This is a genomic window from Sphingobium indicum B90A, from assembly GCF_000264945.2.
In the GTDB taxonomy this organism is placed as follows: domain Bacteria; phylum Pseudomonadota; class Alphaproteobacteria; order Sphingomonadales; family Sphingomonadaceae; genus Sphingobium; species Sphingobium indicum.
This window is the reverse complement of sequence record NZ_CP013070.1, coordinates 2,367,298-2,597,047: the sequence shown is the minus strand read 5'-3', so window position 1 is coordinate 2,597,047 and position 229,750 is coordinate 2,367,298. Positions and strand designations below refer to the sequence as shown.

Below are 229,750 nucleotides of genomic sequence, written 5' to 3'. Positions count from 1 at the left end.
TCGCCTCGCGGTCGAACCGACCCCCTTGCGCAAGGCTCTCGCTTGCAGCGATCCTGGGGTTCTGGCGCTTGCCGGCGAACAGCGGCAGGTCGATCGACACGCCGACCGAGGCCATGTCGCCGTACATGGGATCGCGCCGGCCATAGGTGACGCCGACCTTCCAGTCGGGGCGCTTGTCGGCGCGCGCGAGACGCACGTCCGCTTCGGCGACTGCGATCCGCGCGTCCTGCGCGCGCAGGGCGGGAAGCGCATCGATCCCGGCCCGCAGCCGGATCGGATCGACATCGAGCATCGGCGGGTCGCCCGTCGCCTGCGGGTCGGGGTCGCCGGTATAGCGCGCGAGCCGGGCCCGCGCCTGCGCCACCACCGCAGCCATCTCGGCGCGGCGATCGGCGATGGCGGCGCGGAGCTGGTCGGGCTCGAGCGCCTGGCTCGGGCGCGCGCTGCCCGACGCCAGGCGTGCGGTCACGGTCTTCTGCAGGTCGTCGAGGCTGGCATCGAGCAGGTCGAGCTGCCGGAGCCGGCGTTCTCCATAATAGAGATCGACCCAGGCGAGGGCGGTCTCGAGCCGCACGTTGCGGCCTTCGACCAGCTCGCCCGCCTCGGCGATACCGATATCGGCCGCGGCGCGCGCGGCGCGTGCATGGCGCTTGGCGAGATTGGGGAAGGTCTGGCTGAACCCGATCGTCGCCATAGTGAAATCGTCGCGCGTGAAGCTGCCGGCATTGGGGCCGCTCACCGGGAAGTTCTGCAGGCCCAGGTCGAGCGTCGGATCGGGCAGGCGATCGGCCGCGACCGCCGAAGAGCGGGCGCCGGCTGTCGCCGCCGCGCGCGCCTTGAGGCTTGGCGCGTTGGCGGCAGCGAGCCTCACTGCCTGCTCGTAGGTGAGCGGGCCGGCCGACACCGGCACGGCCCAGGCGCTCGCAAGCGTCGCACCGATAGAGAGCAACAGGCGTCGCACAGCGCGCCTCGGCATCATGATCATGGATATCATCCCCTCATGACAGAGGCGGCGCGCCAAGATGTGACGCGCCGCTCCGGAGCGGGTTTAGCCCTTGTCCGACCTGACTGCGCCGCGCATGCAGTCGGCGGCGCTTGCCTGCATCATCGCGCAATCGCAGCTGGCCATGTCCCGGCTGTCGGGCACCCATATGCGGACACGCGCAGGGCCAGTCGCCCGCGGACCATATTGCGGCGCCGACCGCCATTCCCAATGGCCTTGCGGCGTGCGGCTCGCGTCGGTTGCAAGCGCAGGCGCGGCGAGACTGAGGGCCGCCACAAGGGCGGCCGGAAGCAGTTTGATCATCACGAAAACCTTTGACTGAAAAGAAGGAAACCGGGCGCGCACGCATCGATCGATGCGCGCAGCCCGTGCTCGTTCAATCAGGCAAGGCTGGTGGGAGGATCCGGCTCGGGCGCAACCGCCTTGCCGGTCAATATCGTGTCGGTCGTCCAGAAGCTGGGCGCGTCGTAGAGACGCGCAGGCGCAACGCCGCCTGCCAGGTCCGCTGCGACCAGCGGGATCACGCACCCCATCGCGGCGATGCAATCGAGCGTCAGGCCCTTGCAGGGCTTTTCGCTGGGCGCAGGCTGCTGCTTGGCCATCATCGCCATGCAGTCCGCATCCATGCCCTTGGCCAGCGGCGCGCCTGCCGCCTGCGGCACGCTGTGCGCGGCCGCCATCTGGGCTCCGAAGAGACCGGACAGCGCTCCGATGACGAGCAGGAGGGCGAGCAGGCGTTTCACGGGCCTCGATATCTAGCGGGTTTCGCGGGCGCAGCCAACCAAAGTCTCGCGCCGCGCGGATTTTGAAGTGCTGACGGCTGATTCCGTCAACTCCGCGTCAATAAAGATCCGGCCCGGGGAAGAAGATCGGCTGCGGCCTCTACGTATATCGAGGCTGGACCCGGGACCGTAGTCCCAAGCCTGAAGAGACGCTCTTCCCCTCGGCAAAGTCCGGGCGGTGGCTTACCATCCAAGGAGGTGAATATGGTCAGAAAAACTCTCATGGTCGCGCTTGCCGGCATTTCGATGCTTGCTGCCGTCCCCGCTATGGCCCAGGGCATCGGGCACAGCCTGTTCATGCGCGGCTCGATCGTCGACACGGGCAGCAACGGCACGGTCGTCTGCATCGGCAAGGCCGATGGCGCCGAGGTCGGCCAGAAGCTCGAGGTCTATCGCGTCGTGACCCATCCGGGTCCGTCCAAGGGCGTGGCGCCGACCTATCACCGCCAGCTCGTCGGCCATGTGACGATCGACCATATCTTTGACGATCACTTCGCGCACGTGTCCGTCGCCGACGGCACGCCTGCCAGGCACGACATCGTCGAGCTTCGCAAGAACTGACAAGCCGGTGGCCCGGCGGCACGGGCTGCCCTGCGACGCGTCGGGGCAGCGGGCCGCCGGCGACGAGGAGACCGTTCGGGGTCAAAGCGAAACCGCTTGACCCTGGACCATGGTCCAACCGGCATGATCGAGCGGATGACATGGGCAATTTCAAGATCGGCGAACTGGCCGCGGCCGCAGGCGTGGGGCGGGATACGATCCGCTATTATGAGCGGATGGGCCTGCTGCGCGAGCCCGCGCGCACGGCAGCGGGCTACAGGCTCTACGACGCGACCGACCTCGAGCGCGTCAATTTCATCCGCTCGGCGCAGGAGCTTGGTTTCACACTCGAACAGGCCCGGCAGCTGCTGGCACTCAGGGCGTCGGACACCGCGCATGCCCAGGCCGTGCTCGATATCACGCTTGCCAAGATCGCGGACGCCGAAGCCCGGCTCGAGCGCCTGTCGGATATCCGCGACATGCTGCGGATGCTCGCCGACGAATGCCCGGGCGAAGTGCCGGTCTCCGATTGCCCGATCCTCGCCTTCCTGACGGCGCGGCGGAAAGACCAGCAGCATAACAAGAAACATCAGGCAGCGCAGGACGAACGATCACCACGAGCGAAAGGGGTTTTGTCATGAAGAAAATGCGTTTGATCGCCGTCCTCACGCCGGCGCTGCTTCTAGGCGCCTGTGTGACCACGCGGCCGACCTCGGCGCAGGTCGAGAGTTGCCGGGCGATGGAGGGCAATATGGGTCTCCAGACGCCGCATGATCATGGCGAGATGAAGGGGCAGGGGCGCAACCCGATGAACCTCTCGCACGACCGGTGTCTCCGGATTCTGCGCAGCGCGCAATGAGCCGGTCCGGACGCCAGGGATGGCGCCCGGACACAGTTTTCAAGCCAAGGAGCAAAGCCATGATCGACCATGCGAAGAAAGCCCTTCCACTTGTCGGCGGAAGCCTGTTGCTGGCGCTCGCGCTTTCGGGCTGCGACCGCCAGGCCGACCAGACGGTGCCGCCCGCGGCGAACAGCGTCGCCGCCACCCCGGTCCTGACCGACAGCGGCAACGCTGCAGACGCGGCGCCGATGGACGCGATGAGCAACCAGGCCGAGATGGAGCGGCATCACCGTCAGGCGATGGACCATGACGCGATGCGCGCCGGGGCCGGCAACCAGACCGCGCCGGCACCCGATCCCGCGCCGGGCAATGCGGCGATGCCGATGAAGGATATGTAGGCTCGCACACTAAGGGGATGAGGATGTCCAGGCGGATCAGCCTTCGACGCTTGAGCCTCGGCTGCGCAATCGCTCTCAGCCTGTCCGCGAGCGCGGGCGCGCAGGAGGGCGAGGATCATGCCGCGCATCATGGCGCAGGCATGCCGGCCGGCGGGGGCATGTCCGCACCGGCAGAGCCGGGGTCGTCGGACATGGCGAAGATGATGAACCCCATGATGGATCGCATGATCAATGGGGAAGGGGAGAATGAGCACGGCCACGAATCGCGCCGGACCGGCTTCATCTCGCAGCTGCTCGCCTTTCCCGCGCTTGACGAAGCGGCAAGGCAGCGGGTCGCTGCGCAGGCCGGCGAACGGGTAAGCACGGGTCTGGCGATGATCAACGCCGCCTCGGCCGACGGCGCGCGTGCGACCACGGTCTCGGCCCGGCTCGATGCGGCGCGGCGCCTGCGCGAGGGAACCGACCTGTTCCGCTCCGGCACCGCCGCGCAGGGCGCGATCGGGGGCTTGCAGCCGCCCCGGGAGGTCGGGCTTGCCTGGCTGCGCGATCAGCTCGACATCGACCAGGCCGCGCCCGGCCATGCCGATCACTGGTTCGGCATCTCGCCCTCGCACCTCCTTCTCATGCTGTTCCTGGGGCTGGTGAGCGCCACGCTTATCGCGCTGCAGATCTTCCGCCTGCGGCGGATCGGGGCGATCGCCGGCGGTGTCGCCACCGCCAAGGTTCCAGCAAAGCCGGAGCCGAAGGCTGCCCCTCCCGCTACCAGGGTTGCGCCCGCGCCTGCACCCGTTGCCGACAGCGCCGGGCTCGCGCCGAGCAATGCGGCCGCACCCGCTGGGGCGTCGCTGCGCAAGCCCAAAAGCTGGGCGGGGCAGCTGCGCGTGGTCCAGATCGTGCGAGAGACGCCGAGCGTGCTGACCTTCCGGCTCGCGGACCCGACCGCCGACCGGCTGCCGTTCGACTTCCTGCCGGGCCAGTTCCTGCAGGTCGAGGTAGAGCCCGAAGCGGGCAAGACCGCGCGCCGTTCCTACACGATCGCCTCTTCGCCGACCCAGCGGGCCTATGTCGAACTGACGGTCAAGCGCGAGGAGCAGGGCGTGGTCTCGCGATACCTGCACGACAAGGTCGTCGCCGACGATCTGCTGAAGGTCAGCGGACCGTTCGGCGCCTTCACCTTCACGGGAACGGATGCCCAGAGCATCGTGCTGATCGCGGGCGGGGTCGGCATCACCCCGATGATGTCGGTGCTGCGCTATCTCACCGACACCGCGTGGAAGGGTGATATCTTCTTCTTCTACGGCGCACGGTCGACCGAGGAATTCGTGTTCCGCGACGAGCTCGAGCGGCTCGAACGCCGTTTTCCCAACCTCCATGTCGTCGCCGCGATGCAGCGCGCGCCCGGCACCGTCTGGATGGGCCCCGAAGGGCCGATCACGCGCGAGATGATCCTGGCCGCGGTGCCGGAGATCGCGAGCCGGCGCATCCATATGTGCGGCCCGCCGGCGATGATGGGCGCGATGCGCGGCGTGCTGGCGGAACTCGGCGTCCCCGACGCGCAGCTGCACACCGAGGCGTTCGGTCCGGCCTCGCTGCCGGCCGACCACGAGGATCTCGAGGTCAAGCCCGCGCCCCCGCCAGCGGATAAGCCGGCCCCGAGCGCCGAGGTGGCGCCGAGCACGGTGACCTTCTCCGTGTCGGGGGTGTCGGCGGCCTTGCCCGCGGACGAGACCGTGCTGGAGGCGGCCGAGGGCGCGGGCGTCGAGATCCCCTATGCATGCCGTGCGGGCACATGCGGCGCCTGCGTGGTCAAGCTGCTGCAGGGCGAAGTGACGATGGAGGTCGAATCCGGCCTTGCGCCCGCCGACAAGGCGCAAGGCTATGTGCTCGCGTGCCAGGCGAAGGGGACGGGCACGCCGCTCGTGGTCGAAGCCTGATGCGCGAACGCAGCGACATTGCCGTGGGCCTGCTGGTCGCGTTCCTGCTGCTGTTCCCGTTCGGCTATCTCGTGCATGTGTCGCCCCGCTTTCCGGGTAGCCTGGCCGGCGGGATCATCGGGATCGCAGCGCTCGTGCTGATGCTGCTGACGCTTCCTTATGTCGCGGCCAAGCACATCGCCTGGGTCGACAAGGCGCTCTCCCGGGTCGTCAGCAAGCCAACCCTGCTCGCCATCCACATCTATGCCGGCGTGCTGGCGCCGATCCTGGGTCTGGTCCACGCCGCGCACAAGCTCGAAAGCCCGGTCGGCCTGCTTCTGACCGTCCTCCTGCTGATGACGGTCATCACCGGCTTCATCGGCCGCTACCTGCTTGCCCAGCTTGGTCGGGCGCTGCGCGGACGCAGGTCAGAACTGGCCTCGCTTCGCGCCGCCTTCCTCGAGGAGCCGGCGGCGCCGACGCAGGCCGATACCGCAGCCCCGCCGCTGTCGGGCTGGAAGCGCTATCTGTTCGTCGCCGGGGATGCGTCCGCGGGCCAGCGCCCCCAGGACAAGGCGGGGATCGCCGCAGCGCTGGCCGATACCGAATTCGCGATCCGTGCCGAAGAGGCAACCAACACCCTGTTCGCGCGGTGGCGGTTCCTGCACATCCTGCTGGGCTGTCTCATCTTCGCGCTGCTCGCGCTCCACGTCGGCGCGGCGATCTATTACGGGCTGCGCTGGCTATGAGCTGGCAGCGTCTTTCCTACGCCGTCTTCATCGCAGCCCTGCTGGTGATGGTCGCCGCGGTCGCGATCCGGATGCGATCGGACGCGCCGAGGGATGCCGGCCTGGTGGCGCAGCTCGTCTCGCCCGGCCCGCTCTCGAGCGCGCACCAGTCCTTTGCCGGCCAATGCACGGCCTGCCACACGCCGGGCAAGGGCGTCGAAACCCGGACCTGTCTCACCTGCCATGCGGGCACCGATTTCGGGACGAAGCAGTCGACGCAGTTCCACGCGAAAGCGACGCAGTGCACCTCCTGCCACGTCGAACATGAGGGAGAGCGCGGCATCATCCGCATGGATCACGCCGCGTTGCTCGACATGGCGAAGTGGCGGCAGCCTTTGGCGGGCATGTCGACAAACACTCGAAGCCTGACCCCCGAGACCGCGCTCAATTGCGCGAGCTGCCATGCGTTCCGCGATCCGCACCAGGGCCTGTTCGGCACCGACTGCGCGAGCTGCCACAAGACCGACAGCTGGAAGATCGCCAATTACCGCCATCCATCGGTCAATTCGACGCAGTGCGCCGAGTGCCATAAGGCGCCGCCCAGTCACTTCATGGAGCATTTCAGCATGGTCTCGCAGCGCGCAGCCGGATCGAAGGCGCGCGTCGACCAATGCTATGCCTGTCACGCCACCGACAGCTTCAACAATATCCGCAAGCGAGGCTGGTATGATCACCATTGAGGCCGACTGGCTGAGCGCCTTCTTCCGGCTCGCCGTGATCGGCCTGGAACTGGCGGGCACGCTGACCATCCTGGTCGGCGCGGGGCTCGCAACCTTTCTGTTTGCGCGGCGGGCGAGGGCGGGCGACCGAACCGAGGCCTATAGCACGTTCCGCTCGGCGCTCGGCCGCAGCATCCTGCTCGGCCTGGAATTTCTGGTCGCCGGCGACATCGTCAAGTCGCTGGTGATCAACCCGACGCTCGACGATCTCATCGTGCTGGCCGGGCTTGTGCTGGTGCGGACCTTCCTGAGCATCTCGCTCGGGGTCGAGATCAACGGTCACTGGCCCTGGGAGGAAACCCGGATGGCGCGGGAGAAGGCGCGTGCGGCGTCGGATGGGTCGCCGGCGACGGCTGAGGCCGCCGGATGCGGCACACCGCGCAAGGGATAGCCGATGGAGGGTGCATGATGATCGAGAGACGCGAATTGCTGATGGCGGGCGCCGGCCTTGCCGCCGCCGGAACGCTGGCTGCGCCGGCGGCGGGGCAGCAGCATCGAATGGAAGGGATGGCGATGTCGATGACGGACTGCATCGACGATTGCCTGGCTTCACACCGCATGTGCCTCGAAACCGCCGCCTGGCTGACGAAGCAAAGCAGCGCGCTGGCGAGCGCGTCGTTGATCGCCATGCTGAACGACTGTGCGGAACTGTGCCAGGCGACAGCCAACTCGATGCTGCGGGAATCGGCTCTGCACCGCATCCTGTGCCGCGCCTGCGCCGATGCTTGCGAGCGCTGCGCCGAGGAATGCGGGCGTCATAGCGAGGACCAGCGGATCGCGCGTTGCTCGGCCACCTGCAAGAAATGCGCGGCGAGCTGCCGAATGATGGCGGACATGACCGGCTGACCACCCGCTTCGCATATTACGTATACTGCCGGGTCAGGACCGATACCATCTCAAGGGCAAGCTCCCGGAGGAGCGAGAAACGACCGGATCTGAAGCCGGTCGAACGGAAACCAGACTTGAAGGAATCGATAGTGCGCAAGAAAACGGTAGTTATCACTTCGCTCGCAGCCCTCGGCCTCCTTGCCCTCGGTGCCGGGCCTGTTCTCGCCGATGGCATGCCGTCGGACATGCCGGATCTCGAGGAGACGCTCAAGGCCAAGCCTGCGCCGGCTCAGTCCGGCACGGCCCATATGGAGGGCATGCGGCACGGCAAGGACCAGATGCACGGTGAGATGATGCGAGGCCACCGGATGGCCATGCGGGAATCGGGGAGCCAGGAGGGGGCTTCTGACATGTCGCATCGGTCGGGCGGGGGGTGCTGAACCAAAAGCCCATCAGAGGTCGGTTGATCAAAGCCTCACCATACAAGGCGTTGGTATCGTTTGACCGGGCCGCAACGTTGGTCCGCCGTTTCCCCGGCGGGCCAATTGCGTTTCAGAATAAAGGTCTGCACGAGCTTTAATGCGATGCAGTCATGAATCCGCTGGACCCTTGGACCATGGTTTCGCCCGCAAGATCGCGGGCCTGCCAGTCCTGATCCAGTGCGGATTCGTAACTTACGTATTCAGACCAAAGGGCCAAGCCCGCATGAGGGGTCGGTATGGTCGCGGTCGCAAACGGCGATCGGGCAAGGACTCATCATGCGGAGAACCACAATGCGAAAGACGAAACTTCTAGTCGGCGCGATCGGCTGCCTGGCGACCCTGAACTTCGCTGGCGCGGGTCTGGCGCAATCGGCACCCGCCGCGCCCCAGCACGCCCCTGCGCAGCCGAAGCCATCCACCGCCCATGCCCATCAGCAGGGGATGGATCATGGAGGGCAGCAGATGCACGACCAAATGATGCAGGATCACCAAGCCGGCATGCAGAAGCCGCAAGGCCAGCAGGGCGCTGCGGGCATGGCCGGAATGTCTGGTGGCTCGTCGCAGGGGAGCGGTTCGAGCAAGGCTGGCAAGCCCAAGAGCGGTTGCTGCAAGATGCCGATGAAAAAGGCAAAGCCGGCCGCCAAGAAGAAACCGGCCACGCCTATGGCCGACAAGCCGATGAGCGACATGTGAGGTTTCCAGCCCCGAGAACAGACCCCTGGGGCTGAGGGCCCGCCGCTGCCCCCGCGGCGGGCCTGTTCTTCAAGAGGTGTTCCAAGTTTCTAGGATTTCATAACGAGAAGCAGGCGTCCACCGCGAGAGAGAGGAGCCCGCGATGCGTAAAGCTCCAGGAGTTGGCACCGAGCTGCGGGTCCGCGCTTACGATTAAGAGGTCCGACCAAGCATGGCCGGATCAACTTCAGTGACCTCTGCGCCGCGATTGAATGGCGAGAGCCATTGCCTGCTTAGGCGACGAGATAATCTATGAGCTGATGAGAAAATCATCGGCTTCTTTTGCGTGTCCAGCCTGGCGCTTCGTAAAAACTCTGCCTGATTTTTGTCTGCGGAACTTACTTATAGGCCGTCTCATCAGAAGGCCTACTTCATCAGGCATCGGTAAAGATGGAGACAGGCGATGTTCGAGAAGGCGATCGGGACCATCAATGCTGCGGCGTCCTTCCGACACCGCTATGATAATTTCATCGGTGGTCGATGGAGCGCTCCAGCGAGCGGCGAGTATTTCGCGGACACGAGCCCGATCAATGGCGCCCAGATCGCCGAGTTTGCGCTGTCGACGCCGGAAGATGTCGAGCGCGCGCTCGATGCGGCGCACGCCGCCAAGGATCAATGGGCAAGGATCTCGCCCGCCGACCGCGCCAGGATTCTCAATCGCGTCGCCGACCGGCTCGAGGATAATATGGAGTTGCTGGCGCTTGCCGAGACGATCGACAACGGCAAGCCGATCCGCGAGACGCGCGCTGCCGACGTTCCGCTCGCGATCGACCATTTCCGCTATTTCGCCGGCTGCATCCGGGCCGAGGAAGGCGGGATCTCGACGATCGATGCCGACACCATCGCCTATCATTTTCGCGAGCCGCTTGGCGTCGTCGGCCAGATCATCCCGTGGAACTTCCCGCTGCTGATGGCGGCGTGGAAGATCGCCCCGGCGCTGGCGGCGGGCAACTGCACCGTCATCAAGCCCGCATCCCAGACGCCGCTCACCTTGCTGATGTTCGCCGAGCTCACCGCCGACATCCTGCCGCCCGGCGTGCTCAATGTCGTCACCGGCCCGGGACGGACCGTCGGCCAGGCGATCGCCGCCAATCCGCGCATCGCCAAGGTCTCGTTCACCGGCGAGACCGTCACCGGCAAGCAGATCATGCATGCGGCCGCCGACCATCTGATCCCCCAGACGATGGAGCTTGGCGGCAAGTCGCCCAACATCTTCATGGCGGACGTGCTCGACGAGGACGATGCCTTCTTCGACAAGGCGCTCGAAGGCTTCACGCTGTTCGCGTTCAACAAGGGCGAGGTCTGCACCTGCCCGTCGCGCGCGCTGATCCATGAGTCGATCTTCGATCGCTTCATCGAGCGCGCCGTGGCGCGCGTCGCCGCGATCCGCCAGGGCGATCCGCTCGACCCCTCGGTCCAGGTCGGCGCGCAGGCGTCGGAGGACCAGCTCCACAAGATCCTGGGCTATATCGATATCGGCAAGGCCGAGGGCGCGCAGTGTCTGGTCGGTGGCGCCAAGGCGCTGCCGGGCGGTGCGCTCGACCAGGGCTATTTCGTACAGCCGACCGTGTTCGTGGGTCAGAACCACATGCGCATCTTCCAGGAGGAGATCTTCGGTCCCGTCCTGGCGGTCACCACCTTCAAGACGGTCGAGGAGGCGATCGCACTTGCCAACGACACCGCCTACGGTCTTGGCGCGGGCGTCTGGACCCGGAGCGGCAACACCGCCTACCGTCTGGGCCGCGCGATCGAGGCCGGGCGGGTCTGGACCAACTGCTATCACCAGTACCCCGCCCATGCCGCCTTCGGCGGATACAAGGCGTCGGGCTTCGGGCGTGAAAATCACCGGATGATGCTCGACCATTATCAGCAGACCAAGAACCTGCTCGTCTCCTATGACGAGCACGCGCTCGGCCTGTTCTGACCCCTCGCTCAAAAGGAGAAACGGACATGGCGAAAACCATGAAGGCGGCGGTCGTCCGCGAATTCGGCAAGCCCCTGGTCATCGAGGACGCGCCGATCCCGACGGTCGGCCCCGGGCAGATCCTGGTCAAGATTGCGGCAACCGGCGTGTGCCATACCGACCTGCACGCGGCAGAAGGGGACTGGCCGGTCAAACCCAACCCGCCCTTCATTCCTGGCCATGAAGGCGTCGGGCATGTCGCCGCCGTCGGTGCGGGCGTCACCCATGTGAAGGAAGGCGACCGGGTCGGCGTGCCCTGGCTCTACACCGCCTGCGGGCATTGCGTGCATTGCCTGGGTGGCTGGGAGACGCTTTGCCACGAACAGCAGAACACCGGCTATTCGGTCAATGGCAGCTTTGCCGAATATGTCCTCGCCGATCCCAACTATGTTGGTCACCTTCCCGACAATGTCGACTTCCTCGACATTGCGCCGATCCTCTGCGCGGGCGTCACCGTCTACAAGGGATTGAAGGCCACCGAGGCCCGACCCGGCGAGTGGGTGGTCGTCTCAGGGATCGGCGGGCTCGGCCACATGGCGGTGCAATATGCCCGTGCCATGGGTCTCAATGTGGCCGCGGTCGACATCGACGATAGCAAGCTCGACCTCGCTACACGCCTTGGCGCCACACTGACGGTCAACGCGCACAGCGAGGACCCTTCGGCAGCGCTCAAGAAGGCGATAGGCGGCGCGCACGGAGCGCTCGTCACCGCCGTTTCGCCCAAGGCGTTCCAGCAGGCGCTCGGCATGGTCCGGCGCGGCGGCACGGTCGCGCTCAATGGTCTGCCGCCGGGCGACTTCCCGCTGTCGATCTTCGACACCGTGCTGAACGGCATTACCGTGCGAGGCTCGATCGTCGGCACGCGGCTCGATCTGCTCGAGGCACTGGCGTTCGCCGGCGACGGCAAGGTCAAGGCCACGGTCCATGCAGACAAGCTGGAGAACATCAACGACGTCTTCTCCCGCATGCACCATGGCGACATCGAGGGCCGGATCGTCCTCGACCTCGCCTGAACCCGACTTCGCGAAAGTACAGTTCATGTCTCCCTTACATATCCGGCCGATCGCACGGCGCCGTTTCGTCCAGGGGCTGGCGATCGGCGGCGCGGTTGCCGGCTTCGCCCCGGCGCTTCTCGCGCGATCCGCCCCAGTCTCGCCCGCCGAGCTTAGCGGGACCGAGTTCGACCTCGAGATCGCCGAGCTGCCAGTCAACTTCACCGGCAAACGCCGTATCGCGACCGCCGTGAACGGCAGCGTGCCCGCGCCGGTCCTGCGCCTGCGCGAAGGCGACACGGTCACGCTCCGTGTGCGCAACGGCCTCAAGGAGATGTCGAGCATCCATTGGCACGGCATCATCGTGCCGGCGGAGATGGACGGCGTGCCCGGCATCAGCTTTGCCGGCATCGCGCCGGGCGAGACCTTCACCTATCGCTTCGAGGTCCGCCAGAGCGGAACCTACTGGTATCACGCTCACACGCTCGCCGAGCAGACGGGACTCTATGGAGCGATCATCGTGGAGCCGAAACAGGCGCCGGCGGCGCGGGCGCCCGATCGCGACTATTGCATCGTGCTCAGCGACTGGTCGGACGAGCCGCCGCTGCAGATCTTCCTCAATCTCAAGAAGCAGAGCAGCTACTATAATTTTGCGCAGCCGACAGCCGGCGACTTCCTCAAGGATGTCGGCGCCATGGGCCTTGGGAAGGCGCTCGAGCGGCGGCGGATGTGGAACAGCTCGCGGATGAACCCGACCGACTACAGCGATGTCTCTGCCGCGACCTACACCTATCTGATGAACGGCGCGCCGCCCGCCGGCAACTGGACCGGTATCGCCGCGCCCGGCGAACGCGTGCGCCTGCGCTTCGTCGGCGCGGGGACGGCGACGTTCTTCGACGTGCGGATCCCGGGGGTCGAGCTGACGGTCGTATCGGCCGACGGGCAGCCGGTCGAGCCGGTCACGGTCGAGGAATTCCGGATCGGCCCGGGCGAGACCTATGACGTCGAGTTCACCATGCCCGAGGGCGGCGCCCGCACCATCTTCGCGCAGGCGATCGATCGGAGCGGCTATGCCCGCGGCACGATCGCACCGGCTCCGGGCATGGCGGCAGCCGTGCCGCCGCTCGATGCCCGGACCTGGCTCGAGCCGGTCGACATGATGGGCGCGATGGCGACGATGGGCGCAATGGGAGGCGACGCGCATGCCGGGCACGGCATGACCGAGATGCCGGCCAGGGCACAGCACGCCCGCACCGAATATGGCGCCAATACCGACATGCGCGTCGACTATCCCCGCACCAATCTGGACGATCCCGGCGCCGGGCTGCGCGGGCGCGGCTGGCGCGTGCTGACGCTGGCCGATCTGCGCACGCCGGGCGGCGATCCCGACCCGCGCGAGCCCGAGCGCGACATCGAGCTGCATCTGACGGGCAATATGGAACGGTTCATCTGGTCGCTCGACGGCATCAAGCTCAACGATTCCCGGCCGCTGCATTTCAAGCCGAACGAGCGGCTGCGCGTCACCTTCGTCAACGACACGATGATGGCGCATCCGATGCATCTGCACGGCATGTGGAGCGATGTCGAAGGCCCGGACGGCGCCTTCCAGGTCCGCAAGCATACGGTCGTGGTCCAGCCCGCCCAGCGGGTGAGCTTCCGCGTCACCGCCGACGCCATGGGCCGATGGGCCTTCCACTGCCATCTGCTCTATCACATGGCGGCCGGCATGTTCCGGGAGGTGGTGGTCGCATGATCCGGATTATCCCCTCGCGCGGCATTGCTCTTGGCGTTGCCCTCTTCCTGGCGCCGGCGATCACGGCTCCCGCCCTCGCGCAGGATGCCTTGCCCCCGTCGCCCGCCGCCACCCCTGCCCAAACGGCCACTCCCGATCCAAACTCACCTTCCGCGCAAGGCTCTCAGGAGCATGCGGGCATGGACATGCCGGGCATGGATATGACCGACACGAAGGCGTCCGGTAACGGCGCCACGATGGACATGGGCTCGATGCAGGGTGGCAAGGCCCCGCCGGACGCGCGCAACTCGGACGATTATGCCGACGGCTATCGCAACTCGACGCTGCCGGGCTATGAGATGGCCGACAAGCTCTCGATCCCCAAGATACTTGTGGATGAGCTCGAGTTCACCAGCGGCAACGAGGGTCAGGGCGTGGGCTGGACCGTGCTCGTCACCAAGGGTCAGGACAATGACAAGCTCTGGCTGCGCAGCCAGGGGCTCAAGAACTCCCGCGACCAACGTCTCGATCCGGAGAGCAGCGTCGAGGCGCTGTGGTGGCACAGCAAGAACCCGTTCTGGGGCACGCTGCTCGGGGTCAGGCAGGATCTCGGCAAGGGTGCGACCACCTGGCTCGCCGCCGGCGTCGAGGGACTGGCGCCCTATTGGTTCGACGTCCAGCTCACCGGCTATGTAGGAACCGATGGGCGTCTCGCGGCGCGCGCCAAGGCCTCCTATGAGGTCCTGTTCACCAATCGGTTGATCCTTACGCCGCAGGTGGAAACCAATATCTATTCGAAGCGGTCGAGCGATCGGCAGCTCGGCAGCGGCTTCAGCAATGTCGAGCTGAGCGGACGGTTGCGCTACGAGGTGTCGCGCAAGTTCGCGCCCTATATCGGCTTCGTCTGGGAGCGCGCATTTGACGGCACGGCCGATTTCCGTCGCCTGCGCAGGGAAGGGCCTTCCGAACACAGGCTGGTGATCGGCTTGCGCGCCTGGTGGTGATCCGCGGATGGCCACTCGAGGGATCGACCGCGAACGCGCCGCGTGACAAGGCTGGATCGCAAGCCAACGGTCGCTGGCCGGCCTCCTTTTTCGTCTTGTTGCTCGCGGCGGCTGCGGCGTCGGCGGGACAGACGGCCATTCTCGCCTTCCTTCCGGCACTGGTCGACCCGGCTCGTGGCGCGCTATCGTCAAGCGCTCATGATTTTCACGTCGCGAGCCTGACTGCGGTCCATCCCCTGGCAGCCTTGCTGGCGGCGCCGCTCTGGGGCTGGATCGCGGACCGGGTCGACTATCGGGCGATGTTGCGCGCAGCGCTGGTCATCCTCGCGCTGGTGACCGCGCCGATCGGCCTCGTCGGGTTGCCTGAGCTTTATGCATTGCGTCTGGTGGCGGGGATGGCGTCGGCCGCCATCATACCGTTGGGCTTGCTCTGCGCGAGCTTTGCCGCAAGCGGGCGCGCGGACCAGGCGCGCCGCTTCACCTGGCTGACCGCCTTCGTGTTTCTGGGCGATCTCGCCGGTCCGCTGGTGGCGGAGGTCTCGGCCGCGATCCTGCCCCGCGCTCCCCTCATGATCCTCGCTCTCGGCATCGGTGCCGTCGGGGCGGCGCTTTGCGCCGTGCGTCTGCCGCGCTGGTGTGCACCTTGCATCGATGGCGGAGACCTGCCCGCGCCTACGCTCGGCGCGACGTTGATCCTGCTTTTTATCACGATCGTCGCGGGCGGCGGGCTGGCGGCGATGCATGTCAATCTCCTGGTGACGCGGAGCGCCATTTCGCTGAGCCGCGAAGAGATCGCCTGGATGCTCAGTCTCTGCGGATTGGGCATGCTGGCGGCACAGATCTTCCATGCAAAGCTGGATTGGCTGGTCACTGTGCCGAGGCGGCTTGCCGGATTGACGCTGGGCCTGCTGGCTGTGGCACTTTTCATGTTTCCTGTCGCCGCGAGTATGGCCGAGCTCAGTGGGATCATCGTTGCTGCCGGCTGGAGCTCGGCAACCCTTCGATTGGTCACCAGCTTCTGGATCAGCGGCGGCGGGGCCCCTTCAGGCGTGAAGCTCGGTTTCCAGCATTCCGCCGCCAGCATCGGGCAGGCGCTCGCGCCGCTGGCGATAGCCATCGTCGCTCCCGGGGCGCAGCCGCTCGTTCTGTGGGGGATTGGTGGTCTATCGCTAGCGCTGCTTGTGTCCCTGCCGCTAGCCTGGAGGCCGCCCGCCATCGTAAAATCATCTGCGTGATGAGGGGAGGGGCGCATTGATGCGTATAGAAAAGAAGGGGCCTCTGCCCCATGCTTATCGTTCTTCCGGGAGTCATTTCATGAAGACCCGCCTATTCGTCGCCTTGCTGTTCCTCGCCATGCCCGGCGTAGCGCTTGCGGCCAGTGATATCGTCGTCCACCGGGATCCGGGATGTGGATGTTGCGAGAAGTGGGCGCAGGCCGTGCGCGCGAAGCTGGGACGCAAGGTCGTCATGCGTGACGATGCGTCGCGCAGCGAGCTTCAGCGCAAGGCCGGCATGCCCCGGACGCTGGCATCTTGCCACAGCGCGATCGTCGATGGCTATATGATCGAGGGCCATGTCCCGATATCCGACGTCAAGCGCTTGCTGGCGACCCGTCCTGCGGGCGTCAAAGGCATTGCGGTTGCGGGGATGCCGATCGGTTCGGAGGGCATGGAAGTGGCAGGCGCTGCCCGCCAACCCTATACGGTGGTGGCCTTCGGCAGCGCCGGTCAGCGAATTTTCGCCCGCCATTGATATCGCGCGGTTTGCAGCATCCTGCAGAATTGCCCGGTGGTAGAGGACCCCGCTGTCGAGTGTAGAACCTTGTGTCAAGCGAGCTGATGGCGTCCCTACCCCTACCTACACTGAAAAAGCAACGATTTGTCTTGTAAGTTGTTCGCGGTCGTCTCCCTGATTTGCCTGAATTTGGCCCAAAATGTGGGAACGATTGTGGGACCGTTTGCCCACCGAAAGTGTGAGAACGGCCCCAACATTCCCGATCAGGGCCCCGAACCGATGGCACTCACAGCATTGAAGGTGAAAAACGCGAAGCCCGGTCGCCATGTCGATAGCCGGGGCTTTGCCTGATTGCACTTTGCGTTCGCTTGCATTACATCGTCATGCAGAAAGGAAATCGACATGGCCGCAAACGCTCTTGTGCAGACCCGGATCGACGGAGCGGTGAAGGAGGAAGCCGCGACCGTGCTGGCTGCTATGGGGCTGACCGTCTCCGATGCCGTGCGCCTGATGCTGACCCGCGTTGCCCGCGACAAGGCCTTGCCGTTTGAACCGCTGGTGCCCAATGCCGAGACGATCGAGGCCATGAAGGAAGCGCGCGAGGGAAAGGGCAAGCGGTTCGCCACGGTGGTCGACCTGATGGCCGACCTCAATGCGGACGATTGAACGCTTCGGGCGGTTCAAGCGCGACTACAAGCGGGAGAAGAAGGGGCAGCACGCCAAGACGCTGGACGCTGACCTGATCCCGATCATCGAGGCGCTGGCATCCGACGAGCCGCTTGAACCGCGCCACCGCGACCATGCGCTGACCGGCGACTGGCGCGACCATCGCGATTGCCACATAAAGCCCGACCTCGTGCTGATTTACCGCAAGCCCGATGACGACACCTTGCAGCTTGTGCGCTTGGGATCGCACGCGGAATTGGGTTGGTGACGCCCGCGCATGGCGAGCTTATACGTTTGTCGGGTATGTCAGCCAGAGGCACGATTACGGGTTAGGTGTGATCAGCGAGCATCCGATGCCAACAAGCTTTTGCAGAAGACATCAATCGCAGAGATGCATTCGGCAGGCGCTGCTTGAAACAAAAATGAGGGCCATAAATCACTTTCACCCTCAAATTCTGACAAATTTGCCGTTAGTTCACGACTGGTGAGCGAGAAATGAGCCGATCGCGTTGGGCTTGAAGAGCCGACCGCTCGCTCCACCGTCGTGACCCCTACGTTGATGACCGGCGGATGCTGGCCCGGTAGACGATGCTGCCGAGAGCGACGACGACGCCCATGATGGCAAAAGATTCCATGCTCGAATGGCTCAAAAGCCAGATCGTGAGAAGGAAACCCTATTTCCGTGATTTGCTCGATCACATGCTCAGGGTTGAGAGCGCCATCACCGGCATCCGCGACATCCTGATCTCGGTGTTCGAGGCGAGTCACCTGCTCGAACAGCAGCGCCAGGGTGCGATCACGCGTCAGCTTGCCGCCTGGGCCGCGATCCTCGCGGTGCCTACCGCGATTGCCGGAATCTACGGCATGAATTTCGAGAATATGCCCGAACTGAAGACGCAATGGGGATATTTCGTCATCCTCGGCGTCATCGCTGCGGTCTGCATTGGGCTCTACATCCGGTTCAAACGTAGCCACTGGCTTTGACGGCGCAGATCGGCTTTCCACATCGCGCCGGGCTGAGGCTGCCGGGGGCCGGCCGCCATAACTCAATGCTTTCGCAGAACCTCGGCGCGGTGCCGGTCCAACGCATCGAGCAAAGCCCTGCCGATCAAAGGCTTTGCGAGAACGTGATCGAAGCCCGCCTCGGCGGCCCGCCAGGCCAGCAGCGTGTCGTGAAAGCCTGAGATCATGATGGCGCGTCCCGACCATCCGATCTCGCGAAGGTGACGCAGCATCGCGAATCCGTCGATGTCGGGCATGCGATAGTCGAGGATGACGCAGTCTGCCTCCTTCGCGCGGGGGTCGGCCAACAGCGCGTGGCCGGTCGTATATCCCCACACGGCATAGCCGCGCGATCTCAGCAGCAGCTGGAGGCCACGCCGCACGCCGGGATCGTCGTCGGAGACGAGGATGGTGTATCTGCCATCATGCTGAGTGGAACGGACCGATGGCATTGCGAGAAGCGGACACCCGTGTGACGATTGCACCATCGATCGCATATCGCGCCTCGTCCCGTCGCTACGTAGAGGTCGCAGTCACTTCGGCTTGCGGCCCATGCCCGCGGCAAAGGCGATCCGCAGGGCTTCGGACAAATTGCGGACCTCGAGCTTGGCCATCAGGCTCGCGCGATGGACCTCGACCGTTCGCGATGAACAGCCCAGGTCATAGGCGATCGTCTTATTGGGCAGGCCGTTCGCCAGCCCTTCCAGCACTTCACGCTCCCGGGGCGTCAGTGCAGCGACCCGCACGCCGGCTTCAGAGGTTTCCAGAGTGCGAAAGTCGACATCGTCGAGACGCGCGAACGCGCGGCTGACGGCGCCGAGCAGGGCCGCTTTCTCGAAGGGCTTCTCGAGAAAGTCGACCGCGCCGCCTTTCATGGCCTGCACCGCAACCGACACGTCGCCATGGCCGGTCAGGACGATGACCGGCATGTTGACCCCGCGTGCTGCCATGGCGGCCTGAACCTCGAGACCGTCCATCTCGGGCATGCGCACGTCAAGGATGACGCAGCCGACGGCCGCCGACTTCGCCTCCTTGAGAAACTCCACGCCCGAGGCATAGGTCACGACGTCGTAGCCCGCGGTCTTGAGCGCAAAGCTCGCCGCCTTGCGGATGCTCTCCTCGTCGTCGACCAGATGGATGACGCGTCTATCCCCCATGTTCCTCCTCCGCCCGCGCATGGATCAAGGTAAAATGAAAGCGGGTGCCGCCGCGGTCGGGGCGCTCCATCCAGATACGGCCGCCATGCGCTTCGATGATGGTCCGGCAGATCGAGAGGCCGAGGCCCATGCCGTCGGCCTTTGTCGAGTTGAACGCCGTGAAGAGCTGCTCGCGGATTCCGTCCGCGATGCCGGGACCGGTATCCTCCACGGTCACCTCGATCAGCCCGTCAGGGCGCAACCTGGTCGCCACCTTGAGGTCGCGAACCGGACACTCCGCCATCGCCTCGATGGCATTGCGCATCAGGTTGACCAGCACCTGCTGGATCTGCACCCTGTCGACGAGGACCAGCGTCGCGGCGGGATCGACCGCAAAGAAGCTGCGGATGCCGCGCTCGCGTGCACCGACCAGCGCGAGCTGGCTCGCCTCGGCGATGACCTGCGGCAGCTCGTGGAGGCTCTTGTCGACCTCGCCGCGGGCGACGAAATCGCGCAGGCGCCGGACGATATGGCCGGCCCGCAGCGTTTCCTGTGCCGCATCATCCATCACCGACCGTAGCGACACGAAGGGTTCGTCGTCCCGCTCGTCGAGCATGTCGCGGATCGTCTCGAGATAGAGCGCGACCGCGGCAAGCGGCTGGTTGAGCTCATGCGCGAGCGTCGAGGCCATCGTGCCCATCGCGCTCAGCCGAGAGACATGGACCAGCTCTGCCTGCAGTTCCTTGAGCCTGAGCTCATCCTGCTCCTTGGCGGTGAGATCCCGGATAAAGCCGGTGAACAACCGCTGCCCGTCTTCACCGGCCTCGCCGACCGACAGCTGCATCGGGAAGGTTGAGCCGTCGCGGCGCTGGCCGACCACGACGCGACCGAGGCCGATGATCCGGCGCTCGCCGGTCTGCAGATAATGCGCGAGATATTCGTCGTGACGGTCGCGATCGGGCTGGGGCATAAGGCAGGAGACGTTGCGGCCGACGAGCTCGGCTTCGCTGTAGCCGAACAGGCGTTGTGCCGCTGCGCTGAACGACGTGATGGCGCCGGTCTCGTCGATGATGATCATCGCATCCGGCACCGTCGCCAGAATCGATTGCAGATGCTGCTCGCGGGTCTCGATCGATGCGCGGACCGCCGCCTCGTCGGTGACATCGCGGCTGATGCAGGCGAAGCCGCGATGTGTGTCGCCTTCGAACAGTGCGGTGATCGTCAGGCGCGCCAGATATTCCGCGCCGTTCTCGCAGACCCGCCACGCTTCGCGCTCCAGCGTGCCCTCGTGAAGGGCGGCCGCCAGGTCTGCGCCTGGACGCCCCGCCGCAATCTCGTCGGGCGGGTAGAACAGGTCGTGGGGCTGTCCCAGGACGCGATCGAGCGGCCAGCATTCGGCACGCTCGCCTTCTTCATTATAGCTCAGCACCATCCCGGAAGGATCGAGCAGCGTCAGGACGTGGCCGCCAGCCTGTCGCAGGAACAGCGGCGCAAGCCGCGCCACCTCCCTGGCAATCTCGTCGGGCCCGCGCCTCGTGTAGACCATCGGCCGGCTCACACGCCCGGCCGGGCGCACGTATCCGGGCGTAGCCGGACCGTGCCACTCAGCGCCGCGCGAGTATGGCCTTCATCTCGTCGATTTCCTGCCGCTGCGAGCGCTTGATCGATTCGCAAAGCCGGATGACTTCGGGATCGCTCAGCTTTGCTTCCTGGCACATCAGGATCGCGCCGGAGTGGTGTGGGATCATCGAGCGCAGAAAGGCCGTGTCGCCGATCGTGGTCTGCGTGCGGATGAACGCGAAGCTGCCCAAGAAGGCGACCAGCGACGCGGCGATCAGCGCGATGTTGGCGGCCTTCGACGGGAACATGTGCCGCATGGCGAGGATCATGAGCACCACCATCGGTGAGACCATCATCAGCGTCATGTAGAGCATGTTGAGGTTGTTGTAGAAGCTGTCGAGCCCGTCGATCATGACGAACATCACCAGATACATGATGACGCCGCTGATGACGGTCTGGAAGGCCAGGCTCCAATAGGCGCCCATCTTCCGTGTGCTCATGTGGGACGAATGATCCATGGCGTATCTCCTTCGTTCGGCGCAGGCCGACCTGGGTCTCAGTGTAACGCCCCGCTCTCCTGTTCGCCCCCGCCATCAGCCGTCCCGATGCTAGAACCAGAAGCGGATGCCGGCGACGAAGCTGGTGGCATGGACGTCCTCGCCGGCAAGCCTCGACAGCCGCGCCGTGTCGCCGGCTTTGCGCAGATAAGAGACGCCGATATAGGGTGCGAACTGGCGGCTGAACTCATAGCGCAGGCGCGCGCCGAGCTCTATGTTGACCAGCCCCGAACCGATGTCGTTCTCCGGAATATCCTGCGCGGCGAAATTGACCTCGGCGCGCGGCTGCAAGATCAGGCGCTGGGTAATGCGCTGGTCGTAATAGCCCTCGACCCGGCCCAGAACATCGCCCTTGGTCGAGAGGAACAGCGCGCCTTCGACTTCGAACATGCCGGGAGCCAGGCCCTCGACGCCGACCGTCGCGTAAGTGCGGTCGGGCCCGCGGCCGAAGTCCTGGCGGATACCGCCCTGAAGATTGAAATAGGGGTCGATGGCCCGGCTATAGAGCACCTGCACCTCCGCGCTGTCGATGCCGCGGCCGAACTCGCCTTCGCCCTCGCTCTTGAGCCAGAGCCGGTTGATATCGCCGCCGTAAAAGCCTTCGCCATCCCAGCGATAGCCATCGCGACCGCTATGCGCTTGATACTCGAACAGGTTGAGCAGCACCTGCCCGAAATTGTTGCCGCCGCTGTCCTTCATCATGATGTCGCGTGAGCGCGCCATCTCGGCGCCGGGAAAATCACGATCGGCGAAGTGGTCGCTGGGGGGAGGCGGCGGGGGCGCATTGCCGGCCGGAAGCGCCGTGCCGGTCATTTGCATGCCGGGCATGGCGGTCTGGCCATGCTGCGAATGGTCCATCCCGGGCATGTCCGGCATCGCGCCGTCCTGATGCTGGGAGTGGTCCATGCCCGGCATGTCCGGCATCGCGGGAGACGCGGGTTGCGGCTGACCGGCCGCATCTCCCTGCGGCGCAGGACTGGCCTGGTGCTGCGAATGGTCCATCGCCGAGGTGGCGTCTGGCGCTGGTGTCTGAGCGCGCGGCCTGGCGGCGGCCTTGTCCTTCTTCTTCTCCTGCGCCGGCGGCACCTCGCCCGGCGGCGCCATGCCGGGCATGCCGTGCATTGAATGATCCTGGGCAAAGGCGGGCGCGGCAGCGAAAAGGGCGATCGCGCTCACCAGCGGCGTGAGGATGCGGGTCATTACGCGTCTCCCTTCGGACGGACGCTCACGACCCGCATCATCCCGGCATGCATGTGGTAGAGGAGATGACAGTGGAAGGCCCAGTCGCCGACCGCGTCGGCGGTGAAGTCCCAGGTCACCTTGCCGCCGGGCTGGACGATTACCGTATGCTTGCGTGGCGCATGATCGCCATGCCCCGTCACCAGCTCGAAAAAATGCCCGTGAATATGGATCGGATGCCCCATCATCGTGTCGTTGATGAGATTGACGCGCACCCGCTCGCCTTCGATGAAGGGGATCGGCTCGTGATGGTCCGACATTTTTTCGCCGTCGAACGACCACATGAACCGCTCCATGTTGCCGGTGAGGTGAATGTCGATGCTGCGGCTCGGCGCGCGCACGTCCGGATTGCGATCGAGCGCCATCAGGTCCCTGTAGACAAGCACCTTGTGGCCGACGTCGGCGAGGCCCTGGCCGGGCTCGCCGGTGCGGTCGACGGGCATCGGCGAGATGGTCTGGACGCTCGGGTCGCGCTTCACCTGCGGCGCGTTCGAGAAGTCTCGCATCTTCATCGACCCCATCGCGTGCCCGCCATGGTCCATGCCCGCCATCTGGCCATCGGCGCCCATCGCGCCGTGGTCCATCCCGCTCATCGCGGAATGATCCATCCCCGAATGATCCATGCCTGCCATGGCGCTATTGTCCATGGTCGCCATCGCTGCCGCCGCGCCGGTCGCGAGGCGCGCGGACGCGTTCTTCTCGGCCGTCGGATCGACGCCCCGCATAGCGCCGCCCGACATGTCCATGCCTTCCATGCCCGGCATCGAGGACATGTCCATGCCCATGTCCTTCATGTCGGCGAGCGGCCGTTTGCGTAAGGGGGGAACCTCGCCGGCCATGCCGGCGCGCGGCGCGAGCGTGGCACGCGCCATGCCCGAGCGGTCGATCGCCTCGCCGACAAGGGTGTAGGCCTTGTCATCGCCTGGGCTGACAACGACGTCGTAGGTCTCGGCAACACCAACCTGGAACTCGTCGACGGTGACCGGCACCACATTCTGCCCGTCGGCCTGGACGATGGTCAGCGGCAGGCCGGGGATGCGGACGTTGAAGGTGGTCATCGCCGACGCATTGATGACCCGCAGCCGCACCCGTTCGCCCGGGGTGAAGAGCGCGGTCCAGTTGTCCATCGGACCATGGCCGTTGACGAGATAGGTGTAGGTGGATCCGGTCACATCGGAGATGTCGGCCGGGTCCATCCGCATCTGGCCCCAGTCGAGCCGGTCCTTGAGCGGCTGATCCTTGCCCGACAGGAGCCCGGCCAGGGTCTGGCGCTGGAAATTGAAATGGCCGGGGTTGACCTTGAGGCGCCGGAAGATCGCCTGCGGCGAGAGCGCGCTGTGATCGGCGAGCACGATGACATGCTCGCGGTCATAGGCGACCGGATCGGCACCGGCGGGATCGATGATGATCGGGCCGTAATGGCCTTCCTGTTCCTGCAGGCCTGAATGGCTGTGGTACCAGTAGGTGCCGCTTTGCACGACGGAGAACTGGTAGAGGTAGTTCGAGCCCGGCTTGATGCCCGGAAAAGACACGCCCGGCACACCGTCCATATTGGCCGGCAGGATCAGCCCGTGCCAGTGGATCGAGCTGTCCTCCTCCAGCTGATTGATGACGTTGAGCCGCACGCGCTGGCCCTCGCGCAGCCGGATCAGCGGGGCGGGGACCGTGCCGTTGAGGCCGATTGCCCGGAACTTGCGCCCGTCGATGGTCATCGACTGCCGGGCGATGGTGAGCGTAATGTCTTCGCCCGACACGGTCGGCAGCGTCGGTCGCATCCCCGGCGAGATCGTCTGCGCCCAGGCCGGCAGCCAGGCTGACAATGCTGCGCCGCCGCCGGCGAGGGCCGCGCCGCGGAGGAACTGGCGGCGGTCGAGAGCAGAAATCATTCGGTTGTCTCAGCTTTAAGAAAGAGGGCGTACCTATTGGGAATACGCAGCATGGCCTCATCCCCCTCAAACTTTCTTTAATATTTCCGAAAGGCGTGCCCTAGCTCGATAGAGGCGCGTTTCGACCGCCTTCTGGCTGATCCCGAGAATTTCGGCGGTTTCAGCTTCCGATTTCTCGTCGATCGTACGCAAAATAAGCGTGTCCTTGAGGGAAGACGGCAGGGCAGCAATCGCTTTCATTGCTTGCGCGAGCTGCTGTTCGGCCCCGATCGCCTGATCGGGCAGCGGTGCGTCGTCGGCGACGCCGTCCGCCTCGCCGAGCGGTAGGGCTAGGGCAAAGAAATTTCGAACCGCTCGCCGACGCCGCCAGTCATGGCATTTGTTGATGACAATCCGGGACATCCAGACCTGGAAGGGTCGGGTTACGTCATAGCGGTTGAGTGCGGCAAAGGCCGCGACGAAGCTCGCCTGGGTGACATCCAATGCCTCATCCATAGATCCGACATGGCTGCGCACGAGCCGGTGAACCCAACCTTGATGCCGGCGGACCAGCTCGCCATAGGCCGCTTGCCGGCCTCCAAGCGCCAGAGCCGCGAGCTCCCCGTCCGAGCAGTCGGGGAGGCACGCGGTCATTCGGATTTGGCCGTCAGCGCTTTCACCACGGCGTCGTCGAATTTGTCCGTCTGATCCGGGCGCAGCACGGCCCGCATCGCGAAGATATGCTCAAGTGTTTCTTTCTGCAGCGCGCCCATGGCCTGGTGCGAGCGATCCACCGCAGTTGCGACTTGCGGGCCATAGCCATGCTCCGCTTCGATCGCTTCCGCGAGACGCGCATTGTCGGCGCGCAATTCGGCCTCCAGCGCTTGACGCCGGATCGCGTAGTTCTTCTCGATTGTCTCGAGTCGGCTGTGTTGCGCTGAATTCAGCTTCAGATCGCGATGGAGCAGCTCGTGCAGCTCATTTTCGACCGGGCGCACTGGAACCACATAGACGCGGCCAATGACAACGCCAGCGATCGCCGCGGCGAAGGTCACCAGGACGAGGAGCAGGAGCCGGCGGCGGTCGCGCATCACTGCGAGCTCAGCAGCGTCGAGGGCGCAAGCGCGAGCCGAGCATCGAAGGGCGATAGCGGTTTGGCATCAGCAGACCGTGTCGAAACTGCCGAGCCGGCAATTCCGATGAACAGCGCGGTTGCGGCCGCGATGCCGAACGTCATAGCGCCAAGGCTTGGTATGGCCCGGATGCGCGCTATTTCCGCCATGACCCGGCTTTCCAGGCCGCCGAGCCTGGGATCGAGAGGCGCATCGCGCAACCGCGAGAGCAGGTGGTCAAGTTCATCCATGGTGCTTCTCCGTCTTCATCCATCAATACGCACGATGGTCCAGGAACCCTTGCTGTAGATTGAAAAGAATAATTGCGAGGGGTGGGGGCTCGGGCTGCGTATTGTCTCATGGGATCTACAGGAGAATGTTCCAATGCGTTTCTTTTCGCCTCTCGCAGTTATCGCCGCCGTCGGCCTGAGTGTTTCTGCTCCGGCCTACGCGCATCCCAAGCTTGTGTCCTCGACGCCCGCCGCGAACGCCAGCGTCTCGGCGCCGTCGCGTATAACGCTCACCTTCAGTGAAGGTCTGATGCCGAAGCTGTCGGGCGCCGAGATCGTGATGACCGGCATGCCCGGCATGCCCAACCACCGCATGGCGGTAACCGGCTTCAAGACGTCCGTCGAAGGCGACAAGACGCTCGTGCTGACGCTCGCCAAGCCGCTCATGGCGGGCAGCTATCAGGTCGCCTGGCACGTCGTCTCGACCGACACGCACCGCATCCAGGGCAATCTCGCCTTTACCGTCAAGTGACGCCATGAACGACGTGGCACTCGTCGCCGTCCGCTGGGCGCTCTACGTCGATCTCGGCCTGTTGTTCGGCCTGCCGCTGTTCGCGCTCTATGCGCCCGGCGGCGGCCGGATGGTACAGCGGCATCTGCCGATGGTAGCAATGGTGGCCGGTCTCGCCTGTCTCGCCCTCCTGCTGTCGGCGCTGGGGTTCGCGTTGCAGGCAGCGGCCATGACCGGGCTGCCGCTCACCCAGCCTGATCTTTCCATGGTCGCAGAGCTGTTCAACGGCACGTCCATGGGAACGGCGCTGAAGGCGCGCCTCGTCGCGCTCCTCGTTCTTCTGCTCTCCATCCCCTTCTATCGCCGGCAATCCCGTCCTGCCTTCATCGCCTCCACTCTGGCAGGCGCGGTCGCACTCGCGACCCTCGCCTGGAGCGGGCATGGCGCGGCCGGCGAAGGCGAGGCGGGCTGGCTGCAACTGGGGGCCGATCTCATCCATCTGCTCGCCGCGGGCGCCTGGGTCGGCGCGCTTGCCGCATTCCTTGCGCTGGTTCTTACCAGGCTCGCAACCGATGATCTCGCCACTGAAGACATGGACCGGGTCATGCTCGCCGAGGAAGCGCTGCGGGGCTTCTCCTTCGTCGGCACGATCATCGTCGCCCTGCTGATCCTGACCGGGACGGTGAACGGCTGGTTCCTGGTCGGCCCGGGCAACATCGCGTCTCTCGGGCAGTCGACCTACGGCCTGCTGCTCATCGCCAAGCTGCTGCTCTTCGCCGGCATGCTGGGCCTGGCCGCGCTCAACCGTTATCGCCTGACCCCGGCACTTGCGCAGGCGATCGAGGAAGAGGACGCGCCACGGGCGCAGGCGCTGCTGCGCGCGAGCCTCGTCGTCGAAGGCGGTCTTGCGATCGTCATTCTCGGGCTGGTCGCCTGGCTGGGGACACTGTCGCCACCCATGTCGATGTAGTTTATCGTTTCGAACGCCTCGCGTTGGGAGAAGCCAATGCAATCGTACACCCCGCCGCGCGGGACTGGATCGACGAAAGACTATGATCGCGCGATCCGCCTGTGGGCGCGGGAGAAGCGGTGGCGTGCCGCCATGCTTGCCATGCTGCGCCCGGATTGGCGCCTGGTAATCGCCGATTATGGCCGCCAGCACGGGTCTCATGCGGCTCGCCTTCCGCCTGACCGTGCAGCGGCTCGATGGCATCGACGATACCCAGCCCAATGCCGACGGCGTGCTCCCCGGCCTGATGGCGGCCAAGCGAACGGGCCCGCCGATTTGGCCACTTAGGCGATTACGTATTGACCCTGACACGGTGTCAGACCCTAGATCGTCAGGCGTCGAAAGGAGCGAGGCGATGAACGAGACACATGGAGCGGCGCATGGCGGCGGTTGCTGCGGCGGCCACGGCACCGCTAAAGCGGCGACCGGCGTCAAGGACCCGGTCTGCGGCATGACCGTCGACCCGGCGACCACGGCGCATCACGCCGAGCATAGCGGTGAAAGCTATCATTTCTGCAGCGCGGGCTGCCGGACCAAATTCATCGCCGATCCCGAGCGCTATCTCGGCCCGCCGACGCCGCCGGTCGCGGCGCCCGAAGGCACGATCTGGACCTGCCCGATGCATCCCGAGATCCGCCAGGACCATCCCGGGTCCTGTCCGATCTGCGGCATGGCGCTCGAACCCGCGACCGTGACCGCCGACAGCGGCCCCAGCCACGAGCTAGTCGATTTCACGCGGCGCTTCTGGGTCGGCCTCGTGCTGGCTCTCCCGGTGCTGATCCTCGAGATGGGCGCGCATGTCTTTCCCGCGATCCATCGCCTCGTGCCGATGTCTATCTCGGTATGGATCCAGTTCGTGCTGGCGACACCCGTCGTGCTGTGGGCGGGCTGGCCGTTCTTCGAGCGTGGCTGGGCCTCGCTCAAGACCCGCAACTTCAACATGTTCACCCTGATCGCGATGGGGACCGGGGTCGCCTGGATCTACAGCGTCATCGCGACGCTCGCGCCTCAGCTGTTCCCGCCGGCCTTCCGCGGCGAGGACGGCATGGTTGCCGTCTATTTCGAGGCGGCCGCGGTGATCACCGTCCTCGTGCTGCTCGGCCAGATGCTCGAACTGCGCGCGCGGGAACGCACCTCGGGCGCGATCAAGGCGCTGCTCAACCTTGCACCAAAGACCGCGCGCCGGATCGGTTCTGATGGGAACGAAGAGGAAATCAGCCTTGATCTGGTTGCGGTGGGCGACCGCCTGCGGGTGCGGCCGGGCGAGAAGGTGCCGGTCGACGGCGTAGTCGAGGACGGCCGCTCCTCGCTCGACGAGTCGATGGTCACCGGCGAATCCATGCCCGTCACCAAGGCAAAGGCCGACACAGTGATCGGCGGCACGCTCAACCAGACCGGTGCGCTGGTGATCGTCGCCGACAAGGTCGGCCGCGATACCATGCTCGCACGCATCGTCCAGATGGTCGCTGAGGCGCAGCGCTCGCGCGCGCCGATCCAGCGCATGGCCGATCAGGTGTCGGGCTGGTTTGTGCCCGTGGTCATCGCGGTCGCGGCCGTCGCGTTCATCGCCTGGGGCATCTGGGGTCCCGAGCCGCGCTTCGCCTATGGGCTGGTGGCGGCGGTCGCCGTGCTGATCATCGCCTGTCCCTGCGCACTGGGGCTGGCAACGCCGATGTCGATCATGGTCGGGGTCGGCCGCGGCGCCGGGCTCGGTGTCCTCATCAAAAATGCCGAAGCACTCGAGCATATGGAGAAGGTCGACACTCTCGTCGTCGACAAGACAGGCACGCTGACCGAAGGCCGGCCTGCCGTCACCCAGGTCGTGCCGGCGCCCGGCTTCGACGAAGCCGAGCTGCTGCGTCTTGCCGCCTCGGTCGAGCGGGCGTCCGAGCATCCGCTCGCGTTGGCAATCGTCGAGGCCGCGAAGGATCGCGGCATCGTCACGAGCGACGTCATCGACTTCGACTCGCCGACCGGGCGCGGCGCGCTCGGCACGGTCGAAGGGCGGCGCATCGTCCTCGGCAATGCGCAGTTCCTTGCCGACGAAGGGGTTGCGACCGATGCGCTCGCCAGCCAGGCCGACGCGCTGCGCCGGGATGGCGCCACCGCGATCTTCATCGGGGTCGACGGCACAGTCGGCGGCGCCTTCGCGATCGCCGATCCGGTGAAGGCCACGACACCAGAAGCGCTCGCCGCGCTCAAGGCGGAGGGCATTCGCGTGGTCATGCTGACCGGCGACAACCGCACGACCGCGGAAGCGGTCGCCCGACGCCTGGGCATCGACGAGGTCGAAGCCGAGGTGCTGCCCGATCAGAAGAGCGCCGTGGTCGCCAGGTTCAAGCGCGAGGGGCGGGTCGTCGCCATGGCCGGCGACGGTGTCAACGACGCCCCCGCGTTGGCCGCCGCCGACGTCGGCATCGCCATGGGTTCCGGCACCGACGTCGCGATCGAGAGCGCTGGCGTCACGCTGCTCAAGGGCGACCTGACTGGCATCGTCCGGGCGCGGCGGCTCAGCCAAGCGACCATGTCGAACATCCGCCAGAATCTCGTCTTCGCCTTCATCTACAATGTCGCGGGCGTGCCCGTAGCGGCGGGTGCGCTCTATCCGCTGTTCGGTATTCTGCTCTCGCCCATTATCGCGGCGGCGGCGATGGCGCTCTCTTCGGTGAGCGTGGTCACCAACGCGCTGCGCCTCAACCGGAAAGCACTGTGAACATCGGCGAGACGTCACGGCAGAGCGGCGTCTCTGAGCGGATGATCCGCCATTATGAAAAGATCGGCCTCATCCCGGCGCCGGCGCGTCGGGGTGCTGGCTATCGTGACTATGGCGAGCGCGACCTCCATCGCCTCCGGTTTATCGCCAATGCCCGCGATCTCGGCTTCCCGATCGAGGAGATCCGCACGTTGCTCAGCCTTTGGGCCAATACCGGCCGTGCCAGCGCGGAGGTGAAGCGGCTTGCCCTTGCCCGCGCCGATGAGTTTCAGCGCAAAGCCGAGGCGTTGACGGCGCTGCGCGACACGCTAATCGACCTGGCTGAGCGCTGCCAAGGCGACGAGCGGCCGGATTGTCCGATCATCGCCGAACTGGCCGCGGCCCGATCCGCATAGCATCCGGCATCGCACGGCCGAGAATTTTAGGGGTGCCCGTTTTCGGTCGATTCGTGCAGGTCGACGGCGAAAGCGATCCGCAACAGGTCGGGCAGGCTTTGCGCGTTGAGTTTGATCATCAGACTGGCCCGATGCAGCTCGACCGTGCGCGACGTGACGCCGAGTTCATCTGCGATAAGGCTATTTGGATAGCCTCGCGAAATTCCTCTCAGAACGGCCCGTTCGCGCTGCGTCAGTCTCGCGGCTTTCGAAAGAGCGTCGGCCTGTTCGGAGGCACGACGGGCTATACTCTCAAGCCAGCTGAAGCCGCGGTCGATCGCGCCGAGCAATGCGGCCTTCTCGACCGGTTTGGCGAGAAAGTCGGCAGCGCCCGCCTTCATCGCCTGTACGGCGAGCGTAGGATCGCCATTGCCCGTCAGCACCACGACGGGCATGTCGATACCGCGTCGCGTCAGCTCCGCCTGAACCTGCAGGCCGTCCATGTCGGGCATGTGCATGTCGAGAACCACGCAGCCTTTCTCGGCGTCCTCTGCGCTCAACAGAAACTCCGGCCCCGAAGCGTAGGCTTCTACGGCAAACCCTGCGGTCCGCAACGTGAAACTTAGTGCTTTTCGTATTGTCTCTTCGTCATCGACGATATGCACGACGCGCTTGTTCCCCATAGCCCCCGAGATCGATCAATACGCAGTGCCGCGAGGGCAGCGCTTCAAGGGATACTTCTCTGCACGTTGGACTATGGTCCCAGGTCAAGAGTAAAAATTTGGCGAGGCAAAACGGCGAAGGACAGCGAAACTGTGAGGGTTCGGCTACTCCGCTCACACCAATGCCGCGGTCGCTGCGGCTCATTGCCGGGTCTCTGCTCCGGACGATGCATGCGAGTTGCCCGCGCCGCCCTCGGCGCGATCGAGCCATCGCTACGCTTCCATCACATCGTCGACCGGCAGCGGGTTACTGGCGCCCGGCGGGCGAGGGGGGCGGGTTGGCCCTTGACGGCTGCGCGATCGGACGCCCAGGATAGCAGGGTGGCGCGCTTTACTTCGGGCTCAAGCTTCAGGTGCCCAGCAACGTCGAGGGGATCGATGAACGAGCGTGTGTGCGACACGACATATCCTCCTTCCCTGCCGCGATTTTCTCCGAAAGGGAGATCTCAGGAGATTGGTTCGGACTCGTTTAGGGTCAATGGATGAGGACGCGCACAGCGTTTGCCGGGCGTTCATTTCCGTCTTAGAACTGACGCGCAGCACGCCATTCAATCCGGTGGCGAACGGCCTCCGCGATCGCTGGCATGACGTCTATATCATTCGACGCATGTGCAACCGCGTTCGTGCTGACGATCCTTTCGACAAGCCCACCCAGAACCTGCTCTGCATCGCCGGCAAAAAGCGGATGCACGACCACGCAATCCGGTCGCGCGAACCCCATGCCGACCAGTTGGCGCGCCGCCTCGGTGAGGGTCCGACCGGATGAGGCGATATCGTCGACCAGCACCGGCTGGCGATCGAGAAACGCTGGGGCATTCGGAATCGAGATGGTGACGTGACGGTCGCCGGATCGGATTTTCTCGCACACGAGAAACGGAGCATCGGCATCGGCCGCCACCTGCGAGACCCACTGTTCGCTTTCCAGGTCCGGACCGATGATCAGCGGGCGAGCGACATTGCGCTTGATCCACGAGGCCAAAAACGGCGCGGCATGAACAACCTGGGTTGGGATGCGGTAGATTTCCGACAATTCATGGTAGCGATGGAGATGCGGATCGACCGTCACCAGCCAGTCGAGATGGCGAGACAGGATCGCAGCAAAGGTTCGCGACGTCACCGCCTCGCCGGCATGGAAGCGTATGTCCTGGCGCATGTAAGCGAGGTAAGGGGCGACGAGCCCGATCCTGCGAGCGCCAAGATCGCGCGCGGTGTCGGCTGCGAACAGCAGCGGCAACAGCTTGGCGTCCGGATGATCGAGACTGGACAGCAGGATGACCTCGCGGTCGCTGACGTCGTTTCCGACCCTGAGATAGGTTTCCCCGTCAGGAAACTGACGATGCTCGATCGTGCCGACCTCTGCATCGAGCGCGGCGGATAGCGGCTGTGCCAGGGCCTCGCTGCCAGACAGCGCGAACAGCACGGGACGGTTCATAGCGCTTCAATCCCGAAGATCGGCCCGTCGCTCACCGCATAGGCCGCCGCATAGTCGAGCTCGCCCGGGCTCTCGGCATGAATGCTACACAAGGGAGCCCCGGCATCCACCATCTGGTTCAGCCGACACTGCAGCGCGACGCCGGCGGCCTTGGCCATCGGCGCGCCGGCAAGCTTCGCGACCGTCGCGAGCTTGCGATTGTCGATACTCACCAGGCGGCCGCTATAGGGAGCGATCATATCCTGTTGGAACCGGGCGACCGGTGGAGCCCGCATGCCGCCCTGCGCTTCGCAGATACGTTGGAACTTGGCCCAGGCCCGGCCGCTTTCGAGGCACGCCCGCGCACGCGCATAACCTTCGCGGGCCGGGGCTGCGTCCGCGAGCTCAAGCAGTCCTCCCGCCAGCTCGCAGGCCCGGTGGGCGAGATCCTCGGCGCCCGGCTGCCCCTGGAGCACGGCAAGGATATCCTGCGCCTCGAGCGCCGGACCGATGCCCCGTCCGATCGGCTCGGCGCCGGGGCCGCGCATCACGCGCGTGCGAAGCCCGAAGGCTTGGGCGACAGAGCTCAGCGCCCGCTCGAGCGTGTCGGCGGCATCGGCGCCGCGTACCTTGGCGGTCGGCCCGACCGGGATGTCGATGACCAGATGGGTCGCACCGGCCGCGATTTTCTTGGACAGCACCGAGGCGACCATCTGCCCGACGGCATCGATATCGAGCACCCGTTCCACGCCGATGATCACATCGTCGGCAGGGCTGAGGTTGACGGCGCCGCCCCAGGCGATGCAGCCGCCTTCGCGCTCGACCACCTTGCGGATTGCGGAAACGTCGAGGTCGACAGGTGCCAGCACCTCCATCGTGTCCGCCGTGCCGGCCGGTGAGGTGATCGCCCGCGACGATGTCTTGGGCATGATCAGGCCCTCCGCGGCCATGATCGAGACGATGATCGGCGTGGTGCGATTGCCCGGCAAGCCACCGACGCTATGCTTGTCGACGATGACCGTTCCGGGCCACTGCAATCGCTCGCCGACATCGACCATCGCCCTGGTCAGGCTGATCGTTTCGTCCGTATCGAGCGGGACCGCTGAGCAGGCCGTGACGAACGCCGAGAGATGGACATCGCTATAGCGTCGCTCGGCGATGTCGGTGATGATCGCTGAAAAAGCCCCGTCACTGAGACGATTGCCATAGATGCGCCGACGCACTTCGGCGAGCGAGGCGAGAGGCTGGGCGTGCGCGATCTCGACCGGATCGCCATCGCTGACGCCGAGCCGCTGCCATGCGGATTCGGAGAGGCCGATCTCGCCGGGCGCTGGAGTCTCCGCGGAGCTGTGCAGCAGCGAGACGACGATTTCCCGCCCGCCGGCGCGCAGCGCGACCTGCGCGCGGGACGCAAGACCTTCCGAGCGGCAGACGGGACAGTCGTGGCGCATGACCGCGATCAGATCGCTTCCGGCAGCCGACAGGCCGATGCGGCGTGCCCGCAGCGTCGTCGCGACAGGCTCTGCTTCGGCGTCCTCGATGATCCCGGGCTTCACGCGAGCATGCCCCAGCTACCCAGCGCCGGTACGCTGCATGCCCAACCCAGTTCCTCCGAGACACGCTTCGCCAGGACCTGGGCGCCGGTCGGCTCGCCATGGGTGACATAGACGTGGCGCGGGGCCTCGTGCAGCGACCCGAGCCAGCGCATGAGTTCGTCGCTGTCGGCATGCGCCGAGAGCATCGTCAGGTTGGCGACCTCGGCTTCGACCGGGATATACTCGCCGTGGATCTTGATCGTCCGGGCGCCGCCGATCATGGCGGCGCCGCGGGTGCCCGCCGCCTGGAAGCCCGAGAAGAGGATGAGGTTCTTCCCATCCGGCGCGAAGCGCTTGAGATGGTGGAGCACGCGGCCGCCCGTTGCCATTCCACTGGCCGAGATGATGACCTTGGGGGTGGGGTTGGCGGTGAGTTCCTTGGATTCCTCCACTTCGCGCACATAGTGCGCGACGCTGCACGCCGCTTCGCACTCGGCGCGAGCCAGGCGATGCTCGTCCATGAAATCGCACATCAGCCCGCTCGCGTTGATCGCCATCGGGCTGTCGAGGAAGATCGGGATGTCGCGGAGGCGTCCCTGCGCGCGCAGACGCGAGAAATGATAGAGAAGCGACTGAACCCGTCCCACGGCGAAGGCCGGGATCACCACCGTCCCGCCTCTCTCGACGCATCGCTCGACATGATCTCCAAGCGTCTTTGTCGGATCGACCTGCTCGTGGCGCCGATCGCCATAGGTCGATTCCACCAGGACATAGTCGGCGCGCGCGGGCGGCTCGGGATCCTTCATCACCGCATCGCCGTAACGGCCGATATCGCCTGAGAAGAGGATTGTCCGCCCCTTCCAGTCGATCTCGATCGACGCCGCGCCGAGGATGTGGCCGGCGCGATGGTAGCGCACCCTGATGCCGTCCGTGACTGCATGCCACGCTCCGAACTCGATCGGGCGGAAGAGCTGCAATGCCAGACGCGCGTCGGCCTGGGTGTAGAGGGGCAGCGCCGGCTGGTGCCTGGAGAAGCCGTGCTGGTTGGCGAACTCCGCATCCTTTTCCTGCAGATGGCCGCTGTCGGGAAGAAGGAGCTCGCACAGGGCCGCGGTCGCCCGCGTGGCAAGGACGGTCCCGTCCCAGCCCAGGCGCGCCATGCGCGGTAGTGCGCCCGAGTGATCGAGATGGGCGTGGGTCAGCAGCACCTGGCCGACATCCGCGACTTCGGGTGGGATCGATGCCCAATTAAGGCGGCGCAGATCCCTGGGTCCCTGAAACAGGCCGGAATCGACCACGATCTGAGTTTCACCATCGTCCACCAGATAACGCGACCCTGTGACCGTTCCCGATGCGCCGAGAAAGGCAACGCCGAGACCATCGGCCGGGCGCTTGGCCAGATCGATCCTTGCTTCACGCTCGAAGATGGTCACGCGGGAATGGTGCCGTTTCTTTCTCTTTTGCATGGACGCGGGCCTGCCTCTCACGATTATGTTCGTGAGCGCAGCATTGGTTCGCGGACGCCGCACGCCTATACGCAAAATCCGCAGCACGACTGCTGCTCCCCGACAGCTGCGTCGCCCGAACGCCGATGGCCGATCCCATCGATCGCCTTACCCATGCCTGCGCGATGCCCGGGGGACTTCGGTCTCTACTTATACCTTGCTCCTTGGACTCGAGCCTATGCTGCCCGGACGTTGACCAGAAGAGGACGGCATATGGGCGAACATGACCATCGCATGCGCAAGCGCGGCAAGATCGTTCTGATCGGCTTCCTGCTCGTCGCTAGCTTCTTCCTCCTCACCGAGCATACCGCGCACTTCCTGGGTGTGCTGCCCTATCTCATCCTGCTCGCCTGCCCGCTCATGCACCTGTTCATGCACCGCGGCCATGGTGGGCATCAGCATGGCCATGAGCCCGGTCAGGCACCCGCCGGCTTACCGGCCAATCCCAACGGCCGCATCGAAGGAGAGTCGCGATGACGCACGCCGACTATGGCTATGGTCTGTGGGGGCTCGCGCTGGTTAACGCCGCCGTTTTCATCCTCTTTGCGTTCAGCTTCTTCAAGCCGGCAACTAAACGAGACTGGCGCAGTTTGGGGGCGTTCAGCGCTTTCATCATAGCGCTCTTCGCGGAAATGTATGGCTTCCCGCTCACGATCTTCGTGCTTTCGGGGTGGCTCCAGTCGTATTTCCCCGCTGTCGACTGGTGGAGCCACGATGCTGGACATCTCCTGGAGATGATGTTCGGCTGGCGAGTTAATCCCCATTACGGTCCATTCCACATCGCCAGCTTTGTGCTGATCGGCGTGGGTTACTGGCTGATCTCGGTTGCATGGACGGCCCTTCACTTGAGTCAGCGCAAACACCAATTGGCCCTTACTGGGATTTATGCCCGGATCCGGCACCCGCAATATGTCGGCTTCATTCTCGTCATGCTCGGCTTTTTGCTACAATGGCCGACCCTTTTGACCCTTGCTATGTTTCCGGTGCTCGTCGTGATGTATATTCGGCTGGCTCGGCATGAGGAAAAGGAGGCGCTAGCCAACTTCGGCGAGGTTTACCGCGATTATATGGCTCGCGTGCCCGGCTTCATTCCGAATCTGACAATCCATTCGCGTCGAAGAAGGCCATGGCGATCCTTGACGGGAATGGCTGATGTAATTGCCGGCAAGGTCAATGCTGACGTTCTGACTGGCCTTATTATTCGGACATCGTTACCCGACCTCACAGCACACTACTGCAGCAATCCCGGTTCGACTGCGCAATCATCTTGGGAGGGCAAGTTCGCCTTGCACGGGCAGATTCGGTGTGGAGCTGATGCCCGGCACTAGACGCAGAGCATCGCCGATCAAGGTATAGACGGCGTGGCGCTGGCCGCCACGGTTCCGATGGTCGACGCGATAGCCCTGATAATGTCGGCGGAGCAGGCCTGCATTCACCAGTTCGGAAACGGCGCGACTGAGATTACTCTTGCCGGCTGTGCGAATGCGTGCCCGCATTTCCTCCGCGATCACGCCGCGCCTTTTCTCCGGATCGCCGGGGAGCAGTCCGTTTCTAGCGAGGTCGCTCTCGACCCGCTCGGCCAGCGTAATGCTGCGCGGACCACGCTGGGCCATCGGGGTCAATGCGTCGCATAGCCAATCGCGCAGGGAAACGAGCCCATCGTTCCGCCTGACCCAGGGACCGGCGCTTCCATCTGGCCCCGCCACCTGGGCGATCAGGTTGAGCAGCATGAAGGCATAACGGGGCCGGCTCGATACGGTCGCCAGCGTCTCGAGCACGGCCGCGACATCACAGCCAATGGAGGGTTCAAGAGGCTTGCCTGCATGAAACATAACATGATGGAATCAAGCACAAAGCAGGATCAATGTGAATCCCAAATCGGCGGCCACAGACGGGTTGTCAGCTATGACACTTTGCCGGCGGATAAAGTGTCATAGGCGATCCATTCTAATCGTAGATTGTTGCGAATCGTTCTCAACTCATCCTGATAATCATGGCGCTCGCCGCTTAGGTGTGGACGAGCCGTCTCCTCGCGAACGAGCTTCCGTCGCCTATGGCGAACAGGATAAAAGACTGCGGCCGCCTTGATGATCTCACGCGCTTTGCGACGGACTGTCAGCGTGCTGAAACCCTTGGCGATCTGCATGGCACGATCGATGCCGCCGTGCGCGATCTTGGCTTCCGCTGGTTCACGCTGCTTCACAATATCGACCTTCGGCGCGGCGACGAGCAAAGCCTGTTCCTCACAACCTATCCGTCGGCCTGGCTCGAGGAAGTGCTCGAAGAGCGCCATTATCTCGAAGATCCCATCCATGCGGCCTGCGCACGTACGCCCTCTGGACTGGCCTGGGACCGTGTCGGCGACGTGCTGGAGCTCACGCCGCGCCAGCGAGGCATCCTTGACCGCGCCCGGGATCATGACCTTGCATCGGGCTACAGTTTGCCGATCCGGACCCCGGGCGAGCCCGAGGCGATCTTCACTGCGGCCCGATCACGCGACGAGCCGCTGAGTGCAGAAGAGGTTCTGACCGCCCGTCTGCTCGGCTCGGTCGCTTATGATCGGGCGCGCGAGCTGCTTGGCGAAAGGGCAGGGCCATTGGCCTGCGTCCCTCTCAGTCCTCGCCAGGTCGAATGCATCGCGCTCGTCGCGCAAGGCAAAAGCGACTGGGAGATCGGCCAGATCCTCGGCCTCAGCCGCGATACCGTGCACGAATATGTTGAATCGGCCCGCAGGCGTTATGGCGTGCGACGACGCACGCAGCTGGTGCTGCGCGCGGTTCGCGATGGTCATCTCAACATGGAAGCGCTGCTCTGATCTCGCCGGCCATATGATGATCGGGCTTGGGCAAGTTCAGGATTTCTGCGCTGTCGCTGGCGCGATCAAGGACGCTACGGCCTTGTCTGACCTGATGGCCGAAATCACGAAGGCCATGGGCTTTCGGCACTATGCCCTGGTCCATCATGTCGACCTGAAGCCTGCGGTTCGCTCGGTCCACATCGTCGACTATCCGCAAGACTGGGTGGAGCGCTTCCAGGCGAGACGCCTCTATGCGAGCGACCCGATCCACCGCGCCAGCCATCGCACCAATGTGGGCTTTGCCTGGTCGGCGGTTCAGTCGATCATCTCTCTGACGGCCGCCGATCGCTCGATCCTGGCAGAAGCCTACGAGGCCGGGCTGGGCGACGGCTTCACCGTTCCGGCCCATATTCCTGGCGAGCTCAATGGATCCTGTTCCTTCGCGATGGCGGCGGGCGAGATGCTCGACCATCGGCAGCTGCCGTTCGTGCAGCTCGTCGGCAGCTTCGCGTTCGAAGCGGCACGCAAGATTTCCCGGATCCACGCGCCGCAATCCGAATGCCCGAGCCTGACCGAAAGGCAGGCCGAATGCGTGGCGCTGGTCGCGCGGGGCAAGACCGATTGGGAGATCAGCCAGATCCTCGGCATCGGCCAGGAAACGGTGATCCAGCATGTGAAGGATGCGCGCGACCGCTATGGCGTCACCAAGCGCACCCTCCTCGCCATTCGCGCCTTGTTCGAAGGGCAAATCAGCTTTGCCGATGTGTTCGGCCGATGATCTCCCCAGAACTGGGGATAACGCAAAAAAGCCGCCTCTGATCGACTGACAGGCCTCACCAAAAGGAGGCTGTCATGCACATCGGGACCGGCTTTTCGCAAGCCATGGAACACCGCCTGTTTCGCTCCATGTTCGAGGAGCGCAAGCGGGTCTTCGTCGATCTTCTTCGCTGGGACGTTCCGGTCATCGCCGGTCGCTACGAGATCGATCAGTTCGACAATGATCGCGCCGTCTACATCGTTGTTACCGGGGACGACGGGGAACACCGGGCCTCCGCACGGCTTCTGCCGACCACGCACGAGCATATTCTCGGCACGATCTTCCCGGATCTTTGCGAGGAAGCGCCGCCGCGCGGCAGTGCTATCCTGGAAATCACCCGCTTTTGCCTTGCGCGAAAATTGCGCGCCCGGGAGCGTCTCGAGCTGCGCAATCAGCTGGTCACCGCGCTCGTCGAATATGCCCTCGCCAACCAGATCCACAGCTTCACCGGGGTCGCCGAGTGGCCGTGGTTCCAGCAGATCCTGGGTTTCGGCTGGACTTGCCGACCATTGGGTCTTCCCACGTCCGAGCAAGGGCGAAGTCTCGTCGCCTTGCAAATCGATGTGGACGACCGAACGCGCGAGCAGCTGCGCGCGAGCGGCATTTTCCGCCCTGTCGGCCTTGCCGATCTTCCCGCCGCAGCATGAGGAGGGCGATCATGGCCACGATCGCACGGCGCGGCGTCTCCGCCGCGACCAAAGCCGACGAAAATCTGCGGCAGCACGGCTTCTGCATCCTGCGGGATGTCGAGTCTCGGTCACGCATCGAGGAGATCAATCGATCCCTCCATCCGCGTTTTGCCGCCACGCCTTTCTGCCAGGGCGGATTCTACGGCCCTCGGACAAAACGCTTCGGTGGCCTGCTGAAGCGCGCGCCGACGGTTGAAAGTCTTGTCCAAAACCCTGCCGTCATGCGCCTCGTCCACGCTATCCTCGAGCCCTGGTGCGACACGGTCCAGCTCAACCTCACGCAAGCGCTCGAGCTGCACCCGGGGGCGCCAGCGCAATTTCCGCACCGGGATCAGGACATGTGGCGCGGTCCGACCGGCGAGCTCGAATATCTCGTCAACGTCATGTGGCCGATTTCGCCGTTCAAGGCCGAAAATGGGGCGACGCTGGTCTGGCCGGGGAGCCACAATGGCGGGCAGGGCGACGACGGCGCGGAGCCGGTCGCCATCGAAGCGGATCCGGGATCGGCGATCATATTCCTGGGATCGACCCTCCATGGCGCCGGCGCGAATCGTTCAAACGCGGTGCGCCGAGGCATCATCGTCAGCTACTGCCTCGGCTGGCTGAAGCCCTATGAGAACCAGTGGCTGACCTATCCGCCCGAGGTGGCCAGCGCATTCTATCCCGAGCTTGCCGCGCTGGTCGGCTACCAGCAGCACCGCCCCAATCTCGGCAATTATGACGGGCAGTGCCCGTCCATCCTGCTCGGCGGCGATCCGCCAGACCATCTCGCCGCAATCGATGCTCTCCGGCCCGACCAGGAAGGCGCTCTGTCCGAATTCCTGCGGCAGCAAACCGATCAACTCCCCCCCCGGCTAGGGGGATTGCCGAAATCGAGCGCGGTCGGAACAAAAGAGAGGTGAAATCCAACGGATAGCTGACGGCATTTCCCGACGCGGGAGCTGTCTCTCGCGGGGGAAGACCCGATGCAACGTGCAATATTCGGCATGGCGATGCTCGCCCTCGCCACAGCCCTTCCAAGCGCACCGGCAGCGGCGAATGACCTGGGCTGCCAGGTTCTCCTGTGTCTTTCCAATCCCGGTGGCGCGACCCAATACGCGCAATGCGTGTCGCCGATGACCAAGCTATGGCAACGCTTGGCCACCGGCGGCGCCTTTCCCGGCTGTAGCGGCGGCGTCGCCCGCACGAAGGTCTATGATCGCGATTCCACAACTCGCCGCCGGGTGGTCATCACGTTCAACGACGGCCGCAGCCAGACCTTCTCGCTGGCCGGCATCGAGCGTTTGGACGGCGGCCGCCGATGATCCTCGATGTCGCCACCCTTCTTTCGCTTGCAGGAGCTTGCGCACCGACGGTGGCGCCTGAGACGCTCATTTCGATCGTCCACACGGAGAGCCGGTTCAACAGTCTCGCAATCGGGGTCAATAGTCCCGGCGTGCGCGCGCCAAAGCCCGCGACCAAGGCGCAGGCAATCGCTGCGGCGCGCAGCCTGATTGGTCGAGGCTACAACATCGATCTCGGCCTGGGACAGATTAACAGCGCCAATCTCGGCTGGCTGGGGCTTTCGGTCGAAAATGCGTTCGAACCCTGCTCCAATCTGGCCGCCGCCGCGCGTGTCCTCGCGACCAACTACCAGGCGGTCGCGCGCCTTGCCCCGAGCCGGGATCATGCGATCGCGACCGCCCTGTCGATGTACAATACCGGCGACCGGCAGCGCGGCTTTCGCAATGGCTATGTCGCCAGGGTCTATGCCAGCGCGTCGGCCGTCATTCCGCTGATCCGTGGCACGGCGCCGGTGGCTGCCGCACCAGCGATTCCTCAATCTCTGCCCACCTTCGCTCCGCCACCCGACACCCCTGTTTCGCCACCGGCCGCAGCTGGGTGGAATACAGCGGCGAGGGCGAGCCAGGCCTCGCTCATGGTGTTCGGCGACGGGGCCGCATCTCAGAAAGGACAGCATCCATGACAGCAATCACCGCCCACCCGGGCGGACGGCCCCAATGGGCGCGACTTCTGCTGCGCGTCATCGGCGTGATGGCATTGGCGCTGCTTGTCTCGATGCTGCTGAGCGATCCTGCACACGCGCAAGGTGCCGACGGCATCACGTCCATGGCGGAGAACATCAAGACCTGGCTCACCGGGACCTTCGCCAAGACCATCGCGGTGATCGCGGTCGTGATCGTTGGGTTCATGTTTTTCACCGGGCGCGCCAGCCTCGGCCTTCTGGTGACGGTCATCGTTGGCATCTTCATCGTCTTCAGTGCGCAGTGGATCGTCGACACCATCACAGGTGGTGCGTGAAGGAGAGCGCCGCCCTGGACGAGCGGCTGCGCGAGGAGACGCTGTTCCTGGCGGTCACGCGGCCGACGATGTGGCTCGGCGTGCCGCTCGAAGCCTCGTTGCCGATCGCGCTTGCCGCCTGTCTCACTTTGATCGTCAGCGGCAACCCGCTCTATGCCGGCGCCATCGGAGGCGCCTGTCTTGCCGTGGCGCGGCTCATCGTGCGGCACGATGCCAATGCCTTCCGGCTGCTGTGGCTGTGGACCATGACCAAGGCGCGCAGCCGGAACCGCGCCTGGTGGGGCGGCAGTTCCTATTCGCCGCTCCCGGTTGCCGGGCTGAAACGCAAGGGCTTTGCGCGTGGCTAGCGCGGCTGCCCAGCTTCCGCCGCGCAAGACGCCGTGGCGCATATTGCGGCAAGAGGCCGAGCCGGGTCGCTATCTGCCCTACGTGCGCCACGTGACATCGGAGGTGATCGCGCTCGATAGCGGCGACCTCATGATGATGTTCCGCCTTGAAGGGCTTGCGTTCGAGACCGCGGATCCGATCCACCTCAATGACTGGCACGAGAAGCTCAACGGCACCTGGCGCAACATTGCCGACGATCGGCTCGCGCTCTGGACGCACATCGTTCGCCGCCCGGTCGATGACTATCCCGAAGGCCAATTCCGCTCGGACTTCGCGGCCGATCTGGACGAAAAATATCGCGCGCGGGTGACTGCCAAGCGCATGTTCGTCAACGAGCATTATCTGACGCTGATCATGCGGCCGGCGGTCGGCTCGGCCGATCGGACCGGGCTTCTCCTCAAGCGCATCGCCAAGGCCAGGGCGGCCGATGAGGAAGTCGACCCCGACGAGTTGGCCCGCTTCGAGGAGAAGGCGCGCGATATCGAAAAGCTGCTTCGGCGGTGCAGCCCCGCGCGGCTCGCTCTTTATGAGCAGAATGGCCTCCTATTCTCCAGGCCGCTCGAAGTGCTCGAGCAAGTCATGATGGGCGCAAAGGCCAAGGTCCCGCTGGTCCGAGGCCATCTTGGATCAGCCCTCTACGGCGAGCGGGTGATCTTCGGACGCGAGACGGTCGAGATCCGCGCCCATGATGCGAGCCGCTGGTTGGGCATTTTCGGCATCCGGGAATATCCCGCGCTCACCCGTCCCGGTCAGATGAACGCTCTGCTCGGCCAGGATTTCGCGTTCGTCGTCTCGCAGTCCTTCACCTTCATGGGGAAGGCGCGCGCAGCCGAAAGGCTGCGCCGGCGACAGAACCAGATGGCTTCGACCGAGGACGCGGCAGCAAGCCAGGCGCTCGACCTCGAAGACGCCGCCGACGATCTTCAAAGCAATCGGTTCGTCCTTGGCGAACATCATTTCTCGCTTGGGGTGTTTGCCGAAAGCCAGAGGCGACTCGCCGATAATCTGTCGGCCGCGCGGGCGGCGCTCGCGGACGCTGGTTTGGTATCAGCGAGGGAAGGGCCGGCGCTCGAAGCAGCCTTCTGGGCTCAGCTTCCCGGTAACTTCGCGTGGCGGGCGCGGCCGGCGGCAATCACATCGCGGAATTTCGCCGCATTGGCACCTTTTCATACCTACCCCGCAGGCCGGCCGAGCGGAAATCATTGGGGTCCGGCGATCGCGCTGATGAAAACGGCCGCGCAATCGCCCTACTATTTCAACTTCCATGTCGGGGATCTCGGCCACACGCTCATCATCGGTCCCTCGGGCGCGGGCAAAACGGTCGTTCAGAACTTCCTGATGGCGCAGCTCGAGAAGACGGGCGCGCAGCAGATCTTCATCGACAAGGATCGCGGCGCCGAGATCTACGTGCGGTCTGCTGGCGGGATCTATCTGACGCTGAAGAACGGGGAGCCAACCGGCTTCGCGCCGCTGCGGGCGCTCGAATATGGGCCGCGCAACCTCGTCTTTCTCGGTCGTCTGATCCGGCAGCTGGTGACGCCGCCCGGCGGCACGCTGGGCGTCACCCAGGAGCGCATGATCGACGAAGGCTTGGCGTCGCTCGGGCGGCTCGCACCGGAGAACCGATCCATTCTGGCCCTGCGCCAGCTGCTCGGCCAGCGCGATCCGGAAGGCATCGGCGCTCGGCTTGAGAAATGGTCGCGAGGCGGATCGCTGGGTTGGGTGTTCGACAACGAGATCGATGCTTTGTCGCTCGATGCGCCGTTCCTCGGCTTCGACATGACCGACTTCCTCGACAATCCGGAAGTTCGCACGCCGATCATGATGTACATGTTCCATCGCATCGACGGCCTTCTGGATGGCCGACGACTGGTGATCGACATCGATGAGTTCTGGAAGGCGCTGGGTGATGACGCTTTCCGCGCCTTTGCCCAGGATGGCCTGAAGACCTACCGCAAGCAGAACGCCTTCCTGGTTTTCGGCACGCAGAGCCCGGCCGATGCGCTGCGCTCGGATATCTCGCACAGTATCATGGAGCAGGTCGCGACCAAGATCCTGCTGCCCAACCCCTATGGGCGTGAAACGGATTATATCGACGGGCTGGGCCTGACCCAGGCGGAATTCAAGCTCGTCCGTCACGACCTGAACCCGGAATCTCGCCGCTTCCTCATCAAGCAGGGTCATGACTCGATCGTGGTGGAACTGGACCTGGGCGGCCTCTCCGACGAGCTCGCGGTGCTCTCGGGCACCACGGAAACCGTGACGCTCCTCGATGCCATTCGCGCTGATGTCGGCGACGACCCGGCGAAATGGTTGGCTCTTTTTCACCAGCAGCGTCGGTCTGCATCGATCAGGAAAGGATGAGCTATGGGTAAGGGCATATACGCAGCACTTGGCGCCATCGCCCTTGGAATGGCGGGGCCTGCAGTCGCGCAAGGTATCCCCGTCTACGACAGCTCCGGCTATCTGCAGGCGCTGGCCACGGTGAAGAACACCCTGTCGATGATCGATCAGGGGAAGGAGCAGATCGCAGAAGCGAAGCAGCTCTATGGCAGCTTCAACCAGGTCACCGACGTCAACGGCATCGCATCATCTCTTTCCACCGATGCCATGCGCCACCTTCTGCCGCGGGAGGCCCGTGACATCAGCCGGCTGATGTCGTCGGACAATGCCAGCCTGGGCTCGCTCGGGAGCTCCGCGACCCGTATCCGGGACGCCAACCGTATCGCTTTGCCGGAATTGCGACCAGGTGCGTCGGCGTATGAGCGCGCTTCCCGCGACAACCTCTTGCGGAACGGCGACCTCGCAGCGCGCGATGCCGCGATCGCGGAGGCGGCCTATGGCGTGTCGGCCCAGCGTACCGCCGGGCTCGAAGAACTGAGAACCTCGCTGGATACGGCTTCGGACGCCAAGCAGGTCATGGATATCCAGGCGAGGGTAGGGGTCGAGAATGCCCATATCCAGAACGACGCCTTGCAATTGCAGGCGCTGCGAATGCGGCAAGAAGCAGACGTCCAGTTGCGATCACAGCGCGAAAGCGAAGCGATACTGGCGACGAAGCTAGAAAGCTTGTCGCAATGACCGCGAGAGCTTTGCTGCTTGGGTTTGCCGCAGCGGGAATGCTCGCAGGATGCGAGCGGGCACCGCGCGGGAAGGACTATCTAACCTCTCACCCGGAAGAGCTCAGAGGACTCGTCAAGGCCTGTGCCGACGGATCACATCCCAACGAACAGGAGTGTTCCAACGCTGAAAGCCTCCGGATTCTCGACAACAAGATGCGGTCGCTTTCGAAATAATCCAGCGCCTTGGAGCTTCGCATGGCCACGGACATGTTCAATTCACTTTACGCGAACGTTGATGGGAAGCTTGATCTTTTCCTCAACGAGCGTCTCCAAAACGTCGTAGAGGTTGTCCGTGGTCCGCTCGCTGTCGGGCTGGTTATCTACATCGCCCTGTTCGGCTACATGGTGATGCGGGGCATCATCAGCGAACCATGGGGTGAGCTATTCTATCGGATGGTGAAGCTCTGTCTGCTGTATGTTGCTGCGACGACGGTCGCCTATTCCGATTGGATCACGACGCCGCTCTTCCACGGAATGCCCGATGCGATCTCCCAAGCTCTCGCCGGTAAGACGATCGACACAGTAGGAGAGGCCTTCGACGACTATTACACTCAAAGTGATGCTATAGTTGCACGGATAGAGACTGAAGCCGCAACGTACAGCGACATTAACCCATATAAACTGGTCCTCTATGCGCTGAGCCTGGGGCTGAAGGCATTAGCTGGGCTCTCGGCAGCGGTTGGATTTGCTATTACTATATTTGCCAAAGTTGCGTTGGCGATCATTATCGCACTTGGCCCCATCTTCATCGCTCTAGCTCTCTTCGAGCCAACGAGGCGTTTTTTCCACGGCTGGCTGGGGCAAGTATTCAACTATATCGTTCTCCTTGCTGTAATCATAGCCATCACGACCCTGATCACAGACCTCGGAGCGGCTGCAACAGCAGCATCTGAAGGCGTCGTGGATACGGCTTTCGGTGCTGTCCTGTTTGCAGCGTACATATTTTTGGGCACGATCTTCTTCTTCCAGGCTCCAGCCATTGCAACGGGAATAGCCGGGGGAGCCGCTGCCGGCGTGGGTGCCTTCGCCGGAACGGCCTGGGGCACGATGGCATCTCCCTTCCGACAGCGTCGCGTCATGCGCAACAGCCGCAACTTGGAGCGCGCCGCTCACCGCGGCGGCACCATCGAAGCGGCGTAGCGAGGCATCTCATGGCTTTTTCTTCACCAATATTCGCGCCTAGCTTCCGCCGTAGCGTCACCTGCCTGGGCGTTGTTCTGGCTGCGCTCGGCGTCGTCGGCTGTGCATCCGGTCCAAAGAAGCTCGCGGTTTGCAATGGCCATCACCTGCGCGACGTGAACATCTATGGAAGCGTCTTACCGGGCTCACCTGTGCCTGCGACCACGGCGCCGAGAGCTGCGCCGCCCATACCGCCGCTATCGCATCCAAGAGACGGCGATCCACCCCCACCGCCCGCCGTGCCTTCCGCGTCATCTTCCGGAGACAAAGTATCGTTCGCACCAAGGGGACCGCATTATGCGAGCTGCTGATGACCGCTCGGAGGCGGTGCCGGCATCGGGGCTGCAGCGCTATTTCCGGGACGCACGAAGCTGGGATCAGGACAGGATCCGGAACGCGCTGCGCTCGACCCGCATCGCTTGGAGCATCGCGGCCATCGCCTCACTCCTGGCCGCGGCCTCGATCTTCGCAGTTGCGGCTCTGACGCCTCTCAAGACTGTCGTGCCCTATGTTATTCGCGTCAACCAGACCACCGGCGCGGTGGATGTCCAGACCGCGCTCACGCAGCGGCCGATGCGCTACGATGAGGCGGTCACCAAATACTTCCTCGCCCAGTATGTGAGAACCCGCGAAAGCTGGATCCCGGCAGCGGCCGAAGAAAATTTTCGGTTCGTGACGATCCTCTCGCAGCCGACCGAACAGCAGCGCTGGGCGCGCTTCTACAGTAGCAACAATGGTGCCAGTCCCCAAAATGTCTGGGGCAAGAACGCAGTTGTGCAGGCGCGCGTGCGCAACATCGCCTTCATCAACGATCGCGTCGCCAATGTCCGGTTCACGCGGACAGTCCAGACCGAGACCGACATCCAGAACAGCGATTGGATCGCCACGATCACGTTCGCCTACGCCAACGCGCCCATGGCGGAAGGCGATCGCTACCGGAACCCGCTGGGATTCCAGGTCGAAAACTATCGTGCCGATCCGGAGGTGATCCGATGAGGGCGCTCTCCGCCGCCATCATTTGCGCGCTGGTGCCTGTAACGGCGGCGCACGCGGTCGAAGTTCCGCGAGGTGGTCCGTCCGACCCGCGCGTCAAGTTCGTCGAATATGAAGAGACCGAGGTCTATCGGATCGTCGGCACGTTCCGGACCGCAACACAGATTGTCCTGAGCGACGATGAGACGATCCAGCACGTCGCGCTGGGCGACACCGTATCTTGGGAGGTCGCCGTCGCCGGGCACATCCTGTTCCTCAAGCCGCGTGAGCGTGCCGGACCGACCAATCTCATCGTCACCACGTCGCGCGGAGGCGAATTGCGCAGCTATGCGTTCGAGTTGACCGCTCGCAGCGGTCCGATCACGGGCCGCAACGGCCAAGCCTATTTTCAGGTGCGGTTCCGATATCCCAGGGACGATGCAGACCGCGCCGCGCGTCTCAGGGCCGCGCAGATTGCCATGCAGGCGGCTGCCCTGGAGAGCCGGGCCGTTCGCGGCGCTCTCGATCATGGGGTCGTCGAAGGGCCTCGCAACATGAACTACAAGGTGCAGGGCTCCAGCGAGCTTCAGCCGTCGGAGGTCTCCGATAACGGGCAGTTCACGGTGTTGCGTTTCCCAGCGAACCGCGAGGTGCCGGCTATATATCTGGTGCGACCAGACGGGTCTGAGACGCTGGTTCCCTTCGACGTCCGTGACGAATTCGTCGTCGTCCATCTGGTGGCGCGTCAGCTGCGCCTTCGGCGGGGCGGCGAGGTGCTGTGCATCTATAATCAGGCGCCAGAACCCTATGGGGTCGATCATGGGACGAACACCGGGTCGCCCCATGTCGAGCGCACCATCACACATCCGCAGGAATGAGCCATGGTTGAAGATCCATCCTCCGTTTCGCGCCCTCTGCCGAGCGCCGATCTCACGCCAGAAAAAGACGAGATCCTGCACGAGCGCGGTATCGAGCCGATCGGGGGGATGACGCCTTCCAAGCGTAATACCGCCCTCATCTTTGCCGGCACGGCGATGGTACTCGGCATCCTGTGGGTTAATTCCGGAACGAGCCAACAGGCCTCCAATCGTGACCTCACTGCACCGGGCGGGGCGGCCCAAGAGCGGCGCGATATCGTGGCCCGGGAAACCGTCGATTACGCGGCGGTCGCGCCGCAGCCGAGACCGCTCGGCGCAGGCGGGAACGATCCCAACGCACCGGTGCTCAATCCCGCAGCCGGGGTTCCTGGCCCCGACGGTCAGATCGTCCCTGCCATGCAGCCCGGTGCAGCGCCCGGCCCGTCAGGCGCCCGGCCGAACCTGGCCGACCAGGCGCGACGGTCGACACTCATCGCCTATGGCGGGCGCGATCTCGGTGGAGAGACCTCGCAAGGCCCGGCGGCGGCCTCGAGCGCGCAACCGACCGAAAATTCAGGAACGCCAGGGAGTACGGAGGGCGGTGCGCCCAATGCGCTGGACTTGCTGCGACAAAGCTCAGCCGTAGGCGAAGCGCGAGCCTCGATGCTCCCCAATCGCAATTTTCTGATCACTGCGGGGACATTGATTCCCTGCACCCTTCAGACGGCCATCAATTCCGCACAGCCTGGATACACGTCCTGCCTGATTCCACGGGACGTGTATTCCGAGAATGGCCGGGTCGTGCTCATGGAAAAGGGCACGCGCGTACTCGGCGAGTATCGCGGGGGCATCCAACAGGGGCAGAACCGCCTCTTTGTGCTTTGGACCCGGGCGGTGACGCCACAAGGCGTCCGCATCGACCTTGCCTCGCCTGGGTCAGACGCGCTCGGCCGCGCCGGGCTCGCCGGAGCGGTCGACAGCTTCTTCTGGGCACGGTTCGGCGGCGCGCTCCTACTCTCGCTCGTCGATGACGCCGCCTATATTGCCGGGCAGGCCGCATCGAGCGGCAACGGCAATTTCAACAATGTCACGCGTGCGCCGAGCGAAGGGGCCGCGATCGCGCTCCAGAACAACATCAACATCCGGCCGGTGCTGAAAAAGAACCAGGGCGAGGAGGTCGGTATCTTCGTCGCCAAGGACTTCAACTTCGCCGATGTCTACAATCTGGAGCTGCGGCGGTAAGCCATGCGCGATACCGCCGTCCTCCGCCATTATCTCGAACCGCTTCTTCCGTTGCTGGAGCCGGATGATGTAACCGAGCTCGTCATCAACCGCCCGGGCGAGGCGGGGATCGAGGACCGGCAGGGGTGGCGATGGCATGAGTTGCCTGAACTGGACAGCGAGTGGCTTGGAACGCTCGCCGTCGCCGCGGCAAGCTTCACGCACCAGGACATCGATGGGCAGACGCCGATCTGTTCGACCGTCCTCCCAGGCGGCGAGCGCTGCCAGATCGTGATCCCGTCGGTGACGCCGAGCGGCTGCCCGTCCTTTACGATACGCAAGCCCTCGACCGTAACCCTGCCGATCGACCAGCTCGCACGCGCTGGCCTCTTTGACACGACGCGCGCGAGCGCCCGGGACCTTACCGAAACCGACGCCGAGTTGGTGGCACTTCGCGACGCGGGCGACTGGCCAGCCTTTTTCAAGGTCGCGGTCGCCGCGCGCAAGAATATCCTGGTCAGCGGGGCGACCGGGTCCGGCAAGACGACCTTGGCGAAAGCGCTTATCCAGCTCATCCCGCCCGACGAGCGGCTGCTTACGATCGAGGACACGCGCGAACTCATCGTGCCCCATCGCAATGTCGTTCACATGGTCTATTCGGGCGAAGGGCAGGGCCGTGCGAAGGTCGGTCCCAAGCAGCTGCTCGAGAGCGCGCTGCGCATGCGCCCGGACCGGATCCTGCTGCAGGAGCTGCGCGACGGCACCGCCTTCTTCTACCTGCGCAACGTCAACTCGGGGCACCCTGGGTCGATCACCACCGTCCATGCTGGCTCTGCGGCGGGCGCCTTCGAGCAGCTGACATTGCTCGTCAAGGAATCCGAGGGCGGCCGCGATCTCGCGCGCGATGATATCCGCGGACTTTTGCGAATGCTCATCGATGTGGTCGTCCAGACCCGGCGCCATGGCGGTCGCTTTGAGGTCGAAGAGGTCTACTTCCACCCGAAGGTGGGCGATGCCGGTGCAGCGTAACTTCTGGATCATCGGCCTGTCCGTTGCCGGCGGCACCTTATTGTGCTGCGCCATCGCCGTGCCAGTTGCCCTCTTTGGGATGGGCCAGATCGGCCCGAACACCGACATCACGGCCTTGCCCGCATGGTTGTGGTACTATCGGGCGGACCCGCTGCTTATTCTTTGGCTAAAGCGCGGGGCTCTGGCGGGCGCTGTTGTGGTCGGGCTCCTCGCAATCGGGATTCTGCGCCGCGGGCCAGCATTGCACGGCACCGCCCGGTTTGCGCGCGAAGGCGAGATCCGGCGGGAGGGCCTTCGCGACGCTGCCGGCATCGTTGTCGGCCGCAAGGCTGGACGTTTCCTGATATTCGGCGGGAGCGAGCATGTTCTGCTCGAGGCGCCCACGCGAGCGGGCAAGGGCGTGGGCGTCGTCATTCCCAATCTGCTGACCTGGCCAGATTCGGTGATCGTGCTCGACGTGAAGCGGGAGAACTGGGGCGCAAGCGCCGGCTATCGGGCACGGGCCGGCCAAGCAGTGCATCTGTTCGATCCGCTCGACGCGGAGGGGCGGACGGCGCGGTACAACCCCCTGGCGCACATCAGGCGGACTGATGACACCGAAGTCATCAACGAGCTGCAGAAGATCGCGGGCATGCTGTTCCCCGCGCCCGAGCGATCCGATCCCTTCTGGGCGGAGGCCGCGCGAGCGGCCTTTGTCGGCGTCGGCGCCCTGGTCGCATCCAACCCGGGCCTGCCCTTCACCATCGGCGAGATATACCGCCGCCTCACGAGCGGGGATCCCAAGAGCGACCTTCCCGCAGCGCTTCAGGAAGCTCGCAGGGTGGGCCAGCGCCTCAGCCAAGCTTGCGTGTCCGCGATCCAAGATTTCACCTCGGCCTCGGACAACACCTTTTCCGGGATCAAGCAGACCATCACCGCACGGCTCAATCTCTGGCTCAACCCCATGGTGGATACCGCCACCTCGGAGAGCGACTTCGACCTGCGCGAGGTGCGGCGTCGGCGCATGTCGATTTACCTTGGCGTGTCGCCTGACAATATCGACCGCATCGCGCCGATCTACAGTCTGTTCCTGCAGCAACTCGTGGATCTCAACACCCGCGACCTTCCTGAGGGCGCTAGCAATGTCCCGGTCCTGGTCCTGCTCGACGAGTTCGCCAGGCTCGGCAAAGCCTCGGTGATTGCGAGCGGCTTCTCCTACGTCGCCGGCTATGGCCTGCGCCTGGTTCCGGTCATTCAGAGCCGATCCCAGCTTCGCGCAATCTACGGTCCCGATGTCACCGACGAGATCATCGCCAATTGCGGCCTCGAGGTTGTCTTCACGCCTAAGGAGCTGAAGGTCGCGAACGAACTTTCCGAACGGCTCGGCTTTTTCACGATGAACGTGAAATCCCGCAGCCGTACCATCCACGGGCTACTGGCGAACCGGAGCATCTCGGAATCTGATCAGCGCCGCGCGCTCCTGCTGCCGCAAGAGCTCATGCAGCTGCCGAAGAACGAGCTCCTGCTCCTTCGCGCCGGCATCCCCCCAATTCGAGGGCGCAAGATCGCCTATTACCGGATGCCGCGCTTCACTCGGCGGGTGGTTGCTCCGCCTGTGCCGTCCGCCCGTCCAATCGCGGCAATGCTTTCCCCACCTACGCCGGCTTCAGCGCGGCAGGGCGCTGGTACACCCGGTCTGAGCGGCGCCCCACAGCAGCCGGCGACAAGCTCGGGCGAGACCATACAGGAGGAAATTGTGATGCGGGAAATGACCGACGCCGAGCTGGCAGGTGCGGCCAAGATCACGGATGACATGCTGGTTCTGGGCGACCTGGCCGAACTGCCGCCCCCGGGCGACGAGGCCGCCGCGATCGCGTTCGTGTCGGCGATGGTCGAGCGGGCACTTTTGCCATCGGTCGGGCAGCCATCCACATCCATTATCCAGGAAAGGACAGCCCATGTCCGCTGAGAAGTCCGAGAATTCGCGGGGCGCCAGGAAGCGCGCCAATGCCATTTCAATCGGTGAAGGTCAGTCCGCACCGCGTTCTGGGAAAGACACGCGGGACGACATTCCCAAGGATCCCGGCACCCCTAACAAAGGCAAGGAGGGGGCAGGGGTCGAGCCCCGATCAATTTCTGCCGGCGACATACCGGAGCCCCTGCGAAAGCGCTACTTTTCGTCGACCGGCAAATGGTCGGGCGAACCGGCCTACTTCACGACGGCGCAGGCAAAAGAGCCTGCATTTCGGGACCAAGGGCGGCGTCTTGTCACCTCGAGCGAGAGTGAGGAGGTCGTGCGTGATCTCGTCGCCATCGCCCGGCATCGCGGATGGTCGAATGTTCATCTTACTGGCAGCGAAGCCTTCCGCCGGGCAGCATGGCTCGAGGCCAGTCGCCAAGGATTGGAAGTACGAGGATATCGGCCGAACGAACGCGACCTACAAGAATTGGATCGGCTACGGCGAGACAAGAGCCGCAACAGTATTGCGCCGGCTGCCGTTCCATCAATCAGCCTGGAGTCCGGCCGAGGTCAGTCACAGGCTCGCGAGCGACCGACGCGATCCCGACCTGAGGCGCCCGGAGACAGAAACGAGCGAGCCGCGCAAAGTCAGTTGCGAGTGATCGAGGCGGTCGTGCGAACCGCATTGTTCGACAATCCCGAAGCGATCTCGCGTGTTATGAAGGTCGCGACCACGAAACTGCGAAACCACGTCGAACAGGGTCATCAAATTCGTCCTGCCACGGTCAGGGATACACGGGAACGGGGGCCTGTCAAAGTCGCGTCCGGCCGACAGGAATCGTCTAAGGTTCACCCACCTATCCAGCGATCTCGCAGTCGATAGGCGCGACTGAAACCGCTCGCACGGAATAGCTTGATCCTCATCGTCCTGAGCCCCAAAAGACTCAGAGCAAGGGGGGCCTGTGGACGTCGAAGATTTTATTGCGAAGTGGGCACCCGCAGGTGGCAACGAGCGAGCCAACACACAATTGTTTCTAACCGATCTGTGTCAACTGCTCGGCGTAGAGGCCCCGCGGCCAACGCTAAGTGACACAGCGCAGAATGATTACGTCTTCGAACGTCATGTCATCAAAACCGAGATTGATGGCGCTACATCCAACGGCTGGATTGATTGCTATAAGCGTGGCAGTTTCATCTTAGAGGCTAAGCAAGGTAGCAGTGCCGACCTGGCGGCAGTCGACGCTGGTCAAGGTTACTCGCTTCGCGACTTCTTTGGCCAGACTGCGGAGGACCGCTTCAAGCGCGGCATGGCTCGTCGAGACACCGCTGCATGGACCGGCGCTATGCAGCGAGCTGCAAGTCAAGCGGAGGGCTACGCTAAGAATTTGCCCCGCTCACATGGCTGGCCACCTTTCCTGCTGGTCAGCGACGTTGGATATTGCATCGACGTCTATGCGGACTTTCAACGCAACGGGAAAGGCTATGCGCCATTTCCCGACCGTCGTCGGTATCGAATTACCCTCGATGAACTGCGCGACAAGACAGTCCGGGAGCGCCTGGCGGCAATTTGGACCATGCCAATGTCGCTCGACCCCTCGGCCGAGGCGGCACGGGTTACGCGAAAAATTGCGGATCATCTGGCTGTTCTAGCCCAGGGTATCGAAGCTCGAGAGCAGGACCCGGATCGCGTGGCGGCCTTCCTTATGCGTCTCCTCTTTACCATGTTCGCGGAGGACACTGGTCTTATTCCGAAGGCGAGTTTCAGCGCGCTCTTGAAAAAAGTCCGCGATCGCCCCGAACTCCTGGCCCCCCAACTCAGTCAGCTATGGGAGGCGATGGATACCGGTGGCCTTGCGTTTGGCCTTGGTGAGGCAGGGGAGGTTGTGCGTCAGTTCAATGGATACCTCTTTAAGGATGCCAGTGCGCTGGCGCTTGATCAGCGTGAGATCAACGTCCTCATCGACGCAGCGGCATCGGACTGGCGCCAGGTCGAGCCAGCAATTTTCGGAACCTTGCTTGAGCGTGCGCTGAATGCCAAAGAACGCGCCAAGCTTGGCGCGCATTTCACTCCGCGCGCCTATGTAGAGCGACTGGTCGGCCCCACCGTAATGGAACCCCTGCGCGCTGATTGGGAAGGTGCGCGAACCGCAGCAACCTTGGCTGCGGAAGCAGGCGACAAGGAGACCGCGCGTCTTGAGGTCGAACGCTTTCACACCAAGCTCGCAAACATCGTCATTCTAGACCCGGCCTGCGGAACGGGCAATTTCCTTTATGTCGCGCTTGCGCGACTTAAGGAGTTGGAAGGAGAGGTGCTCGAATTGCTCGAAGCACTCGGCGATGAGCGCTATCTTCTTGAGCTCGGCAGCCACACGATTACTCCTGCCAACTTCCATGGCCTCGAAATCAATCCTCGGGCTGCACAGATCGCTCAACTCGTGCTCTGGATTGGCTATCTTCAATGGCATTTTCGTGTGAACGGAGAAGATCGGATGCCCGAGCCCCCCGTTTTGCGTGATGTCAGAACGATCATCCCAGCCGATGCCCTGCTTGATTGGGACGAGAAGCTTCCTGAGATGGAGAACGGCGAGCCAAAGACGATCTGGGATGGTACGTCGATGAAGCCGCATCCAGTGACCGGGCGACCCGTTCCCGATCACTCCGGTCGGCTAACGGTATATCGGTACGTCAATCCGCGGCGGCAAGTCTGGCCGGAGGCAGACTTCATCATCGGGAACCCGCCCTTCATCGGATGCCGCCGAATGCGCAAGCGCCTCGGGTCGCCCTACGTCGATACGCTCCGGAGCGTGTACGGCGACCTTTCTGGCGAGATCGATTTCGTGACCTATTGGTGGGCACGAAGTGCCGAGCAGGTAGCGAATGGCTCTGTTCGAGGATTTGGTCTCATCACGACGAAGACTATTGCCCAATCGAGTAATCGCTCGGTGCTTAGCCGCTATCTCGATCCTGAGCGCGGTGGCAAACTCTACCTGACCTTCGCGATTCCGAACCATCCGTGGCACGATCAGGAAACAACCGCTGCGGTGCGGATCGCGATGACTGCGGCTGCTGCCGGACAAGGCGCAGGACGGCTGTCGAGCGTTTCACTGGAGAAGCGCAAAAAAGGTGAAACACTGCTCGAGTTTGAGGAGCAAGTTGCGCCGATTAACATCGATCTGACTACCGGCGCTAACGTCGCCGGCGCCACCTCACTCAGAGCCAACGGCAACATCTGTCGTATGGGTGTGAAAATGTCCGGTGACGGATTCAAAATCAATACCGAGCAGCGAGCCCGCTTCATCGCCGATGGCGTGCCGCCGGAACGAATGCCGCTGGTTGTGGCCGGCACGGATGTGACTGAGTCTCAAAGTAACACTTACGCTCTCGACTTCTTCGACATCGAGACTGAGGACGAGTTGCATGATCGCTTCCCTGGCGTGCACCGCTACCTGTTCGATCATGTGAAGCCAGAGCGCGATGAAAACGACAGGGAGCAGTACCGCCTCAATTGGTGGCGCTTCGCAGAACCTCGACCGAGGCTTCGTGCAGCCATCAGCGGTCTCCGGCGCTACATCGTCACCAGCGAAACAGCTACGGAGAGGTTCTTCAAGTTTATTCCCAGTGCGGGCCGTCTCGTGGATGGCTCAGTTATAGCGATTGCGTCCGACGACCCCTATGTTCTCGGCGTGGTCTCGAGCACAGCGCACACCGTGTGGGCGCTTCGTGCGGGCGGGCGGATGGGGTCGGGCGACGATCCGCGTTATCAAAATGAAACCTGTTTTGATCCGTTTCCCTTTCCGCCGAGCGTGCCGGAACTGGAGCAGAGGATTCGGATTGCAGCGCGCAAATTGGACAGGTTGCGCCGGAAGGTTCTAGCGCGCCATTCGGATCTGACCCTGACAGCACTTTATACCACGCTCGCCCGTATGCGAGATGCCAAGGGTGGAGTTCTTGATCCCAAATACCGGTCCATCGCCGAACGCGGCGAAGTCTCGCTCATCCGCCATTATCACCAACAGATAGATGAGGCTGTCGCTGAAGCATACGGTTGGCCGCGCGACTTGGAACATGAGGAAATGCTGGTCAGGCTTGTTGCTTTGAATGACGAGCGAGCCGAGGAGGAGCGTGCGGGGCAGATCCGGTGGGTTCGGCCCTCTTTCCAGGCGAAATCCCTCCGAAAGAAGCCGGCCCAAGTCGTCCTGCAACTTCGCAGAGGCACCAAGGCAAAGAAGGTGGAGCGGGATTGGCCAAGCGCCCTTCCAGAACAAGTGGTTGCCGTCGCAAGCGTCGTGGCGCGGTCCGCCAAACCATTGGCGCCCAAAGATGTTGCCCGTGCATTCAAAGGGAAACGCGCCTCTACAGTCGCGCCAGTGCTTGATGCGCTTGCAGGAATGGGGATGGTACGAAAGCTTGAGGACGGCCGCTATGCGGCCTGAGAAGCTGCGCTTCGGCAAATGGCCAACGTCTCCATTTGCCGCTCTTATCTTCATAAACGGTAGGCACTGACTGCCAGGGGGGAACATCACCGTGTCGAGTTTCCGCTTCCTGCATGCTGCGGACATCCATTTGGACAGTCCATTGCATGGCCTATCGCGGTACGATGGACTTCCCGTCGAGGAGATCCGGTCGGCCACGCGATCCGCGTTTGACAACCTCATCCAATGCGCGATCGACGAGGCGGTGGACTTTGTCGTCATCGCCGGCGATCTATTCGATGGCGACTGGCGCGATATGGGGACGGGACTCTACTTTGCCCGGGCCATGGGCCGTCTCGATCAGGCCGGCATTCCAGCGTTCATTATTGCCGGCAACCACGACGCCGCCTCGGCGATCTCGCGGACGTTGACTTGGCCGCCAAACGTTCGCCAATTCGGACCGAGGCGTCCCGAAACCCACAGGCTGCCGAACCTCGCTGTGGCGCTGCACGGCCAGAGCTTTTCCACGCCGGCCGTCACCGACAACCTCGTCCTCTCCTATCCGGCCGCAGAAGCGAACTCGTTCAACATCGGCGTACTCCACACCGCCTTGGCGGGGCGGCCGGGGCACGCCAAATACGCGCCCTGTGGCGTCGAAGATTTACGCGGGAAGGGCTACGACTACTGGGCACTCGGCCATGTGCACGAGTTCGAAATCGTCAACGACAACCCCTATGTCGTCTTTCCAGGCAACGTGCAGGGCCGCACTATACGCGAGGCGGGCGCAAAGGGTGCAGTCATCGTGACGGTGGTGGATGGCGAGGTTTCGTCCATTGATCGCATCGATCTGGACGTTGTGCGCTGGATCCGCCTCGACATCGATTGCGCCGGCTCATCGCCGGGCGGCCTCCCGGACCTGATCCGCGCCGAACTGACGCGCATCCACGGCGCCGATGGCTCCGGTCGGCCAATGATCGTCCGCGTGAGCCTGAGGGGCGAGCTCGCAGGCGCAGGCGCGCTCATCGACAAGGCTGGGGCCATTCGGGACGACGTGCGCGCCATCGCCACGTCGATCTCGCCAGACCTTCATGTCGAGAAGGTGAAGGTACTGGTGTCGGAGCCGACCACGGAACAACACGCCGTGCTCGGCGAGGATCTCGATGAATTGATCGGCGAGGGCTCCTCGGACCTCGGACTAGCGGCGGCGATTGAGGCGGATCTGGAGCGCTTCATGGTTCTGGCGAAGAGCGCGCTCGGTGAGTCGGAGGACGGTGAATTGCGTCTGTTAGCGGCACAGGGCGACTGGGCAGGAATCCTCGGCACCGCATCAACGGCGTTGCGGTCGCGCCTGACGCCGGAAGCCTGACAATGCGTTTCTCCCGCCTTTCCCTCGAACGTTACGGCCGCTTCGCGGACTGCGAGCTAAACTTTCGGTCCGGCGACCCCGACCTCCACATCATCTATGGGGCGAACGAAGCCGGCAAGACGACCTCGCTGGCGGCGGTGTCAGACCTCCTTTTCGGATTCCCCCAGCGGTCGCCGTACAACTTCATGTTCGATTACATCCTCCTCAGGGTCGGTGCGGTACTGGAGGACGGTAGTCGGACGTTCGCGTGCCGCCGGAAAAAGGGTACGGCCGGCACGCTGCTTGACACGAATGACGCAGCGATCGACGAGGCTCCCCTTGCCTCGATGCTGAAAGGGCAGACCCGCGAAACCTTCAGCCTCTCCTTCAGTCTCGACCAGGATGCCCTGCGCTCGGGAGGCAAGGCAATGGTAGAAGCCAAGAACGACCTCGGCCGCACGTTGTTCGCCGCGGGTTCTGGCCTCACCGGCGTCGCCGACGAGCTCAAGAAGCTCGAAGGCGAGGCCGATGCCATCTGGGCGCCTACGACGTCCCAGCGACGCAGCTTTACCTTCGCGCACCGCCAGCTCGCCGAAGCCACCAAGACGATCCGAGACGCAGCTCTCAAGCCCAAGTCCTGGTCTGACGCACGGAACGCGATGCTGGAGGCACAGGCCGCACTCAATCTGGCTCGAGACGCCCGCGACGTGGTCCAAACGGAGCTGAGGGCTGCAGACCGCGTAAGGCGGCTCGCCCCGCTCGTACGGCTGCGCGACGAGCAGACCGAGACCCTGCTCGGCTACGAAACCATCGTTGATCTCAGTGTGCAACGCGAGGACGAGGCGGAACGCGTGATCCGCGAGGCCGAGGAGGCCCAGCGCCAGAGGTCGACCGCAGAGCAGCTAAAGGCTGACGCGGAAAACCGTCGGGACAAAATCGAGGCCGATCCGACCCTTTTGGAAAAGGCGGACGAGATCGACCAGCTCATCGCGGACGGGGGCTCCGTCGCGAAGGCCGCGCAGGATCTAGTCCGGCGCGAGGCGGAGCTCGTCGTCGCGGAGGCGCTGACTCGCCGTTTGAGGGCCGAAGCGGGACCCAACGCGGACGCCACACCTTCACGCGCTTTGGCGGCAAAGTTGCGCGACCTCTCCCGGACTCACGGCGAGAACGCCGCCGCGAGAAGGCAGATCGCCGAGAGCCGGAACGATCTCGACGACCGAAGGAAGCGCGCGCAGGACCGGCTCGATGGTGCATCGGCCGCCGCGGCTTCCGAGGCGCTCATTGATGCGGTCGACGCCGCACGCGCGCTCGGATCGGATGCCGACGCTCGTTGCGAAGGAGCCGGCCTTAGGGTCGAAGCGTTGGCATCGTCGCTGCCCGCCCTGCTCACCCGCCTTTCGCCGTGGACGGGCGGAATCGACGAGCTGCTGGTGCTACCCGAGGTGGGCGACGAGGAGATCGAGTCCGCACGTAGCGAACTGGCCGAAATTCTCGGCCAAGTTCGCCGTGAAGAGGAGCAGCTCCGGCACTGGACCGAAGAGGCCGAGAAGGTTGCGCTGGAGATTGGCCAACTCGCGACCGGCACCGTCGTGTCCGAGGACGAGATCGCATCGGTCCGTTTGAGCCGCCAGGACTGCTGGCAACCCATCCGTGAGAATGTCCTTGCGGGGACCCCACTCGGGTCTCCAGAAGCGGCCGTAGCCGACTACGAGACAAGCGTGTCCCGTGTGGACGAGAAGATGGTCCTCCGTTTTTCGCTGGCCGAGGAGTCGAGCCGCCTCTCCGTGCTCGAGCGGTCCAAGGCGTCGCACGATCTTCAGGCCAAACAAGCGCAGGGCCGGATTGAAGATGCCCGCAAGCGTTATGGAGAAGCAGCGGAGGCATGGGCGGCGCGATTGACCGCGGCCGGCCTGCCAGCCCTCGAGCCCACCCGTTTCCTAACCTGGCGGTCGGCGCGGGACGCGGCGGTCGAGGCCCATCGCGATGGCTTGACGTTGCGGGCCGATCTCGCTTCCATTGTCGGACGGCGTGACCGGTGCCGGGCCGCGCTGGCGCAGGCGTTGGAGGTTGCGGACGCCGGCGGACCGTTAACGCCGGTACTCGCGGCAGCCGAGCGGAAGCGGGCTGAATACGAGGATTTTACGCAACAGCGCCGTCTTGCCGCAGAACAGTTGGACCAGATCGCCGCGGAGGCCTCCGCCCTCGACCGGCGGCACCAGCGCCTCGACGATGAGGACGCGTCGAACGTCACCTCCTGGCGAGAAGTAATGGACGAAGCCGGTCTGCAGCTGGACATCGTCACTTGCGGTGCGGTTCTGGAACTACTCGATGATCTTCGTGGCGCCATCGCGGCAGAGGCAGACCTGCGCAGGAGGGTCGAGACGATCCGCAGGGACGCCAGCAATCACATGGAGCGGGTAGAGAAGTTGTCCGATGGCTCCAACGTTCCCGCGGGCGACACGGCGACGCGGCTTGGCGCTCTAAGGAATTGCCTCACGGCGGCCAGGTCGGCCGCCACGCTGATCGATTCGCTGGATGAGGAAGCGCGCCGCCGCGCGGATCAGTTCGAGGAGGCTTCGGCGAAGCTCGCCACGGCCGACGCGGCGCTGGCCCCCGCGCTCGCTGAAACCAAATCGACGGATCGCGCGGAATTATCGGAAGCGATCGAACGGTCGCGCGCGAAGCGCCGGCTGACGGTGGAGCGGGCCGCCATAGAACGCAGGATCGTCGAGGAAGGGGACGGCTTCACGCTGGACGAACTCGTCGCCGCAGTCGCCGCTTCTAATCCTGACCAAATCGCGAGCCACGTCTCGTCGCTGGATGCACGGTTGGGGGAATTGAACGACGAGGTGGCCGCAGCGGCTACGGCGCATGGCCACGCCAGATCTGCTTTCACCGCCCTCGACGCGGGCGGGACAGCCGCGGTGGACGCGGCATCGGACGCGGAACAGGCGAAGGCCGAGCTTGAAGTCCTTGCCGAACAGTACATCCTGAAGCGTGCTCAGGCGCTGACGTTGAAGTGGGCGATCGAGAAATACCGCGAAAGACATCAAGATCCGTTGCTGTTGCGCGCCGGCGATTTGTTCTCGATTCTGACCGCCGGCCGCTATGCCGCGCTACGAGTGGACGCCGACGGAAGCGTCCCGCGGCTGCTGGGCCTGAGGGACGATCGACGCACAATGGTGGAGGTGGGCGCCATGAGCGAGGGCACCACCGACCAGCTCTTCCTCGCCCTTAGGCTGGCGGCGCTGGAGCAATCGGTGAAGGCTGGGGTCAACCTGCCGTTTCTCGCCGATGACTTGTTCGTGAACTTCGACGACGAGCGCGCCGAAGCGGGGTTCAGGGTGCTCGCCGAGGTGGCCTGTTCCACGCAGGTCCTGTTCTTCACGCACCATCCCCACCTTGTCGAGATTGCCAAGTCCGTTGTCGGTGACGACCTCCACTCGAAGTGCGAGCTCGCTTGACGCGATGCGGCTAGAGGACAGCGCCATGATCATCTTCGGGACCGATCCTTGGTTCCGCCGTGCGGACGTCCAGGTGATCGGCGCCCAAGCCGATGGCGTCGGGCGCGCTGACGCTAGGGTTCATCGCCCGGGTTATATAGCGCCAAAATAGGGGGGAAAATGCGCATCAACCGAGCTAAGATTGAAAACTTCAGGCTCCTCCGCGACGTGGAGATCGGTTTCGAAGAACAGACGACGCTCATCGTTGGCCGCAACAACAGCGGCAAGACGTCGATCGCCGAGCTGTTCCGGCGCTTGCTGTCCGATCGCGCCCTGAGTTTCCGCCTCGAAGATTTTTCGCTCGGGTGTCACGAATGCTTTTGGACATCGCTTGTGTCTTTCCGCGCGCAGCAAGATTCGTCCGAGACGCTCGGACAGTTGCCAGCAATCAAGCTCGTGCTCGATATCGGCTATGACGTCGATGCGGCCGATCTTGGGCCGCTTAGCGAGTGCATCATCGACTTGAATCCCGATTGCCACGAGGCCCGGCTGGAGTTCCGGTTCGCGCCGAAGGCCAATGCGCTACAGGCGTTGTTCGTTGATTTAACGGAGCCGCTCGAAGATCCGGAGGCGGACCGCGCCCGGCTCTACCGCGAACTCGGAAATCGCATTGCCTCGGCCTATGCCGGATCGCTGGAAGCGGTCGATCCGAACGACCCGACCAACCGGAAGACACTGGAACCAAAGATCCTGTCCGCGCTCGTCGGCGGCGGCTTCATCAATGCCCAGCGCGGGCTGGATGACGATACATTCCGCGAGCGCGACGTGCTCGGCAAGGTGGTCGAGGTGCTCTTCCAATCGGCATTGACGGACGAACTGGATCCAACGCGACGCAGCACCGCCGAGCAGCTCAAGGAGGCGGTCGATCAGATCCAGGGCGATCTGCATATCGGTTTTAACGCCAAGCTGACCTCACTGCTGCCCACGTTCGACCTGTTTGGATATCCTGGCCTTGTAGACCCGGGATTGGTGACAGAGACCAGCTTCGACGTCGACAAGCTGCTCAGCAACCACACGCGCCTGCGCTACCGGGGCGTGAACGGCGTAACCCTGCCCGAAACCTACAATGGCCTCGGCGCGCGCAACCTCGTTTACATGCTACTACAGCTCCTGCGCTTCTTCCGCGAGTTCCAGGGAACGCCAACAGCGGCCGGCGTGCATCTAATCTTTATCGAGGAGCCCGAGGCGCATCTGCATCCCCAGATGCAGGAGGTGTTCATACGCCAGCTGGAGTACATCGCCAACGCGTTCGTCGCCCAATTGAACGCCGACCGTCCGTGGCCGGTCCAGTTCGTCGTCACCACCCACTCGCCCCACATGGCGAACGAAGCCCGCTTCGAGAGCCTCCGCTATTTTCTGTCGGTTACCGACGGCCCGGGCCTCCGGCGCTCAGTTGTGAAGGATCTCCGGCAGGGTATGGGCGGCGCGCCGGAAGAGGATCGCAATTTTCTTCATCAATATCTCACGCTATCCCGCTGCGACCTTTTCTTTGCGGACAAGGCGGTGCTGATCGAAGGAACCGCTGAACGCCTTCTCCTTCCGGCGATGATCCGCAAGACCGACGCTGCCGCGCAAGGCGAGCCGCAACTAAGCAGTCAGTACCTCACTGTCATGGAGGTCGGCGGCGCCTACGCCCATCGCTTCTTCGGCCTGCTGGCGTTCCTCGAGTTGCGCACGCTGATCATCACCGATATCGATTCCGTTGCGCCCGGGGCCAAGAACAAGCGCGTGGCGGTTCGTGTGGCCGAGGGCACATTCACCAGCAATGCCTGTATCAAAAGCTGGTACGAGCCCGACGTGAGCCCAGCCCAGCTGCTCGACAAGTCGACCGAGGAGAAGACCGACGGCGGACGACGGCTCGCCTATCAGATCCCCGAGCAGGATGGCGGTCCATGTGCTCGCAGCTTTGAGGATGCCTTCATCCTCGCCAATCCAGAACTCTTCGATCTCGGCGAGGGCGACCAGGCGACGCTCGCCTATGAGCATGCGGCCGAACAGAAAAAGTCCAGCTTTGCGCTTGAACATGCGATCGTAAACACCGAGTGGCGGACGCCGCGCTACATCGGCGAAGGGTTGCGGTGGCTTGCCCAAGGCAATCCAGCGCCGACCCTCGGGCCAGACGCGATCGCCGCCGAGTTGGTCGCCGAAGTGATTGACGCGGCTGATGGGGCCCAGGTCGATGGCTGACGAAGAGACCGCCGCCGACGCGGCCGGCCGCCTTGCACTTGAGCGTGTCTATGCGTGCTTCGATGCCGGACAAAGCTTCCGGCTCGAGGCAGGCGCGGGCGCAGGCAAGACATATTCCCTAGAAAAGGCGCTGCGCCGCCTGATCGAACTTCGCGGTACGGAACTTGTGCGTAAGCGCCAACAGATTGGTTGCATCACGTTCACGAACGTGGCGAAGGATGAGATTATCGCGCGCGTTCAGGCCCACCCGGCGGTTCGGCCGGAGACCATTCACGGATTTTGTTGGTCAGTATTGCAGGACTTTCAGCCCCAGCTCCGCGCGATCGTGCCTGACTTGCCGGGATGGGGAGAACGTCTCGCCGATGCCGGGGTGGGGGGGCTAGGCGCGAGGAAGGTCAATTACGACCTCGGCTATCCCCGGGTGACGCCAGACGAGGTGTCATTGAAGCACGAAGACGTGCTGACGCTGATGACGGAGCTGCTGGCACGGCCCAAGTTTCGCTTAGTGCTAGCGAAGCGCTATCCCGTGCTGCTGATTGACGAATATCAGGACACCGATGCGGGCTTCGTAGAGGCTCTAAAGCAGCATTTCCTAGGTACGGGTACGGGGCCTATCATTGGCCTGTTCGGCGACCATTGGCAGAAGATCTACGGTGAGGGATGCGGTGCGGTCGAGCACGCAGCACTCGAGGTGATCGACAAAAACGCCAATTTCCGATCCGCCGAACCCATCGTCGCGGTGCTCAATCGCATGCGACCCGATCTCGAACAGATCCCCAGCGACCCGGATGCGCCGGGTGAGGCTCGAATCTTTCACACGAATGCATGGCCGGGCCAGCGCCGAACGGGCCAGGGCGGTGGTCACTGGACTGGCGACACGAGCCCCGAGGCGGCACGCGCCTATCTCGATCACCTGAAGCAGCGATTGTCGGATGAGGGCTGGGACTTTGCCGTCGAACGCACCAAGATCCTGATGCTCAGCCACAGCGTGCTGGCGAAGGAACAGGGCTATCCGACCATCCAGAGCATTTATGGCCAGTTCAACGATGCCTGGCTCAAGAAAGAAGACCCCCACATCAAATTTCTGGCCGACCAGCTCGAGCCAGCATGCGCGGCCTTTCAGGCGAAGCGCTATGGCGAGATGTTTGAGAGCCTAGGCGCCGGCAGGCCGTGCATCCGTCGGCATCACGACAAGGTCGCATGGACGCAGTCTCTCGAACAGCTTATCCAATTGCGAGCGACCGGCACGATCGGCGCCGTCATCGACCTCATCAAAGGCCAGGCTCACATGCATCTGCCCGAGGCGGTGCTGGACCGCGAGCAACGCTTGGCCGACGCCGGACCCGAACCGGTCGAAGGCGAGTCTCGGAGGATCGCCCAGCTGCGAAGGCTACGGGACGTCGCCTACACCGAGCTGATGGCGGTGGATGCGTTCATCGATGGTCACACGCCCTTCGCCACCAAGCACGGCGTGAAGGGTGCGGAGTTCGAGAACGTGCTCGTCATCGTCGGCCGTGGCTGGAACAAGTATAATTTCGCGCAGATGCTGGAACGGCTCGACCCAGGCCCCCCGGCAGACAAGGTCGAATCCTTCGAGAGCAATCGCAACCTGTTCTACGTCGCGTGCTCCAGACCGAAGCGCCGATTGGCGCTGTTGTTCACCCAGATTCTAAGCGAGCTCGCGATGGCGAAGGTGACAGCTTTGTTCGGCGAGGCCAATGTGATCCCGCTTCCAGCAGATCCCGCGGGCGGGGCCGCGCCATGACCAAGGGAGAGGCACCACCGATGGTGACGATCGCTGCCTAAACGGACCACGATCTTAGCCAGATTTTCTCTTGGCTCGAAGCGGAGCCGCCGCGGGAGACAGCACCTCTCATCCCAACAACAGCATGATCGCGAAGAGACACAATGCCGGCGAGCTCATCGTCCTGAAGGCCGGCAACGACATCGCGGCTTTCGCGCTCGGCGCTTTCGATCTCATCGATATCTTTAAGACCAAGCCGCCGTTCAGACGGATCGGCATCGGCCGGACGCTGGCGCACTATTGAATCAGTCGAACTGCGGATACCGATAAGTAACCCCTTCCTATCCACTCATCACACGGGTGGGGTGATGTCGGCCCAGTAGATGACTTCTTCCAGGATATGCATGCTTTCGGGATTTTCCCAGCCCTCACGGTCGCTATCCCATCGCCCGATCACAGGGAGGTCAACCTCCCAGAGCAGCAAGCGACGGCCGTCTTTCCGGTCTTCCGGCAAAGTGCCGATCGGCTCCCAAGGGATGTGCTTGGCGGTGATCATGCAAGTTCCCTCGCTCGATTCCATTGGTCCCGCATTTAGCCCATCTTTGTGCAGGCACGAAACCCAGCTGGTTGCCAACCTGTCGGGTTTCGGCAGCCCGAGCAGCTTTTCGGTGCGCCTTCGGCTTATGACGCCAGACTTCGGTGCGTGAGCCGCCACTCGCTTGTGCGATGCTGGCACTGATTTAACATAAGATATATTATCGGTCTTATTGCAAGGCGATGACGAACAGGCAATTGTGGTTGGCAAAGAAAATGCCCTGCCCCTTGCGGGACAGGGCTTTCGCGGCCTGGATGAGCCGGTCGTTTCGCCGGCAAGGATCGATCCTCACGGAATTTCAGGACCGGCCTTATTCTTCGCCATTGTCCTTGACGCCGACCGTCGGCACGTCGATGGTTTCCTTCTTGCTGCCGACGACCACTGCCTTGGAATCGACGTCGACCTTCGGCAGTTCGCCGCCCTTCACGCTGACTTCGGGGACGTCGCCGCCGGAGACATCCGCTTTCCAGAAGCCGGTCGCGAACAATATTCCGGCAATCGCCAGAATGACGATCAATAGTATCGCAATGGTCCGGCCGCTGCGATGCTTGTGAACGACGACGCGGTCATCCGTATAACGATCTCTATGAACTTCAGCCATCTCCGTCCTCCTCCTCAAGAGACGAGGGAAACAATCGGCTCTCAACTCTTGTTCCACTCTTCATTCAAGGGGGGACGCCCTTCGGACAATTTCCGCGCCGGGGAGGTTCACCATTTGTCGCAAATCGATTGCCTTTCGCCTGCCGCCAGGCAAAGAAAAGGGAGGATAGAAAAAGGGGCGCATTCATGAAAACGGGGTTCTGTGCATTGGCGCTTGCAATCGGCTTGGCTCTGCTGCCCGTGCCGGCGCATGCGGACGACCCCAATGATCCGACCATGCGCAGCGCCGCCGCGCGCGCGCGGGACCGCGCGACCATCAAGCGGATGAACCAGCAGCAGCTAGCCTATGTCCGTCAACGCGACGCCAGGATTATGCAGAACTACCGCCAGGCGCAGGGCCAGCGGGAAAGCTATGCCGACGCCCGCGACGAATATGCGCGCAGTATGGCCGAATGGCGTCGCGCCGTCGCGGCTTGCAACGCCGGGCGATGGGAATATTGCGACGATTGATCGGGATGGCGGATCGGGCCGTTCCTATGGCCTGGCCTTTCCGTACCCTAAATGGTCATACTGCCGCTTCAAATCGCCCGGTCAGGAAACCGCGACGGGCCGGGCGGTAGGGAAACTCCCTCCCCCCTCGCCCCTTACAGCCCGTCCAGGCCCTTGCTGACCAGGATGTTCACCGCGACGCGGCGATTTTGCGCCTTGCCCTCGATGGTGTCGTTGCTCGCGACGGGGTCCGCCTCGGCCATGCCGGTCGGGGTCAGCATGCGATAGGGCTTCCAGCCGCAGGCCTGCTGAAGATAATTGACGACGCGGCCGGCCCGCTTCTCGCTAAGCTCCTGGTTGAATTCATCGTCTCCGGTGGAATCGGTGTAGCCGACGACCAGCAACAGGGCGTTGCTCATCCCCTCGGCAGTGGCCGCCGTGGCGCAGAGGTCGTTCTTCGCCTGGGCCGACAGCACGGCCTTGCCGGTGTCGAAATTCACGTTGGTCGTGCTCTTCACATTATATTGGTCGATCTCGCCCATGCGACCGCGCAGCGCCGCCGTCGCCGCAGTCTGCTCCTCAAAGCCCTGGGCGGTGCCGTTGTGGATCATCGATGCGGTCTTCAGATCCTTGTTCTGGAGATTGATCTGGCTCGCCACCAGGCCCTCGCCCGATTGCAGCGTCTTGACCGTGACCGGCAGGCCGTTCAGCAGCGAGGTCGCGGCGAGCCTGCTGCGATTGAGGCCGAAAAGGCCCTTGCTGGCGCTGATCTTCGTGGCGTCGTTGATGGCGATGACGGACTTGGCGCCGTCGGCGGCCGTGACCTGCATCTTGTCGCCGCTGCGCGCGGAAATGATGCCCTTGATTTCAGGGCCTGCGGTCTTTTCGGCCGGCAGATAGGCGGTCGCCGAAACGTCGGCGGCCGGCGCCTCCTGCGTCTGCGCAGCCACGCTGGCCGACGAAGCGCCGGCAAGCAGGGCAAGAACGAAGAGATATTTCGGGCTGTTGGAAACCACACTCATCACGTTACTCCTCCAAAATCGGTCAGTCGGGCCTGCATGATCGCAGCTTTTCGTCCGACTGCCGGTCGCGTGATGGCGTATTCGGCTGTCAGAACCCCCTCCATTTGCCTTCCCAGAATATGCCTCATGACGTCACGGATGAACGCCATGGACATTCTGCCTGTTGATGCCGACCTTTCTGCTACATGAACAATCCGGTGCATTCCATCAGTTGCGTAGGCAATAGGAGCGCATACTGCGACGAACCGATGGAAATGCCCGATGCAAATGGACCTATGCATCAGGTGAAGCGGGCCAATAGATCATGGACGGAATTGTTCCGATCCGCCGGTATTTGCTTTGATAACAGCAGATCGAAATAATGGGCCAAGTTCGCCCTTCCGCTATTTATCCTTCTGAAACATTCATTTGCCCGTGTTCAAATGACCGTCGCCCATCCGGCGTCGGATCGATCCGGGGGCGCGAGCCGCAACGACTCATGTCCCGCCGCCCGCCCCGATCGCCGCGGAGGGAGGAAGCGTTGAACAGGCATCGGCAATGCGGACGCCCGAACCGCTTTCGTCAGAATGTCGTCACGCCCAGCCTGCGGGGCTTGGCGAAGGGGTGGGACGTGGACAGTCCGCCGTCGACGACAAGCGCATGACCATTGATGTAGCTCGCCTGGTCGGATGCCAGGAAGGCGATGGCTTCCGCCAGTTCGCCCGGCTCCCCGCCGCGCTGCGTGGGATTGAGCTGCCCGATCATCTCCTCCCGCCCCTTTGCGCGGGCGGCGTCGTAGAGCGACTGCGTCATGCCCGTTTCGACAAGGCCGGGACATACGGCGTTGACGCGTATCCCCGTCCCGGTGAGTTGCTGCGCGGCGGTCTGCACCAGATTGATGACGCCCGCCTTGGACGCGGAATAGGCCGGCCCGCCCGCGCCGGCGCGCAGCCCCGCCACCGACGCCGTGCAGATGATGCTGCCCGGTCGCCCAGCGTTGATCATCGCCTCCGCGCCGTGCCGGATCGCCAGAAAGGGCCCGATCAGGTTCACCTCCAGGATTTTCGCCCAGTCCTCCGCCGTCTGCTCGAACAGGCCGGCCAGGCCGCCGCTGATGCCGGCATTGGCGGCGATGATGTCGACGCCGCCCAGATCGCGGACCGCCGCCGCGATCAGCGCCTGCACATCGCCGGCGGACCCGGCATCGCCCCGCATGGCGACGATGCGTTCCTGGCCGGCGGCCGTTTCCTCGACGCCTTCGAACAGGTCGAAGGCGATGACGCGCGCGCCCTCCCCTGCGAACAGGCGCGCGGTTGCCCGGCCGATGCCCGAACCCGCGCCCGTCACGACGACGCTCTTGCCATGGAAGCGGCCGGTCACAGCGCGCCCTTTATGGTCGTGCCGCCGTCGACGACGATCGCCTGGCCCGTCACATATTCGGCCGCTTTCGACGCCAGGAAAACGGCCGTGCCGGCGATGTTCTCCGGCTCCCCGATACGACCGAGCGGGGTCACGCGCCGCAATTCGGCTTCGGCCTTCGGGTCTTCCCACAAGGCGCGGGCAAAATCCGTGCGGATGACGCCGGGCGCGATGGCGTTGACGCGCACATTATGCGGCCCGAATTCGACGGCGAGGTTGCGGACGAGCTGGAAATCCGCCGCCTTGGAGACATTATAGGCGCCGATCACATCCGATCCGATCAGGCCGCCTATGGACGATATGATGATGATCGATCCGTCCTTGCGCTGCTGCATCTGCGGCGCGACCGCGCCGATCAGCCAATGGTTGGCCAGCACGTTATTGTCGAAGATCTTGCGGAACTGTTCGTCCGTGATGCCCGACATCGGGCCGTAATAGGGGTTGGACGCGGCGTTGCAGACCAGGACGTCGATTTGCCCGAAATGTTCGCGCGTCTGCTCTACCATGGCGTGCAGCGCCGCCTTGTCGGATATGCTGGCGGCGATGGCGACGGCGCGCTCAGCCCCGCACCGCGCGTTGATGGCGGCCGCCACCTCCTCGCAGGCCTGCTGCTTGCGGCTGGAAATCACCACATTGGCGCCCGCCTCCGCAAATGCTTCCGCAATGGCGCGCCCGATGCCGCGGGACGAGCCGGTGATGATCGCGGTCTTGCCGCTCAGGTCGAACAAATCCATGCCCTTCTCCCTTTTGGACTTCCAGCCGTTCACGAACTGACGGTCGGGTCCAGTGCGCGCGCCATGCAGGCCCGTCTCCATGCCTCGCTTGCCAGAGGCTCGATCTTCGCCACCATGACCTCCGCGTCGCTGCTCGACGCATTGCCGTCCGCCATGCGCTTCTTCACGCCTTGCAATATGCCGGCCATGCGGAACAGATTATAGGCGAAATGCCAGGACAGATCGGGCAACGGACCGCAACCGGCCGCATCGCAATATCGATCCATGGCCTGGTCCAGGGTCATCAGCCCCTCCCCCTCCAGGTCCAGCCCGCCCAGCCAGGAACGGCCATCGGCCGGCATGATCCAGTTCATCGCCAGATAGGCGAAATCGGCCAGGGGATCGCCGATGGTCGCCAGTTCCCAGTCTATCACCGCCAGAACCTTTGGCCGGTCCTTCGCGAAGATCAGATTGTCGATGCGAAAATCGCCATGGATGATCGAGTTGCGCGTCTGCCGGGGCACCGTGCGCGGCAGCCATTCGATCAGCTTCTCCATCTCCGGGATATGGTCCGTCTGCGCCGCGCGATATTGCTTCGTCCAACGCCCCACCTGGCGTTCGAAATAATTGCCGGCGCGCCCGAAGCCGCCCAGGCCGATTTTTTCATGGTCCAGCGAATGAAGCCGCGCCAGCGCATCGATCATCGCCTCGTAAAAGGCGCGCCTTTCCCCCTTCCCGATCTCAGGCAAGGCCCCGTTCCAGATGCTGCGCCCGTCGACCATCTCCATCATGTAGAACAGTGCGCCCGCGACGTTCCTGTCCTCGCACAGGGCCACGGGCCTGGGCACCGGAAAGCCCGCGGGATGCAAAGCGGAGATCAGCCGATATTCCCGGTCGACCGCATGGGCCGAGGGCAGCAAGTCCCCGAATGGCTGGCGTCGCAGAACATAAGTCCTTTCGCCGGCCTCGATCCTGTAAGTCGGGTTGGACTGGCCGCCGGGAAATTTCCCGATCCGTCCAAGACCCTGGAAATCCGGCACGGCGCGCGCCATCCAGCGCGCCAGCGACGCTTCGTCGAGGTCGCTCACCGCCGGTCCCGATGGCGGCTGAATTCGGCCCGCGCGATCGCGCGGCGATGCACTTCGTCAGGGCCGTCGACGATGCGCATGGTGCGCAGGCCCGCCCACATCCGGGCGAGTTCGAAATCCGGCGAAACGCCCGCCGCGCCATGGGCCTGGATCGCGTCGTCGACGATGCGCAGCGCCATGGCGGGCGCCTGCACCTTGATCATCGCGATTTCGTTCCTTGCGGCCTTGTTGCCCGCCTTGTCCATCATGTCGGCCGCCTTCAGGCAGAGCAGGCGCGTCATTTCGATCTCTATGCGCGCATTCGCCACCCGTTCCTCCCACACCGAATGTTCGGCAATGGCCTTGCCGAAGGCGGATCGCGAAAGCAGGCGCCGGGACATCATGTCCAGCGCCTCTTCCGCCGCGCCGATCGTGCGCATGCAATGATGGATGCGTCCAGGCCCCAGCCGGCCCTGCGCGATTTCGAAACCGCGTCCCTCGCCCAGAAGCAGATTGCCGGCCGGCACGCGGACATTGTCCAGCAGGATTTCCGAATGCCCATGCGGCGCATCGTCATAGCCGAACACCGAAAGATTGCGCCTGATCGTCACGCCCGGGGTGTCGAGGGGCAGCAGCAGCATGCTCTGCTGCTCGTGGCGCGCCGCGGCGGGATCGGTCTTTCCCATCAATATGGCGATCTTGCAGCGCGGGTCTCCGGCGCCCGATGACCACCATTTCCGCCCGTTGACGACATAATCGTCCCCGTCGCGGTCGATCGAGGTGCGTATGTTGGTGGCGTCGGAGGAGGCCACCTCAGGCTCGGTCATCAGGAAGGCGGAACGGATCGCGCCGTCCATCAGCGGTTTCAGCCAGCGGTCCTTCTGCGCGCGCGTGCCATATTTATGCAGCACCTCCATATTGCCGGTGTCCGGGGCGGAGCAGTTGAAGACCTCCGACGCCCAATGGATCCGGCCCATTTCCTCGGCGCACAGCGCATATTCCAGATTGGTCAGCCGCTCGCCCGAAAAAAGGAAGCTGTCGTCGACATGGGCATGCCCGTTCGAAGGGGGCAGAAACAGGTTCCAGAGGCCCGCCGCCTGCGCCTTCCTCTTGAGCGTCTCGATCAGGTCGAGCGGCGCCCATCTGTCGCCCTCCGCCAATTCCGCCTCATGGGCATGAACCAGGGGACGCACCTCCCCCTCAATGAATTGCCTGACCGCGTCGCGATATCGGGTCTGCCTTTCGGTGAATGAGAAATCCATTCCATCCCTCTCCCATCCCAGGGCATTCAGCCATACCCTCGATTCGAATTACGACTTTTAATCTCTCACCTGATCGGGTTTGTCCAACAGGAATATGGGTCGATGCAGGCATGGTTCCGTGAATTCATGAAAAATCGTGCAAGACCTGGAATTCGAATTCGGGCAAGGCTCGACTCCCGCCGACAAATTGAAGATAGGGCGATGATGACCGACGCCAAAGCGGACAGCGCAGCACTGGAGGGGCCGTCCGGGCCCCCGCTTTCGCGTTTCGAGCGGCAGCGGGGCAAGATTCTGGACGCGGCCACCATGCTCCTCAACCAGCGGGGCATCGCCGGCATGACGCTGCAGGAAGTGGCGGAGCAGTTGGGCCTCAAGACGACGGCGGTCACCTATTATTTCCGGTACAAGGAACAGCTTGTCCGCGCGGTTTTCGAGGACAGCCTTCAGCGCCTGAAGGAAATGGTGGAACAGGCGGGAAAGGCGGACACGCCGCGGGCAAGGGTCGACCAATATCTGCGCATCCACTTCGACCATTATGCGGCGGCGATGCAGGGGAAGACCCGTCCCCTCGCCATATTGTCGGAAATGCGAGCGTTGGAAGGCGAGGCCCGCGCCGCGCTGATGCAGCAATATCAGGCCGTATTTCGCGGCGTCCGCGCCTTTTTCGGCCCGGCGGACACCGCCGCCCGGAAACTCAGGCTGACGGCGCGCACCCAGATGTTGAATGAGGTGGTCTTCTGGTCGGCGATATGGCTGAAACAATATGATGTGGGCGACTTCGACACAGTGCGCCGGCAGCTATTCGATATTCTGGACGGCGGAATTGCGACGCGCCCTTCGCGCGCGCTTCCCGCCGCTCTCGGCACCGGCGAAGCGGTTGCGGCGGGCGACAGCTATTCCCAGTTTCTCAGAACCGCCACGCGCCTGATGAACGAAGTCGGCTATAGGGGGACGTCGATCGACCGGATCGCCGCCGAACTCAACCTTACCAAGGGCAGCTTCTACCATCACCTGCCGACGAAGGACGAACTGATCCTGCAATGCTTCCGCAACAGCTACCAGCGGCTGAGGGATCTCCGCGAACAGGCCCGGAAAGCCGGACTGGACGCCTGGGAAACGCTGATTTCGGTCATCGCGCAGGCGATGAAATATCAGTTCGGGGAAGACTATCCGCTTCTGCGCACCACCGCGTTCCAGGCCCTGCCTGACAGCGTCCGCCAGATTCCCTATGAGCATGCCCAGAGGACGACGCTTCTCTTTTCGGGCCTGCTCGTCGATTCGGTGCGGGAGGGCGCGGCGAAAAACGTCAACCCCCTCCTTGCGAGCCACATCATCATGTCGACGATAAATTCCGCGTCCGACATACGGTCCTGGGCGGCCAAGCAGGACAGGGATGATGCCGTCGCCGACTGCCTGTCGGCCATCACGCGGGGGATATTCCATCCCGCCTGAACCGGCGGCCGTGCCGATCCGCCTATAGCGACTTCAGCCAGAAGCGCATCAGATGGTCGCTCTCCTCAGGCTGGCCGACTTCCTTCCAGCGCATGGTCATGGCGAGGTGCGGCGCCATGCGATAGCCGCGGCTGGTCCAGAAGGGCGTCAGGTCGCGGGTCTCGCTCGGCCGGGCCGGGTGGTCCGGGTCCCTGTCGACCGCGCAGAAGGTCGCGCCGGTCGCGCCCGCGCTTCGGGCGGCCGCCTCCCGCTCGTCGAAGAAGCGATGACCCACGCCTAGCCCGCGAAACTGGGGCAGCAGCACGGATTCCCCGAAATAGAAGAGGGACCGGACATCGATGCCGGCCGCCAGAAAGGGCGCCCTCACCGCCTCGCCCTGGGTCGCCATCGGCGACGCGGTCGCCATGCCAATGGGGATGTCCCCCAGTCGCGCGACCACCAGCACCGCGGTTTCGTCGCTCAGGAAATCGGACAGATAGCCCGCTTCATAGTCGAGGCTGCCGTCATAAAGATAGGGCCAGCCGCGAAACACCGTCATGCGCAATGTCGCGAGCGCGCGCAGCGACATGTCATCCCTGCCGATGCGTTCGATCCGAAGCGGGGTGGCGAGGTCCGCCTGCGTCATCCCGCCCTCACCTGATCCAGCCGCTCGTCCGGCCCCTGGTAGCGGATCGGCATCAATGGCGGACCCGCTTCGGCCTGCAACGCAGGTCCGGCGCCGTCGCGGCCGTTCGCGAACATCGGCGCCATCGATCAATCCCTGCCCAGACGGGCCGCATGCCAGCGCAGATGATCGGCCATGAAGGTGGAAATGAAATAATAGCTGTGGTCATAACCTTCGCGCAGGTTCAGCGTCAGGTCGATGCCCGCCGCCTCGCAGGCCGCCTTCAGCAGTTCGGGGCGCAATTCCTGTTCCAGGAAATTGTCCGCCGTCCCCTGGTCGACCAGCAGCGCCGGAACGCGGGCGCCATCCTCGATCAGCGCGACCGCGTCGTGCCGGCGCCAGGCGGCCGGGTCGTCGCCCAGATAGCCGGCCAGCGCCTTCCGCCCCCAAGGCACCTGTCCTGGCGCGACGATCGGCGCGAAGGCCGAAACCGCCTTGTACCGCGCGGCATGGGTCAGGCCGATGGTCAGCGCGCCATGGCCGCCCATGCTGTGCCCCATGATCGACTGGCGCGCCATGTCGGCGGGGAAGTTCGCCGCGACCAGCGCGGGAAGTTCCCGGGTCACATAGGACCACATGCGATAATGGGCGGCGAAGGGGGCCTGCGTCGCGTCGACATAGAAACCGGCGCCCAGGCCGAAATCATAAGCCCCCTGCGGATCGTCCGCCACGGCGCCGCCGTTGCGGTCCGGACCGCGCGGGCTGGTGTCCGGCGCGACGAAGATCAGCCCCAGTTCCGCGCAGGCGGCGCGGAACTCGCCCTTCTCCGTGACATTGGCATGGGTGCAGGTCAGTCCCGACAGATACCAGACGACCGGCAGCTTCGCCCCTTCGTCATGCGGCGGCACATAGACCGAGAAGGTCATGTCCGTCCCCGTCGAGGCGGAGGCGTGCCGGTATACGCCCTGCACGCCGCCGAAGGCCTTGCTGGCGCTCACTTGTTCCATGATCACCTGCCGTCCGATCGCGTCGGAACGGCACCGGAAGTCACGCCCATGAAATTTCCCCGTCCCGTTCAGAACAGCACGACGCTGCGGATGCTTTCCCCCGCATGCATCAGGTCGAAGCCCTTGTTGATCTCCTCCAGCGTCAGCACATGGGTGATCATCGGATCGATCTCGATCTTGCCGTTCATGTACCAGTCGACGATCCTGGGAACGTCGGTGCGGCCCTTCGCGCCGCCAAAGGCTGTCCCCTTCCAGACGCGGCCGGTGACGAGCTGGAACGGGCGGGTGCTGATTTCCTTCCCCGCTTCGGCCACGCCGATGATGATGCTTTCCCCCCAGCCGCGATGACAGCATTCGAGCGCGGTGCGCATCACCTCCGTATTGCCGGTCGCGTCGAAGCTGTAGTCGGCGCCGCCGTCCGTCACCTCCAGGATCCTGGCAACGGTCTCCTCCCGCGACAGACCCCTGCTGTTGATGAAATGAGTCATGCCGAACCTGCGGCCCCACTCCTCCCGGTCGGGGTTGATGTCGATGCCGACGATCCTGTCCGCGCCGACCATCTTCGCGCCCTGGATGACGTTGAGGCCGATGCCGCCCAGGCCGAAGACCACGACATTCTCGCCCGCCTGCACCTTGGCCGTGTTGACGACGGCGCCGACGCCGGTGGTGACGCCGCAGCCCACATAGCAGCTCGACTGGAAGGGCGCGTCCTCGCGGATCTTGGCCACCGCGATCTCCGGCAGGACGGTGAAGTTGGAGAAGGTGGAGCAGCCCATATAGTGGAAGATCGACTGGCCCTTGTAGCTGAAACGGGTCGTGCCGTCGGGCATCAGCCCCTTGCCCTGGGTGGCGCGGATCGCGGTGCACAGGTTCGTCTTGCCCGACAGGCAGCTTTTGCACTGGCGGCATTCGGGCGTGTAGAGCGGGATCACATGGTCGCCGGGCTTCACCGAGGTGACGCCCGCGCCGACCTCCCGCACGATGCCTGCGCCCTCATGGCCCAGGATCGAGGGGAAGATGCCCTCGCTGTCGAAGCCGTCCAGCGTATAGGCGTCGGTGTGGCAGATGCCCGTCGCCATGATCTCCACCAGAACCTCGCCCGCCTTCGGGCCTTCCAGATCGACTTCGACGATCTCCAGGGGCTTCTTCGCCTCGAAGGCGACGGCGGCGCGGGTCTTCATCTCTCATTCCTCGTCATGATCAGGCGGTAAGAGGCGCCACGGCTCTAGCCCTGCCCCTCTTTCCACCCTCCCTAGCGCTGTTCCGCATTGGTGATAATATGGTGTTTCGGAAAATCATTATTCCTGGACAGGTATAATCAAATGTCGAACTGGGATGGCATTGACGAGTTCATCAGCGTCGCCACGGCGGGCTCCTTCACCCGCGGGGCAAGGGCGCTGGGCGTCTCCACCACCCATGTCAGCCGGTCCATCATGGCGCTGGAGCAGCGCGTGCAGGCGCTGCTTTTCCATCGGACCACCCGGACCGTCCGGCTGACCGACACCGGCCGGGTGTTCTTCGAACGGTGCGAGCGCATAGCCAAGGACCGGGACGAAGCCATCGCCCTGATCGGGGAGAGAAGCGAGCCGCAGGGGGAGTTGCGCGTGACCTGCTCGACCGCCATGGGGGAGCGCTTCGTGGCGCCGATCATCCGCCGCTTCGCCATGCAGCACCCCAAGCTGGCCGTGTCGATAGAATTGTCCAACCGCGTCATCGATCTTGTCGGTGAAGGATTCGACGTCGCGGTCCGCACGGGGACGGTCAACGACCCGCGCCTGATCGCGACGCGGGTGGCGTCGCGCACGCTCTACACCTGCGCCGCGCCCAGCTATCTGGCTTCCGCGGGCCGGCCCGCGAGCGTCGAGGCGCTGGCCGGGCATGAGTGCATCGCCGGCTCCGCCAGCACATGGCATTTCAAGGTCGACGGGCAGGAGGTGATCCATCGGCCGAAGGGACGCTTCCGGTGCAACAGCGGACATGCCGTCATGGAGGCATGCATTTCCGGGCTTGGCATCTGCCAGCTTCCGGACTTCTACATCCTGCCCTATCTCAAGCACGGCATGGTCGAACTGCTGCTGGAGGATGTTCAGCCGGACGATGAACCCATCTGGGCGGTTTATCCGCAGCGGCGCCATTTGCTGCCGAAGGTGCGGCAGGTCGTGGACTGCCTGCTGCGCGAACTGGGGCCCGCAATGAACCCTCCGCGCAGGGAAGAGGCGATCCGTCCCGGCGCCTGGGCGGAAGGCTCCGGGATTTAAGCATCCGGCTTGCGTTACGGCCGCTCGTCCATCAGCGTTCGCACCAGCGGCTGCATGCCCGCGTCGAATTTCGCGAGCATGACATGGTCGTCCGCCGTCTCGAAATGCGTGATCAACCCGTTCCCGGTCCACCGATGAAGCGCGTAAGCAGGCGGGTCGGCGACGATCATCGGGCGATTGTCCGGGGCATCCGGGTCCATCGGCCGCATGTCCAGCGCCAGTTGCGGCGCGGTGGATGAACAGATGGCGATGGTCGTGCCTTTCCACGGCGCGACGACCGAGCGGTGGATGTGGCCGCAGAGGATCGCGTGCAGATTGGGGCGCCCGGCGATGGTCGCGGCGAAGCGCCCGACCCAGGGTTCTTCGGGATGGGTGTTCATCCAGTCGATGCCGACCTCCACCGGGGGGTGGTGCATGACGATCAGCGTCGGGGTGACGTCGTCCTCATTCAGCCGCGCGGCGAGCCATTGCGCGCGCCGCTCGCAAAAGGCGCCGCCATGGCGCCCCGGCTCCAGCGTGTCGAGCATGATGATCCGCCGCCCGTCCTGCGCGATCACATAATGGACGAAGCCGTCATTCTGGGGAATGTGGGGGAAATGCGCGGCGAAATGCGCCCGGTCGTCATGATTGCCCATGCAGGGCCAGACCGGGAAGTCGCACTGGCCGAAGGCGCTGGCGAGACGGCGGTAGCTGTCCGGGTCACCCCGGTCGGTCAGGTCGCCGGTCGCCAGCAGCAGATCGGGCCGGTTGGGACCGTCATTCAGGGCGCGCAAGACCTGGTCCAGCCGCTTGCGGTTGAATTCGGCGGGGTTGTCCGGGTCGAAGCCCAGATGGATGTCCGTGACCTGCGCGATCAGCATTGGTCCTTGCTTCCCTCTTATATATCGCGGCCCGTCCTTAAGGCGCTACCCGCTTGGACTATCAAACTTTCTCGGCCGGTCCGCGGCATCTTTGCCGATCGAACGGTTGGCGGGCGCCCATGGCGCGCCGTCGCCGACATGATAGCTGTGGCACATGGCGCAGCCCGACGGCACGTCCGCCTTGGCCTTTTCCCCGCCGTGGCAGGTGCGGCAACTGTCGATTCCCGGCAGCAGCAATTGCCTGGCATCGTGCGATTTGGGCGCGGCATGGCAGCTTTCGCATTTCTCGGTCCGGTGCGCGGCATGGTCGAACCAGCCATTCATCATATAGCGCATCGGCTGATGCACCGGCAGCACCTGCCAACCTGCATTGCCGTTCGCGCCGGGCGGCGTGATGGTGTGGCAGTCGTAGCAGGCGCCGCCCTTCGAAAAGACGGCCCTGACAGCGTCGTCGGCGCGGGAGGGGCGAGCGGCCGCCGCGCCGAAATAGGCATGGTATATCCGGCCTTGCGCATAGTCTCCGGGCCGCCGCCGCGCCATGCCGCCCAAGGCTGGCGGCTGGGCCGGGCTGGTCGAACGGAAATAAGCCCGCAGGTCCGCGATCGCCTGATCGGGCTGGCCGTGGCGCAGCGTGCGGACGGTGCCGCCGATCGTTTCGAAGGCAAGGCTGTGGCACATCTGGCAGTCGCGTTCCATGTCGACCGGCAGGAAGCGCACGCCGTCGGCGGTCGGCCTGTGGCAATCCTTGCAGGCAAGCGCGTCGCCGAAGCCATATTGCGCCTTCATCGTCCACGCCATTTTCGCGACGCCGCCGGTTGCGGACAAGTGGATGTCGTGCGGGAATTTGAGGCCGCCATCGTCCATCGGCCGGCTGCCGAGCGATGCGCGGGTGAAGCGGGGATGCTTGCCCGGCCGCGTCTGCACCAGAGCGGAAAATTGCGGATGGCTGGTGCCGAAATCGGCGGCATCGCCCAGCTTCGTGTCCTTCAGTCGATCCTTCAAAGTGCCGTGGCAATCGGTGCAGAAGGCCTGCGGTGTGGGCTGCATCGGACCGGCGCCCTCATGTTCGCGGTGGCAATCGACGCAGGCGCCTTCGGGCGGCTTGCCGAAGGCGGAGGCTACTCCCGCCAGCAGCTTGCCGCCCAGCCCCTCTTCCGCCCGCGCCATGGCGATGCGGGCGGCGGGGGCGTGGTCATGCGCGTCCTTGTGGCAGGTCTGGCAGGCGCTGTCGCGGACCGACACGAACGCCTTTTGATGGCAGGTTTCGCAGCGGCCCTCCAGCGCGTGATGTGCCTGGCTGAGCGGGCCGGAGGACCAGCTCTTGTCGCCCACCACCGTGTAGATGTTGCGCGTGTCGTCCGCGGGGCGGCCGGCATAGCTCCAGATGGGCACGGCCAGGAAGCCGACCAGGATCGCCAGCGCCAGCGCCCAGGCCGTCAACCGCTTGCCGGGCAACAGGCCGCGCAGGGAAAAGACCTTCGTCTCCTCCTTTTCCTCCGAGGCTTCGGACACGGCATCGACGCGGCGGATGGAGAGGATTGTCGCGCCTTCCGCTTCTCCGTCATCGTCCCGCGACACGGTGATGCGGTGGCCGCCGAAGCGCAGTTCCGCGCCCTGGGCGGGGTCGATCTCGGCCCGCAGGCCGATTCGGCCCTCCAGTTCGAAACCCAGCGTGCCGGTGGCGCGCACGCGGATGGCGCGCTCACTGACCTGCTCGATCCGGGCATGGTCCGGTTCCAGGGCGAGGTCGGGCAGGTGGATGTCGCTTTCCGCCGCGCGGCCGAGGGAAAGTTGCGGCTTGGCGATCATGGCGGCGCGGACGATCTCGCGGCCATCGGCGGTAAGGCTGATCTGACGGACTAGGAAGCTCATCTCCGGCTCACCAGTAGAAGAAGACGCTGACGACATGCGCGGTCAGCGCGGCCAGCAGGGCAAAGGTGGCGGGCACATGGACGTAGAGCCAGATTTCCAGCAGAGCTTTCAGCTTCAGGTGGCGGCGCAGGCGGGCAAGCATGGCCTGCTTGCGCTCCAGCAGGGCGTCGATCCTTTCCAGCGGATCGTTGCCGGTATCGGGCTTCTCGCCGGTCCAGCGGCGCAGCGCGGCCTGCGCCCTCGCCGTGGCGCAGCGGGGATAGCGGCCCGACAGGCGGGCGAGCAGCCCGCCGCCGAACGGGTCGTCCTCCAGCGACTGGCGCACCAGCGCGGCCTGTTCATGCGTCAGTGGCTGCGCGGCGTCATGCAGTTGCCGGTCGATGGCGCGCACCGCGTCGAGCATCTGCACCTGCGTCATTTCGGCGCGGTTGTTGCTGAGCGCGGCGGGCAAGGTCGCATAGACCGTAATGCCGAACAGGCCCGAAAAAATCACCAGCATCATCAGCGCATAGGCCAGCGTATGCACGTTCCAGCCAAGCTGGAAGCCGGTGTGCAGCGTGGCGACGACGATCAGGCTGAGACCCAGATAGACATGGGCGGAGGTCCAGGCCTTGAGCGACCAGCGGCCGCCCGTCATCGCCCGCTTGCGCAGGCCGAGCAGCGTCAGCCACAGGATCAGCAGCACGCCGATCGTGCCCATGGCATAGCCGTACCAGCTACCGCCATTATGGCGCGGCGTGACGTCCACCAGCATGTAGCTGGCGATCGACAGGACGCAGATCAGCGTCGCGATCTTCAGCCAGCGGAAACCGGCGTGGCGGAGGAAGCCGTCATGCAGCACTTCACCCTTGGCCCGGCGCGCGGGGTTGGCGGCGCGAGTGGCCATCAGCGCGCCTCTCCGCCCAGCCGGGCGACCGTCAGGAAATCTTCCGGCGCGACGCGGATCGCGGCGCCCGTCGGGCAGGCGCGCACGCAGGCCGGGCCGCCGTCGATGCCGGAACACATGTCGCATTTAATGGCTTTTTTCGGCTTTTCGACGCCGGGTTCCGCGTTCTTGTAACGCCATTTCTTCGACGGTTCGCCGGGGCCGGGGCCGGCGCCGAAGAACATCCAACTGAGCAGGCCCGGCTTCTTGGGCGGCACGCTGTCCATGCGGATCACGCCATAGGGGCAGTTGCGCTGGCAATTGCCGCAGCCGATGCAGGTCTCGTCGATGAAGACCTCTCCGTCCGGGCCGCGATGGATGGCGTTGGGCGGGCAGTCGGCCATGCAGTGGGGATGCTCGCAATGGCGGCAACTGGTGGGGACGTGGAGATGGGCGTAGGTCCGGCCCGCCTCCCGGTCGAGGCGGGAGAGGCCGTCATGGCTGTCGGCGCAGGCCTTCTCGCAATTGTCGCAACCGACGCAGAGATGCTCGTCGATCAGCAGCACGTCGGTCGCTTCGCCGATGCCGTTGTCGACCAGGAATTTCGCCGTTTCCGAATACATGTCGACGACGGTGGAGAAGCTGTCCTTGCGGCTTTCGATGAAGGCGTTGACGTCCTGGCGGGCGGCCATGTCGCGGCGGGCGCGTTCCAGCAGGGCGGGCTTGGCGGCCATCAGGCGGGCGAAGGCGTCGCCGTTCAGCCTGATGACCTCCGACTTGACCGTCGCCTTGACCGTGGCGGTGCGCGGGCCGCCGGCGATGAGCGCCATTTCGCCCACATAGCTGCCGGCGGGAAGATAGGAGAGGAAGACGTTTTTACCGCCGATCTTCTTCTCCACGATCATGGAGCCGACGCGGATCACATAGATGTCGTTGCCGAGATCGCCCTCCGTCAGGATCGCCTCGCCTGCCTTAACCGTCCGGATTTCCGCCGTGTCCAGAATGTCGGCAAGGTCGGCGGGGGTCAGGCCGGCGCCGAACATCTGGAGCAGTTGCCGTTCGGTCGATATGCGGGTGATGGCGCGCTTGGCCGGCGGGTTGGAGGACATGAGCTTGAGCGCGGCCGTGCGCGACACCTCCACCATGATCGAATCCGCGCCCGCCCGCACCGTCGCGCCGCGGCGGCGGCCGGAGATCAGGCCGACCTCGCCGAAGATCGAACCCTGTTCGATGGGCACCTCGACGCCGGGGGCGACCTCCACCAGCGCCTGTCCCCGCGCTATCCCGAAAAGCGAGGAGCCGGGATCGAACTTCTCGAAGATCACATCGCCCCTGCGATAGGCGCGCACTTCGCTGTCCAGCATGAATTCGCGCATCTGGAGCGGTGAGAGCCCCTCCAGGATAGAGACGTTGGCGCGCAGGTGCTCCAGCCATTCCGCAACGCCCCTTTTCTCCGGCAATCCCGCGAATTTGGCGGCCAGGATGGGTTCGTCCGCCGGCTTCAGGTCGCGATTGCCGTTGATATATTCGACGACGTCATAGCCCTGGTTCATGCAATGCTTGATCAGCGGATAGCCCGCCAGCGCGCCGATCACGAAGATGCCGGGCGCGGTGCTTTCGAACACCGGCGACAATTTCGGGAAGGCCAGGCGGTCGCCGCTGGTGAATTCGATGCCGCAGCTTTCCACGAATGCGCGAGGCGGGGCGGACCCCATGCGGGCGATGATGCGGTCGCATTTCAGCTTCACCTCGCCATCGCGGCTGTCGAGCGTGACGAAACCCGGCTCCACCTTCGCCGTGGTGGTTTCGGTCATGATGGCCAGGCGGCCGGCTTCGGCGGCGGCCATCAGCGCCTTGACGTTCGCGGCCTTGGCGCTGGCGAACTCGGTCGATCGGTTGAGGATGGTGACGACATTGCCCTGGGCCTCGTCGGCGGCGAGGCCCAGGGCGTTTTCTATGCCCGCGTCGCCCGTGCCGACGACGAAGATATGCTCGTCATTATATTCGGCCGGGTCGTCCAGTTGATATTGGACATGGGGCAGGTCGGCGCCGGGCACGCGCATCAGATTGGGATTGCCCTGCGTGCCGATGGCCATGATCACCGCGTCGGCAATCACCTCCCGCCCGTCGCTCAGGGCCAGGCGATAGGGCGGCGCGAGGCGCTGGATTTCCTTCGTTTCGCTCGTGCCGTCGCGCTTGCGCTCGACGATCTTCTGGATGCTGCCGGGGATGGGATCGCCGGTGCCGGCTATCGCCTTCACCTCCGCATTATAGGCGACATTGACGCCCTGTTCCGCCGCCTGCGCATTCCAGCGGTCCAGGATCGATTCGCGCCTGCCCGCCTCGAAATCGCAGTCCGACCGCAGCACGAGCTGGCTGGGCGTCGCCATCACATGCTTGCCTTTCTGATATTTGAAGATGGTGTCGGACAGATGATCCGTCTTCTCGATCAGCAGGTGCGAAAGCCCCAGCGCAGCGGCGCGGGCGGCCGCACTCAGCCCCGCCGGCCCCGATCCGACGATCGCGATACGCACGCGGTCAGTCAATGATTGTCCCCCAATATGCCCCTGTGCTCCGGCTGTTACCGGATGCCTGTCCCGGGCGGCACTCTATCATTTCCGCAGCGTCACGCTAGAGAAGATCGCGGGGAACAGCCGGGGAGTGGAAGAATAATGGGTTGGAGCTGGAGGCGCGTGGTCCTGATGGGCGCGGTCGGCATAGCAGCCATATCGATCGGCTACAGGGTGTCGCAGGCGCCTGAGGAAACGAAAGCGGCCGCCCTGCCCTTGCCGCTGGCGAACCGGGGGATGCCCGATCCGGAAGCGGAGATCCGCGCGCTGCAGGACCGGGTCGGGGCCAATCCCAATGATGCGGAGGGCTGGCAGAGGCTGGGCTGGGCCTATTTCGAGAGCGGCCGCCATGCCGATGCGGTGCGCGCCTATCGCCATGCGACGAAGCTCGCGCCCGGCAACGCGACCTTCTGGTCGTCGCTGGGCGAAGCGGCGGTGATGGCGAGCGAGCACGATCCCATGCCGAAGGAGGCGGCCGACGCCTTCGATCGGGCAGTTACGATCGATCCCAAGGATCCGAGGGCCCGTTATTTCCAGGCGGTGCGCAAGGATCTGGCGAAGGATCATGAGGGCGCGATCCGCGACTGGCTCGCCTTGCTGGGCGACACGCCGCCGGGCGCGCCGTGGGAAGCCGACCTGCGCCGGACGATAGAGCAGGTGGGAAAGATCAACGGCATCGATGTCGCTGGGCGGCTGGCGGCGGTGAAGCCAAGCGCGCCGCATCCGCCCATGGGCGTCGGCATGTCCGTGGCGGCGGCGGCGATACCGGGCCCAAGCCGCGAGCAGATGCAGGCCGCGGCGCAGCTTCCCAAGGGGCAGCAGGATGCGATGGTCGAGGGGATGGTCGCCCGTCTGGAGGCCCGGCTCAAGGCCGATCCGGGCAATGTCGACGGCTGGATCATGCTGATGCGCAGCCGCATGACGCTGGGCGAGACAGGCAAGGCGGCGGCGGCCTATGCGCAGGCGCGGGCCGCCAATCCGGCGCAGGCCGGACGGATCAGGGACGAGGCGCGGATATTGGGCGTGCCGGGCGCCTGAACCCCGGCTCATCGCAGCAGGGGCGGCCGCCAGCCCTTCATATCCGCCTCGTCGCTGACCTTGTAGGGGATGCCCTTGCTGGTCAGGAACAGACGCTCCATCTCCGACCGGGTGAAGGGGCGCGACCCCAATCGTCCGAACACCGCGATCTGCCCGCCGGTCTCATCCACCGCCCGGTCGCGGTCCAGCCCCTTGGACAGCGCCAGTGCAGGCGAGGGCGTCCGCGCCCAGGCGATCAGTTCCGGCTTGGGCGCGGGGGAGAAGCCGTAGAAATTGGGCTGGCTCGCCGGGCTGGTGAGCTGGATCACCTTGAGGCCGTTGCGGCCGTCCGCGACATAGGCGAAGAGGGACGCATTGGTCGTGCCCACGATCACGTCCTCGACATCGGTCATCTGCCCGCCGAACGTTTCTTTCGCATAGGCGGCCGGCCGCAGCGGATTGGTGATGTCGATAATCGCCAGCCCGTCGGATTTGGCCGCGACATAGGCATAGGTGCGCGCCAGATAGATGCGGCGCGCATCGGCCAGAGGCACGGTCGCGGACGGCACCGCCACCGGATCGGTGAGCTTCGTCACGTCAAAGAGCTTCAATCCTTCCGCATCCGTCACCCACAGATAACGGAACTGGATTGCGCTCGCCCGCGCATCCTTCATCGGGCGGACGGCGGCGAGACGGGGGTGGAGCGGATCGCTGAGGTCCACCACCACCAGCCCGACATCCGCCGTGATATAGGCGATCGGCCCCGCCAACTGGATATGCCGCGCGCCGTTCAGCACGCCATTGGGGTTCCAGGTCACGGCTCGCTTCAGGAAATTGTTGCGGAACTCGCCGTCGGCCATGGTCTCGATATTGACCATGATCAGCCCCTCGACGCTGTCCGTCACCGCCGCATAGCTGTAGATCGGCAGGAACGCCTGCTCCTGATTGATCTCGCGCAACTCCTTGGTGTTGCGCAGCGGATTGATCGGCTGGTTGGTCGGCAGCGCCATGCAGGTCGCGTTCTTCGTGCGAATACCCGCATCATGGCCAAGCTTCGAGAAAGGCCCGCTCACGATCGGCTCGGAAAAGCCCTTGTTGGCGATGGACGCCACGTCATAGACGCGGAAACCGCCCTTTCCTTCGGCCACATACATATATTCGCCGCGCAGTTGCAGGCATCCGACGCGCCCCGCCGTGCCCTTCACGACATTGCGGAATTCCTCCACGGCCTGGGTCTCGCCCGAAGCCTTCCCGTCAAAATATTTGCCGCGCACCCAATCCTTGAGTTCCCGCTTGTTCTGCTCGACATGCAGCTTCCAATAGTCGGGATAGGCATATTTCTGGAGATAGCTGCCGATCACCGCCTGGGGCTCGTCCCATTCGGTGACGCGGATCGCCTCAAACCCGCCCTCCAGGCCCGTCCAGGCATTCAGCCCCACGAAGTTCACGAAATTGGTGCCGAGCAGCAGCAGTTGCGACATGATCGCATTATTGTCGTCCTTCGCCGACAAATGGCAGTCGGAGCAAGTCTTCGTCTCGGTCCGCCGCACCGTATGCGGGAAATGCGGCGCGAAGGCTTGCGAGGAAAAGCCGATGCCGGACACAGGCGGCTGCTGAATATAGATGCGCTCGCGATTGATGTTGGTGGACGACAGGACCAGCGCCGAAGTCGACCGCACCGGCGCGGTTTCATTGCCCTTGGTCGTCATATGCTTGCCAAGCTGGAACATCTCGTCCCGCGCCACCTGCGGATTGTATGTCGCGAAGTTGCGCGTCTCCTCCCCGTCATAATGGTGGAGCGACGTCTTCCAGTTCGCCTCGATGGGCAGATGGCAACCGCCGCAACTGGTCGTCCAGCTCAGGTGGCAGGTGAAGCAGGCCATAGTGTCGTCGCCATGCGCCCGGTCCGCCTTCGCCACGCCGGGACCGAAGGCGAAGCTGCCATCCTCCGCGCCCGACCGGCTCATCAGCTTGGCCCGCGCCGCCTTGGCGTTGAAATGCGGGTTGGCCGGATCGACGCTATCCTTCACCAGCGACACTTCCCATTCCAGCTTGGGATCGACGATGGACCGCTGGATCAGCCGCTGCCGTCCGCTGGCGTCATAATACCATTCGAAGCGCCGCTTGCCGTCCGGATTGCGCAGCAGGGCGAGGTTCGTGCCCTTGGGCGGCGCTGCGGGGCCGGATGTCAGCAGCGTCGGATAGGCGTCCGCCGTGCCATGGCAGTCCTTGCACCCGATCTCGATGGCGTTCGCCACTTCGCCATAGATGAAGCCGTTGCCATGGCTGTCCTGCGCGAAATGGCAGTCCGCGCATTGCAGCCCCTTTTCGGCATGAATGTCCATCAGATGCACGGACTTGCCTGGATTGGTGCCGACGGGAACGAACTTCCCCTCCCCCTTCCTGCGCCATTTTTCCGGATCGTCGGGCGACACGATCTTGCCGTCCGCGTCGAGCAGATTGCCCTCCCGGTCGCGCTTGAACACGCCCCGGAAATTCCAGCCATGGCCGTGATAGTCCGCGAACTGCGTATCCTTCGCCTTGTCGTTCAGGTCGTAGACGTTGCGCAGAAATTCCAGGTCCGCCCATTTGCCGCGTGGGGAAGCCCCTTCCGGATTGCGCTCCAGCGTCTCATGCACTTGCGCGGCGGTCGGATATTTCTGCTTCTCCGGCCACATCAGCGGCGCGTCGGACTCATAGTCCCACATCGTATAGCCCAGATAGCTGTTCAGGAAGATATTGGGCTGGTGCATGTGGCAGTTCATGCACTGGGCAGTCGGGATGGCGCGGGTGAAGGCGTGGCGGATCGGATGGCCGCTTTCCTTGACGGCGCCGACAGGGTGTTCGGGGCTGGCCGGATGATCCGGCTTGACGGTCTCGCCATGCGGGCCTTTCAACCCGCCATGGCTCGTCTTGGCCGCGATGGTGGGATCGACCGTGGCGGTCTGCCCGTCCCGGCCATATTGGGCGTAGATCAGGCTGTGGCGCGGCTCGCGGTCGTTGGCGTAGACGACATGGCAGCCCGAACAGCCCGAATGGCGATAATCGCCCGGCTGGTCGTTCGTCCCCATGAACCACATATAGGGATCGTTGAGGCGGGTCTTGTGGATGTTGAGCGCCGGGATCGCGACGCGCAGACCCGTTCCAGGGCCGCGATTGGACTGCTTGAGGTCGGGCCGCCCCGGCTCCTCCAGCCGCTGGATCGATCCGGTGGGATTGGGCAGGCCGATTTCGGGAAATTGCGTGCCGATATTGCGCCCGCCCCGCTCGAACACGCGGAAGACGTCGCCGGGCGGGATCACCTGCCATGTCGGCAATGGATAAAGTTCCGCCAGCGCCCCCCGCGCCTTCTGGTCGGCGGTCAGCGTGCCGGGCGGGCTGCCGGGCGAGACGATCTTCGCGGGCTTCCCGTCCCTGGTATAGGCCTCGCCGAAGATGTAGTTCTTGAACGGCACGATCCCATTATTATAGGCCGCCCCGCCCCACAGCATCGCGCCCGACGCCATCAGCGAACGCTCCGCGGCCTCGATGACCTGCATATGGCATGACCCGCAGGCGTCCCGCGCCACCCGATAGTCGCTGGGGTTGACGAAGCGCACAAACTCCGGCGCCTCCCGGTTCAGCAACGTGTAAGTCCGCTGCGGATTGGCGGAGGAGGGATAGTGCCAGCTTTTGGGATAGCGCGGCAGCACATGCGCCCTCTCCCGCGCCGCGACATAGGCGGGGTCTTCGAAGCCCAATGCGGGATCGCCCCGCACCGCCGCATTGCCGCCATGACAGTCGGTGCAGCCCAGCATCACCGCCGGGGTCGCGTGCATGGACGGCTCGTCGGTCTTGCTGTGGCAGCTATAGCAGCCGTCCGATTTCGCCGCGACCTGTTCGGCGGTCTGGCTCATCGGCGCTGGCGGCGCGGGGGCATAGTGGCGCTCGACCGGCTTTTCCGCGTCGGAAGCGTGGAGAATGGCCCCGGGAAGCAGCAACGCCGCGAGCACCGCCATCACCGTCATTCCCGCGAAGGCGGGAATCCATCTCTCACCCCGTCGTCTGGACCCAGCGCCGGAGATGGATTCCCGCCTTCGCGGGAATGACAGAGGGGAAAAAGGCCAACGCATCAGTAACTCAAGATCAAATTGGCAAGCACCGAATAATAGTTCCGGTTACGCTCACTATTGGTGAAGAGGTCTCGAAATCCCGCCCCCGGCAGCAAAGTCGCCCCCGACAGGCGGAAGACGATATTCTGCGTCGCATGCGGCCGCCAGATCGCCGCAGTCGACAAATCCCAGCCGATGGCCTTGGGAATGCTGCCCTCATTGCGCAGCGCCTGAAGCGTGGCCGTATTCTGAAACCAGAGATGATTGGCGTTGGCCGAAACCCGCAGTTCCGGCATCAAATCGAAATCCGCCCCCGCCCCCAGCAGCATCGTGCCCGGATTGTTGAAGTTCGACTGCCCCTGCTCCTTCGACGACCGCAGCGAGTTCAGGATGCCGTTGCGCCCATTGATCGCGATCACGCGCCCGCCGCCCGCAAAGGGAATGGATTGCCTGATCCAATAGCTGGTGTCGGCGCCGGCAAAGACCGGGTTCTCGAAGATCGCATCGAAGCCGTTTTCGCGATTGTCATAAGGGTCGCCGTCGCCGCTGGCGTAGAGGCCAGAGAGGCGGAACCGCATCCAGTCCTTGTCGACGCTCGCCTCGGCCGCGGCGAAGAAGGCCCTGATCTGTGCGGGCCGCGAGGTGAAGAAACTGTCCCGATCCTCCCCCAACGCGCCGTAGATCGACCCCGTCAGGTTCAGCCGCCCTATCCGCCCGTCGGCATTATAGCCGAGATAGACCACATCATATTCCCGTCCGCGCAGGTCGCCGAGCAGCGCCGGACGCACCGGAAAGCCGTTATCGTCGATCTCGATGTCCCGCTTCTCGCGGTTCATGTTGAAGACGGCGGTGATCTGGCTGGTGAGGCCGGGGAGCAGAAAGTCCTGACGATAGAGATTGGCGAGGAATATCCAGTCCCGGCGCGGCGACTGCACGACGGAATTCAGCCCGCTATTCGTATCCTTCTCCAGCCGCCAGAAGGCCGCCAGATTGAACTGGAACCGATTATTGTCGCGATTGCCGAACAGCCGGATTCCCAACTGCTGGTCATTGAACAGGAAGCCGCGAAAATCCGACTGGAACGGCTGAATACCCACGCGCACCGACCGGAAATCATAACGATCCGACGTATTGGCCAGATGATAATCGACAAAGGCTTCCTGCACCCCCAGAAAATGGTCGGTGCGATGCGACGGCCTGGAAGGCTGCACGAACAGCACGCGCCGTTCGGGCACGTTCACATGATTGACGTTGAGCGCCAGCGTCAGCCGATATTCGATCTCCGGCGGCTTGAAGGCGGTCGCCCCCTTGATCAGCGCCACGCCGCCGATGAAGGTCTGGCTGAACACGACGCTGGCGTCCTTGCCGAACACGTCCAGACTGCCGGGCCGCTCGGTCGTCTGCACGCCGACCGGGATCGGAAAGGTGCGCGGCTCCAGCACGGTGTCGCTCACCGCATTGGCGACGAAGAACCAGTCGTCGCCCCTGATCGGCAGCCACTTCGCCTTTTCCCGGTCGATGGGCCGGTCGCCCTTCAGCGTGTTCTGGTGATAGGGATCGAACCAGCGCTCCTTCACCACGCCCAGACTCTCGATCAACCGCCAGCGGTCGGGGATCGGCACCTGATCGGTCGGAAAAGCCTCCGGCGGCGGCGCCCGCACCGCGCCCTTGTTGTCCTGCGTCACCGCGTCGGGCAGCGGCGCTTCATAGCCCGGACGACGGCGCCCTTCGATGGACTGCCCGTCCGCGTCCAATATCTCCCGCCAGTTTTCCGGCGGCGGCGGCGGCACCGGCTCGCCGGGCTGAGCCAGCGCGAACAAGGGCAGAAGCGCGGTCAGCCCCATCCCCTACAGCCCCGCGCAGACATTTTGCGACCCGCTGTCGAGGAACGGCGCAAAGGGGCAGTTCACATAACGCAGCCGCACATTCGCATTGCCCAGGTCCACCACGATCTGATCCGAGCGGATCGCGGCGGGCGCATTGCCGAACCCGCCCACGCGCGCCCCGGCATTGTGGAGGCCAAGGAAGCCGATCATATCGTCCTGATCGATGCCGTCGCCCGACACGCCAATGGCGCCGACCAGCACATTGCCGCGATAGATGGGCACGGAACCGGGAAAGATCTGAATGCCGTTCTGCACCCGGTTCCGGTTGGAAACGGTCGGCACGGCCGAGCAACGCTGCGACGTATCGGTCGCGCTAGCGCCCGTCACATAGGCGAGATGCGCGGCAAGATCGCCCACCACCAACGCCGATTGCAGCCCGGTGGAAAAGGGATTGAACTGCGCGATGGGCCGGGAAAATGGCCCATTGGGCCGCCCCACCTCGCCATCGGGGAAATAGGGCCGGGACAGATTGCCGTTGGCGCGGTCGGTAAAGGCATATCGGCCGGTCAGCGCGGCGGGATCGTTGAGGAAAGTCCGCGCCTTCCCCACGAAAGCCGCCACATCGGCGCTGCTGCTGGCCAGCAGGTCCGACGCCGCATGGGAATTGGAGAAAAAGGCTGCTGTCCGCGCCTTCTGCAAACTCACATCGGTGCCGAAGATCGGCGCATCGGGCGAGCGGACGATGCCCAGCGCCTGCCCCCGCGTATCGACCAGGCTGATCGTCACCTGCGCCCGGCTGTCGAGCGGCTGGCGGATCTGCGCCCGCGCCCGGCCCATGACGGTGAAGGCTTCTTCGAGGATCGCGGTCGCCTCCGCCGCTGTCAGCGGCTGCGCCACATCGCCCGCGTCGGTCCCGGCGCGGATCGGAAAGCGGTCATTGCCCGACCCGTCGCTCAGGACGAAGGCATCCGCCTTGGAAAATTCGGCGGTTCGCGCCCGCCGCACGCCCGACGCCTCGGTGCCGTAGGCGACCCCCGCCAGGATCGTCGGCGCGGGATCGCCATAATAGCCGCGCACCGCCACCAGCGATCCGGCGCTGCCGTTGATCGCGGCAAAGCTCACCGCCCCCGACGCCATCAGCCCGGAATAGGCCGCATCGGCATAGCGCAGCGACGTGCCGTCCACCGTGATGCGGTTGGCGCGGACCCCCTCCGGCGCTTCGAACCCCAAAGTCCCGGCGAGCGCGATATATTCCTCAGGATCATTATCGTCGTCGAGGATATTGGTGTCGGACCCATAGACCCCGTCCGCCATCACCCCGACGCCGCCGACCACCACGCCATTCTTGTAGAGCGGAAACCCGCCCGGATCGGCCGCCAGCCCCAGGGGCGAACGCTTCGGCCCGATCATCGCTGCCGCGCCAGAAGAAAGGAAGCGCGCCGACAGGTCCGAACAGGGCAATTGGCTGAACTGCACCCCGAACAGCGGCCCGCTTTCCAGCCCGACCGTGGTCGGCGCGGGCGGGAAATGCTGCTGCACGATCATGCTCGCCGTGCGGGTGGAAAAGGCGTTGCCGCCGCTCGACAGATAGGCGCCGGTGATCGCCTTGGCGATGGCGCCCGCCTCGGCAGGGACGGTCAGATTCTGCGCGTCGATATTGTCGCCATTGGGCGCGGCGCTGGTGGTCGCGCTCGCCCGCGCTCCAGTCATGCGGAACACCGCCAGCACATTGCCCACCCGGTCGGTCACGGCGATGACGGCGGGCAGATTCCGTGCGCGAGCCTCCGCCACGGCATGGGCGACGACCGTCTCCACATCCGCCACCGTCAACGCCTCCTGCGCGGGCGCGGTATAAAGGCTGGTCGGCGTAGGCGTCGTCGGGCCGGGCGTCGGCGTGCTGCCACCCCCTCCTCCACCGCCACCGCCGCAGGAGGACAGGATCAGCGCCGCAATCGCCGCCAGCGCACTCAGCCGATGATGCCGCCCCCTCATTGCAGCGCCCCGATGCTGCGCGCCGCGCTGCCCAGGGCGGAGCGGAATTCGGCGGGGCGATAGGCGTTCGGCTCCTTCACCGCCGCATAGGCGCGATTGACCTCCGCCCTGATGCCCGCCGCCGCGCCCACGGTCACGCGGCCCGACTTGACCATGCCGTTCAGCAGCGTGTCCACCGCCATCACCGCCTGCACCGATCCCTCATAGTCGGTGAAGCGCGCCGATATGGCGCTGCCCGCAATCTCGCGCACGATGGCGAAGGCCATATCGCCCTGCATCCCGCCGCCCGGCCCGCCCGCCGCAAAGGCGTCTGCCAAGGCGCGCGCACTGCCCGCCAGCCTGCCCGCCGCCGCGACCGCCGCCGTCCGGTCCCGCGCAATCGCCGCATGGAAAGCCCGGCTGTCGGCATCGAACCGGACTGCCAATCCCGGCGCGGCAACCCGCGCTGCCGCCGAAAGCATGATCATATTCTCGTCATTGAAGGGCGGCATGCCCGCCGGGATCGGCCGCCCCGGATTGGCTTCCCACGTCTTGCTGCGTTCCGCCTGATCGTAGATGCGGCGATGGCAGCTTTGGCAGTCGAAGAAGTAGAATTCGGGGAAAGCCCCTTCCGTCCCCTTCGCCCCGGCATAGAGGGTCAGCGCCCGCTCCACCGCCATCGCCTGCCCCACGGCCCACAGCTTCAGACTGTCCGTCCGCCCCTTGCGCTGCGCATAGTCGGCATCCTCGTCATGATGCGCCTGCATCGAGGAAAAAAGGTCCAGTTCGAAGGAAATGCGCGGATGCCCCGCCGCCATGATCCGATGGTCGACAAACTGCCCCTCGCGCCCGCTGCCGAAATGGCAGTCGAGACAGACCGAGGCCCGCGCCTGCGGCCGGTCCAGCGGCGTCATCCCCGCCGCGACATTGGCGGCATGGCTGCCCCCCACGGCATAATGCGAAGCGATCCAGCCGCTCGCCGCGCCATGGCAGGCTTCGCAGCCCACGCCGTCCTGCGTCAGGAAACGCGCCCCACGCGCCCCCGCCGGAGTGGAATGGCATCCCAGGCAGGCAGGCGCGGAAGCCGCATCGCCCAGCCCCAAAGTCGCCGCGATCTGCTGCCCCCGCTTGCCGTTCAGCACGGCAAAGGCCCGGCTATGCGCGCCGCCCGGCGTCGAAGGCTCCTGCCAGCGCATCAGTTCGTCCTGGCGGACGACCTTGCCGTCGCCCTCCATCCGGCCATGACAGGTGGACCCCGCGCAGGAGGCGACGCCCACATAGGTCCGCGCCGCGGGAGCCGCATCCGATCTTCCGCCGGGCAAGCACAGCAACAGCACCCCCAGCAGCATGGCCAACAACGCCATCCCGCCAACGGACCTGCCAATCGCCCTGCCCTTACCGCCCCCCATTCATCACGCCCCCGTGCCGGCTGATTCGAACGCTTTCCCCTGCGTCCGCCGCGCTTTTCTCTCTACGGGTTCAACCCGTTGTTTCAATCCCGTTTTGGCCGCGACCATCTATTGGGGCGCATCGCAGGCCAGTTCGTCCGGCCCGCCGCAGGAGCGTTCCCACAGATCCTCATTGCCTGCGCCCGTCACCGGCTCGTCGATCAGCGGCGGATAGCCCTGCGCCACGATGTCGCGCAATTCGATGAGGGACAATGTGAAGATGCGGCTGACCGACACCGAAGGGTCAAGCACGCCGTTCCACGTGTCCCGGCTGTCGAAGCCGGCGCTGGTGCAGGCGGCCGGATTGCCGATCAGGCAGCCATTGACCTTCGATCCCAGGGCATAGGCGCCGTTGACGGCGACCAGCGGGATCGTCTCCAGTCCCTGCGCGAAGCCGCCCGTCGGCAGCGCCAGTTGCCCGTTGATCGCGATCTGCAAAGCCGTGCCCTGGGACGCGATCGACAGTTCGTTGGCCGTGAAGCCGCGCCGGTCAAGGATCGCGCTGGACAGGCCGCTATTCTGGATGAAGAAGCCTTGGCTCGCGTTCACCCTGATGGTTCCGGCGCGCAATATGCCCGCATCGTCCACCCATCCGTCATTCTGCGCCAGGCGCAATTCCCTGGCGATCAGCGAGTTCGCCGAGGCGATGTCCGCCATGGCCGATGGCGACGCGGCGATGATGCTGGGGCTGTCCAGCGTGAGAACCCCGCCCAGTCCGCCATTGCCGTCGCTGATGTCGATCAGACCGGCGCCTGCCACGATCTCCAGCGCCCGGCCCGCCGACAGGGTCAGTCCGCCTTGCCCCGACCGCCCGGTCAGCCGCACCGCCCCCTGGACGCGCAGATGCCCGCCGGTGCCGATCGCCAGTACGCCGCCGCTCGCCAGATTGGCCGCGCCCAGGGTCAGATCCTGAACGATGAGATCCGGCGATCCCGCGATGCCCCGCGCCTGCGCATTGATGGCGATTTCCGCCGCCGCGACCCGCGCAAGTTCGGCCATGGAGAGGCTGTAGGCTCCCGCGACATCGCCGCCGCCGATATAAGCGGGCTGTTGCAGGTTCACGGCGTTGAAGACCACGCGGCTCGTTCCGCCCAGGCTGCCCACCTGCGCCGCGCCGCCGATGACGATGTCGCTCGCGCCGATGGTAATGATCCCGCCGCTGGCCGATCCCGACAGGCTGAGCGGTCCTCCGGCGTTCAGGGTCAGCGGTCCGGTCGAGGCGATGGCCTGCGCGACGTTCATCGCACCGCTCGAACCCAGGTTGACGAGCGCGCCGGCGGCAGTGATCGCGCCCGCCGACGCAATATCGGTCACGACCAGATTGCCCGCGCCTGCGTCCAGCATGCTCGCGCCGCCGGATGTCAGGCCGAAGGCATCGATTCCCTGCCCCGACAGCGTCAGGTCGCCACCCGCGACCGCCGCGCTGCCATTGGCGAGATCGATATGGCCGCCTGCCAGGATCGTCAGATCGCCGGCCGCCCGCATCGCGCCCGCGGAGAGCATGCTGACATTGCCTGGCGCCGTGAACAGGATGCTGTCCGCGAACAGGCTGTCGCTGCCCTGCGGCCGCCCGTCATGGCTGAGGTCGATATGCGTGCCCGACTGGCCCGTCAGCGCGCCGGCAGCCGCCATGCCGCCTGCCCCCGCGAAGGCGAAGGAAAGCGGCCCATCGCTCGTGAAATCGGCATCGCCGCCGATCCGCACGGCGTTGGCCGCGCTAATGGAAATGCCGGAAAGGCCGGCGATCGGAGCGCCCAGGCTGGAAAGCGCGACTGATCCGTCGACGATGAGCCCGCCATTGGCTGCCGTGCTGCTGTCGGTGAAGCGGACGAGGCCGCCGGCGTCGCCGCTCGCGCTCATGAACAGCGCGCCGATCCGCCGCTGCGCGCCTGGAGACAGCACGCCGCCGTCGCCATTGGCGAAGCTGGCGGTGCCGCCGCTGCCCAGGCCGGTTGCGCCTGCGGCGGAAGCGCCGCCCGGCCCGGAGCCGCCCATGCCGCCAAGGCCCCCTCGCCCGTCCGCGACCAGGGAAAGGCCGCCCAGCGCATAGTCGCCATTGCCGGCCTGGAACGCCGCGATGCCGCCCGCCCCATTCCCGCCGCTGCCGCCCAGGCCGCCGGTGAGGCCCGCATTGCCGCCAGCGCTGCCGTCTGCTCCGTTCCCGCCTTGGCCGACCGCCGTGATGCTGTAAGCCGGCATCTGGGGCAAAGCGCTGCCCAGCGCCATGCGCGCATCCGCAATCCGCAAGGTGGCCGACCCGGCGAGGGCATTGCCGCCCGCGCCGCCATTGCCGCCCACCGGCCCCGCGGTGCCGATGGCTCCATTGCCGCCCGTGGCGTTGCCGCTGATGCGCAGCGCCAGGCCAGTCACCGCCGCCGCGCCAGAGCGAAGATCGAGCAACGCCGCGCCGCCGGTCGCATCGCCGCCATCCGCCCCGGCAAGGCCTGCGCCGCTGCGCACGCCGCTCTGGCCGCCCGACCCGCCGATCGCTTCGGCCAGCACGCCGATGTCGCCGGCATCCAGCAGGGTGGACGATCCGGTCAGGCCGAATGTCGCGCCGCCCCCAAAGGCATCGCCGCCGCGCCCGCCGCTGCCGTCATGGCCCGTGCCGCCCGTGCCGCCCAGGCCCCTGGCGGTGACGCGCAGCGCGCCGTTCACCGTCGTCGCGCCGAACGACAGGTCAAGCAGCGCAGCCCCGCCCGTTCCCGCGCCGCCCGCGCCCCCGGTTCCGCCGCTGCCGCCCGTGCCGCCGATCCCGTCGGCGCTGACGGTCAGGCTCGCGAAAAGGGGATCGACATCGATCAGCATGGTGGCGCTGCCGCCGGTCCCCCGCCCGCCTGCCCCGCCGGGGGTGCTGCCCGTGAAGAAAATCGGATTATTATTGTTGTCGAAGCTCAGGAAGCCGCTGTCCCCGGCCAGGCCGCCCCGCCCGTCGGCCTTGACCGTGACCGCGCCGATCGCATGGCCTTCGCTGAGATAGGAGAAGGACGCCGCGCCGCCCAGGCCGTCGCCGGCTGCCCCTGCAGCGCCGTCGCTGCCGTTATTGCCGCCGGCGCCGCCCACGCCCTCCGCCAGGATCTGTAGCGATGGCGCGGTCAATGCGCCGCCCGCCAGCGTCACGTCGGCGCCGCCGCCCGTGCCGCTGCCGCCCATGCCGGCGCGGTAATTGCCGGGGCCGTCGGACTCCGCCACGGCGCCGGAGCCGCCCGTGCCCGATGCCCGGACGATGGCCGAGCCGGTGATCGCGACCTGCCCGCTGCTTCCGGCGGTCATCAGCAATCCCGCTGCGCCGCCCGTTCCGTTGCCGCCATCGGCCCCGTCGGCCTGAAAGACAGGATAGCCCGCACCCCCGACGCCGCTCGCGTCGATGGCGAGCGTCGTCAGGTCCAGCGTCCCGCCGCGCGATTCGAGCAGCGAGTCGCCGCCGAAACCGGCCCCGGCGATCGCGGCTGCAGATTGCGGACTGCTCGCCCCTTCCGCCTCGCCCCCCACGCCCTGCGCGCTGAGCGCCAATGCGCCCAAGGTGGCCGTTCCGCCGGAGATCAGGAAGCCCGCCGATCCGCCCTGCCCATTGCCGGCGCGGAACGATGTCGTGCCGCCCCCTTCGCAATCCGGGCAGTTTTCACCGGCGGCGCCCCCAAATCCATCCGCGCCTGCATCCACCAGATCGGCGGTCAGGCTGCCGCCGGACAGGATGATATTGGCCGATCCGCCCGTCCCGTTGCCGGCATCGCCGCCGTTGAAGCTCATGCCCTCGCTGGAAGGCGCGGAGGCGCCCTCCGCCGAAAGAAGCAGATTGCCGAAGCGGAGATCGCCGCTTCCTGCGGCGCCGAGGCGGCCTTCCACCGTGACGCTGCCGCCCAGCCCGTCGCCGCCGCGCCCTGCGGCATCGTCATATGCCGTGCCGCCGCCTATGCCGTGCGCGTGCAGCGAAAGCTCGCCGAGCGCCGAGAAATCGGCATCGCTGGCATAGAGCAGGACCGATCCGCCCGTCCCGTTCGAACCGTTGGCGCCCGCTCCGCCGCCGCCATCGGCATGGATGCTGCACGAACCCGTGCAATCGCCGAGCGAAAAGCTGCCGCGCCGCCCGCCCGACGCGCTGGCGAACAGCGTCACGCTGCCGCCGGTCCCTGTCCCGGCGACGCCCGGCGCATCGCCGGCAAAGCCGCTGGCGCTGATATGGAGTTCCGCCGCGCTGAAGCTGCCGCCCGCCGCGCCGATGCCGATGGCGCCGCCCAGGGCGTCGGCCGTTCCGGGCGTCAGGAAGCTCGATCCCGGATAGGCGGCGAAACCATATGCATCGGCGGTGGCGAACAGATCCTCCGCGATCGCGAAGCTGCCGCCGTCATGCGCGGCGATGTTGATCCGCCCGGCCCGCAGCGCGCCGCCCGACGCGCCGCCGCCAAAGGCGCGCGCGTCGGCATAGAGCGAAACGGATGTCAGGATATTGAGGCTGCCCGTGCCCCCGACGTCGATGTCGATGCCGGTGGCGCCGGGGATGGCCGCGCCATAGCTGCCGCCCTCCGTCGCATGGCCCGGCGCGGTGCTGGTGTCGGCGAAGAAGCTCGCCCATTCATGCGCGCCGCCGGATATGGCGACGCGGATGTCGCCGCCGGTCGCATCGCCTGCCGCGCCGGTGCTGGCGATGCCGCCGGTCGCCTGCGCCGTGGCGCTCACGGCGCCGAGATCGAGGCCGCCCGCTATGACGGCGCCGGCCGCGCCGTTGAGCGCGATAGTGCCGCCAATGGCGTCGCCGCCATCGACCGGCGGCGCCGAAACCTGGAAGGCCGTGCCCGCCGACGCATCGAGCGTCGTGCTGCCGAAGCTGAGGCTCCCCGCCTCGGTGCCGGAAGGGCCGGCGGCGGTCAGCGCCGACAGGGTGATCGCCCCGCCCGCGGCATCGCCGGACCTGTCGCTGCCATAGCCGGCATAGCCCACGGCATTGGCGACCAGGCTGGCCGCGGCGATCGATCCGCCGGTGGCGATCAGGTTGATCGTGCCGCCGCTGGCATCCCCGCCGACCAGGGGAGTCGCGCTGACGCCCGCCTCGCCATCCCCGCTGGCGTTCAGCCTCAGATTGCCGGTGACGTCTATCTGTCCGTTGGTCAGGGCCGCGCCGCTGCCGCCGAAGGCCAGCAGGTCGATGCGACCGCCCGCAGCGCCGCTTCCGGCGGTCAGGATCATGTCCTTGTCGGCGGCGATCGCGGCCGACTGGTCGGCCCTCAGGGTGATGCCGCGCTCTGCGGACAGCGCGACATTGCCCAGGAAATGCGCGGTCGCGGTTGGGCGGATGACGATGTCGCCGGTCGCAGTTCCGGTCAGGTCGTTCTGCCAGTCGCCCGATCCGATGCTGAATCCCGCCTCCGCCGTCGTCGTGGCGTTGCGCGTCGCGACCAGGTTCCCGCCGGTGTCGTGGGCGATGTCGGAACCCGCCGAGAGCACAATGGCGCTGCCGTCCGGCGTGACCGCCGTCGCGGGCGTGTAGCCGACATTGCCCGACAGCAGCATGGTGAGCGCGTTGTTCTTCGGCACCGCGACCATGAACACGCGCTGCATGTCGTTGCCGTCGACCGATTCAGGGCCTGTCGTCGTGCCGCTGTGCACCACGCCGCCGGCGTCCGTGGTGCCGGCGGTGATCGCTATGTCGAACAGCCCGTTATTGATCCTGATGTCGGCCGCTTCGGCACCCACATAGGCGGTCGATCCGTTGACGGTGACGGTGCCGCCCTGCACCACGCGGGGCGCGACCAGCGCGACATAGCTGCCGGACGAAAGCGCGTTGATCTGCGCTCCCGCAAGCAGCTCGACGGACGATGTGCTGCCCGCCGGTCCCGCGAAACGGATGTTGTTCCTGTCAAGGCCGTTGCTGATGTCGATCGCGTTGGTGGTCAGCACCAGCGATCCGACGTTGAAGACGCTGTTCGCGCCCGCGATGATGCCACCGGGCGAATAGAACCACACCGCCCCCCCGGTGATGGGCGGGTTGCCGCCGATCCGGCTCTGCACCGTGCCGTTGAACGCGATCACCCGCGATACCGGCAGTCCGTTGCCGTCCAGCGGCAGGATGCGGTTCAGCACCGTGAAGTCGCTGAACGAGCTGAACGTGACCGTGCTGCCCTGGGGCAGGAAGTCGATCGTGCCGGCGCTGGCCGGGCCGCGATCGTCGGGCGTCCAGTCGATCACCGCCTGGGCCGAGTTCAGCGAGACCGTGTCCGTGTTCGGCAATGCGCCCTGCGAGATGAAGACATCGGGACTTGTCGAATAGCTGCCCTGAAACGCCTTCTGGCCGATTGCGGCACCGGCCCCCAGCCCGACCGCGAGCGCCACCGCGCTTGTGCGGCCCAGCAGGGTCCAGAGCGAGAATGCGCCATGTTTCCTGGTCATCAACGCCTCCACGGCAGGATTTGCGTGGTCAGGGAAAGGAGCAGCCGCGTGCCGCCCCTTTCGGTCTGGAAACCGGCCTTGCGCAGCGGCGTCGCAAGGGTCAGGTCGAGCCGGGCATGATTGTCCCAGGTCGCGCGCAGGCCGCCGCCCGCCGAATAGAGTTTCTGCGGGTCGAGCCCGACGAAATTGGCGCTGCGATGCCACATCCAGGCCGCGTCGAAGAAGACGAAGGGCTGGAGGGCGACGGCGCCCGGTTCCCGCGGCGCGATCCGCCCGTAACGCAGCTCCGCCGCGACGCCCACGCCGCTGTCGCCGGTGATGACGCCGGGATCGTAGCCGCGCCCCGTGGTATAGTTGCCCGCGCTCATCTGCTCATAGGAAAGCAGCACGTCCGGGCTGTATTGCGCCCTTGGGGACAGGGCGAAGGCGACATTCGGCGTCGGCCGATATTCCGCCTGCGCACTGGCCCGCAGCACGAAGGCGGACGGATCGCCATCCAGCTGGCTGATCGGCGTGCGGGGAGAGGCGCAGTTGACGAAAGCCGCTCCGCAGGCGTCGCTCGCGCCCAGCCCATCGATGCCCTGACGCATTTCCAGCATGCCGCCCAGCCGCCATTTCGGCTCCATCCCCGAATAGCCGATGGTGCTGACGATGCTGTCCGGATCGAGCAGTTCGCCCTCCAGCCGCAGGAACAGCACGCGCAGCCGGTCGCGCGACAACGGCACTTTGGGCGTGGCGGCGCCGAAGCGCAGATCCTGGTTGACGATGTCCAGCCCGCCCGTCGCCAGCAGCGTATGCACCTGCCGCCGCGCCAGCGGATAGGCGAGCGCCGCCGTCGCGATCATCGTTTCGGACGACAGCGGCAAGCCGCCTATCCCCGGCTTGCTCCAGGCATAGGTGAGGTCGCCCGACAGGCGCAGCCCGTCGTTGCCCAGCGCCATGCCGTGCCCGACCTGGAGCACGGTCTGCTCGCTCGGCTGGACGGTGTTGAAGATGCTGAACAGCGTGCTGTCGCCCATCCCGGTCATGTCGTTGAACCGCACCCGCGCCAGCCCGCCGAAGCGGCCGACGGCGTTGCTGCCGTAATTCTGGACGTTGATGTCCAGCTCGACGCGCTGGCGCACCACCTGCACCTCGCCCACCACTTCGCCCGGCGCCGTCCCCGCCGGGCGCAGCGCCAGCCGCACGTCATAGCCCGGCAGGTCGCGGGCCAGCAGCAGGTGCCGTTCCGCGTCCCGCACGTTGAAGACCGGCTGGCCCTTCAGCGCCTCCATATGCCCGGCGATCAGCCTTTCGCCATTGCCCGCGTCGCCGCGCACCTCTATCGCCACCAGCCGCGCCATGAAGATGTCGAAACGGACGGTGCCGCCCTTTTCGATGCGCTGGGGCGGAACCTGCACGGCCGCCAGATAGCCCATCTGCCGCAGCATGGTCGCGGCCCGGTCGCGCACTTCGCACAGGGTGGCCTCTGTACATTATTCGGACACAGATTCACGGTAGCGGCTTGATGAGCAGCGGCATGAGGCCATCGGCATCGAGGTCGAGGCTCTCGGACCAGATATAATCGCCGGTGAGATTGATGCGGTCCCATCCCAGCGGCGACAATCGGGACAGCATGGCGGGATCGACAGGTGTGCCGCGGTGCCGCAGTTCATCGACGGCACGACCGAGATAGCGGCAGTTGAAAAGAATGATGGCGGCCGTGACGAGGTTGAGCGCTGCCGCGCGGGTCTGCTGGTTCTCCAGGCCACGGTCGCGAAACCGCCCGAGCCGATGGAAGGCGACAGCGCGGGCCAGGCTGTTGCGTGCCTCGCCCTTGTTGAGTTCGGCGGTGACCGTCCGGCGCAGATCGGTGTCGTCGAACCAGCGCAGCGTGAACAGTGTGCGCTCGATCCGTCCGACCTCCCGAAGTGCCGCAGCAAGACTGTTTTGTTGACGATAGGCGGACAGCTTCTTCAAAATCAGCGACGGTGTGACAGTGCGGTCGCGCATCGCCGCGATGACCTCCGCAATTTCGGCCCAATGGCTGACGATCAGGTCCCGACCGAGGCGGCGCCCGAACAGCGGTGCGAGCCGACCATAGCGCCGCGCGGGCTCGAAACCATAGAGTTGTCGATCCGACAGGCGCGGAATGCGCGGCTCGAAATCGAGGCCGAGCAAATGCATGACGGCGAACACGATATCGGAGACGCCGCCACCATCGGTGTGGAGGGCGGTGATGTCCGCGCTGCTTTCGTGGCCGAGGATGCCGTCGAGTGCGTGGATCGCCTCGCCCGCCGTCCCGGCGATGACCGTCTGATGAAGCGGTGCGTATCGATCGGTGATGGTGGTGTAGATCTTGACCACGGGGTCGCGACCGTAATGTGCGTTGACCGTTCCTCCGGCTTCGCCGGCACCGCCGAGATAATAAGCCTGCCCATCGGCCGATGCGCGATGCCCCGAACCAAACCAGGCGGCGAGCGGTTCGGCATGGATAGCGTCGGTCAGGCTGGCGAGCGCGGCGCGAAACGTTTCCTCGCGCATATGCCACGTCTGCATACGCAACAGTGCGCGACGCGAGGCGACACCGCAAACTTCGGCCATGCGCGACAGACCAAGGTTGGTCGCCTCCGCGATCAAGGTGGCAAGAAAGGCGCGTTCGTCGGCGGGAGGCAGACCGGTCGAGACATGGCCGAAATGCTGGATGAAGCCGGTCCATCGTTGAACCTGCGACAGCACATCCGTGATACGGGTGGCAGGCACCATGCCGTAGCAGGTGAGCGCAAGTTGCCGCCCTTCATCCTGACCAGGGTCTTCTTTGGGGTCTTTCGGAAACCGCAGCCGCTCGCCGGCAAAAAGGGGGGGATCGCGTTTGTCCAGATCGCGGGCGACCTCGCGCAGGGCGCTATCAAGCCTTGCCGCCCTCTCGTCGAGCCAGGCGTGCGGATCGCCGAGCGAGAAAGCGGGCTTCGGTACGGGGCTGGCCGGTGGGGCAAGCAGCACACTGAGCGCGCGATGGACGCGCGCGGTCGGCACCCAGATACCACCGGATGCCAAAGCATTGGAAAGCGCGCTGTAAGTCGCCATCTCCCAATGGGTGCGATCGATCCCGCCTGCGGTCATGACATGCCGACGCCAGCGGTGCTCGACATGGCCAAGCGGCACGTCATCGGGCAACGCCCTGCGCCAGTCTCCGTCGAGATCGGCGAGGATCGCCATCGCATCGCGCAACGGCTGCATTCCGGCCCGGCCCTGGAAATCAAAAGCGCGCACGAACGACGGCCCCATCCGCTTGAAGGCGCGATATTCCGCCGCGATCTCGTCCAGAACCTCGTTCCGGTGCGGTGAGGCGGTACGTCGGATGATAGCGGCGTCGGCGTCGATGATGTCGAGGGATGCCACGGCATCGACCGCCGCGGCGACATCGCCGCCAGCCCGGGCCGCCTGGCTGATCGCTTCCAGAACCCTGGCGATGCGTAACATCCGTTCGCGGCCCTCGCGGCCGGAAACGGCCACGCGCTGTTCGAGCCGTTTGCGGGCGCGCAGATGGGCCCGCCCCACGAGCGCAATGAACATATCGATCGCCGCATCGGTCAGTGTCGCCTCCAGCTCGCGCAGCGTCGCGAGCAGCACGACCCGCCTGCGGGCCGGGCGCATTTGCTGGAAAGCCTGTGCCGTGTAGCGCACACCCTCCCGGGCGAATTGCCCCAGGCGCGGTTCGTGGCGAACATCAGGGGAGAAAGCCGATATGCCCGTCCCACGAATCAGCGTGATCTTTTCGACGATTTCCAAAAGCGAAGCGGATGCGACACGCGGTTCTGGCTCGCGCAGCCAGGACAGACGGCTCTGCCGGTCATGCACCTTGTCATCGATCAGCGCGTCGAGTTGCTGACGCATCTCATGGCCAAGGCCGCCATCGATCGCGGCCACGAGATCCGTTTCCGCCTGATGTATCGCCTCGGCCGCCATGCGCTCCACGACGCTGACACCCGGGATCACGATCCGACGCGCGCGCATCTCATCCAGAAGCCGGCCGAGCAGCGCGCGTCCGTCGATGATGCTCGCCGCCTCGTTTGTCAGCCATGTCCGCAATTCCACGCGGTGCGGGCGGCTCAGATCGCTGAAGCCGAAGCGCGTCTTGATCGCGGCGAGCTGATCGTAGCGCGTGGGCGTGCGTCTGGCGAAATCAGCTATGACCTTTGCATCCACCCCGACCTGCTCGGCAATATGGTCGAGCATGACCGCAGGCAGCAGTTCCCCGTGGCGCAGATGCCGGCCCGGGTAGCGCAGGCAACAAAGCTGCAGGGCGTAGCCGAGTCGGGTGGCGGGCGTGCGCGCGGTGTCGATCGCGGTCATGTCCTCACCTGACAGACTATAGTGCTTCACGATCGCCGCCTCGTCGTCGGGCAACATCAGCAGGGCAGCGCGCTGCCGCGTCGTCATCGGAATCCGTCCGGGCATCTTTGAACCTCCAAAAACCACTTGCCTTTCGGCATGATTCTGAAAGAGGATTGTGAAAGACAAGAGGCCGCAGGAATCCGTTCATGCCGCACTGGCCTCCGGATACGGCCGTTTGTGAAAGGCAGGATTTGACCAGGGCACCCTATCTGATCGGCTATGCGCGGGTGTCGAAGGGTGACGAGCAGTCGAACGCCGCCCAGCGCCGCGCCCTCGACGCGGCTGGGTGCAGGCGCGTGTTCGAGGAAATTGCCAGTGGCGGGCGCTGGGACCGGCCAAAGCTCCTGGAGATGATCGGCCAGTTACGCGACAGTGACGTCGTCGTCGTCTGGAAACTCGACCGGCTATCGCGCAGCCTCAAGGATCTGCTGCACATTATGGAGCGGATCGAGGCGGCGGGCGCGGGCTTCCGCTCGCTGACCGAGGCGATTGACACCACCACGGCCGCAGGTCGCATGATGATGCAGATGGTCGGGAGCTTCGCCGAGTTCGAGCGCGCCATGATCCGCGAGCGCACCTCCGCCGGCCTCGCCCAGGCGCGCGCCGAAGGGCGGATCGGCGGACGCCGGCGCAAACTCGGCGAAAAGCAACGGCGCGAGATCGCGGAGTCCGTCATCTCCGGACGAAAATCCGGCGCCGAGATGGCGCGGCTCTATCATGTCAGCGAGCCGACCGTTTCGCGCATCGTCGCCGCGCACCGACAGACTATGGAGCTACCGGCATGAAACGCGGCCACGACCTGACCGGGCTGATGAAGTTCGCGACACGGCCCGAGTGGGCCGACGACCTGCATGACGCGCTCGACGATCATCTGGGGCCGGTTCTCACGCAGTTCGACATCGATTCCGACGAACTGCCCGGCATCATCGGGGATCACTGGGCCATGACCTTGTGGGGCTGCGCGTTCGAGGACCTGGTGACCCGCGTCTTCGAGCCCGATGGCCGCAACATCGTGGACGAATATCTCAAGCGCCGCGGATGGAACGAGGCCGGCCCCAACAAGCTCTACATGCGCGCGCTGAAGACCTCCGTCATGAGCGTCTATGAAGTCAGCGCGATCGAGCCCGGCGTCGGCTTCCTCGCGCGAGATCTGATCCGGGGCGGTGATCCCGTCCAGGTCCGCGAGCGCACCGCGTCCAGGACGCTGGGCCCGTGGGATCGGATCGGCGTGCGCATCATTCCGGTGAGCGGGCATAGGATCCTGGCAGGCGGCCTGCTGTCCTTTACAGCGGAAGCCACCAGCGCCCTTCTCGAGGCATTGCGCCTGGGACAGGGCAAGCGCGGCCCGCGCGCGAAACTAGTGATCGACGATGATCAACTGCGCGACCTGGCGCCGCTCATCTCGATGGTCTGGCTGTTCGACATCTTGCCCAGGATGCTCGAGCCTGTCGCCATCCCCACGCTGCATAACGCCGATGGCGAGGAGGTTGTTTTCCACCGTGTCCGTTTTCCGTTCACGCGGGGGACGACGCAGGCACTCATCGGCGACCGCCTCGATACCGTGCCCGCCCTGCAGCGGGAAACGTCACATTTCTGGAACTGGCTCGGCACCAGAACAAAACAGGGCAAGAAAGGCACCGGCCAGATGGCGTGGGGTGTGTCAATGGAAGACGGCACGCCGGTGCTTGGGAATCTGGAACTCAAGGGCCGCGCTCTGATCCTCTCCGTCACCTCGGCCGAACGTGCAGAACGCGGCGTTGCACTCGTCACCCAGGCGCTCGGCGCCCTGGTGGGAACACCTTTGACCGAGATCGAGACGATCGAACAGGCGATGGCTGCGCGTCAGGAAGGACGAACCGTGTCGGAGCCGGCACCGGACATCCCGGTCGAGGTCGCCACCCCGCTTGTCCACGGCATGCTCGATCGTCAATACCGGACACTCCTCGATGAGCCTGTCCCGATGCTCGGCGACAAAACGCCGCGACAATGCGCCGGCAGCAAGGCCGGACGCGACCAACTCGCCACGTGGCTAAAACATCTCGAAAATCTCAGTGGGAGACACGCTGACATCGATGATCCGATGGCGACGTACGACTTCGGGTGGATATGGCAGGAACTCGGGATCGAAGAACTGCGCCGGTGACGGCTTGACCCCGCAACGATGAAGGACATGCTGGCCGCCTGATAGACACTGGAGCCGCCTTCACCAACGGTGCCTGCGGATTTGTATTGCGCACGGCTGCTCGCAGGTGCAGCATGAGGATGCCTTTCAGGCATCCTCTCCTAAAACTATGGCCGGCCGTTGTGCCGGCCTTTTTGTGTGGCCGCGACGGCTTACGTAGCGCAATCCCTGGCAGAGAAGCTGGCGCCGACGTCCCTCAAGCTCGCCTACCGTGAATCTGTGGCCGAATAATGCACAGGGGCCAGGGTGGCGATGGGCACCTCGCGCCCCGCATATTCGCGCCAGCTATCCTCCAGGGCAGCGGGATCGACGACGCGCAGCCCATCGAACCGCACATCGGCGAAATCGACCTGAACGCCGGCATAGCGCGGATCGGCGAGCGGACAGGGCGCGCGCTCGACCCCGCCGACGACGGTAAGGCGGCTGGCCTGCGCCGCCGCTTCGTCGGTCAGTTGCCCGCGCGTGAGTTCCTCGCGCGTCGGCGCGCGCGGCGCGACCTGCGCCGCCGCCATGGACGCCGTCAGCGCCAGCGCCACGGCCGCCGATCCCGCCAAAGCGGAAGCCCGCATCTGCCCCTTCTTCCCCATTAGACGTCCCCAAAGCGCCGAAGGCAGCCTTTCCCTCACGGCTGCCTCACTCCCTGTCTTCAGGCGCGGACTTTTTGTCCTTCGCCCCTTCCCCGCGACCCAGCCGCCGGTTAACAGCGCCGACGCGCCCCGACAATCAATTCCGCGCCGCTCCGTCGGACAGCGTCGCCGTTTCCACCAGCAGGTCGAGCTGCGCCATGCATTGGTGCGCGATCAGGCCGGATGCCACGCCGTCCAGACCCAGGGATGCTGGCTCGATCAGCGCGAACCGCACATCGGCGGCGCGCGACCCGTCGCTCAGGCGATAGGCAGCGCCCTCCCGCACGGGCGCCGCGACCGGCCAGGGGGCAACCGATTCGCCCATCCTGAAGCTCGCCGTCGCCTGCACGCCCTCGCCGCTGATCCGTATCGTCGCGGGCTTGGCCGCATCTGCGCGCCACAGCCGCACGGACGCGGGATCGGCGATGCAGAGCGTTCCGGACTGCGCGACATCCACCATCCAGAGATTGGGCCGGCGGGGCGCAGCGGTGGGCGCTTCGCCCAGGCTGCCGCGCACGGCCCCGGTCCGCGCCCGGCGCACCCGCTTGGTGTCCAGCAGGGCGGAAAGCGTCACGCTGTTGGCGGGCGCGGCATTGGCGGCGGCGACGTTGAAACTGCCCGGTCCCCTCAGCGTCCGGGTGCCCCTGGCGTCCAGAAGAGTCACCACATCGCCCGCCTTCAGCGCGATCGATCCGCCGTCGGCCAGCTTGCTCCCCGGCTTGTAGGTCGCTGCCGAAGGGCCGGTGGCGCGGACCACCATGGTCTCCGCCGCGGCCTGCGCCCCCAGCCCGGCCACGCACCCGGCCAATGCGCATTTCGCGGCAAATCTACCCCAGACCATAGCTTCCTCCTTCCCCGATATACTCATAACGATATAGCAGATTGGCCATGGCCGCATCATCCGGATGACGGTTAACCATCGCTTTAAGACGTTCCCGCGCCGCGTCTTGCGCCACGGCGTCCTCGCCGTCGAAAGCGGCCAATATCTGCGCCAGTACCGCCCGTTCCTCGGCCGGAAACTCCGGCGCCGGCTCGAACAGGTCGACCGGCGTCGACCGCCCGCGCAGCCGCACCCGTCCCATTGGCCGCCACCAGTCCAGCCCGGACAGCAGCATCGCCTCCCGGCTTGCCAGCACATTGGTTTCCAGCGCCTTGTTCGCCGCCTCCAGCCGCGATGCGGTGTTCATGCTGTCGCCAAGCGCGGTATATTGGATGCGCCCCTCCCCCCCGAAATTGCCGACGATCGCCTCCCCATGATGCAGCCCGACGCGGGTCCGCCCGATCGGCGGCACGCCGGGCGGCAGGTCGCGGCGGAACGCCTCCCCCGCCTGCCACATCGCCTGGGCGGCGAGCGCGGCGTTGCGCCCGTCGTCGGGACGCGCGATGGGCGCGCCCCAGAAGGCGACCACAGCATCGCCCACGAACTTGTCGATGGTGCCGCCATGGGCCAGCACCACGTCGCTCAGCATGTCGAGATAGCGGTTCAGCAATTGGGCGACCATTTCCGGCGCGATGGCGTGGCTGAGCTTGGTGAAGCCCTCCAGGTCGGTGAACAGGGTGAAGATCTGCCGCTTTTCGCCATGCAGCGCCAGCTTCTCCGGCTCGGCCAATATCTGCGCGGCGATGTCGCGGGGCAGATATTTGCCCAGCGCCGCCTGCGCGAAGCGCCGCTGCTGCGAGGTCACGGCCCGCGCCGCCACGCCGATGGCGGTGAAGGCCAGCACCCAGCCCAGCACCCAGCCGACGGCGGGCAGTCCCTTGGTGTCCCACCCCCGCGCCTGCAACCACAGCGGCACGCCCGCAATCGCCCCCGCCTGAACGGCCAGCGCGGGCAGCAGGGCGAACCAGCGCAACTCCGCCAGGCTCGTGAGCCCCGCCGCGCCCACGACCAGCAGGGCGGCCAGCCAGCGCCACCCTTCCGGCACCGCGGCCAGGCGCGCGCCATCCAGCAATTGCGCCAGCATCGTCGCATGCACTTCCAGCCCGATCATGGTCGACCGCGCCTGCCGTCCCGACAAGGGCGTCTCGAACTGGTCGATGTCGACGATGTCGCCGCCGATCAGCACATGCCGCCCGCGCACCATGGCGGCGAGCGCCGGGGCCATGGCGGGATCGGCCAGCGTGTCGATCTGAAGGCTGGGGATCACCGGCTCCTCCGATCCATCCGCCTGGCGGACCGGCAGCCGGAAGCGGATCGCGCCGCGATAGTCGCGAAAGGAGGGCGAAGGCTGCATCGCCAGCGTCAGCAGGGGCGGCTGCCCCGGCGTCGGAACGGGCCAGCTTCGGGCCACATTGTCCGAATCGGTTTCCAGCCGGATGCTCGCCGGGCGCACTTTGTCGGTCCGCGCCGCCCGGATGAAGCGATCCAGGAACTGCTGCTGTTCGAAGATGATCTGTTCCTGATTGTCGCCCAGATTGGCGTAGCCGAGCCAGACCGGCGTGCGCATCGCCCGCAGGACGGAGAGCAGTTCGCCATCCTCGTCCTGCGGCTGGTCGAACAGGATGTCGATGCCGATCGACTTCGCCCCCATGGCGTCGATGTTGCGCAGCGCCCGCGCCAGCAGCCCCCGGTCCAGCGGCGACCGCTTGCGCGTGGCGATCAACGTCTGGTCGTCATAGACCAGCATCAGGATGCGCTGGTCCTGCGCCACGCGGGGCGCGAAGCTGGCGGCTCGCCAATCGTAAACGCCCCTTTCCGCGTCTGCCGTCGGTATTTCCCGCGCCGTCCCCCTGCCCAAGGGCCTGTTCCAGTCCCATCCCGCGAGGAACAGCGCCAGCAGCAGCAGCGCGCCGGTCGCGGCCAGCCGCCAGCGGCCCGTGTCCCGCACCAGTCGCGCGCCGCGGCGCATCAGGCCCCGCGTCGGCACGGCGGTCAGCGACGCGCGATCAACGGACGCGCGCCATCGCCGATGATCGCGAAGCCGGACCAGTAGAAGGGATGCGACGTCTCCGCATCGTCCATCAGCCTGGCCTGCGCCGCCCGCAGCGCTTCGGCCATGGGCTGGTCGGCCGGGGCCGCGAACAGGCCGCCCATCAACCTTTCGGTGGCGCGATAATCCTCCGGCGCGGGCCAGTGGCTGGCGATGACGGCGCGGCTTCCTGCGCCGATGAAGGCGCGCACCAGCCCGTCCAGCGCCCCGCCGCCGCCCGAAAGCCCGGCCGCACGCGTCGTTTCCGCGCCCGCCGCGCCCGCCGTGTCGCAGGCGGACAGCACGACCAGGTCGGCATTCAGCCGCAGGTCGAAAATCTCGCTGAACTGCAACAGGCCGTCCGATTTCCGGTCGGGCGCGAAGCTGGTGAGCAGAGCGGGCCGCGCCGGGCATCCGGGGTGGGGCGGCGTCACCAGCCCATGGGTCGCGAAGTGCAGGATGCGGAAACGGTCGAGATCGCCCCGCGCCATCACCGCCTCGTCGGTGAAGGCCGCGCCGGTGATCAATTCGTTGCCCAGTCCGCCGATGGCCTGCGCCGCCTCCCGCAATTCGGTCGCCGGGATCGGACGATTCCATTGCAAAGGCGACCAGCCGCAATCGTCCGCCGCTCCGCTGGTCAGGCCGCCCCGGCTGGAGGCCGCCAGCACCGGCCCGGCAAGCGGCGCATTGTCGCCGAAGCCGATATAGCTCTGCGCCGCGCCGGATGGCGCCGCCGCCCGCGCATCGCGGAAGGCGCGGGCCGACAGGGCCGTGCTGACCGCATGGTCGCGGCCCAGCCAGTCGATGCCGCGGAAATCGAACTCGTCGCCCCCCTGCGCCACCCGCGCCTCATAGGCATCGACGCCCGCCTGTCCGGCGACCAGCAGGTTGACCGGCAGTTGCAGCATCGCCCCGTCCGGTTCGAAGATCAGGTGCCGCGCCGCCGCCAGCCGTTGCTCCACCGGCCTGAACAGGTCGAGATAGAGGCTGCGCGCCGCCGGCACGTCCAGCGCATAGGTGGTCTGAACGCCGTTCACGTTGATCGAGATCGTCTCGCGCAGCGCCGCCACCTTGCGCGCCACATCGGTCGCGCTGGCCGCCAGCCGGTATCCGGTCGCGCCCGCGCCGTCGATCCACAGCGCGTAGAGCGCGTCGCCCAGTTGCGCCAGCTTGTAATAGCCCTCGCCGGGCTTCAGCGTCGCCTGCATCTCGGCCAGCGTAAGCCCCTGGGGGCTGAGGGCGCGATATTGAGGATAGGCCGCCAGCGCCGCCAGCGTATGGGCCTGGTCGGCGGCGAGTTGGTCGATGTCGGCCTGGGCCTGAGCGACGTCGGGCAACAGCGCCTCGCGCCCCTGCGCCGCCTGCCGCAACTGGGCGAGCGCGATCCGCCCCCGCTCTATGTCGCGCGAGAGGGAAACCGACTGCCGGAACAGCCGCGCCGCCTCGCCATCCCCGGCGGACAGTTCGCGGCTCAACTGTTCCAGCGTATCGGCGGCGCCCGGCCGCAGCAGCGTCTGCGACGCTGCGAACAGGTCGGCGGTCAGTTCCGGCCGCGTGGGAATCTCCCGCGCCAACAGGTTGAAATAGGGCTGGAGCTGGTTCGCCATGCCGGTCAGCGTGGCGCGGTTCTGCATGGTGGAGGCGATGATGCCACGATAGATTTTCAGCGCATCCTCATTGCGGTCCCGGCGGATCAGGAAGGCGCCCAGCCGCGCCCGCGCGCCGTTCAGCGCCACCGTTTCGGGATATTGCGCGCCCAGCAGGGCCAGCGCCTGGTTCAACTGGCGCTCGGCCTGCCCATAATCCGCCTGGACCTCATGGGTCAGGGCGATCTCGCCCAGAAGCTGGGCGCGCAGGCGGGTGATGGACGTGACCCGCCCGTCCCGGATCGCGACGGCGCTTGCCAGCGCTTTCGTCAGCACCTCCCGCGCCGGGCCCGGCTGGCCCGACAGGCGCAGGATGGTGCCGCGCAACTGCTGCGCCTGCGCGTCCAGGATCGCGGAGCGCTCGACCGGAGTCAGCATATTGTCCTGCCGCACGCCCAGGGCGCGGGCCTGCGCCGCACCGCTGCTCATTTCGGCGGCCACCTCCGGCGGCAGGGAAACCGCGCCGTCCCCCCCGGCGGATGCCGTCGCGCCGCTCGTCAGGGGGCGATCCAGTATCGCCAGCGCGCCGGCGCTATCCTGCCGGTTGATATGATGCATAGCCTCGAAATTGCGGCGCAGGCGGACTTGCACCGCATCGGCGGTCACGATCCGGCGCGCTTCGGCGAAGGCGGCCTCGGCCTGGTCGAACAGGCCCAGATTGGACAGTTGCAGGCCGCGATTGACCAGATATTCATGCGCCCGGTTCGCCCGTTCGGCAGGGGTCAGCTTCGCCGCATCCGGATCGCGGGCCAGCCGGTCGGTCAGGCTGTCGAAAAACTCCGCCGCTTCGGCATAATTGCCCGAAGCGTTGCGCCGATAGCCCTCCGCCAGCACAGTCTGCGGGTCCAGCGTCGCCGCCTGCAGTCGGGCATAACCCGCGTCGTTCGTCCCTACCGTCGCGATGTCGACCCGGCCCGGCACGATCCGCCCGGCCATGACGGAGCGCAGCCCCAGGTCGAGCGCGCTTGCATAGGCGGCATAGCCCTGCGCGACATAGATCGTCTTGCCGCGTTCGACGGCCAATATGCGATAGGCGCCGACCGCGCCCGCGCAGTTGCGCATGAGCGCCAAGCCTATGCCGGGCAAGGTGACCCCGCCGGGCGCATTGCACTCGACCGCCTCCCTGCGCGAAGCCGCAAGCCGATCCTGCAATGCCCCATCATCCGTGGCCGCACCGCGCCGCAGCGCATAGATCTGGCCGACGGGGCGCGCGGCATCCCGGCACACCAGCGTCCATGCGCGATCGAACATCGTTCGCGCTGCGGGGTCGCCGGTCGCGCTCTGCGCCTGGCATAGAGCGCCGCCTTCGCTGCCGATGCGGAAACTGTCCCTCAGCAGCGGACGGTTCCCCGTCGCCTGGGCGTGCGCCGCCACGGACAGAGTCAAGGCGGCCCATCCCGCAGGCCCGCGAACCAACTTCCCCAAAACGCTCAAGGCCTATCCCCCAAACCCTGCCGGATATGTCCGTGCAAAGCCCCCTTTTGCATGATCGGGCCGTCATAACGCCCCCCGACGCCGCGCCGCAAGGCGAAACGCGCCGGGCAGGGGCATGTTCGCCCGCCTCCTGTCCAGGAGCAAACCAGAAAAGTGACAGTTGAGCCCTTGTTTTTGGGCGATACAGGCGGCCGATCCGCCGCTATGGTCGCCGGTGATCAAGCGAGTTGCAGCGCCGATCATAGAAGAATGGAAGACGTCATGCTGAACATGCCCTGGGACCAGCCCGCCACCATGATCGACCTGGACGGCAAGGCGCCGATCATCGGCACGATCCGCGATTGCGCCCAGCATTTCGCGATCTTCAAGCCCCATGCGAAGGAACAGGCGCGCATCCTGTTGACCCAGCCGGTCCATCGCGAAGGCCGCAAGACGCGAACCTGGGTGCTGGAGCCGTGGGAGATCGAAAAGCTGGTCGAACGGCTGAGGGCGGAGGTGCATTGAAATAGGATCGTCGTCCCCGGCGCTGCGAGCCGTAAGCCTCCAGCGCCTCGCCGGGAGCGGCGCGTTGGCCCTGCCCGACGGAAGAAGTCGTCATTGCTCCTCTTCCCATTTGCTCGCCCAGCCTCTATGCACGCCCATGAAGGCCGGTTTCGGCCGGCCTTCATGATCGCGCCGGTGCCCCTTCAGGGGGCTTAATAGGGAATGCGGTGATGAATCCGCGGCTGTCCCTGCAACTGTAAGCGGCGAGCGAGACGCATAGCGATCCTCCGCACATGCGGCAGGATCAGCCACTGGGCCGGACGCTAAGTCATGCGAGGCCTGGGAAGGCCATGCGCCAAGCCGTGACCCGCGAGCCAGGAAACCTGCCTGCGTCTGGTCGCTCTTGCCATGGTCCAGGGGATGGCCGCGGCACGGTCCTCCGTCTGAGCGACGCTTCACGCAGCGGGAGCTGCTGTCCGCATGCTGGGCGCAAGAGCGTCCGTCCGGCATGCAGGCGGCTTCCGTCCGGTTCGCAGACGCCGACGGGGATCGTCCCTATGACCATATCGTCTCATGCGCCGTCCGGCCGCCTGCGCCGCCGCGCCGCCGGCATGTTCGCCGGGCTCCTCGCCGCCAATCTGGCCGCCTGGATCGCGGCCTTCGCCATGTTCGCCGGCGACCCCGTCATGCTGGGCACGGCGCTGCTGGCCTGGAGCCTGGGCCTTCGCCATGCCGTCGATGCCGATCACATCGCCGCCATCGACAATGCGACCCGCAAGCTGATGCAGGATGGCCAGCAGCCCCTTGCCGTCGGCTTCTGGTTCGCCATCGGCCATAGCGGCATCGTCCTGATCGCCGCTGTCCTCATCGCCTTCGCAGCCAATGCGCTGAGCCGGGTGGAGGCCGCCGGAGCCATTGGCGGCACCATTGCGACGATCGTGTCCGCAACCTTCCTCTTCGCCATCGCGGCGATGAACCTGATCATCCTGCGATCAGTGCTCAAGACCTTCAACCATGTTCGAAGGGGCGGCGCCTATGTCGATGAAGACATGGACATGCTGCTCGGCAGCCGGGGTCTTCTGTCGCGCCTCTTCCGGCCGCTTTTCCGGCTGGTGACGCGAAGCTGGCACATGGCGCCGCTCGGCTTTCTCTTCGGCCTGGGCTTCGACACCGCGACGGAGGTCGCCATTCTGGGCCTGTCCGCCGGCCAGGCGGCCAGCGGCCTTTCCATCGCGACCGTCCTCATCTTCCCCCTGCTCTTTGCGGCGGGCATGGCGTTGATCGACACGGCGGACGGCGCGCTGATGATGGGCGCCTATCGATGGGCGTTCGTGAAGCCGATCCGCAAGCTCTACTACAACATCACCATCACGCTGGCGTCGGCGCTGGTCGCGCTGCTCATCGGCGGGATCGAGGCGGCGGCGCTGCTGGGCGACAGGCTCGGCCTCCGCGGCGGCGCATGGACCCTGGCCGCCGACCTTGGCGATCATTTCAACAGCCTGGGCTTCGTCATCATCGGCCTGTTCGCCGCCTGCTGGCTGCTGAGCTGGGCCATCTACCGCTGGAGAGGTTTCGACGAGATCGAGGTCGCCTCCATCGCCGGCCACCAAGCACAGGGAAATCCCGCATGAAGAAGATCCCCGCCACCGTTATCACCGGCTTTCTGGGCGCCGGCAAGACCACGCTGATCCGTCACCTCATCGAACATGCGGGCGGTCGTCGCCTCGCCCTCATCATCAACGAATTCGGCGATGTCGGCGTCGACGGCGCGCTGGTGCAGGGCTGCGGCGACGAAGCCTGCCCGGACGAGGACATCATCGAACTGGCCAATGGCTGCATCTGCTGCACCGTGGCCGACGATTTCCTGCCGACCATGCAGAAGCTGCTCGACCGGCCTACCCCGCCCGATCACATCATCATCGAAACCAGCGGCCTTGCCCTGCCCAAGCCGCTGGTCAAGGCGTTCCAATGGCCCGACATCCGGACGCGGTCGACGGTCGACGGCGTGATCGCCCTGATCGACGCCGATGCGCTGGCGGCGGGCCGCTTCGCCCATGACGAGGCGGCGCTCGCCGCCGCCCGCGCGGCCGACCCGACGCTGGATCATGACAGCCCCATCGAGGAACTGTTCGAGGACCAGCTTGCCTGCGCCGACCTTGTCCTGCTCAACAAGACCGATCTGGTCGCGGCGGACCGGCTGGCCGCGCTGGAGCAGGGACTGGCCGGGGAAATCCGTCCCGGCGTGCGCATCCTCCGCACGGCGAGGGGAGAGATTGATCCGGCGATACTGCTGGGCCTGGACGCCGGGGCGGAGGACGGGATCGATGACCGCCCCTCGCACCATGACGGAGAGGAGGAGCATGACCATGACGATTTCGAGAGCTTCATCGTCGACCTGGGCGAACTGGCCGGCCCCGAACCGCTGCTGGCGGCGCTTGCGCGGAGCATCGCCGCGCACGACATTCTGAGGGTCAAGGGCTTCCTTGCCATTGAAGGGCGCCCGGCCCGTCTCGTTTTGCAAGCCGTCGGCCCCCGCATCCAGCATCATTATGACCGGCACTGGCAGGCCGGCGAGCCGCGCACGTCCCGTCTGGTGGTGATCGGCCAGAGCGGCATGGACCGCGCCGCCATAGAAGCCGCGCTCGGCGCGCGGATGGCCGCCGCCTGATGCATCTGCTGACCGCCACGCCCGGCGCCGTTTCCAACGGCGAGGAGGCCATCGACCTCGGCCAGTCGCCGGGCGATATCGTGCTGCTGACCGTGGCGGACAGCGAACTCGCCTGTTTCGCGAGCGCCGCCCATGTCCTGGCGCAGGAACTGGGCGGAGCGGCGCCCGAAATCCGCCTCGCCAACCTCCTCCAGCTCAAACATCCCTATTCGGTCGATCTCTATGTCGAGAAGGTCGTCGCCCACGCCAAATTCGTCTGCGTCGTCCTGCTGGGCGGCAAGAGCTATTGGCCCTATGGCATTGAAGAAATTGCGAATATCGCCCGGGAAAGGGGCATAGCCTTCGCGGCGATCGCCGATGGGCGAGAGGACGATCCAGAACTCTCCGCCGCATCCACCGTCGCGGCGGAGAGCTGCGACCTCCTGCGCGACTATCTGCGGCAGGGCGGCATCGCCAACGCCGTCGCCTTCCTGCGCAACGCCGCCCGCCTTGCCGGCTTCGACGCGGGCGTTCCCGATGCGCCGGTTCCGGTGGCCGACGCCGGCCTTTATTTGCCCGGCAGCGATCGACCCACGCTGGATCAGGTCAGGAACAGGTGGAAGGCGGGGCAGCCGACCGCTCTCTTCCTCTTCTACCGCGCCCTGATGATCGCTGGCACGCTGGACGCCGTGGACGGCATGATCGCAGGACTGGAGGGGGCGGGCCTCAACGTCCTTCCCGTCCATGTGCGCGCCTTGCGGGAACCCTTCGCCCGTGATTTCCTGCAAGGGCTGATGGCGCAAGCGCCGCCGGACGTCATCCTCAACGCCACCGCCTTCGCCGCCAGCGCGCCGGGCGAGCCGCGCACGCCCTCCATCCTCGAACAGGCGGACTGCGCGATCCTCCAGACGATCTTCGCCAGCGTGGACCAGGGCGCCTGGGAATCCAGCGCCCGCGGGCTTGGCCCTCGCGACCTCGCCATGCATGTCGCGCTGCCCGAAGTGGACGGCCGCCTCTTCACCCGTGCAGTCGCCTTCAAGGCCGCGGCGCGGTTCGACGAGCGCACGCAATGCGGCATCGTCGTGCCCCAGGTTCTGCAAGATCGTGTCAGCTTCGTATCCCAACTGGCTGCAAACTGGTCGAAACTGCGAAGAACGCCAGTAGACGAACGGCGGGTCGCCCTGATCCTGGCCAACTATCCCAACAGAAATGGCCGCATCGGCAACGGTGTCGGCCTCGACACGCCCGCCAGTGCCGCCGCCATTCTGAAGGCCCTGTCGGAAGCGGGCTACCGGACCGGCGAAGCCCCTGCCGACGGCGCCGCGCTCATGCAGCGCATGACGGGCGGCATCACCAACGCCGCCCCGGATGGTCCCGGCGAAGTCGCCCTCCCGCTCCAGGCCTATGACGCGACCTTCGCCACCCTGCCCGAAGGGGTCCGCCAAGCCGTCCGGTCCCGCTGGGGCGCGCCCGAGGCCGATCCCTTCTTCCGCGACGGGGCATTCCGCCTGCCGGTGCATCGCTTCGGCCATATCGCGCTCGCCGTCCAGCCTTCGCGGGGCTATCATGTCGATCCCAGGAGCAGCTATCACGACCCGGCGCTGCCGCCGCCCCATGCCTATCTTGCCTTCCATATCTGGCTGGCCGGCGATTTCGGCGCCGATGCCGTCGTCCATGTGGGCAAGCACGGCAATCTGGAATGGCTGCCGGGCAAGGCGATCGGGCTGTCGGAAAACTGCTTTCCCGAAATCTGCGCCGGGCCGATCCCGCAAATCTATCCCTTCATCGTCAACGACCCCGGCGAAGGCACCCAGGCGAAGCGCCGCATCGGCGCCTGCATCGTCGATCATCTGACGCCCCCGCTGACCCGCGCGGAAACCTATGGCCCGCTGAAAGAATTGGAGGCGCTGGTCGACGAATATTATCTCGCCGCCGGCATGGACCCGCGCCGCTTGGAAACGCTGCGCAAGGACATTCTCGCCCTCGCCGCCTCGCAAGGGTTGGACAAGGATGCAGGGGTGCAGGGAAGCGGAGACGATGCCTTGGCAGCGATCGACAACTATCTGTGCGACCTTAAGGAAATGCAGATACGCGACGGGCTGCATGTCTTCACCCGCAGCCCGGAGGGCGCTCTCCGCCGCGACCTGCTGATCGCCCTTGCCCGCTGCCCCAGAGGGTTGGACGAAGGCCGCCAATCACTGTTGCGCGCCTTGGCGCATGATCTTGAGTTGGGCTTCGATCCGCTCGACTGCATCATGGGGACGCCGTGGACCGGCCCTCGACCGGAAGCGCTCTGGCACGTCACCTCTGCCCCGTGGCGTACCACCGGGGATACGGTGGAACGGCTCGAACTCTACGCCATTGAATTGATGGACCGTCATTCCCGCAAAAGCGGGAACCCATCTCCCATAAGCAGCCCCAAGCGGAACATTCAGGAGATGGATCCCCGTCTTCGCGGGGACGACGACTGGGCATTGCAAAGAACCGCAGCGGTTCTCACCGTGATCGAGCAAGACCTCGCCCCCCGCGTCGACGCCTGCGGGCAAGCTGAAAAAACCGCGCTCCTGAAAGCCCTCGACGGTCGTTTCGTCCCTCCCGGCCCATCCGGAGCGCCGACCAGGGGCCGCCCGGACGTCCTTCCCACCGGCCGCAATTTCTATTCGGTCGACACCCGCGCCGTACCCACCGTCGCCGCCTGGAATCTCGGCCAGCGCTCCGCCGACCTCATCGTGCAGGACTATCTCCAGCGGGAGGGCGACTATCCCCGCGCCATCGCCCTGTCCGCCTGGGGCACCGCCAATATGCGCACCGGCGGCGACGACATCGCGCAGGCGCTGGCCCTGATGGGCGTCCGTCCGCGCTGGGACTGGGCTTCGGGCCGCGTCATCGGTTTCGAGGTCATGAAGATCGCGGAACTGGGCCGTCCTCGCGTCGACGTGACCTTCCGCGTCTCCGGCTTCTTCCGGGACGCCTTCCCGGAACAGATCGACCTGATCGACAGCGCCGCCCGCGCCGTCATGGCGCTGGACGAGCCGGAAGAGGACAACCCCGCCGCAGCCCGCCATCGCGCTGAAACCGCCGCGTTGATCGCGGAGGGCATTCCCGAAAAGGCGGCTCAACGTCGCGCCGGCAGCCGCGTCTTCGGCTCGAAGCCCGGAGCCTATGGCGCGGGCCTCCAGGCGATGATCGACGAGAAGATCTGGCACGACCGCGCCGACCTGGCGAACGTCTATCTCGACTGGGGCGGCCATGCCTATGGCGGCGGCGTGGAGGGCGATGCCGAACGCAGCCTCTTCGCGAAGCGCCTGACCCAGGCCGACGCCCTGATCCAGAACCAGGACAATCGCGAGCACGACCTGCTCGACAGCGATGATTATTATCAGTTCGAAGGGGGCTTGGCCGCGGCGGTCGAGCATCTCTCCGGCAGGAGGCCGCTCAGCTATCATAACGACCACAGCCGCCCGGATCGCCCCGTCGTCCGCACGCTGGAGGATGAGATCGGCCGCATCGTCCGCGCCCGCGTCACCAACCCCAAATGGATCGCGGGCATGATGCGCCACGGCTACAAGGGCGCGTTCGAGATCGCGGCCTCCGTCGACTATCTCTTCGCCTTCGCCGCCACGACCCATGCGGTGAAGGATCATCATTTCGACGCCGTCCACGCCGCTTTCATAGAGGATGAGGCGGTCCGCGCCTTCATGGCGGAGGCCAATCCGGCAGCCCTGCGGGAGACCGCCGCGCGCCTCCGCGAAGCGCTGGACCGCGCCCTTTGGAAACCCCGGTCGAACAGCGCCGCCATGCTTCTCTCCCAACTCAAGGATGCCCCGCAATGATCGAGCGCACGCCCGAACAACATGCCGAAAAGATGAAGAAGAAACAGGCCGCCCATGACAGGATCATGGCGACCAAGACGCAGGAAAAAGGCCTGCTGATCGTCCACACCGGCAAGGGCAAGGGCAAGACGACCGCCGCGCTCGGCATGGTGGTCCGCGCCATCGGCCATGGCCGGAAGGTGGGCGTCGTCCAGTTCGTGAAGGGCGCGATGACCACCGGAGAAAAACGGGTGTTCGATGCGTTTCCGGGCAATGTCGAATTCAAGCCCATGGGCGAAGGCTTCACCTGGAACACGCAGGACCGGACGCGGGACATTGCCCTCGCCCGTGAAGCATGGGATGAGGTGAAACGCATGATCGCCGATCCGGCCTATGACATGGTCCTTGCCGATGAACTCAACATCGTATTGCGCTACGACTATCTTCCGGTCGAAGAGGTGTTGGAAGCCGTGACCGCCAGGGGCGAAATGAAGCATGTCATCATCACCGGCCGCAACGCGCCCGACGCGCTGATGGAGGCGGCCGATCTCGTCACTGAAATGACCCTCGTCAAACATCCCTTCCGCAGCGGCGTGAAGGCCCAGCCGGGAATCGAATTCTGACACGCACCGCCTTCGACATCGCCGCCTTCGAGGAACTGGTCCACCTGCGCCGCGACGTGCGCCATTTCCTGACCGATCCGCTGGAGGAGAGCGAGGTCGAACGGCTCCTCGCCCTCGCTCACAGCGCGCCGTCCGTCGGGCTGTCGCAGCCCTGGCGTTTCGTCCGCGTCGAAACGCCCGCCCTGCGCGAGCGTCTTGCCGTCCATGTCGACGCCCAGGTCGCCAAGGCGGGCAAGATGTACGAGGGGGAGGAGGACAGGCTCTACCGCAGCCTGAAATTGCACGGCCTGCGCGAAGCGCCGGTGCTGTTCGCCGTCTATTGCGACGAAGGCACGGAAACCGGCCACAGGCTGGGCGCGATCACCATGCCGGAGGCGCGGCGCTATAGCTGCGTGATGGCGATCCACACGCTCTGGCTCGCCGCCCGGACTCGCGGTATCGGCATGGGGTGGGTGTCGATACTGGATCGTGCGACGGTGGACGCGATGCTCGCCATTCCGGAAAACTGGCGATGCCTTGGCCTGCTGTGCCTGGGCTATCCGGTCAGCGAGGAGGCGACGCCGGAACTGGAAAGGCGCGGCTGGGAACATCGGACGGACTGGCATTCGACGATAGTGACTCGCTGACAATTCCCCTCCCGCATGCGGGGGATTGAAGGCCTCTTCCCTTTCCCTTCCTCTCCGCCTATGAGCAGCCTTGGAACGGGCCCTGCCCGCTCCATCGATCGCGTCGGTGCCCCGCAAGGGGCTTAAATGGGAACGCGGTGCGGGAGGATGCTCCCTAATCCGCGGCTGTCCCTGCAACTGTGAGCGGCGAGCAAGGCAAGGACGGCCTCCCGAGCGGGCGGCCAGCCACTGGAGCAATCCGGGAAGGCCCCTGCCGAAGCTGTGACCCGCAAGCCAGGAGACCTGCCGAACGCAAGGGTCGCTCTAGCCATGGTCCAGGGGATGGTCACGGCTCGGTTCTCCGCACGGGCGACGAATGCGGCTGGGGGAAGCATCCTCCGGTCGTCGTTGCGATGTGGGAGGTGAAGTCCGTTGCCAGACGCGCACAGCGCATCGTCCGCCGCCATTCGCGGCTGGTGTCCGACGGCATGGCGCCCGATGATGGCGGGCGACGGGTTGCTGGTGCGGGTCCGTCCCCCGCAGGGCCGCCTCGCCGTCCCGCAGGCCATCGCCCTTGCCGAAGCCGCCCGCCTTCACGGCAACGGCCTGATCGACCTCACCAACCGGGCCGCGCTTCAGCTTCGCGGCGTGACGGAGCAAAGCCACGGCCCGCTGCTCCGGCAGCTCGTCGCCCTTGGCCTCGCTGATGCCGATCCGGCCCGCGAAGTGCGTCGCAATTTCCTGCTCGCGCCGGATTCCTCGCCCGGCGACGACAGCGAAAGCATCGTGCTCCGCCTGATCGCCCATCTCGACGACCTGCCCCAGCTTCCCTCCAAGATCGGGATCGCCATCGACGCGGGGCCTGCCCCCTGCCTCGCGGGGGTTCCCGCTGACTTTCGCTTCGAACGAAGCCAGGCGGGCGCGCTGCTGTTGCGGGTGGAGGGACGCCCCATGGGCTCGCCCACCAGCGTCGAAACGGCGGCGAGCGACCTGATCGCGCTTGTCCGCTGGTTCCTTGCCACGGGCGGCGCGGCATCGGGCCGCGCAGCCAGGCATGGCGCGCCGCTGCCGATGGCCGCTGAAATGGCGCCTGCGCCATCCCGCGCGCTTTCCCAGGTGTTAGCCAGCGCATCCGGGCCGTTCCACGCCGTCCCCTTCGGCCAGATTGACGCCGACGGCCTCATCGCGCTGACGCGGAAACGGAACGTCGCCGCCCTGCGCCTGACGCCATGGCGCGGCCTGATCCTGGAAGGCGGCGCGCAACGCGCCGGTCACGCCCCCCCGGACGGCCTGCTGCGCGTCGATGCCTGCCCCGGCGCGCCCGCATGCCCGCAGGCAAGCGTCGAGACCCGCGGCCTCGCTTCCCGGCTCGCGCCCCTTGTCGAAGGGTCGCTGCATGTTTCGGGCTGCGCCAAGGGCTGCGCCCGCCAGGGAACCGCCAAGCTGGTCCTTACCGGCCGGCAGGGCCGCTTCGACCTGTCGCGCAACGCCCGCGCCGGATCGCCGCCGGAAAAGACCGGCCTCACCGCCCGACAAGTCCTCGCCCTTTTCGGAAGGCCCTGATGCCCCATAGCTACGAAACCGACGGAGCCGCCATCTACCGGCAGTCCTTCCGCACCATCCGCGCCGAAGCCGATCTCGCCCGCTTCTCGACCGAGGAGGAACGAATCGCCGTCCGCATGATCCATGCGGCGGGACTGGTCGACCTCGCTTCCCATATCCGCTTTTCCCCCTCCTTCGCCCTCGCCGCCATCGCCGCGCTTCGGGCGGGCGCGCCGATCCTCTGCGACGCGCGCATGGTGTCGGAGGGCATAACCCTGAAGCGCCTGCCCGCCGCCAATCCGATCTTCTGCACGCTGAACGATCCGCAGGTGCCCGCGCTGGCGGCGCGCATGTCCAACACCCGGTCCGCCGCCGCACTCGAACTCTGGCGGCCACATCTGGGGGGCGCGCTGGTGGCGATCGGCAATGCGCCGACGGCCCTCTTCCACCTGCTCGACATGCTGGAAGATCCGGCCTGTCCCCGTCCCGCCGCGATCATCGGCTGTCCCGTCGGCTTCATCGGCGCGGCGGAATCGAAGCAGGCGCTCTGGCAGAGCCAGCCCGTCCCCTGCTGCATCGTCGAGGGCCGCCTGGGCGGCAGCGCCATCACGGTCGCGGCGGTCAATGCGATAGCGAGTCCAGCGGAATGATGGGCGGGACCATCCATGGCGTGGGCCTGGGACCGGGCGCGCGGGATCTGATGAGCGTCCGGGCCGACCGGCTGATCCGCGACGCCCGGCACATCGCCTATTTCCGCAAGAAGGGGAGGCCGGGTCATGCCCGCGGCATCGTGGAGGGCATGTTGCATCCCGATGCCGTCGAATTCGCGATGGAATATCCGGTGACGACGGAAATCCCGCTGTCCGATCCGCGCTACAACGATCTGCTTTCAGCCTTCTACGCCGATTGCGCCGCGTATCTGGACGGGCTTTCCGCAGGAGGAGAGGATGTGGTGGTCCTCTGCGAAGGCGATCCCTTCTTCTACGGCAGCTTCATGCACCTGCACAGCCGCCTCGCCGGGCCGGTGAAGATCGTCCCCGGCATCACCGGCATGTCCGGCGCCTGGACCGCCAGCGGCGCGCCGATCGGTTGGGGCGACGATGTGCTGACGGTGCTGATGGCGACCCTTCCGGAAGAGGAACTGGTCCGCCGCATCCATGAAAGCCATGCCCTGGTCGTCATGAAGATCGGCCGCAACCTTCCCAAGCTGCGCCGCGCCGTCGAAGCGGCAGGCAAGCAGGACAGCGCCTGGCTGGTCGAATATGCGACCATGGCGGATCAGCGCATCGTCCCGCTGGCGCAGGCGACCGGCGCCGCCCCCTATTTCTCTATCCTGCTGGTCCACGGGCAGGGCCGCCGCCCATGACCGGCTGGGTCGCGGCAGCCGGTCTGGGCCCAGGGGCGGATGCGCTCATCACGCCGGAGGTGTCGGATGCGCTGGCGCAGGCGACCGACGTCATCGGATATATCCCCTATGTCGCGCGGGTGGCGCAAAGGCCCGGCCTCACGCTCCACGCGTCGGACAATCGCGTCGAACTGGACCGCGCCGTCCATGCCCTGACCCTCGCCGCCCAGGGCAAGCGGGTGGCGATCGTTTCCTCCGGCGATCCGGGCGTCTTCGCCATGGCCTCCGCCCTGTTCGAGGCACTGGAGGCAGGGCCGGAGGGTTGGCGCGACCTCGACATCCGCGTCCTGCCCGGCATCACCGCCATGCTCGCCGCCGCAGCGCGGGCGGGCGCGCCGCTCGGCCATGATTTCTGCGCCATCAACCTGTCCGACAATCTGAAGCCCTGGCCGCTGATCGAGCGCCGCCTGCGCCTCGCGGCGCAGGCCGATTTCGCCATGGCCTTCTACAATCCCCGTTCCCGTTCCCGGCCGGAGGGTTTCGGGCGGGCGCTGGCGATCCTGCGCGAGGAATGCGGCGAGGACCGGCTCATCCTCTTCGCCCGCGCCGTCTCCACGCCGGAGGAAATGTTGCGCGTCGTGCCGTTGAGCCGGGCCACGCCGGACATGGCCGACATGCGCACCATGGTGATCGTCGGTTCCAGCCGCACCCGGCTGATCGATCGCTCCGGCCCGCCGATCCTCTATACGCCCCGTTCCGCCGCATGACCCAGCCATTGCAGCACCCCGGCGACCTCATGCGTCACCAGCGCGGCCGGGCAGGCCGGACGCCCGATCATCACGACCGGCAGTCCGAGCGTCCGCGCTGCGGCCAGCTTGGCCTGCGCACCGCTGCCCCCCGCATTTTTCGACACGACGCAGTCGATGCCATGGGCGCGCATCAACTGCATGTCGCCCTCCACCGTGAAGGGACCGCGGTCGATCACCAAGGCATGGTCGGGCAACCCCGGCGCAGCAGCGGGCATGTCGACGAAGCGCAGCAGATAATGATGCTGGGGCTGCGCGGCGAAGGCGTCCACATGCATGCGCCCCAGGGCCAGCATCACGTTCCGCCTCGCTCCCGCCAGCGCCGCCACCGCCCCTGCCAGGTCAGGCACATGGGTCCAGCGGTCCCCCTCCGCAGCGATCCATGGCGGGCGGGTCAGCATGATATGCTTCACCCCCGCTTCCCGCGCCGCGGCAACGGCATGCTCGCTCATCGTCGCGGCGAAGGGATGAGTGGCGTCCACCAGATGGGTGACGCCTTCCTCCCGCAAATAGCGCGCAAGGCCGGCCATGCCGCCGAAGCCGCCGACGCGCACCGGCACCGGCTGCGCCCGTGGTTTGTCCGTCCGCCCGGCATAGCTCAGGACGGCGCGCATGCCCCGCTCGGCCAGAGCAGCCGCCAGCGCGGTCGCTTCCGTGGTTCCGCCCAGAATGAGGATATTGGACATGGCCGATACTCCTGACGCTCCGTGGCTGACGATCGTCGGCATCGGGGAAGACGGCCTGAATGGCCTGTCGCCCGCTGCCCGCGACGCGCTGGAGAGGGCCGCGCTCGTCGCCGGATCGCCGCGCCATCTCGCGCTCCTGCCGGGCCTTAGGGCGGAAAGCCTGGCCTGGCCAGTCCCGTTCTCGGCCGGCGTCCCGATGCTGCTCGCCCGCCGTGGAGACCCAACCGTCCTGCTTGCATCCGGCGATCCCTTCTGGTTCGGCGCGGGGAGCAGCATCACGCGGCATTTGCGGCCGGATGAATGGACGGCGCATCCTGCCCCCTCCACATTCTCCCTTGCCGCGGCGCGGTTGGGCTGGGCGCTCCAGGACGTGGAATGCCACGGCCTCCACGCCGCGCCGCTGACGCGGTTGCGCCCCGGCCTCGCGCCCGGTCGCCGCGCCATATTGCTGCTGCGCGATGGCCCGGCGGTGGGACAGCTTGCCGCCTGGCTGACGGAACAGGGTTTCGGCGGCTCTATCCTGCATGTGCTGGAAGCGCTGGGCGGACCCCGCGAACGCATCCGCCAGTGCACCGCCGAAGCGCCGGACCTTGCGGACATCGCCCATCCCGTCGCGGTCGGCCTGTCCGTGGCGGGCGAAGGCAGGACGCTCCCCTGCGCCAGCGGCATCCCCGACGACTGGTTCGACCATGACGGCCAGATCACCAAGCGCCCGGCCCGCGCCCTGACCCTGTCCGCCCTGGCCCCCTGCCCCGGCGAGACATTGTGGGACATAGGCGCAGGTTGCGGTTCCGTCGCCATAGAATGGCTGCTCGCCCATGGCTCCACCCAGGCCATCGCGTTCGAGGTCGATCCGGACCGCGCCGCCCGGACACGCGCCAATGCCCTTCATCTGGGCGTCGACCGCCTGACCGTCATGGAAGGCAGGGCGCCCGACATCCTGACCGGCCGGACTCGTCCGGAGGCCGTCTTCATCGGCGGAGGGCTGAGCCAGTCCCTGCTCGCGGCATTGTTCGCGCTGCCCGGCGGCCCCACGCGCCTGGTCGCCAATGCCGTCACGCTGGAATCCGAAGCGCTGCTTGCCCGGTGGCATGCCGACAAGGGCGGCGACCTGCTTCGCATCGAGCTTGCGCAGGCGATGCCCCTGGGCAGCCGTCGCGGCTGGCGTTCCGCCTATCCGCTGGTGCAGTGGAGCGTGACGCTATGATCGTCGCCGGTTTCGGCTTCCGCCACGGCGCGTCGCTCGCTTCGCTGGAATCGGCGCTGGAGCGGGCGACGGGCGGCATGATCGCCGTGGATGCGCTGGCAACCCTCGACGGCAAGACCCAGCAGCTTGCGCCATTGGCGCGCAAGCTCGCCCTTCCCCTCATCGCCGTCGGCGTGGAAAGGCTGGCGGACCAGCCCGTGGCCACCCGCTCTCCCGCCAGCATGGCCGCCTATGGCGCCGGCAGCGTCGCCGAAGCCACGGCGCTCGCCGCCCTGACGCAAAAGGGCCGCCTCCTTGCCCCCCGCGCCTTCTCTTCCGACCGCTTCGCAAGCTGCGCCCTGGCCGAAAGCTCTGCCCCGTGACCGTTCATTTCATCGGCGCCGGTCCCGGCGCGCCCGACCTCATCACCCTGCGCGGGCGCGACCTGATCGCGAGTTCTCCGGTCTGTCTCTATGCCGGATCGCTGGTGCCCGCCGCCTTGCTCGATCATTGTCCGCCGGGGGCACGGATCGTCAACACGGCGCCGCTCACCCTGGACGAGATCGTCGCCATCATCGTCGATGCCCATCAAGCGGGGCATGACGTTGCGCGCCTTCATTCCGGCGACCTGTCCGTCTGGTCGGCCATGGGCGAGCAGCTTCGGCGGCTGAAAGCGATCGGCATTCCTTTCAGCGTCACGCCCGGCGTCCCCTCCTTCGCCGCCGCCGCTGCCGCCATCGGCGCCGAACTGACGCTGCCCGAACTCGGCCAGTCGGTGATCCTCACCCGCACGCCCGGACGGGCCAGCGCCATGCCGCCGGGCGAAAGCCTCTCCGCCTTCGGCGCGACCGGCGCGACGCTCGCCATCCATCTTTCCATCCATAACCTGGCCCAGGTGGTGCGCGACCTGATCCCGCATCATGGCGCCGATTGCCCCGCGGCCGTAGTGTGGCGCGCAAGCTGGCCGGATCAGCGGATCGTGCGGGCGACGCTCGGCACCATCGGCGAAGCCGCTGCGGACGGACCCGAACGGACCGCCATCATTCTGGTCGGCCCGGTGCTGGGCAGTCAGGATTTCGCGGAAAGCAGTCTCTATGCGCCCGGCTATGACCGCCGTTTCCGACCGGCCAGCGCCGACTCCGCCTTCGTCGACAAGCCGTGACGCCGGGCCTTCTGATCGCGGCGCCCCGATCCGGATCGGGCAAGACGACCGTCACGCTCGGCCTGCTGCGGGCCTTTTCACGGCTGGGCATCAGGGTGCAGCCGTTCAAGTCCGGCCCCGACTATATCGACCCCGCTTTCCAGCAGGCGGCGAGCCGCCGCCCGTCCTTCAACCTCGATAGCTGGGCGATGTCCGCACCGCAGATGGGGGCCATTGCGGGCCGGGCCGACGCAGAGCTGATCGTCGCGGAAGGCGTGATGGGCCTGTTCGACGGCGCCCCGGCTATCGGGGAAGCCGGCACGGGGGCGAGCGCGGACATCGCGGCGCTGTTCGGCTGGCCTGTCCTCCTGGTCATGGACGTGTCGGGCCAGAGCCAGTCCGCCGCCGCCATCGCCAGCGGTTTCCGCGACCTGCGGTCCGATATTTCCATGGCCGGCGCGGTCCTCAACCATGTCGCCAGCCAGCGCCACGAAGGGCTGATCCGCGCCGCGATGGAGGAGGCGGGCATCCCCATCCTGGGCGCGATCCCCCGCTCCGCCGCGCTCCGCCTACCGGAGCGGCATCTGGGTCTGGTCCAGGCAGCCGAACAGGCCGATCTCGACCAGATTGTCGACTGCATGGCGGACATCGTCGCGACCCATGTGGACCTGAACGCCATCCGCCGCGCCGCGCGGTTCGCCACGCCGCAAAATCATGCGGCGATGCCGATCCTGGCGCCGCCGGGCCAGCGTATCGCCATCGCCCGGGACGAAGCCTTCTCCTTCACTTACGCGCATCTCCTGTCCGGTTGGCGCGATGCGGGCGCTGAAATCCTGCCCTTCTCCCCCTTGGCCGACGAAGCCCCGGCGGCCGATGCCGATGCGGTCTGGCTCCCCGGCGGCTATCCCGAACTCCATGCGGGCCGGATCGCGCAGGCGGCCCATTTCCTTTCCGGCCTGCGCCGCCACGCGCTGGACCGCCCGATCCATGGCGAATGCGGCGGCTATATGGTGCTGGGCGAGGCGCTGATCGATGCCGACGGACAAGCGCACGCCATGGCCGGCCTGCTCGGCCTCGTCACCAGCTTCGCGGAACGGCGGCTCCACCTTGGCTACCGCCGCGCCCGCTTGCTGGCGCCGATGGGCGGAATGCCCGCAGGAGCGATGCTGAACGGCCATGAATTCCATTATTCCGCCATCGTCGAGCAACCGGACAGTCCACTCGCCCATGTGACCGATGCGGAGGGTCAGGCGGTTCCCTCGACGGGATCGCATCGCGGCCGCGTCACCGGCAGTTTCTTCCACCTCATCGCGCCCTCTTCGAAAGCCTCCTCATGATCGGCATCGACCTTATCGGCATCGGCACGGGCAATCCCGATCACCTCACCCGCGCCGCGGCGAAGGCGATGAACGACGCCGACCTCATCCTGCTGCCGCGCAAGGGCGCCGCCAAGTCCGACCTTGTCGACCTGCGCCGCGCCATTTGCGCCGAACTGCTGACGCAGGCGGTGAAGATCGTGGAATTCGACATGCCCCGGCGGGCGGACCGGCCCGATTATGTCGGCGCCGTGCTCGACTGGCACGACGCCATCGCCGCGCTCTGGATGGAGCAGATCGCCCGGCATCTTCCGAACGGGGGCAGGCTTGCCCTGCTCGTCTGGGGCGATCCGTCGCTTTATGACAGCAGCCTGCGCATCGCCGGGCGCCTGCCGGGCGTGAAGGTCCGCGTCATTCCCGGCATCACCAGCATACAGGCGCTGACAGCCGCCCACGGCATCTGCCTCAATGACCTTGCCGAACCCGTGCTGATCACCACCGGCAGGCGCCTCGCCGAGCGGGGCTGGCCGGATTGCGCCGACACCCTCGCCGTCATGCTGGATGGCCATTGCGCCTTCCAGGCCGCGACGGCCGAGGGGATCGACATCTGGTGGGGCGCCTATCTGGGACTGCCGCAGGAGTCGATCATGCGCGGGGCATTGACCGAGGTCGGGGCGGACATCGTCCGGCGGCGGGCCGCGCTTCGGAAGGAGCATGGCTGGATCATGGATATTTACCTGCTGCGCAGGCAAAGACCCGGTTGAAATGTCGGAACTGGATTCCTGCCCACGCAGGAACGCGGCGTGCTTCCGTCAGGCGACGTTGGGCATCAGTTCTATGATGGGCCTGCTGGCCGTCTGCCTCATGCCGCTCGACGCCGTTTCGGCCCGGCGGCGGAACTCGGCGGCCATCGCCTGGTGCATCATGCGCGCCGAAGCATCCGCGGTCGTCGCCGCCAACTGGTCATGCATTCTGGCCCGGTCGAGACATTCTTCTGGCGTAAGAGCATTCGTCATGAATCGAACTCCTGCCTGTCGCAGGGCTCGTCCTCTCCACCGCCTTTCGAGCGACAGATCCGACTTCGCCCACGAAAAACCGCCGCACAACTTAGCCTTTCCCGTCATCGATTGAAAATGGAATCTTGCCGACGCCGTTTTCCCGTCCGCCAGGCGCAACGGTTCAGCGCAGCCAGGCCATATTGGGCTGCGCGCTGTGGCTTTTCAGTTCCTTGCGGCTTTCGGAGTCGACCTCCTTCAACAGCACCTCATAACCCCAGAGATTCGCCAGATTTTGCAACACCATGGTGGCATCGCCCGCATCCAGTTGCACGCCGTCCAGCACCGCATGTTCGACGATCAGCTTGCGGTCCCCGGCCAGGTCGACATCGACCACCTGAATGTCCGGCTCCTGCCGACCGATTTCATATTCCCGCGCCAAAGAGCGGCGAATCCGCCGGTAGCCGCGCTCATCATGGATGGCATCGACCCGCAATTCCGACTCGCCCTGCTTGTCGAGTATCTTGAACAGCCGCCATTGCCGGATCAGATGGGGGCTGAGGAATTGCGAGACGAAGCTTTCGTCCCGGTAATTGGCCCAGATGTCCTTCAGCACCTCCATCGCGTCGCCCGATCCGGCGATTTCGGGGAACCATTCCCGGTCCTCCTCCGTCGGTTCGCGACAGATGCGCTCTATGTCGGACATGATGCCGAATCCTAGGGCATAGGGGTTGAATCCGCCAAATTGTCCTGAATCATAAGTGGGTTGGTAGACGACATTGGTATGGGATGACAGGAATTCCATGAAGGAGCCGTCGGTGATCCAGCCCCGTTCGTGCAGCGTCGTCATGATGCGATAATGGGTGTAGGTGGCGCAGCCCTCATTCATCGCCTTGGTCTGGCGCTGCGGGTAGAAATATTGCGCGATTAGCCGCACGATCCGCAAAATCTCCCGCTGCCAGCTTTCCAGCCGGGGACCGGACTTTTCCAGGAAATAGAGGATATTTTCCTGCGGCAGTCCCAGCGCGGCCCGCCGGGCGTCGCTGGGGATCGCGTCCGCCTTCGCGCCGGTTGGCACGGTGCGCCACAGATCGTCATAGATGCGGTCGCGATAGGCCTGCCGTTCCGCCTCCCGCGCCGCCTCCGCCTTCAAGTCCCTTGGGCGGACGCGCGGATAGCGGTGGACGCCCTGGTTCATCAGCGCATGGGCGGCGTCCAGCACCCGTTCGACCGGCAACTGGCCGTAGCGTTCCTCGCATTGGGCGATGTAGCGCTTGGCGAATTCCAGATAGTCGAGAATGCCCTCCGCGTCGGTCCATTGCTTGAAGACATAATTATTCTTGAAGAAATGATTATGTCCGAAGGCGGCATGGGCGATGACCAGGGTCTGCATCGTCGCGCTGTTTTCCTGCATCAGATAGTTGATGCAGGGATCGGAGTTGATCACCAGCTCATAGGCGAGGCCGCGCAGCCCCTTGCGGTACATCATTTCATTGGTCACGAACTGCTTGCCGAAGGACCAATGTTTGTAGAAGAGCGGCATGCCGATGGACGAATAGGCGTCCAGCATCTGTTCCGCGCTGATGATCTCTATCTGGTTGGGATAGATGTCCAGCTTCATTTCCTGGAGCGCTATCGGTTCGATCGTGTCGTGGATGCGGTTGATGAGGGAAAAATCCCAATCGCTGCCCGTGAACAGCGGGGCGGGCGCCAGCGCGACCGTCATGCCGACCTCCCCATCATGAACTCCGCTCCGCCACGCCCTTGCGCTGGAACAATTCGCGGAAGACGGGGTAGATTTCGCGGCGGTGATGCACCTTGCGCATCACGAAATTGCGGTTGGCGTCTGAAACCGGGGCATAGGCCTGCCACAGGCCGGTGGTCGTGCCGATCGATTCTATGTCGGCGAATTCCTCCCGCCCGACCTCCAGATAGGCGAAATATTGGCTGAAGGGCAGGATTTCCTGCTGCATCAGGCTGACCACCCGGCCATTGTCGGATTGCATCGTGTCGCCGTCCGACGCCTGCGCCACATAGATGTTCCAGTCGTCGGGCCGGAAGCGTTCCTGCACCACCTCTATCAGCTTGTCGAGCGCGCTGGACACCAGCGTGCCGCCTGTGACCGTGCTGTAGAAGAAGGTCTGTTCGTCCACCTCGGCCGCCCGGTCGGTATGGTGGATGAACACCACCTCCACATGTTCGTAGCAGCGCGACAGGAACAGGTGCAGCAGCGCGAAGAAGCGCTTGGCCAAGTCCTTCATATGTTCCGTCATGGAGCCGGAGACGTCCATCAGGCAGAACATGACGGCTTGCGCGACGGGCTTGGGCACCGTTTCGAAGCGGCGGTAGCGCAGGTCGACGGGGTCGATATAGGCGATGAGGTTGCGGCGGCGGATGACGGTGGAGCGTTCCTCCCGCAGCGCCTCCAGCCGCGTGGCGTCGTCGGGCAGAGGCGGAGTGCGCGCCTCGATCAGGGCGATTTCCTCCTCGATCCGGGCGAGGTCGGCGCCTTTTGGGCGGCGCAGCGCCAGGCGGCGCGACATCGCCTTCTGCATGGTGCGGGGCACGGAGAGGTTGGAGGGGTTGCCGGCGGTCGAATAGCCTGCCCGCCGGATGCCGTCGACCGCGCCGCCGATCAGCCGCCGCTTTGCGAGGTCCGGCAGTTCCAGATCGTCCAGGAACAGGTCGAGAAATTCCTCCCGGCTGAGCGCGAACTGGAAATCGTCATTCCCCTCGCCCTGCCCGGCCTTCGACCCCGCGCCCGCGCCGCCGTCGGGGCGCTTGATCTTGTCGCCCTCCATATAGTCGTGGTTGCCGGGGAAGACCCGTTCGCGGCTGCCGCCCTGCGCGGCGCGGTGCAGCGTCGGTTCGTGGATGACGTCGCGCTGGATGGAAATCTGGCCTTCCTTGTCCAGATCCTTGATGCTGCGGTCCTTCAGGCTGTCGCGCACCGCCTGCTGCACATAGGCCCTTGCCCTTCGCAGGAAGCGCTGTCTGTTGACCAGGCTCTTGCCGCCTGGGTTCAACCGTCTGTCGACTATGTGCATGGCGGGCTTGGCGCCTCCATCAACCGGCCTGTTTCACGCGGATATACCATTCGACCAGGCGCCGGACCTGCCGCTCCGTATAGCCCCTTTCGATCATGCGCGCGACGAATTCATCATGCTTGGTCGCGGTTTCGCCGTCCTTCTTCGACCCGAAGCTGATGACCGGCAGCAGATCCTCGACCTGGCTGAACATCCGCTTTTCGATGACTTCGCGGATTTTCTCGTAACTGGTCCAGGACGGGTTGCGGCCATCGTTGCTCGCCCGCATGCGGAGGGCGAATTTCACGACCTCGTTGCGGAAATCCTTGGGGTTGGCGATGCCGGCTGGCTTTTCGGTCTTGGACAGTTCCTGGTTGATGACCTCCCGGTCCAGAAGCTGGCCGGTGTCAGGATCCTTGAAATCCAGATCCTCGATCCACGCATCGGCATAGGCGACATAGCGGTCGAACAGGTTCTGGCCGTAATCATGATAGGATTCCAGATAGGCCTTCTGGATTTCATTGCCGATGAATTCGGCATAGCGCGGGGCCAGTTCGCCCTTGATGAACTCCAGGTAGCGGGCTTCGACTTCGGCCGGGAATTGTTCCTGCCGGACCATGCCCTCCAGCACGTACATGAGGTGGACCGGGTCGGCCGCGATCTCATTGGTGTCGTGGTTGAAGGTGGCCGACAGCGCCTTGAAGGCGAAGCGGGTGGAGATGCCCGACATGCCCTCGTCCACGCCGGCGGCGTCGCGATATTCCTGGAGGCTTTTCGCGCGCGGGTCGATTTCCCGCAGCATCTCGCCGTCATAGACTCGCATCTTGGAGTAGAGATTGCTGTTCTCATGCTCGCGCAGGCGGGTCAGGACCGAAAAGCGGGCCAGCATGTCCAATGTTCCCGGCGCGCAGGGGGCTTTGTTGAGGTCGGATTCCCGCAGCAGCTTTTCGTAGACATGGCGTTCTTCGGTGGCTTGCAGGCTGTAGGGGACTTTTATGACGTAGATGCGGTCGATGAAGGCTTCGTTATTCTTGTTGTTCTTGAAATTGGCCCATTCCGATTCATTGCTGTGGGCCATGATGATGCCGGTATAGGGGATGGCGCCGATATTCTCCGTGCCGATATAATTGCCCTCCTGCGTCGCGGTGAGCAGCGGATGGAGCATCTTGATCGGCGCCTTGAACATCTCGACGAATTCCAGCATGCCCTGGTTCGCCCGGTTGAGGCCGCCGGAATAGCTGTAGGCGTCGGGATCGTTCTGGGAGAGCATTTCCAGCTTGCGGATGTCGACCTTGCCGACCAGCGAGCTGATGTCCTGGTTGTTCTCATCGCCCGGTTCGGTCTTGGCGATGGCGACCTGCCGCATGCGGGAGGGCATCATGCGCACGACCCTGAACTGGGAGATGTCGCCGCCATATTCGTCCAGGCGCTTGCGGCACCAGGGGCTGATCATGCCGGTCAGCCGACGGCGGGGGATGGCGTAATTTTCCTCTATGAAGTCGCCATGCGTCTCCGCGTCGAACAGGGCGAGCGGGCTTTCGAAGATCGGGCTGATTTCATCCCCCGCCTTCAGCACATAGATGGGGTGCACCTCCATCAACGCCTTCAGCCGTTCGGCCAGCGACGACTTGCCGCCGCCCACCGGGCCAAGCAGGTAGAGGATCTGCTTGCGCTCCTCCAGTCCCTGGCTGGCGTGGCGCAGGAAGCTGACGATATGCTCTATCGTCCCTTCCATGCCGTAGAAGTTGGTGAAGCTCTTGTAGCGCCGGATCGTCCGGTTCATGAAGATGCGGCCCAGCCGCTGATCGCGGGACGTGTCGATGATCTCAGGCTCGCCGATGGCGGCCAGCAGCCGTTCCGGCGCCGATGCGTGCATCAATGGATCGTTGCGACATCCCAGCAGATAATCTTCGATGGACATTTCGGCCTGGCGCCGATCATCGAACTTCCGCGTGAAGCTGGAAAACAGCTCATTCTTTGTCACTGGCGACTCCCGCTAAAGTAGCCGTGGAATATATATAGACCCATATGGTCCGTAAAAACAGTGTAATAGAAGGATGGCAGGTTAAAAAATTTAAATCTGCGCGGAATTTTATCCGAAAACTTCTTTGCAAAAGAACGCACGATGCTTGTCCGGCTACGCAAGAGCATTTCCGGCATTTGCACGACCGTCATATTGCGGCCGGCAACATCTTTGCCGCGCCGCCGCCATGCAGCGTCTTCAAATCGGCGCGACGATCCCCCGCCGCGATCTGATGCATAGTGTCACCTGAGGCCTTGAGAGGGAAGAGGGTAAAGGAGATAATCTCGCCAGGGCCGCGTTGGTTCCATCCGCAGGCATCGGCTTCGGGCGAGAGGGACCACCGCAAACCCTCCTTTCATGCCGAGATTTCTCAGCATGAAAGATTGGAATGCGCCCTCGCCGCAAGGTAAAAAGCCGAAGCCGTTACGCCCGCATGTCGATCGTCGCGACCAGCCCCCCGTCCGGCGCGTTGGCCAGCCGCACCGACGCCTGGAAGCTCAGCGCCAGGGATCGGGCGATGGTGAGGCCAATGCCCGTGCCCGGCCGCCCGCCCGGCTGCCCCGCCACGCCGCGGGTGAAGGGTTCGAACATCTGGTCCAGTTGATCGGGCGCGATGCCCGGCCCATGGTCCCGCACCTCGATCAGCACGCGCCCGCCCTGCCGCATGCAACTGACATCGGCGCTGCCGCCATATTTCACCGCATTGTTCACCAGGTTGCTGATGCAGCGGGTCAGCGCATTGGGCTTGACGCGGACCGTGCCGCCGCAGCCCGACAGGAAACGAACGGGCGATCCCAGGTCCTGCGCGTCCTCCGCCATGCTGGTGAGCAGGGAATCGATGTCGATCATCGACCAGTCCTCCTGCGCCTCGGTGCTCGCCGCTAGGTCCAGCCCCTCGCGCACCAGGGTCATCATCGCCTGGTGATCCTGCAACAGCCGCGCCCGCAACTCCTCATTCTCCACCAGTTCCAGCCGCAGCCGCAGGCGGGTGAGCGGGGTCTGAAGGTCATGGCTGATCGCGGCGAGCAACTGCGTCCGCTCGGCAAAACCGGCGCGCACCCGGCGCTGCATCAGGTTGAAGGTCGACAGTGCGGCCCGCACCTCCTCCGGCCCGCGTTCGGGGATTTCCTCCGGATCGACCGACACCGAAAAGGCTTCGGCCGCCCGCTCCAACCGTCGCAGCGGCTTGGCGACGAAGCGCGCGACGACGATCGCCAGCCCCGCCGAAGACAACAGGATCAGCAGCAGGTAGATCGGCCTGGCAAGATTGCTGGGCGGCTTGGCGACCCGCGGCAGGTATAGGGCGAGCGAGCGCCGCTGGCCCGTGCTGTCGGTGAAGCGGACGACCCAGCAATCGGGCCGTGGCGCGTCGATCAGGCCGGCCGCCCGATTATTGGGGTCGACCTTGCTCGCGGGGAAGCACAGCCCGACCGGCACCTGCCCTGCTTCGGGATTCGAATATGGCCCGAAACGCACCTCCAGCGCGTCCGCCAGGGTGGGGTCCGGGTCCGCCAGCGCCACGCCTTCCGGCGCGGTCCTCGCGCCCATGATCTGCTGGTCCTTCAGCATCGCCTCTATCCGCACCGGATCGTGGCTCAGCCGCTGGGCGATGTCGACCGCGCTCGCCACCACGCGCTGGAGGCGCCAGCGTTCGAAATCGAGGTGCCGGGCCTGCTCCGCCACCAGCAGAGCCAGCACGGCGGCCACGGTCATGCCGACGGTCAGCAGCAGGAATATCCGTCCCACCAGCGACCGGAAGAAATTGCGCGCCCGCGCCACGATCGGGATCATCATGCGCCGATCATCCGCCCGTCATTCATAGGTCACCGTGCTCGCCAGCACATAGCCTTCGCCGCGCACCGTCAGGATCAGGCCGTCGCCGCCGGGGCTGTCGGCCAGTTTCTGCCGCAGCCGGCTGACCTGGAGGTCGATGGATCGGTCGAACGCCGCCGTCGCCCGGCGTTCAGGCACCAGCGCCTCTCGAGAGAGCACCACATTGGGTTCCTCTATGAAGCGGGACAGCAGGCGGAATTCGGCGGAGGACAGCATGATCAGCCGGTCGTCGCTGGCGATCAGCCGTCGCTGGAAGAGGTCCAGCCGCCAGGAGCCGAAGCGGGCGATCCGCGCCGCCTTCTGCCGCGCCGGATCCTCGCTGCGCGACCGCCGCAGCAGGTTGCGGACCCGAACCAGCAGCTCGCGCGGCTCGAACGGCTTGGTCAGATAATCGTCCGCGCCCAGTTCCAGCCCCAGCACCCGGTCGATGGCGCTGCCCCGCGCCGTCACCATGATGATCTGGACGCCGCTGCCCTGCGCCCGCAATTCCCGGCACAGCGACAGCCCGTCGCCATCGGGCAGGTTGAGGTCCAGCACGATGAGGTCGGCCGGCCGCGCCGCCATGATTCCGTGCAGTTCGCTCAGGCTGCCGGCCGCCAGCACCTCATAATGTTCCTGGGCAAGCTGGCCGACGATCAGCCCCCTTATGTCCTCGTCATCGTCGACGACGATCACGCGGAACGGGCGGGATGGCGGCATATCGGGCATCGTCTCCTTCTAACCGCAATCGCTGGCCAAGTCTGCGTTCGGGCTGCGGTCGTTACATATCGATACAATCCGCTACACAATGATCCAACCGGATGAAAAGTCGCTCTACCACGCGACGGGGCGAAGAGGGATGAGGGGCAGGTCGGCGCCAGCCACTGGAGCCGACCTTTGCCCGGCGCGCCCCTCCCTCCCCCTGCGCCGGGCGAAGTCCCCCATCTTCATTCCGGAACCGCCCGACGACCATGCCCAGCCGCCTCCCCGCCCTTCGGACCGCCCTCTTGGCGCTTTGCGTCCTGGTCGCCGCCTGCGGCCAGAGGGAAGCGCCCAAAAAAGGGCCGGTCGAGGTCGGTGTGGTGACGCTGGCGACGCAGGACGTGACAGTATCCACCGAACTGCCCGGCCGCACCGCATCCACCATGATGTCGGAGGTCCGGCCGCAGGTCGCCGGCGTCATCCAGAAGCGGCTGTTCACCGAGGGTTCGACCGTGAAGGCGGGCCAGCCCCTCTACCAGATCGATCCCTCGCTCTATCGCGCTTCCCGCGATGAGGCGCAGGCCACCCTGGCCAGCGCGCAGGCGACCGCCGCCGCCGCCCAGGCAAGGGCCAGCCGCTACCGCACGCTCGGCCAGAGCGAGGCGGTGAGCGCGCAGGACCGCGACGACGTCATCGCCACCGCCCGCCAGGCGGCCGCCGCCGTGCAACAGGCCCGCGCCACGCTCCAGACGGCTGGCATCAACCTCAACTTCACGCAGGTCCGGGCGCCCATCGGCGGGCGGATCGGCCGGTCCGCCGTGACGCCCGGCGCCCTGGTGACGGCCAGCCAGGCGACGCCGCTCGCCATCATCCAGCAACTCGACCCGATCTTCGTCGACGTGACGCAGTCGAGCGCCAAGCTGCTCCAGTTGCGCCGTGCGCTGGCGGCGGGCAAGGCGCTGCCCGCCAGCGCCACGATCCGGCTGAAGCTGGACGACGGCACCGATTATCCGCTGGAAGGCCGCATCGAATTTGCCGAACCGATCGTCGATCCGGACAGCGGCACCGTCACGCTGCGCGCCCGTTTCCCCAATCCGGACGGCCTGCTGCTGCCCGGCATGTTCGTGCGCGTGGTCGCGCCGCAATCGGTCGTGCCGAACGCGATCCTGGTGCCGCAGCAGGGCATCAGCCGCGATCCCAAGGGCAACGCCACCGCGCTGGTGGTGGACAAGGGGAACAAGGTGGAGCGGCGCACCGTCACCGCCGCGCAGGCCGTGGGCGACAAATGGCTGATCACCGACGGATTGCGGAGGGGCGACAGGCTGATCGTCGAGGGCACGGACAAGGTGCAGCCGGGCGACGCGGTGAAGGCCGTTCCCGTCGACCGGGCCGCGAAATAAGGGGGCGGAACCTTGCTCAGCCGCTTTTTCATCGAACGGCCGATCTTCGCCTGGGTCATCGCCATCGGCATCATGATGGCGGGCCTGGGCGCGATGCTGACCCTGCCTATCGCCCAATATCCGGACATCGCTCCCCCGTCCGTCAACATCAGCGCCAACTATCCCGGCGCTGCGGCCGAAACCGTGGAGACCAGCGTCACCCAGGTGATCGAGCAGCAGCTCACCGGCATAGACGGCCTCATGTACTTCTCCTCCTCGTCGACGGCCAACGGCCAGGCGCGGATCACCGTCACCTTCAAGAAGGGCACCGATCCCGACACCGCGCAGGTGCAGGTGCAGAACAAGGTGCAGCAGGCGCTGAGCCGGCTGCCCAACGCCGTGCAGCAGCAGGGACTGACCGTCACCAAGTCGCAGACCGACTTCCTGATGGTCGTCGGCCTCTACGACAGGACGGACGCGGCGTCGCAGGCCGACATCTCCGACTATCTGGTCAATCATTTCCAGGACGCCATCGCCCGCGTGGACGGCGTCGGTTCATCCCAGATCTTCGGATCGCAATATGCGATGCGCGTCTGGCTGGACCCCTACAGGCTCGCCACCGTCAAGCTGATGCCGTCCGACGTGCAAAGCGCCATCGCGGCCCAGAATGTCGAGGTGTCGGCGGGCCAGATCGGCGCCGATCCCGCGCCGGAGGGGCAGCAGCTCAACGCCACCGTCACCGCCCGCGCCCGGCTGCAAACGCCCGAGCAGTTCCGCAACATCATCGTCAAGACGCAGAGCGACGGATCGGTCGTCCACCTGTCGGACGTGGCGCGGGTCGAACTGGGCAATGAAAGCTACACTTCCTCTGCGCGGCTGAACGGCCATCCCGCCTCCGGCATGGCGCTGCAGCTCGCGCCCGGCGCCGACGCGCTCAAGACCGCCGAACTGGTCAAGGCCAGGGTGGAGGAACTGTCGGCCGACCTGCCGCATGGCTATACCGTCACCTATCCGCGCGACACCACGCCCTTCATCAAGCTGTCGGTGGAGGAAGTGGTCCAGACGCTGATCGAGGCGGTCGGGCTGGTCGTGGTGGTGATGTTCGTCTTCCTGCAAAGCTGGCGCGCGACGCTGGTGCCCGCCATCGCCGTGCCGGTGGTGCTGCTCGGCACTTTCGGCGTGCTGGCGCTGTTCGGCTATTCGATCAACACGCTGACGCTGTTCGGCATGGTGCTGGCCATCGGCCTGCTGGTCGACGACGCCATCGTCGTGGTCGAGAATGTCGAACGCATCATGGAGGAGGAAGGGCTTTCCCCGCGGGACGCCACGATCAAGTCGATGGAGGAGATCGGCAGCGCCCTGATCGGCATCGCCCTGGTCCTGTCCGCCGTGCTGCTGCCCATGGCCTTTTTCGGCGGGTCGACGGGCGTCATCTACCGGCAATTCTCCATCACCATCGTCTCCTCCATGCTGCTGTCGGTGGTGGTGGCGCTGATCCTTTCGCCCGCGCTCTGCGCGACGATCCTGAAGCCGGTTTCGCATGAGCATCGCGACCGCGGCTGGACCGGCAGGTTCAACCGCTGGTTCGGTCGCGTCACGGATGGCTATATGACGCGGCTGAACGGCTTTATCGGCCGCCGAACCCTCTTCTGGATCGGCTATGCGGCGATGCTCGGCCTGCTCTGGCTGCTGTTCGTGCGCCTGCCCACCAGCTTCCTGCCGGTGGAGGACCAGGGCCAGGTGATGGTCCAGGTCACCTTGCCCGCCGGCGCCAAATCATCGCGCACCAGCGCCGCCGTCGACCAGATCCAAAATTATTTCACCAATGACGAGAAGGACAATGTCGACTTCATCTTCGTGACCCAGGGTTTCAGCTTCGCCGGACAGGGGGAAAATACCGCGCAGGGCTTCGTCAGCCTCGCGCCTTGGGACAAGCGCAAGGGCGCGGCCAACGGCGCGACCATGATCGCGAACCGCGCCACGAAGCAACTCGCCGCGATCCGCGACGCCAAGGCGCTGGCGACGACGCCGCCCTCTATTCGCGGACTGGGCCAGTCCAACGGCTTCACCTTCGAACTGCTGAATACCGGCGGCCTCAGCCGCGAACGCTTCCTCGAAATGCGCAACCGGCTCATGAGGGCGGCGACCGGCAGTCCGAAACTGGCGGGCGTGCGCGCCGCCACGCTGGAGGACACGCCGCAGCTCAAGGTCGACATCGACTCCGAGAAGCTCGCGGTCCTGGGCCTCACTCAAAACAGCGTCGACAATGTGCTGAGCGCCGCCTGGGGCAGCACCTATATCAACGATTTCGTCGACCGTGGCCGGGTGAAGCGCGTCTATATGCAGGCCGACGCGCCCTTCCGCGCCTTGCCCACCGATCTCGACAACTGGCAGGTGCGCTCTGCCGCGACCGGGGAAATGGTCCCCTTCTCCGCCTTCGCCACCACCCATTGGGCGATGGGGCCGACCACCGTGTCGCGCTATAACGGCCAGTCCGCCTATGAAATCCAGGGGCAGGCCGCGCCGGGCTCCAGCTCGGGCGAGGCGATGGACGAGATGGTCAGGCTGCAAAAACAGCTTCCCCCCGGCACCGGCTATGCCTGGAGCGGCCTTTCCTATCAGGAGCAGCTATCCGGCGGGCAGGCGCCGCTGCTCTATGGCCTGTCGGTGCTGGTCGTGTTCCTCTGCCTCGCCGCACTTTACGAAAGCTGGTCGATCCCGCTTGCCGTGCTGCTGGTGATTCCGCTCGGCCTGATCGGCGCGGTGCTGGCGGTGACGCTGCGGGGCCTGGAAAACAACATTTATTTCCAGGTCGGCCTGCTCACCACCATGGGCCTCGCCGCCAAGAACGCGATCCTGATCGTCGAATTCGCGGAGCTGGCCTACCTCCAGGGCAAGGACGCGATGTCCGCCGCGCTGGAGGCCGCCCGCCTGCGCTTCCGCCCGATCCTGATGACCTCGCTGGCCTTCATCGCGGGCGTCATCCCACTCGCCATCGCGAGCGGCGCGGGCGCGCAGAGCCGCGTCGCCATCGGCACTGCGGTGGTCGGCGGCATGCTGACCGCGACCGTGCTCGCCATCTTCTACGTCCCCCTCTTCTTCCTGACGATCATGCGCATCTTCAACCGCAAGAACCCGCCCTCCCCCACCGCCCCCGCTGCGGAGGTTCCGGCATGAGGCGCGCCCTGTGCGCCCTCGCTTCGGCGGCTGCCCTGTCGGGTTGCAACATGGCGCCGACCTATGTCCGGCCCGCCCCCCCGGTGCCCGCCAGCCTCCCCAGCGGCCCGGCCTATGCGCCTGCGACGGCGGCGGAAAAACCCGGCCTGCCCTGGACCGCGCTGATCGGCGATGCCGGCCTGAAGACAGTGATCGGACGAGCGCTCGACAATAATCGCGACCTGCGCGCCGCCCTCGCCAATGTGGAGGCCGCCCGCGCCCTTTACCGGGTGCAGCGCGCCGAACGGCTGCCCGCCGTCACGGGCGAGGCGGCAGCCGGCTTTACCCGGCGGAACGACGCCCGCCAGAACAGCTACAGCGCCGACATCGGCTTCAGCGCGTTCGAGATCGACCTGTTCGGCCGGGTGAAGAACCTGACCCGGTCGGCGCTGGAATCCTATCTGGCGACCGAGGAAGGGGCGCGGGCCACCCGCATCGCCCTGATCGCGGAAACGGCCACGGCTTATGCGACCTTGGCCGCCGATCAGGATTATCTAGACCTTTCCCGCCGGACATTGGCCAATGCCGAACGCACGCTCGCCCTCACCCGGTCGCTGAACGGCGCGGGATTGATCGGCAAGCTGGACGTCCACCAGGCCGAAACCACGGTGGAACAGGCGCGCAGCGACATTGCCGCGAACCTCACCCAGGTGGCGCAGGACCGGAATGCCCTGGACCTGCTGGTCGGCGCGCCGGTCGAAGATGCGCTGCTGCCCCGGTCGTTGCAGGAACTCACCCCCGACATTGCGAAGGTGCCGGCGGGTCTTTCCTCCGACGTGCTGCTCCAGCGGCCGGACGTGCTGCAGGCGGAACATCAACTGAAGGCCGCCAATGCCGACATCGGCGCGGCGCGGGCCGCGATGTTCCCGAGGATCAGCCTGACCGCGGCCATCGGCGTAGCCAGTTCGGCCCTGTCGTCGCTTTTCACGGGCGACGGCTTCGCCTGGTCGGCGGCGCCCTCCGCCGGCATGCCGATCTTCGGGGGCGCGGCCAGAGGCAATCTGTCCTACAGCAAGGCGCAGCGCGACCTCAGCCTCGCCCGATATGAAAAGGCGATCCAGACTGCCTTTCAGGAGGTGTCCGACGCGCTGGCGCGTGAAGGCACGATAGACGAGCAGCAGGCTGCGCAGCAGCGGCTGGTCCTCGCCAGCCAGCGGAGCTACAAGCTAGCCGAGGAACGCTATCGCGCCGGCATAGACACTTTCCTCAACAGCCTGACCAGCCAGAGAAGCCTTTACAACGCGCAGCAGAGCGCGATCGCGACGAACCTGGCGATGATCAGGAACCGCATCCTGCTCTACCGGGTCATCGGGGCGGATTTCCGGGAGGGGTGATCGCCATGGCCGGCAAACCCGCGCTGCCTGTCCTTAACCCTTCAACCGCAGCGGCAACCCCGCCGCCATCAACATGACATCCTCGCACAGGGCCGCCATCTGCTGGTTCAGCCACCCCGCCTCGTCCCGGAACCGCCGGGCCAGGGCGTTGTCCGGCACGATGCCCAGGCCCACTTCATTGCTCACCAGCACGACAGGAACGGGACAGGCCCTCAACGCCTCCGCCAGAACGGCCCTGGCCCCGGCCAGGTCCGCATCGGCAAGCATCAGATTCGTCAGCCACAGCGTCAGGCAATCCACCAGGATCGCCTCCGCCCGACAGGCCGCTTCGGACAGGGCGGCGGGCAGGTCCATGGGCGCGTCGATGGTCAGCCACCGGCTTCCACGCTCGATCCGGTGGCGCGCTATCCGCTCCTCCATCTCCGCGTCGAACGCCTGCGCGGTCGCGATATAGGCCAGGCTCCCGTTCCCGACAGCCTCGCAGCGCTCCTGCGCATAGCGGCTCTTGCCGGACCGGCATCCGCCCAGCACCAGCATTCTCTTCATCCGACACCCTCCCAGATTGCGGTGAGGCCCCACAGCAGCAGGCAGGCGAGCACATAGATGCGCAGCGCCGCCTTCATCGCGCGGACGTCCGCTTCCCCGCCCGTCCCGATCCATGGCTTGTCGTGCAGCACGCCGTCATAGCGGATCGGCCCCGCCAGCCGGATGCCGAGCGCGCCGGCCATCGCGGCCTCCGGCCACCCCGCATTGGGCGAGGCATGCTTCCGGCGATCCCGCCGCAGCACGGCCCATCCGCCGCCCCCGGCAACGCAAAGGATCAGACCGGCGAGCCGCGCCGGCACCCAGTTCAACAGATCGTCGAAGCGCGCCGCCGCCCAACCGAAATCGGTGTAGGGCGCCTCCTTGTGCCCGATCATGCTGTCGGCGGTGTTGACCGCCTTATAGGCCCATATGCCCGGCAGGCCGAGCAGCAGCAGCCAGAACAGCGGCGCCACGACGCCATCGCAGAAGCTTTCGGCCAGACTTTCTATGCCGGCCCGCGCAACGCCCGCTTCATCCAGCGCGGCCGTGTCGCGGCCGACGATCCGGGCCACCGCCTGCCGCGCCGCATCCATTTCCCCCTTCGTCAGTGCGCGAACCACCGGCGCGACATGGACATAGAGGCTGTTCTGCGCCAGCGCCGGCCATGCGGCGAGCGCCAGCCATGGCCAGGCCGTGCCCCCGCCCCAGCGGCGGATCGCCCATTCCAGCGCCAGACCAACGCCTGCGCCCACGCCCAGCAACAGCAACAGCAGGGCAAATCCCGTCCAGCGGCGCACCCGGCCGCTCCACGCCTCCCGGTTCCATCGCCGCTCCGCCGCGCCGATGATCCGGGCGAAACCGCCGACCGGATGGCCGATCCGGGCGTGCAGCCAACCCGGCCAGCCAAGCGCCGCATCCAGCATCAGCGCCGCCAGGGCCGCCGGCTCACCCATCGGCCAATGCCCGGTCGAGGCGGGCGAGCGCCGCCGCATCGGCAGGCAGGCCGATCCGCAGCCAGCGCCGGTCCTCCTCGAAGGGGCGCGTCAGGATGGAACGCCGGGCCAGCCTGTCGAACAGGGTCCAGCCATCCTCCGCCTCCACCAGGCGGAACAGCGGGCATTCGCCCCGCGCCGCCAACCCATGGCGCGCCAGCACGCCATCCAGTTGCGCCGCGCGCTCCCCCAGCGCCGTCACTGTCGCGTCGATCCAACTCCGGTCGCGATAGGCAGCGCCGCCGAACGCGATGGCTGCCGCGGAAACCGGCCATTCCCCCAGCATCCGCCGCGCCCGGGCGACGACTTCTCGCGGCCCAAGCAGAAAGCCCAACCTGACTCCGGCCAACCCGAAGAATTTGCCGAAGGACCGCAACAGGATCAGCCGCCGCCCGTCCCCCACTTCGCCCGCCAGGCTGCATGAAGGCACAGCGTCGGCATAGGCTTCGTCGACGATCAGCCATCCTCCGCCCTCTTCCAGCCCGGCCAGCCATTGCAGCAGGCGCGCAGGCGGCAGGATGCGGCCGTCGGGATTATTTGGGTTGGCCAGCAGCAGGGCCACCGCTTCGCGAGGCGGTTCTTCCCCATCGGGCAACGGGGCGCCTTGCGCGAAAATCTCCGCATGGGTGCGATAGCTGGGGACGAGCCAGCGAGCGGGCATGTCCAGCATCCGTCCCACCAGCCGCAATCCCGCCTCGCTGCCCGGCAGGGTGCAAAGATGGTCGGGATCTACCCCGAAACAGGCGGCGGCGGCCGCCTCCATCGCCGCCAGATCGCGCGGATCGGGCAAATGCCGCCAGTCGACGGCCAGATGATCGGCCCCCGGCCATGGGAAGGGGCTGATTCCGGTCGAAAGGTCGATCCACTCCTTCCCGCCATAGACGGCGCGGGCTTCTGCCAGGCGGCCGCCATGCCAGGCGAAACCGCTCATCGCGCCGCCACCATCGCCAGCAGCAGGGCGCTCTCCAGCAATTCGATGCCGGCGCCATGCCCATCCCCGGAGATGCCGCCGATCCGGGACCGCAGCCAAAGGCCCCAAAGCGGGATCAACGGAACCGCCGCGAGAAGGGCGGGCGCCCGATAACCCAGCGCCAGCCCCAATATCGACCAGAGGATAAACGCCTCCGCCCGCCATCCGGCCCGAAAACGGCTCGCCAGTCCCTCGTGGAGCGGGGGCAGCCAGCGCGTCCAGAATAAAGGCCCGATGCGCGCCACCATCGCCACGGCCGCCAGCATCCATGGCGACAAACTCTCCAGCCACAGCCGCAACAGCACCAGCTTGGCCAGCAATTGCAGACCGATGGCGACCACGCCGAAGCTGCCGACATGCGGATCGGCGAGGACGGCGGACAGGCGCGTCCGGTCGCCATGCGCCGCCCCCGCCGCATCCGCTATGTCGCCCAATCCGTCGAGATGCAGCGCCCCGGTCACGGCCACCCAGGCAACCAGGCCGAAAAGAGCGCCGGCCCAGGGGTCGATCCGCATGCCCAGCCCGGCCCCGCCCGCGACCGCCAGGCCGACGGCGATGCCCGTTGCGGGCAGCCAGCGGACGGCGGCGGCGAAATCCCGCTCATCGACATGCTGCGCGGGCAAAGGCAGCCGCGTCATCAATTGCAGGGCCAGCACCAGCCTCTTCATGCGATCAGGCCCGTAATCTGCCCCGACGGTCCTTCGGGCCAGATCCGCAGGCTCAGCACCGCGCCATAAGGCAGGTCCACCGCCCAGCCCCGCCGCGCGTCGAAACCGCACAGCACAGACAACGCCGCCCGGATCGCCCCGGCATGGCAGACCACCAGAACCGGCTCGCCCAGCGCGGCCAGCCCGTCCCCGATCCGATTGCATAGGTCGGTCCAGCTTTCACCCCCAGGCGGGGGAAATCCGTCCGGATCGTCCCAGAAGCGGGCAAGATCCTCCGCCGGAAGGCGCGCCGGGTCGGCTCCCTCCCAATCCCCGAAATGCAGTTCCCGCCAGCGCGAGTCGACGTCCAACTCCACGTCCCGCTCCGCCGCGATCGCCGCGCCCGGCGTCCGCGCCCTGGCGAGGTCGGACGTCACCACTCGCGCGAAATCCAGATGCCGCGCCCGATCGACGCAGAGGGCGATCCCCTCCGCCTCCGGCGGAGCGTCCAGATGGCCGAGCAACCGTCCGGCAAGCTGCGGCGCGCCATGGCGCATCAGGTGGAGCGGAAAGGCGTTCACAGCGCGCCGGCCACGGCCGCTTCGGCAAAGCTCGCCATGCCCCCATGCGCGGCCAGGGCGGATCGCACGATCTGCGCGGCGACCGCGGCGCCGCTCCCCTCGCCCAGCCGCATGTCGAGCCGCAGCAACGGCTCCAGCGCCAGAGCGGCCAGCAGGCGCTCATGCCCCGCTTCCGCCGACATATGGGCGGCCATGCAATGGTCGACGATCACCGGATTATCCTTCGCCAGCGGCGCGACCGCCGCGCAGCCAATGAACCCGTCCAGCATGACCGGCACGCGCAGCATCCGCGCCGCCAGCACCGCGCCGGCCAGCGCCGCGATCTCTCGCCCGCCCAGCCTTCGCAAGGTTTCGAAGGCGTCGGCGCAATGCGCCCCGTGCAGGGCGAGCGCCAGCGATACCGCATCGGCCTTGCGCGCCAGCCCTTCGCCATCCACGCCTGTCCCGCGCCCCACCCAATGGGCCGCCGCACCCCCAAAGGCCTGCGCGCAGAGCGCCGCCGCCGGCGTGCTGTTGGCAATGCCCATCTCGCCCGGCAACAGCAGGTCGAGGCCCTCTTCCGCCGCCGCCGCTCCGGCATTGATCGCGCTCAGGCAATCCTCCTCGCTCATGGCCGCCTCCGCGCAGATGTCGCCGGTCGGCCGTTCCAGATCGAGCGCGACGACGGCCAGTTCCGCGCCGCAGGCCTGGGCCAGCGCGTTGATCGCCGCGCCGCCATGACGGAAATTGGCCACCATCTGCGCCGTGACCTCTGCCGGGAAGGCGCTGACGCCCCGCGCCGCAACGCCATGATTCCCCGCGAAGATAGCGGCGCGGATGCGCTCCGCCCGGGGCCGTTCCCGCCGCTGCCAGCCCGCCATGAACAGGGCGATCTCCTCCAGCCGCCCCAGCGAACCGGCGGGCTTCGTCAGCATCCGCTGCCGCTCCGCCGCCGCTGCGGCAGCGCCTGCGTCGGGGGCGGGAAGCTCCGCCAGAGCGGCGGCAAAGGCGGCCCGGTCGACGAAGCGGATCATGAACAGACGAAGCCGTCGGGCGGCGTGCGGACGATGAAATGCCCCTTCACCCCCTGCGGCCAGTCGGCATAGCGCACCACGCCCTCCTCGCTTTCGGCGTGGCGCGCCGCATAGTCCAGTATCGCCCGCGCGGCTTCCTCATCGGGGGTGAAGTCGCCCAGCACATAGCCGACCTTTCCGGTCCCGCGCACATGCACCGCGCAATGGCGATCGCAGGCGAAGAGGCAGGGCATGTCCTGCACCGCGACAGCCGCATAGGCGGGATCGCCGTCGCGAACCCTGTGAAGCGCCTCGACCAGCAGGGCGCCGCCTCGCCGCCCTGCCGCATCCTCCCGCTGCTCCGCCGAAAGACGGCAGGTCGAACAGACGACCACCGACGCCCCAGGCCCGACAGCCCGCAGCATCAACGATGGCCCCGCAAATCAGTCATTCCACATCCTCCAGCCCGGCGGCATATGCCCCATCGGGAACCGGGCAAGGGAGGACGGGCCGGCACCAGGGCAGGCGACAGGACTCCCCCCGCGCGGTCGCACCGGCAAGGCGATGGCTGTCGCTCGGCGAGGAGACCCCCGTTCGCCCGGCACACCCTGTCCGGTCGAAGAACGACGGCGTCAGGCAGGTCTCCTGGCTCGCGGGTCGATGCTGTCCGGCCGCCTTCTCGAAACCCTGTCGGTTCAATGGCGCGATGGCCGGAAGGCTCGCCGCTTACAGTTGCAGGGGCAGCGCGGGCATTTCACCCGACTTCCCTTTTCATCCCCTTGCAGGGAACCTGTCGCGCCAGTGCTGATAAAGCCGGCTTCGATCAATCGCAAGGCCGGAAATGGGAGGGTGGCGACGCGGTCGGGCCTCGGCTTCCGCTTCCGTCCGTCCTGTAGGGAACGGCAGCCGCCCTTCGCGGGTTTCATGGCCATGTTGGCCAACGATTTCGGCACCACGCTCGTCCGCCTTGTCCTTGCGACGCTGCTCGGCCTTGCCCTGGGCTTCGAGCGGGAACGCAACGGCCATGATGCGGGCCTGCGCACCCATGGCCTGGTGTCGCTGAGTTCGGCCATGCTGACGCTGTCGGCGCTAGAATTGGTGGAAGCGCACCCGGACGGGGATCCGATCCGCGTGGTTCAGGGACTTGCCCAGGCGATCGGCTTCATTGCGGGCGGCCTTATCTTCGTGCGCGGCGGGGATGTGCGCAACATGACCACGGCCGCCAGCCTGTGGATGGCCGCGGCCGTCGGCATCACGGCCGGGGCGGGCCAATATGTGCTGGTGCTCGTCGGATCGCTGATCGCGCTGATGCTGCTTTCCTTGCTCCTCCTGGTCGAAAAGCGCATCGCCCGGCGAAGCCGCAAGACGGACAGGCTGGAGGGCGACGCCATGCCCAACCGGCGCGGTTCCGTGGTCCCGGATCGCGAGGGTTGAACGGCAAATCCGCGCCGCCTTCCCCGGCTGCGCGCCCGGCGGTATAGGAAAAGAGCGAACCGATGCGAATGGAAAATCAGGGTTGCGATTCGCCTGCGACGCGGCGCTTCGCCCCGTCCGGAATCTGCCCAGGCGCCTGAGGAAAGAAAAATGAACAAGGACATCATCATCGCCGGCTATGCCCGGACGCCCATGGGCGGTTTTCAGGGCGCACTGGCCAGCGTCTCCGCCCCGGAACTGGGCGCCGTCGCGGTCAAGGCGGCGGTCGAACGCTCCGGCGCTGCGCCGGAAGCCATAGACCGCATCTATATGGGCTGCGTCCTGCCCGCCGCGCTTGGCCAGGCGCCAGCGCGGCAGGCGGCGCTGGGCGCGGGCCTGCCTCAATCCGTCGAAGCGACCACGGTCAACAAGATGTGCGGTTCGGGCATGCAGGCCGCGATCATGGCGGCCGAAGCGCTGAGCGCCGGGACGGTGGACATCGTCGTCGCCGGCGGCATGGAGAGCATGACCAACGCGCCCTATGCGCTGCCCAAGCATCGCTCCGGCGCGCGCATCGGCCATGATCGGATCATCGACACGATGATGATGGACGGGCTGGAGGACGCCTATGACCGCGGCAAGCCCATGGGCGCCTTTGCCGAGGATACGGCCCGCGACTATCAGTTCACCCGCGCGGAAATGGACGCCTATGCGATCGAAAGCCTCGCCCGCGCCAATGCGGCGATCGACAGCGGCGCCTTCGCTGGAGAGGTGGTGCCGGTCATCGTCAGGACGCGCGGCGGCGAGGTCCAGGTCGACAAGGACGAACAGCCCGGCAATGCAAGGCCGGAGAAGATTCCGTCGCTCAAGCCCGCCTTCGCCAGCGATGGCGCGATCACCGCGGCATCCTCCGCCTCCATCTCCGACGGCGCGGCCGCGCTGGTGCTGACCCGCGCCGACGTGGCGGAGAAGCTGGGCCTGGCGAGGGAAGCGCGCATCGTCGCCGCCGCAGCCCATGCCCATGCTCCCGCGCTGTTCACCACGGCCCCGGTCTTCGCGATCCGCAAGGTGCTGGAGAAGGCGGGCTGGTCCTCCGGCGATGTCGATCTCTACGAAGTGAACGAGGCGTTCGCCGCCGTCGCCATGATCGCGATGCGCGACCTCGACATTCCGCGCGACAGGATCAACGTCAATGGCGGCGCCACGGCGCTGGGCCACCCCATCGGCGCAAGCGGCGCGCGCATCATCGCCACGCTGGTGGCGGCGTTGAAGGCGCGGGGCCTCAAGAAAGGCGTCGCGGCGCTCTGCATCGGCGGCGGCGAAGCGACCGCCGTCGCGCTCGAAATCCTGTGAGCGGGACGAAGGGAACATCCTGGACCGGCGCGATCCGGCAGGCGCCGGTCCTTCGATCCATGTCCATCAAGTCATGAATTTGGCGTGGCGCAACTTGTCGCGAGGGAAGGTTCGGCACGCGGCCTAGGCCGCAAACTCATAAATGGCGCGTTCGAGGTTTGAGGCAAAAAGGCCCAGCACAAGGAGAGAGGGCGCAGGAATATGTCAATATTTCAAGCCCTCTCGACGCCGGGATGGGCCTTTTTGGTCAAATCCGCAGGACGCCAAAATGGCTTTCATCTCGAACCGAAATGCGCTTGCAAAGGTGTCCAACCTTCGCGGCGCGCATTTCCGCCCGATATGTTCGCCATTTTGGCGCCTCGAACGCGCCATTTATGAGTTTACGGCCTAATGCCCGCTGCCGGATGGCCGCTTGACCTTCCTGATCTGCCCGATCCCCAGGAAGACCGTGACGATCGTCACCGGGAACAGCGCGACATCGATCCAGGCTGGCAGGTGCCATCCCTGAAGCTCCAGCGCTTCCTTCAGATGGTGCCAAAGGCCAAGGGCATAATAGCTGATGGCCACCACCGACAGCCCCTCCACCGTATGTTGCAGCCGCAATTGCAGCGCGGTCCGGCGGTCCATGGAAGCCAGCAGGTCGCGGTTCCGGCGGGCAAGGGCGGTGTCGACCCGCGTGCGCAGCAAGGCGCTGGTCCAGGCGGTCCGCTGCGCCAGATCCTCCAGCCGGCGGGTGAAGGCATCGCAGGTGCGCATGGCCGGCAGCAGTCGCCGCTCGGTGAAGTCGTCGAGCGAGCGGTAGCCCCGCACCGGCGCGACGGCGAGGCGGCGAATGCGGTCGCGGCAGATTTCCGCATAGGCCTGCGTCGCGCTCATGCGGTAGCGGGTGCGCGCCACGATCCCGGCCAGCTCCGCGCTCAATGCGGAAAGTTGCTCCAGCACCTGGTCGGCATCCGCATCCTTCTGCGCGACGCGGCTCGTGATCGCCGTCAACCGCTGTTCCAGCGCGGTGAGCAAGGGCGTCGCCTGTTGCGCTTCAGGCAGGCCCAGCAAGGCGATCTTGCGATAATTGCCCAGTTCCTGAAGCCGCTGGACCAGTTGCGAACTTTCGCCGCCCTGCAATCCCTTGTCATGGATGAGCAACCGGCCGAAGCCGTCGGCGTGCAGGCGAAAGTCGCTCCAGATGCGGGCTTTGCCGTCCGCCACGTCGGAAATGATGAGGTCGTCGGTGGCGAAATGCGCCGCGATCGCAGCGGGCGGCGGCGCGTTCATGACCATCGCGATCTGGGTGGAACGGATCACCCTGCCCGGCATGTCCGCCATCCATGCGGGCACATCGCCAAATGGCGAGAGGTCGAACAGCGTCGCGCCCTCGACCGCCGCCAGGAAGCTGTAGGTCATGAATTCGGTATGACGCTCCCAGGAGAAATGGAGGTCGCCGATCCGCGCCGCGAGGAAGCGGTCGCCGGGCTTGAGAGCGGGAAAACGGTCGGACAGGAGGGCGATGCCCTTCTCGGCCTGCTGCTCGTCGACCAGCAGCACGAATTGCAGGGCAAGGGCAGGCGCATCGAACCGGGGCAGGCCGCGAATATGCATTTCCCGCGACAGGGAAGCCCGCAGCGGATGGTCCCGCCGGCTGAGCGCCGCAAAGGGATCGCTGGTCATGTCGTCCATGGGCCGGTTCTTCCTTGGCAGGCTTGCGTTATTAAGTCCGACAATATCGTCCTTGTCGATTCATAATGCGGCGGGATCGCCATTGGCAATCCGCCCTGCCCTAAAGGATGACAGGCAAATGGGCGGAGATCGGTCAGGCCGCCCGGCTCCTGCTATTTGAACAGGTCGAGCGGGATCGCCTCGGCCATGGCGCGATAGCCTTCGGGCGAAGGATGCAGCGCATCCCCGACATCATAGCGCGGAAGCAGTCGGTCGGGACGGGCGGGATCGCGCATCGCCCGGTCGAAATCGATCACCCCGTCGAAATTCCCCGGCTCGCGAATCCAGCGGTTGACGGCCTGCCGGTCGGCTTCGTTGCGGGCGTCGGGATGATAATAGTCGTTGCCCACGAAGGGCAATATGGTTCCGCCGATCACCTTGATGCCCCTGGCGCGCGCCCGCATGACGATCTGGCGATAGGCGCCGATGATGCGCGATACCAGCCGCGCATGTTCCGCATCGCTCACCTGCGTTTCACGCGTCAGCGTGCCGATGTCGTTGATGCCCTCCAGCAGGATCAGAAAGCGCGCGCCCGGCTGCGCCAGGACGTCGCGGTCGAGCCGGGCCAGCGCATTGGGGCCAAGGCCGTCGTTCAGCAGGCGGTTGCCGCCTATGCCCTGGTTGACGATGGCCAGATGCCGCGTCGCCGGATCGGCCTGGAGCCGCCGGGCGAGATTGTCGGTCCAGCGGTCGTTGCCGTTCGTGGTCGACCCCCGTCCATCGGTAATGGAATCGCCCAGCGCGACGATCAGTTGCGCCGCCGCGCAGCGCTCCACCTCCAGCCCGGCGAGCGAGAACCAATGCTCCACCGTCTGCGCGCCCGCCATGGCGGGGTCGGTCAGATGATCGCCCTTGAGCAGCCAGGAGGTCGCCCGCGATCCGGGGTGAGAGGTCTGACCCGAAGGCTCCTCATCAAAGGCGATGCTGATCGCCAGATCGTCAAAGGCGCGGACGGGCAGCGCCACCGGATCGGACAGATATTCGGCGCCGGCCGGGATCGTCACATCGCCCCGCCCGTCGAAGCGTAGCGGAATGAGGGCCTTCGCATCGATGGCCGGCGATCCGGCACGCAGCGCCCGCGCAATGCTGGCGCCCCTTATGTGCAGGGGGGCGGTGCCGGCGAGATTGGACAGGCGCACGCGCAGCCGGTCGCCCGCGATGGAAGGCCGGACGATCTGCCGCAGGCTGCTGTCCGCCAGCATGCCCGGCGCCAGCGCATTGTCCCCGGTCGGCGCCATCTGGGCGGAGGCCCAGGCCGCCGTCCAATGTCCCGGGCATGACGCCGCCCAGGCCGGGGTCGCGACGCAGGCCGCCAGCGGGAGGAGAAAGGCGGCAAGGGTCAACCGCATGGGCTTGTCCTCATCGAATGAAAGAAAGGGGGCCGGTCTTGCGACCGGCCCCAGGCTCCTTGGGGGAGGATCAGAAATTCGCGCGGATGCCCGCCAATATGGTCCGCCCCGGATAGTAGATCGAATAGGGCGCATTATCATATTCGAAGGTGGTGCGGATCGGCTCGTTGGCGATGTTCAGCACATCCAGCGTCAGGCGCATCGCCTTGTTGAGGAAGGGCAGTTGATACCCCGCCGACAGGTCGAGCTGACCACGGGCATCATTGCGCAGGGCAGCGCCGGTAATGCCGTTCTGCGGCGCGTTCACCGCGATCGACTTGTCGTTCCAGACATAGTTCAGGCTTACGGACAGGCCGTTATTTTCATAGAAGCCCTGAAGATTGTACGACCATTTGGAAACGCCGGTCGCCACCAGCCTGGTCACCTGACCCGGCATCAGCTTCGACGACTGCTTGAGGTAAGTGCCGTTGGCGGAGAAGCCCAGGCCCTTCACCAGGAAATCGAGCGGCTGCACCCAGGTCGCCTCGACGCCCTTGATCTTGAGGTCGCTGAGGTTGATCGGCCGGTTCACCGAAACGATCAGGTCGTTGATCGCAACGCCGGTCGATGCCGCGCGGTTGGTCAGCGCCTGCTGCTGGGTTGCGATCAGGCTGTCATAGGGGATGTTGAGCGACCCGAAGGCGACGTCCTGGGACTGGGTGACGGTGAAGCCCTGGACATTCTTCTGGAACAGCGACAGCCCGACATAGCCGATGCCGCCGGTGTAGATTTCGCCGCCCAGATCGTAATTGTCGGAAGTATAGGGCTTCAGCGTCGGATTGCCGGCGGTCGCCACCAGCGCCGATGGATCGGTGAAGGTCACGCCCGGCAGGATCTGGCTGGCGTCCGGCCGCGTCATGGTCCGCGAGGCGGAGGCGCGCAGCTTCACATTGTCGGCGATGTCGTAGGTCAGGTTGATGGACGGCAGGAAATTGTCATATTTCGACCGCGAAGTGATGTCGACGATCGCCGTGCCCACCTGGCTGGGACCGACCACCAACTGGTCGGTGGCGGCGTAGCGCATGCCGGCATTGATGTGCAGGTCGCGATCCGCGATGGTGGTGACGCCGTTCAGTTCAAAATAGGCGCCCCACACCTTTTCGTCCATGTCGCCGGTTGCGCCGCCGGTCACCGCGCCGCGCGTTTCCGGCGCGCTGTCGCGATAGCTGTAATAGTCGGTCGCATCCTTGATCGCGCCGAAATCAGGCATGATGAAGGCGTTATAGCCGATATTGCGGTTCGCCAGATGGCCGAAATTGCCCACCGTCATCGGCATCAGATATTGCGGAATGGCGCTGGTCGGGATCGATCCGGTGGCGCCGGTGCAACCCGTGCCGCAGACCGAAAGCTGATAGGCCTGGCTGTTGTCATAGGCGCGGATCGAACGGGTCGCCCGGTCATAGGCGGCCCCGACCTTCACGTTGAACGCGGCATCGCCCAGCATGACGTCCAGATGCGCGCCCTTTGTTTCCGTCTTGCGACGGACCAATGCGATGTTCTGGCGATACCATTGCCAGCCCAGATTGGGATCGTTCAGGTCGACATTGGTGGTGATCGACGGATAGTAGCCCTGCATGTTGTCATAATAGACGTCGACGCCGGAATTGGGCGGCGTCTGGAACGCGAAGGTCGGCTGCTCGCGGAAGAAGCGGCTCTTGGAATAATTGGCGCTGAGATCGACCTTCAACGTGTCGGTCGGCTGCCAGCTCAGGCTGGGATTGATGTTCCAGAATTTGGTGGTCTGCTTGAATTGGCTCGCCTCCAGGAAGAAGGAGGAGTTGGCGAAGGTGCCCGACGTCACGACGCCGTTGTCGTCGACGGTGAGGTCGATCGGAATCATGCCGCCGGTCGCCTGCGCTCCCGTGCCGGGGCCGGAGTTGCGGACCTGCCAGTTCATGTTGATGCGTGAATAGTCGCGCTTCGACCTGGCCCAGATGCCGTCCAGGGCAAAATGCAGCGTATCGCTGGGCCGCCATTCGAGCGAGGCCAGGGCGGAGATGCGCGAACGGTCCCCATCGGTCAGCGTATTGCGGCCCAGGCGCGGCAGCAGCGCGGTGCTCAGCTGATCGCGGGTCAGGCCGGATGTCGCGACGACATCGACCGGCTGACCGGGGATGAGGCCATGCCCGGCATTGGCGGGCACGGTCGATGCCCAAAAGAAGTTGTTGCCGCCAGCATCGGGCACGCCATTGACCGGACCCAGATTGCCGTCGGTCCAGCCGACCGTGTCGAAGCCGTCGATGCGCGTCTTCGTCTTGACGCCAGCGACGCCCACCAGAATGCCGAACGTGTCGGTCGTATGGCTGGCGACGATCGCGCCGCGCGGACTCAGCTTTTCATTGCTGTCGGTATATTGGCCCTGCGCGACCACGGTGACATGGGTGCCCGGCTTGTCGAAGGGGCGGGCGTTGCGCAGGTTGACGGTGCCTGCGATGCCGCCTTCCAGAGTCGAGGGCGACGGCGTCTTGGCAAGGTCGAGGCGGGTGAAGAGTTCGGACGGGAAGAAGTCGAGGTCGACTTCGCGATTGGCGCTGCCGCCGTTCGTGCCACCGTCCGACGCGACCTGAAGCTGCGATCCGTTCAGCAGCACGCGGGTGAAGCTGGGGCCAAGGCCGCGAATCGCGACCTGCGTGCCTTCGCCGCTGATGTCGCGGTTCAGGCGCACGCCCGGCATGCGGTTCAGCGTTTCAGCCAGGTTGGTGGCGGGCAGCTTGCCGATGTCTTCGGCAAAGATGGAATCGCCGAAGGCTACGGCGTTCTTCTTGGCGTTGGTCGCGCTCTGCAAGCTGCCGCGAATGCCGGTCACGACGATGTCGGCGGCTTCATCCTGCTGGGCGACGGGTTGAGCGGCGGGCTGGGCCGCGCTGTCCTGGGCGATCGCCGCCTGGGCCAGCGTCAGCGCGCCGAAGGCCGAGGCCGCGCAAAGCGCCATGCGGAAAGAACGAATATGAGAATCGGCCATCAAAAATCCCCTCCTGAGCGCAGCTTCCGCCTATCCGGTAAGCCTGTCTGGTAGCGCTATCAGTTACGCGGTGATAAACCCTGAGTTATTTTTGTCAAGCCCGGAACCGACTTTATTGGTAACGGTACAAGCGGACTTTCTGGATCTGGAAGTCCCAGGCGCAATCGATCCCGGCGAGACTCGGACCAGCTTCCACAGGCGCCAAGGTGACGGCGATGCCCGGCCGGCGATCGGTCGATCCTCTCCCCCTGTCTGTATAACGCCACCTGCGTTAACGGTATCAGGCGTTGCAACGAGTCTCTGAATGCCGGGTACCAAAGTCGACCCTGGCAAATTGCATCATATCCGTCCCTGGAAGGTGGAGAGCGCCGCCAACGCCCCCTGCGTTTCGAGGATGGCGAGCCACCGGATCAGCGCCATGCGGAAGGCCGCATTCGCGGCCAGTGCGGGCGGCACCACCGCGTCGAGGCGCAGGATAGCGGCGACCCGCTCCTCCGCCGTATCGGCATCCGCGAGGCGGGCGGCGATCGCGCCTGCCAGGGGATCGTCGACACCATGCGCGTTGCCCAGATCGTCCCGGCCCGCCTGCCAACGCATCCAGGCCGCGACGGCGAGCGAGAGCGCCTCTATCCCCTGCCCCGCCGCCAGCCTCGCGGCTATGGGAGCGAGCAGGCGCTGGGGCAGCTTCTGCGATCCGTCCATGGCGATCTGGCGCGTGCGATGGCGCAGCGTCGGATTGTCGAAGCGGGCCATCAACGCGTCGCGATAGGCGGCGAGGTCCAGTTCCGGCGGCGGCGACAGCGTCGTCTGCGCCTCGTCCCACAGCGCCTCGACAAAGGCGCGGATCGCCGGCAGCGCCAGCGCTTCATGCACATGTTCTATGCCCGCCAAGCCGCCAAGATAGGCGATGCCGCTATGCGCGCCATTCAGCAGGCGCAGCTTCGCCTCCTCCCACGGGGCGACGGCGGCGGTCAATTGCACCCCTGCCCCGAATTTCGGGCGTGGGCCGCAAAATCGGTCCTCGATCACCCATTGGATGAAAGGTTCGGTCTTGACCATCGCCCGGTCTTCCACGTCCAGCCGCGCGGCGAGCGCGGCGACATCGTCCGGCGTGGTGGCGGGCACGATGCGGTCGACCATGGTTTCGGGAAAGGCCCCCTCTTCCCCGATCCATTCGGCCAGCGCGGGATCGTGGCGGCGCGCCAGCGCCAGCACGGCATTGCGCAACCGCTGCCCGTTATGCGGCAGATTGTCGCAGGAAATCGCCGTGAAGGGCGGCAGGCCCAGAGCCTTTCGCATCGCCAGGGCCGCCACCAGATAGCCCGGCGCCGTCTGCGGCCTGGCCAGCGAGGCGAGATCGGCCGCCAGTTGCGGATCGTCCTCGATCAGCGCGCCGGTCGCTGGATCGAGCTTATAGCCCTTCTCGGTAATGGTCAGCGTCACGACATGGGTGTCGGGCGACGCCAGGGCGTCCAGCAAGGCCTGCGGCTCCTCCGGCGCGACGATGACCCGCTGGACCGCGCCGATGATCCGCGCCCGCTCGGACGAGCCGTCCCGCACCAGCATGGCGTAGAGGCCGTCCTGCGGCGCCATCTGGTCGCGCACCTGCGGCGAGCGCAAGGAGGCGGCGATAATGCCCCATCGCAGGTCGCCTGCATTCAGCACGTCGTCGAAAACCGCCGCCTGATGGGCGCGGTGGAAGGCGCCGATGCCCAGATGAACGACGCCCGCCCTCACCGCAGCGCGATCATAGGCAGGCCGGATCACATCGGCGGGCAATGTGCCGAGCGTCGCGGAGGATAGGCGCCTCACAGCTTATAGGCCTGCTTCACCAGGTCGTAGGACAGGGCGCGGGCGAGTTCGAAGGCCTCGTCTTCTTCCAGTCGGTGTTCGGCCACCAGCCGCGCCAGCCAGGCGCAGTCCATCCGCCGCGCCATGTCGTGCCGCGCCGGAATCGACAGGAAGGCGCGGGTGTCGTCATTGAAGCCGACCGTGTTGTAGAAGCCCGCCGTCTCGGTCGCGCGCTCGCGGAAGCGGCGCATTCCTTCCGGACTGTCATGGAACCACCAGGGCGGACCCAGCCTCAGGGCGGGGTAATGGCCCGCCAGCGGCGCGAGTTCGCGGGAATAGACATCCTCGTCCAGGGTGAAGAGGATCAGCGTCAGGCGCGGATCGTTGCCGTAGAGGTCGAGCAGGGGCTTGAGCGCCTGGACGAACTCTCCGGCCGCCGGAATGTCGCCGCCCTTGTCCCTGCCGAAACGCGCCAGAACGGCTGCATTATGGCTGCGATGCACGCCTGGATGAAGCTGCATCACCATGCCGTCCTCGATCGACATGCGCGCCATTTCCACCAGCATATGGCCGCGAAACAGCTCGGCGTCGCGGTCGCTGACGGGACCGGACATGACGCTGGCATAAAGCGCCTCGATCTCCGCCTTGCCGAGATGCGCGGTGAAGGCCGTGGGATGGCCATGATCGGTGGAGGTCGCCCCGGCGGCGCGGAAGTCTGCGCGACGCCTTTCATGGGCACGCAGATAGCCGGCGAAACTGCCCGCATCCTCCCCCGCCATGGCGCAGAAGGCGCGGACATTGTCGGCAAAGCCGCGCACCGACGGGTCCATCACCGGGTCCGGCCGATAGGCGGTGATCACCCTGCCGCCCCAGCCGGACGCCCGGATCGCGCGGTGATGGTCCAGCGGGTCCAGCGGTCCTTCGGTGGTGGCGATGACCTCTATGCCATGGCGTTCGAACAGGGCGCGGGGACGGAAAGCGGGCGTCTTCAGCGCGGCGTCGATGATGTCGTAATAATGGTCGGCAGTGTCCGCCCCCAGCCGGACGTCGATGCCGAAGGTTTCGGCGAAGACCCAGTCGAGCCACATGCGGGACGGCGTGCCCCGGAACAGGTGATAATGGGCGGCGAACCTGTGCCAGATGGCGCGGGGATCGGTTTCCGTGGGGCTGCCGTCCCTGGTCGGCACGCCCAGCTCCTCCAGCTTCACGCCCTGGCTCATCAGCATGCGGAAGACATAATGATCCGGGACGATCAGCAGTTCGGACGGATTGGGGAAGGGGTCGTCATAGGCGAACCAGCGCGGATCGGTATGCCCGTGCGGGCTGACGATGGGCAAATCCCTGACCGTGGCATGGAGCGCGCGGGCGATGTCGCGGGTGCGCGGCTCGGCGGGGAAAAGGCGGTCGGTGTGGAGCTTCAGCGGCTTCATGAACGGGGTTCCGAAAGGGTGACGGGCGCATAGCGCGGCACGATGAGGTGGACGACCAGCAGCGCGACCAGATAGGCGCAGGCCGCGACGATGAAGATCGGCTGGAAGCTGCCGACGCTTTCCAGGATCATGCCGGCGAACTTCGCCATCAGCATGCCGCCAATGGCGCCCGACAGCCCGCCAAGGCCGATGACCGATCCCGCCATCCAGCGGGGAAAGAGGTCGCCCGGCAGCGCATAGACATTGGCGGAAAACCCCTGATGCCCGGCACAGGCAAGGCCGATCAGCCCGACCGCCCCCCACAGGCCCGGCGCCTGCGCAGCGAAGGCGATGGGAAGGGCGCAGAGCGCGGCGCAGAACATGGCCGTCTTGCGGGCGCGGTTGATGCTCATGCCCCGGCCCATCAGGCGCGACGACAGCCAGCCGCCCGTGACGGACCCGACGTCCGCCAGCAGATAGACGGCGATCAGCGGCGGGCCGAAGTCCAGCATCTTGACGCCATATTGCTTGTTGAAGAAGTCTGGCAGCCAGAAGAGGAACGTCCACCACACCGGATCGATCAGGAAGCGGGCGGCGATATAGGCCCAGGTCTGGCGGTGGCGGAACAGGGTGCGCCATTTGACCGGGCGCTGCGGCTCCTGCGGATCGGCTTCGATCCAGGCGAGCTCCTCCTGCGACAGGCCCTTCTTCTCCCGCGGGCGGCGATAGAAGCCGAGCCACGCCGCCAGCCAGGCCACCGTCAGCAGGCCCGTCAGGATGAAGGCCCAGCGCCAGCCCATGGTGACGGCGATGACGGGCACGATCAGCGGCGTCAGGATCGCGCCGACATTGGACCCGGCATTGAAGATGCCGATGGCGAAGGCGCGCTCCTTCTTGGGGAACCACTCATTGGTCGCGGCGATGGCGGCGGGGAAGGTTCCCGCCTCCCCGACCGCAAGCGGAATGCGCGCAAGCAGCATCGCCGCCGTCGAGGTGAAGAAGATGTGCATGACGTGGCCGACGGTCCACAGCCCGACTGCCAGCGCATAGCCCGCCCGCGCCCCGATGCGGTCGATCAGCCGCCCGAAGAAGACATAGGCGATGCCGTAGCCCGCCTGGAACCAGATGGCGAGGTCGGCATAGCCGCTCTCGCTCCAGCCGTAGCGGGCCTGGAGATCGGGCTTGAGCGTCGGCAGGACCAGCCGGTCGACATAGCTCAGCACCACCGCCGCGAACAGCAGGGCGCAGACGATCCAGCGGACCTTGCCGGAGGGTTTGGGGATGGATCGGGTCATGGTCGGTCCCTATGATCCGTCATCCCCGCGCAGGCGGCGATCCATTTCACGCCCCAAGTCCCGCCGAACGCCGGGAGATGGATTCCCGCCTGCGCGGGAATGACGGAGAAAGAGGGGCAGGCACGGATCACCAACTGAACATCGTGCCGTCTTCCAGCCGGTTCACCGGCAGGAATGCGCGCTTATATTCATATCCGGCCGCCAGTTTCTCGTCGATGTCGACGCCCAGGCCCGGCGCCTCGCCCGGATGCATCATGCCGTCGGAGAAAGTGTAGGCATGGGGAAAGACCGCGTCGGTCTCAGGCGTGTGCCGCATATATTCCTGAATGCCGAAATTGGGGACGCTGAGGTCGAAATGCAGCGCTGCGGCCATGCACACCGGCGACAGGTCGGTCGCGCCATGGCAGCCGGTGCGCACCTGATAGAGATCGGCCAGCGCGGCGATCCGGCGCAGATGGGTGATCCCGCCCGCATGGACCACGGTCGCGCGGATATAGTCGATAAGCTGGTTCTGGATCAGATCCTTCGCGTCCCAGATCGAATTGAAGATCTCCCCCACCGCCAGCGGCGCGGTGGTGTGCTGGCGGATCAGCCGGAACGCCTCCTGGTTTTCCGCCGGCGTCGCATCCTCCAGCCAGAAGGGGCGATATGGCTCCAGATCCCGGCCCAGACGTCCGGCCTCTATGGGTGTCAGGCGATGATGGATGTCGTGCAGCAGGTGCACGTCCCAGCCCAGCGCTTCGCGGGCGGCCTTGAACAGTTCGGGGACGACGCGAAGATATTTGGACGTGTTCCAGACATTTTCGGTCGGCAGGTCGGCGTCGGCGGGTTCGTAGAAATATTTGTCCTTCGACACGCCATAGGTCGACGCCATGCCCGGCACGCCGCATTGCAGGCGGATCGCCTTGTAACCCTGCGCCTGATATTCCAGCGCGGCGTTGATCGTGTCCTCTATGGTCGTGCCGTTGGCGTGGCCATAGACCATCGCCCCCTCCCGGCTGGCCCCGCCCAGGAGCTGATAGACCGGCAGGCCCGCAATCTTGCCCTTGATGTCCCACAGCGCCATGTCGACCGCCGCGATGGCGGTCATCGTCACCGGACCGCGCCGCCAATAGGCGCCCTTGTAGAGATATTGCCAGATGTCCTCGATCCGGTGCGCGTCGCGCCCGATCAGGCAGGGAACGACATGATCGGCCAGATAGCTCCCCACCGCCAGTTCCCGGCCGTTGAGCGTGGCGTCGCCCACGCCATGGATGCCCTCGTCGGTGATGATCTTGAGCGTGACGAAATTTCGGCCGGGACAGGTGACGATGACCTTGGCATCGATGATCTTGGGCATTGGGATGGTCCTGTTCAGATGATTTCGAGCGTGGTTTTCTGGAGGTTTTCGCTGTCCGGCCCGGTCATGATGTCGAACAGGCCGGGTTCGACCACTTCCTCCATGTCCAGATTCCAGAGCGCGAAGGCGGCGGGCTTCAGAGTCATGCGCACGGCGCGGCTCTCGCCGGGGGCCAGCGTGACGCGTTCGAAGCCCTTTAGCTCCTTGATCGGCCGTGTGACGCTGGCGGTCCGGTCGCGGACGTAAAGCTGGACGACCTCGTCGCCTGGCCTCTGCCCCATATTGCGGACGTCGACCTCCACCGTCACCTCGCCGCCCGTGCCGATGCGCGGCGACGACAGGCGGGGCGGCCCAAACTCGAAACGGGTGTAGCTGAGGCCGAAGCCGAAGGGGAAAAGCGGCGAAATATCCTCGAACACATAGCCGCGCCGGGCAGACGGCTTGCGGTTGTAGAAGATCGGTATCTGCCCCGCATCGCGCGCCACGGTGACGGGCAGCTTCGCGCCGGGATTGACGTCCCCGAAAAGGATGTCGGCCATGGCAGTGCCGCCCTCCTGCCCCGGATACCAGCATTCCAGCAGCGCGTTGGCGCCCTCCGCAACCGTGGGATAGCTGGGCGGGCGGCCATTGATCGCGCACACCACCACCGGCTTGCCGGTCGCCTTCAGCGCGGCGAACAGTTCGTTCTGCTCGCCCAGCAGGTCCAGGCTCGTGCGGTCGCCCAGATGATTCTTTGCAAAGCCTTCCCGGCTGGTCTGTTCCGTGTCGCCTATGGCGAGCAGGACGATGTCCGCTGATTTCGCCACCTCGACCGCCTGCGCGATCAGGGCGCGGTTCTCCGCCGGATCGGCCAGCAGCACCTCGTCCGCCGAGCGATCCTCGCTCCGCGTGATGAAGACGCCCTGGGCGTGGACGACCTCCGCCTTGCCCTTGAGCTTCGCCTGCACGCCTTCCAGCAGGGAGACGGTCTGGCGCGGAACGCTGCTATAGCCGCCCAGTCGCGCAATGGCGGCATTGGGACCGATCACCGCGACCCGCTTGTGCGCGCCGGGCGTGAGCGGCAGCGTGCCGTCATTGCCGAGCAGCACGATGGAACGCTGCGCCGCCTTCAGCGCCAGGGCGCGCGCCTCCGCATTGCCGGCCAGTCGCTCATGATCCTTGCGCGGCCAGGGATTTTCGAACAGGCCCGCGCGGAACTTGAGCGTCAGCATCCGGGTGCAGGCCAGATCGACCGCCTCAAGCGGCACTTTGCCCGCGCGGACCTGTTCGACGAGCGTCCGATAGGCCTGGCCATCGGGCAGCTCGCAATCCACGCCCGCCCGCAGAGCGGCGCGTGCGGCCGCCTCCGGGTCGGGCTGGACATGGTGGATCGTATCCAGTTCGTGGACCGCGCCATAATCGCTGACGACGGCGCCGTCGAAATGCCATTCGCCGCGCAATATGTCGTTCAGCAGCCAGCGGTTCTGGTGCGAAGGCACGCCGTCTATCTCGTTATAGGACGGCATGACGGCGGCGATGCCGGTGCGCTTCACCACTTCCCGGAAGGGCGGAAAGAAATTTTCGCGCAGTTCCCGTTCGGAGATCGGCGCGGGTGCGATATTCTCGCCGCTCTGGGGTTGGCCATGGCCGGTCATGTGCTTGAGCGTCGCCATGACCTTGTCCGGGCCGATCTGCCTGCTCCCGCCCTGAAGGCCGCGCACGGCGGCCACGCCCATCTCGCCGCAGAGATAGGGGTCTTCGCCGAAGGTCTCCTCGATCCGGCCCCAGCGGGGGTCGCGGGCGATGTCCACCACCGGCGAAAGCGCCAGATGGACGCCGCGAGCCCGCACCTCGCGAGCGATGACCGACTGGACATCCTCCATCAACTGGCGGTCGAAACTGCCGGCCAGCCCGATCGCCATGGGAAACATGGTCGCCTCGGTCGCCATAAGCCCGTGCAGCGATTCCTCATGGAACAGCACGGGGATGCCGAGCCGCGTCTCCTCCATCGCCCATTTCTGGACGGCGGTGATGAAGGCGACCGTCTCGGCGGGCGTCCGCCAGCGCGCGCCCACGCCGCCCGCCTGGGTCGATCCGTTGGGCGCGCCGCGACGGTCGGACGGGCGGGTGATCTGGCCGAAGCCGTCGGGATAGGCCTTGCTCGCCTTGGCGGGAGAGAAGGTCAGATCGTCCATGACGTCCGCCTTGGTTGCCCAGAGCGCGATGATCTGGCCGACCTTCTCCTCCAGCGTCATGCGCGCCAGCAGATCCCTGACGCGCAGGTCGATGGGGGCGGCGGCATCCTTGTAGAGCGGCCCGCCCTTCCCCTTCGCAACGGCGGGCGCAGCGGCGAGCAGCGAGGTCGAGGCAAGCAGGCCCAGCGCCTGGCGGCGCGCGAAACCGCTCATGGCGCCACCGTCAGCGTAGCGGATTTGAGCGCGACCGAACTGTTGCCGGTCATGATCTCGAAATCGCCCGGCTCGACCACGCGGTCCATATGATCGTTCCACATCTGGAGCGCTTCCGGCCCGACCGTGAAGGTCACCGTGCGCACCTCGCCGGGCTTCAGCGTCACGCGCTGAAAGCCCTTCAACTCCTTGATCGGCCGGGTGACCGAACCGACCTTGTCCCGCACATATAATTGGACGACCTCGTCGCCCTCGCGCCGGCCGCTATTGCGCACGTCGACCGACACGCGGGTCGTGCCGCCGACGCCGATCTTCGCGGCCGACAGGCGCGGCGCGGACAGGTCGAAGCTCGTATAGCTGAGGCCGAAGCCGAAGGGGTAAAGCGGATCGGTCGTATCGAAGAGATAGCCGCGCCGGGCGCTGGGCTTAACATTGTAGAACATCGGCAACTGCCCTGCCGAACGCGGGATCGTCACCGGCAGCTTGCCGCCCGGATTGACGTCCCCGAACAGCACGTCCGCCACGGCATGGCCGCCCTGCTCGCCCAGATACCAGCCTTCCAGAATGGCGTCGGCCTGTTCCGAAACCTTGACGGTGGAGGCCGGACGACCGTTGATGAGCACCACGGCGATCGGCTTGCCCAGCGCCTTGAGAGCGTCGAACAGTTCCTGCTGCTCGCCCATCAGGTCCAGGCTGGGGCGGTCGCCCAGATGATTGTCGGCCCACCCTTCCCGGCTCGATTGTTCCGTGTCGCCCAGCGTCAGGACGATGCGGTCGACATGGCGGGCCGCCTCGACCGCCTGGGCGATCAGGCGGCGGTTTTCCGCGGGATCGGACCGGGTGACCTTGTCCGCCCACCAATCGTCATTCTCCGTGATCCTGACGCCCTGCGCGAAGACGATCTTCGCCCGATTCCCGACTTTCGCCCTGATGCCTTCAAGAATCGAGACGCTATGCGGCGGCTGGCCATAATAGCCGCCCAGCCGCGCCACGGCGGCGCTGGGCCCGATGACGGCGATGCTGCCCTCCGGCTTCAGCGGCAGCATGCCGTCATTCTTGAGCAGGATGATGGAACGCTGCGCCGCCTTCAGCGCCAGAGCGCGCGCCCGCCCATCATTGGTGATCTTCTCCGAAGCGGCGGCGTCGGCATAGGGATTTTCGAACAGGCCGGCGCGGAACTTCAATTCCAGCATATGCCGCACGGCACGGTCGACCAGCGCCTCGCCGATCTTGCCCTCGCGCACCTGGCGGCCGAGCGTCGCGTAGGAAAGACCGTCGGGCAGGTCCGCATCCACGCCCGCATCCAGCGCGCGGCCCGCCGCCTGCTCCAGATCGGCGGCGACATGGTGGATGTTCATCAACTGGTCGACCGCCGAATAGTCGCTGACCACCGCGCCCCTGAAGCCCCATTCGCCGCGCAGCACATCGCGCAGCAGCCAGCGATTGGCGTGGGAGGGCACGCCGTCGATCTCGTTATAGCTGGCCATCACCGCCTCGATCCCGGTGCGTTTCACCACCTGTTCGAAGGGCGGAAAGAAATTCTCGCGCAGTTCGCGTTCGGAAACCGGCGCCGGACCGACATTGGTGCCGCTTTCGGGCTGGCCGTGGCCGGTCAGATGCTTGAGCGTCGCGAAGACCTTGCCCGGCGGCAGCAGGCGCGACCGACCCTTGCCTTGCAACCCCTCGACAGCGGCGACGCCCATCTCTCCCACCAGATAGGGGTCTTCGCCATAGGTTTCCTCGATCCGGCCCCAGCGCGGATCACGGGCGATGTCCACCACCGGGGAAAGAACCAGGCTGACGCCGCGCGAGCGGATTTCGCGGGCGATGACGGCATTCACCTCGCGCAGCAGGTCGGGATCCCAGGAGGAGGCCATGGCGATCGACTGCGGAAAGCTGGTAGCGCCAACAGCCGCATAGCCGTGCAGCCCTTCCTCATGGAACAGGATCGGGATGCCCAGTCGGGTCTGCGTCGTCGCCCAGCGTTGCAGCGCGTTGACCAGCGCCACCGTCTGGCGCGGATTGCGGCCGGGGATTTCGCGGGGGGAGAAGGCCCCCTTGGCATCGGAGGGGCGCGTGAACTGTCCCATGCCATGGGGAAAGCGCTGCGCCAGTTTCGATGGGTCGAGCTGCAAGCTGTCGTCGAAAATCCTGACCTTTTCGGTCCAGACTGCGGTGATCTGGGCGATCTTCTCCTCCAGCGTCATGCGGGAGAGCAGGTCGTCCACCCGCGATTCGATGGAGGCGTTCGCATCCTTGTACAGCGGACGGGCGCCCGTGGATGCGGGCGCCGCCGCAACGGGAGCGGCGGGCGTCGCGACCGCCAGCGTCAGCAGCGAAACCGCGCCCAACAGCTTGCGCAACCGGATCACGAAACAGCCTCTCCCCTTTTTTGCGGCGGCTTCCAGCTTTTTGCTTGCCGCATCCCAACTGATAGCGTTAACATTGCTCAGACAAGAGCGACCTGTCAATGCCCTTCGATCCGAAGCCTCGGTTCGGGCGAAGACAGGAAGGAGAGGAAAGGGGATCTATGTTCGCGCGCCTGTTCTGCTGGATCGTCGCCACCGCCGTCATGACGGCGCCCGCTTTGGCGGAGGACGGCTATGATCTGTGGCTGCGGCACGAAAAGGTGCGGGATGGCGGCAATCTGGCGCGGCACGCCGCGGCGGTCGTCGCGCCGGGTCGCAGCGCGACCGCGCTGGCCGCCCGCGACGAACTGATGCGCGGCCTTGCGGGCGCGAACGGCGCGGCGCCGGCATTGGTTGAAAAGCCCATGAACGGCGCGATCTGGCTCGCGACTCCGGCCTCCGAGCCCGATCTGCCGGTGAAGCTCGACGGGCTGGGCGAAGAGGGCTATGCCATTCGCTCGGTCACGCTGGACGGCCAGTCCGTGACGGTGATCGCCGCCAATGGCGATGCGGGGCTGCTCTACGGCGCCTATGCCTATTTGCGGCTGGCGGAAACGGGCGCATCGCTCGACCGGCTCGACATTCGCAGCGCGCCGCGCATGAAGCTGCGCTTGCTCAACCATTGGGACAATCTGGATGGCACGGTGGAGCGCGGCTATGCCGGGCAATCCATCTGGGACTGGTGGCGCCTGCCCGACTGGAAGGGGCCGCGATACACCGACTATGCCCGCGCCAACGCCTCCATCGGCATCAACGGCACGGTCCTCAACAATGTGAACGCCAGGTCCGACAGCCTGACCGCGCCCTATATCGCCAAGGCGGCGGCGCTGGCGGACGTATTCCGGCCCTATGGCATCAAGGTCTATCTGTCGGTGAAATGGACCGCGCCGATGGAACTGTCCGGCCTCAGGACCGCCGATCCGCTCGACCCCGCGGTCGCCGCCTGGTGGAAGGCGAAGGCCGACGAAATCTACAGGGCCATTCCCGATTTCGGCGGCTTCCTGGTGAAGGCGAACAGCGAAGGGCAGCCGGGGCCGCAGGATTACGAGCGCACCCATGCCGATGGCGCGAACATGCTGGCCGCCGCCGTGAAGCCGCATGGCGGCATCGTGATGTGGCGCGCCTTCGTCTATGCGCATGACAATCCCGACGACCGCGCCAAGCAGGCTTATAGCGACTTCAAGCCGCTGGACGGCCAGTTCGCGGACAATGTGCTGGTGCAGGTGAAGAATGGCGCGATCGACTTCCAGCCGCGCGAACCCTTCCATCCTCTGTTCGGCGCCATGCCCCGGACGCCGCTGATGATGGAATTCCAGATCACCAAGGAATATCTGGGCCAGTCGACCCACCTCACCTATCTCGGCCCCTTGTTCGAGGAGACGCTGAAAAGCGACACCTTCGCCCGCGGCAAGGGATCGACGGTTGCCAGGGTGATCGACGGATCGCTGGAGGGCCACAAGCTGACCGGCATTGCCGGCGTCGCCAATATCGGCGCCGACCGCGACTGGAGCGGATCGATCTTCAACCAGGCGGACTGGTACGCCTTCGGCCGCCTCGCCTGGGATCCCGACCTGTCGGCGGAGGCGATCGCACGCGAATGGGCAGCGCAGACTTTCTCGACGGATGCGAAGGTGGTCGATCCAATCGTCGCCATGATGATGGGATCTCGGGAGGCGGCGGTCGATTACATGACCCCGCTCGGCCTGTCCCATGTCATGGGCACCGGCCATCATTATGGCCCGGCTCCCTGGATTTCAGAGCTTGCCCGGCCCGAATGGAACCCAGTCTATTATCACAAGGCGGACGCGCAGGGGATCGGCTTCGACCGGACGAAAACCGGCAGCAACGCGATCGCCCAATATGCGCCGCCGGTCGCCAGGATGCTCGCAAATCCGAAGACGACGCCGGAACGCGACCTTCTCTGGTTCCACCATGTCGGCTGGGACGCGAAGCTGAAATCCGGCGACACCCTGTGGAACGGCCTCATCCGCCATTATGACGCGGGGGTCGCCTATGTCGCGGCGATGCGCCGTACATGGGACGGCCTGCGCCCCCATGTCGATGCGGAACGCTTCGCCCAGACCCAGGCTTTCCTGGGCATCCAGCATCGCGAGGCGAAATGGTGGCGCGATGCCAGCATCGCCTATTTCCAGACACTGTCCAAACGCCCGCTGCCGGCGGGCACGGCACCGCCGGAACATGACCTGAACTGGTACAAATCGCTCACCTTCCCCTATGCGCCGGGCAATCCATGACTGGTTTTAGGGGGCGGCAGAGGCTAGTCGGTGAACGACCATGAACGAACGTAAGCCGCCGACAATCCGGGAAGTCGCCGCACGGGCCGGCGTGTCCGTGATGACCGTGTCGCGCGTCGCGAACAAGCAGAGCTGGGTCAGCCCCCAGACCCGCGCGCGGGTGGAACAGGCGATCGCGGAACTGAACTATGCGCCCAACGTCTCAGCCCGGGCGCTGGCCGGCGGCGACGACCGGCGGGTAGCGCTGCTTTACCGCAACACGACGACCTCCGCCTATCTGGGCGAATTGCTGCTGGGCGGGCTGGATGAGGCGGCGAAGCATCACCTCCACCTGGTGGTCGAACAATGCGAGACCGGCGCCACGGCGGACGACATCATCGCCCAGATCCTCCAGGCCCGCGTTTCCGGCGTCATCGTGCCGCCGCCCCTGTGCGACTGGGACGAACTGGCGCAGGCCCTCACCCGGCAGGACATTCCCTGGGTCGCGATCGCGCCTGACGAGAGCCATGGCATGATGGTGGTCGCGATCGACGACCGCCAGGCCGCGAGCGAGATGACGCGGCATCTGATCGACCTCGGCCACCGCCGCATCGCCTTCATCCAGGGCAATCCGCAGCACCGTTCCAGCGCGCGGCGGCTGGAGGGCTTTCGCGCCGCCATGACCGCGCAAGGCCTGGCGGTGGAAGAGGATTATATCGTGGAAGGCGATTTCAGCTACCGTTCCGGGCTGGAGGCGGCATCGCATCTGCTGAGCCTGGAAACGCCGCCCACGGCGATCTTCGCCTGCAATGACGATATGGCCGCCGCGACCATCACCATCGCGCATCAGCGGCAGATCAGCGTGCCCGCGGATCTGACGGTCTGCGGTTTCGACGACACGCCGCTCGCCGCCGCGATCTGGCCCACGCTCACCACCATTCGCCAGCCGATCCGCGACATGAGCCGCGCCGCCATGACCCTGCTGGCGGAGGCGATGAAGCGCGGGGACGAAATGAACGGACGAGGGCTGGCGCGGCTGGACTACAGCCTGGTGCGCCGCCAATCCGACGCGGTCCCGCGCCTGAACCACAGGCGGGCGTAGCGACTTCCGCTCGCAAGCCACGTGTTCCAGCGAAGGCGGAAGCGCGAATCAATTGCGGGACCGGGCTGCTGCCGTCGCAGGAGCGCGTTTCCCTCAATATGTTGAGACCTCAAATTTCTCAGGCGAAGCGCGCCAGCAACTCGTTGAGCAGCGGTCGCAATCGGCGGATCTCGTCGCGATGCGTGGCGGACAGCTTCGCCAGCAGGTCCAGCGCGCGCGGCGTCAATTGCAGTTGCGACCGGCGGCGATCCGTGGCGCTGGCATGACGCGTCACCAGCCCCAGCTTTTCCAGCCGGTCGACCAGGCCCGTCGCGCTGTGCGGCTTCAGCAACAGGCGCCGCGCCACATAACCCACCGTGGCGTCCTGGGCAGGCGCGGCGCGCAGGGCAAGCAAAGCCTGATGCTGCTGGGGGGTCAGCCCCATCTGCGCCGCCCGCTCGCTGCTGAACGCCTGAAACTGTCGCAACGCGAAGCGGAATTCCGCCAGCGCCGCATAATCCCCATCCTGCAACATGGCGCCGTCTGCTTCCATAAGACCTTCATCTTCATATCGCGCCGCGTTTCATAGGCGGCATCCAGCACCAAAGAGGGATTTGCCCGATTCGGGAAGCCCGCAACGGCATGATGGCGCGGGTTCCCGCAGATGCGCGGCCACTCTGCCCCCATCCGATGGGGAGAAACGACCCGTTTTCCCCATCGTCCTGCCGGGTTCGGGCCTGTTTGCCCGAAGCGCAAGAAAAATAGCGAGAGGGATTGGTATATCCGCCACATTATGGCAGATCATATAGGATATTATCGACCAAGAGAGTCGCAAGACCATCTATGCTGGCGAGGGTGAGTTGAAAGGGATGTTCACAGGGCGGTTCCCCATGCGCCGACATGCGGCATTGGCGGCGATGGCCGTCGCCTTCCTTTGCCCGGTCGCAGCCGGAACGGCTCCCTTGCCGCCGGTGCGCATCCTGCTGTTCGCCGGGCCGAAGCAGCACGGCGCCCCCGGCCGCCACGAATATGAGAAGGACATGCGCGAACTCGCCTGGCTGCTGGAGCATTCCGGCGCGGCTCGGCAGGTGAAGACGCAGGTCATCGTCGGAGAGAAGCCGCGGGACCAGGCCATGCTGGAAACGGCGGACGCCATCGTGATCGACGGCAATGGCGACTGGCTGAAGCGCGAAACCGGCGCGATCTTCCAGCAATATGCCGAAACCGACGGCCTGGGCTACAATGCGGAGACCACCGCCGCGCTCAAGGATTTCGATGCGCTGCTGAAGCGCAGGAAGACCGGGCTGGTCGTCTATCACTATACGATGTTCGTGGATAACCGGGCGGGCCGGCTCTATCTCAACGATTGGCTGGGCGGTGTCTGGATTCCCTATGTCTCGCACAATCCGGTCGACACATGGGCGATCAGGCCGATCCCCGGCAGGCATCCGATCCTGCGCGGCGTCAAGCCGTGGACGCCGCGGGAGGAGATGTATGCGCGCTATTTCCTGCCCGACAACAGCCGCCGCACCCCATTGCTCACCGCCAGGCCGTCGCAGGCGGCGAACGGCACCGGCGGTCCGGTCGCCTGGGCCTATGAACGGCCCGACGGAGGACGTTCGGTCGTGTGGGGCGGCAACGACTTTCATGACAACATGCATCTCTATCCGCAGCAACGGCGGTTCCTGGTGAACGGAATCCTGTGGGCTGCGGGCGTGGAGGTGCCGCGGGGCGGCGCGAACGACCAGATGCCGCCGGAATTCTGAAATGGACGGGTACGACCGGCTGCCGCGCACGCCCGCGCCGCGCCGCGCATGGAATGGGGAGATGCTGAACCATGGGATTTGACCGGCGGCTGATGAGCGCCGCCCTTGCCCTTTCGGCCATGCTGCTATCGCAGCCGGCATTGGCCGAGGACGGCTTCTTCACGCGCGAGCAGGTGATCCGCCATACGCCGGCCTGGACCGGGGAACGCTTTCCGGACGGCCGGCCGAAGGTGCCCGACGACATTTTGGAGCGGATGCGGGAGGTCACGCTGGAGGAAGCCTGGGCGACGCTGCGCAGCGCCGGGTTCAACCATCAATATGAGGATGGCTGGCTGTCCATCTTCCCCGGCAAGGTGCTGGTCGGGCGGGCGCTGACCTCCCAATGGCTGCCCGGCCGCCCGGACATCCAGGCAGTGCTGGAGAAGCAGGGCATAGCCGACAAGCGCAAGGGCGCCATGAACGCCTGGCCGGTCGACATGCTGCAAAGGGGCGACGTCTATGTCAGCGACCATTTCGGACTGAAGCAGGACGGACCGTCGATCGGCGACAATGTCGGCAACGCCATCTACGCCCGCAGCGGCAACGGCATCGTCTATGACGGCGCGGTGCGCGACATCAACGGCCTCAAGGAACTGCCGAACTTCGTTTCCTTCGTCCGCTCCTACGACCCGTCGCACCATTTCGGCGCGATGGCGACGGGCGCGCGGCTCAATTCGACGATGGTGGGCATCAACGGCCCGATCCGCATCGGCAAGGCGACCGCCATGCCCGGCGATGTCGTGCTGGGCCGCGACGGCGGCGTGCTGTTCATCCCGCCGCAACTGGCCGAAAAGGTGGTGAAGCTGTCGGAGAACACGCGGCTGCGCGACATGTTCGGCCATATGCGCCTGCGCGAGGGCAGATATACCGCCGGCCAGATCGACACGCGCTGGACCGACGCGATCGAGGCGGACTTCTTCGCCTGGCTCCAGGCCAACCAGAACAAGCTGCCCGTGAAGCCCGAAGCCGTGAGGCAGATCATCCGCGATCATGAAGCGGGCATCCCCTATGAGGGATGACCCTATGACGGATGACCGGCCCGCAACCCACCCTTCCCCCAAAAAACGCTTGAGAAAGGCTCCTGCCGCCATGGACTTCCGCCTCCCCTTCGCCGCCGCCCTGCTGGGCCTTTCCCTGGCCGGCGCCGCCCAAGCCGCAACGCCCGCCGAAGTCGTCGCCCGCCATGTCGAAAGCATGAAGCTCGGCAAGTTGCAGCCGATCATGGACGATTATTCCGCGGACACGGTGGTCGTGACGCCCCAGGGGCTGGTCGCGGATCAGGCGCCGGCCAGGGGTCCGGGCATCTATTCAGGCCAGGCGCAGGCGCGCCGCGTCTTCGCGACGCTGACCGACAAGGATCATCATCCCGGCATCAAGGCCATGGAAACGACGATCGAACCGGCCGGCCCGGACAGCGTCATCCTGCATTGGGTCCAGTTCAAGGGGCAGCCCCAGCAGGTGTCGGGCAAGGACGCCTTCATCGTGCGCGACGACAAGATCGTGTTCCAGGCCATTTTCGTCGACTGACGCAGGGTGCGCACTTGACGCTCGATCGCGCCGCTCATAGCGTCCCCCGCGACTGGCTTTGCGCGGCATTCGGAGACATGGGCCCATGGAAGAGGTCGCCAAGGAGCGTCCACCCGGATATCGCTATTCGCGGCGCGGCACCCTGGCGCTGGTCCGCGAACTGTCGGTCATCGACAACCGTCGCAACGCCCTGCTGCTCGTCCTCCAATGGGCGATAGCAATCGGGGCGGGCGCCGTCGCCATCCATGTGGACCGAATCCCCGTCTATCTGCTGGCCGGCTTCGTCATCGGATCGCGCATTCAGTGCCTGGCGGTCATGATGCACGACGCCTGCCACGGGATGCTGTTCAGCAATCGCCGCCTCAACGATCTGATCGGCGACATCTTCGTCGCTTATCCGCTCGGCTTCAGCATCGACCTGTACCGCGCCAATCACATGTATCACCACCGCTACACCAACACCTTGCGCGATCGCGACTATCGCGTGCAGCGGCGGGACAGCGACCAGCACTTCCCGAAAAGCGGCGCCGCCATGGCCTGGCTGCTGGTCCGCAGCGTGACCGGCCTCAACTTCCATCGCATGGCGCGGGACAGCCGCGTCTGGGCGCCCTTCGCCAATTTCCACAATCCCGGACGCTTCGGTTACGACTTCAGCCTGGGGCTGCGCATTCGCTATGTGCTGTGGGCGCTGCTTTTCTACGGCCTGATCCTCCTGTCGCCCTTCCGCTGGAAGATACTGGGCCTTTTGCTGATCCCGCAATTCATCTGGGCAAATGTCTTCAACCGGATACGGGCAATGGCCGAACATAACGGCGTCGCCGACGAGCGGGAGCTGAACGGCACGCGCACGGTCATCCCGACCCTGCTCGATCGGTTCCTGATCGCGCCGTTCAACGTCAGCTATCACCTGGAACATCATCTGTTCCCCTCGGTGCCCTGGCCCAACCTGCGGCGGCTGCACGCGCATCTGATGACCGATCCGACCTATGCGGCGGACGCGCACATCACCCGCGGCTATTGGGGCATGATCAGGGAATTGATGCCGCCGCGCGCCTCTGCGGGCGAAAGCGGACCTGTCGTCCCATCAGAGGCGAAGTCCTGAGGTTCCGCGCTCCATGCGGGCGGGCGCGGACGATAATCCATCCGGCGCCCTCATGATTTCAAACCTTCTCGGCCGCTTCAGCAACGGGTCCGTAGATCGTGCTGAGCAGCATGTTGTTGTGCCCCGAAAGCATCTCGAGCGCCCGGCGCTTGTCGCGGGAGAGGCAAAATTGGGCCAGCAGGCTGTGCTTTTCATAGGCCTGGTCGGGATCGACGTCCGTCTTCAGCATCAACGAGCGATAGCGGCGCGTCTGCTCGTAAAGATCCTGATATATGGCGATGAGATGATCCGAACCGCATGCCCCTATCAGGGACAGGTGGAAACGCCAATGCACCCGCTCGAACGTGTCGATCCTCTTGTCGATGTCCGTGGGGGGATTGTCCGTGAACATCTTGAGCCGGTGGAGGCTCGCCACGATCTCGACCTCCCAATCCTCCGTGCCGCGATCCATCGAAAGGGCGAGCGCGCCCTGTTCGACGACCGTCCGCGCCGTCATGATGGACTGGAGATCCTGGGGACTGACCGGGACGACGCGGAACCCCCGCTGCCCCGCGAAGGTGACGAGGCCCCGCCCCGCCAGATTGGCCAGCGCCTCCCGGATCGGCGTCGGACCCAGCCCGGTCCCCTCCGAAAGCGCCCTGATGTTGAGCCTGGTCCCGGGCGCGATGTCGCCGGAAAGGATCGCGTCGGAAAGCAGGCGGGCGGCCGCCTCCGTATGGGTCGCGAATGCGGATTCGGCGGGGGGGGATTTCCGTGGTTCGTAGGACATATGGGTTTCAGGATCGCATGGAGTCAGGGAGTGGGCAAGTCGATTAGGGCGCGTTTAGCCGCTGGCTGCGGACGATGGCAACTTCGGCAGAGCGAACAGCAGCAGCGCGGCCGTCACCAGCGCGCCCGCCGACAGGAGCAGGGCGAGCGTGTAGCTGCCGGTGGCGTCGTACATATAGCCCGACGCGGCGGGACCGATGGACCCTCCGACCAGGAAGACCGCAAAGAGCGCTCCGTTCACTGAGCCGAAGCGGCTGGTGGCATAATAGCGGCCGACGAGGAACGACATGATGTCGTTTTCAGAACCGATGCCAATCCCCGCCGCGATGGCCGCGATCAGAGCGACAACCGCCACATGGGCGCCGCCCGCGACCAGCGTCAGCATTCCCGCCGCGACCATCGCGAACAGGCATTGGGCCAGCGCCACGGCCGGCAGTCGGTCGAGAAGATAACCCACGACGATCCGCCCGAAGATCAGCGCCGCGCCGATCGTTCCGGCCATTCCAGCGGCGCGGGTCGCATCGACGCCCGCATCGGTCAGCATCGGCACGAAATGCACCACGGTCGTCAATATCCCCCAGGCGGAAAGGAAAAAGGCCAGCGCCAGCAGCAGGAACGTGCGGTCGCGCAGCAGCGGCGGCCCATCGGCGGAAACGGCGGCTTCCTGTCGGAGGACGCGGGCGCCCGTGGGCCGCGCAGGCGGCAGGATCGTGCGCCGCCAAAGCCAGATGAGCGCCCCGATGACGGCGAAGCCCGCCAGCTCGATGCCGGCCAGCGCCATATAGCCTGCCCGCCAGCCGTGCGCGGCGATGATGGGCGTGAGGAACAGGGGGATCAACCCTCCCCCCAATCCGGACCCCGCGAGGGACAGGCCCAACGCCAGTCCGCGACGGCGCTTGAAGCCCGCGATGATCATCTTGGTGATGACGGGCGCCGCGGTGCCCGCCCCCAGCAACGCCACCAGCGCCATCAGCGCCACATAGGAGAAGAAGTCGGCGCTCAACATTCCCAGAAGCAGCAAGCCGGCGGCCAACCCCAGCAGAGAGGGGAGCAGCACGGGCAGGACGCCGAAACGGTCGACGCAGCGGCCGACGAAGGGCGCGCAGAGCGCCGTCAGCATGGAGGCGACGAAGGGCGCGATGCTCACCGTTCCGCGTCCCCAGCCGAATGCGTCGGCCACCGGCTTCAGGAAAAGCCCGGTCGAGAACAGGAAGGTGCTGCTGATTCCCACGGTGATGCCCAGGAACGCAACCAGGATGATCGGCCAGCCATGTCGCAGTTCGGCCTCGCCCTCGGCTTCCCCGGCTGCACCGAAAAGCCCGATGTCGGGGTTTATCGCGCCTGTCGATCTTCCGTCCATTCTGGCATCCTCCATCGTTGAAATATCGATAACATGTCTGAACGTCGATTGACAATCGGTATATTCAAGGAATATCGATAAATCAAACATGGGGATGCCAATGAGAATCGCGGTATATGGAGCAGGAGCGGTGGGCGGCCATTTCGCCGCGCGGCTGGCCGCCGCCGGCCATGAGGTGTCGATCGTCGTGCGCGGCGCGGCGCTGGCGGCGATCCGCGCCAGGGGATTGACCCTCATCTCCGGTCCGGAGCGGCTGGACGTCCGCGTGAAGGCGTCCGACGATCCCACCGATCTCGGTCATCAGGACCTGGTGATCTCCACCCTCAAATCCTCGTCGCTCCATGTCCTGGCGGAGGGCGTCCAACCCTTGCTGGCACCGGACACGCCGGTCGTCTTCGCCCAGAACGGCATTCCCTGGTGGTACGCGCACGGGCTTCCGCAATCCCCCCTTCTGCCCCGGCTGGGATGGCTCGATCCCGGCGGCGGGCTGGAGGAGCATGTCGGGCTCCGCAGGACGATCGGCGGCGTGATCTTCTCTTCCAACGAGGTGATGGAACCGGGCGTGGTGCGCAACGATTCTCCGGAATATAACGCCCTGTTCGTCGGCGAGCCGGATCGGTCGGAAAGCGACAGGATCGTGAAGCTGAGGACGATCCTTGCGGAGGCGAGACTGGCCAGCCCGTCCCACCATGACCTCCGCGAGGTGCTCTGGCGCAAATTGATCGCCAATATGACGGTCTCGGTGCTTTGCATGATTACCGGCCAGACGGCGCGGGAAGCCGTCGAGGATCCGATATTCGGCGATGCGGTGCCCAGATTGATGGCGGAGGCCGTCGCCATCGCCGCCGCCCAGGGATATTCGATCCCGCCCATGCCGCCGGGCTATCGCGCGCCCGATCACAAGCCCTCCCTGCTCCAGGACTTCCTGCTTGGCCGGACGCTGGAGATGGATGCGCTGGTCAAGGCCCCCATGGCGTTCGCCCAGGCGGCCGGGCTGGCGAGCCCGACGCTCGACATGCTCGGCGCGCTGGCCCAGCGGCTGGCCGCGAATGCGGGTTTGTACCGGCCTGTCGCAGCGGCGGGTTGACCAGGGGCGTCGCGCCCGGCGCCTGCCCGCGTGGCACGCAATGGCCAAGCCGCCAAGGCGTGGCCCGACATCCACCACGACCAATGGAGTGCGCAGATGACAGCCACGCTTCTCTCAGGCAACAGGGTGATGCAACCCGCCGCCTTCGAACGCGAAATCGAACGCGCGGCCGCCGCGATGCAGTCCAGCGGCGTGGCTCCTGGCGATGCTGTCGCCCTCTTGCTGCGCAACGATTTCGCCTTTTTCGTCGCCAGCCTGGCCGCGCGCTGGATCGGCGCGTTCGCCACGCCGATCAACTGGCATGCGACGCCGGACGAAATCGGCTATATCCTTCAAGACAGCGGCGCGCGGCTTCTGATCGCCCATGACGACCTGGCCGCCCCGCTGGCCGGCCGGCTGGCGGGCATGACGCTGGTCTGCGTGCCGACGCCGGCGGAGATCGCCGCTGCCTATCGCCTCCCGCCTTCGATTGCCCCGGCGGAGGCCATGGCCTGGGACGCCTGGCTGCCCGACGAAGCCAGCCCCGCGCCGCCCCGGGGGCCGGGCGGCGCATCCTCCCTGATCTACACCTCCGGCACGACGGGAAAGCCCAAAGGCGTGCGGCGCAGGCCGTTCGAACCCGGCCACCTGGCCGCGCAGGCGCAGATCGCCGTTCACGGTTATGGATTGGACCCCGCCGAAACCATCCGGGTGCTCATGACCGGACCGATGTACCATTCGGCCCCCAATGCCTATGGACTGGTGTCGGCGGAACTGGCGGAGAAGATCGTGCTGGAACCGCGTTTCGATGCGGAGGAGCTGCTGGCCCTCGTTCAGCAGCACCGGATCACGCACATGCATGTGGTGCCGACGATGTTCGTGCGCCTGCTCAAACTGCCCGCGGAGGTCCGGGCCGGCTATGATCTTTCCTCCCTGCGGTTCGTCGTGCATGGCGCCGCCCCCTGCCCCACGGAGATCAAGCGCCAGATGATCGACTGGTGGGGGCCGGTCATCCACGAATATTACGGTTCGACGGAGACCGGCCTTGTCACGGGGCATGGCTCGTCCGATGCCCTTGCCAGGCCCGGAACGGTCGGGCGCGCGCTTCCCGGCGTGACGCTCCGGGTGATCGGGGAGGATGGCAAGGACGCCGGAACCGGCGAGGCGGGGGACATCCACGTCCGGTCCGAAGCCGTGCCGGACTTCACCTATCATGGCCATCCGGACGAAAAATCGGCACTTGAACAGGCCGGCTTCGTCACGGTGGGGGACATTGGCTGGCTCGACGAGGACGGCTATCTGTTCCTGTGCGATCGGCGGCGCGACATGATCATCTCCGGCGGGGTCAACATCTATCCCGCGGAGGTGGAGGCGGCGCTGCTCGGCATCGGCGGCGTGCGCGACTGCGCGGTATTCGGCATTCCCGACCCCGAATTCGGCGAAGCGGTATGCGCCTATGTCGAACCGGACGAGGAAGCGACGCTGGATGCGGCGGGAATCCAGAGGAGCCTGGCCGGCAGCCTGTCCCGCTACAAGATTCCCAAGGTGGTCCGGTTCGAAACCCACCTTCCCCGCGAGGATTCCGGCAAGATATTCAAGCGTCGCCTGCGCGAAGCCTATTGGGCGAATGAGGGGCGCGCGATCTGAAAAGCGACGTCAGCCGCCACGGCGGCTGACATCCCCCTTATGCGGACGGATGCAGCCGGCGCATCTCCGCGAGCCAGCCGAGCCCCGCCGTCGTCGGCCCGGCCGGACGATATTCGGCCCCATGCCATCCGCCATAACCCGACGCCCGGAGTCCGGCGAACGCCGCGGCGAAGTCGATCGATCCGGTGCCTGGCTCGTTCCGCCCCGGCGCATCGGAAAACTGGACATGCGGCGCGATATGGCCGTGCGCCGCCCATGCGCGAGCGATGTCGTCGCCATTCATCGCGACATGATAGAGGTCGAAAAGCAATCCGAACCCAGCCGAACCGATCAAGCGAACCATATCGGCCGCTTCGTCGATGGATGCGAACAGCGCGTCGGGCATCTCCACGCGGTTCATCGGTTCCACCAGCAGCACGGCATCGGGCGCGAGGCGGCCCGCAAGCGCGAGCGCCTGGCCGGCATTGCGCCTGTAGGTTTCCAGACACGCTTCCCTGTCATGGCCGGGCGGAATGCGGGAAGGCCCGACATGGACGAACCGGGCATCCATTTCCCTCGCTGCGCGCAGCCCCCGCTCAGCGGCGGAAGCGAACTCGGCCTCGCGGCCCGGAACGCCCGACAGGCCGGGGCCGCCCGCGAAAAGATCGCCGAGCGGCAGGTTCATGAGCACGACCGGCATTCCGGCGGCGCGCGCGGCCTGCGCCATCTCCGCCGGATCGCCCTCGTCGATCACCTGTATCTCGACCCCGTCGAAGCCCGCCCGGGCGGCCGCGGCGAACCGCTCAAGCAACGGAAGCTCCCGGAACATCATCGACACGCTGGCGCTGATCTTCATCGTCATTCCCCTTTCAGATCGCATCGCCGATTGATTGCATGGCCCGCAGCGCGCGGTGGACGGCGCTATGGTCCAGCGAGCGGTCCGGCCCGTCGGCGGCACGCGCGAACATGTCCTCCGCCCCGGCGAGCAAGGGCAGCGACAGGCCCAGATCGGCGGCCATCGCGGTCGCCATGCGCAAGTCCTTGAGCTGCGTGGCGACGGTGCCGCCCGGCACATGGTTTCCGTTCAGCATGCGCGCGCCATGCTGGCGAAGGACCGTGGAGTCGGCAAATCCGCCCTCCAGCGCGGCGAACGCCTCGGCCGGCCTGCCTCCGCCGCGCTCGATGATCAGCAGGGCCTCCGCGACGGCCTCTATGGTGATCCCGACGATCATCTGGTTGGCTAGCTTGACCAACTGCCCGCTCCCGACGCCGCCCACCGGGTTCACCCGGCCCAGCGTTTCCAGCAGGGGCCTCATCTTCTCGACCGTCGCCGGAACGCCCCCGGCGAAGATGGTCAGCCTGGCATCGATCGCCCCGCGCTCGCCGCCCGACACCGGGGCATCCATGTAATCGATCCCCAGGGCGGACAGGCGGTCGGCCTGCCGGCGGGCCGAAGGCGGGTCGATGGAACTCATCATGACGACGGTCGCGCCCGGCCTGATCCATCGCGCCACGCCGCCGTCGCCGAAGAGGAGCCTGTCGCAGGCTGGACCATCGCTCAGGACGATGAACACCGAATCGGCGTCGGCCACGCACAGCCGCGCCGTATCGGCGACCGACACCCCGTCCTCCGCAAGCGCCGCCGCCTTATCCGCCGTGCGATTCCACGCGCTGACCGCATAGCCCGCCCGCGCCAGGTTCCGTGCCATCGGCGCGCCCATCAGCCCCGTACCCAGCAGCGCCACGCGATCGATCACAGCAGTCCCCTTTCAATTTGCTTGATACCCGATACATATATCGTCATTAAATAGAAATATCGATAATTTTTCACGCTCATTCCTGATGGGGAGGCATTTATGCGATTCGTGACCTATGAGCATGGCGGCAACCGTTTCGTCGGAGCGTTGGTCGGCGACGATGCCGTCAAGAATTTGACGGCCGCAAGCGCGGCGTCCAGCCGAGGGGATCCGGCGTGGTTCACTGGCATGCAGGCCCTGATCGAGGCCGGCGACGCCGGGATCGACGAAGCCCGTCGGCTGATGGAGAGCGATGGACATGTCGTGCCGCTTGCCGATGTCCGCCTGCTCGCGCCCTTGCCGCGCCCGCAATCGATCCGCGACTTCTTCACCTTTCCCGACCATATCCGGCAGTCATATGCCGGCATGCAGCGCCTGGGCGCCAGGCTGGCCGGAATGCCGGCCCCCACCGCCCCGCCACTCACCGAATTGCCTGCGCTCTATCTTGAGAAGGCGATCTACCATAAAGGCAATCCCCTGACGGTCGTCGGTCCGGATACGGAAATCCTCTGGCCCCGGTACAGCAAGTTCATGGACTTCGAACTGGAACTGGCGATCATAATCGGCCGGCCGGGGGCCGACATCAAGGCGGAACGGGCGGCAGCCCATATCTTCGGCTACACCATCTTCAACGACTTTTCCGCGCGCGATGCGCAGATGGCGGAGATGCCCGGCATGATGGGCCCGGCCAAGGGCAAGGATTTCGACCGCAGCAATGCGATCGGCCCCTGCATTGCCACGCCGGATGAATTTGCCGACGTCCACGACATAAGGATGCGCGCATCGGTGAACGGCGAATTGTGGGCGGAAGGGTCCAACAGCGCGATGCTGCATCGATTCGAGGACATCATCGCCTATGTGTCGCGTGACGAGACGCTTCATCCGGGGGAGCTTCTGGGCTCCGGCACGATGGGCAATGGTTGTGGCGTCGAACATGACCGCTTTCTGGAAGATGGCGACGAAGTCGCGCTCGCCATCGACGGCATCGGCGTGCTGACCAACCGCGTGCGCAGGCAGGACTGACCGGCGGCGGAGCCATTGTGCATGTCGCGCCAGTGCTCCGCTTGACCTTTTTCTAAATATCGATATTTAATAATAACAGCGATTATAAATTAATATATCGTTCGCGAAGCCAGCCCGTCGACAAGGAATGTCATCTGCCCGTCGAGCGGGGCCAGGAGGGGATAGGGACATGACCAGGATATTCATCCGCAAGCGCACCGGCTTTCTTCTGGGCGCGGCGCTGGCCGGCTTGATTGCGCCGTCCGTCGCCCAAGCGGAGGAGGCATCGAAATCCGCGCCTCCGGCCGCCGAAGGGGGCGGCCGGGCATCCGCGCCGGCCAGCGTGATCGACATCGTGGTCACCGCCCAGCGCGAGAGCCAGTCGCTGCAAAGCGTTCCCATTTCCGTCAGTGCTTTCACTGCCGAGACATTGCAGCGCCAGCAGATAGACAATTCTCTCGATCTTCAGCTATCGCTGCCGAATACAATCTTCACCAAGAATAATTTTTCCAAGTCCAGCTTCACGATTCGCGGCATAGGCGACCTGTGCGTCGGAAGCTCATGCGACAGCGCGACGGGGATCACGAATAACGAACTTCCGCTGTTCGACACCCGGCTGTTCGAGGTCGAATATTTCGATCTGGAGCGGGTCGAGGTGCTTCGGGGGCCGCAAGGAACGCTTTTCGGCCGCAACGCGACCTCCGGCGTCGTCAACTTCATTACCGCCAAACCCGATCTGGGCTCTGTTGCAAAGATTGGCGGCAGTCAGAGGTAGGCTGTCGCTCTGCGCCGATCAGGCGGCTGCTGCGAAATGGTGGTTGAGCATGCCCATGGCCTCCGTCAGCGCCGAGGGCCCAATGCCAAAAGCTCTCTCCACAAGGCGCACCTCGCCCCTGATGCCGGGCTGCAGGCACCAGGGGCGAGCCTGTCCTTTGCGCAGGGCTCGCATGACTTCGAATCCCTTGATCGTGGCATAGGCCGTGGGGATCGATTTGAAACCGCGCACCGGCTTGATCAGTATCTTGAGCTTTCCGTGATCGGCCTCGATCACGTTATTGAGATACTTCACCTGCCGGTGGGCCGTCTCCCGGTCCAGCTTTCCTTCGCGCTTCAATTCGGTGATCGCTGCACCATAGCTCGGCGCTTTGTCGGTATTGAGCGTGGCAGGCTTTTCCCAGTGCTTCAGGCCTCGCAGGGCCTTGCCCAGGAACCGCTTCGCTGCCTTGGCGCTGCGGGTCGGCGACAGGTAGAAATCGATCGTGTCGCCCCGCTTGTCGACTGCCCGGTACAGGTAGGTCCACTTGCCCCGCACCTTGACGTAGGTTTCATCCAGGCGCCAGCTCGGATCAAAGCCACGCCGCCAGAACCAGCGCAGCCGCTTCTCCATCTCCGGGGCGTAGCACTGGACCCAGCGATAGATCGTCGTATGGTCGACCGAAATGCCGCGTTCCGCCAGCATTTCCTCAAGGTCGCGATAGCTGATCGGATAGCGACAATACCAGCGCACCGCCCACAGGATCACATCACCCTGGAAATGGCGCCACTTGAAATCCGTCATCGTTCCGTCCGTCCAATCTCCGCCAAGCATGCTCAAGCTTCACGATTTTTGCAACAGAGCCTTCGTGCCGATGGCCTTCTTCCCCGGGTCGACGGGCGGTATCTACCGACAGTTTTCCGTCACGCTGATCGTCTCGATCGGGTAGTGTGCGTGAAGTTCTGCAAAATCGCTTGAGGAGCGAGGCGGTCATGGCAGGCTGGTGATGTTCAACGTCACCGAGGAGACCCGCCATGACCAGGACCGAGATTAAGCCTGCTGTATCCGCTGTCAAAGAGTTGCTGGCGCAGGAGCCGGATGCGCTTCGCGAGATTGTGCGCAGCGTGATGCAGGCGATGCTGGAAGCCGAGATGGACGAGGCGCTGGGCGCGGGCAAGAGCGAGCGCAGCGATGCGCGGCTCGGCTACCGTTCGGGGCATTACCCGCGCACGCTGGTGACGCGGGTCGGCAAGCTGGAGCTGCGGGTGCCGCAGGACCGTGCCGGGCGCTTCTCGACCGAGCTGTTCGAGCGCTACCAGCGGTCGGAGCAGGCGCTGGTGGCGACGCTGGCCGAGATGTATGTCCAGGGCGTTTCGACGCGCAAGGTCAAGGCGATCACCGAAGAGCTGTGCGGCCATGCCTTCTCGGCCTCGACGATCTCGGCGATCAACAAGAAGCTCGATGGCAGCCTGGCGGCCTTTGCCCAGCGCCGCCTCGACGAGCCGTTCCCTTATCTGATCCTTGATGCCCGCTACGAGAAAGTGCGCGAAGGCGGCGTGGTTGGAAGCCAGGCGGTGCTGATCGCGATCGGCATCGACTGGGACGGCAGGCGGCAGATACTGGCCGTGGAGATGGCCAATCGCGAGAGCGCCACGTCATGGAAGGACTTCCTGCTGCGCCTGCGTGACCGGGGCCTGCATGGCACCGAGTTCGTCGTCGCCGACGATCATGCCGGCCTGCGCGCGGCGATCCGCGAGGTGCTGACCGGCGCCGCATACCAGCGCTGCTACGTGCACTTCCTGAGGAACGCGCTCGATCACTTGCCAAGGAAGGCCGACGACGACTGCCTGCAGGAACTGCGCTGGCTCTACGACCGGCGCAACCTCGCCGAGGCCCGCGCCGATCTCGCCCAGTGGCTCGCCCGATGGAGCGCCAAATATCCCAGGCTCACCGACTGGGCCGAGGAGACGATCGAGGAGACCTTCTCCTTCTACCGGCTGCCACGCAGGCATCACAAGCACATGAAAAGCACCAACATGCTCGAACGCTTCAATGAGGAAATCCGGCGGCGAACCTATGTCGTGCGGATATTCCCCAACGCCCCCAGCTGCCTGCGCCTGGTCCGCGCACTCGCCGTCGAAACCCACGAAAACTGGCTCGAAGCCAACCGCTACCTCAATATGGACGAACTGCGCGAGCAGAAGAAAACCGAACTACGCAAAGCCGCATGACCAGCACCATGACCGCCAATTTGCAGAACTTGACGCACACAACCCTCGATCGGGTTCTCGGCGCTATTGGCGCTGACGCTCACTCCCGCGCTGTGTGCGACTTTTCTCAAGCCGCACGTACCCGAAAACCATCGCAAGGAGAATTGGCTCACGCGGCGAACCGGTCGCTTTTTTACTGGATTCAACAACTGGTTTGGACGTACGACTGATCGTTATCAAGGCGGCGTCGCTCGGATATTGTCGCGGCCTCTGCGCTGGCTCGCCATATTCATCGCGTTGGTCGGCCTGACGGTTATCTTGTTCTCGCGCCTTCCCGGTGGATTCCTCCCGCAGGAGGACCAGGGGACTGTCATCACTGTTGTACAAGCTCCCCCCGGCGCGACCCGTGAGCGGACTGAAGAAGCGGTGCGTCAGGTGAAGGAATTTTACAATCAGCAAGACATTGTGACGAGCGTGTTTGTGGTGCGAGGCTTTAGCTTCTTCGGCCAAGGCCAAGCGAATGGAATGATGTTCACGATGCTCAAGCCGTGGGAGGAGCGCTCCGGCGAGGAGAATAGCTCGCTAGCCTTGGTCGGAAAGGCGATGGGCTTCTTCACATCGATCAAGGAAGCCATGGTCTTTGCCCTCAATCCCCCCGCGATCGCCGAACTTGGCATCGCCGGCGGCTTTACCTTCAAATTGGAGGATGTCGGCGGCAACGGTGCTGAAGCGCTCTTCAACGCGCGCAATCAGCTGCTTGCCGCCGCGAGCCAGAGCCCGATCCTTGCCGGTGTTCGACCGGAGGGCCAGGAAGATGCACCTCAGCTGCGGGTCATGATCGACAGGATACAGGCTCGCGCCCTCGGCCTCTCGATTGGCGACGTTAACGGAACGCTCGCGATCGCTTTCGGCAGCGCATATGCCAATGACTTCAACCGTGAAGGGCGGATCCTGCGGGTGCTCCTGCAAGCCGAAGCATCTCACCGAATGACGCCACAGGACGTGCTCGACCTCAAGGTTCGAAATGCAGCCGGCGAAATGGTGCCCTTCGGCTCGTTTACACAGGTTGAATGGACATCGGGCGCGCAGCAGCTCCAGCGCTATAACGGCTATCCTTCGATGACCATTTCCGGGAACGCTGCCCCGGGCCAGTCGACTGGCGAGGCCATGGCGGAGATGGAACGGCTCGCCAATGCACTGCCGGAGGGCTTCGCATATGAATGGACGGGAATGTCCTATGAGGAGCAGCAGGCCGGCGGACAGGTCGGTATGCTGCTAGGCTTGTCTATACTTGTTGTATTCTTGCTGCTGGCCGCTCTCTACGAGAGCTGGTCCATCCCTGTTTCCGTGCTTTTGGTTGTACCGCTCGGCGTACTTGGCTCCGTCCTCTTTACGGTGATGAGGGGACTGTCCGCCGACGTCTATTTCAACGTTGGCATCATCACGATCATCGGCTTGGCCGCCAAGAACGCGATCCTGATCGTCGAGTTTGCGATCGAGCAAGAAGCGGAGGGCAAGACCCCGCTTGAGGCGACACTCGAAGCTGTGAAACTGCGCCTGCGCCCCATTATCATGACGTCGCTCGCCTTCATCGGTGGCATGATACCGCTCTTCATTGCTTCCGGTGCCGGTGCGGCGAGCCGAATCGCGGTTGGGACCGGTGTTGTCGGCGGAATGCTGGCTGCCACTGTGCTCGGAATTTTCTTCATTCCGCTCTTCTATCTGTCGATACGCCGCTGGCTCAGTAAGAAGCGGCCTGCTGCTCCCGGTCAGGCGCAACCGGAGCCCAATCATGCGTAGAGTCTTTGTGCTCACTCTGACATCGTTTCTGGGCGCGTGCCAGTTAGCCCCGCCTCACGCGCGGCCAGCGCTGCCGACCACTCGGGATTACCCCACCTCCTACGCGGGCGACGGGGTGCTCGGTCGGCGGGCGGTGGAAATCAGCTGGCGGGAGTTCTTCGCTGATCCTCAACTGGAGACCCTCATTGCCACCGCTCTCGAGCGGAACCGCGATCTCGCCGTTGCCGTAGCGCAGATACAGGAGGCGCGTGGTCTTTATCGAATCCAGGGTGCCGAACGGCTGCCTGCGCTCGGCGCCAACGGCGATGTGACTCGCAGCCGCACGCCAGGTTCGGCGATTGGCATTCCCGAAGTGGGTGCGATCACCGATACCCGCTACTCGATCGGCGTTGGCGTCACAGGATTCGAGCTCGATTTCTGGGGCCGGGTGCGCAACCTTTCTGACGCAGCGCGCTCGCAATATCTAGCAACCGTGCAGGCTGAACGGGCGTTCCGCCTCGCGTTGATCCGGGATGTGGCCTCGACCTATTTTGCTTCCCGGGAAGCCGACGAGCGGATCGCCCTTGCCGAAGCTACGGTACGCAGCCGGCAGGAAGGCCTCCGCATAGCCGAGCGTCGCCTTGAAGCCGGGGTGACTTCAGCTCTTGATTTTCGACAGGCGGAGTCGCTACTGACTCAAGCCGAAACGGAGTTGGCCAGCCTGCGCTTGGCCGAGGCGCAGAGTGAGAACTTCCTGGCCGTACTCTTGGGCGGACCCGTTCCTGTCGGGCTCACGGTGCCGCTGACGCTGGCTGACCAGAAAAACGGAACGGTGATTGCCGCCGGATTACCCTCCGAGCTGATGGTGACTCGACCGGACATATTGGCGGCAGAAGAGAAACTGCGGGCAGCGCGTGCCAATATCGGTGCTGCTCGGGCAGCCTTCTTTCCATCCATCTCACTAACCGGTAGTATCGGTTTCGCTTCAACTGATCTTGGGAATTTGATCGGAAACGAAGGACTGAGCTGGAGCTTTGGACCTTCGATCAGCCTACCCATCTTCGATTGGGGTGCGAGGAAGGGCAATCTGAGCGTGGCTGAGGCACGTGAGGATATTGCCATCGCCGAATACGAACGCACCATTCAGGGAGCTTTCCGCGAAGTTGCGGACGCCCTTGCCGGGCGCCGCTGGCTTGCTGAACAGGTCGCCGCGCAGGTTCGTGCCACTGCGGCACAGCGAGCGATCGCCGATCTTGCCCGCACTCGCTACCGCGAGGGCGTCGCAAATTACCTTGAAGTGCTCGATGCCGAACGGAATCTGTTCATCGCGGAACAGACACTGATACAGCTGCGTCGCGCCGAGCTGGATGCTCTCGTCTCTCTGTATGTCGCTCTGGGCGGCGGCCAGCAAGGGTAATGGTGGTAATGTTCCACCGACGGGCCTTGGCTATTGATCATGACAACCTACAGATCGGTCCGCCGATAAATTCCCTGACCTATATATGATAATGTCCTTTATCATACACTCTTCCCCTTAGGCGCGCTGCATGGTAGAAAGGTGGCTAATTTTCTAGAAAGGCGGACCATGAGCCTCAATGTTAAAGACCCTGAAGCCCATCGGCTTGCGCAGGCCATCGCCCAAGCGACCGGCCAGAGCATGACCCGCGTGGTGACGGAGGCGCTGCGCGAGCGCTTCGCCAGGATCGAGCGTCAGAAAAGCAAGGCGAGCGTCGCGGAACTGCTAACGATCGCCGATCGCGCCGCCACGCATGTGAAGCGCCCCTATGTCGATCATGCCGAACTGTTTTATGACGATAATGGCCTGCCGAAATGATCCTCGACACCTCGGCCCTGGTCGCGATCCTCTATCGCGAACCCGAAGCGGCGACCTTCGCACAAGCCATCCATGATGCCGATGCCTGCCGCATCAGCGTCGCCAGCTATGTCGAGCTGTCGATGGTCATCGAACGCCAGCTCGGTCCCGAAGGGATGCGCCAGACCGAAGCCTTCTTTCGCCGCGCCGGCATCACGATCGAACCGGTGACGCTCGATCATGGCGAACTGGCGCGACAGGCGTTTCTCGATTTCGGCAAGGGCCGCCACAAAGCGGGCCTGAACTTTGGCGACTGCTTTTCCTATGCGCTGGCCAAGGCGACCGACGAGCCGCTGTTGTTCAAGGGCAATGATTTTGCCCTGACGGACATAGAGGCGGCGGCATAATGCGCGCGGTGCACGACAAGATCGAAGGCCCCTTCGCCATCGAGGAGAATATCGCCCTCTATGGCATGGTCGCTGGCGATGCGACGCTGCATCGGGGCATCCGTTTCATCCTCCACGGCACAATTACGGGCAACCTGACGATCGAGACCGGCGCGCGCGCAATCATCCATGGCACGGTGGCGGGACGCATCTACAACGAAGGCGGTCGCGTCGAGATCTTCGGGATCGCCGATGCCGTCGCCAACGGCTCGCGCGACGCCATCACGATCATCGATCCCGCCGCCCATGTCCGGGGCCGGCCATGACCCAGATCGGCGGTGTCCCCGACATGCACGACGAGGATGATTACCCGTATGACAATCCCGTGTCCCGCGCCCAGGCCGAGAGCTTGCGGGAGCAGGCCCGCGCGGGCGGGTTGCGGTTTGAGGCCTATCTGCCCCCGGCGCTGGCCGACTGGCTGTTGGAACCGATCGAGCGCGGCATGTTCGCCGATCCTTCGGAGGCGGTGTTCGCGATCGTCGGCAACTTCCGCGATCTGGAGCCGCATCGTGATCTGCGCGACGCGTTGCTGCGCCGGTTGTTGCAGGCGGCGGTCGATGATCCGAGGCCGGGCACTCCCCATGAACAGGTGCAAGCGGAGATGGCGCGCCGTCGCGTCGAACCGCGCGCCGCGCCCGCACGCTGGCGGAGAGAGGGGTAATGGCTCAGCTCGCCCCCCTTCCCTCGCCCACGCTGGCCTTGCCGGCGCTGATCGCGTCGGCCGACGACCGCGCGCGGTTGCGGTTCCTGGAGTTTTTCGCCGTCACCATCCGCAACGCGCATACGCGCCGCGCCTATGCGCGCGCGGCTGGCGACTTCCTGACCTGGGTAGCGGCGCGCGGGGTCACGTCCCTTGGGGCCGTGCAGCCGCTCCACGTCGGCGCGTGGATCGAGGCGCTGGGAGGCGAGATGAGCGCGCCCAGCGTCAAGCAGCAGCTCGCCGGCGTGCGTCGGCTGTTCGACTGGCTGGTGATAGGCCAGGTCATGCCGGTGAACCCCGCCGCATCGGTGCGCGGGCCGGCGCATAGTCAGCGGCGCGGCAAGACGCCGGTGCTGGCCCCCGACGAGGCGCGGCGGCTGCTTGATACGATCGACGTGGGTGGGCCGGCGGGTCTGCGCGACCGCGCGCTAATCGGGCTGATGGTCTATTCGTTCGCGCGGATCGGCGCGGCGCTCTCCATGCGTGTCGAGGACGTTTTCATGCAGAACCGCCGTCTCTGGGTGCGGCTGCACGAAAAGGGCGGCAAGCAGCACGAAATGCCCTGCCACCATAATCTTGAGGACTATCTGACCGCCTATATCGACGGGTGTGAGCTGCGCGCGCAAGCCAAGGGGCCGTTGTTCCGCACGATCGCGCGCGGGACCAAGCGGCTAAGCGACACTCCCCTGCCCCAGGCCAATGCGTTCGCGATGGTGCGCCGACGCGCGGTGGCGGCCGAGATCGGCACGGCGATCGGCAACCATTCGTTCCGCGCGACCGGGATTACCACTTACCTGAAGAACGGCGGCACGCTGGAGACGGCCGCGACGATGGCGAACCATAGCTCCACGCGCACGACCCAGCTCTACGATCGGAGGCCCGATGACGTGACGCTCGATGAGGTGGAACGGGTGTTGATCTAGTCACCTGGAACTGAAGTAAGCTTCATTGTATAAGCCCTTGTAGATCAGACGGAGGTTAATGTGATGGCGGGCAGACGGGCGGATTTGGTTGTCTTGAGCGGAGATGACCGGCGTTTTCTCGAAGCTCAGGTCCGCCGCCACAAAGCGCCGCGTTCACTCTCTGATCGATGCCGGATGGTCCTGCTTTGTGCAGAAGGGCTGCAGAGCAAGGAAGTCGCCGAACGCCTGGGCGTTCACGAGCACACGGTTGGCAAATGGCGCCGCCGGTTCGTGCAGGCTGGCATTGAAGGACTGACTGACGAATATCGTGCGGGTCGGCCACGAACAGTATCTGACACGCAAGTAGCTCAGGTGATCGAGCGTACGCTGAACACGACCCCCAAGGACGCCACGCATTGGTCGATCCGTTCCATGGCCGCCAAGTCCGGGCTGTCACACACCACCATCCGCCGGATCTGGGGCGCGTTCGGCCTGCAGCCGCACCGGTCCGAGACATTCAAGCTGTCCACCGATCCGCTATTTGTCGACAAGGTGCAGGACATAGTCGGGCTCTACATGTCGCCGCCGAACCGGGCGATCGTGCTGTGCGTGGATGAAAAATCGCAAATCCAGGCGCTGGATCGCGAGCAGCCGGTCTTGCCCATGGCGCCGGGGGTTCCTGAGCGGCGCACCCATACCTACGTCCGCAATGGCACGACATCCCTGTTCGCCGCGCTCGACATTGCCACCGGCGCCGTGATCGGGAAATGCTACAAGCGCCATCGGGCAACCGAGTTCCTCGACTTCCTCAAGCGGATCGACGCCGCGATCCCCAAGGGGCCAGACGTCCACCTCGTGATGGACAACTATGCGACCCACAAGACGCCAAAGATCAAGGCCTGGCTCGCACGCCGCCCGCATTGGCATGCTCACTTCACACCGACTTCGGCGTCCTGGATCAATCAGGTCGAACGATGGTTTGCAGAACTGACCCGCAAGCAGTTGCAGCGCGGTGTCCACCGATCAACCGCTGAACTTGAGACCGACATCACCGCATTCATCGCGGCGCACAACGAAAACCCCAAGCCCTACAAATGGGTCAAATCCGCCGACGAAATCCTCGCCGCCGTCAAACGATTCTGCCAAAAAACAATGAGCCGAACTTCAGATTCAGGTGACTAGCACTACTTTGGCAGTTTTTGTTCAGGCCTGTCTACGAGGAGCTTTTCACAATGGGGGCACCGAAGTGGCGGAGGCCTTATGAAGATGTTCAAGATCGCCTGTCGGATAGCTGGCATGCTCGGTTGTGGCGGCGGCCCCCCGACTCTTTTTTTTCCGCCCCGCTGCTTTGAGACGGCGGGCTTGAAGGAAAGCGTATGCGATCATTGTCATCAATGCATGTCGATGTAATCCAACCCAGGAGCGGCCTTCGAAATGATCGAGGCCCAGTTCTTCCTTGAGCTGCTGATGTGCTTGCTCGCAGATCCATCTCGCCTTGATCGTCGCGGCGAGCATTTTGAGGGTGGCGTCGGCAGGTAAATTTGAGACGTAGTTATAGCGCGACGATCTGGGTGAGAGGTCAGCGACTATCAGGATGAGAACAGATTGTCGCGGCGGGTTCATGGTGCCGGGTTAGATTGTCGCTGGCAAGGGCGATTCTTCGCTCTGATTGTCGCTGATCGACATTTTCTCGATGGATTTGATTGTCGCGTATTTTGGGGTCCTTCCAGCCCCTGTCTGTCGCTGGAGGGCGGCCCTGCGACGATAGCTCTCGACATTCATCTCGAAGATGGTGGCGTGATGAACGAGACGGTCGACGGCCGCGAGCGTCATGGCGGGATCCGGGAAGACCCGGTTCCATTCGCCGAAGGGCTGGTTGGCCGTGATGAGCATGGATCGGCGCTCATAGCGTGCGCTGATCAACTCGAAGAGCACGGAGGTTTCAGCCTGATCCTTGGCGACATAGGCGAGGTCGTCCAGGATGAGCAGGTGGTATTTGTCGAGCTTGGCGATGGCGGATTCGAGCGCCAGTTCGCGGCGCGCGAGCTGAAGCTTCTGGACCAGCTCGGACGTGCGGGTGAACAGCACGCGCCAACCATTCTGGACAAGTTGCAGGCCGATGGCTGCCGCCAAGTGGCTCTTTCCTCCGCCCGGCGGGCCGAACAGGATGAGATTGGCGCCCTTTTCCAGCCATCCGTCGCCCGAGGTCATGGCCGTGACCTGCGCCCGCGAGACCATCGGCACGGCGTCGAAGGCGAAGCTGTCGAGCGTTTTGCCCGGTGGTAATCGTGCGTCGCTCAGATGACGTTCGATCCTACGCCGGTCACGTTCGGCCATTTCATGCTCGGTAAGTGCAGCGAGCAGTCGGGTGGCGGGCCAGCCCTCCTTGTCGGCACGTTCGGTAAACTCGGGCCAGATCACCTTGATGGCAGGAAGCCTCAACTCGTTGAGGATGAAGCTCAGGCGCTGGGCATCGACGTTATGGGCCTTGGTCATGCGGCCTCTCCCAGCAGCAGGGCATCGTAGTCGGTCAGGGGGCCAAGCTCGACCACCACCTCGGGCAGCGCGGCCGGATCGGGCGAGAAGCGCGTTCGCAACGCGGCGATGTCAGGCAGCCGGCCTTCGTCAAGGTCCTGGGCGAGAAGATCGGCAAGCTCGGCCTCGCAGGCCCGTTCATGGGCCATGGACAGCAACTCGACCATCTTGCGGCAAGCGTCACGCTCGGACATGGCTTCGAGCAGCCGTTCGAACATGAGCCTGTACGCCTCGCGCGGGAACAACTGGTCGCGATAGGTCAGCTGCAGCAGGGCCATCGGCTTACGCCTGAGGCTATGGATCACGTGACGGTAATCCACCACATAGCCATGTTCGGTAGCGCTTTTCGGGCGACCGCGTGGCCGGGTCATGAGATAACTGCCGCCCAGGAACAGATCGAGCCGATCATCGTAGAGGCGCACACGCAGTCGATGCCCGATCAACCGTGACGGCACCTTCGTTGGTTGTGTGCGTCAAGTTCTGCAAATTGGCGGTCATGGTGCTGGTCATGCGGCTTTGCGTAGTTCGGTTTTCTTCTGCTCGCGCAGTTCGTCCATATTGAGGTAGCGGTTGGCTTCGAGCCAGTTTTCGTGGGTTTCGACGGCGAGTGCGCGGACCAGGCGCAGGCAGCTGGGGGCGTTGGGGAATATCCGCACGACATAGGTTCGCCGCCGGATTTCCTCATTGAAGCGTTCGAGCATGTTGGTGCTTTTCATGTGCTTGTGATGCCTGCGTGGCAGCCGGTAGAAGGAGAAGGTCTCCTCGATCGTCTCCTCGGCCCAGTCGGTGAGCCTGGGATATTTGGCGCTCCATCGGGCGAGCCACTGGGCGAGATCGGCGCGGGCCTCGGCGAGGTTGCGCCGGTCGTAGAGCCAGCGCAGTTCCTGCAGGCAGTCGTCGTCGGCCTTCCTTGGCAAGTGATCGAGCGCGTTCCTCAGGAAGTGCACGTAGCAGCGCTGGTATGCGGCGCCGGTCAGCACCTCGCGGATCGCCGCGCGCAGGCCGGCATGATCGTCGGCGACGACGAACTCGGTGCCATGCAGGCCCCGGTCACGCAGGCGCAGCAGGAAGTCCTTCCATGACGTGGCGCTCTCGCGATTGGCCATCTCCACGGCCAGTATCTGCCGCCTGCCGTCCCAGTCGATGCCGATCGCGATCAGCACCGCCTGGCTTCCAACCACGCCGCCTTCGCGCACTTTCTCGTAGCGGGCATCAAGGATCAGATAAGGGAACGGCTCGTCGAGGCGGCGCTGGGCAAAGGCCGCCAGGCTGCCATCGAGCTTCTTGTTGATCGCCGAGATCGTCGAGGCCGAGAAGGCATGGCCGCACAGCTCTTCGGTGATCGCCTTGACCTTGCGCGTCGAAACGCCCTGGACATACATCTCGGCCAGCGTCGCCACCAGCGCCTGCTCCGACCGCTGGTAGCGCTCGAACAGCTCGGTCGAGAAGCGCCCGGCACGGTCCTGCGGCACCCGCAGCTCCAGCTTGCCGACCCGCGTCACCAGCGTGCGCGGGTAATGCCCCGAACGGTAGCCGAGCCGCGCATCGCTGCGCTCGCTCTTGCCCGCGCCCAGCGCCTCGTCCATCTCGGCTTCCAGCATCGCCTGCATCACGCTGCGCACAATCTCGCGAAGCGCATCCGGCTCCTGCGCCAGCAACTCTTTGACAGCGGATACAGCAGGCTTAATCTCGGTCCTGGTCATGGCGGGTCTCCTCGGTGACGTTGAACATCACCAGCCTGCCATGACCGCCTCGCTCCTCAAGCGATTTTGCAGAACTTCACGCACACTACCCATTCGTTCCGATCAATCCACTAGGGAGGTATGGTGGCAAAAAACAATTCGGTCGCAAGAGTGCGGGGACCCCGCTCTGCGGCGCGGCGGCAGCATATATTGGCCACGACCCGCGATCTCTTCGTCAAACGCGGATTCCATCAGACCGGGATGGCCCAAATCGCCAGTTCATCCGGCATCGCGGTGGGGCAGATCTATCGGGACTTTGCCAACAAGGAGGCGATCATTGCCGCCATCTGCGAAGCCGACCTTGCTGAATGGCTCGAGGAAGAGACGCTGGAGACGGCGGTCGCGGTGGGGGATCGCGAAGGTATCCTCGCCTGGATCGAGCGAATCGCCATCGATGAGCCATCGCATGAAAATCGCCGCATGATGTGCGAATTCGTGGCCACAGTGGGGTGTAACCCGATCATCGCCGAGATCAATCGCAAGGCGGATGTCCGGCTGCGCACCAGCCTGGGAGCGGCGCTGGCCTCTTTGGCGCCGGGCGCATCTCCACAGGACAGATCAACGGTGGTGGACTTCATCATCACCATGTCCTGGGGAATGGTAGCGGGGGCCGAGCTGTTTCCTTACCGAGACCACAAAATCTTGCGCCACTACATGGCGTCGCTGTTCCGCCGGGAACTCGCCGCAATGTGCAATTGAGGACCTGCTCAGTGCGCGCGGACCAAGGCTGGCGCAGCTCGATTGGCATTTTGGTGAGCTGAAGGTCCCCGGGCACTGGACAATTGTTCAGCATCATATCATCTTCTCATTACAGGCCGAGGAATACGGTCGCTCCAGAGGATACCGGAAAGATGATGAACAACGATAATGTGGCCCCCGGCGACAAGGCAATGATCCTGTTGCAAAGCCTGATCTGCTATTTGCGAGAAAAGAACGTCCTGTCGCGCGCCGACATCGAGGAACTGCGAAATCGCGTGGAGGCCCGGATGGCTACACCGGACAGCGGTCTGTCCTGCGCCACCGCGCTGGTCGCCGCCGCCGTGAACGAGATGCGGGAACTGGATGACTATTGCGGCAAGAAGTATGGTGGCAAGCACCGGCGTCAGGTGAACTGAGGCGTCCATCGCTGCATCGCAGGATTGTTTTAAAGCTCTCTCCTATGGGCCACGTCTCGACCCGCACGGCGGGGAAACGCGATCAGCAGCGCGGCGCTCTGCCGGGTGCGGGTATAGGTGACGTGATACTGCGGGGTCGGCTTCGGGCAAGCTCGCGGTAACCTGGCGCGTCTGTTCGTGGCCTCGATCGTCGCCAGATCGTGACAGGGCATGCCGGCATTGCCGGTGCTTTCGCCGTGGCGGATGAATATGGCCTTCATGGCTTCCCCTTCATTGCTGGCGAGCGCTATCCAAGCGATATACAAAAGATAGCCAAACAGTAGCGCTTCGCTTGCTTTTCTTGTGTTCGCCAGGAAGCGGCAGGCTATTCGAACAGTTCCGAATGCGTGCCGGCGCGCACGAAGTTCACCAGATTTCCCTCGATCGTGTAGATGAGCAGGAAGTCGCCGCCGATATGGCACTCGCGATGATCGCTCCAATCGCCTTTGAGGGCGTGGTCCAGCCATTCCGGGCCAAGCGGCGCGTCGTTGGCGATGAGGAGCATCATCGCTTCCTTGAGCTGCTTCATGTTGTAGCGCCCGCTGCGCGACAACCGCTCCCAATCCTTCGCGAACCGCTTTTCATAAGACGCCTCTCGGGGGAGCGAGGCGCGCTTACTGCTGGCGGGCTTCTTGGTCGAGGGCATCAAAGACTTCCTGAGGATCGGTGAAACGGGCGCGGCGGGCCTTCATCGTGGCGCGAGAGGCTTCGATGGCTGCCCGTGTTTCGGCGTTCGGCACTTTCAGCTCGAACGGCAAGGCATGATCCTTCGCGACCCGGGTGAGCGTCATGCGGACCACATCGGATACGGTCAGCCCCAGTTCGGCCAGGACGGCGGCGGCTTCATCCTTCAATGTTTCGTCGATGCGCGCACGCACGAAAGCGGTAGCGGCCATAAGAACCTCCTGTGATCCGTGTTCGATGTAGCTCAACTGAGCTACAATTACAACCATTGTGCGCCTGCCGCTTGCGCGGCACCGTGGCTCTAGTCGCTGCGCTCCCCAAGCCCGCACGCGGTCTTGGCCATTCGGTGACGATCCACATGGCGGGCGAGATCGCGTGCGCGGATCTCGGGGACAAGGTGCCGGCGCTGGCCGGCATGTCGTTTGTTCAGTGGGGAGAGGACGTTCCGCCCCCCCTCTCCCCAGCAACGGGAATAGACGGGCCGTGGCTCGCTCGGCTGGGCCTCGCTGCGCCCGCTCCACCCCGTCGATTCCCGCTGCCCCCCTCTCTCGCCGGCGTTCTTGGGCGTCCGTGTTCCGGCCGATGGCATGGCCATCGCCGGACAGGCGATCTGAAGGGAATAGAGACGATGACCCACGACAACCGGGAAAGCTGGCTCAATCGGGTGGCGGCGGGCATGGCCCCGCTCTTTGAGGCGCTGGAAGCTCCCCTGCCCGACCGGGTGCGCGTGGCGATCGGCTTCACCAGCGCGGGAGCCAAGGGCAAGGCGATCGGCGAGTGCTGGGATAACCGGCTGAGCGCGGACGGCCATTTTGAAATCTTCATCCGTCCGGACCTTGCCCATGCGCCCGACGCCATGCCGGCACAGATCGCGGCCATCCTCGCGCATGAACTGGTCCATGCCGCTGTCGGCATCCCGGCAGGGGGCTCTGTTGCAAAGATTGGCGGCAGTCAGAGGTAGGCTGTCGCTCTGCGCCGATCAGGCGGCTGCTGCGAAATGGTGGTTGAGCATGCCCATGGCCTCCGTCAGCGCCGAGGGCCCAATGCCAAAAGCTCTCTCCACAAGGCGCACCTCGCCCCTGATGCCGGGCTGCAGGCACCAGGGGCGAGCCTGTCCTTTGCGCAGGGCTCGCATGACTTCGAATCCCTTGATCGTGGCATAGGCCGTGGGGATCGATTTGAAACCGCGCACCGGCTTGATCAGTATCTTGAGCTTTCCGTGGCTCTGTTGCAAAGATTGGCGGCAGTCAGAGGTAGGCTGTCGCTCTGCGCCGATCAGGCGGCTGCTGCGAAATGGTGGTTGAGCATGCCCATGGCCTCCGTCAGCGCCGAGGGCCCAATGCCAAAAGCTCTCTCCACAAGGCGCACCTCGCCCCTGATGCCGGGCTGCAGGCACCAGGGGCGAGCCTGTCCTTTGCGCAGGGCTCGCATGACTTCGAATCCCTTGATCGTGGCATAGGCCGTGGGGATCGATTTGAAACCGCGCACCGGCTTGATCAGTATCTTGAGCTTTCCGTGATCGGCCTCGATCACGTTATTGAGATACTTCACCTGCCGGTGGGCCGTCTCCCGGTCCAGCTTTCCTTCGCGCTTCAATTCGGTGATCGCTGCACCATAGCTCGGCGCTTTGTCGGTATTGAGCGTGGCAGGCTTTTCCCAGTGCTTCAGGCCTCGCAGGGCCTTGCCCAGGAACCGCTTCGCTGCCTTGGCGCTGCGGGTCGGCGACAGGTAGAAATCGATCGTGTCGCCCCGCTTGTCGACTGCCCGGTACAGGTAGGTCCACTTGCCCCGCACCTTGACGTAGGTTTCATCCAGGCGCCAGCTCGGATCAAAGCCACGCCGCCAGAACCAGCGCAGCCGCTTCTCCATCTCCGGGGCGTAGCACTGGACCCAGCGATAGATCGTCGTATGGTCGACCGAAATGCCGCGTTCCGCCAGCATTTCCTCAAGGTCGCGATAGCTGATCGGATAGCGACAATACCAGCGCACCGCCCACAGGATCACATCACCCTGGAAATGGCGCCACTTGAAATCCGTCATCGTTCCGTCCGTCCAATCTCCGCCAAGCATGCTCAAGCTTCACGATTTTTGCAACAGAGCCCGCGCGACAATGATCTGCGCGGAGCGGAAGTGATCACCGATCCCAAAGGGGATCGCAAGCGCCGCGCCAATGAGCAGGACGATCCCGACCTCTATGTCCGGATCGTCGAGCGCCGCGAGGACGGCATCGTCGTGCGGGGGGCAAAGCTGCACATCACGGCCGCTTCGCTGGTCCATGAGCTGGTGGTCATGCCCACCAAGGGCATGCGCCCGGAGGAGGCGGATTATGCCGTGTCTTTCTCGATCCCGGTCAACACGCCGGGCGTTTCCATCATCAATCGCAGCTTCGCGCCTGCGGAATTGAACGAATTTGACTATCCTGCAAGCTCCCATCACAGCATGCCGGAAGGTTTCGTGGTGTTCGACGATGTCTTCGTGCCATGGGATCGCGTGTTCCTGGCTGGCGAAGTGGAACTGGCGAGCGTTCTGGCCCGTTCGCTGGGCCTTTGGGAACGGACGGGCGGCCTGGTCGAGTCGGTTCGCAACGGCGAACTCTATATCGGACTAGCCCAGCTCGTATCGGAGATGCAGGGGAAGGACAAGGATCCCGTCGTCCAGAGCAGCCTGAGCGAACTGATCGTCTATCAAGAGATGATCAGGATGGGCCTGGACTATGCCTGCGAACATTATGAAACGTCCCAGCCTTCCGGCATGGTGTTTCCGAACACGCTGGCCGTCAATGCGACCAAATATTATCTCGCCGCCAATTTCCATCAGACGATCAAATATCTGCACGACCTGGCGGGGGGGCTGGTCATCACCGTTCCCATGGAAGCCGACCTGCGCAACGAGGAGTCGGGCAAGTTCATCCGGAAATATCTCTACACCCGCAAGGATGTGGACATCGAGGCGCGGATGCGCGTCTACAACCTCATCCGCGATCTCACGGCCGACGCCTATGGCGGATGGTGGTTCGTCGTGGCGCTCCAGTCGGGCGGCGGCCTTCCCGCGCAGCGGACGATGATGAACCGGACATTCGACATGGAAAAGGCCAAGGCGGCGGCGCGCAAGGCGGCCGGGATAAGCTGAGGCAGCCTCATGTCAGCCCGCGTCGCCGGCGACCGGGAAAATGAAGGAAAGGGAAAATCGGCGCATGATCCTCCTCAATCGGGAGGATCATGCTCCGGCTGCAGGTGGCCCGGTATCGGCCTATCGCGGCTCGGTCGACCGCGATTTCGTGGAGGCGAATGCCAGCGCGCCGTCCGGCTTGCCGAAAACGGCTTCGTCCGCGCGAATGGGGCCGGCATAGCTTGGGAGGGTATAGGCCGTAAGGATGTCCCTCAGCGACCGCAGCCCCATATGACCGCAAAGGGGCATGAATTCGTAACGGCCGAACAGATCGAGACCTTGCAACGCCGTCCGGTCGCGGCCATGGTTCTGGACATAGCCCGTTATATATTCAGCGAAGTCCTTTTCGGCGAGAAAGACCTTCGGATGAATGTCGCGCCAATATTGCTGCGCGCGTTCCACATCATATCCGTCGGCCGCCTTTCCCGCCAGGATCAATGTAGCGGCCGTCCCCGGCAGATCGATCCTCATATGTATTTCGGCGAGCCACTGCAGGCTGTTGTCCTTGTCGATCCATCGGTCCATCTTCAGCCTGAGGTCGCGGCTGGCGTTCCATGAAGGCAGCGCGTCCATCGCCTCCTTTTCCGAACAGAACCAGAATTCATACACGCCATCATATGCGGCGGGGATCACATCGCCGCAAAGCCCTTGCTCCATCGGGTCCAAGGGATGGTTTTCGACGATCCGCCGCGGCTTTGGCCCGTGGCCGTTCGCAATTGCGTCGGTGACGTCGGGCCATCTGGCCAGGAATTCGGCCCGGCTGGTTCCCGCCGCCCGTTGCAGGAACATGATCTGGCGCCACATATGCATTGCATCCTCTCCTGCCTGTTATCGGCCATGCGGCCGCGCCTTTTCCGCAAGGGCGCGGGCGGCGGTCACGGTCGGCAATTGGGCGGTCGTGCCGCCGTCTATGGCGATCACCTGGCCGCTGATGAACCTGGCGGCGTCCGACGCGAGGAAGGCGACCATCGCAGCGACATCCTCCGGCTTGCCCAGATAGGGAAGGGCGGCATGGCTCTCGTTCATATCGACCAGCTCTTGCGGCAGGAACCGCTTGACGCCTTCGGTCAGGATCACGGCCGGCGCTATCGCATTGCACCTTATGCCCCGCTTGCCGTGGGAGGCGGCCACATATTTCGTCAGCATGGCGACCCCCGCCTTGGATATGCCGTAGCACGGCATTGCCTGATAGGCGGCGAGGCCGTACATCGACGCCGTGTTGATGATGGAGCCGCCTCCATTCTCCAGCATGGCCGGGATGGCGTGCTTGCACCCCAGCATATGGCTTGTGAGGTTGACGGCCATCATGCGGTTCCAGAAATCGACCGTCATCGAAACGACGTCGATGTCCCCCTCTATCGCGTCGGCGCCCTGATAGGCGGCATTGTTGTGCAATATGTCGAGCCTGCCGAAGGCCGAGGTGGCGGCAGCAACGGCGGCCGCGATCTGCTCCTCCTGTGCGACGTCCAGCGCCATATGCCTGGCCCGCCCGCCCGCCGACACTATCCGGTCGGCGACGTCGCGGGCGGAATCGGCGTTGATGTCGGTCACCATCACGGACGCGCCGAGGGAGGCGACAGCAAGGGCGCTCGCCCGCCCGATGCCCGATCCGGCCGCCGTCATCAGCGCAACCCGCCCTTCCAGCGACATGGCCGGTTCCAGGGTCATTTCGCGTCCCCGGAAAGCGCTTCGTAGACGGGTTCGAACCAACTCTTCCGGTCGAGAAATTCCGACAGATGATATTCGGGGATATTATCCAGCGTCTTCTTCGCGGTTGCGACGAACCCGTCGAAATCGTCGGTCTCTATTTCGTAGAAGGACGCATATTTCCAATATGTCGGCATATCGGAATCGTCGCCGCGGCTGTGATGCCGGAACCGGCCAAGCGGCACTAGGCCGGGTATCTTCCGGTAGGACGGGATGGCGACGGTGTCGTACCAGTGGTTGAATTCGGCCTCTTTCCCTTCCACGGGATTGGTGAGCGCTACGGCGATATATCTGGGCACGGAATTCTCCTTTCAGGTCACTGCACGGCTTCTGTCCGTGGTTGTCATGCGCGCCGGGGCAGCATGATCGGGACGGCGCGGCGCTCGGCGATCCGCCAGCCTTCATCGGTCTTCACGAAAAGGTCGTGATATTCCGCGATGGCCGCCGGCCCTTCCAGCGGAGCCGTTTCATCCCCTTCGCGCTCCGCCGTGTAGAGCAGGAAGGGCGTCACTGCGCGGGCGGATTCTTCGCCGACATCCTGGAAGAAGGAAGCGTGGCACAAATGTTTCGTGACGAAGCTGGCCGGGCGGTCAGCCCATAGGGCGGCGATCTGGTCACGTCCCCTGGCCTCCAGATCGGGCCTGAGGAATGCGCCGTCTTCGGCGAACAGCGCCACGGCGTCGCCGAATTCGCGATGGTCGACATGGTGGGCGAAGGCGGCGATGATGTCGCCGCAGGCCGCCTTGATCTCGGTCGGATTATCCATCCTGTTCCACCTTTCCGTGGCTTTGGCGCCGTTCTTGCCCCCGAAGCCCGTGCTTTCAGGCGCGGGCGTGGCTTCTTTCCGGGATTTCGCGTTCCAGGGCGGATTGCCAGCCGGTTACGCGACGCAGCAGCGCCAGGCAATCCGCGGGGAGTTCCGTCCCGCGCCATGCGACATGCTGGTCCGGGCGAACGAGCAGCAAGGGGCGCTCCATCGCCGCGCAGACCTTGGGATCGTGGAGACCGACGATCTTCAGGGGCAGGCCCATTTGGGCGGCGGCATCCTCCAGCGGCCCGGTATCGGCGCCGCGGCAGTTGATCAGGGTGAAGCCGGGGCCGAGAAGATCGTGCAGGGCGTTGCCGTCCTCCAGATAATAATGCGGCAGCCGCGCGCCCGGCCAAGTGGTCGGCCGGTAACTGTCGGGATCGAAGGGCGGTTCCGGCGTGCCGTCGGGCGCTATGATCGGCGATCCGGCATAGCGATAGCCATGCTCGATGCCCCAGCTTTCATTTTCGGCATTGCCGAGGCGCTCGATCTCCTCCGCCATATGGTCCCAGGCCTTATCGTCGTCCGTCGTGGCCGGGGAAGCGGACCATATGGCGATGTTGACATCCAGGTGGCGACGCGAGGCCGCGCGGTTCTGGATCGCGATCGGGCGCCGTTCCTCTTCATAGGAGCGCAGCAGCGCCGGCCCGCCCCAGCCATGGATCACCGCCGCGAGCTTCCAGCCCAGGTCGACGGCGTCCCCCACGCCCGTGTTCATGCCATATCCCCCGGTCGGCATGAACTGATGCACGGAGTCGCCCGCCATCCACACGCGGCCTTCGCCATAGCGTTCGGCGACGACCATGTGCGGCGTCCAGGGATTGGCCACCAATATTTCGAAGTCGAAGTCCCGTCCGGCCCAATTTCTGAGCAGCGCGCGCGGATCGACGGATTCGGGGGCCATGCCCTCCGGAACCGGCGTGTGCAGGGTCCAGAGATCCCGGTCATTCTGCGCGACCATGCCCCCCGCATTGGTGAGCCAGTGCCACCATGGCCCGTCGGGCTGAAGGGCGTCCAGCGCATCGGACCTGAAATGCACCATATAGAAGCTGCCGACCGCGAAATCGCCCTCATATTTGATGCCAAGGCCGCGCCGGACATTGCTTCCCCCGCCGTCGCATCCTGCAAGATAGGCGCATTCGATCGTTTCGGTCGCCGTGCCGTCGGTTTCCGAAATGGCGACGCGGACGCTGTCCTCATCCTGTTCGAACGACTGCACGGTCCAGCCGAACCGCGCATCGATAAGGGGGTTTTGCCTGATCACCTCCAGAAGGGCGGGTTCCAGCAGGATTTGCGATATGCGAAGCGGCGGTTCGCGGGTCAGCGTGCCGTCATTCGTTTCCCGCGACATTCTGCGCACTTCGTCGGGCGAGGGATAGGCGAAGCGGAACAATTCCTTTCCCACGCCAGGAAGTCCGTGGCTGACGCGGACGATGTCGAAGCAATTGCCCGACGGCACGCCGGCCGCGCGCAAAATATCCACCACGCCCAGACGCGCCAGCAATTCCATGCTGCGCCCGTTGGTCAGGTCCATCTTGGGATGGCGCGTGGTCGTGGGATTGCGTTCGATCAGGATGGACCGGACACCGTGATGCGCCAGTTCCAGGCTCAAGATCATCCCGACCGGGCCGCCCCCCGCGATCAGTACCGGCACATCCATCAGTTTTGTCCTCTCTCTTTATGTCCAGGCCGCCCCAAAGGTCCACATGGACCCGACCGGGGCTTTCCGATGCTGAGGCCGCGAAATCGCTGCGGCCTCATGCCAGCCTTTTTCCGTTCCACGCCCCAGGGCTGAAGTCCGCGATGGCTTTCAGCCGCGCACGTCCGGCCGCTTGAGCAGGAAATCCACTGCTATTCCCGCCTCGAATTGCCGGACAAGTTCCTCGGGATCGAAATCGACGCCCCCGACATTGTCGGCATAGGCCTGCGACTTCATGAACTCTACGGTTTCGCCGAAGGTCTCATAATTGTCGGTCTGGAATTCGACCTGCGATCCGTCGGGATCCTTGTAGTACATAGACGTCGTGGGTCCATGATTGACGCACCACCAGGGAAGGATCGACCTCTCCTTCAGGCGCTTGTAGTTTTCCAGCAGGTCTTCGAGCGACGCCAGGCTGAACGCGACATGATGCACGCCGGCGGTATCGTCCCTTTGCGGCAGGAGGCCGGGCATGTTCACGATGGCGACGCGATGATGTTCCTGGTCGAACGTCAGGAAGGTCGCTATCTCGTTCGAGAACACGACCTCCCCGTCGAAGAAGGTCAGATACCAGTCGATCATCTTCTCGTACTGGGCGGTCTTCACGACGAAATGCGCCATGTGGGTGGGGACGACCTTCCGGCGCGTCTTCCCGTCGCCAGCCTGCTTCGCCTTCGCTTCGGCCATTCCGCCTCTCCTATATTCTTCATGCATTGCAAGGATGCCCGGCGCGCGCCGTTCCATCAACATGTTTGAGCCATAGCATAAAATAACTTATCTCCTGTTGCAAGCCCGGCATTCGGCTCGATTTGCGGCTTGCATTTCGGGCGCGGATACATCCGCCATCTTGGATTTCCTTGCCCGCGCAGGGGTTTTCCGGTGCGCCCGCGACGATCCCGGACTGGAATCGGGCTGGCTTTCGCGGCGTTTTCCGCCGCTGCTTCCGCTGTCGGCGGCTCGTCGGACCGGGCCGGACGCTTCCCGGCCAAGAGCCGCCTTGGCTTTCCGGCCGATCGGGGGTAGTCCATAGCGGAATATATGGTGTGGAGCGAAGGTCAGATGGTCAAGGGGCAGCGTCAGCGGGCAGTGGCGAGTGGTTCTCGATGGCTGGGTCGTGCCGATTGGATGGAGGCGGGGCAGCAGCTTCTGATGAGCGAGGGCATAGCCGGCATGCGCCTCACCAAGCTGACCAAGCGATTGAAGGTGTCCACAGGCAGCTTCTACCATCATTTCAGCGACATGGATGATTATCTCGGCGCACTGGCCGATTATTTCAACGTGGCGCAGGTGCAGGGCCTGGTCGCGGAGCTTGCGGCCGAGTCTCCCGACCCCATGGTCCGCATACGCCATCTCGCCTCCCGCAGCCTCAAGAGCAGCCTGTTCGCCCTCGATCGCGCGATGCGCGTATGGTCGGCCTCCGATCCCAGGGCGGCGTCGTCGGTGAAGCAGGCTGAGAAGATCGTGCTCGATTTCATCGCCGACGCCTTCGAGCATATCGGCTTCGGCCGGAAGGAGGCGCGCACGCGGGCCCGCATATTGCTGACGGCGGCGATCACGCCCTTGCTTTCCTCGACCAAGGAGGAGGAAAAGCTGTTCCGTGAGGAAGTGCTGGCCGTCCTGCTGGAGTCGGAGCCGGGCGGATCGCGGCAAGCCGCGCCGAAAAGCGGGTCGCCGCCTCGCCAGGGGGCAAGAGGCGGCAAGCGGTCGACGGCGAAGAACAGCGCCGCCGCTGCCTGACCTGCCGACCGACCCGTCGCCCGATTCGCCGTATGCCTTCGGGGCTGGAGCTGGTCGCGCCCATGCTCTCATGACCGCGCCGGTTTTCTTGACCATGCATTTGCGGCCTGGTTGAGCAGGCGCGCGTGACTCGGATCGTGATCCGGCCCGGCATCGGCTTGCCAGATAACATAAACAATATTATGTTATGCCGAAAATGGGCGGCAAGGCCGCGGGCGGGAACCTGTCAGGAGAGGAAAATATCTTCCCCAGGCATGGCCGCATGCGGATTTGCAAGGAGGAGAGGGCCGCGCAATGACGTTCGAGGGCAAGGTGGCAATCGTGACGGGCGCCGGGACGGGCCTGGGCGCGGCCGTGGCGCGAAGGCTCGCGGCGCAGGGCGCGAAGGTCATCGTCAACTATTCGCGTAGCCGGAACGAAGCGCAAGGCGTGGCGGACGAGATCGTCGCCGCCGGCGGCGAGGCGGCGGCGGTTCAGGCCAATGTCGATCAGGACGAGGACTGTCGGCGTCTTGTCGCCGAAACCGTCGACCGATGGGGAAGGGTCGACATATTGGTGAACAACGCCGCCCGCACGAAGCTGGTCGCCCATGACGATCTGGACGGGCTTTCCGCCGAGGATTTCCTGGCCATCTATCGAACCAATGTGGTCGGCGCCTACCAGATGGTGCGCGCATGCCGCCCCCTTATGAAAGCGCAGGGATTTGGGGCGGTGGTCAATGTCTCGTCGATCGGCGGGCTTCTGGGCGTCGGATCGTGCATGGCCTATTCGGCGTCCAAGGGCGCGCTCAACACGATGACCATGGCGATGGCGAGGTCGCTGGGGCCGGAAATCCGGGTAAACGCCGTATGTCCCGGTTTCATCGCGTCGCGCTGGTTCTCGGACCCGTTCGGGCAGGAGGGGTTGCAGCAGATGATCGAAGCCCAGCAATGCCTCACGCCGCTGGCGCGGGCCGGCACTCCCGAAGATATTGCAAAGGCGGTCGTCTTCCTGGCTGGGGAGGGCGCCGAACATATCACCGGAGTGACGCTGATCTCGGACGCGGGCCTGCACCTGTCGACCGGCGCGACCACGCCGAGGAAAGAGGAGATGACGTCCGGCCGTTGACGGAGGCAAAGCGGCTTCAGGCTGGCCCAGCGGCATATTCTAGGCCGGCGAAACGCTCCGGACCAGCCTGATCCTGCTTGGGTAGACCGCATTGGGCGCGCGGGGCGCGCCATGGCGTTCCAGGCCATAGGCGACATGCGACAGCGACATCAGCAGGTTCATCAGATTGCGCTCAGGCTCCTCCATCGCTTCGAGCGGGAAATCGTCCAGATAGGCGAGAGCCTCCTCGACCCTGGGCATCAGCGAATCGTAGAAATGCCTGAGGTCGGCCGAATCGCCTTCGTACCGCGCCTGGAAGCGGGCGTGGGTATCGGGCAGGCACCATGCCGAAACGAAGCCTTCCCATTCAGCGAATTTTTCCGGAAGAAGCATAAGCGGTCCCTTGTTTGATAGCCTGTCCATGCCGCGATTGTCAGCCGCTGATCCATTCCTGCAATTTCGCTATGGAATGGTGGATGAGAATTTCCGCTTCCGACAGCGGGATCGTGTCCGTCGCGCGAGAATTTATCCCGACCTGCGTATATTCGACATTGCTCAGATCTTCGAGATAGACGTCGAAGGCGCGGGCCAGGTGGAATTCGAACGCTATTCGTTCCCTGATCGTCCTGGGCCGACGCACGTACATCCTGGTTTCCTGGATCGCCTCATCGACGGATACAGGCCAGAAATGATGCACGAGGAAGCCGGTTCCTATCGAATCGATATGAACATTGGGGAATATGTAATTGACATCCATCGACCAGCGGTCGGTCTTTGTCGGATTGACGGCCGCATGGGCCCGGTAATGATTCAAGGTCTCTACATGATCTGAAGCCATATGGGCGGGATTTTCCACGATCCGTTCGAAGGCGTTTCGGTCGCCGGGCGCATAGTCGGGGTTCCCGTACATGGAATTGACCGCGTGAAGTCCCATGATCCTGGTGGTGAGGGGCTTGCCGAACGCGTTGCTTCGGTCCGAAAACCACTCGCATATCGTGTTGCGATGGAGGGCGGGCAGATGATAGGCCTCCGCGAAGGCATCCATGACGACCTTCCAGTTGCACTTGACCTTCACTTCAAGAACGACCGGCGTGTCCGCATAGGGATAGCTCAGTCCTGACAGATAGGGCGCCATGTCGCCGAGAAACTCCTCCAGCGTCATGGCCGGTTCGGGATCGAGATTGATGAAGATCCATCCCTCCCAGACCGAAAGCGCTATGGGTTTCAAGCCGCATTTCTTCTTGTCCAGGCCGCCGAACATGGATTCCCCCGGCACGCCCTTCAACGATCCATCGAGCGAAAAAGACCAATTATGATAGTTGCAGACAAGCGTGCCGCCGCTTCCGGACTCCGTCCTGACCAGCAGGTTGGCGCGGTGCGGGCATATATTGTGGAAGGCGCGGACAATATCGCCGCCGTCCCGGGTGATGAGGATGGACGCGTTGCAGATGTCGACCCTCTTCACCACATGGCTGCGCGGGGTGGGCAGTTCCTCGATCCGGCCCATCAGTAGCCAGGCCCGCCCGAACAGCCTTTCCCGTTCCGCCGCGAAGAATTCGGGCGAGCGATAGGGTTCCAGCGGCACTGAAAGCCCCCCGCCCGTTCCTTCGGCGGTCACGGGGCGAATGGGCGATTCCACGGGAGCTGCCGAATTCCTGCTCATAGGTCGTCTCTCCTGTTCGAACCGCCACGGGGCTGCTCTTTTTTCAGGGATGGTCACCGACCTCGCGCATCGGCGAACTCCATAATTTCAGTTATGATGACATGGTGCGGCGGTACGCGCAAGATGGCGCTTTCCGAGCCGAAACATAAAATACTTTACGGTATGACCGGGAGGTGATATTGAAATGCTTGCACGGGATAGCTGCCGGCTCGCTGCCCCAATCCCGTCCATAATATCTATAATATACGACATTCTGGAGGGGATGATATGGCCAAGGTTCATTTGATAACCGCGCTTGTTGCCACGACGATCTTGTCGAGTCCTGCCTATGCATCGGCGGATGAGCAGACGGGGAGCGTCGCCGCGAGTCCGCAATCGTCGGCGGACGGCGCGCCGTTCGCCTCCATACCCGACATCGTCGTCACGGCGCAGAAGCGCTCGGAATCGATCAACGCCGTGCCGATGTCGATCACGGCGCTGGGCGGCGCAGAACTCGCGCAGCGCGGCATTGCCAACGTCGCCGATCTGGCCAAGGTCGTGCCCGGGCTTACCTTCGCGCCCTCGCTCAACAATACGCCGGTCTATTCGTTGCGCGGCATCGGCTTCAACGACTCGGGCTTCGGTTCGGCGCCGGCCGTCGCCGTCTATATCGACGAATCGCCGCTTCCCTTTCCGGTCATGACCGAAGCGGCCGCCTTGGACCTGGAACGGATCGAAGTCTTGAAGGGACCGCAAGGAACTCTTTACGGACAAAATTCGACTGGCGGTGCGATCAATTATATCGCTGCGAAGCCTACTCCTATATTTGAGGCGGGCGGACAGGTTTCCGTCGAACGCTTCGGCAAGACTTCGGTGGAGGGCTTCGTCAGCGGTCCGATCAGCTCGACTCTCCAGGCACGGGTAGCCTTGCGGACGGTGCAGGGCGGAGCATGGCAGTATAGCCTCACCAGGCCGGGGGACAAGCGGGGCGAACAGAACCAGTTGGCGGGCCGCCTGCTGCTCGACTGGACGCCGACGGAACGCCTGACGCTGAGGTTTTCCGCAAATGCCTGGCGGAACAGGTCCGATACCACGGCGACCCAGTTGGTGCAGATCGTTCCGGACAATCCGGGCCCTGTTTCGCCCGAAGTGGCTGCCTCGCCGATCGCGCCAAACAACCCTCGCGCCGCCGATTGGGACCCGTCATGGCCGAAGGCGATGAACGATCGCTATTGGCAGGTCGGGCTGCGCGGCGAATATGAATTGTCGGACCAATTGAAGCTGATTTCGATAACATCCTATCAGCATCAGGATCTTGACCGATTCCAGGATTATGACGGAACGGCCTTCGTGGACTTCACGGGTCGGGCCTTCGGCCGGATCAAGACGTTCAACCAGGAACTTCGACTCAGCCTGGATACGGACCGCTTCCGGGGTCTGATCGGCGCCAATTACGATTATGCGAATGTGGACGACCGCCATCAGTACCGCATTTTCGACGCCTCGGCATCCACGCCCTTTCCCGACCTGCCTCCGATCTCGGCCGCCATATCGCAGGCGCTTCAGAAGACGCGCACCTATGCGGTCTTCGCCAATGCCGAATATGAAGTCGTCGATGGCCTGTCGATCAAGGGCGGCATCCGCTATACGAAGCAGAATCGGTCGGCCTATCAATGCAGCTATGATGGCAGCGTTGAAAACGCCACCGGACGGATATTCACCCGGCTCCAGGAAATATTCGCGGCCTTCGGCCTCAAGAACACGCCGGTCGAAGTCGTCGACCAGAACCAATGCTACTCCCTGACGCCCGCGCCCGAACTCTTGCCCGCAGGCAATCAGTCCTCGCTGAACGAGGACAATATCTCGCTCCTGGCAGGCATGTCCTACAAGGCGCCGAGCGGCGCTCTGCTCTACGCGACCTTCAGCCGGGGGTACAAGGCGGGCGCCTTCTCGAACATCTCGGCCTCCTCCACCTCGCAATATGTGCCGGCGCGGCAGGAGCGGGTGGACGCCTATGAGGCCGGGGCGAAGCTGCCGCTTTTCGACAAGCATCTCCAGTTCAATCTTGCCGGATTCTATTACGACTACCGCAACAAGCAGGAGCGCGCGCGCATAGAGGATCTTGTCTTCGGCCTGCTGGAACTGCTCGTCAACGTGCCGAAAGTGCGCTCGGTCGGGGCGGAGGCGAGCCTGGTGGCGCGGCCTTATCCCGGCCTCTCGCTCTCGGCCGCGGCGACCTATATCAAGACCAAGGTCGTTTCCGATTTCACGACCTTCAATGGCGCCGGCGACTTCGGCAATTTCAGGGGATCGCGCGTCCCGTTCACGCCCACCTGGCAGGGGTCAGCCGACGCGCAATATGAATGGAACGCGGGCAGCTTCAAGGCATTTGTCGGAAGCAGCCTGAACTTCCAGAGCGCGTCCAATTCCACCTTCACCCTGCCCGACAATCCGGAAACCCTCTACAGGCTGCGCGGTCGGGCCTTGCTCGATCTTCGCGCGGGCATCGCGGGGCATGACGATAGCTGGCGGCTTACGCTGTTCGGCCGCAACGTGACGAACAAGCTCTACGAGACGTCGGTCAACTTCGCCAACGACACCATCGCGCGACGCGTGGGGACGCCCGCCACATACGGCATATCCCTCACAGTGCGGACGCGATGAGCGAGGGGGTGGAACCTGCGTCGAACGGGCGGCTCGGCGGCACGGTGGCGATCGTCACCGGCGCCGCGAGCGGCATGGGCGCGGCCATAGCCCGGAAATTCGTCGCGGCCGGCGCATCGGTCGTCCTTGCCGACCGCAATCCCGCCGGCGAGCGGCTGGCGGCGGAACTGGGAGCGGCGGCAAGGTTCCAGCTTCTGGACGTTGCCAGCGAAAGCCAGTGGGACGATGCCTGTTCGGCGGCGCTGGCGGCTTTCGGCAAGCTGACGGCATTGGTGAATTGCGCGGGCATTTTCATTCCGCTGCCCATGCTCGAAACGGACCGGGAGCAGTTCGCGAGAAGCGTCGACGTCAATCAACTGGGCGTCTTCCTGGGGATGAAGGCGGCCGCGCCCTTGATCGCCGATGCGGGGGGCGGTTCGATCGTGAACATATCGTCCGGCGTCGCGCTGCGCGGAATAGCCGGCATGTTCGCCTATTCGGCATCGAAATGGGCGGTCCGGGGCATGACCAGATGCGCGGCCCTGGAACTGGCGAAGCATGGCATTCGCGTGAACGGCATCTATCCGGGGGCCATCGACACGCCCATGATCCAACTGAATCCCGCCGGCTTCAACGACGCGATCGTGGCGACCATGCCCTTGGCCAGGATGGGGACGCCCGATGAGATTGCGGACGCCGTGACATTCCTGACGTCGGCGGAGGCCGCCTACATCACGGGCGCGGAACTGCCCGTCGACGGCGGCGGAGCGATCTGATCGCGCCCTGATGAACGATCATATGCAGCAGGAGAGGGCGCAATGTTCAAGCTGTTGGTATCGATGAGGAGAAAGCCGGGAATGTCGCTGGATGAATTCATCCGCTATTATGAAGAAAAGCATGCGCCCTTGGCAAGGCGGATACTTCCCCCGATCGGCGTGTATCGGCGTAACTACATCCGGGCGGATGATCCGCTGCTGGCGTCGGTGGGCGATGGTCGTGCAAGCGCGGCAAGTGCCGATTTCGACGTCATAACCGAAGCCATCTACCCGACGCGCGCGCACGCCGAGGCGGGAATCCAGGCGTTCTTCGATGCAGACATCATGCAGGTCATTCGCGCCGACGAGGACGAGTTCGTAGAAGCCGGCAGCGTCAAGATGTATGTGGTCGAGGTTCATCAATCCGCGATCCCATAGGCAGGGCGCGGCGGGAAAGGCCGACGCGCTTACCGCGCTGCCCCTTCACCATCGCCGATGGAGCCGCATGGCCCTGTTTCCGGGATTCCGTCGCCGCTCAGAAAAGAATCCCGCTTGTCTGGAAAGTCTGAAATCGTCATGACGCTCGCCATCGAACCCGCGACCTTTCGCCGCATATTGGGCCATTATCCGACCGGCGTCTGCGCCATCACGGCGATGCCCCCGGACGGCAGGCCCGCCGCCATGATCGTGGGATCCTTCACATCGGTGTCGCTCGACCCGGCGCTGGTGGCGTTCTTTCCCGACAAGGCCTCTTCAAGTTGGCCCAGGATCGCGGAGGCGGGACGTTTCTGCGTCAATGTCCTGGGCGATGATCAGGAGGCCCTGTGCCGCACCCTCGCATCGAAGGATCCGGACAAGTTCGTCGGCGTGGCGCATCGTCCCTCGGCGCTCGGTTCCCCGGTGCTCGACGGCGCCATCGCCTGGATCGACTGCACCATATATGCGGTGCACGACGCGGGGGACCATCATCTCGTGCTCGGCAGCGTGCATGCGCTGGACGTGCATCATCCGGGCGCGCCCCTGTTGTTCCACAGGGGCACCTATGGGAAATTGGCGCCGCCACCCTGCTCGCGGACATAGGGCCATGACGCGATCGGGGCCGTGACCTCTCCGTCAAGCCATTCGCGAAAGCGCCGCATGGCGTGGGTTTCGGGTCGCGACATCAGCCGGGTGAGCCAATAGCGGCCCGCGTCGATCATGATCGGGAAAGGCTGCGCCAGCAGTTCCGATGCAAGTTCGCGGATGAACATCGCGGGAGGCGCGAGCGCGACGCCGAAACCGGCCATGGCGGCGGACACCATCAGCGCCGAACTGTCGAAAACGGGTCCGCGGAAAAGCGGGACGGGGATGTCCGCCGCCTCGAACCAGAGCGCCCATTCATCCGGCCGGTACGAACGCAGCAGCCGTTCGTGCAGGACGTCGGCGGGCGACCTCAGCCGCGCCGCCATGGCCGGAGCGCACAGCGGCGTCATTGGCGCTTCGATCAAGGGTTCGGCCTGGGTGCCGTGCCATGCGCCGTCGCCGTAACGGATCGCGAAATCCAGCGCTTCCCCTGCCAGGTCCACGCGGTTGTTGTTCGTCGAAATGCGCAGGTCGATGGCGGGGTGGGCGCGGGCGAAGGCGTCCAGCCGCGGCAACAGCCAGCCGGTCGCGAACGTGCCGACGACGCCGACCTTCAGCACCTCCCGAAATCGGCCGCCGGCATATTGGTCCAGCGTCGCGCCCACCCGGTCGAACGCTTCGGCCAGCACGGGGACGAGCGCGCGCCCCTCGTCGGTAAGCGAGAGTCCTCGCGGCAGGCGGTGGAAGAGGCGCACGCCGAGCCGGCGTTCAAGCTGCGCGACATGATGGCTGACGGCCCCCTGGCTGACGCAAAGCTCGATCGCGGCGCGGGTGAAATTGAGGTGACGCGCCGCCGCTTCGAAGGCGCGCAGGGCGTTCAGGGGAAGTTGGGCGCGGTCCATGACCCGTCATCAATTATTCTCATGGCTTTGTCGAGAAATCATGCTTTGCGGGAAGGAGGTTGAATCGGGCATCCCCGCCGGGAAGGGAGACGAGGATGATCGCAACGATGACAATCGCCGCGTCGCTGGCCATCAGCCCGGCGGCGGCAGCGACAGGGCCGGAGCCGGAAGCCATGGCGGCCATGGACCGGGCGGGCGGCGCCCGCGCCTCCGATGACCCTCTGACCCGGCCGATGGCGGTCGAAAGAGCCAAGGAATGGCTTGCGCCCCTGCCGCCCGAAAGGGTTTTCGGCAACAGCTATCTGGTCGGCTTCGCGGGTCTCAGCGTCGCCTTGATCGACACGGGTGCGGGCCTGGTGCTGATCGACGGCGCGCTTCCGCAGGCGGCGCCGATGATCCTCAGCAATGTTCGCAAGCTGGGCTTCGACCCCAGAGACATCAAATTTATTCTGAGTACCGAGCCGCATTATGATCATGCTGGCGGGATCGCCGCCCTGGCGCGCGACACCGGCGCCACCGTGGTGGCCAGCCGGCGCGGCGCGGAGGGCCTGCGGGCAGGCGCGCATGCGAAGGACGATCCGCAATTCGACTATGGCGGCGCCTGGCCGGCGGTGTCGCGGCTGCGCGTCATGAAGGACGGAGAGGTTCTGAGGATCGGCCGCGCATCCATCACCGCGCATGCGACGCCGGGCCACACGATGGGCAGCATGACATGGAGCTGGAACGCCTGCGAGGGCAAGAGGTGCAAGGCGATCGTCTTCGCCTCCAGCCTCAATCCGGTGTCGGCCGACCGTTACCGTTTCACCGCGCCTTCCAGCGCGCCGATCGTCAAGGGCTTCGAAGCCAGCTACAGGCGCATGGGCGCTTTGAAGTGCGACATTTTGATCTCCGCGCATCCCGACAATGCGGGCGCGGGGCGGTATGGCAGTGGATCCGGGGCCTGCCGGTCCTATGCGGAACGTTCGCGCCGCCTGCTCGCGAAGCGGTTGGCCGAGGAGCGGCGAGAGACGTCGAAATAGCGTTCCAGATGAGACATCCTTGATCGGCAGGCCTTCGTCGATCCGGATGGGGCGGATCAGGCGACCCGCGCCCGGCGCGAATCCTCTTCCGCCGGGCTGCGGGCCAGGAGCCGGGCAAATGTGCTGGCGAAACAATGCGTATCGCCGGGCCATCGCGCCGACACATAATTGCCGTCCTCTACCACCAGCGCCGGGCTGTGGTCCATGAAGCTGTCGCGGACCAGTCCGGATGTCTTGCGACGGAAATGCGGATCCTCGGGTCGCACATCGATGAAATCGCCAGGATCGGCAAGGTGGCGGATGACCTCCTGCTCGACCGACATATAGCCCTTTGGCTGTCCATCCTCCTCCGGATAGGTGCGGTAATAGTTGCGGTCCCAGAAGCGGCCGACATGCGCGAATGCGCTCGCGGTCCGTTCATGCCTCCAACTCAGCGCCGTCGTCTTGCGGCCGTGGAGAACCGAGCGCCCGTCCGCCCGCTTGCTGCGCGCCGCGAGCAGCACGCCATGGCAGATCGCCGCCACGGGCTTGTCGGCGGCGAAGAAGTCGGCCACCAGCTTTTGCAGGACCGGGCTTTCCAGATATTCGCGCATCCCGCGCGCCCGATGGCCGCCGCCCAGCACGATCGCGTCATGGCCGTCCACCGAAAGCTCGTCCCAGCTGCGGGGCGACCGGAAGGCGGGGCTGGCGATCATCTCGGCATAGGCGCGGCGGGCATCCTTGTTGGCGCGCAGCATCCGGCCGATCACCGTGATCCGCCCGATCAGCGGGATCGGACTCCATGGATCCAGCCCGCGCCCCGTGATCATGATCGGGTCGGCGGCGCCGGCCTTGCCGTCGGGCGTGGCGAAGCTCACGCCGTGCCCCGCGGCGGTCAGCACGCGCCATGTGACGCCGACCTCGGTCGGATCGAAATCGCGCGAGGGCAGGGGAAAGAAAATATGGGCCATGATGGATTCCTCGATCGAAGGGGACCGGACCGCTTCCGCTCCGTCCAATGGCGGGCCGGGTCCGGCATGCGGCGCGGGTCGCATTCGAAGCGTCGAATCTCGCGCCTTTATGTTGACACTGTCTACATATGGTGTGTAGACAGTGTCAACATCTTTCTGGAGCCACCATGCCAGCCGAGCCGAACGCCGCCCCTGCCTATCATCATGGCGATCTGAGACGCGTGCTCGTCGACGCCGCGACCGCGATCGTCGCGGAGGAGCAGAATTGGGAATTTTCCTTGCGGGAGGTCGCTCGCCGGGCAGGGGTGAGCCACAACGCGCCTTATCGCCATTTCCCCGGAAAGCTGGACCTGCTGGGCGCAATCGCGATAAAGGGCTTCGTCGACCTGCGCGCCGCGATGTTGGCCGCGGCCCAGCAGTCCGAAGGCATCGAGGAGGCCCTGATCGCGATCGGCGCGGCCTATGTCGCCTTCGGGCTCGACAATCCGGCGCGCTATCGCCTCATGTTCGGCACGGCGCTCGCCGCATCGCGCGCCGCCCTTCCCTATCCGGTCGGCGAAGCTGCCGCAGGCTCGCATGCGGTCCTCCTCTCGGTCATCGCGCAGGGCATTGCGGAGGGCGTGTTCGATGCGCCGCCCGACGATGAGGAGGCGGCCGCCATAGTCGCGCTCGCCGCCTGGGCGAATGTCCACGGCCTGGTCTTGCTCCTGCTCGACGGGCTGTCGGTGGTGCCGCCCGTCCCTTCCCTGGCGGAGCGGGTCGGGCGGATACTCCTCGGCGGCATCAAGCGGCGTTAGGCGAATGCCGCGCAATCCCTATTATGCCGGGCCGCCGAGCGATCATTTCGATGGCCTGCGCTTTTTCAATCCCGGCCAGGCGTCCACCGATCGCGGTCTGGGCGACCTGCTGCGCTGGCGGTTGGGCAAGCGGGCGGCGCCCTGGCCGGGCTCCGTTCCCGTCACCCCCACGCGCCCGGCGCCGTCCAGCCAGACGCTGGTGGTGACGATGGTCGGGCATGCTACGGTGCTCATCCAGGCAGCCGGCTGCAACATATTGACCGATCCGGTCTGGTCCGACCGCGCCAGCCCCGTCGCCTTTGCCGGCCCCAGGCGCGTCACCGCGCCGGGCGTCGCCTTCGAGGACCTGCCCCGGATCGACGCTGTGCTGGTCAGCCATTGCCATTACGACCATCTCGACCTCGGGACGCTTGCGCGGCTGCATGCCCGCGACCGGCCGCTCATGGTCATGCCGCTTGGCAATGACGCCATAGTGCGCGCCCATATTCCCGATGCCAGGCTGGCGACCGGCGATTGGTGGGATGCGATCACGCTCGCGCCAGGCATCGCCACCACCCTCACGCCGGCGGTCCATTGGAGCAATCGGTCGCTGGCGGACCGGCGCATGGCGCTCTGGTCGGGCCATTTCCTCGCGACGCCGGTCGGCACCGTCTGGTTCGCGGGCGACACCGGCTTCGGCGACGGCGCGATCTTCGCCCGGATCGCGCATCTGGGATCGCCTGATCTTGCTCTCCTTCCCATCGGCGCCTATGCGCCGCGCTGGTTCATGGCTGCCCAGCATGTCGACCCCGCCGAAGCGGTGCGCATTTTCCAGATCGTCGGCGCGCGGCGGGCGCTTGGCATCCATTGGGGCACATTCCGCCTCACCGACGAGCCGCGCGATGAGCCGGTGCTTCGCCTTGGCGAGGCGTTGGCCGCGGCGGGCGTCGACCCCGCCCGCTTCGTCGCCGCCAGGCCGGGCGAGGTTTTCACCGATTCCCAAGGCAGCGTGGACGAATTCGAAAGGTCGGGAATTGGCCAGTTGCGAACATCAGTTTTCCGTCACCCCGGACTTGATCCGGGGTCTCGCTTTTCTTGTAAAACGGCGCCTCGACCAAGGCAGCGGGACCCCGGGTCAAGCCCGGGGTGACGAAAGGCGAGTGGCGGGAACCCACCCAAATCACTCAGTCCGGTGAGTCTGGAATTTGTCCGCGCAGCCCAGCCCTTAGAAATTCACTCCGGCGGCGATCCCATAGCGTCGCGGTTCGAGCGTGAAGATGTTGGTGAAGAGGCCCGAAGGCTGGTCGGATACGTAGAGGCCGGTGATCGCATTGCTGTCGGTCAGGTTCTGCACGAAGGCGCGCACGAACCAGCGGTCGTCGCGGCCGTTGAGCTGCAACTGCGCGTTGACGATCACATAGCTGGGTATGCGATTGGCGTTTCCGTTGAACACCGATCCATAGCTGCCGCCGGTGAGGATGACGTCGACGCGGGGCACGAGGGTGGACCCGCCCGTTCCCATGTCGACGACATATTGCGCGCCCGCCGAAACCTTGAAGTCGGGCGCCTGCGGCAGGCGGTTGCCGCGCAGGTTCACCGGAACGCCGTCGGTGAGGACGGAGACTCCGCTTGGCCCCGCGCCCGCGCTGGCGACGTAGGAGGCCAAGGCCGAACAAATGCTGTAGGCCCCCGTCGCGCCGTTCAGCCCGCTGTCGGCCGGGAAGGGGGTGGTCCCTTGCAGGCCGGCGCCCGGCCGGAACAAGGGACGCCCGGTCGAGGAGTTGACGACCCGGCCCGCGTTGATCTCCCCATTCACGAAATTGACGAAATTGTTTGACGCGGCGGAATTGCCGGCGGTGTTGGGGACGACCGTGCAGTTGGAACCGTTCGAGATGTCCTTGACGATGACGGCGTCGCTGCGGCCGCCCGACGGGTCTCGCGGATTGGTGATGTATCTGTCCGACGATACCTTGGTATGAAGGTAGCTGGCGTTGATGTTGACCGTCAGCGCCGGGATGGGCCGGGCGATCGCTTCAAGCTCGATGCCGTAGATGTCCGCGTCGACATTGTCGTTCACGCTGGTGCGACTGACGATGCGGCTGAGCTGGAGTCCCTTGTACTGATAGTAGAAGGCGGATGCATTGAGCCGCAGGCTGCCGCCGAGAAAGCTGTTCTTCGATCCGACCTCCAGCGCGTTCACGAATTCAGGCTCGAAACTGTCGGAGATGTTGAAGATCGGCAGCAGCGGCGGGTTGATGCCGCCCGACTTGTAGCCGCGCGAATAGGAGGCGTAGAGCAGGTTCCTCGGCGTGACCTGGAAATCGATCACGGCCCGGCCGGTGAACTCGCCGAAAGTCGCGTCGCGCTGCTGCACGGGCTGGATGCCCGGCCGCCCGGCATCGGCGTCATAGGCGGCGAAGAAGGGGGAATCGAACGCGTTTGCCGTGCCGTAGGGCACGGGGAAGGAGATGATGGTATTGCGCGCGCGATTGGACTTGTCGTCATGATTATATCTCAGCCCCGCCGTCAGCTTCAGCCGGTCGTTCGGCTCGAAATAGGCTTCGCCGAACAGGCCGTAGGATTTGAGCTGGAATAGCTGGGAATTGTTGCGGACATAGGGGGAGGCGAGGAACACGGTGGGATAGGTGACGGGCTGGCCCGCGGCGGCCTGCCCTCCCTGTTGGCCGAGCGACGTCAGCACGCCGAGCACGCCTGCCGCATAATCGATATTGAACGCGTTGACGTTGTAGTCGGCATTGTGGTTGCGATAATCGCTGTATATGCCGCCGACCAGGAAGTTGAACGGCCCGTCGAACTTGCTGGCGACGATCGCCTCGCCGGTGAAGGCCCGGCCGAACAGGCTGGTGCGGTCGAAATCCTGGGGCGTCGCGGAGCATAGGCTGTGGCCCCCGAATGCGCCCGTGGCGCTCGGTTCGACGATCGACGTGCAATAGGGGCCGGCCGGGCCGTTGGGGATCAGCGCGGCAGCAACCCGTCCGAATTGCGCGAGCGAGGGGCCTGCGACGCCGTTGCCATAGGCTTGCAGGGTCGAAAGGCCGGGAAGGAACAGCGCGGCGTTGTTGACGCTCAGATTATAATCCTGCGACGCGGCGGTGCGCGTGCGCTGATACTGGCCCGACACCTTCAGGGTGACCGGCCCGAAATCATGTTCGATCCGCAATTGCGCCTGGATCTCATCGGAAAAGAAGGTGGGATGGAAGTCGGTGTTGACGGTCCTGGGGTCGGCGATGAGCGAATTTCCAAGATTGGAGTCGGGACCATAGAGGCTGCCCAGGGCAAGCGCGCCGATGCCCGGACCGCCCTGCATCGTCAGATATTCGCGGGACGTCAGCGTGCCGCCGAACGTCGCATTGTTGTTGGTATAGTCATTGCCCAGCCGGCCGGGAAGGCAGCCGAGCACGCCCGTGGGATCGCGCAGGCATTTCTGCTTCTGGATGCGAAGGCGATTGTCCTTTTCATGGAAATAATAGCCCAGGAGGTCGATCGTCGTGGAACTGGACGGTTCCCAGCGAAGGGAGGCGCGGACGGCGTAGATGTCGCGCCCGTCCAGCCTGGCGCCGTCATGGAGGTTCTTCGTATAGCCGTCGCGATTGACGTATATTCCGGCGAAGCGCGCGCCCAGGCTCTGCGTCAAGGGCAGGTTCAGCATGCCCTTCACCTTCCTGGAATCATAATTGCCATATTCCACCTCGCCCGAAGCGTGCACGCCGTTCAGATCGGGGCTCTGTTGCAAAAATCGTGAAGCTTGAGCATGCTTGGCGGAGATTGGACGGACGGAACGATGACGGATTTCAAGTGGCGCCATTTCCAGGGTGATGTGATCCTGTGGGCGGTGCGCTGGTATTGTCGCTATCCGATCAGCTATCGCGACCTTGAGGAAATGCTGGCGGAACGCGGCATTTCGGTCGACCATACGACGATCTATCGCTGGGTCCAGTGCTACGCCCCGGAGATGGAGAAGCGGCTGCGCTGGTTCTGGCGGCGTGGCTTTGATCCGAGCTGGCGCCTGGATGAAACCTACGTCAAGGTGCGGGGCAAGTGGACCTACCTGTACCGGGCAGTCGACAAGCGGGGCGACACGATCGATTTCTACCTGTCGCCGACCCGCAGCGCCAAGGCAGCGAAGCGGTTCCTGGGCAAGGCCCTGCGAGGCCTGAAGCACTGGGAAAAGCCTGCCACGCTCAATACCGACAAAGCGCCGAGCTATGGTGCAGCGATCACCGAATTGAAGCGCGAAGGAAAGCTGGACCGGGAGACGGCCCACCGGCAGGTGAAGTATCTCAATAACGTGATCGAGGCCGATCACGGAAAGCTCAAGATACTGATCAAGCCGGTGCGCGGTTTCAAATCGATCCCCACGGCCTATGCCACGATCAAGGGATTCGAAGTCATGCGAGCCCTGCGCAAAGGACAGGCTCGCCCCTGGTGCCTGCAGCCCGGCATCAGGGGCGAGGTGCGCCTTGTGGAGAGAGCTTTTGGCATTGGGCCCTCGGCGCTGACGGAGGCCATGGGCATGCTCAACCACCATTTCGCAGCAGCCGCCTGATCGGCGCAGAGCGACAGCCTACCTCTGACTGCCGCCAATCTTTGCAACAGAGCCGTTGGGATCATAATGTTGATGTACGCGCGCACGGTCATGGTAATTGCGCTTCTCGTTGAAGACACGATTCCCATAGCGATTGACAATGAACATGCTGTCGCCCGGCGGAATCCATACGTCGCTTGGCACGCTTACATATTCCAGCGCCTCTTCCAGCACGATCTCGGCGCGCCAGGCGCTTCCCATATTGCCGAGCTTTGCGCCGACAGCCCCGGCAATTGATACAAAGTCGCCAGTATTAGTCGGCACCCCGCAACCGCCATAGACCGGCCCAGTCTGATGGAGATTGAGCATTTCGCGATTATAGGTGAATCCGCCCGTTGCGAAGATCACGCCTTTGCGCGCGCCAAAGGAAACCTCCTTCCCGTCGTTCAGCGCCTCGACGCCGAGCACCGCGCCATCCCCGTCGGTAACCAGGCGGACAACCTGGTGGCTGGTGAGCAGGGGAATGCCATAAGCGTCGATGCGCGCCTTGATCTGGCGCATCAACTCCGCGCCGAATCCTGGCGACCCATCAGGCTTGATGGGTCCGAGGCACCGTCCGCGAGGCACCTTATTGTTGCCGTCGAGCACGCCATAGTCAGGCAGATCGGTTCCCTGGCCGTCGGGAAGGACATGAAAGCGGCCTATCTCGGCTGCCTTGATTTCCCGCAACATGTCCGTCATCGGCGACGCGTTGTCGTAAAACGCCTCAAGCAGTTTGTAGACATCCTCACCCAGGCCGAGCGTCGGTGAATTGCTGTCGAAAAGATGCGGATATGAATAGGCAGCGCAATAAGCCAGGAGCGAAGCCTTTGGATCCTCGATCCCCCGCTCCTTCAGCCTGAAATTATTGGGCACCCAGAAAGCCCCACCGGATTTCGCGGACGTACCGCCATATACCGGCGCTTTTTCCAGCATGAGGACCTTCGCGCCGTCCTTGGCAGCCGCAAGTGCGGCAACCGAGGCGGCCGCGCCGCTGCCGACCACGACTATATCCGCGATTTGGGTCCACTGCCGGCCCACCGCGGCAACAGCCGGAGCAGATGCCGCAGCACCCAGGGTGGAAACCGCCAGCCCCGCGCCGCCGGCCTGGATGAAAGCGCGGCGAGATAACCGCGATCGCTCTGCCGATTGCTTCAAGAATGCCCTCCACCGGTCGAACGACCCAAAGCCGCCGACCGTCTCTCCTGCGTCGAAGTCAATGCTCCGCCCTTCTTTTACCGAAGCGAGATCACGTCGCACCTCGATACAAGGAAAGGATAGATTACCAAATGGTCACATGTCAACCGCGCCTGATCTCCGCATCGGCAAGCACGAGAAGGCAAATGGGGCCATCCCGAAACATCTTTCGATGGGCGGCGCTCATGCTTCTAACGGACCAGGCGGGCGAAATTGCAAGCCCGATCGGCAATGCTGAATGGGGGGCCACCATTCGGCGCCAGGTGCCCCGGCGTGACTCATCTCCAATCGCGAGTCGCGTTGTGTTTGAGTTCTCCATCCATATAAAATTGGGCATCCACACGACAAGCGTCATGTGAATGCCCAACTAATCACTTGTATATATAAGATTATGCGCCGGACGGTGCGAAATGAATGCCGGGCGGTGCGAAATGAATGCCGGCCAGCGGGGTGAAATAGTTCGTGCATGCGTTGCGCTTAGAGAACTTCCACACCCCGTCACGGCGCTCATACTCATCCGTGAAGACCGCAGCGATAAGAATCGACTGATTACCTTCGACGAGATTTCCAAGGAGAAGGACGTCGCCAATACCATTTACCTTGTCCGCGCTCACAAATTCCAAGCGCAGATTGGTTCCATAATGAATACATTCGTGAAACATTGGCCAGAGTACGTTATTGGCCAAATCGAGGGCGCCTTCCGGGCCCTTGTAGGTGCCGATTCCCTCAATGGTCCACTCTGCATCATCCCACCAAATAGAAGCGAGACGGCCCTCTTGGCGCTTGTCTACGGCAATGAGCTTGTCAGAGTAGAGGTCCTGAATCGCGGCCCGGCTTGCAAGTCTGTCTAGATCACTCATTTTGTATCTCCCAGTTGAATATAATCCCGTAATCTTAGCAGGATCGAGGGCATCAAGGATTTAGGCCGCAGAAGACCAGCCGCCATCGATGAACAGTTCCGTTCCAGTAACATATTTAGCTTCGTCTGACAGAAGATATAGCGCCCCATAAGCGATATCGTTCGGCTCGCCAAGATCGCCCATCGGGATCTGCGCTTTGTACCATTCAACCTGCTCGGGCGTGACGTTCGCCTGCATCGGCGTCTTCATGCCACCAGGAACGATGGTGTTCACCCGCACCCCTTGCCCGACATATTCCAGCGCAGCCACCTTGGTCATCGCGCGTACCGCAGACTTGGTCGCCGCATAGCTGATCAAGCCAGGCTCACAGATGACGCTGACGAGCGAACTGATGTTTAGGATCGCACCATTTCCCGACTTCGCAATTTCCGGCGCAACCATCTTCAGGCCCAGGAAAAGCGCAGTCTGGTTGACCGCGATCATCTTGCTCCAGCCTTCGAGCGTCTCGTCCTGGATCATCGCGCCGTGGATGATGCCCGCGGTGTTGTAAAGCGTCGTGAGCTTCCCAAAGGCCCCAACCGCCGCCTCGACAGCCCCCGCCCAGCTCGCAGCATCGGTGATATCCAGCCGCACGATAGGGCCTCGCCCCCGCTTTCCTGAATCTCGGCCACGACCTTGTTGCCCATTTCGACATTCAGATCGGCGACGACGACCTTGGCGCCCTCCTTGGCAAAAAGCCGAGCCTGCGCTGCACCCAGGCCGCTCGCCGCGCCCGTTACGAGCGCGACTTTTCCTGCCATTCTGTTGCTCATCCTGTGCCTACTAAATAGCTTGAGCGCGCAATTCAGACCCGCGTCGCTGAGGGTTCTTTTTTCCGATGCACAACAACTGGGCCGATCACCGGACCTTGATCCAAGCACAATTACCAGTTGGTAGTCAAGCTGGATTCTGAGGAACCGGACCGAAAAGTGAGACTAAATGTCCAAGTCCCCTGGCCCGCTAATGCTGCCCCTTTGCGCGCGGCACGCAGCCGCGCGCTTTCACTTTCTAATGCTGTGTTTTCACAAATAATATCAATGAGTTCAAACACCCACGGACCAGCCTCCGTCAATCGGCAGATCCACGCCAGTAATATATTTCGCCTCGTCAGAGGCCAGAAAAAGCGCGCCGTTGGCAATGTCGATCGGGTCACCGAGCTTTCCCATGGGGATCTGGCTTGTCTGCTGCTTCAGCACGTCAGGGGGGACATTCGCCGTGATCGGCGTGTTCATTCCGCCGGGCACGATCGTATTCACCCGAACGCCGCGGTCCACAAACTCCAGCGCCGCCGCCTTGCTCATGATGCGCACGGCCGCTTTGGTGGCACAGTAGCTGGCATTGCCGGCGGTGGGAAACATGCCGATCAACGAACTGATGTTGATGATCGAGCCATTGCCCGACTTCACCAGCTCGGGGATTGCCGCCTTGATTCCGAGGAAGATAGCAGTCTGATTGACCGCCACCATCTTGTTCCAGCCTTCAATGCTCTCCTCCTCGAAGCCGCCAGGATGAATGATACCGGCAGTGTTGGATAGAGTCGTAAGCCCGCCAAAAGCCTCGACGGCAGCGGCAATCGCATTATTCCAGCTCGCCGCATCGGTAACATCCAACCGAATGAAGAGCGCATCGCCACCAGCAGCCCTGATTTCGGCTACGACGCCCTTGGCCATCTCTTCATTGAGGTCGCCGATTACGACCTTGGCGCCTTCTTCCGCGAAACGCTTCGCCTGAGCGGCGCCGAGCCCGCTCGCTCCACCCGTGATGAGCGCAACCTTGCCTGCGAGTCTGTTAGCCATTCTTCATCCTCCGAAAATGCTCAACTGCGCGAATTGACTTCGCTTCAGCCTTGACCACATCGCCAGTGGCCCCATGTGCCTGGCACCAGCCTGAAAGATCAGAGCATACTTACCACATGGTTACAAGCCTGCTTTGCGAGAGGACGAAATGCCCTCTTGTCCAGCCGGGGCGAAAGGCGCTGGTTCATACTCTATGTTCTACAATGGCTTCCTTTACAGCGTTCGCGGCCTGCAATCTCCGACTCGAAGTGAAAAAGCCTACGCAGATGGCGCATGCCCTCCTTTTATCGAATCGCTTGGATCATGCAGGGGTTAATGATAATTACCATGTGGTCATCATGCCCATGGGCCAGATAAGGACTGCAATATGAATTTCACGATGTCGCCCGCGGAAACCATGTGGCGTGATCGGGTCCGTAATTTCATGAACGATGTGGTTCGGCCCCATGATGAGACCTATGCCGCGCAGCAGGCTAGTGGAGAGCGGTGGAAGACTCTGCCGATAATCGAGGAATTGAAGGAGCGCGCGAAAGCGGACGGCATATGGAATCTTTTCATGCCGCCGCTGGCCGGCCACAATCCCGTCGACAGCAGCTTCGAGTTCGTCGCTCCGGGCCTTACCAATCTGGAATATGCCTCCTGCGCGGAAGAGATGGGCCGCATCGAATGGGCGTCCGAGGTGTTCAACTGCTCCGCGCCCGATACCGGCAACATGGAGGTCCTGCACCGCTATGGAACTCGCGAGCATAAGGAGCGCTGGCTCCGGCCGCTGATGGAGGGGAAGATTCGCTCGGTCTTTCTGATGACCGAGCCGCGAGTCGCATCCTCTGACGCCACCAATATCGAAACCTCCATCGTTTGTGACGGCGACCATTATGTGATCAACGGCCGCAAATGGTGGTCTTCGGGCATAGGCGATCCTCGATGCTCGGTCGGCATTCTCATGGGAAAGACCGATCCTGATGCCCCGCGCCATGCTCAGCAGAGCATGATCCTCCTGCCGCTCGACACGCCGGGGGTTAAGGTTCTGCGAATGCTTCCTGTGTTTGGCTATGACGATGCGCCTCATGGTCATGGCGAAGTCGAGCTGAAGGATGTTCGCGTTCCGGTCGAGAATATGCTGCTCGGCGAGGGGCGCGGCTTTGAAATTGCTCAGGGGCGATTGGGGCCAGGCCGAATCCATCACTGTATGCGCACGATTGGCTTGGCCGAGGAAATCTTGAAGAAAATGGTGGAGCGGCTCCTTTCGCGCACTGCCTTTGGGAAACGCCTAGCAGAGCATTCCATCTGGGAGCAGCGGATCGCCGAAGCACGGACGTCACTTGAAATGACCCGCCTCCTATGCCTCAAGGCCGCCGACGTGATGGACAAGCTTGGGGCCAAGGCAGCACAAGCGGAAATCGCGATGATCAAGGTGGCGGGGCCGCATATGGCGTTGAAGATCGCCGACGATGCGATCCAGGCGCATGGCGGCGCGGGCGTCGCCGACGACTTCGGCCTTGCGCGCGCCTATGCACATCTCCGCACAATGCGCCTGGTGGATGGGCCGGATGAGGTTCACAACCGCGCGATCGCTCGCCTCGAAATGCGCCGCTATCGTCAATAGTTGAATTGCCGACCCTGTTATTCGGTCGCAATGACCAGCTAACGGCCTGCCGGTCGCGTTCAGGCGAACGGCAGGCCAAGCGCATGACCGACGCAGCGCCCAGGCGCATACGTCGGTAGCTGGCAACCCAAGCCCTACC

At 65.0% G+C, this 229,750-nt stretch carries 198 protein-coding genes, 10 pseudogenes and 3 riboswitches (2 of these 211 running past the window's edge); of the genes and pseudogenes, 110 read left to right on the top strand and 98 right to left on the bottom strand.

Features of this window, described 5'->3' with window-relative positions; translation table 11 throughout:
* The 3 genes from SIDU_RS12585 to SIDU_RS12575 form a co-directional block, all read right to left on the bottom strand.
* Positions 1–985, bottom strand: the 5' portion of a protein-coding gene (locus tag SIDU_RS12585; RefSeq protein ID WP_013039107.1) for a TolC family protein. 278 nt of this gene lie to the left of the window's left edge; the window shows 985 of its 1,263 coding nt (coding positions 1–985); the start codon lies at positions 983–985; its stop codon lies beyond the left edge, outside the window.
* Positions 986–1,048: 63 nt separating this feature from the next.
* Positions 1,049–1,306 carry a hypothetical protein gene (locus SIDU_RS12580; RefSeq protein WP_007683334.1) on the bottom strand — a complete coding sequence of 86 codons (258 nt, stop codon included), beginning with the start codon at positions 1,304–1,306 and terminating at the stop codon, positions 1,049–1,051.
* Positions 1,307–1,383: 77 nt separating this feature from the next.
* Positions 1,384–1,746, bottom strand: coding sequence for a hypothetical protein (locus SIDU_RS12575; protein ID WP_007406428.1), 363 nt, complete (start codon positions 1,744–1,746; stop codon positions 1,384–1,386).
* A 261-nt stretch (positions 1,747–2,007) separates the two neighbouring features.
* Between SIDU_RS12575 and SIDU_RS12570 the strand changes: the two genes are divergently transcribed.
* From SIDU_RS12570 to SIDU_RS12465, 20 genes and pseudogenes are all read left to right on the top strand, one after another.
* Entirely contained in the window at positions 2,008–2,346 is a 339-nt protein-coding gene (locus SIDU_RS12570) for a hypothetical protein (RefSeq protein WP_007406371.1), read from the top strand.
* 140 nt (positions 2,347–2,486) lie between these two features.
* On the top strand, positions 2,487–2,966 hold the full coding sequence (locus tag SIDU_RS12565) for a heavy metal-responsive transcriptional regulator (protein WP_007406417.1): 480 nt from the start codon (positions 2,487–2,489) through the stop codon (positions 2,964–2,966).
* A complete protein-coding gene (locus tag SIDU_RS12560; protein WP_007406426.1) occupies positions 2,963–3,184 on the top strand; it encodes a hypothetical protein in 222 nt (73 codons plus the stop codon). The genes SIDU_RS12565 and SIDU_RS12560 overlap by 4 nt, the downstream gene beginning before the upstream one ends.
* 59 nt (positions 3,185–3,243) lie before the next feature.
* Positions 3,244–3,564, top strand: a complete 321-nt coding sequence (locus tag SIDU_RS12555; RefSeq protein ID WP_007406382.1) for a hypothetical protein — start codon at positions 3,244–3,246, stop codon at positions 3,562–3,564.
* A gap of 23 nt (positions 3,565–3,587) precedes the next feature.
* The gene (locus SIDU_RS12550) at positions 3,588–5,498 is read left to right on the top strand and encodes a 2Fe-2S iron-sulfur cluster-binding protein (RefSeq protein ID WP_013039106.1); all 1,911 of its coding nucleotides are present in this window, start codon (positions 3,588–3,590) and stop codon (positions 5,496–5,498) included.
* Entirely contained in the window at positions 5,498–6,226 is a 729-nt protein-coding gene (locus tag SIDU_RS12545) for a hypothetical protein (RefSeq protein WP_007406424.1), read from the top strand. The genes SIDU_RS12550 and SIDU_RS12545 overlap by 1 nt, the downstream gene beginning before the upstream one ends.
* Complete coding sequence (locus tag SIDU_RS12540) at positions 6,223–6,945, top strand: hypothetical protein (protein WP_007406380.1); 723 nt, start codon at positions 6,223–6,225, stop codon at positions 6,943–6,945. Before SIDU_RS12545 ends, SIDU_RS12540 begins: the two co-directional genes overlap by 4 nt.
* Positions 6,932–7,375 carry a DUF1622 domain-containing protein gene (locus tag SIDU_RS12535; protein ID WP_007683337.1) on the top strand — a complete coding sequence of 148 codons (444 nt, stop codon included), beginning with the start codon at positions 6,932–6,934 and terminating at the stop codon, positions 7,373–7,375. The genes SIDU_RS12540 and SIDU_RS12535 overlap by 14 nt, the downstream gene beginning before the upstream one ends.
* Before the next feature lie 14 nt (positions 7,376–7,389).
* Entirely contained in the window at positions 7,390–7,830 is a 441-nt protein-coding gene (locus tag SIDU_RS12530) for a four-helix bundle copper-binding protein (protein ID WP_007683338.1), read from the top strand.
* 131 nt (positions 7,831–7,961) lie between these two features.
* Positions 7,962–8,252: a hypothetical protein gene (locus tag SIDU_RS12525; protein ID WP_013039105.1), complete on the top strand. Its 291-nt coding sequence runs from the start codon at positions 7,962–7,964 to the stop codon at positions 8,250–8,252.
* A 333-nt stretch (positions 8,253–8,585) separates the two neighbouring features.
* A complete protein-coding gene (locus SIDU_RS20060) occupies positions 8,586–8,987 on the top strand; it encodes a hypothetical protein (protein WP_013849877.1) in 402 nt (133 codons plus the stop codon).
* Between the two features lie 442 nt (positions 8,988–9,429).
* Positions 9,430–10,950: an aldehyde dehydrogenase family protein gene (locus SIDU_RS12510; RefSeq protein ID WP_007683341.1), complete on the top strand. Its 1,521-nt coding sequence runs from the start codon at positions 9,430–9,432 to the stop codon at positions 10,948–10,950.
* A 26-nt stretch (positions 10,951–10,976) separates the two neighbouring features.
* Positions 10,977–12,002, top strand: a complete 1,026-nt coding sequence (gene adhP / locus SIDU_RS12505) for an alcohol dehydrogenase AdhP (protein WP_007683342.1) — start codon at positions 10,977–10,979, stop codon at positions 12,000–12,002.
* A 25-nt stretch (positions 12,003–12,027) separates the two neighbouring features.
* On the top strand, positions 12,028–13,734 hold the full coding sequence (locus tag SIDU_RS12500) for a copper resistance system multicopper oxidase (RefSeq protein WP_007683343.1): 1,707 nt from the start codon (positions 12,028–12,030) through the stop codon (positions 13,732–13,734).
* Positions 13,731–14,717 carry a copper resistance protein B gene (locus SIDU_RS12495; protein ID WP_009823975.1) on the top strand — a complete coding sequence of 329 codons (987 nt, stop codon included), beginning with the start codon at positions 13,731–13,733 and terminating at the stop codon, positions 14,715–14,717. Before SIDU_RS12500 ends, SIDU_RS12495 begins: the two co-directional genes overlap by 4 nt.
* Entirely contained in the window at positions 14,711–15,952 is a 1,242-nt protein-coding gene (locus SIDU_RS12490) for an MFS transporter (protein ID WP_007683345.1), read from the top strand. The genes SIDU_RS12495 and SIDU_RS12490 overlap by 7 nt, the downstream gene beginning before the upstream one ends.
* A gap of 79 nt (positions 15,953–16,031) precedes the next feature.
* Positions 16,032–16,469 (top strand): DUF411 domain-containing protein, encoded by a 438-nt coding sequence (locus SIDU_RS12485; protein WP_007683347.1) that lies wholly within the window; start codon positions 16,032–16,034, stop codon positions 16,467–16,469.
* Positions 16,470–16,853: 384 nt separating this feature from the next.
* Positions 16,854–17,117, top strand: a complete 264-nt coding sequence (locus SIDU_RS12475; protein ID WP_004212689.1) for a type II toxin-antitoxin system RelB/DinJ family antitoxin — start codon at positions 16,854–16,856, stop codon at positions 17,115–17,117.
* Complete coding sequence (locus SIDU_RS12470; protein ID WP_004212690.1) at positions 17,104–17,385, top strand: type II toxin-antitoxin system YafQ family toxin; 282 nt, start codon at positions 17,104–17,106, stop codon at positions 17,383–17,385. Before SIDU_RS12475 ends, SIDU_RS12470 begins: the two co-directional genes overlap by 14 nt.
* A gap of 401 nt (positions 17,386–17,786) precedes the next feature.
* Positions 17,787–18,101, top strand: a pseudogene (locus SIDU_RS12465) (CorA family divalent cation transporter); the annotation flags it as partial.
* Positions 18,102–18,163: 62 nt separating this feature from the next.
* Here the strand turns inward: SIDU_RS12465 and SIDU_RS12460 are convergent.
* From SIDU_RS12460 to SIDU_RS12420, 9 genes are all read right to left on the bottom strand, one after another.
* Positions 18,164–18,571, bottom strand: coding sequence for a response regulator (locus SIDU_RS12460; protein WP_007683354.1), 408 nt, complete (start codon positions 18,569–18,571; stop codon positions 18,164–18,166).
* An 81-nt stretch (positions 18,572–18,652) separates the two neighbouring features.
* Complete coding sequence (locus SIDU_RS12455) at positions 18,653–19,276, bottom strand: response regulator transcription factor (protein ID WP_007683357.1); 624 nt, start codon at positions 19,274–19,276, stop codon at positions 18,653–18,655.
* Positions 19,266–20,801 carry a two-component system sensor histidine kinase NtrB gene (locus tag SIDU_RS12450; RefSeq protein WP_007683359.1) on the bottom strand — a complete coding sequence of 512 codons (1,536 nt, stop codon included), beginning with the start codon at positions 20,799–20,801 and terminating at the stop codon, positions 19,266–19,268. Before SIDU_RS12450 ends, SIDU_RS12455 begins: the two co-directional genes overlap by 11 nt.
* Before the next feature lie 58 nt (positions 20,802–20,859).
* Positions 20,860–21,333 carry a DUF305 domain-containing protein gene (locus tag SIDU_RS12445; protein ID WP_007683361.1) on the bottom strand — a complete coding sequence of 158 codons (474 nt, stop codon included), beginning with the start codon at positions 21,331–21,333 and terminating at the stop codon, positions 20,860–20,862.
* A 90-nt stretch (positions 21,334–21,423) separates the two neighbouring features.
* A complete protein-coding gene (locus SIDU_RS12440) occupies positions 21,424–22,572 on the bottom strand; it encodes a copper resistance protein B (protein WP_007683363.1) in 1,149 nt (382 codons plus the stop codon).
* Positions 22,572–24,497 carry a copper resistance system multicopper oxidase gene (locus SIDU_RS12435; RefSeq protein WP_007683365.1) on the bottom strand — a complete coding sequence of 642 codons (1,926 nt, stop codon included), beginning with the start codon at positions 24,495–24,497 and terminating at the stop codon, positions 22,572–22,574. Before SIDU_RS12435 ends, SIDU_RS12440 begins: the two co-directional genes overlap by 1 nt.
* A 66-nt stretch (positions 24,498–24,563) precedes the next feature.
* Entirely contained in the window at positions 24,564–25,130 is a 567-nt protein-coding gene (locus tag SIDU_RS12430; RefSeq protein ID WP_007683367.1) for an RNA polymerase sigma factor, read from the bottom strand.
* Positions 25,127–25,567: a periplasmic heavy metal sensor gene (locus SIDU_RS12425; RefSeq protein ID WP_007683368.1), complete on the bottom strand. Its 441-nt coding sequence runs from the start codon at positions 25,565–25,567 to the stop codon at positions 25,127–25,129. The genes SIDU_RS12430 and SIDU_RS12425 overlap by 4 nt, the downstream gene beginning before the upstream one ends.
* On the bottom strand, positions 25,567–25,839 hold the full coding sequence (locus SIDU_RS12420) for a hypothetical protein (RefSeq protein ID WP_007683370.1): 273 nt from the start codon (positions 25,837–25,839) through the stop codon (positions 25,567–25,569). Before SIDU_RS12420 ends, SIDU_RS12425 begins: the two co-directional genes overlap by 1 nt.
* A gap of 133 nt (positions 25,840–25,972) precedes the next feature.
* On the opposite strand from SIDU_RS12420, the gene copC reads away from it, so the two are divergent.
* From copC to cueR, 4 genes are all read left to right on the top strand, one after another.
* Positions 25,973–26,350, top strand: a complete 378-nt coding sequence (gene copC, locus SIDU_RS12415) for a copper homeostasis periplasmic binding protein CopC (RefSeq protein ID WP_007683372.1) — start codon at positions 25,973–25,975, stop codon at positions 26,348–26,350.
* Positions 26,351–26,354: 4 nt separating this feature from the next.
* The gene (gene copD / locus SIDU_RS12410) at positions 26,355–27,299 is read left to right on the top strand and encodes a copper homeostasis membrane protein CopD (protein ID WP_007683373.1); all 945 of its coding nucleotides are present in this window, start codon (positions 26,355–26,357) and stop codon (positions 27,297–27,299) included.
* Between the two features lie 394 nt (positions 27,300–27,693).
* Positions 27,694–30,051, top strand: a complete 2,358-nt coding sequence (locus SIDU_RS12405) for a heavy metal translocating P-type ATPase (RefSeq protein ID WP_007683374.1) — start codon at positions 27,694–27,696, stop codon at positions 30,049–30,051.
* Positions 30,048–30,446 carry a Cu(I)-responsive transcriptional regulator gene (gene cueR / locus SIDU_RS12400; RefSeq protein ID WP_004212744.1) on the top strand — a complete coding sequence of 133 codons (399 nt, stop codon included), beginning with the start codon at positions 30,048–30,050 and terminating at the stop codon, positions 30,444–30,446. Before SIDU_RS12405 ends, cueR begins: the two co-directional genes overlap by 4 nt.
* A 26-nt stretch (positions 30,447–30,472) precedes the next feature.
* On the opposite strand, the gene SIDU_RS12395 is transcribed toward cueR, so the two are convergent.
* From SIDU_RS12395 to SIDU_RS12375, 4 genes are all read right to left on the bottom strand, one after another.
* Complete coding sequence (locus SIDU_RS12395) at positions 30,473–31,108, bottom strand: response regulator transcription factor (RefSeq protein WP_007683376.1); 636 nt, start codon at positions 31,106–31,108, stop codon at positions 30,473–30,475.
* 562 nt (positions 31,109–31,670) lie between these two features.
* Positions 31,671–32,579: a ribose-phosphate pyrophosphokinase gene (locus SIDU_RS12385; protein WP_007683377.1), complete on the bottom strand. Its 909-nt coding sequence runs from the start codon at positions 32,577–32,579 to the stop codon at positions 31,671–31,673.
* Positions 32,576–34,114, bottom strand: coding sequence for a thymidine phosphorylase family protein (locus SIDU_RS12380; protein WP_007683378.1), 1,539 nt, complete (start codon positions 34,112–34,114; stop codon positions 32,576–32,578). Before SIDU_RS12380 ends, SIDU_RS12385 begins: the two co-directional genes overlap by 4 nt.
* Positions 34,111–35,559: an MBL fold/beta-CASP domain-containing RNA metallo-hydrolase gene (locus SIDU_RS12375; RefSeq protein WP_013849921.1), complete on the bottom strand. Its 1,449-nt coding sequence runs from the start codon at positions 35,557–35,559 to the stop codon at positions 34,111–34,113. The genes SIDU_RS12380 and SIDU_RS12375 overlap by 4 nt, the downstream gene beginning before the upstream one ends.
* Positions 35,560–35,811: 252 nt before the next feature.
* Between SIDU_RS12375 and SIDU_RS12370 the strand changes: the two genes are divergently transcribed.
* Both SIDU_RS12370 and SIDU_RS12365 read left to right on the top strand, forming a co-directional pair.
* Positions 35,812–36,075 (top strand): DUF2933 domain-containing protein, encoded by a 264-nt coding sequence (locus SIDU_RS12370; RefSeq protein ID WP_007683380.1) that lies wholly within the window; start codon positions 35,812–35,814, stop codon positions 36,073–36,075.
* On the top strand, positions 36,072–36,926 hold the full coding sequence (locus tag SIDU_RS12365; protein ID WP_007683381.1) for a methyltransferase family protein: 855 nt from the start codon (positions 36,072–36,074) through the stop codon (positions 36,924–36,926). Before SIDU_RS12370 ends, SIDU_RS12365 begins: the two co-directional genes overlap by 4 nt.
* On the opposite strand, the gene SIDU_RS12360 is transcribed toward SIDU_RS12365, so the two are convergent.
* Positions 36,861–37,430, bottom strand: coding sequence for a hypothetical protein (locus SIDU_RS12360; protein ID WP_013039076.1), 570 nt, complete (start codon positions 37,428–37,430; stop codon positions 36,861–36,863). The genes SIDU_RS12365 and SIDU_RS12360 overlap by 66 nt on opposite strands.
* Positions 37,431–37,651: 221 nt before the next feature.
* Here SIDU_RS12360 and SIDU_RS12355 point away from each other — a divergent pair, with 221 nt between their 5' ends.
* The 18 genes and pseudogenes from SIDU_RS12355 to SIDU_RS20050 all read left to right on the top strand — a co-directional run.
* Positions 37,652–38,413 carry a helix-turn-helix transcriptional regulator gene (locus SIDU_RS12355; RefSeq protein ID WP_007683383.1) on the top strand — a complete coding sequence of 254 codons (762 nt, stop codon included), beginning with the start codon at positions 37,652–37,654 and terminating at the stop codon, positions 38,411–38,413.
* A gap of 82 nt (positions 38,414–38,495) precedes the next feature.
* A complete protein-coding gene (locus tag SIDU_RS12350) occupies positions 38,496–39,173 on the top strand; it encodes a LuxR family transcriptional regulator (RefSeq protein ID WP_229742691.1) in 678 nt (225 codons plus the stop codon).
* Positions 39,174–39,247: 74 nt separating this feature from the next.
* Positions 39,248–39,859: an acyl-homoserine-lactone synthase gene (locus SIDU_RS12345; RefSeq protein WP_007683387.1), complete on the top strand. Its 612-nt coding sequence runs from the start codon at positions 39,248–39,250 to the stop codon at positions 39,857–39,859.
* Between the two features lie 11 nt (positions 39,860–39,870).
* Positions 39,871–40,803: a phytanoyl-CoA dioxygenase family protein gene (locus tag SIDU_RS12340; RefSeq protein WP_007683389.1), complete on the top strand. Its 933-nt coding sequence runs from the start codon at positions 39,871–39,873 to the stop codon at positions 40,801–40,803.
* Positions 40,804–40,866: 63 nt separating this feature from the next.
* Positions 40,867–41,205 carry a hypothetical protein gene (locus SIDU_RS12335; protein ID WP_009823965.1) on the top strand — a complete coding sequence of 113 codons (339 nt, stop codon included), beginning with the start codon at positions 40,867–40,869 and terminating at the stop codon, positions 41,203–41,205.
* Complete coding sequence (locus tag SIDU_RS12330; protein ID WP_007683393.1) at positions 41,202–41,867, top strand: lytic transglycosylase domain-containing protein; 666 nt, start codon at positions 41,202–41,204, stop codon at positions 41,865–41,867. Before SIDU_RS12335 ends, SIDU_RS12330 begins: the two co-directional genes overlap by 4 nt.
* On the top strand, positions 41,864–42,202 hold the full coding sequence (locus tag SIDU_RS12325; protein WP_007683396.1) for a TrbC/VirB2 family protein: 339 nt from the start codon (positions 41,864–41,866) through the stop codon (positions 42,200–42,202). The genes SIDU_RS12330 and SIDU_RS12325 overlap by 4 nt, the downstream gene beginning before the upstream one ends.
* Positions 42,199–42,549: a VirB3 family type IV secretion system protein gene (locus SIDU_RS12320; protein ID WP_007683398.1), complete on the top strand. Its 351-nt coding sequence runs from the start codon at positions 42,199–42,201 to the stop codon at positions 42,547–42,549. The genes SIDU_RS12325 and SIDU_RS12320 overlap by 4 nt, the downstream gene beginning before the upstream one ends.
* Positions 42,542–44,953, top strand: a complete 2,412-nt coding sequence (locus tag SIDU_RS12315; protein WP_014072616.1) for a VirB4 family type IV secretion/conjugal transfer ATPase — start codon at positions 42,542–42,544, stop codon at positions 44,951–44,953. The genes SIDU_RS12320 and SIDU_RS12315 overlap by 8 nt, the downstream gene beginning before the upstream one ends.
* 3 nt (positions 44,954–44,956) lie before the next feature.
* Entirely contained in the window at positions 44,957–45,670 is a 714-nt protein-coding gene (locus SIDU_RS12310; RefSeq protein ID WP_007683402.1) for a TrbJ/VirB5 family protein, read from the top strand.
* Positions 45,667–45,885 carry an EexN family lipoprotein gene (locus SIDU_RS20360; RefSeq protein WP_150132838.1) on the top strand — a complete coding sequence of 73 codons (219 nt, stop codon included), beginning with the start codon at positions 45,667–45,669 and terminating at the stop codon, positions 45,883–45,885. The genes SIDU_RS12310 and SIDU_RS20360 overlap by 4 nt, the downstream gene beginning before the upstream one ends.
* 21 nt (positions 45,886–45,906) lie before the next feature.
* Positions 45,907–46,851: a TrbL/VirB6 family protein gene (locus SIDU_RS12305; protein WP_007683405.1), complete on the top strand. Its 945-nt coding sequence runs from the start codon at positions 45,907–45,909 to the stop codon at positions 46,849–46,851.
* Between the two features lie 336 nt (positions 46,852–47,187).
* Positions 47,188–47,886: a VirB8 family type IV secretion system protein gene (locus SIDU_RS12295; protein ID WP_007683408.1), complete on the top strand. Its 699-nt coding sequence runs from the start codon at positions 47,188–47,190 to the stop codon at positions 47,884–47,886.
* Entirely contained in the window at positions 47,883–48,740 is an 858-nt protein-coding gene (virB9, locus tag SIDU_RS12290) for a P-type conjugative transfer protein VirB9 (protein WP_007683410.1), read from the top strand. The genes SIDU_RS12295 and virB9 overlap by 4 nt, the downstream gene beginning before the upstream one ends.
* A gap of 3 nt (positions 48,741–48,743) precedes the next feature.
* Positions 48,744–49,961 carry a type IV secretion system protein VirB10 gene (gene virB10 / locus SIDU_RS12285; RefSeq protein ID WP_014072617.1) on the top strand — a complete coding sequence of 406 codons (1,218 nt, stop codon included), beginning with the start codon at positions 48,744–48,746 and terminating at the stop codon, positions 49,959–49,961.
* A 3-nt stretch (positions 49,962–49,964) separates the two neighbouring features.
* Positions 49,965–50,969 carry a P-type DNA transfer ATPase VirB11 gene (gene virB11, locus SIDU_RS12280; protein ID WP_007683413.1) on the top strand — a complete coding sequence of 335 codons (1,005 nt, stop codon included), beginning with the start codon at positions 49,965–49,967 and terminating at the stop codon, positions 50,967–50,969.
* Positions 50,953–52,917, top strand: coding sequence for a type IV secretory system conjugative DNA transfer family protein (locus tag SIDU_RS12275; RefSeq protein WP_007683415.1), 1,965 nt, complete (start codon positions 50,953–50,955; stop codon positions 52,915–52,917). Before virB11 ends, SIDU_RS12275 begins: the two co-directional genes overlap by 17 nt.
* A pseudogene (locus SIDU_RS20050) lies at positions 52,907–53,350 on the top strand (LPD7 domain-containing protein); the annotation flags it as partial. The gene SIDU_RS12275 and the pseudogene SIDU_RS20050, both read left to right, overlap by 11 nt.
* Positions 53,351–53,482: 132 nt before the next feature.
* Here the strand turns inward: SIDU_RS20050 and SIDU_RS20045 are convergent.
* On the bottom strand, positions 53,483–53,674 hold the full coding sequence (locus SIDU_RS20045; protein ID WP_156405541.1) for a hypothetical protein: 192 nt from the start codon (positions 53,672–53,674) through the stop codon (positions 53,483–53,485).
* A gap of 196 nt (positions 53,675–53,870) precedes the next feature.
* Between SIDU_RS20045 and SIDU_RS12265 the strand changes: the two genes are divergently transcribed.
* From SIDU_RS12265 to SIDU_RS19665, 6 genes are all read left to right on the top strand, one after another.
* On the top strand, positions 53,871–57,341 hold the full coding sequence (locus SIDU_RS12265; RefSeq protein ID WP_007683417.1) for a class I SAM-dependent DNA methyltransferase: 3,471 nt from the start codon (positions 53,871–53,873) through the stop codon (positions 57,339–57,341).
* A 91-nt stretch (positions 57,342–57,432) separates the two neighbouring features.
* The gene (locus SIDU_RS12260; RefSeq protein WP_007683419.1) at positions 57,433–58,686 is read left to right on the top strand and encodes a metallophosphoesterase family protein; all 1,254 of its coding nucleotides are present in this window, start codon (positions 57,433–57,435) and stop codon (positions 58,684–58,686) included.
* 2 nt (positions 58,687–58,688) lie between these two features.
* Complete coding sequence (locus SIDU_RS12255; RefSeq protein ID WP_007683421.1) at positions 58,689–62,129, top strand: ATP-binding protein; 3,441 nt, start codon at positions 58,689–58,691, stop codon at positions 62,127–62,129.
* A 159-nt stretch (positions 62,130–62,288) separates the two neighbouring features.
* On the top strand, positions 62,289–64,355 hold the full coding sequence (locus tag SIDU_RS12250) for an ATP-dependent nuclease (RefSeq protein WP_007683423.1): 2,067 nt from the start codon (positions 62,289–62,291) through the stop codon (positions 64,353–64,355).
* Positions 64,348–66,120 (top strand): UvrD-helicase domain-containing protein, encoded by a 1,773-nt coding sequence (locus tag SIDU_RS12245; RefSeq protein WP_014072624.1) that lies wholly within the window; start codon positions 64,348–64,350, stop codon positions 66,118–66,120. Before SIDU_RS12250 ends, SIDU_RS12245 begins: the two co-directional genes overlap by 8 nt.
* A 70-nt stretch (positions 66,121–66,190) precedes the next feature.
* Positions 66,191–66,403: a hypothetical protein gene (locus SIDU_RS19665; protein WP_129965683.1), complete on the top strand. Its 213-nt coding sequence runs from the start codon at positions 66,191–66,193 to the stop codon at positions 66,401–66,403.
* 48 nt (positions 66,404–66,451) lie between these two features.
* Here the strand turns inward: SIDU_RS19665 and SIDU_RS12240 are convergent, their stop codons facing one another.
* Positions 66,452–66,655, bottom strand: a complete 204-nt coding sequence (locus tag SIDU_RS12240) for a hypothetical protein (protein ID WP_007683427.1) — start codon at positions 66,653–66,655, stop codon at positions 66,452–66,454.
* 349 nt (positions 66,656–67,004) lie between these two features.
* Positions 67,005–67,295 carry a hypothetical protein gene (locus tag SIDU_RS12235; RefSeq protein WP_007683429.1) on the bottom strand — a complete coding sequence of 97 codons (291 nt, stop codon included), beginning with the start codon at positions 67,293–67,295 and terminating at the stop codon, positions 67,005–67,007.
* 185 nt (positions 67,296–67,480) lie between these two features.
* Here SIDU_RS12235 and SIDU_RS12230 point away from each other — a divergent pair, with 185 nt between their 5' ends.
* Positions 67,481–67,804, top strand: a complete 324-nt coding sequence (locus SIDU_RS12230; RefSeq protein ID WP_025772245.1) for a hypothetical protein — start codon at positions 67,481–67,483, stop codon at positions 67,802–67,804.
* 134 nt (positions 67,805–67,938) lie between these two features.
* Here the strand turns inward: SIDU_RS12230 and SIDU_RS12225 are convergent, their stop codons facing one another.
* The 5 genes from SIDU_RS12225 to SIDU_RS12205 all read right to left on the bottom strand — a co-directional run bounded on the left by SIDU_RS12225 (position 67,939) and on the right by SIDU_RS12205 (position 73,245).
* Positions 67,939–68,805: an OmpA family protein gene (locus SIDU_RS12225; RefSeq protein WP_007683431.1), complete on the bottom strand. Its 867-nt coding sequence runs from the start codon at positions 68,803–68,805 to the stop codon at positions 67,939–67,941.
* A 561-nt stretch (positions 68,806–69,366) separates the two neighbouring features.
* Positions 69,367–70,164, bottom strand: a complete 798-nt coding sequence (locus tag SIDU_RS12220; RefSeq protein ID WP_007683434.1) for an SDR family NAD(P)-dependent oxidoreductase — start codon at positions 70,162–70,164, stop codon at positions 69,367–69,369.
* Positions 70,161–70,937, bottom strand: a complete 777-nt coding sequence (locus SIDU_RS12215) for an SDR family oxidoreductase (protein ID WP_007683436.1) — start codon at positions 70,935–70,937, stop codon at positions 70,161–70,163. The genes SIDU_RS12220 and SIDU_RS12215 overlap by 4 nt, the downstream gene beginning before the upstream one ends.
* A gap of 29 nt (positions 70,938–70,966) precedes the next feature.
* The gene (locus tag SIDU_RS12210) at positions 70,967–72,004 is read right to left on the bottom strand and encodes a phosphotransferase family protein (protein ID WP_007683437.1); all 1,038 of its coding nucleotides are present in this window, start codon (positions 72,002–72,004) and stop codon (positions 70,967–70,969) included.
* Positions 72,001–73,245, bottom strand: a complete 1,245-nt coding sequence (locus SIDU_RS12205) for an acyl-CoA dehydrogenase family protein (RefSeq protein ID WP_007683439.1) — start codon at positions 73,243–73,245, stop codon at positions 72,001–72,003. Before SIDU_RS12205 ends, SIDU_RS12210 begins: the two co-directional genes overlap by 4 nt.
* 201 nt (positions 73,246–73,446) lie before the next feature.
* On the opposite strand from SIDU_RS12205, the gene SIDU_RS12200 reads away from it, so the two are divergent.
* On the top strand, positions 73,447–74,697 hold the full coding sequence (locus tag SIDU_RS12200) for a TetR/AcrR family transcriptional regulator (protein WP_007683441.1): 1,251 nt from the start codon (positions 73,447–73,449) through the stop codon (positions 74,695–74,697).
* A 22-nt stretch (positions 74,698–74,719) separates the two neighbouring features.
* Here the strand turns inward: SIDU_RS12200 and SIDU_RS12195 are convergent, their stop codons facing one another.
* From SIDU_RS12195 to SIDU_RS12185, 4 genes are all read right to left on the bottom strand, one after another.
* Complete coding sequence (locus SIDU_RS12195; protein WP_007683442.1) at positions 74,720–75,322, bottom strand: GNAT family N-acetyltransferase; 603 nt, start codon at positions 75,320–75,322, stop codon at positions 74,720–74,722.
* Positions 75,319–75,447 carry a hypothetical protein gene (locus tag SIDU_RS20245; RefSeq protein ID WP_007683444.1) on the bottom strand — a complete coding sequence of 43 codons (129 nt, stop codon included), beginning with the start codon at positions 75,445–75,447 and terminating at the stop codon, positions 75,319–75,321. The genes SIDU_RS12195 and SIDU_RS20245 overlap by 4 nt, the downstream gene beginning before the upstream one ends.
* A 3-nt stretch (positions 75,448–75,450) precedes the next feature.
* Positions 75,451–76,308 carry an S-formylglutathione hydrolase gene (gene fghA / locus SIDU_RS12190; RefSeq protein ID WP_007683445.1) on the bottom strand — a complete coding sequence of 286 codons (858 nt, stop codon included), beginning with the start codon at positions 76,306–76,308 and terminating at the stop codon, positions 75,451–75,453.
* A gap of 68 nt (positions 76,309–76,376) precedes the next feature.
* A complete protein-coding gene (locus SIDU_RS12185) occupies positions 76,377–77,489 on the bottom strand; it encodes an S-(hydroxymethyl)glutathione dehydrogenase/class III alcohol dehydrogenase (protein ID WP_007683447.1) in 1,113 nt (370 codons plus the stop codon).
* 141 nt (positions 77,490–77,630) lie between these two features.
* On the opposite strand from SIDU_RS12185, the gene SIDU_RS12180 reads away from it, so the two are divergent.
* A complete protein-coding gene (locus tag SIDU_RS12180) occupies positions 77,631–78,566 on the top strand; it encodes a LysR family transcriptional regulator (RefSeq protein ID WP_007683450.1) in 936 nt (311 codons plus the stop codon).
* Positions 78,567–78,580: 14 nt separating this feature from the next.
* On the opposite strand, the gene SIDU_RS12175 is transcribed toward SIDU_RS12180, so the two are convergent.
* The 4 genes from SIDU_RS12175 to SIDU_RS12160 are packed head-to-tail and all read right to left on the bottom strand — an operon-like array spanning position 78,581 to position 84,697.
* A complete protein-coding gene (locus SIDU_RS12175) occupies positions 78,581–79,426 on the bottom strand; it encodes a metallophosphoesterase (protein WP_007683451.1) in 846 nt (281 codons plus the stop codon).
* A 45-nt stretch (positions 79,427–79,471) separates the two neighbouring features.
* Positions 79,472–81,298, bottom strand: coding sequence for a cytochrome c3 family protein (locus SIDU_RS12170; protein ID WP_007683452.1), 1,827 nt, complete (start codon positions 81,296–81,298; stop codon positions 79,472–79,474).
* Positions 81,299–81,305: 7 nt separating this feature from the next.
* Complete coding sequence (locus tag SIDU_RS12165; RefSeq protein ID WP_007683453.1) at positions 81,306–82,184, bottom strand: hypothetical protein; 879 nt, start codon at positions 82,182–82,184, stop codon at positions 81,306–81,308.
* Positions 82,184–84,697 carry a cyclic nucleotide-binding domain-containing protein gene (locus SIDU_RS12160; protein WP_007683454.1) on the bottom strand — a complete coding sequence of 838 codons (2,514 nt, stop codon included), beginning with the start codon at positions 84,695–84,697 and terminating at the stop codon, positions 82,184–82,186. Before SIDU_RS12160 ends, SIDU_RS12165 begins: the two co-directional genes overlap by 1 nt.
* A gap of 168 nt (positions 84,698–84,865) precedes the next feature.
* Here SIDU_RS12160 and SIDU_RS12155 point away from each other — a divergent pair, with 168 nt between their 5' ends.
* Positions 84,866–85,771: a tetratricopeptide repeat protein gene (locus tag SIDU_RS12155; RefSeq protein ID WP_007683455.1), complete on the top strand. Its 906-nt coding sequence runs from the start codon at positions 84,866–84,868 to the stop codon at positions 85,769–85,771.
* A gap of 8 nt (positions 85,772–85,779) precedes the next feature.
* Here SIDU_RS12155 and SIDU_RS12150 read toward each other — a convergent pair whose 3' ends face one another.
* From SIDU_RS12150 to SIDU_RS12120, 7 genes are all read right to left on the bottom strand, one after another.
* A complete protein-coding gene (locus SIDU_RS12150; protein WP_007683458.1) occupies positions 85,780–89,757 on the bottom strand; it encodes an LVIVD repeat-containing protein in 3,978 nt (1,325 codons plus the stop codon).
* 104 nt (positions 89,758–89,861) lie between these two features.
* Entirely contained in the window at positions 89,862–91,685 is a 1,824-nt protein-coding gene (locus SIDU_RS12145) for a hypothetical protein (RefSeq protein ID WP_007683460.1), read from the bottom strand.
* Positions 91,686–91,688: 3 nt separating this feature from the next.
* Positions 91,689–93,659, bottom strand: coding sequence for a heme-binding protein (locus SIDU_RS12140; RefSeq protein ID WP_039979620.1), 1,971 nt, complete (start codon positions 93,657–93,659; stop codon positions 91,689–91,691).
* The gene (locus SIDU_RS12135; protein ID WP_025772255.1) at positions 93,656–95,047 is read right to left on the bottom strand and encodes a multiheme c-type cytochrome; all 1,392 of its coding nucleotides are present in this window, start codon (positions 95,045–95,047) and stop codon (positions 93,656–93,658) included. The genes SIDU_RS12140 and SIDU_RS12135 overlap by 4 nt, the downstream gene beginning before the upstream one ends.
* 108 nt (positions 95,048–95,155) lie before the next feature.
* Positions 95,156–101,470 carry a beta strand repeat-containing protein gene (locus tag SIDU_RS20240; protein ID WP_073507148.1) on the bottom strand — a complete coding sequence of 2,105 codons (6,315 nt, stop codon included), beginning with the start codon at positions 101,468–101,470 and terminating at the stop codon, positions 95,156–95,158.
* On the bottom strand, positions 101,470–102,921 hold the full coding sequence (locus tag SIDU_RS12125; RefSeq protein ID WP_007683466.1) for a ShlB/FhaC/HecB family hemolysin secretion/activation protein: 1,452 nt from the start codon (positions 102,919–102,921) through the stop codon (positions 101,470–101,472). The genes SIDU_RS20240 and SIDU_RS12125 overlap by 1 nt, the downstream gene beginning before the upstream one ends.
* A gap of 40 nt (positions 102,922–102,961) precedes the next feature.
* Complete coding sequence (locus tag SIDU_RS12120) at positions 102,962–105,910, bottom strand: Tn3 family transposase (protein WP_233431824.1); 2,949 nt, start codon at positions 105,908–105,910, stop codon at positions 102,962–102,964.
* Positions 105,911–106,038: 128 nt separating this feature from the next.
* Here SIDU_RS12120 and SIDU_RS12115 point away from each other — a divergent pair, with 128 nt between their 5' ends.
* Both SIDU_RS12115 and SIDU_RS12110 read left to right on the top strand, forming a co-directional pair.
* Positions 106,039–106,632 (top strand): recombinase family protein, encoded by a 594-nt coding sequence (locus SIDU_RS12115; protein WP_007683474.1) that lies wholly within the window; start codon positions 106,039–106,041, stop codon positions 106,630–106,632.
* Positions 106,629–107,990, top strand: a complete 1,362-nt coding sequence (locus SIDU_RS12110) for a hypothetical protein (protein WP_007683476.1) — start codon at positions 106,629–106,631, stop codon at positions 107,988–107,990. The genes SIDU_RS12115 and SIDU_RS12110 overlap by 4 nt, the downstream gene beginning before the upstream one ends.
* A gap of 245 nt (positions 107,991–108,235) precedes the next feature.
* On the opposite strand, the gene SIDU_RS12105 is transcribed toward SIDU_RS12110, so the two are convergent.
* The 4 genes from SIDU_RS12105 to SIDU_RS12090 all read right to left on the bottom strand — a co-directional run bounded on the left by SIDU_RS12105 (position 108,236) and on the right by SIDU_RS12090 (position 114,596).
* Positions 108,236–108,598 carry a hypothetical protein gene (locus tag SIDU_RS12105; RefSeq protein WP_007686025.1) on the bottom strand — a complete coding sequence of 121 codons (363 nt, stop codon included), beginning with the start codon at positions 108,596–108,598 and terminating at the stop codon, positions 108,236–108,238.
* 154 nt (positions 108,599–108,752) lie between these two features.
* Positions 108,753–109,496, bottom strand: coding sequence for a hypothetical protein (locus SIDU_RS12100; RefSeq protein WP_007686028.1), 744 nt, complete (start codon positions 109,494–109,496; stop codon positions 108,753–108,755).
* Positions 109,483–111,522, bottom strand: coding sequence for an adenylate/guanylate cyclase domain-containing protein (locus SIDU_RS12095; RefSeq protein WP_007686030.1), 2,040 nt, complete (start codon positions 111,520–111,522; stop codon positions 109,483–109,485). The genes SIDU_RS12100 and SIDU_RS12095 overlap by 14 nt, the downstream gene beginning before the upstream one ends.
* Positions 111,523–111,527: 5 nt before the next feature.
* The gene (locus SIDU_RS12090) at positions 111,528–114,596 is read right to left on the bottom strand and encodes a CHAT domain-containing protein (RefSeq protein ID WP_007686032.1); all 3,069 of its coding nucleotides are present in this window, start codon (positions 114,594–114,596) and stop codon (positions 111,528–111,530) included.
* 309 nt (positions 114,597–114,905) lie between these two features.
* Here SIDU_RS12090 and SIDU_RS12085 point away from each other — a divergent pair, with 309 nt between their 5' ends.
* From SIDU_RS12085 to cobJ, 10 genes are all read left to right on the top strand, one after another.
* Positions 114,906–115,148 carry a hypothetical protein gene (locus SIDU_RS12085; RefSeq protein WP_013053883.1) on the top strand — a complete coding sequence of 81 codons (243 nt, stop codon included), beginning with the start codon at positions 114,906–114,908 and terminating at the stop codon, positions 115,146–115,148.
* A gap of 157 nt (positions 115,149–115,305) precedes the next feature.
* A riboswitch (cobalamin riboswitch) is annotated at positions 115,306–115,532 on the top strand.
* 152 nt (positions 115,533–115,684) lie between these two features.
* Positions 115,685–116,758 carry a HoxN/HupN/NixA family nickel/cobalt transporter gene (locus SIDU_RS12080; RefSeq protein WP_007686035.1) on the top strand — a complete coding sequence of 358 codons (1,074 nt, stop codon included), beginning with the start codon at positions 115,685–115,687 and terminating at the stop codon, positions 116,756–116,758.
* Positions 116,755–117,795, top strand: a complete 1,041-nt coding sequence (gene cobW / locus SIDU_RS12075) for a cobalamin biosynthesis protein CobW (RefSeq protein WP_007686037.1) — start codon at positions 116,755–116,757, stop codon at positions 117,793–117,795. The genes SIDU_RS12080 and cobW overlap by 4 nt, the downstream gene beginning before the upstream one ends.
* The gene (gene cobN / locus SIDU_RS12070) at positions 117,795–121,607 is read left to right on the top strand and encodes a cobaltochelatase subunit CobN (protein ID WP_007686038.1); all 3,813 of its coding nucleotides are present in this window, start codon (positions 117,795–117,797) and stop codon (positions 121,605–121,607) included. The genes cobW and cobN overlap by 1 nt, the downstream gene beginning before the upstream one ends.
* Positions 121,604–122,209, top strand: coding sequence for a cob(I)yrinic acid a,c-diamide adenosyltransferase (gene cobO, locus SIDU_RS12065; RefSeq protein WP_007686040.1), 606 nt, complete (start codon positions 121,604–121,606; stop codon positions 122,207–122,209). The genes cobN and cobO overlap by 4 nt, the downstream gene beginning before the upstream one ends.
* Entirely contained in the window at positions 122,206–122,835 is a 630-nt protein-coding gene (gene bluB, locus SIDU_RS12060; protein ID WP_218847698.1) for a 5,6-dimethylbenzimidazole synthase, read from the top strand. The genes cobO and bluB overlap by 4 nt, the downstream gene beginning before the upstream one ends.
* Before the next feature lie 87 nt (positions 122,836–122,922).
* Positions 122,923–123,140: riboswitch (cobalamin riboswitch) on the top strand.
* Between the two features lie 172 nt (positions 123,141–123,312).
* Entirely contained in the window at positions 123,313–124,377 is a 1,065-nt protein-coding gene (locus SIDU_RS12055; protein WP_007686044.1) for a cobalamin synthesis protein CobG, read from the top strand.
* Positions 124,377–125,006, top strand: coding sequence for a precorrin-8X methylmutase (locus SIDU_RS12050; RefSeq protein ID WP_007686045.1), 630 nt, complete (start codon positions 124,377–124,379; stop codon positions 125,004–125,006). Before SIDU_RS12055 ends, SIDU_RS12050 begins: the two co-directional genes overlap by 1 nt.
* Positions 125,003–125,722, top strand: coding sequence for a precorrin-2 C(20)-methyltransferase (gene cobI / locus SIDU_RS12045; RefSeq protein WP_007686047.1), 720 nt, complete (start codon positions 125,003–125,005; stop codon positions 125,720–125,722). The genes SIDU_RS12050 and cobI overlap by 4 nt, the downstream gene beginning before the upstream one ends.
* Positions 125,719–126,468 (top strand): precorrin-3B C(17)-methyltransferase, encoded by a 750-nt coding sequence (cobJ, locus tag SIDU_RS12040; RefSeq protein ID WP_007686049.1) that lies wholly within the window; start codon positions 125,719–125,721, stop codon positions 126,466–126,468. The genes cobI and cobJ overlap by 4 nt, the downstream gene beginning before the upstream one ends.
* On the opposite strand, the gene SIDU_RS12035 is transcribed toward cobJ, so the two are convergent.
* On the bottom strand, positions 126,444–127,193 hold the full coding sequence (locus tag SIDU_RS12035) for a cobalt-precorrin-6A reductase (RefSeq protein WP_007686051.1): 750 nt from the start codon (positions 127,191–127,193) through the stop codon (positions 126,444–126,446). The two genes, cobJ and SIDU_RS12035, sit on opposite strands and share 25 nt — an antisense overlap.
* Between SIDU_RS12035 and SIDU_RS12030 the strand changes: the two genes are divergently transcribed.
* Genes SIDU_RS12030 through cobF form a run of 5 tightly spaced genes read left to right on the top strand, consistent with a single transcriptional unit; the run spans position 127,192 to position 131,600 of the window.
* Positions 127,192–128,400: a bifunctional cobalt-precorrin-7 (C(5))-methyltransferase/cobalt-precorrin-6B (C(15))-methyltransferase gene (locus SIDU_RS12030; RefSeq protein ID WP_007686052.1), complete on the top strand. Its 1,209-nt coding sequence runs from the start codon at positions 127,192–127,194 to the stop codon at positions 128,398–128,400. The genes SIDU_RS12035 and SIDU_RS12030 overlap by 2 nt on opposite strands.
* A complete protein-coding gene (locus SIDU_RS12025; RefSeq protein WP_007686054.1) occupies positions 128,397–128,762 on the top strand; it encodes a cobalamin biosynthesis protein in 366 nt (121 codons plus the stop codon). Before SIDU_RS12030 ends, SIDU_RS12025 begins: the two co-directional genes overlap by 4 nt.
* Entirely contained in the window at positions 128,759–129,541 is a 783-nt protein-coding gene (gene cobM / locus SIDU_RS12020) for a precorrin-4 C(11)-methyltransferase (protein WP_007686057.1), read from the top strand. The genes SIDU_RS12025 and cobM overlap by 4 nt, the downstream gene beginning before the upstream one ends.
* Entirely contained in the window at positions 129,538–130,857 is a 1,320-nt protein-coding gene (locus SIDU_RS12015; protein WP_007686058.1) for a cobyrinate a,c-diamide synthase, read from the top strand. The genes cobM and SIDU_RS12015 overlap by 4 nt, the downstream gene beginning before the upstream one ends.
* On the top strand, positions 130,854–131,600 hold the full coding sequence (gene cobF / locus SIDU_RS12010; protein WP_007686059.1) for a precorrin-6A synthase (deacetylating): 747 nt from the start codon (positions 130,854–130,856) through the stop codon (positions 131,598–131,600). Before SIDU_RS12015 ends, cobF begins: the two co-directional genes overlap by 4 nt.
* A gap of 48 nt (positions 131,601–131,648) precedes the next feature.
* On the opposite strand, the gene SIDU_RS12005 is transcribed toward cobF, so the two are convergent.
* The 6 genes from SIDU_RS12005 to SIDU_RS11975 form a co-directional block, all read right to left on the bottom strand.
* The gene (locus tag SIDU_RS12005) at positions 131,649–131,852 is read right to left on the bottom strand and encodes a hypothetical protein (RefSeq protein WP_013053898.1); all 204 of its coding nucleotides are present in this window, start codon (positions 131,850–131,852) and stop codon (positions 131,649–131,651) included.
* Positions 131,853–132,015: 163 nt separating this feature from the next.
* Entirely contained in the window at positions 132,016–133,557 is a 1,542-nt protein-coding gene (locus SIDU_RS12000) for a SpoVR family protein (protein WP_007686061.1), read from the bottom strand.
* Positions 133,558–133,570: 13 nt separating this feature from the next.
* Complete coding sequence (locus SIDU_RS11995; protein WP_007686062.1) at positions 133,571–134,878, bottom strand: YeaH/YhbH family protein; 1,308 nt, start codon at positions 134,876–134,878, stop codon at positions 133,571–133,573.
* 19 nt (positions 134,879–134,897) lie between these two features.
* Entirely contained in the window at positions 134,898–136,841 is a 1,944-nt protein-coding gene (locus SIDU_RS11990; protein WP_007686063.1) for a PrkA family serine protein kinase, read from the bottom strand.
* A 462-nt stretch (positions 136,842–137,303) separates the two neighbouring features.
* Positions 137,304–138,674 carry an ATP-binding protein gene (locus tag SIDU_RS11980; RefSeq protein ID WP_007686065.1) on the bottom strand — a complete coding sequence of 457 codons (1,371 nt, stop codon included), beginning with the start codon at positions 138,672–138,674 and terminating at the stop codon, positions 137,304–137,306.
* Between the two features lie 18 nt (positions 138,675–138,692).
* A complete protein-coding gene (locus SIDU_RS11975) occupies positions 138,693–139,421 on the bottom strand; it encodes a response regulator (RefSeq protein ID WP_007686066.1) in 729 nt (242 codons plus the stop codon).
* Positions 139,422–139,663: 242 nt separating this feature from the next.
* On the opposite strand from SIDU_RS11975, the gene SIDU_RS11970 reads away from it, so the two are divergent.
* The 3 genes from SIDU_RS11970 to SIDU_RS11960 are packed head-to-tail and all read left to right on the top strand — an operon-like array spanning position 139,664 to position 145,323.
* Positions 139,664–140,794, top strand: coding sequence for an efflux RND transporter periplasmic adaptor subunit (locus SIDU_RS11970; RefSeq protein WP_007686067.1), 1,131 nt, complete (start codon positions 139,664–139,666; stop codon positions 140,792–140,794).
* A gap of 12 nt (positions 140,795–140,806) precedes the next feature.
* Positions 140,807–143,950, top strand: a complete 3,144-nt coding sequence (locus SIDU_RS11965; RefSeq protein WP_007686069.1) for an efflux RND transporter permease subunit — start codon at positions 140,807–140,809, stop codon at positions 143,948–143,950.
* Positions 143,947–145,323 (top strand): efflux transporter outer membrane subunit, encoded by a 1,377-nt coding sequence (locus SIDU_RS11960; RefSeq protein WP_007686071.1) that lies wholly within the window; start codon positions 143,947–143,949, stop codon positions 145,321–145,323. Before SIDU_RS11965 ends, SIDU_RS11960 begins: the two co-directional genes overlap by 4 nt.
* Positions 145,324–145,356: 33 nt before the next feature.
* Here the strand turns inward: SIDU_RS11960 and cobU are convergent, their stop codons facing one another.
* From cobU to SIDU_RS11925, 7 genes are read right to left on the bottom strand one after another with little or no spacing between them, the layout of a single operon-like run.
* Positions 145,357–145,860, bottom strand: coding sequence for a bifunctional adenosylcobinamide kinase/adenosylcobinamide-phosphate guanylyltransferase (cobU, locus tag SIDU_RS11955; RefSeq protein ID WP_007686074.1), 504 nt, complete (start codon positions 145,858–145,860; stop codon positions 145,357–145,359).
* Positions 145,861–145,865: 5 nt separating this feature from the next.
* Positions 145,866–146,801, bottom strand: a complete 936-nt coding sequence (gene cbiB, locus SIDU_RS11950) for an adenosylcobinamide-phosphate synthase CbiB (RefSeq protein WP_039980064.1) — start codon at positions 146,799–146,801, stop codon at positions 145,866–145,868.
* Positions 146,794–147,771 (bottom strand): aminotransferase class I/II-fold pyridoxal phosphate-dependent enzyme, encoded by a 978-nt coding sequence (locus SIDU_RS11945; protein WP_007686078.1) that lies wholly within the window; start codon positions 147,769–147,771, stop codon positions 146,794–146,796. Before SIDU_RS11945 ends, cbiB begins: the two co-directional genes overlap by 8 nt.
* A complete protein-coding gene (locus SIDU_RS11940) occupies positions 147,768–148,478 on the bottom strand; it encodes an adenosylcobinamide-GDP ribazoletransferase (protein ID WP_007686079.1) in 711 nt (236 codons plus the stop codon). Before SIDU_RS11940 ends, SIDU_RS11945 begins: the two co-directional genes overlap by 4 nt.
* The gene (locus tag SIDU_RS11935; RefSeq protein ID WP_007686081.1) at positions 148,475–149,038 is read right to left on the bottom strand and encodes a histidine phosphatase family protein; all 564 of its coding nucleotides are present in this window, start codon (positions 149,036–149,038) and stop codon (positions 148,475–148,477) included. Before SIDU_RS11935 ends, SIDU_RS11940 begins: the two co-directional genes overlap by 4 nt.
* The gene (gene cobT / locus SIDU_RS11930) at positions 149,035–150,051 is read right to left on the bottom strand and encodes a nicotinate-nucleotide--dimethylbenzimidazole phosphoribosyltransferase (protein WP_007686083.1); all 1,017 of its coding nucleotides are present in this window, start codon (positions 150,049–150,051) and stop codon (positions 149,035–149,037) included. The genes SIDU_RS11935 and cobT overlap by 4 nt, the downstream gene beginning before the upstream one ends.
* Positions 150,048–150,455: a DUF1636 domain-containing protein gene (locus SIDU_RS11925; RefSeq protein WP_007686084.1), complete on the bottom strand. Its 408-nt coding sequence runs from the start codon at positions 150,453–150,455 to the stop codon at positions 150,048–150,050. The genes cobT and SIDU_RS11925 overlap by 4 nt, the downstream gene beginning before the upstream one ends.
* A gap of 193 nt (positions 150,456–150,648) precedes the next feature.
* Positions 150,649–150,839: riboswitch (cobalamin riboswitch) on the bottom strand.
* On the opposite strand from SIDU_RS11925, the gene SIDU_RS11920 reads away from it, so the two are divergent.
* Both SIDU_RS11920 and SIDU_RS11915 read left to right on the top strand, forming a co-directional pair.
* Positions 150,832–151,464, top strand: a complete 633-nt coding sequence (locus SIDU_RS11920; protein WP_007686086.1) for an MgtC/SapB family protein — start codon at positions 150,832–150,834, stop codon at positions 151,462–151,464. It overlaps the preceding riboswitch by 8 nt.
* A gap of 150 nt (positions 151,465–151,614) precedes the next feature.
* Entirely contained in the window at positions 151,615–152,796 is a 1,182-nt protein-coding gene (locus tag SIDU_RS11915; protein WP_007686088.1) for an acetyl-CoA C-acyltransferase, read from the top strand.
* Between the two features lie 387 nt (positions 152,797–153,183).
* On the opposite strand, the gene SIDU_RS11910 is transcribed toward SIDU_RS11915, so the two are convergent.
* From SIDU_RS11910 to SIDU_RS11870, 9 genes are all read right to left on the bottom strand, one after another.
* Positions 153,184–154,470, bottom strand: a complete 1,287-nt coding sequence (locus SIDU_RS11910) for a DUF3422 domain-containing protein (RefSeq protein WP_007686089.1) — start codon at positions 154,468–154,470, stop codon at positions 153,184–153,186.
* Positions 154,471–154,622: 152 nt separating this feature from the next.
* Positions 154,623–155,858 (bottom strand): SGNH/GDSL hydrolase family protein, encoded by a 1,236-nt coding sequence (locus tag SIDU_RS11905; protein ID WP_007686092.1) that lies wholly within the window; start codon positions 155,856–155,858, stop codon positions 154,623–154,625.
* 70 nt (positions 155,859–155,928) lie between these two features.
* Positions 155,929–158,859, bottom strand: coding sequence for a TonB-dependent receptor (locus SIDU_RS11900; RefSeq protein WP_007686094.1), 2,931 nt, complete (start codon positions 158,857–158,859; stop codon positions 155,929–155,931).
* A 339-nt stretch (positions 158,860–159,198) separates the two neighbouring features.
* Positions 159,199–160,671, bottom strand: coding sequence for a mannitol dehydrogenase family protein (locus tag SIDU_RS11895; protein ID WP_007686097.1), 1,473 nt, complete (start codon positions 160,669–160,671; stop codon positions 159,199–159,201).
* Positions 160,668–162,080, bottom strand: a complete 1,413-nt coding sequence (gene uxaC / locus SIDU_RS11890; RefSeq protein ID WP_007686099.1) for a glucuronate isomerase — start codon at positions 162,078–162,080, stop codon at positions 160,668–160,670. The genes SIDU_RS11895 and uxaC overlap by 4 nt, the downstream gene beginning before the upstream one ends.
* Complete coding sequence (locus tag SIDU_RS11885) at positions 162,077–163,354, bottom strand: MFS transporter (RefSeq protein ID WP_007686101.1); 1,278 nt, start codon at positions 163,352–163,354, stop codon at positions 162,077–162,079. The genes uxaC and SIDU_RS11885 overlap by 4 nt, the downstream gene beginning before the upstream one ends.
* 127 nt (positions 163,355–163,481) lie before the next feature.
* Positions 163,482–164,693 carry a D-mannonate dehydratase ManD gene (gene manD, locus SIDU_RS11880; protein WP_007686103.1) on the bottom strand — a complete coding sequence of 404 codons (1,212 nt, stop codon included), beginning with the start codon at positions 164,691–164,693 and terminating at the stop codon, positions 163,482–163,484.
* Positions 164,694–164,707: 14 nt separating this feature from the next.
* On the bottom strand, positions 164,708–167,080 hold the full coding sequence (locus SIDU_RS11875) for a glycoside hydrolase family 3 N-terminal domain-containing protein (RefSeq protein ID WP_007686104.1): 2,373 nt from the start codon (positions 167,078–167,080) through the stop codon (positions 164,708–164,710).
* The gene (locus SIDU_RS11870) at positions 167,077–169,452 is read right to left on the bottom strand and encodes a glycoside hydrolase family 3 N-terminal domain-containing protein (protein ID WP_073507146.1); all 2,376 of its coding nucleotides are present in this window, start codon (positions 169,450–169,452) and stop codon (positions 167,077–167,079) included. Before SIDU_RS11870 ends, SIDU_RS11875 begins: the two co-directional genes overlap by 4 nt.
* A gap of 158 nt (positions 169,453–169,610) precedes the next feature.
* On the opposite strand from SIDU_RS11870, the gene SIDU_RS11865 reads away from it, so the two are divergent.
* Both SIDU_RS11865 and SIDU_RS11860 read left to right on the top strand, forming a co-directional pair.
* Positions 169,611–171,743 (top strand): alpha-glucuronidase family glycosyl hydrolase, encoded by a 2,133-nt coding sequence (locus SIDU_RS11865; protein WP_007686111.1) that lies wholly within the window; start codon positions 169,611–169,613, stop codon positions 171,741–171,743.
* Positions 171,744–171,783: 40 nt separating this feature from the next.
* Complete coding sequence (locus tag SIDU_RS11860) at positions 171,784–172,824, top strand: LacI family DNA-binding transcriptional regulator (protein ID WP_007686113.1); 1,041 nt, start codon at positions 171,784–171,786, stop codon at positions 172,822–172,824.
* Between the two features lie 118 nt (positions 172,825–172,942).
* Here the strand turns inward: SIDU_RS11860 and SIDU_RS11855 are convergent, their stop codons facing one another.
* Positions 172,943–173,356, bottom strand: coding sequence for a MarR family winged helix-turn-helix transcriptional regulator (locus SIDU_RS11855; protein ID WP_007686114.1), 414 nt, complete (start codon positions 173,354–173,356; stop codon positions 172,943–172,945).
* Positions 173,357–173,693: 337 nt separating this feature from the next.
* Here SIDU_RS11855 and SIDU_RS11850 point away from each other — a divergent pair, with 337 nt between their 5' ends.
* The 4 genes from SIDU_RS11850 (at position 173,694) to SIDU_RS11835 (ending at position 177,237) form a co-directional block, all read left to right on the top strand.
* Positions 173,694–174,569 carry a ThuA domain-containing protein gene (locus tag SIDU_RS11850; protein WP_007686115.1) on the top strand — a complete coding sequence of 292 codons (876 nt, stop codon included), beginning with the start codon at positions 173,694–173,696 and terminating at the stop codon, positions 174,567–174,569.
* Between the two features lie 71 nt (positions 174,570–174,640).
* Positions 174,641–175,627 (top strand): RraA family protein, encoded by a 987-nt coding sequence (locus tag SIDU_RS11845; RefSeq protein WP_007686116.1) that lies wholly within the window; start codon positions 174,641–174,643, stop codon positions 175,625–175,627.
* Between the two features lie 70 nt (positions 175,628–175,697).
* Positions 175,698–176,135: a nuclear transport factor 2-like protein gene (locus SIDU_RS11840; protein WP_007686117.1), complete on the top strand. Its 438-nt coding sequence runs from the start codon at positions 175,698–175,700 to the stop codon at positions 176,133–176,135.
* Between the two features lie 85 nt (positions 176,136–176,220).
* Entirely contained in the window at positions 176,221–177,237 is a 1,017-nt protein-coding gene (locus SIDU_RS11835; RefSeq protein WP_007686118.1) for a fatty acid desaturase family protein, read from the top strand.
* Positions 177,238–177,295: 58 nt separating this feature from the next.
* Here the strand turns inward: SIDU_RS11835 and SIDU_RS11830 are convergent, their stop codons facing one another.
* Both SIDU_RS11830 and SIDU_RS11825 read right to left on the bottom strand, forming a co-directional pair.
* Entirely contained in the window at positions 177,296–178,006 is a 711-nt protein-coding gene (locus SIDU_RS11830; protein ID WP_007686119.1) for a GntR family transcriptional regulator, read from the bottom strand.
* Between the two features lie 54 nt (positions 178,007–178,060).
* The gene (locus SIDU_RS11825) at positions 178,061–179,365 is read right to left on the bottom strand and encodes an MFS transporter (RefSeq protein ID WP_007686120.1); all 1,305 of its coding nucleotides are present in this window, start codon (positions 179,363–179,365) and stop codon (positions 178,061–178,063) included.
* A gap of 100 nt (positions 179,366–179,465) precedes the next feature.
* Between SIDU_RS11825 and SIDU_RS11820 the strand changes: the two genes are divergently transcribed.
* Together SIDU_RS11820 and SIDU_RS11815 are read left to right on the top strand one after the other, a co-directional pair.
* Positions 179,466–180,452: a ketopantoate reductase family protein gene (locus tag SIDU_RS11820; protein ID WP_025772280.1), complete on the top strand. Its 987-nt coding sequence runs from the start codon at positions 179,466–179,468 to the stop codon at positions 180,450–180,452.
* A 96-nt stretch (positions 180,453–180,548) separates the two neighbouring features.
* Positions 180,549–182,078: an acyl-CoA synthetase gene (locus SIDU_RS11815; RefSeq protein ID WP_007686124.1), complete on the top strand. Its 1,530-nt coding sequence runs from the start codon at positions 180,549–180,551 to the stop codon at positions 182,076–182,078.
* A gap of 37 nt (positions 182,079–182,115) precedes the next feature.
* Here SIDU_RS11815 and SIDU_RS11810 read toward each other — a convergent pair whose 3' ends face one another.
* Both SIDU_RS11810 and SIDU_RS11805 read right to left on the bottom strand, forming a co-directional pair.
* On the bottom strand, positions 182,116–182,913 hold the full coding sequence (locus SIDU_RS11810) for a hydroxypyruvate isomerase family protein (protein WP_007686126.1): 798 nt from the start codon (positions 182,911–182,913) through the stop codon (positions 182,116–182,118).
* Positions 182,914–182,926: 13 nt separating this feature from the next.
* Positions 182,927–183,814 carry an NAD(P)-dependent oxidoreductase gene (locus SIDU_RS11805; protein ID WP_007686128.1) on the bottom strand — a complete coding sequence of 296 codons (888 nt, stop codon included), beginning with the start codon at positions 183,812–183,814 and terminating at the stop codon, positions 182,927–182,929.
* A gap of 99 nt (positions 183,815–183,913) precedes the next feature.
* On the opposite strand from SIDU_RS11805, the gene SIDU_RS11800 reads away from it, so the two are divergent.
* The gene (locus tag SIDU_RS11800; RefSeq protein WP_007686130.1) at positions 183,914–184,876 is read left to right on the top strand and encodes a fumarylacetoacetate hydrolase family protein; all 963 of its coding nucleotides are present in this window, start codon (positions 183,914–183,916) and stop codon (positions 184,874–184,876) included.
* Between the two features lie 169 nt (positions 184,877–185,045).
* Positions 185,046–185,615 (top strand): annotated as a pseudogene (locus SIDU_RS11795) (TonB-dependent receptor plug domain-containing protein); the annotation flags it as partial.
* A 33-nt stretch (positions 185,616–185,648) separates the two neighbouring features.
* Here the strand turns inward: SIDU_RS11795 and SIDU_RS11790 are convergent.
* Positions 185,649–186,413: an IS6-like element IS6100 family transposase gene (locus SIDU_RS11790; RefSeq protein WP_001389365.1), complete on the bottom strand. Its 765-nt coding sequence runs from the start codon at positions 186,411–186,413 to the stop codon at positions 185,649–185,651.
* A 230-nt stretch (positions 186,414–186,643) separates the two neighbouring features.
* Here SIDU_RS11790 and SIDU_RS11785 point away from each other — a divergent pair, with 230 nt between their 5' ends.
* The 9 genes and pseudogenes from SIDU_RS11785 (at position 186,644) to SIDU_RS11745 (ending at position 194,641) form a co-directional block, all read left to right on the top strand.
* Positions 186,644–187,840 carry an IS256 family transposase gene (locus SIDU_RS11785; protein ID WP_007684572.1) on the top strand — a complete coding sequence of 399 codons (1,197 nt, stop codon included), beginning with the start codon at positions 186,644–186,646 and terminating at the stop codon, positions 187,838–187,840.
* A 45-nt stretch (positions 187,841–187,885) separates the two neighbouring features.
* Positions 187,886–189,619: pseudogene (locus SIDU_RS11780) on the top strand (efflux RND transporter permease subunit); the annotation flags it as partial.
* Positions 189,612–191,015: an efflux transporter outer membrane subunit gene (locus SIDU_RS11775; protein WP_013038665.1), complete on the top strand. Its 1,404-nt coding sequence runs from the start codon at positions 189,612–189,614 to the stop codon at positions 191,013–191,015. The pseudogene SIDU_RS11780 and the gene SIDU_RS11775, both read left to right, overlap by 8 nt.
* Positions 191,016–191,183: 168 nt before the next feature.
* Positions 191,184–191,432 (top strand): type II toxin-antitoxin system VapB family antitoxin, encoded by a 249-nt coding sequence (locus tag SIDU_RS11770; RefSeq protein ID WP_007682496.1) that lies wholly within the window; start codon positions 191,184–191,186, stop codon positions 191,430–191,432.
* Positions 191,429–191,818, top strand: a complete 390-nt coding sequence (locus SIDU_RS11765; protein WP_007682494.1) for a type II toxin-antitoxin system VapC family toxin — start codon at positions 191,429–191,431, stop codon at positions 191,816–191,818. Before SIDU_RS11770 ends, SIDU_RS11765 begins: the two co-directional genes overlap by 4 nt.
* On the top strand, positions 191,818–192,123 hold the full coding sequence (locus tag SIDU_RS11760) for a hypothetical protein (RefSeq protein ID WP_007682492.1): 306 nt from the start codon (positions 191,818–191,820) through the stop codon (positions 192,121–192,123). The genes SIDU_RS11765 and SIDU_RS11760 overlap by 1 nt, the downstream gene beginning before the upstream one ends.
* Positions 192,120–192,518 carry a hypothetical protein gene (locus tag SIDU_RS11755; RefSeq protein WP_007682491.1) on the top strand — a complete coding sequence of 133 codons (399 nt, stop codon included), beginning with the start codon at positions 192,120–192,122 and terminating at the stop codon, positions 192,516–192,518. The genes SIDU_RS11760 and SIDU_RS11755 overlap by 4 nt, the downstream gene beginning before the upstream one ends.
* Positions 192,518–193,480, top strand: coding sequence for a tyrosine-type recombinase/integrase (locus SIDU_RS11750; protein ID WP_007682488.1), 963 nt, complete (start codon positions 192,518–192,520; stop codon positions 193,478–193,480). The genes SIDU_RS11755 and SIDU_RS11750 overlap by 1 nt, the downstream gene beginning before the upstream one ends.
* Before the next feature lie 63 nt (positions 193,481–193,543).
* Positions 193,544–194,641: an IS630 family transposase gene (locus tag SIDU_RS11745; RefSeq protein WP_007683624.1), complete on the top strand. Its 1,098-nt coding sequence runs from the start codon at positions 193,544–193,546 to the stop codon at positions 194,639–194,641.
* A gap of 45 nt (positions 194,642–194,686) precedes the next feature.
* Here the strand turns inward: SIDU_RS11745 and SIDU_RS11740 are convergent.
* From SIDU_RS11740 to SIDU_RS11725, 4 genes and pseudogenes are all read right to left on the bottom strand, one after another.
* Positions 194,687–195,010: pseudogene (locus tag SIDU_RS11740) on the bottom strand (transposase); the annotation flags it as partial.
* Between the two features lie 81 nt (positions 195,011–195,091).
* A complete protein-coding gene (gene istB, locus SIDU_RS11735) occupies positions 195,092–195,955 on the bottom strand; it encodes an IS21-like element helper ATPase IstB (RefSeq protein WP_004211466.1) in 864 nt (287 codons plus the stop codon).
* Positions 195,952–196,449: pseudogene (locus SIDU_RS11730) on the bottom strand (IS21 family transposase); the annotation flags it as partial. The pseudogene SIDU_RS11730 and the gene istB, both read right to left, overlap by 4 nt.
* A 51-nt stretch (positions 196,450–196,500) precedes the next feature.
* Positions 196,501–197,697, bottom strand: coding sequence for an IS256 family transposase (locus SIDU_RS11725; RefSeq protein ID WP_007684572.1), 1,197 nt, complete (start codon positions 197,695–197,697; stop codon positions 196,501–196,503).
* A 189-nt stretch (positions 197,698–197,886) separates the two neighbouring features.
* On the opposite strand from SIDU_RS11725, the gene SIDU_RS11720 reads away from it, so the two are divergent.
* Both SIDU_RS11720 and SIDU_RS11715 read left to right on the top strand, forming a co-directional pair.
* Positions 197,887–198,435 (top strand): TetR/AcrR family transcriptional regulator, encoded by a 549-nt coding sequence (locus SIDU_RS11720; protein WP_007684564.1) that lies wholly within the window; start codon positions 197,887–197,889, stop codon positions 198,433–198,435.
* Positions 198,436–198,587: 152 nt separating this feature from the next.
* A complete protein-coding gene (locus SIDU_RS11715) occupies positions 198,588–198,851 on the top strand; it encodes a hypothetical protein (protein ID WP_007684562.1) in 264 nt (87 codons plus the stop codon).
* A 37-nt stretch (positions 198,852–198,888) separates the two neighbouring features.
* Here SIDU_RS11715 and SIDU_RS11710 read toward each other — a convergent pair.
* The 3 genes and pseudogenes from SIDU_RS11710 to SIDU_RS11700 all read right to left on the bottom strand — a co-directional run.
* A pseudogene (locus SIDU_RS11710) lies at positions 198,889–199,111 on the bottom strand (histidine phosphatase family protein); the annotation flags it as partial.
* Between the two features lie 104 nt (positions 199,112–199,215).
* Entirely contained in the window at positions 199,216–199,536 is a 321-nt protein-coding gene (locus SIDU_RS11705) for a type II toxin-antitoxin system YafQ family toxin (protein WP_021246202.1), read from the bottom strand.
* Positions 199,505–199,786 (bottom strand): type II toxin-antitoxin system RelB/DinJ family antitoxin, encoded by a 282-nt coding sequence (locus SIDU_RS11700; RefSeq protein WP_007684554.1) that lies wholly within the window; start codon positions 199,784–199,786, stop codon positions 199,505–199,507. The genes SIDU_RS11705 and SIDU_RS11700 overlap by 32 nt, the downstream gene beginning before the upstream one ends.
* Before the next feature lie 416 nt (positions 199,787–200,202).
* Between SIDU_RS11700 and SIDU_RS11695 the strand changes: the two are divergent.
* Positions 200,203–200,499 (top strand): annotated as a pseudogene (locus tag SIDU_RS11695) (transcription elongation protein SprT); the annotation flags it as partial.
* Positions 200,500–200,553: 54 nt separating this feature from the next.
* On the opposite strand, the pseudogene SIDU_RS19360 reads toward SIDU_RS11695, so the two are convergent.
* Positions 200,554–200,808: pseudogene (locus tag SIDU_RS19360) on the bottom strand (DDE-type integrase/transposase/recombinase); the annotation flags it as partial.
* Positions 200,809–200,849: 41 nt separating this feature from the next.
* Positions 200,850–201,614, bottom strand: coding sequence for an IS6-like element IS6100 family transposase (locus tag SIDU_RS11680; protein WP_001389365.1), 765 nt, complete (start codon positions 201,612–201,614; stop codon positions 200,850–200,852).
* Between the two features lie 48 nt (positions 201,615–201,662).
* Between SIDU_RS11680 and SIDU_RS11675 the strand changes: the two genes are divergently transcribed.
* Positions 201,663–202,703 (top strand): 4-hydroxyphenylacetate 3-hydroxylase N-terminal domain-containing protein, encoded by a 1,041-nt coding sequence (locus SIDU_RS11675; protein ID WP_007682262.1) that lies wholly within the window; start codon positions 201,663–201,665, stop codon positions 202,701–202,703.
* 120 nt (positions 202,704–202,823) lie between these two features.
* Here the strand turns inward: SIDU_RS11675 and SIDU_RS11670 are convergent, their stop codons facing one another.
* The 6 genes from SIDU_RS11670 to SIDU_RS11645 form a co-directional block, all read right to left on the bottom strand.
* Positions 202,824–203,552 carry an EthD domain-containing protein gene (locus tag SIDU_RS11670; protein WP_007682265.1) on the bottom strand — a complete coding sequence of 243 codons (729 nt, stop codon included), beginning with the start codon at positions 203,550–203,552 and terminating at the stop codon, positions 202,824–202,826.
* Between the two features lie 18 nt (positions 203,553–203,570).
* Entirely contained in the window at positions 203,571–204,410 is an 840-nt protein-coding gene (locus tag SIDU_RS11665) for an SDR family NAD(P)-dependent oxidoreductase (protein ID WP_007682267.1), read from the bottom strand.
* Entirely contained in the window at positions 204,407–204,748 is a 342-nt protein-coding gene (locus SIDU_RS11660) for a hypothetical protein (protein ID WP_007682269.1), read from the bottom strand. Before SIDU_RS11660 ends, SIDU_RS11665 begins: the two co-directional genes overlap by 4 nt.
* Before the next feature lie 44 nt (positions 204,749–204,792).
* On the bottom strand, positions 204,793–205,215 hold the full coding sequence (locus tag SIDU_RS11655; protein ID WP_007682272.1) for a nuclear transport factor 2 family protein: 423 nt from the start codon (positions 205,213–205,215) through the stop codon (positions 204,793–204,795).
* A 55-nt stretch (positions 205,216–205,270) separates the two neighbouring features.
* A complete protein-coding gene (locus SIDU_RS11650) occupies positions 205,271–206,917 on the bottom strand; it encodes an FAD-dependent monooxygenase (RefSeq protein ID WP_025772289.1) in 1,647 nt (548 codons plus the stop codon).
* Between the two features lie 150 nt (positions 206,918–207,067).
* Positions 207,068–207,643, bottom strand: a complete 576-nt coding sequence (locus SIDU_RS11645; RefSeq protein WP_007683210.1) for a VOC family protein — start codon at positions 207,641–207,643, stop codon at positions 207,068–207,070.
* 351 nt (positions 207,644–207,994) lie between these two features.
* On the opposite strand from SIDU_RS11645, the gene SIDU_RS11640 reads away from it, so the two are divergent.
* Together SIDU_RS11640 and SIDU_RS11635 are read left to right on the top strand one after the other, a co-directional pair.
* Positions 207,995–208,693, top strand: coding sequence for a TetR/AcrR family transcriptional regulator (locus tag SIDU_RS11640; protein ID WP_233431822.1), 699 nt, complete (start codon positions 207,995–207,997; stop codon positions 208,691–208,693).
* Between the two features lie 294 nt (positions 208,694–208,987).
* Positions 208,988–209,800: an SDR family NAD(P)-dependent oxidoreductase gene (locus tag SIDU_RS11635; protein ID WP_007683216.1), complete on the top strand. Its 813-nt coding sequence runs from the start codon at positions 208,988–208,990 to the stop codon at positions 209,798–209,800.
* 39 nt (positions 209,801–209,839) lie between these two features.
* Here the strand turns inward: SIDU_RS11635 and SIDU_RS11630 are convergent, their stop codons facing one another.
* Positions 209,840–210,172: a hypothetical protein gene (locus SIDU_RS11630; protein WP_007683218.1), complete on the bottom strand. Its 333-nt coding sequence runs from the start codon at positions 210,170–210,172 to the stop codon at positions 209,840–209,842.
* 40 nt (positions 210,173–210,212) lie between these two features.
* Positions 210,213–211,442 (bottom strand): aromatic ring-hydroxylating oxygenase subunit alpha, encoded by a 1,230-nt coding sequence (locus SIDU_RS11625; protein ID WP_007683220.1) that lies wholly within the window; start codon positions 211,440–211,442, stop codon positions 210,213–210,215.
* A gap of 267 nt (positions 211,443–211,709) precedes the next feature.
* Here SIDU_RS11625 and SIDU_RS11620 point away from each other — a divergent pair, with 267 nt between their 5' ends.
* From SIDU_RS11620 to SIDU_RS11605, 4 genes are all read left to right on the top strand, one after another.
* A complete protein-coding gene (locus SIDU_RS11620; RefSeq protein ID WP_007683222.1) occupies positions 211,710–214,085 on the top strand; it encodes a TonB-dependent receptor in 2,376 nt (791 codons plus the stop codon).
* Positions 214,082–214,840 carry an SDR family NAD(P)-dependent oxidoreductase gene (locus tag SIDU_RS11615; RefSeq protein WP_007683224.1) on the top strand — a complete coding sequence of 253 codons (759 nt, stop codon included), beginning with the start codon at positions 214,082–214,084 and terminating at the stop codon, positions 214,838–214,840. The genes SIDU_RS11620 and SIDU_RS11615 overlap by 4 nt, the downstream gene beginning before the upstream one ends.
* A 42-nt stretch (positions 214,841–214,882) precedes the next feature.
* Positions 214,883–215,257 (top strand): EthD domain-containing protein, encoded by a 375-nt coding sequence (locus SIDU_RS11610; protein WP_233431821.1) that lies wholly within the window; start codon positions 214,883–214,885, stop codon positions 215,255–215,257.
* A gap of 138 nt (positions 215,258–215,395) precedes the next feature.
* A complete protein-coding gene (locus SIDU_RS11605; protein ID WP_007683228.1) occupies positions 215,396–215,899 on the top strand; it encodes a flavin reductase family protein in 504 nt (167 codons plus the stop codon).
* Here SIDU_RS11605 and SIDU_RS11600 read toward each other — a convergent pair.
* Positions 215,860–216,783, bottom strand: a complete 924-nt coding sequence (locus SIDU_RS11600; RefSeq protein WP_007683230.1) for a LysR family transcriptional regulator — start codon at positions 216,781–216,783, stop codon at positions 215,860–215,862. The genes SIDU_RS11605 and SIDU_RS11600 overlap by 40 nt on opposite strands.
* 95 nt (positions 216,784–216,878) lie before the next feature.
* Here SIDU_RS11600 and SIDU_RS11595 point away from each other — a divergent pair, with 95 nt between their 5' ends.
* Positions 216,879–217,802, top strand: coding sequence for a subclass B3 metallo-beta-lactamase SIE-1 (locus SIDU_RS11595; RefSeq protein WP_007683232.1), 924 nt, complete (start codon positions 216,879–216,881; stop codon positions 217,800–217,802).
* Positions 217,803–217,858: 56 nt separating this feature from the next.
* Here the strand turns inward: SIDU_RS11595 and SIDU_RS11590 are convergent, their stop codons facing one another.
* The gene (locus SIDU_RS11590) at positions 217,859–218,752 is read right to left on the bottom strand and encodes a type 1 glutamine amidotransferase domain-containing protein (RefSeq protein ID WP_025772284.1); all 894 of its coding nucleotides are present in this window, start codon (positions 218,750–218,752) and stop codon (positions 217,859–217,861) included.
* Between the two features lie 167 nt (positions 218,753–218,919).
* Here SIDU_RS11590 and SIDU_RS11585 point away from each other — a divergent pair, with 167 nt between their 5' ends.
* The gene (locus SIDU_RS11585; RefSeq protein WP_007683234.1) at positions 218,920–219,549 is read left to right on the top strand and encodes a TetR/AcrR family transcriptional regulator; all 630 of its coding nucleotides are present in this window, start codon (positions 218,920–218,922) and stop codon (positions 219,547–219,549) included.
* Between the two features lie 4 nt (positions 219,550–219,553).
* Positions 219,554–220,678 (top strand): MBL fold metallo-hydrolase, encoded by a 1,125-nt coding sequence (locus SIDU_RS11580; protein ID WP_007683235.1) that lies wholly within the window; start codon positions 219,554–219,556, stop codon positions 220,676–220,678.
* Between the two features lie 75 nt (positions 220,679–220,753).
* On the opposite strand, the gene SIDU_RS11575 is transcribed toward SIDU_RS11580, so the two are convergent.
* Positions 220,754–223,282, bottom strand: coding sequence for a TonB-dependent receptor domain-containing protein (locus tag SIDU_RS11575; protein ID WP_233431820.1), 2,529 nt, complete (start codon positions 223,280–223,282; stop codon positions 220,754–220,756).
* 48 nt (positions 223,283–223,330) lie between these two features.
* On the opposite strand from SIDU_RS11575, the gene SIDU_RS11570 reads away from it, so the two are divergent.
* Positions 223,331–224,095 (top strand): IS6-like element IS6100 family transposase, encoded by a 765-nt coding sequence (locus tag SIDU_RS11570; RefSeq protein ID WP_001389365.1) that lies wholly within the window; start codon positions 223,331–223,333, stop codon positions 224,093–224,095.
* An 18-nt stretch (positions 224,096–224,113) separates the two neighbouring features.
* On the opposite strand, the gene SIDU_RS11560 is transcribed toward SIDU_RS11570, so the two are convergent.
* The 4 genes and pseudogenes from SIDU_RS11560 to linX form a co-directional block, all read right to left on the bottom strand.
* Positions 224,114–225,271, bottom strand: a complete 1,158-nt coding sequence (locus SIDU_RS11560) for an FAD-dependent oxidoreductase (protein ID WP_021246209.1) — start codon at positions 225,269–225,271, stop codon at positions 224,114–224,116.
* Positions 225,272–225,699: 428 nt separating this feature from the next.
* Positions 225,700–226,170 (bottom strand): hexachlorocyclohexane dehydrochlorinase, encoded by a 471-nt coding sequence (linA, locus tag SIDU_RS11555; RefSeq protein WP_013040172.1) that lies wholly within the window; start codon positions 226,168–226,170, stop codon positions 225,700–225,702.
* A gap of 60 nt (positions 226,171–226,230) precedes the next feature.
* Positions 226,231–226,970 (bottom strand): annotated as a pseudogene (locus SIDU_RS11550) (SDR family NAD(P)-dependent oxidoreductase).
* Between the two features lie 282 nt (positions 226,971–227,252).
* Positions 227,253–228,005 (bottom strand): 2,5-dichloro-2,5-cyclohexadiene-1,4-diol dehydrogenase LinX, encoded by a 753-nt coding sequence (gene linX, locus SIDU_RS11540; RefSeq protein ID WP_007682029.1) that lies wholly within the window; start codon positions 228,003–228,005, stop codon positions 227,253–227,255.
* A gap of 367 nt (positions 228,006–228,372) precedes the next feature.
* On the opposite strand from linX, the gene SIDU_RS11535 reads away from it, so the two are divergent.
* Positions 228,373–229,611: an acyl-CoA dehydrogenase family protein gene (locus SIDU_RS11535; protein ID WP_007682027.1), complete on the top strand. Its 1,239-nt coding sequence runs from the start codon at positions 228,373–228,375 to the stop codon at positions 229,609–229,611.
* Positions 229,612–229,745: 134 nt separating this feature from the next.
* On the opposite strand, the gene gorA is transcribed toward SIDU_RS11535, so the two are convergent.
* Positions 229,746–229,750, bottom strand: partial view of a glutathione-disulfide reductase gene (gene gorA, locus SIDU_RS11530; RefSeq protein WP_007682024.1) — the 3' portion only. The gene runs 1,342 nt beyond the window's last position; 5 of the gene's 1,347 nt are visible here — the last part of the coding sequence; the start codon falls outside the window, past its right edge; the stop codon is at positions 229,746–229,748.

What these genes read in the sequence shown, in the direction of transcription:
- SIDU_RS11835 (WP_007686118.1), top strand. Translation starts at nt 176,221, where the DNA reads ATGGAAGAGGTCGCCAAGGAGCGTCCACCCGGATATCGCTATTCGCGG.
- SIDU_RS12110 (WP_007683476.1), top strand. Translation starts at nt 106,629, where the DNA reads ATGAAACGCGGCCACGACCTGACCGGGCTGATGAAGTTCGCGACACGG.
- SIDU_RS11840 (WP_007686117.1), top strand. Translation starts at nt 175,698, where the DNA reads ATGGACTTCCGCCTCCCCTTCGCCGCCGCCCTGCTGGGCCTTTCCCTG.
- SIDU_RS11875 (WP_007686104.1), bottom strand. Translation starts at nt 167,080, where the DNA reads ATGAGCGGTTTCGCGCGCCGCCAGGCGCTGGGCCTGCTTGCCTCGACC.
- SIDU_RS11785 (WP_007684572.1), top strand. Translation starts at nt 186,644, where the DNA reads ATGACCAGGACCGAGATTAAGCCTGCTGTATCCGCTGTCAAAGAGTTG.
- SIDU_RS11845 (WP_007686116.1), top strand. Translation starts at nt 174,641, where the DNA reads ATGGGATTTGACCGGCGGCTGATGAGCGCCGCCCTTGCCCTTTCGGCC.
- SIDU_RS12215 (WP_007683436.1), bottom strand. Translation starts at nt 70,937, where the DNA reads ATGGATTTGTTCGACCTGAGCGGCAAGACCGCGATCATCACCGGCTCG.
- cobT (WP_007686083.1), bottom strand. Translation starts at nt 150,051, where the DNA reads ATGATCCGCTTCGTCGACCGGGCCGCCTTTGCCGCCGCTCTGGCGGAG.
- SIDU_RS12555 (WP_007406382.1), top strand. Translation starts at nt 3,244, where the DNA reads ATGATCGACCATGCGAAGAAAGCCCTTCCACTTGTCGGCGGAAGCCTG.
- cobF (WP_007686059.1), top strand. Translation starts at nt 130,854, where the DNA reads ATGATCGGCATCGACCTTATCGGCATCGGCACGGGCAATCCCGATCAC.
- SIDU_RS11600 (WP_007683230.1), bottom strand. Translation starts at nt 216,783, where the DNA reads ATGGACCGCGCCCAACTTCCCCTGAACGCCCTGCGCGCCTTCGAAGCG.
- SIDU_RS11605 (WP_007683228.1), top strand. Translation starts at nt 215,396, where the DNA reads ATGACGCTCGCCATCGAACCCGCGACCTTTCGCCGCATATTGGGCCAT.
- SIDU_RS12560 (WP_007406426.1), top strand. Translation starts at nt 2,963, where the DNA reads ATGAAGAAAATGCGTTTGATCGCCGTCCTCACGCCGGCGCTGCTTCTA.
- SIDU_RS12225 (WP_007683431.1), bottom strand. Translation starts at nt 68,805, where the DNA reads ATGAGTGTGGTTTCCAACAGCCCGAAATATCTCTTCGTTCTTGCCCTG.
- SIDU_RS20245 (WP_007683444.1), bottom strand. Translation starts at nt 75,447, where the DNA reads ATGGCGCCGATGTTCGCGAACGGCCGCGACGGCGCCGGACCTGCGTTG.
- SIDU_RS12405 (WP_007683374.1), top strand. Translation starts at nt 27,694, where the DNA reads ATGAACGAGACACATGGAGCGGCGCATGGCGGCGGTTGCTGCGGCGGC.
- SIDU_RS12580 (WP_007683334.1), bottom strand. Translation starts at nt 1,306, where the DNA reads ATGATCAAACTGCTTCCGGCCGCCCTTGTGGCGGCCCTCAGTCTCGCC.
- SIDU_RS12250 (WP_007683423.1), top strand. Translation starts at nt 62,289, where the DNA reads ATGCGCATCAACCGAGCTAAGATTGAAAACTTCAGGCTCCTCCGCGAC.
- SIDU_RS12420 (WP_007683370.1), bottom strand. Translation starts at nt 25,839, where the DNA reads ATGGATGAACTTGACCACCTGCTCTCGCGGTTGCGCGATGCGCCTCTC.
- SIDU_RS11995 (WP_007686062.1), bottom strand. Translation starts at nt 134,878, where the DNA reads ATGCACATAGTCGACAGACGGTTGAACCCAGGCGGCAAGAGCCTGGTC.
- cobI (WP_007686047.1), top strand. Translation starts at nt 125,003, where the DNA reads ATGATGGGCGGGACCATCCATGGCGTGGGCCTGGGACCGGGCGCGCGG.
- SIDU_RS20060 (WP_013849877.1), top strand. Translation starts at nt 8,586, where the DNA reads ATGCGAAAGACGAAACTTCTAGTCGGCGCGATCGGCTGCCTGGCGACC.
- SIDU_RS11900 (WP_007686094.1), bottom strand. Translation starts at nt 158,859, where the DNA reads ATGGCCGATTCTCATATTCGTTCTTTCCGCATGGCGCTTTGCGCGGCC.
- SIDU_RS11790 (WP_001389365.1), bottom strand. Translation starts at nt 186,413, where the DNA reads ATGACGGATTTCAAGTGGCGCCATTTCCAGGGTGATGTGATCCTGTGG.
- SIDU_RS12365 (WP_007683381.1), top strand. Translation starts at nt 36,072, where the DNA reads ATGACGCACGCCGACTATGGCTATGGTCTGTGGGGGCTCGCGCTGGTT.
- SIDU_RS11970 (WP_007686067.1), top strand. Translation starts at nt 139,664, where the DNA reads ATGCCCAGCCGCCTCCCCGCCCTTCGGACCGCCCTCTTGGCGCTTTGC.
- SIDU_RS12230 (WP_025772245.1), top strand. Translation starts at nt 67,481, where the DNA reads ATGAAAACGGGGTTCTGTGCATTGGCGCTTGCAATCGGCTTGGCTCTG.
- SIDU_RS11610 (WP_233431821.1), top strand. Translation starts at nt 214,883, where the DNA reads ATGTTCAAGCTGTTGGTATCGATGAGGAGAAAGCCGGGAATGTCGCTG.
- SIDU_RS12535 (WP_007683337.1), top strand. Translation starts at nt 6,932, where the DNA reads ATGATCACCATTGAGGCCGACTGGCTGAGCGCCTTCTTCCGGCTCGCC.
- SIDU_RS12175 (WP_007683451.1), bottom strand. Translation starts at nt 79,426, where the DNA reads ATGCTGATCGCGCAGGTCACGGACATCCATCTGGGCTTCGACCCGGAC.
- SIDU_RS12055 (WP_007686044.1), top strand. Translation starts at nt 123,313, where the DNA reads ATGATGGCGGGCGACGGGTTGCTGGTGCGGGTCCGTCCCCCGCAGGGC.
- SIDU_RS12080 (WP_007686035.1), top strand. Translation starts at nt 115,685, where the DNA reads ATGACCATATCGTCTCATGCGCCGTCCGGCCGCCTGCGCCGCCGCGCC.
- SIDU_RS11620 (WP_007683222.1), top strand. Translation starts at nt 211,710, where the DNA reads ATGGCCAAGGTTCATTTGATAACCGCGCTTGTTGCCACGACGATCTTG.
- SIDU_RS11825 (WP_007686120.1), bottom strand. Translation starts at nt 179,365, where the DNA reads ATGGACGGAAGATCGACAGGCGCGATAAACCCCGACATCGGGCTTTTC.
- SIDU_RS12185 (WP_007683447.1), bottom strand. Translation starts at nt 77,489, where the DNA reads ATGAAGACCCGCGCCGCCGTCGCCTTCGAGGCGAAGAAGCCCCTGGAG.
- SIDU_RS11960 (WP_007686071.1), top strand. Translation starts at nt 143,947, where the DNA reads ATGAGGCGCGCCCTGTGCGCCCTCGCTTCGGCGGCTGCCCTGTCGGGT.
- SIDU_RS11680 (WP_001389365.1), bottom strand. Translation starts at nt 201,614, where the DNA reads ATGACGGATTTCAAGTGGCGCCATTTCCAGGGTGATGTGATCCTGTGG.
- manD (WP_007686103.1), bottom strand. Translation starts at nt 164,693, where the DNA reads ATGCCCAAGATCATCGATGCCAAGGTCATCGTCACCTGTCCCGGCCGA.
- SIDU_RS12425 (WP_007683368.1), bottom strand. Translation starts at nt 25,567, where the DNA reads ATGCGCGACCGCCGCCGGCTCCTGCTCCTCGTCCTGGTGACCTTCGCC.
- SIDU_RS12235 (WP_007683429.1), bottom strand. Translation starts at nt 67,295, where the DNA reads ATGGCTGAAGTTCATAGAGATCGTTATACGGATGACCGCGTCGTCGTT.
- SIDU_RS11980 (WP_007686065.1), bottom strand. Translation starts at nt 138,674, where the DNA reads ATGATGATCCCGATCGTGGCGCGGGCGCGCAATTTCTTCCGGTCGCTG.
- SIDU_RS12200 (WP_007683441.1), top strand. Translation starts at nt 73,447, where the DNA reads ATGATGACCGACGCCAAAGCGGACAGCGCAGCACTGGAGGGGCCGTCC.
- SIDU_RS12335 (WP_009823965.1), top strand. Translation starts at nt 40,867, where the DNA reads ATGCAACGTGCAATATTCGGCATGGCGATGCTCGCCCTCGCCACAGCC.
- SIDU_RS11765 (WP_007682494.1), top strand. Translation starts at nt 191,429, where the DNA reads ATGATCCTCGACACCTCGGCCCTGGTCGCGATCCTCTATCGCGAACCC.
- SIDU_RS11915 (WP_007686088.1), top strand. Translation starts at nt 151,615, where the DNA reads ATGAACAAGGACATCATCATCGCCGGCTATGCCCGGACGCCCATGGGC.
- SIDU_RS11815 (WP_007686124.1), top strand. Translation starts at nt 180,549, where the DNA reads ATGACAGCCACGCTTCTCTCAGGCAACAGGGTGATGCAACCCGCCGCC.
- SIDU_RS11810 (WP_007686126.1), bottom strand. Translation starts at nt 182,913, where the DNA reads ATGAAGATCAGCGCCAGCGTGTCGATGATGTTCCGGGAGCTTCCGTTG.
- SIDU_RS12440 (WP_007683363.1), bottom strand. Translation starts at nt 22,572, where the DNA reads ATGACCCGCATCCTCACGCCGCTGGTGAGCGCGATCGCCCTTTTCGCT.
- SIDU_RS11645 (WP_007683210.1), bottom strand. Translation starts at nt 207,643, where the DNA reads ATGGCCGAAGCGAAGGCGAAGCAGGCTGGCGACGGGAAGACGCGCCGG.
- linA (WP_013040172.1), bottom strand. Translation starts at nt 226,170, where the DNA reads ATGAGTGATCTAGACAGACTTGCAAGCCGGGCCGCGATTCAGGACCTC.
- SIDU_RS12565 (WP_007406417.1), top strand. Translation starts at nt 2,487, where the DNA reads ATGGGCAATTTCAAGATCGGCGAACTGGCCGCGGCCGCAGGCGTGGGG.
- SIDU_RS12275 (WP_007683415.1), top strand. Translation starts at nt 50,953, where the DNA reads ATGCCGGTGCAGCGTAACTTCTGGATCATCGGCCTGTCCGTTGCCGGC.
- SIDU_RS12195 (WP_007683442.1), bottom strand. Translation starts at nt 75,322, where the DNA reads ATGACGCAGGCGGACCTCGCCACCCCGCTTCGGATCGAACGCATCGGC.
- SIDU_RS12330 (WP_007683393.1), top strand. Translation starts at nt 41,202, where the DNA reads ATGATCCTCGATGTCGCCACCCTTCTTTCGCTTGCAGGAGCTTGCGCA.
- SIDU_RS11635 (WP_007683216.1), top strand. Translation starts at nt 208,988, where the DNA reads ATGACGTTCGAGGGCAAGGTGGCAATCGTGACGGGCGCCGGGACGGGC.
- SIDU_RS11745 (WP_007683624.1), top strand. Translation starts at nt 193,544, where the DNA reads ATGGCGGGCAGACGGGCGGATTTGGTTGTCTTGAGCGGAGATGACCGG.
- SIDU_RS11800 (WP_007686130.1), top strand. Translation starts at nt 183,914, where the DNA reads ATGCGATTCGTGACCTATGAGCATGGCGGCAACCGTTTCGTCGGAGCG.
- virB10 (WP_014072617.1), top strand. Translation starts at nt 48,744, where the DNA reads ATGGTTGAAGATCCATCCTCCGTTTCGCGCCCTCTGCCGAGCGCCGAT.
- SIDU_RS11760 (WP_007682492.1), top strand. Translation starts at nt 191,818, where the DNA reads ATGCGCGCGGTGCACGACAAGATCGAAGGCCCCTTCGCCATCGAGGAG.
- SIDU_RS11655 (WP_007682272.1), bottom strand. Translation starts at nt 205,215, where the DNA reads ATGGATAATCCGACCGAGATCAAGGCGGCCTGCGGCGACATCATCGCC.
- cbiB (WP_039980064.1), bottom strand. Translation starts at nt 146,801, where the DNA reads ATGGGTGAGCCGGCGGCCCTGGCGGCGCTGATGCTGGATGCGGCGCTT.
- SIDU_RS11885 (WP_007686101.1), bottom strand. Translation starts at nt 163,354, where the DNA reads ATGACCCGATCCATCCCCAAACCCTCCGGCAAGGTCCGCTGGATCGTC.
- SIDU_RS12105 (WP_007686025.1), bottom strand. Translation starts at nt 108,598, where the DNA reads ATGCGGGCTTCCGCTTTGGCGGGATCGGCGGCCGTGGCGCTGGCGCTG.
- linX (WP_007682029.1), bottom strand. Translation starts at nt 228,005, where the DNA reads ATGGCTAACAGACTCGCAGGCAAGGTTGCGCTCATCACGGGTGGAGCG.
- SIDU_RS12375 (WP_013849921.1), bottom strand. Translation starts at nt 35,559, where the DNA reads ATGCAAAAGAGAAAGAAACGGCACCATTCCCGCGTGACCATCTTCGAG.
- SIDU_RS12385 (WP_007683377.1), bottom strand. Translation starts at nt 32,579, where the DNA reads ATGAACCGTCCCGTGCTGTTCGCGCTGTCTGGCAGCGAGGCCCTGGCA.
- SIDU_RS12395 (WP_007683376.1), bottom strand. Translation starts at nt 31,108, where the DNA reads ATGGGGAACAAGCGCGTCGTGCATATCGTCGATGACGAAGAGACAATA.
- copC (WP_007683372.1), top strand. Translation starts at nt 25,973, where the DNA reads ATGCGTTTCTTTTCGCCTCTCGCAGTTATCGCCGCCGTCGGCCTGAGT.
- SIDU_RS11640 (WP_233431822.1), top strand. Translation starts at nt 207,995, where the DNA reads ATGGTGTGGAGCGAAGGTCAGATGGTCAAGGGGCAGCGTCAGCGGGCA.
- SIDU_RS11535 (WP_007682027.1), top strand. Translation starts at nt 228,373, where the DNA reads ATGAATTTCACGATGTCGCCCGCGGAAACCATGTGGCGTGATCGGGTC.
- SIDU_RS12140 (WP_039979620.1), bottom strand. Translation starts at nt 93,659, where the DNA reads ATGAGGGGGCGGCATCATCGGCTGAGTGCGCTGGCGGCGATTGCGGCG.
- SIDU_RS11850 (WP_007686115.1), top strand. Translation starts at nt 173,694, where the DNA reads ATGCGCCGACATGCGGCATTGGCGGCGATGGCCGTCGCCTTCCTTTGC.
- SIDU_RS11630 (WP_007683218.1), bottom strand. Translation starts at nt 210,172, where the DNA reads ATGCTTCTTCCGGAAAAATTCGCTGAATGGGAAGGCTTCGTTTCGGCA.
- SIDU_RS12050 (WP_007686045.1), top strand. Translation starts at nt 124,377, where the DNA reads ATGCCCCATAGCTACGAAACCGACGGAGCCGCCATCTACCGGCAGTCC.
- SIDU_RS12345 (WP_007683387.1), top strand. Translation starts at nt 39,248, where the DNA reads ATGCACATCGGGACCGGCTTTTCGCAAGCCATGGAACACCGCCTGTTT.
- cobW (WP_007686037.1), top strand. Translation starts at nt 116,755, where the DNA reads ATGAAGAAGATCCCCGCCACCGTTATCACCGGCTTTCTGGGCGCCGGC.
- SIDU_RS12500 (WP_007683343.1), top strand. Translation starts at nt 12,028, where the DNA reads ATGTCTCCCTTACATATCCGGCCGATCGCACGGCGCCGTTTCGTCCAG.
- SIDU_RS12325 (WP_007683396.1), top strand. Translation starts at nt 41,864, where the DNA reads ATGACAGCAATCACCGCCCACCCGGGCGGACGGCCCCAATGGGCGCGA.
- SIDU_RS12100 (WP_007686028.1), bottom strand. Translation starts at nt 109,496, where the DNA reads ATGGTCTGGGGTAGATTTGCCGCGAAATGCGCATTGGCCGGGTGCGTG.
- SIDU_RS12005 (WP_013053898.1), bottom strand. Translation starts at nt 131,852, where the DNA reads ATGACGAATGCTCTTACGCCAGAAGAATGTCTCGACCGGGCCAGAATG.
- SIDU_RS11770 (WP_007682496.1), top strand. Translation starts at nt 191,184, where the DNA reads ATGAGCCTCAATGTTAAAGACCCTGAAGCCCATCGGCTTGCGCAGGCC.
- SIDU_RS11570 (WP_001389365.1), top strand. Translation starts at nt 223,331, where the DNA reads ATGACGGATTTCAAGTGGCGCCATTTCCAGGGTGATGTGATCCTGTGG.
- SIDU_RS12530 (WP_007683338.1), top strand. Translation starts at nt 7,390, where the DNA reads ATGATGATCGAGAGACGCGAATTGCTGATGGCGGGCGCCGGCCTTGCC.
- SIDU_RS12205 (WP_007683439.1), bottom strand. Translation starts at nt 73,245, where the DNA reads ATGGATTTCTCATTCACCGAAAGGCAGACCCGATATCGCGACGCGGTC.
- SIDU_RS11775 (WP_013038665.1), top strand. Translation starts at nt 189,612, where the DNA reads ATGCGTAGAGTCTTTGTGCTCACTCTGACATCGTTTCTGGGCGCGTGC.
- SIDU_RS12495 (WP_009823975.1), top strand. Translation starts at nt 13,731, where the DNA reads ATGATCCGGATTATCCCCTCGCGCGGCATTGCTCTTGGCGTTGCCCTC.
- SIDU_RS11820 (WP_025772280.1), top strand. Translation starts at nt 179,466, where the DNA reads ATGAGAATCGCGGTATATGGAGCAGGAGCGGTGGGCGGCCATTTCGCC.
- SIDU_RS12445 (WP_007683361.1), bottom strand. Translation starts at nt 21,333, where the DNA reads ATGGATCATTCGTCCCACATGAGCACACGGAAGATGGGCGCCTATTGG.
- SIDU_RS12000 (WP_007686061.1), bottom strand. Translation starts at nt 133,557, where the DNA reads ATGACGGTCGCGCTGGCGCCCGCCCCGCTGTTCACGGGCAGCGATTGG.
- cobO (WP_007686040.1), top strand. Translation starts at nt 121,604, where the DNA reads ATGATCGAGCGCACGCCCGAACAACATGCCGAAAAGATGAAGAAGAAA.
- SIDU_RS12545 (WP_007406424.1), top strand. Translation starts at nt 5,498, where the DNA reads ATGCGCGAACGCAGCGACATTGCCGTGGGCCTGCTGGTCGCGTTCCTG.
- SIDU_RS12435 (WP_007683365.1), bottom strand. Translation starts at nt 24,497, where the DNA reads ATGATTTCTGCTCTCGACCGCCGCCAGTTCCTCCGCGGCGCGGCCCTC.
- SIDU_RS12470 (WP_004212690.1), top strand. Translation starts at nt 17,104, where the DNA reads ATGCGGACGATTGAACGCTTCGGGCGGTTCAAGCGCGACTACAAGCGG.
- cobJ (WP_007686049.1), top strand. Translation starts at nt 125,719, where the DNA reads ATGACCGGCTGGGTCGCGGCAGCCGGTCTGGGCCCAGGGGCGGATGCG.
- SIDU_RS12355 (WP_007683383.1), top strand. Translation starts at nt 37,652, where the DNA reads ATGGCGAACAGGATAAAAGACTGCGGCCGCCTTGATGATCTCACGCGC.
- SIDU_RS11830 (WP_007686119.1), bottom strand. Translation starts at nt 178,006, where the DNA reads ATGTCCTACGAACCACGGAAATCCCCCCCCGCCGAATCCGCATTCGCG.
- SIDU_RS12310 (WP_007683402.1), top strand. Translation starts at nt 44,957, where the DNA reads ATGGGTAAGGGCATATACGCAGCACTTGGCGCCATCGCCCTTGGAATG.
- SIDU_RS11700 (WP_007684554.1), bottom strand. Translation starts at nt 199,786, where the DNA reads ATGGCCGCTACCGCTTTCGTGCGTGCGCGCATCGACGAAACATTGAAG.
- SIDU_RS12340 (WP_007683389.1), top strand. Translation starts at nt 39,871, where the DNA reads ATGGCCACGATCGCACGGCGCGGCGTCTCCGCCGCGACCAAAGCCGAC.
- SIDU_RS12135 (WP_025772255.1), bottom strand. Translation starts at nt 95,047, where the DNA reads ATGGGGGGCGGTAAGGGCAGGGCGATTGGCAGGTCCGTTGGCGGGATG.
- SIDU_RS12035 (WP_007686051.1), bottom strand. Translation starts at nt 127,193, where the DNA reads ATGTCCAATATCCTCATTCTGGGCGGAACCACGGAAGCGACCGCGCTG.
- SIDU_RS12025 (WP_007686054.1), top strand. Translation starts at nt 128,397, where the DNA reads ATGATCGTCGCCGGTTTCGGCTTCCGCCACGGCGCGTCGCTCGCTTCG.
- SIDU_RS11670 (WP_007682265.1), bottom strand. Translation starts at nt 203,552, where the DNA reads ATGCATATGTGGCGCCAGATCATGTTCCTGCAACGGGCGGCGGGAACC.
- SIDU_RS12450 (WP_007683359.1), bottom strand. Translation starts at nt 20,801, where the DNA reads ATGGTCTACACGAGGCGCGGGCCCGACGAGATTGCCAGGGAGGTGGCG.
- SIDU_RS11940 (WP_007686079.1), bottom strand. Translation starts at nt 148,478, where the DNA reads ATGAAGAGGCTGGTGCTGGCCCTGCAATTGATGACGCGGCTGCCTTTG.
- SIDU_RS11855 (WP_007686114.1), bottom strand. Translation starts at nt 173,356, where the DNA reads ATGGAAGCAGACGGCGCCATGTTGCAGGATGGGGATTATGCGGCGCTG.
- SIDU_RS12295 (WP_007683408.1), top strand. Translation starts at nt 47,188, where the DNA reads ATGCGAGCTGCTGATGACCGCTCGGAGGCGGTGCCGGCATCGGGGCTG.
- SIDU_RS12430 (WP_007683367.1), bottom strand. Translation starts at nt 25,130, where the DNA reads ATGACCGCGTGCCTCCCCGACTGCTCGGACGGGGAGCTCGCGGCTCTG.
- SIDU_RS12570 (WP_007406371.1), top strand. Translation starts at nt 2,008, where the DNA reads ATGGTCGCGCTTGCCGGCATTTCGATGCTTGCTGCCGTCCCCGCTATG.
- SIDU_RS11625 (WP_007683220.1), bottom strand. Translation starts at nt 211,442, where the DNA reads ATGAGCAGGAATTCGGCAGCTCCCGTGGAATCGCCCATTCGCCCCGTG.
- copD (WP_007683373.1), top strand. Translation starts at nt 26,355, where the DNA reads ATGAACGACGTGGCACTCGTCGCCGTCCGCTGGGCGCTCTACGTCGAT.
- SIDU_RS12155 (WP_007683455.1), top strand. Translation starts at nt 84,866, where the DNA reads ATGGGCGCGGTCGGCATAGCAGCCATATCGATCGGCTACAGGGTGTCG.
- SIDU_RS11945 (WP_007686078.1), bottom strand. Translation starts at nt 147,771, where the DNA reads ATGAGCGGTTTCGCCTGGCATGGCGGCCGCCTGGCAGAAGCCCGCGCC.
- SIDU_RS12150 (WP_007683458.1), bottom strand. Translation starts at nt 89,757, where the DNA reads ATGACGGTGATGGCGGTGCTCGCGGCGTTGCTGCTTCCCGGGGCCATT.
- SIDU_RS12360 (WP_013039076.1), bottom strand. Translation starts at nt 37,430, where the DNA reads ATGTTTCATGCAGGCAAGCCTCTTGAACCCTCCATTGGCTGTGATGTC.
- SIDU_RS12180 (WP_007683450.1), top strand. Translation starts at nt 77,631, where the DNA reads ATGTCGAACTGGGATGGCATTGACGAGTTCATCAGCGTCGCCACGGCG.
- fghA (WP_007683445.1), bottom strand. Translation starts at nt 76,308, where the DNA reads ATGGAACAAGTGAGCGCCAGCAAGGCCTTCGGCGGCGTGCAGGGCGTA.
- SIDU_RS11860 (WP_007686113.1), top strand. Translation starts at nt 171,784, where the DNA reads ATGAACGAACGTAAGCCGCCGACAATCCGGGAAGTCGCCGCACGGGCC.
- SIDU_RS11650 (WP_025772289.1), bottom strand. Translation starts at nt 206,917, where the DNA reads ATGGATGTGCCGGTACTGATCGCGGGGGGCGGCCCGGTCGGGATGATC.
- SIDU_RS12085 (WP_013053883.1), top strand. Translation starts at nt 114,906, where the DNA reads ATGCTGAACATGCCCTGGGACCAGCCCGCCACCATGATCGACCTGGAC.
- SIDU_RS11580 (WP_007683235.1), top strand. Translation starts at nt 219,554, where the DNA reads ATGCCGCGCAATCCCTATTATGCCGGGCCGCCGAGCGATCATTTCGAT.
- SIDU_RS11755 (WP_007682491.1), top strand. Translation starts at nt 192,120, where the DNA reads ATGACCCAGATCGGCGGTGTCCCCGACATGCACGACGAGGATGATTAC.
- SIDU_RS12485 (WP_007683347.1), top strand. Translation starts at nt 16,032, where the DNA reads ATGAAGACCCGCCTATTCGTCGCCTTGCTGTTCCTCGCCATGCCCGGC.
- SIDU_RS11715 (WP_007684562.1), top strand. Translation starts at nt 198,588, where the DNA reads ATGATGAACAACGATAATGTGGCCCCCGGCGACAAGGCAATGATCCTG.
- SIDU_RS12455 (WP_007683357.1), bottom strand. Translation starts at nt 19,276, where the DNA reads ATGGGGGATAGACGCGTCATCCATCTGGTCGACGACGAGGAGAGCATC.
- SIDU_RS20045 (WP_156405541.1), bottom strand. Translation starts at nt 53,674, where the DNA reads ATGACCCTGTTCGACGTGGTTTCGCAGTTTCGTGGTCGCGACCTTCAT.
- cobN (WP_007686038.1), top strand. Translation starts at nt 117,795, where the DNA reads ATGCATCTGCTGACCGCCACGCCCGGCGCCGTTTCCAACGGCGAGGAG.
- SIDU_RS12305 (WP_007683405.1), top strand. Translation starts at nt 45,907, where the DNA reads ATGGCCACGGACATGTTCAATTCACTTTACGCGAACGTTGATGGGAAG.
- virB11 (WP_007683413.1), top strand. Translation starts at nt 49,965, where the DNA reads ATGCGCGATACCGCCGTCCTCCGCCATTATCTCGAACCGCTTCTTCCG.
- SIDU_RS11975 (WP_007686066.1), bottom strand. Translation starts at nt 139,421, where the DNA reads ATGCCCGATATGCCGCCATCCCGCCCGTTCCGCGTGATCGTCGTCGAC.
- istB (WP_004211466.1), bottom strand. Translation starts at nt 195,955, where the DNA reads ATGACCAAGGCCCATAACGTCGATGCCCAGCGCCTGAGCTTCATCCTC.
- SIDU_RS11590 (WP_025772284.1), bottom strand. Translation starts at nt 218,752, where the DNA reads ATGGCCCATATTTTCTTTCCCCTGCCCTCGCGCGATTTCGATCCGACC.
- SIDU_RS12540 (WP_007406380.1), top strand. Translation starts at nt 6,223, where the DNA reads ATGAGCTGGCAGCGTCTTTCCTACGCCGTCTTCATCGCAGCCCTGCTG.
- SIDU_RS12030 (WP_007686052.1), top strand. Translation starts at nt 127,192, where the DNA reads ATGGCCGATACTCCTGACGCTCCGTGGCTGACGATCGTCGGCATCGGG.
- SIDU_RS12120 (WP_233431824.1), bottom strand. Translation starts at nt 105,910, where the DNA reads ATGCCCGGACGGATTCCGATGACGACGCGGCAGCGCGCTGCCCTGCTG.
- SIDU_RS12165 (WP_007683453.1), bottom strand. Translation starts at nt 82,184, where the DNA reads ATGGCCACTCGCGCCGCCAACCCCGCGCGCCGGGCCAAGGGTGAAGTG.
- SIDU_RS12370 (WP_007683380.1), top strand. Translation starts at nt 35,812, where the DNA reads ATGGGCGAACATGACCATCGCATGCGCAAGCGCGGCAAGATCGTTCTG.
- SIDU_RS11910 (WP_007686089.1), bottom strand. Translation starts at nt 154,470, where the DNA reads ATGGACGACATGACCAGCGATCCCTTTGCGGCGCTCAGCCGGCGGGAC.
- SIDU_RS12170 (WP_007683452.1), bottom strand. Translation starts at nt 81,298, where the DNA reads ATGAGCTTCCTAGTCCGTCAGATCAGCCTTACCGCCGATGGCCGCGAG.
- SIDU_RS11615 (WP_007683224.1), top strand. Translation starts at nt 214,082, where the DNA reads ATGAGCGAGGGGGTGGAACCTGCGTCGAACGGGCGGCTCGGCGGCACG.
- SIDU_RS20240 (WP_073507148.1), bottom strand. Translation starts at nt 101,470, where the DNA reads ATGACCAGGAAACATGGCGCATTCTCGCTCTGGACCCTGCTGGGCCGC.
- SIDU_RS11725 (WP_007684572.1), bottom strand. Translation starts at nt 197,697, where the DNA reads ATGACCAGGACCGAGATTAAGCCTGCTGTATCCGCTGTCAAAGAGTTG.
- SIDU_RS11925 (WP_007686084.1), bottom strand. Translation starts at nt 150,455, where the DNA reads ATGCTGCGGGCTGTCGGGCCTGGGGCGTCGGTGGTCGTCTGTTCGACC.
- uxaC (WP_007686099.1), bottom strand. Translation starts at nt 162,080, where the DNA reads ATGAAGCCGCTGAAGCTCCACACCGACCGCCTTTTCCCCGCCGAGCCG.
- SIDU_RS12240 (WP_007683427.1), bottom strand. Translation starts at nt 66,655, where the DNA reads ATGATCACCGCCAAGCACATCCCTTGGGAGCCGATCGGCACTTTGCCG.
- SIDU_RS12245 (WP_014072624.1), top strand. Translation starts at nt 64,348, where the DNA reads ATGGCTGACGAAGAGACCGCCGCCGACGCGGCCGGCCGCCTTGCACTT.
- SIDU_RS11585 (WP_007683234.1), top strand. Translation starts at nt 218,920, where the DNA reads ATGCCAGCCGAGCCGAACGCCGCCCCTGCCTATCATCATGGCGATCTG.
- SIDU_RS11665 (WP_007682267.1), bottom strand. Translation starts at nt 204,410, where the DNA reads ATGACCCTGGAACCGGCCATGTCGCTGGAAGGGCGGGTTGCGCTGATG.
- SIDU_RS11595 (WP_007683232.1), top strand. Translation starts at nt 216,879, where the DNA reads ATGATCGCAACGATGACAATCGCCGCGTCGCTGGCCATCAGCCCGGCG.
- SIDU_RS20360 (WP_150132838.1), top strand. Translation starts at nt 45,667, where the DNA reads ATGACCGCGAGAGCTTTGCTGCTTGGGTTTGCCGCAGCGGGAATGCTC.
- adhP (WP_007683342.1), top strand. Translation starts at nt 10,977, where the DNA reads ATGGCGAAAACCATGAAGGCGGCGGTCGTCCGCGAATTCGGCAAGCCC.
- SIDU_RS11750 (WP_007682488.1), top strand. Translation starts at nt 192,518, where the DNA reads ATGGCTCAGCTCGCCCCCCTTCCCTCGCCCACGCTGGCCTTGCCGGCG.
- cobU (WP_007686074.1), bottom strand. Translation starts at nt 145,860, where the DNA reads ATGCTGGTGCTGGGCGGATGCCGGTCCGGCAAGAGCCGCTATGCGCAG.
- SIDU_RS11705 (WP_021246202.1), bottom strand. Translation starts at nt 199,536, where the DNA reads ATGCCCTCGACCAAGAAGCCCGCCAGCAGTAAGCGCGCCTCGCTCCCC.
- SIDU_RS12550 (WP_013039106.1), top strand. Translation starts at nt 3,588, where the DNA reads ATGTCCAGGCGGATCAGCCTTCGACGCTTGAGCCTCGGCTGCGCAATC.
- SIDU_RS12145 (WP_007683460.1), bottom strand. Translation starts at nt 91,685, where the DNA reads ATGGGGCTGACCGCGCTTCTGCCCTTGTTCGCGCTGGCTCAGCCCGGC.
- SIDU_RS12510 (WP_007683341.1), top strand. Translation starts at nt 9,430, where the DNA reads ATGTTCGAGAAGGCGATCGGGACCATCAATGCTGCGGCGTCCTTCCGA.
- SIDU_RS12475 (WP_004212689.1), top strand. Translation starts at nt 16,854, where the DNA reads ATGGCCGCAAACGCTCTTGTGCAGACCCGGATCGACGGAGCGGTGAAG.
- SIDU_RS12255 (WP_007683421.1), top strand. Translation starts at nt 58,689, where the DNA reads ATGCGTTTCTCCCGCCTTTCCCTCGAACGTTACGGCCGCTTCGCGGAC.
- SIDU_RS12460 (WP_007683354.1), bottom strand. Translation starts at nt 18,571, where the DNA reads ATGCCATCGGTCCGTTCCACTCAGCATGATGGCAGATACACCATCCTC.
- SIDU_RS11905 (WP_007686092.1), bottom strand. Translation starts at nt 155,858, where the DNA reads ATGCGGTTGACCCTTGCCGCCTTTCTCCTCCCGCTGGCGGCCTGCGTC.
- SIDU_RS11865 (WP_007686111.1), top strand. Translation starts at nt 169,611, where the DNA reads ATGTTCGCGCGCCTGTTCTGCTGGATCGTCGCCACCGCCGTCATGACG.
- virB9 (WP_007683410.1), top strand. Translation starts at nt 47,883, where the DNA reads ATGAGGGCGCTCTCCGCCGCCATCATTTGCGCGCTGGTGCCTGTAACG.